The organism is Exiguobacterium artemiae, from assembly GCF_033342815.1.
GTDB classification, from domain to species: Bacteria; Bacillota; Bacilli; order Exiguobacteriales; family Exiguobacteriaceae; genus Exiguobacterium_A; species Exiguobacterium_A artemiae_A.
In genome coordinates, this window is record NZ_JAWPEN010000001.1 from 114,544 (window position 1) to 345,229 (window position 230,686).

Annotated in this window: 223 protein-coding genes, 1 tRNA gene, 2 riboswitches and 3 other annotated features (2 of these 229 running past the window's edge); of the genes, 53 read left to right on the forward strand and 171 right to left on the reverse strand. The window is 47.1% G+C overall.

The window, feature by feature from the left end:
- The 8 genes from R7V76_RS00595 to R7V76_RS00630 all read right to left on the reverse strand — a co-directional run.
- On the reverse strand, positions 1–374 hold the 5' portion of the coding sequence (locus R7V76_RS00595) for a fimbrial assembly protein (RefSeq protein WP_318090832.1). 1,327 nt of this gene lie to the left of the window's left edge; 374 of the gene's 1,701 nt are visible here — the first part of the coding sequence; its start codon is at positions 372–374; the stop codon falls past the left edge of the window.
- Positions 375–392: 18 nt separating this feature from the next.
- Complete coding sequence (locus R7V76_RS00600; RefSeq protein WP_318090834.1) at positions 393–1,151, reverse strand: prepilin peptidase; 759 nt, start codon at positions 1,149–1,151, stop codon at positions 393–395.
- Between the two features lie 54 nt (positions 1,152–1,205).
- The gene (locus tag R7V76_RS00605; protein WP_318090836.1) at positions 1,206–1,676 is read right to left on the reverse strand and encodes a type II secretion system protein; all 471 of its coding nucleotides are present in this window, start codon (positions 1,674–1,676) and stop codon (positions 1,206–1,208) included.
- A gap of 138 nt (positions 1,677–1,814) precedes the next feature.
- On the reverse strand, positions 1,815–3,032 hold the full coding sequence (locus tag R7V76_RS00610) for a type II secretion system F family protein (RefSeq protein WP_318090838.1): 1,218 nt from the start codon (positions 3,030–3,032) through the stop codon (positions 1,815–1,817).
- A gap of 4 nt (positions 3,033–3,036) precedes the next feature.
- Positions 3,037–4,080, reverse strand: coding sequence for a type IV pilus twitching motility protein PilT (locus R7V76_RS00615; protein WP_290827239.1), 1,044 nt, complete (start codon positions 4,078–4,080; stop codon positions 3,037–3,039).
- Complete coding sequence (locus R7V76_RS00620; RefSeq protein ID WP_318090841.1) at positions 4,077–5,741, reverse strand: GspE/PulE family protein; 1,665 nt, start codon at positions 5,739–5,741, stop codon at positions 4,077–4,079. The genes R7V76_RS00615 and R7V76_RS00620 overlap by 4 nt, the downstream gene beginning before the upstream one ends.
- Before the next feature lie 8 nt (positions 5,742–5,749).
- Entirely contained in the window at positions 5,750–6,064 is a 315-nt protein-coding gene (locus R7V76_RS00625) for a hypothetical protein (protein WP_318090843.1), read from the reverse strand.
- 26 nt (positions 6,065–6,090) lie between these two features.
- Positions 6,091–7,452, reverse strand: coding sequence for a G5 domain-containing protein (locus R7V76_RS00630; RefSeq protein WP_318090846.1), 1,362 nt, complete (start codon positions 7,450–7,452; stop codon positions 6,091–6,093).
- Positions 7,453–7,627: 175 nt separating this feature from the next.
- On the opposite strand from R7V76_RS00630, the gene R7V76_RS00635 reads away from it, so the two are divergent.
- The 3 genes from R7V76_RS00635 to R7V76_RS00645 are packed head-to-tail and all read left to right on the forward strand — an operon-like array spanning position 7,628 to position 10,306.
- Entirely contained in the window at positions 7,628–8,152 is a 525-nt protein-coding gene (locus R7V76_RS00635; RefSeq protein WP_318090848.1) for a type IV pilus modification PilV family protein, read from the forward strand.
- Positions 8,115–8,720 (forward strand): PilW family protein, encoded by a 606-nt coding sequence (locus R7V76_RS00640; protein WP_318090850.1) that lies wholly within the window; start codon positions 8,115–8,117, stop codon positions 8,718–8,720. The genes R7V76_RS00635 and R7V76_RS00640 overlap by 38 nt, the downstream gene beginning before the upstream one ends.
- Before the next feature lie 17 nt (positions 8,721–8,737).
- Positions 8,738–10,306 carry a type II secretion system protein gene (locus R7V76_RS00645; protein ID WP_318090852.1) on the forward strand — a complete coding sequence of 523 codons (1,569 nt, stop codon included), beginning with the start codon at positions 8,738–8,740 and terminating at the stop codon, positions 10,304–10,306.
- Positions 10,307–10,353: 47 nt separating this feature from the next.
- On the opposite strand, the gene R7V76_RS00650 is transcribed toward R7V76_RS00645, so the two are convergent.
- From R7V76_RS00650 to R7V76_RS00795, 30 genes are all read right to left on the reverse strand, one after another.
- Positions 10,354–11,043 (reverse strand): ankyrin repeat domain-containing protein, encoded by a 690-nt coding sequence (locus tag R7V76_RS00650; RefSeq protein ID WP_318090854.1) that lies wholly within the window; start codon positions 11,041–11,043, stop codon positions 10,354–10,356.
- A gap of 15 nt (positions 11,044–11,058) precedes the next feature.
- Positions 11,059–14,637 (reverse strand): DUF5057 domain-containing protein, encoded by a 3,579-nt coding sequence (locus R7V76_RS00655; RefSeq protein WP_318090856.1) that lies wholly within the window; start codon positions 14,635–14,637, stop codon positions 11,059–11,061.
- A 72-nt stretch (positions 14,638–14,709) separates the two neighbouring features.
- Positions 14,710–15,960, reverse strand: a complete 1,251-nt coding sequence (locus tag R7V76_RS00660; protein WP_318090858.1) for a bifunctional folylpolyglutamate synthase/dihydrofolate synthase — start codon at positions 15,958–15,960, stop codon at positions 14,710–14,712.
- Between the two features lie 56 nt (positions 15,961–16,016).
- The gene (locus tag R7V76_RS00665; RefSeq protein WP_318091169.1) at positions 16,017–18,659 is read right to left on the reverse strand and encodes a valine--tRNA ligase; all 2,643 of its coding nucleotides are present in this window, start codon (positions 18,657–18,659) and stop codon (positions 16,017–16,019) included.
- A 42-nt stretch (positions 18,660–18,701) separates the two neighbouring features.
- Positions 18,702–18,931 (reverse strand) — a binding site (T-box leader).
- A gap of 55 nt (positions 18,932–18,986) precedes the next feature.
- Complete coding sequence (gene hemL / locus R7V76_RS00670) at positions 18,987–20,297, reverse strand: glutamate-1-semialdehyde 2,1-aminomutase (protein ID WP_318090860.1); 1,311 nt, start codon at positions 20,295–20,297, stop codon at positions 18,987–18,989.
- The gene (gene hemB / locus R7V76_RS00675; RefSeq protein ID WP_290827256.1) at positions 20,294–21,283 is read right to left on the reverse strand and encodes a porphobilinogen synthase; all 990 of its coding nucleotides are present in this window, start codon (positions 21,281–21,283) and stop codon (positions 20,294–20,296) included. The genes hemL and hemB overlap by 4 nt, the downstream gene beginning before the upstream one ends.
- A complete protein-coding gene (locus R7V76_RS00680; RefSeq protein WP_318090864.1) occupies positions 21,280–21,990 on the reverse strand; it encodes a uroporphyrinogen-III synthase in 711 nt (236 codons plus the stop codon). The genes hemB and R7V76_RS00680 overlap by 4 nt, the downstream gene beginning before the upstream one ends.
- Positions 21,956–22,882 carry a hydroxymethylbilane synthase gene (gene hemC / locus R7V76_RS00685; protein ID WP_318090866.1) on the reverse strand — a complete coding sequence of 309 codons (927 nt, stop codon included), beginning with the start codon at positions 22,880–22,882 and terminating at the stop codon, positions 21,956–21,958. Before hemC ends, R7V76_RS00680 begins: the two co-directional genes overlap by 35 nt.
- An 82-nt stretch (positions 22,883–22,964) precedes the next feature.
- Positions 22,965–24,305 carry a glutamyl-tRNA reductase gene (gene hemA, locus R7V76_RS00690; RefSeq protein WP_318090868.1) on the reverse strand — a complete coding sequence of 447 codons (1,341 nt, stop codon included), beginning with the start codon at positions 24,303–24,305 and terminating at the stop codon, positions 22,965–22,967.
- A 204-nt stretch (positions 24,306–24,509) separates the two neighbouring features.
- The gene (locus R7V76_RS00695; protein ID WP_318090870.1) at positions 24,510–25,658 is read right to left on the reverse strand and encodes an AI-2E family transporter; all 1,149 of its coding nucleotides are present in this window, start codon (positions 25,656–25,658) and stop codon (positions 24,510–24,512) included.
- A 25-nt stretch (positions 25,659–25,683) separates the two neighbouring features.
- Complete coding sequence (locus R7V76_RS00700) at positions 25,684–27,132, reverse strand: glycosyltransferase family 2 protein (RefSeq protein ID WP_318090872.1); 1,449 nt, start codon at positions 27,130–27,132, stop codon at positions 25,684–25,686.
- Positions 27,119–28,141 (reverse strand): HEAT repeat domain-containing protein, encoded by a 1,023-nt coding sequence (locus R7V76_RS00705; protein ID WP_318090874.1) that lies wholly within the window; start codon positions 28,139–28,141, stop codon positions 27,119–27,121. Before R7V76_RS00705 ends, R7V76_RS00700 begins: the two co-directional genes overlap by 14 nt.
- A complete protein-coding gene (locus tag R7V76_RS00710) occupies positions 28,138–28,890 on the reverse strand; it encodes a response regulator (protein WP_318090876.1) in 753 nt (250 codons plus the stop codon). The genes R7V76_RS00705 and R7V76_RS00710 overlap by 4 nt, the downstream gene beginning before the upstream one ends.
- Positions 28,891–31,938: a hypothetical protein gene (locus R7V76_RS00715; protein ID WP_318090878.1), complete on the reverse strand. Its 3,048-nt coding sequence runs from the start codon at positions 31,936–31,938 to the stop codon at positions 28,891–28,893.
- A 151-nt stretch (positions 31,939–32,089) separates the two neighbouring features.
- Positions 32,090–32,671 carry a ribosome biogenesis GTP-binding protein YihA/YsxC gene (gene yihA, locus R7V76_RS00720; protein WP_012371013.1) on the reverse strand — a complete coding sequence of 194 codons (582 nt, stop codon included), beginning with the start codon at positions 32,669–32,671 and terminating at the stop codon, positions 32,090–32,092.
- Position 32,672: 1 nt separating this feature from the next.
- Positions 32,673–34,982, reverse strand: coding sequence for an endopeptidase La (lon, locus tag R7V76_RS00725; RefSeq protein ID WP_290827273.1), 2,310 nt, complete (start codon positions 34,980–34,982; stop codon positions 32,673–32,675).
- Positions 34,983–35,053: 71 nt separating this feature from the next.
- The gene (clpX, locus tag R7V76_RS00730; RefSeq protein ID WP_026827787.1) at positions 35,054–36,319 is read right to left on the reverse strand and encodes an ATP-dependent protease ATP-binding subunit ClpX; all 1,266 of its coding nucleotides are present in this window, start codon (positions 36,317–36,319) and stop codon (positions 35,054–35,056) included.
- Between the two features lie 233 nt (positions 36,320–36,552).
- Entirely contained in the window at positions 36,553–37,845 is a 1,293-nt protein-coding gene (gene tig, locus R7V76_RS00735) for a trigger factor (protein ID WP_012371016.1), read from the reverse strand.
- A 108-nt stretch (positions 37,846–37,953) separates the two neighbouring features.
- A complete protein-coding gene (locus tag R7V76_RS00740) occupies positions 37,954–38,976 on the reverse strand; it encodes a hypothetical protein (protein WP_318090886.1) in 1,023 nt (340 codons plus the stop codon).
- A 21-nt stretch (positions 38,977–38,997) separates the two neighbouring features.
- A complete protein-coding gene (locus tag R7V76_RS00745) occupies positions 38,998–39,522 on the reverse strand; it encodes a hypothetical protein (RefSeq protein ID WP_318090888.1) in 525 nt (174 codons plus the stop codon).
- 102 nt (positions 39,523–39,624) lie between these two features.
- Positions 39,625–39,698: transfer RNA gene (locus R7V76_RS00750), tRNA-Arg, on the reverse strand.
- A gap of 66 nt (positions 39,699–39,764) precedes the next feature.
- Positions 39,765–40,271, reverse strand: coding sequence for a metallophosphoesterase family protein (locus tag R7V76_RS00755; protein ID WP_318090890.1), 507 nt, complete (start codon positions 40,269–40,271; stop codon positions 39,765–39,767).
- Positions 40,272–40,277: 6 nt separating this feature from the next.
- The gene (locus R7V76_RS00760) at positions 40,278–40,874 is read right to left on the reverse strand and encodes an XTP/dITP diphosphatase (protein WP_318090892.1); all 597 of its coding nucleotides are present in this window, start codon (positions 40,872–40,874) and stop codon (positions 40,278–40,280) included.
- Complete coding sequence (gene rph / locus R7V76_RS00765) at positions 40,871–41,623, reverse strand: ribonuclease PH (protein ID WP_290827281.1); 753 nt, start codon at positions 41,621–41,623, stop codon at positions 40,871–40,873. The genes R7V76_RS00760 and rph overlap by 4 nt, the downstream gene beginning before the upstream one ends.
- Complete coding sequence (racE, locus tag R7V76_RS00770; protein WP_290827283.1) at positions 41,614–42,429, reverse strand: glutamate racemase; 816 nt, start codon at positions 42,427–42,429, stop codon at positions 41,614–41,616. Before racE ends, rph begins: the two co-directional genes overlap by 10 nt.
- A gap of 87 nt (positions 42,430–42,516) precedes the next feature.
- On the reverse strand, positions 42,517–42,780 hold the full coding sequence (locus tag R7V76_RS00775; protein ID WP_012371023.1) for a phosphocarrier protein HPr: 264 nt from the start codon (positions 42,778–42,780) through the stop codon (positions 42,517–42,519).
- Positions 42,781–42,845: 65 nt separating this feature from the next.
- On the reverse strand, positions 42,846–43,301 hold the full coding sequence (locus R7V76_RS00780; RefSeq protein ID WP_026827779.1) for an acyl-CoA thioesterase: 456 nt from the start codon (positions 43,299–43,301) through the stop codon (positions 42,846–42,848).
- Positions 43,302–43,367: 66 nt separating this feature from the next.
- A complete protein-coding gene (gene sdhB, locus R7V76_RS00785; RefSeq protein WP_012371025.1) occupies positions 43,368–44,174 on the reverse strand; it encodes a succinate dehydrogenase iron-sulfur subunit in 807 nt (268 codons plus the stop codon).
- Positions 44,174–45,937 (reverse strand): succinate dehydrogenase flavoprotein subunit, encoded by a 1,764-nt coding sequence (gene sdhA / locus R7V76_RS00790; RefSeq protein ID WP_318090902.1) that lies wholly within the window; start codon positions 45,935–45,937, stop codon positions 44,174–44,176. The genes sdhB and sdhA overlap by 1 nt, the downstream gene beginning before the upstream one ends.
- Before the next feature lie 19 nt (positions 45,938–45,956).
- Complete coding sequence (locus R7V76_RS00795) at positions 45,957–46,574, reverse strand: succinate dehydrogenase cytochrome b558 subunit (RefSeq protein ID WP_012371027.1); 618 nt, start codon at positions 46,572–46,574, stop codon at positions 45,957–45,959.
- 224 nt (positions 46,575–46,798) lie between these two features.
- Here R7V76_RS00795 and R7V76_RS00800 point away from each other — a divergent pair, with 224 nt between their 5' ends.
- The 3 genes from R7V76_RS00800 (at position 46,799) to R7V76_RS00810 (ending at position 48,163) form a co-directional block, all read left to right on the forward strand.
- Positions 46,799–47,218: a YslB family protein gene (locus R7V76_RS00800; protein ID WP_290827288.1), complete on the forward strand. Its 420-nt coding sequence runs from the start codon at positions 46,799–46,801 to the stop codon at positions 47,216–47,218.
- Between the two features lie 108 nt (positions 47,219–47,326).
- Positions 47,327–47,941 (forward strand): PH domain-containing protein, encoded by a 615-nt coding sequence (locus R7V76_RS00805; protein ID WP_026832382.1) that lies wholly within the window; start codon positions 47,327–47,329, stop codon positions 47,939–47,941.
- Between the two features lie 66 nt (positions 47,942–48,007).
- Positions 48,008–48,163, forward strand: coding sequence for a hypothetical protein (locus tag R7V76_RS00810; protein WP_290827291.1), 156 nt, complete (start codon positions 48,008–48,010; stop codon positions 48,161–48,163).
- Between the two features lie 109 nt (positions 48,164–48,272).
- Here the strand turns inward: R7V76_RS00810 and uvrC are convergent, their stop codons facing one another.
- A complete protein-coding gene (gene uvrC / locus R7V76_RS00815) occupies positions 48,273–50,057 on the reverse strand; it encodes an excinuclease ABC subunit UvrC (RefSeq protein WP_318090906.1) in 1,785 nt (594 codons plus the stop codon).
- Between the two features lie 82 nt (positions 50,058–50,139).
- On the opposite strand from uvrC, the gene R7V76_RS00820 reads away from it, so the two are divergent.
- Both R7V76_RS00820 and R7V76_RS00825 read left to right on the forward strand, forming a co-directional pair.
- Positions 50,140–51,462, forward strand: a complete 1,323-nt coding sequence (locus R7V76_RS00820) for a dihydrolipoyl dehydrogenase family protein (protein WP_318090908.1) — start codon at positions 50,140–50,142, stop codon at positions 51,460–51,462.
- Positions 51,463–51,484: 22 nt separating this feature from the next.
- Positions 51,485–51,862, forward strand: a complete 378-nt coding sequence (locus R7V76_RS00825; RefSeq protein WP_318090910.1) for a VOC family protein — start codon at positions 51,485–51,487, stop codon at positions 51,860–51,862.
- Positions 51,863–51,921: 59 nt separating this feature from the next.
- Here the strand turns inward: R7V76_RS00825 and trxA are convergent, their stop codons facing one another.
- The 11 genes from trxA to zapA all read right to left on the reverse strand — a co-directional run bounded on the left by trxA (position 51,922) and on the right by zapA (position 63,142).
- On the reverse strand, positions 51,922–52,233 hold the full coding sequence (gene trxA / locus R7V76_RS00830; RefSeq protein WP_012371033.1) for a thioredoxin: 312 nt from the start codon (positions 52,231–52,233) through the stop codon (positions 51,922–51,924).
- Between the two features lie 166 nt (positions 52,234–52,399).
- Entirely contained in the window at positions 52,400–53,362 is a 963-nt protein-coding gene (locus R7V76_RS00835; protein ID WP_318090914.1) for an electron transfer flavoprotein subunit alpha/FixB family protein, read from the reverse strand.
- A 15-nt stretch (positions 53,363–53,377) separates the two neighbouring features.
- On the reverse strand, positions 53,378–54,151 hold the full coding sequence (locus R7V76_RS00840; RefSeq protein WP_214763403.1) for an electron transfer flavoprotein subunit beta/FixA family protein: 774 nt from the start codon (positions 54,149–54,151) through the stop codon (positions 53,378–53,380).
- A gap of 81 nt (positions 54,152–54,232) precedes the next feature.
- On the reverse strand, positions 54,233–54,811 hold the full coding sequence (locus R7V76_RS00845; RefSeq protein ID WP_290827297.1) for a TetR/AcrR family transcriptional regulator: 579 nt from the start codon (positions 54,809–54,811) through the stop codon (positions 54,233–54,235).
- Positions 54,812–54,882: 71 nt separating this feature from the next.
- Entirely contained in the window at positions 54,883–56,556 is a 1,674-nt protein-coding gene (locus tag R7V76_RS00850) for an AMP-binding protein (protein WP_318090918.1), read from the reverse strand.
- A gap of 173 nt (positions 56,557–56,729) precedes the next feature.
- Complete coding sequence (locus tag R7V76_RS00855) at positions 56,730–57,623, reverse strand: YitT family protein (RefSeq protein WP_114595280.1); 894 nt, start codon at positions 57,621–57,623, stop codon at positions 56,730–56,732.
- Positions 57,624–57,807: 184 nt separating this feature from the next.
- Entirely contained in the window at positions 57,808–58,215 is a 408-nt protein-coding gene (locus R7V76_RS00860; protein WP_012371039.1) for a DUF350 domain-containing protein, read from the reverse strand.
- Positions 58,216–58,226: 11 nt separating this feature from the next.
- On the reverse strand, positions 58,227–60,593 hold the full coding sequence (locus tag R7V76_RS00865; protein ID WP_318090923.1) for an endonuclease MutS2: 2,367 nt from the start codon (positions 60,591–60,593) through the stop codon (positions 58,227–58,229).
- Entirely contained in the window at positions 60,594–62,309 is a 1,716-nt protein-coding gene (gene polX, locus R7V76_RS00870; RefSeq protein WP_318090925.1) for a DNA polymerase/3'-5' exonuclease PolX, read from the reverse strand.
- Between the two features lie 45 nt (positions 62,310–62,354).
- The gene (locus R7V76_RS00875) at positions 62,355–62,903 is read right to left on the reverse strand and encodes a CvpA family protein (RefSeq protein ID WP_318090928.1); all 549 of its coding nucleotides are present in this window, start codon (positions 62,901–62,903) and stop codon (positions 62,355–62,357) included.
- A gap of 2 nt (positions 62,904–62,905) precedes the next feature.
- Positions 62,906–63,142 carry a cell division protein ZapA gene (zapA, locus tag R7V76_RS00880; RefSeq protein ID WP_012371043.1) on the reverse strand — a complete coding sequence of 79 codons (237 nt, stop codon included), beginning with the start codon at positions 63,140–63,142 and terminating at the stop codon, positions 62,906–62,908.
- Between the two features lie 119 nt (positions 63,143–63,261).
- Here zapA and rnhC point away from each other — a divergent pair, with 119 nt between their 5' ends.
- Positions 63,262–64,182, forward strand: a complete 921-nt coding sequence (rnhC, locus tag R7V76_RS00885; protein WP_318090931.1) for a ribonuclease HIII — start codon at positions 63,262–63,264, stop codon at positions 64,180–64,182.
- A 19-nt stretch (positions 64,183–64,201) separates the two neighbouring features.
- Here rnhC and R7V76_RS00890 read toward each other — a convergent pair whose 3' ends face one another.
- On the reverse strand, positions 64,202–65,671 hold the full coding sequence (locus tag R7V76_RS00890) for a UDP-N-acetylmuramoyl-L-alanyl-D-glutamate--2,6-diaminopimelate ligase (RefSeq protein ID WP_318090933.1): 1,470 nt from the start codon (positions 65,669–65,671) through the stop codon (positions 64,202–64,204).
- A 139-nt stretch (positions 65,672–65,810) separates the two neighbouring features.
- Here R7V76_RS00890 and R7V76_RS00895 point away from each other — a divergent pair, with 139 nt between their 5' ends.
- The 4 genes from R7V76_RS00895 (at position 65,811) to R7V76_RS00910 (ending at position 69,547) form a co-directional block, all read left to right on the forward strand.
- Complete coding sequence (locus R7V76_RS00895; RefSeq protein WP_318090935.1) at positions 65,811–66,473, forward strand: response regulator transcription factor; 663 nt, start codon at positions 65,811–65,813, stop codon at positions 66,471–66,473.
- Positions 66,457–67,860, forward strand: a complete 1,404-nt coding sequence (locus R7V76_RS00900; RefSeq protein WP_318090936.1) for a HAMP domain-containing sensor histidine kinase — start codon at positions 66,457–66,459, stop codon at positions 67,858–67,860. Before R7V76_RS00895 ends, R7V76_RS00900 begins: the two co-directional genes overlap by 17 nt.
- A gap of 68 nt (positions 67,861–67,928) precedes the next feature.
- On the forward strand, positions 67,929–68,366 hold the full coding sequence (locus R7V76_RS00905; protein ID WP_318090939.1) for a MarR family winged helix-turn-helix transcriptional regulator: 438 nt from the start codon (positions 67,929–67,931) through the stop codon (positions 68,364–68,366).
- Positions 68,363–69,547, forward strand: a complete 1,185-nt coding sequence (locus R7V76_RS00910; protein WP_318090941.1) for an MFS transporter — start codon at positions 68,363–68,365, stop codon at positions 69,545–69,547. The genes R7V76_RS00905 and R7V76_RS00910 overlap by 4 nt, the downstream gene beginning before the upstream one ends.
- 90 nt (positions 69,548–69,637) lie before the next feature.
- On the opposite strand, the gene R7V76_RS00915 is transcribed toward R7V76_RS00910, so the two are convergent.
- The 11 genes from R7V76_RS00915 to infC form a co-directional block, all read right to left on the reverse strand.
- On the reverse strand, positions 69,638–70,330 hold the full coding sequence (locus R7V76_RS00915) for an ABC transporter ATP-binding protein (protein WP_318090943.1): 693 nt from the start codon (positions 70,328–70,330) through the stop codon (positions 69,638–69,640).
- 4 nt (positions 70,331–70,334) lie between these two features.
- Entirely contained in the window at positions 70,335–71,297 is a 963-nt protein-coding gene (locus R7V76_RS00920) for an ABC transporter permease (protein ID WP_318091170.1), read from the reverse strand.
- A complete protein-coding gene (locus R7V76_RS00925) occupies positions 71,290–71,769 on the reverse strand; it encodes a hypothetical protein (RefSeq protein ID WP_318090945.1) in 480 nt (159 codons plus the stop codon). The genes R7V76_RS00920 and R7V76_RS00925 overlap by 8 nt, the downstream gene beginning before the upstream one ends.
- A 182-nt stretch (positions 71,770–71,951) precedes the next feature.
- Positions 71,952–74,348 (reverse strand): phenylalanine--tRNA ligase subunit beta, encoded by a 2,397-nt coding sequence (pheT, locus tag R7V76_RS00930; RefSeq protein ID WP_318090947.1) that lies wholly within the window; start codon positions 74,346–74,348, stop codon positions 71,952–71,954.
- 12 nt (positions 74,349–74,360) lie between these two features.
- A complete protein-coding gene (gene pheS / locus R7V76_RS00935; RefSeq protein WP_318090949.1) occupies positions 74,361–75,383 on the reverse strand; it encodes a phenylalanine--tRNA ligase subunit alpha in 1,023 nt (340 codons plus the stop codon).
- Positions 75,384–75,691: 308 nt separating this feature from the next.
- Positions 75,692–76,447 (reverse strand): TrmH family RNA methyltransferase, encoded by a 756-nt coding sequence (locus R7V76_RS00940; protein ID WP_012371054.1) that lies wholly within the window; start codon positions 76,445–76,447, stop codon positions 75,692–75,694.
- 3 nt (positions 76,448–76,450) lie between these two features.
- A complete protein-coding gene (locus R7V76_RS00945) occupies positions 76,451–77,533 on the reverse strand; it encodes a M42 family metallopeptidase (protein WP_012371055.1) in 1,083 nt (360 codons plus the stop codon).
- Between the two features lie 12 nt (positions 77,534–77,545).
- Positions 77,546–78,028, reverse strand: a complete 483-nt coding sequence (locus R7V76_RS00950; RefSeq protein ID WP_014970974.1) for a dUTP diphosphatase — start codon at positions 78,026–78,028, stop codon at positions 77,546–77,548.
- A 117-nt stretch (positions 78,029–78,145) separates the two neighbouring features.
- Complete coding sequence (rplT, locus tag R7V76_RS00955) at positions 78,146–78,505, reverse strand: 50S ribosomal protein L20 (RefSeq protein WP_012371057.1); 360 nt, start codon at positions 78,503–78,505, stop codon at positions 78,146–78,148.
- A 37-nt stretch (positions 78,506–78,542) separates the two neighbouring features.
- Positions 78,543–78,737, reverse strand: coding sequence for a 50S ribosomal protein L35 (rpmI, locus tag R7V76_RS00960; protein WP_012371058.1), 195 nt, complete (start codon positions 78,735–78,737; stop codon positions 78,543–78,545).
- Between the two features lie 27 nt (positions 78,738–78,764).
- Positions 78,765–79,295, reverse strand: coding sequence for a translation initiation factor IF-3 (infC, locus tag R7V76_RS00965; RefSeq protein ID WP_012371059.1), 531 nt, complete (start codon positions 79,293–79,295; stop codon positions 78,765–78,767).
- A gap of 435 nt (positions 79,296–79,730) precedes the next feature.
- Between infC and R7V76_RS00970 the strand changes: the two genes are divergently transcribed.
- Positions 79,731–81,200 carry a catalase gene (locus tag R7V76_RS00970; RefSeq protein ID WP_318090958.1) on the forward strand — a complete coding sequence of 490 codons (1,470 nt, stop codon included), beginning with the start codon at positions 79,731–79,733 and terminating at the stop codon, positions 81,198–81,200.
- A 44-nt stretch (positions 81,201–81,244) separates the two neighbouring features.
- On the opposite strand, the gene R7V76_RS00975 is transcribed toward R7V76_RS00970, so the two are convergent.
- From R7V76_RS00975 to R7V76_RS01035, 13 genes are all read right to left on the reverse strand, one after another.
- The gene (locus R7V76_RS00975; RefSeq protein WP_318090960.1) at positions 81,245–82,441 is read right to left on the reverse strand and encodes a hypothetical protein; all 1,197 of its coding nucleotides are present in this window, start codon (positions 82,439–82,441) and stop codon (positions 81,245–81,247) included.
- Positions 82,442–82,551: 110 nt separating this feature from the next.
- Positions 82,552–84,492 (reverse strand): threonine--tRNA ligase, encoded by a 1,941-nt coding sequence (gene thrS / locus R7V76_RS00980; protein WP_318090963.1) that lies wholly within the window; start codon positions 84,490–84,492, stop codon positions 82,552–82,554.
- Between the two features lie 321 nt (positions 84,493–84,813).
- Positions 84,814–85,731, reverse strand: coding sequence for a primosomal protein DnaI (dnaI, locus tag R7V76_RS00985; RefSeq protein ID WP_012371063.1), 918 nt, complete (start codon positions 85,729–85,731; stop codon positions 84,814–84,816).
- Between the two features lie 12 nt (positions 85,732–85,743).
- Positions 85,744–87,099, reverse strand: coding sequence for a replication initiation and membrane attachment family protein (locus R7V76_RS00990; protein WP_026827756.1), 1,356 nt, complete (start codon positions 87,097–87,099; stop codon positions 85,744–85,746).
- A 67-nt stretch (positions 87,100–87,166) separates the two neighbouring features.
- The gene (nrdR, locus tag R7V76_RS00995) at positions 87,167–87,649 is read right to left on the reverse strand and encodes a transcriptional regulator NrdR (protein WP_114595266.1); all 483 of its coding nucleotides are present in this window, start codon (positions 87,647–87,649) and stop codon (positions 87,167–87,169) included.
- A gap of 13 nt (positions 87,650–87,662) precedes the next feature.
- Entirely contained in the window at positions 87,663–88,031 is a 369-nt protein-coding gene (locus tag R7V76_RS01000; protein ID WP_318090969.1) for a hypothetical protein, read from the reverse strand.
- A 106-nt stretch (positions 88,032–88,137) separates the two neighbouring features.
- Positions 88,138–88,524 carry an adenosylmethionine decarboxylase gene (speD, locus tag R7V76_RS01005; RefSeq protein ID WP_012371067.1) on the reverse strand — a complete coding sequence of 129 codons (387 nt, stop codon included), beginning with the start codon at positions 88,522–88,524 and terminating at the stop codon, positions 88,138–88,140.
- A gap of 258 nt (positions 88,525–88,782) precedes the next feature.
- Complete coding sequence (locus tag R7V76_RS01010; RefSeq protein ID WP_318090972.1) at positions 88,783–89,826, reverse strand: glyceraldehyde-3-phosphate dehydrogenase; 1,044 nt, start codon at positions 89,824–89,826, stop codon at positions 88,783–88,785.
- 175 nt (positions 89,827–90,001) lie between these two features.
- Positions 90,002–90,589, reverse strand: coding sequence for a dephospho-CoA kinase (gene coaE / locus R7V76_RS01015; protein WP_318090974.1), 588 nt, complete (start codon positions 90,587–90,589; stop codon positions 90,002–90,004).
- Positions 90,586–91,416 carry a DNA-formamidopyrimidine glycosylase gene (mutM, locus tag R7V76_RS01020; RefSeq protein WP_214850158.1) on the reverse strand — a complete coding sequence of 277 codons (831 nt, stop codon included), beginning with the start codon at positions 91,414–91,416 and terminating at the stop codon, positions 90,586–90,588. The genes coaE and mutM overlap by 4 nt, the downstream gene beginning before the upstream one ends.
- Positions 91,417–91,440: 24 nt before the next feature.
- Positions 91,441–94,038: a DNA polymerase I gene (gene polA, locus R7V76_RS01025; RefSeq protein WP_318090976.1), complete on the reverse strand. Its 2,598-nt coding sequence runs from the start codon at positions 94,036–94,038 to the stop codon at positions 91,441–91,443.
- A gap of 201 nt (positions 94,039–94,239) precedes the next feature.
- Positions 94,240–95,973, reverse strand: coding sequence for a two-component system histidine kinase PnpS (gene pnpS / locus R7V76_RS01030; protein WP_318090977.1), 1,734 nt, complete (start codon positions 95,971–95,973; stop codon positions 94,240–94,242).
- A complete protein-coding gene (locus R7V76_RS01035; protein ID WP_012371073.1) occupies positions 95,970–96,677 on the reverse strand; it encodes a response regulator transcription factor in 708 nt (235 codons plus the stop codon). The genes pnpS and R7V76_RS01035 overlap by 4 nt, the downstream gene beginning before the upstream one ends.
- Positions 96,678–96,892: 215 nt before the next feature.
- Here R7V76_RS01035 and R7V76_RS01040 point away from each other — a divergent pair, with 215 nt between their 5' ends.
- Positions 96,893–97,324, forward strand: a complete 432-nt coding sequence (locus R7V76_RS01040) for a divergent PAP2 family protein (protein WP_440137032.1) — start codon at positions 96,893–96,895, stop codon at positions 97,322–97,324.
- Between the two features lie 88 nt (positions 97,325–97,412).
- Here R7V76_RS01040 and R7V76_RS01045 read toward each other — a convergent pair whose 3' ends face one another.
- From R7V76_RS01045 to dnaE, 11 genes are all read right to left on the reverse strand, one after another.
- Entirely contained in the window at positions 97,413–98,552 is a 1,140-nt protein-coding gene (locus R7V76_RS01045) for a zinc-dependent alcohol dehydrogenase (RefSeq protein WP_318090979.1), read from the reverse strand.
- Positions 98,553–98,712: 160 nt separating this feature from the next.
- Complete coding sequence (gene mdh, locus R7V76_RS01050) at positions 98,713–99,645, reverse strand: malate dehydrogenase (protein WP_318090980.1); 933 nt, start codon at positions 99,643–99,645, stop codon at positions 98,713–98,715.
- A gap of 22 nt (positions 99,646–99,667) precedes the next feature.
- Positions 99,668–100,942: an NADP-dependent isocitrate dehydrogenase gene (gene icd / locus R7V76_RS01055; RefSeq protein ID WP_012371077.1), complete on the reverse strand. Its 1,275-nt coding sequence runs from the start codon at positions 100,940–100,942 to the stop codon at positions 99,668–99,670.
- Between the two features lie 69 nt (positions 100,943–101,011).
- Entirely contained in the window at positions 101,012–102,124 is a 1,113-nt protein-coding gene (gene citZ / locus R7V76_RS01060; RefSeq protein ID WP_214763320.1) for a citrate synthase, read from the reverse strand.
- A 217-nt stretch (positions 102,125–102,341) separates the two neighbouring features.
- Complete coding sequence (locus tag R7V76_RS01065) at positions 102,342–102,812, reverse strand: DUF441 domain-containing protein (protein ID WP_318090981.1); 471 nt, start codon at positions 102,810–102,812, stop codon at positions 102,342–102,344.
- A gap of 57 nt (positions 102,813–102,869) precedes the next feature.
- The gene (gene pyk, locus R7V76_RS01070) at positions 102,870–104,618 is read right to left on the reverse strand and encodes a pyruvate kinase (protein ID WP_214763313.1); all 1,749 of its coding nucleotides are present in this window, start codon (positions 104,616–104,618) and stop codon (positions 102,870–102,872) included.
- Positions 104,619–104,700: 82 nt separating this feature from the next.
- Positions 104,701–105,663 carry a 6-phosphofructokinase gene (gene pfkA, locus R7V76_RS01075; RefSeq protein WP_285801107.1) on the reverse strand — a complete coding sequence of 321 codons (963 nt, stop codon included), beginning with the start codon at positions 105,661–105,663 and terminating at the stop codon, positions 104,701–104,703.
- 153 nt (positions 105,664–105,816) lie between these two features.
- Positions 105,817–106,752 (reverse strand): acetyl-CoA carboxylase carboxyltransferase subunit alpha, encoded by a 936-nt coding sequence (locus tag R7V76_RS01080; RefSeq protein WP_290827355.1) that lies wholly within the window; start codon positions 106,750–106,752, stop codon positions 105,817–105,819.
- Complete coding sequence (gene accD / locus R7V76_RS01085) at positions 106,739–107,599, reverse strand: acetyl-CoA carboxylase, carboxyltransferase subunit beta (protein WP_290827357.1); 861 nt, start codon at positions 107,597–107,599, stop codon at positions 106,739–106,741. The genes R7V76_RS01080 and accD overlap by 14 nt, the downstream gene beginning before the upstream one ends.
- A gap of 21 nt (positions 107,600–107,620) precedes the next feature.
- Positions 107,621–108,139, reverse strand: a complete 519-nt coding sequence (locus R7V76_RS01090) for a FadR/GntR family transcriptional regulator (protein WP_318090982.1) — start codon at positions 108,137–108,139, stop codon at positions 107,621–107,623.
- A gap of 102 nt (positions 108,140–108,241) precedes the next feature.
- Positions 108,242–111,409: a DNA polymerase III subunit alpha gene (dnaE, locus tag R7V76_RS01095; protein ID WP_318090983.1), complete on the reverse strand. Its 3,168-nt coding sequence runs from the start codon at positions 111,407–111,409 to the stop codon at positions 108,242–108,244.
- Positions 111,410–111,563: 154 nt separating this feature from the next.
- On the opposite strand from dnaE, the gene R7V76_RS01100 reads away from it, so the two are divergent.
- Positions 111,564–111,758, forward strand: a complete 195-nt coding sequence (locus R7V76_RS01100; RefSeq protein WP_114595250.1) for a hypothetical protein — start codon at positions 111,564–111,566, stop codon at positions 111,756–111,758.
- A 57-nt stretch (positions 111,759–111,815) separates the two neighbouring features.
- On the opposite strand, the gene R7V76_RS01105 is transcribed toward R7V76_RS01100, so the two are convergent.
- A complete protein-coding gene (locus tag R7V76_RS01105; protein ID WP_318090984.1) occupies positions 111,816–112,754 on the reverse strand; it encodes a DHH family phosphoesterase in 939 nt (312 codons plus the stop codon).
- A gap of 66 nt (positions 112,755–112,820) precedes the next feature.
- Here R7V76_RS01105 and R7V76_RS01110 point away from each other — a divergent pair, with 66 nt between their 5' ends.
- A complete protein-coding gene (locus R7V76_RS01110) occupies positions 112,821–113,138 on the forward strand; it encodes a YtpI family protein (protein WP_012371088.1) in 318 nt (105 codons plus the stop codon).
- A 40-nt stretch (positions 113,139–113,178) separates the two neighbouring features.
- On the opposite strand, the gene R7V76_RS01115 is transcribed toward R7V76_RS01110, so the two are convergent.
- Positions 113,179–114,489, reverse strand: a complete 1,311-nt coding sequence (locus R7V76_RS01115; RefSeq protein WP_012371089.1) for a DRTGG domain-containing protein — start codon at positions 114,487–114,489, stop codon at positions 113,179–113,181.
- Positions 114,490–114,645: 156 nt separating this feature from the next.
- Between R7V76_RS01115 and R7V76_RS01120 the strand changes: the two genes are divergently transcribed.
- Positions 114,646–115,749, forward strand: a complete 1,104-nt coding sequence (locus R7V76_RS01120; RefSeq protein ID WP_318090985.1) for a M24 family metallopeptidase — start codon at positions 114,646–114,648, stop codon at positions 115,747–115,749.
- A 59-nt stretch (positions 115,750–115,808) separates the two neighbouring features.
- Here R7V76_RS01120 and R7V76_RS01125 read toward each other — a convergent pair whose 3' ends face one another.
- Positions 115,809–116,534, reverse strand: coding sequence for an SDR family oxidoreductase (locus R7V76_RS01125; RefSeq protein WP_318090986.1), 726 nt, complete (start codon positions 116,532–116,534; stop codon positions 115,809–115,811).
- Between the two features lie 152 nt (positions 116,535–116,686).
- On the opposite strand from R7V76_RS01125, the gene R7V76_RS01130 reads away from it, so the two are divergent.
- Complete coding sequence (locus R7V76_RS01130) at positions 116,687–117,124, forward strand: universal stress protein (RefSeq protein WP_026827730.1); 438 nt, start codon at positions 116,687–116,689, stop codon at positions 117,122–117,124.
- A gap of 97 nt (positions 117,125–117,221) precedes the next feature.
- Here the strand turns inward: R7V76_RS01130 and R7V76_RS01135 are convergent, their stop codons facing one another.
- From R7V76_RS01135 to tpx, 4 genes are all read right to left on the reverse strand, one after another.
- Positions 117,222–117,827: a 3D domain-containing protein gene (locus R7V76_RS01135; protein WP_233494505.1), complete on the reverse strand. Its 606-nt coding sequence runs from the start codon at positions 117,825–117,827 to the stop codon at positions 117,222–117,224.
- A 330-nt stretch (positions 117,828–118,157) separates the two neighbouring features.
- Complete coding sequence (locus R7V76_RS01140) at positions 118,158–119,369, reverse strand: acetate kinase (RefSeq protein WP_318090987.1); 1,212 nt, start codon at positions 119,367–119,369, stop codon at positions 118,158–118,160.
- 120 nt (positions 119,370–119,489) lie between these two features.
- A complete protein-coding gene (locus R7V76_RS01145) occupies positions 119,490–120,398 on the reverse strand; it encodes a class I SAM-dependent methyltransferase (RefSeq protein ID WP_318090988.1) in 909 nt (302 codons plus the stop codon).
- 104 nt (positions 120,399–120,502) lie between these two features.
- The gene (gene tpx / locus R7V76_RS01150) at positions 120,503–121,009 is read right to left on the reverse strand and encodes a thiol peroxidase (RefSeq protein ID WP_318091171.1); all 507 of its coding nucleotides are present in this window, start codon (positions 121,007–121,009) and stop codon (positions 120,503–120,505) included.
- A 164-nt stretch (positions 121,010–121,173) separates the two neighbouring features.
- Here tpx and R7V76_RS01155 point away from each other — a divergent pair, with 164 nt between their 5' ends.
- Positions 121,174–121,989, forward strand: a complete 816-nt coding sequence (locus R7V76_RS01155) for an NAD kinase (protein WP_012371098.1) — start codon at positions 121,174–121,176, stop codon at positions 121,987–121,989.
- A 34-nt stretch (positions 121,990–122,023) separates the two neighbouring features.
- Here the strand turns inward: R7V76_RS01155 and R7V76_RS01160 are convergent, their stop codons facing one another.
- Entirely contained in the window at positions 122,024–123,583 is a 1,560-nt protein-coding gene (locus tag R7V76_RS01160; RefSeq protein WP_318090989.1) for an amidohydrolase, read from the reverse strand.
- A gap of 66 nt (positions 123,584–123,649) precedes the next feature.
- Positions 123,650–125,356, reverse strand: a complete 1,707-nt coding sequence (gene ezrA / locus R7V76_RS01165) for a septation ring formation regulator EzrA (RefSeq protein WP_318090990.1) — start codon at positions 125,354–125,356, stop codon at positions 123,650–123,652.
- Between the two features lie 221 nt (positions 125,357–125,577).
- Here ezrA and R7V76_RS01170 point away from each other — a divergent pair, with 221 nt between their 5' ends.
- The 3 genes from R7V76_RS01170 to R7V76_RS01180 all read left to right on the forward strand — a co-directional run bounded on the left by R7V76_RS01170 (position 125,578) and on the right by R7V76_RS01180 (position 127,533).
- On the forward strand, positions 125,578–126,063 hold the full coding sequence (locus R7V76_RS01170) for a GAF domain-containing protein (RefSeq protein WP_318090991.1): 486 nt from the start codon (positions 125,578–125,580) through the stop codon (positions 126,061–126,063).
- Positions 126,064–126,288: 225 nt separating this feature from the next.
- A complete protein-coding gene (gene rpsD, locus R7V76_RS01175) occupies positions 126,289–126,888 on the forward strand; it encodes a 30S ribosomal protein S4 (RefSeq protein WP_012371102.1) in 600 nt (199 codons plus the stop codon).
- A gap of 117 nt (positions 126,889–127,005) precedes the next feature.
- The gene (locus tag R7V76_RS01180; protein WP_318090992.1) at positions 127,006–127,533 is read left to right on the forward strand and encodes a biotin transporter BioY; all 528 of its coding nucleotides are present in this window, start codon (positions 127,006–127,008) and stop codon (positions 127,531–127,533) included.
- 50 nt (positions 127,534–127,583) lie between these two features.
- Here R7V76_RS01180 and tyrS read toward each other — a convergent pair whose 3' ends face one another.
- Positions 127,584–128,831: a tyrosine--tRNA ligase gene (gene tyrS / locus R7V76_RS01185; RefSeq protein ID WP_318090993.1), complete on the reverse strand. Its 1,248-nt coding sequence runs from the start codon at positions 128,829–128,831 to the stop codon at positions 127,584–127,586.
- 50 nt (positions 128,832–128,881) lie between these two features.
- Positions 128,882–129,083, reverse strand: a binding site (T-box leader).
- Positions 129,084–129,233: 150 nt separating this feature from the next.
- Here tyrS and R7V76_RS01190 point away from each other — a divergent pair.
- On the forward strand, positions 129,234–131,843 hold the full coding sequence (locus tag R7V76_RS01190) for a transglycosylase domain-containing protein (protein WP_318090994.1): 2,610 nt from the start codon (positions 129,234–129,236) through the stop codon (positions 131,841–131,843).
- A gap of 132 nt (positions 131,844–131,975) precedes the next feature.
- Here R7V76_RS01190 and acsA read toward each other — a convergent pair whose 3' ends face one another.
- Positions 131,976–133,679: an acetate--CoA ligase gene (gene acsA, locus R7V76_RS01195; RefSeq protein ID WP_318090995.1), complete on the reverse strand. Its 1,704-nt coding sequence runs from the start codon at positions 133,677–133,679 to the stop codon at positions 131,976–131,978.
- Between the two features lie 146 nt (positions 133,680–133,825).
- Between acsA and R7V76_RS01200 the strand changes: the two genes are divergently transcribed.
- The 4 genes from R7V76_RS01200 to R7V76_RS01215 all read left to right on the forward strand — a co-directional run bounded on the left by R7V76_RS01200 (position 133,826) and on the right by R7V76_RS01215 (position 137,160).
- Positions 133,826–134,458 carry a GNAT family N-acetyltransferase gene (locus tag R7V76_RS01200; RefSeq protein WP_214767128.1) on the forward strand — a complete coding sequence of 211 codons (633 nt, stop codon included), beginning with the start codon at positions 133,826–133,828 and terminating at the stop codon, positions 134,456–134,458.
- 11 nt (positions 134,459–134,469) lie between these two features.
- Complete coding sequence (locus R7V76_RS01205; protein ID WP_012371108.1) at positions 134,470–135,102, forward strand: acetoin utilization AcuB family protein; 633 nt, start codon at positions 134,470–134,472, stop codon at positions 135,100–135,102.
- Complete coding sequence (locus R7V76_RS01210; protein ID WP_318090996.1) at positions 135,099–136,292, forward strand: acetoin utilization protein AcuC; 1,194 nt, start codon at positions 135,099–135,101, stop codon at positions 136,290–136,292. Before R7V76_RS01205 ends, R7V76_RS01210 begins: the two co-directional genes overlap by 4 nt.
- 106 nt (positions 136,293–136,398) lie before the next feature.
- On the forward strand, positions 136,399–137,160 hold the full coding sequence (locus R7V76_RS01215) for a FixH family protein (protein ID WP_318090997.1): 762 nt from the start codon (positions 136,399–136,401) through the stop codon (positions 137,158–137,160).
- Between the two features lie 54 nt (positions 137,161–137,214).
- Here the strand turns inward: R7V76_RS01215 and ccpA are convergent, their stop codons facing one another.
- The 4 genes from ccpA to R7V76_RS01235 form a co-directional block, all read right to left on the reverse strand.
- Positions 137,215–138,225, reverse strand: coding sequence for a catabolite control protein A (ccpA, locus tag R7V76_RS01220; RefSeq protein WP_290827381.1), 1,011 nt, complete (start codon positions 138,223–138,225; stop codon positions 137,215–137,217).
- Positions 138,226–138,382: 157 nt separating this feature from the next.
- On the reverse strand, positions 138,383–139,468 hold the full coding sequence (locus R7V76_RS01225) for a bifunctional 3-deoxy-7-phosphoheptulonate synthase/chorismate mutase (protein WP_026827712.1): 1,086 nt from the start codon (positions 139,466–139,468) through the stop codon (positions 138,383–138,385).
- Between the two features lie 123 nt (positions 139,469–139,591).
- Complete coding sequence (locus tag R7V76_RS01230; RefSeq protein WP_318090998.1) at positions 139,592–140,173, reverse strand: YtxH domain-containing protein; 582 nt, start codon at positions 140,171–140,173, stop codon at positions 139,592–139,594.
- Positions 140,173–140,742 carry a DUF948 domain-containing protein gene (locus tag R7V76_RS01235; protein ID WP_318090999.1) on the reverse strand — a complete coding sequence of 190 codons (570 nt, stop codon included), beginning with the start codon at positions 140,740–140,742 and terminating at the stop codon, positions 140,173–140,175. Before R7V76_RS01235 ends, R7V76_RS01230 begins: the two co-directional genes overlap by 1 nt.
- Positions 140,743–140,882: 140 nt before the next feature.
- Here R7V76_RS01235 and R7V76_RS01240 point away from each other — a divergent pair, with 140 nt between their 5' ends.
- Positions 140,883–141,995: an aminopeptidase gene (locus R7V76_RS01240; RefSeq protein ID WP_318091000.1), complete on the forward strand. Its 1,113-nt coding sequence runs from the start codon at positions 140,883–140,885 to the stop codon at positions 141,993–141,995.
- A gap of 53 nt (positions 141,996–142,048) precedes the next feature.
- On the opposite strand, the gene R7V76_RS01245 is transcribed toward R7V76_RS01240, so the two are convergent.
- The 7 genes from R7V76_RS01245 to R7V76_RS01275 form a co-directional block, all read right to left on the reverse strand.
- Entirely contained in the window at positions 142,049–142,489 is a 441-nt protein-coding gene (locus tag R7V76_RS01245; protein WP_026827708.1) for a Dps family protein, read from the reverse strand.
- Between the two features lie 113 nt (positions 142,490–142,602).
- Positions 142,603–143,118 carry a DUF5698 domain-containing protein gene (locus R7V76_RS01250; RefSeq protein ID WP_318091001.1) on the reverse strand — a complete coding sequence of 172 codons (516 nt, stop codon included), beginning with the start codon at positions 143,116–143,118 and terminating at the stop codon, positions 142,603–142,605.
- A 169-nt stretch (positions 143,119–143,287) separates the two neighbouring features.
- Positions 143,288–144,583: a UDP-N-acetylmuramate--L-alanine ligase gene (gene murC, locus R7V76_RS01255; RefSeq protein ID WP_318091002.1), complete on the reverse strand. Its 1,296-nt coding sequence runs from the start codon at positions 144,581–144,583 to the stop codon at positions 143,288–143,290.
- Positions 144,584–144,661: 78 nt separating this feature from the next.
- Positions 144,662–145,567: a hypothetical protein gene (locus R7V76_RS01260; protein ID WP_318091003.1), complete on the reverse strand. Its 906-nt coding sequence runs from the start codon at positions 145,565–145,567 to the stop codon at positions 144,662–144,664.
- A gap of 37 nt (positions 145,568–145,604) precedes the next feature.
- Positions 145,605–146,213 (reverse strand): YtpR family tRNA-binding protein, encoded by a 609-nt coding sequence (gene ytpR, locus R7V76_RS01265; RefSeq protein ID WP_318091004.1) that lies wholly within the window; start codon positions 146,211–146,213, stop codon positions 145,605–145,607.
- 53 nt (positions 146,214–146,266) lie between these two features.
- Complete coding sequence (locus R7V76_RS01270) at positions 146,267–147,064, reverse strand: DUF1444 domain-containing protein (protein ID WP_318091005.1); 798 nt, start codon at positions 147,062–147,064, stop codon at positions 146,267–146,269.
- A 54-nt stretch (positions 147,065–147,118) separates the two neighbouring features.
- Positions 147,119–147,427 carry a thioredoxin family protein gene (locus tag R7V76_RS01275; RefSeq protein WP_012371122.1) on the reverse strand — a complete coding sequence of 103 codons (309 nt, stop codon included), beginning with the start codon at positions 147,425–147,427 and terminating at the stop codon, positions 147,119–147,121.
- Positions 147,428–147,551: 124 nt separating this feature from the next.
- On the opposite strand from R7V76_RS01275, the gene R7V76_RS01280 reads away from it, so the two are divergent.
- Positions 147,552–147,842, forward strand: coding sequence for a hypothetical protein (locus R7V76_RS01280; RefSeq protein ID WP_318091006.1), 291 nt, complete (start codon positions 147,552–147,554; stop codon positions 147,840–147,842).
- Positions 147,843–147,943: 101 nt separating this feature from the next.
- Here the strand turns inward: R7V76_RS01280 and R7V76_RS01285 are convergent, their stop codons facing one another.
- On the reverse strand, positions 147,944–148,957 hold the full coding sequence (locus R7V76_RS01285) for a PTS transporter subunit IIC (RefSeq protein ID WP_318091007.1): 1,014 nt from the start codon (positions 148,955–148,957) through the stop codon (positions 147,944–147,946).
- A 135-nt stretch (positions 148,958–149,092) separates the two neighbouring features.
- Positions 149,093–150,163, reverse strand: coding sequence for a M42 family metallopeptidase (locus R7V76_RS01290; RefSeq protein ID WP_318091008.1), 1,071 nt, complete (start codon positions 150,161–150,163; stop codon positions 149,093–149,095).
- Positions 150,164–150,283: 120 nt separating this feature from the next.
- Between R7V76_RS01290 and R7V76_RS01295 the strand changes: the two genes are divergently transcribed.
- Together R7V76_RS01295 and R7V76_RS01300 are read left to right on the forward strand one after the other, a co-directional pair.
- Positions 150,284–150,586: a PepSY domain-containing protein gene (locus tag R7V76_RS01295; RefSeq protein ID WP_012371126.1), complete on the forward strand. Its 303-nt coding sequence runs from the start codon at positions 150,284–150,286 to the stop codon at positions 150,584–150,586.
- 59 nt (positions 150,587–150,645) lie between these two features.
- Positions 150,646–151,002, forward strand: a complete 357-nt coding sequence (locus R7V76_RS01300) for a DUF1304 domain-containing protein (protein WP_012371127.1) — start codon at positions 150,646–150,648, stop codon at positions 151,000–151,002.
- 73 nt (positions 151,003–151,075) lie between these two features.
- On the opposite strand, the gene R7V76_RS01305 is transcribed toward R7V76_RS01300, so the two are convergent.
- Entirely contained in the window at positions 151,076–151,591 is a 516-nt protein-coding gene (locus tag R7V76_RS01305) for a hypothetical protein (protein WP_318091009.1), read from the reverse strand.
- A 115-nt stretch (positions 151,592–151,706) separates the two neighbouring features.
- A complete protein-coding gene (trmB, locus tag R7V76_RS01310) occupies positions 151,707–152,348 on the reverse strand; it encodes a tRNA (guanosine(46)-N7)-methyltransferase TrmB (protein ID WP_012371129.1) in 642 nt (213 codons plus the stop codon).
- 173 nt (positions 152,349–152,521) lie between these two features.
- On the opposite strand from trmB, the gene R7V76_RS16725 reads away from it, so the two are divergent.
- The 3 genes from R7V76_RS16725 (at position 152,522) to budA (ending at position 155,211) form a co-directional block, all read left to right on the forward strand.
- Positions 152,522–152,623: a cytochrome bd oxidase small subunit CydS gene (locus R7V76_RS16725; RefSeq protein WP_413230418.1), complete on the forward strand. Its 102-nt coding sequence runs from the start codon at positions 152,522–152,524 to the stop codon at positions 152,621–152,623.
- A gap of 163 nt (positions 152,624–152,786) precedes the next feature.
- The gene (gene alsS / locus R7V76_RS01315; RefSeq protein ID WP_290827400.1) at positions 152,787–154,481 is read left to right on the forward strand and encodes an acetolactate synthase AlsS; all 1,695 of its coding nucleotides are present in this window, start codon (positions 152,787–152,789) and stop codon (positions 154,479–154,481) included.
- 7 nt (positions 154,482–154,488) lie between these two features.
- Complete coding sequence (gene budA / locus R7V76_RS01320; RefSeq protein ID WP_318091010.1) at positions 154,489–155,211, forward strand: acetolactate decarboxylase; 723 nt, start codon at positions 154,489–154,491, stop codon at positions 155,209–155,211.
- Positions 155,212–155,295: 84 nt separating this feature from the next.
- Here the strand turns inward: budA and R7V76_RS01325 are convergent, their stop codons facing one another.
- The 6 genes from R7V76_RS01325 to pepV all read right to left on the reverse strand — a co-directional run bounded on the left by R7V76_RS01325 (position 155,296) and on the right by pepV (position 162,382).
- Positions 155,296–156,099, reverse strand: coding sequence for a phosphotransferase family protein (locus R7V76_RS01325; RefSeq protein WP_318091011.1), 804 nt, complete (start codon positions 156,097–156,099; stop codon positions 155,296–155,298).
- A gap of 51 nt (positions 156,100–156,150) precedes the next feature.
- Positions 156,151–158,310: a type I pullulanase gene (pulA, locus tag R7V76_RS01330; RefSeq protein ID WP_318091012.1), complete on the reverse strand. Its 2,160-nt coding sequence runs from the start codon at positions 158,308–158,310 to the stop codon at positions 156,151–156,153.
- A gap of 39 nt (positions 158,311–158,349) precedes the next feature.
- Complete coding sequence (locus R7V76_RS01335) at positions 158,350–159,216, reverse strand: hypothetical protein (protein WP_012371134.1); 867 nt, start codon at positions 159,214–159,216, stop codon at positions 158,350–158,352.
- The gene (gene thpR, locus R7V76_RS01340) at positions 159,191–159,742 is read right to left on the reverse strand and encodes an RNA 2',3'-cyclic phosphodiesterase (protein ID WP_318091013.1); all 552 of its coding nucleotides are present in this window, start codon (positions 159,740–159,742) and stop codon (positions 159,191–159,193) included. Before thpR ends, R7V76_RS01335 begins: the two co-directional genes overlap by 26 nt.
- 5 nt (positions 159,743–159,747) lie before the next feature.
- Entirely contained in the window at positions 159,748–160,893 is a 1,146-nt protein-coding gene (locus tag R7V76_RS01345; RefSeq protein WP_318091014.1) for an MFS transporter, read from the reverse strand.
- 91 nt (positions 160,894–160,984) lie between these two features.
- Positions 160,985–162,382, reverse strand: a complete 1,398-nt coding sequence (pepV, locus tag R7V76_RS01350) for a dipeptidase PepV (protein WP_318091015.1) — start codon at positions 162,380–162,382, stop codon at positions 160,985–160,987.
- A 306-nt stretch (positions 162,383–162,688) separates the two neighbouring features.
- Here pepV and R7V76_RS01355 point away from each other — a divergent pair, with 306 nt between their 5' ends.
- Both R7V76_RS01355 and R7V76_RS01360 read left to right on the forward strand, forming a co-directional pair.
- Entirely contained in the window at positions 162,689–162,907 is a 219-nt protein-coding gene (locus tag R7V76_RS01355; RefSeq protein ID WP_012371138.1) for a DeoR family transcriptional regulator, read from the forward strand.
- Positions 162,908–163,016: 109 nt separating this feature from the next.
- The gene (locus R7V76_RS01360; protein WP_012371139.1) at positions 163,017–163,649 is read left to right on the forward strand and encodes an SDR family oxidoreductase; all 633 of its coding nucleotides are present in this window, start codon (positions 163,017–163,019) and stop codon (positions 163,647–163,649) included.
- A gap of 40 nt (positions 163,650–163,689) precedes the next feature.
- Here the strand turns inward: R7V76_RS01360 and R7V76_RS01365 are convergent, their stop codons facing one another.
- Both R7V76_RS01365 and R7V76_RS01370 read right to left on the reverse strand, forming a co-directional pair.
- A complete protein-coding gene (locus tag R7V76_RS01365; protein ID WP_214767099.1) occupies positions 163,690–164,409 on the reverse strand; it encodes a pseudouridine synthase in 720 nt (239 codons plus the stop codon).
- Entirely contained in the window at positions 164,396–166,060 is a 1,665-nt protein-coding gene (locus tag R7V76_RS01370) for a putative polysaccharide biosynthesis protein (protein WP_290827406.1), read from the reverse strand. Before R7V76_RS01370 ends, R7V76_RS01365 begins: the two co-directional genes overlap by 14 nt.
- Before the next feature lie 184 nt (positions 166,061–166,244).
- On the opposite strand from R7V76_RS01370, the gene R7V76_RS01375 reads away from it, so the two are divergent.
- Positions 166,245–167,504 (forward strand): NAD(P)/FAD-dependent oxidoreductase, encoded by a 1,260-nt coding sequence (locus R7V76_RS01375; RefSeq protein ID WP_290827407.1) that lies wholly within the window; start codon positions 166,245–166,247, stop codon positions 167,502–167,504.
- A gap of 32 nt (positions 167,505–167,536) precedes the next feature.
- Here the strand turns inward: R7V76_RS01375 and R7V76_RS01380 are convergent, their stop codons facing one another.
- From R7V76_RS01380 to R7V76_RS01400, 5 genes are all read right to left on the reverse strand, one after another.
- The gene (locus R7V76_RS01380; RefSeq protein WP_318091016.1) at positions 167,537–168,517 is read right to left on the reverse strand and encodes a hypothetical protein; all 981 of its coding nucleotides are present in this window, start codon (positions 168,515–168,517) and stop codon (positions 167,537–167,539) included.
- 129 nt (positions 168,518–168,646) lie between these two features.
- On the reverse strand, positions 168,647–171,052 hold the full coding sequence (gene leuS, locus R7V76_RS01385; protein WP_290827409.1) for a leucine--tRNA ligase: 2,406 nt from the start codon (positions 171,050–171,052) through the stop codon (positions 168,647–168,649).
- A 47-nt stretch (positions 171,053–171,099) separates the two neighbouring features.
- Positions 171,100–171,322, reverse strand: a binding site (T-box leader).
- Between the two features lie 39 nt (positions 171,323–171,361).
- Entirely contained in the window at positions 171,362–172,006 is a 645-nt protein-coding gene (locus tag R7V76_RS01390; RefSeq protein ID WP_290827411.1) for an HAD family hydrolase, read from the reverse strand.
- Between the two features lie 52 nt (positions 172,007–172,058).
- Positions 172,059–173,090 carry a peptidoglycan bridge formation glycyltransferase FemA/FemB family protein gene (locus R7V76_RS01395; RefSeq protein ID WP_318091017.1) on the reverse strand — a complete coding sequence of 344 codons (1,032 nt, stop codon included), beginning with the start codon at positions 173,088–173,090 and terminating at the stop codon, positions 172,059–172,061.
- Between the two features lie 168 nt (positions 173,091–173,258).
- The gene (locus R7V76_RS01400) at positions 173,259–174,440 is read right to left on the reverse strand and encodes an MDR family MFS transporter (RefSeq protein WP_290827415.1); all 1,182 of its coding nucleotides are present in this window, start codon (positions 174,438–174,440) and stop codon (positions 173,259–173,261) included.
- A 178-nt stretch (positions 174,441–174,618) separates the two neighbouring features.
- On the opposite strand from R7V76_RS01400, the gene R7V76_RS01405 reads away from it, so the two are divergent.
- Positions 174,619–175,209: a class I SAM-dependent methyltransferase gene (locus R7V76_RS01405; protein WP_290827417.1), complete on the forward strand. Its 591-nt coding sequence runs from the start codon at positions 174,619–174,621 to the stop codon at positions 175,207–175,209.
- Positions 175,210–175,261: 52 nt separating this feature from the next.
- On the opposite strand, the gene R7V76_RS01410 is transcribed toward R7V76_RS01405, so the two are convergent.
- From R7V76_RS01410 to metK, 3 genes are all read right to left on the reverse strand, one after another.
- Positions 175,262–175,966 (reverse strand): serine aminopeptidase domain-containing protein, encoded by a 705-nt coding sequence (locus R7V76_RS01410; protein ID WP_012371150.1) that lies wholly within the window; start codon positions 175,964–175,966, stop codon positions 175,262–175,264.
- Between the two features lie 83 nt (positions 175,967–176,049).
- Positions 176,050–176,535 carry a GNAT family N-acetyltransferase gene (locus tag R7V76_RS01415; protein WP_114595197.1) on the reverse strand — a complete coding sequence of 162 codons (486 nt, stop codon included), beginning with the start codon at positions 176,533–176,535 and terminating at the stop codon, positions 176,050–176,052.
- A gap of 145 nt (positions 176,536–176,680) precedes the next feature.
- Positions 176,681–177,889, reverse strand: a complete 1,209-nt coding sequence (gene metK / locus R7V76_RS01420; protein ID WP_012371152.1) for a methionine adenosyltransferase — start codon at positions 177,887–177,889, stop codon at positions 176,681–176,683.
- Positions 177,890–178,016: 127 nt separating this feature from the next.
- A riboswitch (SAM riboswitch) is annotated at positions 178,017–178,143 on the reverse strand.
- A 232-nt stretch (positions 178,144–178,375) separates the two neighbouring features.
- Between metK and pckA the strand changes: the two genes are divergently transcribed.
- Complete coding sequence (gene pckA, locus R7V76_RS01425) at positions 178,376–179,944, forward strand: phosphoenolpyruvate carboxykinase (ATP) (RefSeq protein WP_318091018.1); 1,569 nt, start codon at positions 178,376–178,378, stop codon at positions 179,942–179,944.
- Between the two features lie 57 nt (positions 179,945–180,001).
- Here pckA and R7V76_RS01430 read toward each other — a convergent pair whose 3' ends face one another.
- The 9 genes from R7V76_RS01430 to R7V76_RS01470 form a co-directional block, all read right to left on the reverse strand.
- Complete coding sequence (locus R7V76_RS01430; protein ID WP_318091019.1) at positions 180,002–181,255, reverse strand: EAL and HDOD domain-containing protein; 1,254 nt, start codon at positions 181,253–181,255, stop codon at positions 180,002–180,004.
- 167 nt (positions 181,256–181,422) lie between these two features.
- On the reverse strand, positions 181,423–182,166 hold the full coding sequence (locus R7V76_RS01435; protein ID WP_318091020.1) for an alpha/beta hydrolase family protein: 744 nt from the start codon (positions 182,164–182,166) through the stop codon (positions 181,423–181,425).
- On the reverse strand, positions 182,138–182,611 hold the full coding sequence (gene ytkD, locus R7V76_RS01440) for an RNA deprotection pyrophosphohydrolase (protein WP_318091021.1): 474 nt from the start codon (positions 182,609–182,611) through the stop codon (positions 182,138–182,140). Before ytkD ends, R7V76_RS01435 begins: the two co-directional genes overlap by 29 nt.
- 131 nt (positions 182,612–182,742) lie before the next feature.
- Positions 182,743–184,092, reverse strand: a complete 1,350-nt coding sequence (locus R7V76_RS01445; RefSeq protein ID WP_012371157.1) for a glucose-6-phosphate isomerase — start codon at positions 184,090–184,092, stop codon at positions 182,743–182,745.
- A gap of 111 nt (positions 184,093–184,203) precedes the next feature.
- On the reverse strand, positions 184,204–185,370 hold the full coding sequence (locus tag R7V76_RS01450) for an iron-containing alcohol dehydrogenase (protein ID WP_012371158.1): 1,167 nt from the start codon (positions 185,368–185,370) through the stop codon (positions 184,204–184,206).
- A gap of 125 nt (positions 185,371–185,495) precedes the next feature.
- On the reverse strand, positions 185,496–185,888 hold the full coding sequence (yugI, locus tag R7V76_RS01455) for a S1 domain-containing post-transcriptional regulator GSP13 (protein WP_214766120.1): 393 nt from the start codon (positions 185,886–185,888) through the stop codon (positions 185,496–185,498).
- Positions 185,889–186,278: 390 nt separating this feature from the next.
- A complete protein-coding gene (locus tag R7V76_RS01460; RefSeq protein WP_012371161.1) occupies positions 186,279–187,322 on the reverse strand; it encodes a ribonucleotide-diphosphate reductase subunit beta in 1,044 nt (347 codons plus the stop codon).
- The gene (locus R7V76_RS01465; protein WP_318091022.1) at positions 187,291–187,779 is read right to left on the reverse strand and encodes a flavodoxin domain-containing protein; all 489 of its coding nucleotides are present in this window, start codon (positions 187,777–187,779) and stop codon (positions 187,291–187,293) included. Before R7V76_RS01465 ends, R7V76_RS01460 begins: the two co-directional genes overlap by 32 nt.
- Before the next feature lie 18 nt (positions 187,780–187,797).
- Positions 187,798–190,023 carry a ribonucleoside-diphosphate reductase subunit alpha gene (locus R7V76_RS01470; protein WP_440137035.1) on the reverse strand — a complete coding sequence of 742 codons (2,226 nt, stop codon included), beginning with the start codon at positions 190,021–190,023 and terminating at the stop codon, positions 187,798–187,800.
- A 317-nt stretch (positions 190,024–190,340) separates the two neighbouring features.
- Here R7V76_RS01470 and R7V76_RS01475 point away from each other — a divergent pair, with 317 nt between their 5' ends.
- Genes R7V76_RS01475 through R7V76_RS01495 form a run of 5 tightly spaced genes read left to right on the forward strand, consistent with a single transcriptional unit; the run spans position 190,341 to position 193,370 of the window.
- A complete protein-coding gene (locus R7V76_RS01475) occupies positions 190,341–190,574 on the forward strand; it encodes a DUF1871 family protein (RefSeq protein ID WP_318091023.1) in 234 nt (77 codons plus the stop codon).
- A gap of 13 nt (positions 190,575–190,587) precedes the next feature.
- Entirely contained in the window at positions 190,588–190,827 is a 240-nt protein-coding gene (locus R7V76_RS01480) for a NifU N-terminal domain-containing protein (protein ID WP_026827667.1), read from the forward strand.
- 58 nt (positions 190,828–190,885) lie between these two features.
- Positions 190,886–191,680, forward strand: coding sequence for a glycosyltransferase family 2 protein (locus tag R7V76_RS01485; RefSeq protein ID WP_318091024.1), 795 nt, complete (start codon positions 190,886–190,888; stop codon positions 191,678–191,680).
- Complete coding sequence (locus tag R7V76_RS01490; protein ID WP_012371167.1) at positions 191,680–192,183, forward strand: Lrp/AsnC family transcriptional regulator; 504 nt, start codon at positions 191,680–191,682, stop codon at positions 192,181–192,183. The genes R7V76_RS01485 and R7V76_RS01490 overlap by 1 nt, the downstream gene beginning before the upstream one ends.
- A complete protein-coding gene (locus R7V76_RS01495) occupies positions 192,180–193,370 on the forward strand; it encodes an aminotransferase (protein WP_318091025.1) in 1,191 nt (396 codons plus the stop codon). The genes R7V76_RS01490 and R7V76_RS01495 overlap by 4 nt, the downstream gene beginning before the upstream one ends.
- Before the next feature lie 47 nt (positions 193,371–193,417).
- Here R7V76_RS01495 and R7V76_RS01500 read toward each other — a convergent pair whose 3' ends face one another.
- Together R7V76_RS01500 and R7V76_RS01505 are read right to left on the reverse strand one after the other, a co-directional pair.
- Positions 193,418–194,308: a MazG nucleotide pyrophosphohydrolase domain-containing protein gene (locus R7V76_RS01500; protein ID WP_318091026.1), complete on the reverse strand. Its 891-nt coding sequence runs from the start codon at positions 194,306–194,308 to the stop codon at positions 193,418–193,420.
- Entirely contained in the window at positions 194,274–194,459 is a 186-nt protein-coding gene (locus R7V76_RS01505; protein ID WP_318091027.1) for a hypothetical protein, read from the reverse strand. Before R7V76_RS01505 ends, R7V76_RS01500 begins: the two co-directional genes overlap by 35 nt.
- 84 nt (positions 194,460–194,543) lie before the next feature.
- Between R7V76_RS01505 and ytvI the strand changes: the two genes are divergently transcribed.
- The gene (gene ytvI, locus R7V76_RS01510) at positions 194,544–195,668 is read left to right on the forward strand and encodes a sporulation integral membrane protein YtvI (protein WP_012371171.1); all 1,125 of its coding nucleotides are present in this window, start codon (positions 194,544–194,546) and stop codon (positions 195,666–195,668) included.
- On the opposite strand, the gene R7V76_RS01515 is transcribed toward ytvI, so the two are convergent.
- From R7V76_RS01515 to R7V76_RS01525, 3 genes are read right to left on the reverse strand one after another with little or no spacing between them, the layout of a single operon-like run.
- Positions 195,652–196,320, reverse strand: a complete 669-nt coding sequence (locus tag R7V76_RS01515; protein WP_318091028.1) for a DUF429 domain-containing protein — start codon at positions 196,318–196,320, stop codon at positions 195,652–195,654. The two genes, ytvI and R7V76_RS01515, sit on opposite strands and share 17 nt — an antisense overlap.
- Positions 196,301–196,441 (reverse strand): hypothetical protein, encoded by a 141-nt coding sequence (locus R7V76_RS01520; RefSeq protein ID WP_318091029.1) that lies wholly within the window; start codon positions 196,439–196,441, stop codon positions 196,301–196,303. The genes R7V76_RS01515 and R7V76_RS01520 overlap by 20 nt, the downstream gene beginning before the upstream one ends.
- A 26-nt stretch (positions 196,442–196,467) precedes the next feature.
- Entirely contained in the window at positions 196,468–197,901 is a 1,434-nt protein-coding gene (locus R7V76_RS01525) for a leucyl aminopeptidase (RefSeq protein ID WP_318091030.1), read from the reverse strand.
- Between the two features lie 353 nt (positions 197,902–198,254).
- Here R7V76_RS01525 and ptsP point away from each other — a divergent pair, with 353 nt between their 5' ends.
- Positions 198,255–199,979: a phosphoenolpyruvate--protein phosphotransferase gene (gene ptsP / locus R7V76_RS01530; RefSeq protein WP_318091031.1), complete on the forward strand. Its 1,725-nt coding sequence runs from the start codon at positions 198,255–198,257 to the stop codon at positions 199,977–199,979.
- A gap of 194 nt (positions 199,980–200,173) precedes the next feature.
- Here ptsP and R7V76_RS01535 read toward each other — a convergent pair whose 3' ends face one another.
- From R7V76_RS01535 to R7V76_RS01560, 6 genes are all read right to left on the reverse strand, one after another.
- Positions 200,174–201,685, reverse strand: a complete 1,512-nt coding sequence (locus tag R7V76_RS01535) for an MDR family MFS transporter (RefSeq protein ID WP_131502134.1) — start codon at positions 201,683–201,685, stop codon at positions 200,174–200,176.
- 148 nt (positions 201,686–201,833) lie between these two features.
- On the reverse strand, positions 201,834–203,939 hold the full coding sequence (gene ptsG, locus R7V76_RS01540; protein WP_318091032.1) for a glucose-specific PTS transporter subunit IIBC: 2,106 nt from the start codon (positions 203,937–203,939) through the stop codon (positions 201,834–201,836).
- A 132-nt stretch (positions 203,940–204,071) separates the two neighbouring features.
- Positions 204,072–205,595: a glucose-specific PTS transporter subunit IIBC gene (gene ptsG / locus R7V76_RS01545; protein WP_214766145.1), complete on the reverse strand. Its 1,524-nt coding sequence runs from the start codon at positions 205,593–205,595 to the stop codon at positions 204,072–204,074.
- 220 nt (positions 205,596–205,815) lie between these two features.
- Complete coding sequence (gene glcT / locus R7V76_RS01550; protein ID WP_012371178.1) at positions 205,816–206,673, reverse strand: glucose PTS transporter transcription antiterminator GlcT; 858 nt, start codon at positions 206,671–206,673, stop codon at positions 205,816–205,818.
- Positions 206,674–206,774: 101 nt separating this feature from the next.
- On the reverse strand, positions 206,775–207,092 hold the full coding sequence (locus R7V76_RS01555; protein WP_318091033.1) for a YuiB family protein: 318 nt from the start codon (positions 207,090–207,092) through the stop codon (positions 206,775–206,777).
- Positions 207,093–207,173: 81 nt separating this feature from the next.
- Positions 207,174–208,385, reverse strand: coding sequence for an NAD(P)/FAD-dependent oxidoreductase (locus tag R7V76_RS01560; RefSeq protein ID WP_214852971.1), 1,212 nt, complete (start codon positions 208,383–208,385; stop codon positions 207,174–207,176).
- Between the two features lie 241 nt (positions 208,386–208,626).
- Between R7V76_RS01560 and R7V76_RS01565 the strand changes: the two genes are divergently transcribed.
- Positions 208,627–209,622 carry an NAD(P)/FAD-dependent oxidoreductase gene (locus R7V76_RS01565; RefSeq protein ID WP_012371181.1) on the forward strand — a complete coding sequence of 332 codons (996 nt, stop codon included), beginning with the start codon at positions 208,627–208,629 and terminating at the stop codon, positions 209,620–209,622.
- Positions 209,623–209,683: 61 nt separating this feature from the next.
- Here R7V76_RS01565 and R7V76_RS01570 read toward each other — a convergent pair whose 3' ends face one another.
- The 5 genes from R7V76_RS01570 to R7V76_RS01590 form a co-directional block, all read right to left on the reverse strand.
- The gene (locus R7V76_RS01570) at positions 209,684–210,019 is read right to left on the reverse strand and encodes a GNAT family N-acetyltransferase (protein WP_318091034.1); all 336 of its coding nucleotides are present in this window, start codon (positions 210,017–210,019) and stop codon (positions 209,684–209,686) included.
- A 12-nt stretch (positions 210,020–210,031) separates the two neighbouring features.
- A complete protein-coding gene (locus R7V76_RS01575; RefSeq protein WP_318091035.1) occupies positions 210,032–210,202 on the reverse strand; it encodes a hypothetical protein in 171 nt (56 codons plus the stop codon).
- Positions 210,199–210,702 (reverse strand): GNAT family N-acetyltransferase, encoded by a 504-nt coding sequence (locus R7V76_RS01580; protein WP_318091036.1) that lies wholly within the window; start codon positions 210,700–210,702, stop codon positions 210,199–210,201. Before R7V76_RS01580 ends, R7V76_RS01575 begins: the two co-directional genes overlap by 4 nt.
- The gene (locus R7V76_RS01585; protein WP_318091037.1) at positions 210,699–211,565 is read right to left on the reverse strand and encodes an NAD-dependent epimerase/dehydratase family protein; all 867 of its coding nucleotides are present in this window, start codon (positions 211,563–211,565) and stop codon (positions 210,699–210,701) included. The genes R7V76_RS01580 and R7V76_RS01585 overlap by 4 nt, the downstream gene beginning before the upstream one ends.
- 133 nt (positions 211,566–211,698) lie before the next feature.
- The gene (locus R7V76_RS01590; RefSeq protein ID WP_012371185.1) at positions 211,699–212,049 is read right to left on the reverse strand and encodes a HesB/IscA family protein; all 351 of its coding nucleotides are present in this window, start codon (positions 212,047–212,049) and stop codon (positions 211,699–211,701) included.
- A gap of 117 nt (positions 212,050–212,166) precedes the next feature.
- Positions 212,167–212,307, forward strand: a riboswitch (FMN riboswitch).
- A 155-nt stretch (positions 212,308–212,462) separates the two neighbouring features.
- Between R7V76_RS01590 and R7V76_RS01595 the strand changes: the two genes are divergently transcribed.
- Complete coding sequence (locus R7V76_RS01595; protein ID WP_318091038.1) at positions 212,463–213,029, forward strand: ECF transporter S component; 567 nt, start codon at positions 212,463–212,465, stop codon at positions 213,027–213,029.
- Positions 213,030–213,093: 64 nt separating this feature from the next.
- On the opposite strand, the gene R7V76_RS01600 is transcribed toward R7V76_RS01595, so the two are convergent.
- Positions 213,094–213,327 (reverse strand): YuzB family protein, encoded by a 234-nt coding sequence (locus R7V76_RS01600; RefSeq protein WP_114595170.1) that lies wholly within the window; start codon positions 213,325–213,327, stop codon positions 213,094–213,096.
- A gap of 92 nt (positions 213,328–213,419) precedes the next feature.
- Between R7V76_RS01600 and R7V76_RS01605 the strand changes: the two genes are divergently transcribed.
- Positions 213,420–214,472 (forward strand): NAD(P)/FAD-dependent oxidoreductase, encoded by a 1,053-nt coding sequence (locus R7V76_RS01605; protein ID WP_318091039.1) that lies wholly within the window; start codon positions 213,420–213,422, stop codon positions 214,470–214,472.
- 15 nt (positions 214,473–214,487) lie between these two features.
- Here R7V76_RS01605 and R7V76_RS01610 read toward each other — a convergent pair whose 3' ends face one another.
- The gene (locus R7V76_RS01610) at positions 214,488–214,793 is read right to left on the reverse strand and encodes a DUF1462 family protein (protein ID WP_318091040.1); all 306 of its coding nucleotides are present in this window, start codon (positions 214,791–214,793) and stop codon (positions 214,488–214,490) included.
- Between the two features lie 110 nt (positions 214,794–214,903).
- Here R7V76_RS01610 and R7V76_RS01615 point away from each other — a divergent pair, with 110 nt between their 5' ends.
- On the forward strand, positions 214,904–215,131 hold the full coding sequence (locus tag R7V76_RS01615; protein ID WP_012371190.1) for a NifU family protein: 228 nt from the start codon (positions 214,904–214,906) through the stop codon (positions 215,129–215,131).
- Between the two features lie 45 nt (positions 215,132–215,176).
- Here the strand turns inward: R7V76_RS01615 and R7V76_RS01620 are convergent, their stop codons facing one another.
- Together R7V76_RS01620 and R7V76_RS01625 are read right to left on the reverse strand one after the other, a co-directional pair.
- On the reverse strand, positions 215,177–215,941 hold the full coding sequence (locus tag R7V76_RS01620; RefSeq protein WP_318091041.1) for a TIGR01457 family HAD-type hydrolase: 765 nt from the start codon (positions 215,939–215,941) through the stop codon (positions 215,177–215,179).
- A 6-nt stretch (positions 215,942–215,947) separates the two neighbouring features.
- Positions 215,948–216,391 (reverse strand): DUF86 domain-containing protein, encoded by a 444-nt coding sequence (locus R7V76_RS01625; RefSeq protein ID WP_318091042.1) that lies wholly within the window; start codon positions 216,389–216,391, stop codon positions 215,948–215,950.
- Positions 216,392–216,545: 154 nt separating this feature from the next.
- Between R7V76_RS01625 and glpX the strand changes: the two genes are divergently transcribed.
- Together glpX and R7V76_RS01635 are read left to right on the forward strand one after the other, a co-directional pair.
- Positions 216,546–217,526, forward strand: coding sequence for a class II fructose-bisphosphatase (glpX, locus tag R7V76_RS01630; RefSeq protein WP_012371193.1), 981 nt, complete (start codon positions 216,546–216,548; stop codon positions 217,524–217,526).
- Between the two features lie 36 nt (positions 217,527–217,562).
- Positions 217,563–217,838: a DUF3055 domain-containing protein gene (locus tag R7V76_RS01635; RefSeq protein ID WP_318091043.1), complete on the forward strand. Its 276-nt coding sequence runs from the start codon at positions 217,563–217,565 to the stop codon at positions 217,836–217,838.
- A gap of 45 nt (positions 217,839–217,883) precedes the next feature.
- Here the strand turns inward: R7V76_RS01635 and R7V76_RS01640 are convergent, their stop codons facing one another.
- The 14 genes from R7V76_RS01640 to R7V76_RS01705 form a co-directional block, all read right to left on the reverse strand.
- Entirely contained in the window at positions 217,884–218,336 is a 453-nt protein-coding gene (locus R7V76_RS01640) for a general stress protein (RefSeq protein ID WP_318091044.1), read from the reverse strand.
- An 84-nt stretch (positions 218,337–218,420) separates the two neighbouring features.
- Positions 218,421–218,801, reverse strand: coding sequence for a YutD family protein (locus R7V76_RS01645; RefSeq protein ID WP_114595166.1), 381 nt, complete (start codon positions 218,799–218,801; stop codon positions 218,421–218,423).
- Positions 218,802–218,905: 104 nt separating this feature from the next.
- Positions 218,906–219,805, reverse strand: a complete 900-nt coding sequence (gene lipA / locus R7V76_RS01650; RefSeq protein WP_318091045.1) for a lipoyl synthase — start codon at positions 219,803–219,805, stop codon at positions 218,906–218,908.
- 63 nt (positions 219,806–219,868) lie between these two features.
- On the reverse strand, positions 219,869–221,164 hold the full coding sequence (locus tag R7V76_RS01655; protein WP_318091046.1) for a bifunctional metallophosphatase/5'-nucleotidase: 1,296 nt from the start codon (positions 221,162–221,164) through the stop codon (positions 219,869–219,871).
- Positions 221,165–221,184: 20 nt separating this feature from the next.
- Positions 221,185–222,030, reverse strand: a complete 846-nt coding sequence (locus R7V76_RS01660; RefSeq protein WP_318091047.1) for a DUF72 domain-containing protein — start codon at positions 222,028–222,030, stop codon at positions 221,185–221,187.
- A 184-nt stretch (positions 222,031–222,214) separates the two neighbouring features.
- A complete protein-coding gene (locus R7V76_RS01665) occupies positions 222,215–222,784 on the reverse strand; it encodes a dihydrofolate reductase family protein (RefSeq protein ID WP_318091048.1) in 570 nt (189 codons plus the stop codon).
- An 85-nt stretch (positions 222,785–222,869) separates the two neighbouring features.
- Positions 222,870–224,267, reverse strand: a complete 1,398-nt coding sequence (gene sufB / locus R7V76_RS01670) for a Fe-S cluster assembly protein SufB (RefSeq protein ID WP_012371200.1) — start codon at positions 224,265–224,267, stop codon at positions 222,870–222,872.
- A 32-nt stretch (positions 224,268–224,299) separates the two neighbouring features.
- The gene (gene sufU, locus R7V76_RS01675) at positions 224,300–224,734 is read right to left on the reverse strand and encodes a Fe-S cluster assembly sulfur transfer protein SufU (RefSeq protein WP_012371201.1); all 435 of its coding nucleotides are present in this window, start codon (positions 224,732–224,734) and stop codon (positions 224,300–224,302) included.
- Entirely contained in the window at positions 224,724–225,947 is a 1,224-nt protein-coding gene (locus tag R7V76_RS01680; protein ID WP_012371202.1) for a cysteine desulfurase, read from the reverse strand. Before R7V76_RS01680 ends, sufU begins: the two co-directional genes overlap by 11 nt.
- Before the next feature lies 1 nt (position 225,948).
- Positions 225,949–227,226, reverse strand: a complete 1,278-nt coding sequence (gene sufD / locus R7V76_RS01685) for a Fe-S cluster assembly protein SufD (protein ID WP_318091049.1) — start codon at positions 227,224–227,226, stop codon at positions 225,949–225,951.
- An 18-nt stretch (positions 227,227–227,244) separates the two neighbouring features.
- The gene (gene sufC, locus R7V76_RS01690; protein ID WP_012371204.1) at positions 227,245–228,030 is read right to left on the reverse strand and encodes a Fe-S cluster assembly ATPase SufC; all 786 of its coding nucleotides are present in this window, start codon (positions 228,028–228,030) and stop codon (positions 227,245–227,247) included.
- 156 nt (positions 228,031–228,186) lie between these two features.
- The gene (locus R7V76_RS01695; RefSeq protein WP_318091050.1) at positions 228,187–229,413 is read right to left on the reverse strand and encodes an MDR family MFS transporter; all 1,227 of its coding nucleotides are present in this window, start codon (positions 229,411–229,413) and stop codon (positions 228,187–228,189) included.
- Positions 229,414–229,485: 72 nt separating this feature from the next.
- A complete protein-coding gene (locus R7V76_RS01700; protein WP_318091051.1) occupies positions 229,486–230,319 on the reverse strand; it encodes a MetQ/NlpA family ABC transporter substrate-binding protein in 834 nt (277 codons plus the stop codon).
- Between the two features lie 34 nt (positions 230,320–230,353).
- A protein-coding gene (locus R7V76_RS01705) for a methionine ABC transporter permease (protein WP_318091052.1) crosses the window boundary here: on the reverse strand, positions 230,354–230,686 show its 3' end. It continues 333 nt past the right edge of the window; 333 of the gene's 666 nt are visible here — the last part of the coding sequence; the start codon falls outside the window, past its right edge — the gene reads right to left on this strand; its stop codon occupies positions 230,354–230,356.

The window sequence follows — 230,686 nt, forward strand, 5'->3', positions numbered from 1 at the left end:
TCGAGCAACGTGTAATCAAAATAGGGTTCTTCAAACGGCAGGACGATGCTGTGCCCCAGTTCCATGAACAAATATCCGCGAATCTGATTCGTCTCGACCGTCTCCGGAATTTCGAGTTTCCGGGCCAGGACGAGGGATCCGTCAATCGCGAGGACCGCTTGCGAACCACGGGGAACCTTCAACTTCGCCAGTAAGCTGTCAAAAATCAAATCAAGCGATGCTTCCGGTTGGAGCCATCCCCCTTGAAGGGTTCCGGGCGGTAACGAGACGACGCCTCGTCGTTTAATGACACCCTTTTTAACGACTGCTCCAAAAATCCCGACATCTGTGAAATTAAAGTAAATATATGTACCTCTGCGCCGAGCTTGCGCCATATGTATGTTCTTCCTTTCCTAGAGGAACAGATCGAGATAAAGCTTCACCCAATCGTCCGCGAAATAATATGTCAGTAACGTTCCGACGGCAATCGAGGGAACAAACGGAATCGGTTGTTTTCGTTCCACGCGTTTGAAGCCAAGTAACCCCAGTCCGATGATCGAGCCAACGAAGGCGGAAACGAACAGGGCGATGACGACGTGTAACGGACCTAAAAAAATCCCGAGCACACCAAACAACTTGACGTCGCCTGCCCCCATCCCTTGTCGTGACGCAAGAAAGATCACGAACAATAGAAAGAATCCGACGAATCCGCCAATAATTGGATTATACCAGTTCTCGAGGGGAGAAAGGTAGCGAACAATCAGACTAATCGGTAAAAAGAATAATAAGATTTTGTTCGGAATCAGCATATAGGCAAGATCAGACATAACAAGGATACTGAGCAGGCTCGTCAGCAGAATCGACAGGACGAATTGCATCGACCAACCGAACTGATAAAAGGCATACGCATACAAAATCCCGCCGAGCAATTCGAGTGTCGGATACTTGATCGAGATCGGCAACTGACACGTCCGGCATTTTCCGCCCAATGCGAGATAACCGATGACCGGTGTCAGTTCAAGCGGACCGAGGACATGGCCACAGTTCGGACAATGCGAGCGCGGACGGACGATCGATTCCCCGACCGGCACCCGTAAACCGACGACATTCGTAAATGAGGTCACGAGCATTCCGATCAGAAAAAAATAAACGGTAAAGACGACTGTCATCATACAGTTTCCTCCTTAAAAAAGTTCAGAAAAAAACCCCCGAGATGGGGGTATTAATTACCAACGCTTCAGATCAGCTGGTGCATCACCAGTAAAGTAGTTTTCGTCACCTTGCAAAGTTACAGCATAAGTATATTTGCCGTCCTTTTCAGTTACGGAAACAAAAGCGTCCTTATATGCAGTTGGAGAGTTAAACGGATCTTCCATACTATCAATATACTTATCTAATACAACACCATCAGTTGTTGTATAATCATTTCCGCCTTTTCTTACTCCCATATTAACTGTCTCACCAGGCTTAATCGGATTCGAAGAAGTATACAATTTCGCAGCCGAAACCAATTGTTTCGCATCGGATACAACGGCATCCTTACGTGAATTCTCAATCAATCCGCCGATCGCGACGACAGCGATTGCTGCGATAATTCCTAAGATAACGACAACAACGAGTAACTCGATTAATGTCAAGCCGCGCTCGTCACGCATTTGTTTGGCATCGAGCCAAATCTCTTTCAGACGTTCTAACATGTTTATTATTCCTCCCTAGTACTTTTTTACTGCTTCTGGCGTATAGGTCATACTATCCAGATTGATACTATTATAGTAGCACCATATTTTTTGTAGAAAATACCTTTTTTTCACATCAGGTAAATGTTTTTACACTTGTCAACTCGCTTGGATGTCGGAATAGATTTTGAACATCGGCACGACGACGGCGATGACGATGACACCGACGATGACAGCCAACACGACAATCAATAACGGTTCGATGATTGACTTCAAACGATCGGTCGTCGTCTCGACTTCCGTTTCATAAAAATCGGCCACTTCGGTCAACATCGAGTCGAGTCGTCCCGATTCTTCCCCAATCGCAATCATCTGCGTGACAAGAGGTGGAAAATATTTGTTTTTTGCTAACGGTTCGTGCATCGGGATACCGCGGGACATCGCTTCGTTTGCTGCGGCAATTCCTTTCCGGATGACACGATTCGTGACGATCCGCTCCGTGATATCAAGTGACGCCAGAATCGGGACGGAGGCATTCAACAGGACTGCCAGTCCACGGGTCATCAATGCAATTTGTGATTTTTGAATCAACGGACCAAAAACCGGAATCATCAACAACAACCGGTCGAAAACAACCCGTTGCCGTTCGTTTTTCAAGTTAAAGTACAATAATCCAAGCAATCCAAACACAATTAAGAGTAAGACCCACCAATAGGCGACAAAAAAGTCAGAGACGGCGACAACGATTTTTGTGATCAACGGCAATTCACTGCCGAGCTGATCAAAAATTGAGGCGAATGTCGGGACAACGTTCAGCATCAAGAAGACAACAACACCAATGGCGACAATTGAGACGACCGCCGGATAAATCAACGCCGAGATGACTTTCCGTTTGATTTCATATTGTTTCTGCAACTGGGTGACGATGTTATCAAGCGCTTCTTCCAAGTTTCCGCTCGCTTCCCCCGCCATCGCCATACTGACGAAAAACGTATCGAAGACACGGGGATGTTTTTCAATCGCTTGCGAAAATTGAATGCCACTCCGTAAATCATCTTCGACCTCGACAAGTGCCCGCTCAAGCGGTTTCGAATCGGTCTGCTTCCGCAAGATTTCCGTTGCTTTGACGATCGAGACCCCGGACCGGACGAGTGTCGCAAACTGCCGGGCATACATGACGAGATGCTCGATTTTTGGTTTCGCGGTTAAAAATGTAATCTCGGTATTTAAGCCTTTGGATTCTTGTTTTTCAAGCAGTGTCACGGCAATTTGATCTGTCCGTAAGCGTTCTGCCGCTTCACGTTTCGTTAGTGCTGTAATCTTGCCTTTTTTTCGTTTACCGGTCATCGTTCGACCTTCATATTTGAAAACTGTCATTAATTCACCCCGATATATAAGGTGTCGCGGCCGATGCTGGGATCAACCCACGACTCACTAAGTCTTGTAGTGCCATCTGCATCGTCTGCATGCCGTATTGCTTCCCTGTCTGTAAGACAGATTGAATCTGATATTCTTTTCCGGTCCGGATCAAGTTGGACACGGCCGGTGTCTCAACCATGATTTCAAGCGCGGCGACACGACCGGACCCGTCCGTTCGTGGCATCAGTCGTTGCGAGACGACTCCGGCCAGGACGTTTGCGAGTTGAGCCCGAATCTGATCCTGTTGCTCCGACGGAAAAACATCGATAATTCGGCTGACCGTTGAGGCCGCCGTCGACGTATGGACGGTTGCAAAAACTAAATGACCGGTTTCTGCAGCTGTCACGGCAGTTGAGATTGTTTCGAGATCCCGCATCTCCCCTAGCAGAATGACATCCGGATCCTGCCGCAGAGCAGACCGTAACCCGGTTGCAAACCGCGGGGCATCAATACCAATTTCCCGCTGATCAATCAAACTTTTCTGATGACTGTGCAGATACTCAATCGGATCTTCGAGCGTGATGATCCGTTTATACATCGTCTGATTGATTTCATTGATCATCGCTGCGAGTGTCGTCGATTTTCCGGAACCGGTTGGACCGGTCACGAGAATCAAACCGTGTGGCTTTGTCAGGAAACGTTTTAAGACCGGCGGCAACGACAATTGATCGAGTGTCGGAACTTCAGTCGGAATCGTCCGAAAGGCCATCGACAACGCCCCGCGTTGATAAAAACAATTGACGCGGTAACGTGCTACTCCCGTCACACCAAACGAAAAATCGATATCCCGGTCTTGTTTTAGTTGTAAAAACATTTCCTCGGTAATCAGCGAGCGAACGAATCCTTCGATGACGATCGGCTTCATTTTTTCTGTTCCGAATGGAGTTAACATCCCGTTGATTCGAAAGACCGGTGGCGATCCGGCTGTCAGATGGACATCGGATGCTTCTTTTTCTTTAGACGATCGTAAGATGTCTTCAATTTGGGCGCGTTCCATCGTACTCATTCGGAAATCACCGTCCGGAGGATTTCTTCGGTTGTCGTGATGCCTTGTGCGACTTTAGATAAACCGTCCGCCAGCAATAACCGCTGTCCTTGTGATCTTACATACATCGTGATTTCACTCTCCGTTGATTGATTCATGATCATCCGTCGCAAACTTTCATCGACCATGACGACTTCTTGAATCGCCAGTCGTCCGCGATAACCGGTCATGTTACATGATGAACAGCCGCGTCCCCGCATGACGGTCGTCGCCGCAATCTCTTCTTGCGCAAATAATTCTTCTTCCCGCTTCGACAACGGCTGGACTTCACCGCAGTCCCGGCATACCCGCCGGACAAGGCGCTGGGCAATCAATCCTGTGACTGAAGCCGCCACAAGGAATGGTTCAACTCCCATATCAATCAATCGGGTGATCGAACTGACAGCGGAGTTCGTGTGTAACGTCGACAGGACAAGGTGCCCGGTCAGTGAGGCCCGAATTGAAATTTCTGCTGTCTCGATGTCCCGAATCTCCCCGACCATGACGACGTTCGGATCCTGCCGCAAAATCGAGCGGAGTCCACTGGCAAACGTCAAACCGATTTTCGAGTTAACCTGAACTTGGTTGATACCATCGACTTGATACTCGACCGGATCTTCAACTGTAATGATATTACGTGTTTCATCGTTCAATTCATTTAAAGCGGCATACAAGGTGGAGGACTTTCCGGATCCGGTTGGTCCAGTAATTAAAATGATGCCGTTCGGTCGTTTCAGCATCTCCCGAAACTGCTGTTCATTCCGTTCACTGAATCCGATTTTTGCGATTGAGATGTTGGAGTTTGAGCTGTCGAGAATCCGAATGACAACTTTTTCGCCGTAGACAGTCGGTAACGTCGAGACCCGGAAGTCATAGGCGACGCCATTATAAAGAAACTTGATCCGTCCATCTTGCGGCAAACGGCTCTCGGTGATATCGAGTTCACTCATGACTTTAATCCGGGTCGTCAAAATATTTTGAATCTGTTTTGGATAGTTGTTTTCGGTCCGTAACTCACCGTCAATCCGAATCCGGATCGACAAGGATGTTTCTTGTGGGTCCATATGGATATCGGATGCCCGCTGGGAAATTCCGTTCTCGAGGATTTGATTGACCAGACGGATGATGGGCGCATCTTCGCGTGTCACCGTATCACGTGATGTATCGGAAATCATCATCTCGTCCGACTCGAGTAATTCGCGTAGGGATGAATCGATATCGTAATATTTTAAAATCGTCCGCCGGATTTCGTCGCGTGTCGCAAGGCCCACTTCAATCATCAATCCGGTTTGCAACCGTAAATCGTCAATCGCAATCAAATCCATTGGATCGGCCATCGCGATAAACAAACGATTCCCTTCGCGATAAACCGGCACAAGCGTATGCCGCTGTGCCAGTTCTTTTGAGATCAATTTTGTCACTGCGACATCAACCGGATAATTATACAGTTGAATGACAGGAATTTTTAATTGATGATGCAACGCTTCAATCAATTGTTGTTCGGTCAAGTGACCGAGTCGCAACAATGTATCCCCGAGTTTTTCCGATGTTCGTTTGACGGATAAGGCCTCTTCGATCTGTGCTTCCGTCACAACGCTTTCTTCTAACAGCATCTCACCTAAACGTTTTCGTTTCATCGCCATTTACGTTGTCATCCTTCCGCGTGCCATGTTTCTTCTTCGTCAAGTGGTGTCAGTTTTTGCTTTTTTTCATCCACGACACTCGTGATTGCCGTGACGACGAGAATCGATACGATAAAGCCGGCAATGACCAAAGGATTCGAAATCCAATCAAACTTGACGATTAGATAAAGGCAAGTGACCAAGATGAGCGCTGTCAATGAGAGAATCACTTTTGCCGCTGTAGTCGTTACATAAGGGATTTGAATCGCAAACATCAAACCACAAATGATGGTCGCAAGACCGATGATGATGCCAAGCTCGATTGCTAAGTCCGTCCAGTTCATGTTCATCCTCTTTTCTTTTAGGAAAATCAGCCGACAGCGCCTTCTGTCGAATCATCTTCGACCGGAGAGGCCGGGTCCCCTGTTGTTGGTGTATCCGGAGTATCTGGTGTCGTCGGTTGGTCCGGTGTCACAGGTTCTTCCGGTGTTGTCGTTCCGTCTGTCGTTCCATCCGTTGAGTCAGTTGTTGAGTCATCCGTCGAATCATTGGTTGTTTCATCATTCGTCGTATCGTCCGTCGAGTCGGTTGACGGTTCTTCTGCCGGCGGTGTCACGACAGGCGGTAACTCCTCTTGACTGCTTTTCGTGACAACGGCTGGAGTTGCCGCATAAAAATCAAGAGCCAGCAATCGTTTAACTTCTCCTTGATTGGACTTCGTCACACGATACAATTCGATTGATTTCCCTTCGACCCCGGATTGGGTATCACTGCTCGTTCCGGCAGACAGTGTTGCCGAATACCGTGTGATTGTCCGGTACGGAATCGTTTTTTCCGCTTCAAGGACGGCTGTGACGGTTTCTTTGAATGGTGTCCCACGTAATTCCAGCGTGACATCGCTCCCATTCTTCGTCGCGACGACCTGATAATTGACAGCTTGTGTGTTGCGAACGGCAAAATCGGTTTTTTCGTCAATCTTGACGTCATAACCGAGCGTGATATCATCCGGTAACTGCGCATGCGGCATCCGTTCGACGATTTCAAATGGAGTTTTCGCAAATAATTCGTATAATTTGCTGCCGATGAAAGAAGCAGCCATCGGATCCATTCCGTACGTTTTCACATTCATTAATTGGCCGGCTTTAATATCGACTTGGGCCATTGCTTCAATCATCTGTTCTTCTGCTGCCGAACGGGTCATGAACGTGACACTCGAGACGACTTCTCCTGCTGGATCAATGGCCGCTGCAGTTTCTGACGGGTCAAAGTTGCCTTCTTCCAGCTTTTTGCTTGTTTTCATCAACCAGGCATTAAACATCTTCACCTGTTCTTCCGTATATGTAATCGGTTGTGAGGCAAGATAAGCTTCCATCGCTTCTTGATCGACGGTCACTTGTAAAGCCCCTCCCTTTTTTAAAGAAGCTTGTTTGATCGATTCATCAATCTTAAATGTTACCAATTCAGTTGGGATCGGTAACGTCTCCTCTCCTGTCCCGACCGTCAATGGTGTTTTTTTAGACCAGGACGTGACAGCTTCCTGCACTTTCGGTTTTGCTTCTTTTCGTGTCAATCCGCTGACCGGAACAGAGCCGATTCGGGCAGTATCAGAAAAATTTTCAATAACAGTTGCTTTGCCTGTAAAGGAGATCAAGGCAAATGAAGGAACATAGATCAGAGCAATTAAGGCGACTAACAACAACGTATGTACAGCAAAACGTTTTAAATTTATCATCATCTGTTTCCTTTCCGTATGAAATAACCATTTCAGGTGTCTAGTATTTCCATTATAATGAATATTATGATGAAACATAAGTCCTACCTGACAAATACTTTCTCTACGTGTGAATACATACCTTTTTTTAATTTTTAGTCCAGAAATCCTATTGATTTAGACATGAGGTGAATCCGTGCCAAACAAGCAAGCTGGTTTTTCATTAATTGAGGTATTAGTCAGCATTACGATTTTATCGATTATTTCTGTATCGTTAATCAGTATCTTTTCTCAGTCTCTCACTGCATCCCGGGATAGCACCAAATTGACGTTTGCCAATTATCTCGCTAAAAATGCCGCCTCTTATATTGAGCGGGAAGCTGTCGAAGCAGAGTCCGGTCCTTTTGTTTTTAATGACTTAAAAACAAAAGCCCAACAAGCAATCTATCAGAATGGAGCTTTTGTAATACCGACGCCGAGCACGCCGTCATGTGGTGTATCGGCTATTTGCGACTCAATCTTCAATGATGCCGAAATAAATAATTTACCGTTCGATGTAAAGTTCAGTGTCACGCCACGCAAAATCAACGGACAAACGGATCCCAATCTGCTCGATTTGTATATTTATGTCTATCCAGACGGACAACCGGAGCCGATTACTTCCTTGAAAGGATCGATCACCAATGCGACGCTTAATCAAAGTTTTCCATCAACGAAGTGACGGATTTTCACTCGTTGAATTGCTGGTCGCCATCGTCATTGCTGCGATTTTCAGTGCGGTCATCCTAACGGTGTTTATTTCGGGAACAAAGAGCTTTCAGGCAACCGGAATCATTAGTGAATTACGAAGCGAAGCGGACAGTTCGGTTGGTTTGATTTTAAATGAAATAACCGGGTTTGATGCTGTTCGAATTGACGAACCCAATCAGTTATCATTTTATAAAAAAACACTGCCAAGTATCAGTCAATCAACAGGGCTCCTTGAACGGTCGGCTGGTTTCGTACCCTATAACGCCAACCAAAATGATGCCATTCTTCCGATTACGTATGCCTTTACCGGAAAACGAATGGAACAAACGACTATGATTTATTCAGGATCCACCGAGAAAATCGATGAACAGACCAGTCTCAAAAAAACATTTACCCTCTCACGTCCGGAAATGGTCACGATTACGACTGGTGATTCTCCTGGAACTTACGTCATCCACGGAATCCTGACCATCACCTTAACAATCCAGTCCGTCGACCAAGAAGAAACACAAACCCTCACAAGCACGATCGGTTTTTAAGAGAGAAAGGATGACCCATGCGAAAATCCGAAGAAGGCTATACCTTATTATTTGTATTAGTCACACTAACAGTACTGTCCGTTTTAGCGGTCGCGACAATTGGTATCAGCCTTCAATCCACACGGCTGACAGAAATTCGCGGGACGAACATTGAAGTAGAATCAGCAACACACAGTGAATTGAATCAAGCGATTGCCGCCTTGCAACAAATCGTTTCGACTACAGCTGGAACCAGCCCGACGAGTTCTTCTAAAGAGTTGTTTAATGATCCGACCAATCAAATCATTTTAAAGCTTGCGACTGCAGCACCGAGTGTCAAAGTGACGTTAAACGAATCTGCTTCAAATGTTCGCGTCAAGGCCTTCGATTTGACGGCACAAGTGGAAGAAACAAAAGGCGATCAGCCGACGGTCCGGAAAAAGTATTCGCAACGTGTTTATCTGTCCGCTATTCCAAGTTTTTTATATTACATTCTCGGCTCTGATAATCAAGTCATTTTAAACGGTGCCCCGCGGATTCAAGGAAATGTCTTCTCCCGGCAACCGTTACAAGTATCTGCATCACCGAACTTCATCTACAATGGCGCGACCGGTGCCTATACGGATAAAACAGCCCGTTCTTACATCGACGGTCAGGTTAAAGTTTTTCAGCCGAAGGATCAACCTTTGCTGAGCTGTCGTGACTTCATTACTTGTGATACGAGTGTATTTGACCCCGCTGTTCAGACAGATCTGGTCGCAACGAAAGAAGCTTTGGTTCCGTTCGATTTCGAGTTTGCTTTAAACGATTTTTTAAATATTCCAAGTACGACTTCCCTTTCGGCATTACCGGGCTATTTGCGTGCCCAACCAATCAAACAAGCGATTTTAACAGGTCCTTTCCTAAACGAACTCAGTACAGACAAACAGTTGATTCGACCGGCACCTGCCGAAAATAACACTGTGACCATCACTGACGATATCGTCAAGGAATCAAAGGAACCGCTCATTATCGACGGGAATTTAACCATTTCCTCTTTAAATCCTGTGAATCAGCCGCTTGAAATTAAACGTCCAATGATTGTTTTAGGTAATTTATTGATTCGAGGCAATGTCAGCTTTGCGACGACCATGTTTTCAACGGGTTCGAGTCGACTGGATGATGCCAATATTCAAGGAATCGCCAGTTCATCAAGTCAAAATACGTTGATTCTTCTCAGTAAAGGAAGCTTGACGATTAACCGTGTCAACAAGTTCTCAACTCCACAGACATCAAAACCAGACATGAATGCCTTTTTATACAGTGATGATCCTGCCTTGAATCGAATCTATTCCGTCGGTTCTACGATGAATCTTCACGGAGGTATTTTCACGAGAGGTCAGCTTGAAATCAACGCCTACCGTGGAACACTGGATTTACCAGAAAACAGCTTCCCGCAAGATGTGCTCGCCCTTCAAACGTTGATGACTGCCAAACAATCGACGGATGCTGAAAAATCACGCCTGCGTCTGACTTACGATGCTAGTGTTCTTCAAAATCCAACTGCCATGTTACCGCTCAGCCGAGCCGTTCAATTATATGTCGAGACACCTAAACGTCTTCCGTGACATACAAAAACACGACATCCTTTCTCATGAGGATGTCGTGTTTTGCGTTACTTAAATGATTCTGCTCCGTAACTCTTTGCTATTTTCTTTACTTGTTTCGCCGTGGCTGACGCCCCATTCTTCTCTAACAATTCATAGAGATCGATTCGATTTTGTTTGACGGTCTCATAGATTGGTGGATCTGTTCCTTTATCCGGTACAGCCCCTGCTGCAAGGAGCAACTCCATCGCTTCTTGATTTTGATCCACTGTCGCATAATACAGTGGGGTGTGACCAAATCGATCAAGTTGATTCAATTGCTGCTTGGAAGCTCGTTTGACGAGTAAAGCATAGGCATCGGCAGAACGATTAATACTGGTTGAGACATGTAAAACATTTTGTTTGTTTTTATTCACCTGTTTCGTTGAAGCTCCAGCCGCTAACCATTGTTTGACAACATCGGTCGAGGCAAATTGTGCGACATAGAACCAGTTTTCTTGATTTCCGGCACTTGCTCGGTCAAGCAAGACAAGTGCCTTTTCGTACTCCAATGACTCTTGAAACTTCCGAATGTACCGGTTCCGCTCTTTTGTAGACAAATTGACAGCTTCAGCTGCTTGTTCCAACTTGGTTGCATCATTTGTTTTGAGACTCTCTTCAAATGTTTGCTGGTTTCGATAATCGATTAGAAAATACGTTATCCCTCCGATTCCAATCAGAAACAGAAAGACTACGCTGATGATTTTTTTGCGTGTCACGTCGTTTGCCCCTTTTTAATACACATCGGTGTCACTTTCTCCTGTTGATCCCTCGGATGAAACCGTGACTTTAAACGTTGTTGTCAACGGTTGTTTCTCATTTGTTCCTTCTTTCGTCACTTCAAAAATATCTTTATTTTCTTTTAAGGCGGTTACTTTAATCCGGGCAACACCTGGTCGGAGCGCTTTTAATGTCTGAGCAGACGCATCCGTCTTGACATATTCTTTCCCTTGCAATACTTCCAAACGATAGAAACGTTCAGTCGCAGTAACCGGTAACCAGTTAAGAATCGGTCGTTTTTGATCGTCTTGCAAGGTCATCGTCAAATCATTTGCTGTTAACGAGATTGGATTTTCACGGACCGTAATTTTCGTTATTGCACGAGTATCCGGGAAATCTTTTAATTGTAAGACCGCATCGACTGGACCGTTTGGTGTTCCGGTCAGCCCTTTGACCACATATCCAGTGCTGGTCGCTGTCAGCTCGATTGCATCACTGATTTTTGATAGAACGAACGGTAAGCGGATATCCGGAGAAAACGTAGCCGTCACATTTTGAGTTGTTCCTTTCCAAAGTTCCAAATTGCTTGGATTAACAACGAGTTCCGGCAACTTGACTTCAATCGGATAAACTTGCGATTGTGCCAGATAAGTGGTTGCCCCTGCCGTCGCCGGTACGACTGCTTGTACAGTTATTGTGCCAGGTTTAATCCCTGTCAATTTCAATATGTCTGTATCCTTGCCTGTAGCTTCGACAGATGAGGTGTTCGTTATAATCCATTTAATCGGCGCATCCGTTCCGGATAACATGATAGCATCTCCGGTCATCGACTTCGTTTCTCCGACATACAAGACGCTTGGGACATCACGGACAACTAATCCTCCAAACACATCATTAACGATTAATTTTGACGTCGCAACAAGTTCGCGTCCATTCGCCACAGGAACAATCAATTTAATGTCTGTTGTTCCGATTTTTTTCGGCACAATGATTCCCTCTTGGTTGATGGTCGCGATGTCTGTGTCTGCAATCGACCATTTCAACGTTCCGTACTGACTGCCGGCCGGACTGATCTCCGGCAAGACTTTATAGGACGGTGTATTGAGGTCGATTCGGACTGGCGGAATTTTTACGTCTGTCGCATAAGGTGTTGATAAAGCATACCCGAGCGTCGGAAAAGCTTGTGTATCGTTGGAAACAGATGACGACTTGTCTTTTCCATTTTTCTTATCGCGGTAAATCGTTTTTGTTGAACTGACAGTATTATCTTTTTTATCAAACAGATGAGTTCCCGCGCTATCTTTTGCTCGAACTTTTACGGTAAATGTAAGTTCAGACGGTTGCGCAACCCATAATCCTTTATGGACACCTTCGATTGCTTCATCGTATTCAATATCCGGAATATCTCCGGTTAATTTTTTCCCTACAATTTTAATGTTACCCAGTCCAGTCGCTGAAACGACATCAATATTTTCCGGGAAATTTTCAGTGAATAAGATGTTTTGCATTGTAACTGAAAATTGACTCATGATATATCCGTTATTTCCAATTGCATCTTTTTGAAGCATCGGACTGGTTTTGACCGTATACGTGATGTCAGCTGTTTCACCTTGCGGAATGGTAGCCGGATTGATTGAACGCGACAAGATGAACGGGGATGAAGCAGACGGTTGAACGACTTGAATCGTTCGTGTCTCAATCGTCTTCGCTCCGCGCTGATCTTCTGCTTCAATTCGGATGACTGCTGACGTTTTACCCGCCAGTTTCCCATTAAACGTCTGACTGACAAAGGAGTTATTCTTTAATTTATCGTTCTCAAATACTTTTTCATTATCAATATAAATCCGTGTTTTTAATTGGCGATCACGTAAATCATAGTCATTCACTTTATACGAAATCGTAAGCGGCTCATTACTTAAATAACTGGCTTGATTATCAGGCAAAATATTTTTAATCAGAGGTTTGTGATTAGCACCGATGAATGCACGATACATGGTATTGGAGAAAAGTTGCATTTCTCCAACCTTATCAAACTTAGAGGTATGTCCTGCTCCGGAGTAGGTCACGTTCCCTTTCGTGTACATATAGTAATGATTGCGTGCATCACCAACGGTTCTTCCAGCGTCTTGACTAGCTGTATCAACGCTGTTTTCCCGGATGTTGTACCATGGAATCAAATCCGGTTGTTCGAGATCCAGTCCAAAGTATTGGTTATGTGTTTCGGCAATATCAATTTCATCCGTAAGATTGAAGGGATATGATGTCATGACCCCTAAGTTTTGTTTGATGGCTTTAGTTGATTTATGAGGAGCCGCATATCCCATGTTCGTGAAATTTTGTTGTCCTGCGAGTCCTGCGAACTTCGATTCCCAAAATAATTCTGAATTCGCCGATTGACTTGGTCTAAAAATCGTATCATGAGACAACATGAGTCCTTGTCCGGTATTTGTAAATCCAAGGATTTTATTTGAAGCCGCTTCACTTACAGCCGCCGCACCATAGGAATCTTGGAATCCAAATATCAATAAATCGTACTTGGAATTCAAATCAACGTTCGCGTAGTCCGAAGAAAATTTAGCAGAATCCGTTACTTCGATATTAAATTTATAAAAGTCCGGTTTCTCCAAATAGGTACCGCTTAAATAGGTATTCAACGATCCTTTACCTGTATCTCTTGTGACCTGAAGAATTTTTGCTTCTGCAACTTGGTCCTTCATCAAAAAGCTACCGGTTTTATAGTCGGTTAAGCCGTCACTGCTCAAAACACGAATCATCCAGTTTCGTGGCCCCGTATAACTTGGGGCATCAAAATTATAGGTTAACACGCCGGTCTTCCCGGCCGGTTTCTCGTCTATTTTTTCAGATTCGTCAAATTGATCATTACTGTCAAAGTCGATGAAGAGTTGCACCAGTTGATTCGTGTTTTCGATACTCGTCGTATATGAAAAATCGATTGGTACATCAGGAACCGCCATCGGTCCTTTATCGACTCCAGTCAACGCTGCTCCATTTTGTTGGGCGGATACATTCTCGAGGCGTGGCCGGACAATTTTCTGTGCTTTTAATTTTGTAATGATCGTCGCCACGTCAGTATAGGTAGGGACATCTTTAAAAATTAAATTAAAATTACTTGAGGTTTGCGCGAAGACATCTTGGTGTAAAAAAACAGGTAATCCTTTTTTAATGTATGCATTTTTAATTTCGTTCGCTTTTAACTTCGTAATATCATTTTCAATTTTATTTGTATTATGATTTTTTTTGGTATCTGACACAGTCATCGAATAACGATCTGCATTTGAAAATGCAGACGAATCAAAGACAATCGCATCAAATGCTCCATCAAGTGGAAAACGTGAGGCATTCAGTTCCTTAACGGTCATCATCTTAATTTCATATTTGGTCGCATCCAGTCCCGTCAGCATCGATGTGATGACGGTCTTCGGATCAATCCGGTTTGTTGCTGACCAGGCGTCCCGTACCTCTAAAATCTTAAATTTTTCTCCGGCTGCAGCCTTTGTATGTGGTGGTTGTATATACGTAATACTAGTAAATATCAATAAGCTGACTAAAAACAGACGTACCCAACGTTGCATCTCCATCGTCTCCTCGTCGTAAGATCTTAAAATCTAGGACTATATTACCCCACCATTAGTATACAAGGTCTTTTACTGTTTTCCCTTTTTTGTAAAAGACTGCGCCTTTAGTAATGTGCGGACTGTGCTGATGAAGTAGAGGGATCCGGTGACGATCAGCGTCTCTCCTGTCGTATCCACTTCCTTGAAAAAACGGTTGAGTTCCACCGCGTTCGCTCCGTCCGTCTTTAATTCTTCAAGCGTCCGTGCCCGCGGAAAATCAAACGTCGTCTCATAAATCTCTGACGTTACTTCCTGTAACTGCGCAAGCATCGCTCCCCGATCCTTGTCGCGTAAGATCGAACACAGGACGACGACCGGTTTTGATTCTTCCTTCAAGCGTTCGACAAGTGCCGTCACCCCTTCCGGATTATGGGCACCGTCTAAAATGATCCGCGGTTTGCGGGAAATGATTTCAAAGCGTCCCGGATGTGTAGCGTTACGCAATCCACGCCGGATTGCGGTCTTTGACCACCCGAGCTGTTTCGCACAGACGACAGCATTGGCCGCATTGTGAACTTGATGTATGCCTTCGAGTCCAAGACGCGTCTCAGGAATCCCTTCATATGTCGCCCACGTTCCGGTCTCACTCAGCCGGTAATGGCGGATGACTTCCTGACTCCAGGACAAACTCGCCTGCCGATCGCCACAATAGGCCATCAACGGGACCGTTAATTCTTCCTGCAGTTTCCCGGCAATGACTCGTGTCCCTTGTTTGATGATCCCGAACTTCTGTAAGGCAATCTCTTGGAGCGTATCTCCGAGAATCGCTTGATGGTCGTGACCAATCGACGTAATGATTGCAGCTTTCGGTTGCTTCAGGACATTCGTTGAATCATATAAACCACCGAGTCCGACTTCATAGATGACAACATCAGGACGGATTTGATTGAAGTGATAAAAGGCAAGTCCCGTCAACGCTTCGAATTCCGTTACGGTACCGATTGTCGATTCTATGTTCGTGATGGCTTTCTGTACAGCATTCGCCGCCTCAACCAGATCCGGTTCACTGATCGGCACACCGTTCAGCATGATCCGTTCCTCAAACTGGATGATGTACGGTGAGGTGAACGTTCCGATCTGCAGTCCTTGTGCCATTCCCATCTCCCGTAAAAAAGCGACCGTCGAGCCTTTCCCGTTTGTTCCCGCGACATGAATCGTCGGAATCGCATCCGGATCAATCGCCAGTTCCGCCAGTAACGCTTCCATCCGACTCAGTCCCGGTTTAATGCCAAAGGCCAGTAACGCCGATAACCATTCGAATACATCTTCTCGTGTTCTCACGCTTGCTTCACTCCTTCAAAAAAAGTGACTCAAGAAAACTTGAGCCACTGTTAAGATTATTTTGCGAGTTCGCTGATCCGGACTTCGACTGCTGCCCGTTTCTCTTTGTAGTCTTGTGCTTTTGCTTGTTCTTCTTCGATGACGTGTGCCGGAGCTTTTCCGACGAAGCCCGGGTTGTTGAGTTTTTTCTCGACCCGTTCGACTTCTTTTGTATATTTGACGAGTTCTTTGTTCAAACGGGCGATTTCTTCCTCGATGTTAATCAAATCAGCCAACGGAATGAACAATTCAGCTCCCGTTACGATCGCACTCATTGCTTTTTCCGGTGCCGCCATGTTGCGTTCGACGAGTAACTCGGATGCATTTGTAAATTTCTTCAAGTACGAGACGTTCGTCTCTAAATCATGTTGGACTTGGTCGTCACTCGTTGAAATCATCAACTGGATTTGTTTCGACATCGGTGCGTTCACTTCCGCCCGGATGTTCCGGACTGAACGGATGACGTTCTGAACGGCTTCGAAAGCCGGAACAGATGCTTTGAAGTCGAGTGCATCGTTGCGTGTCGGCCAAGCGGCACGTGTGATCGTTTCGCCTTGATGCGGCAGATGTTGCCAAATTTCTTCCGTGATGAATGGCATGAACGGATGCATCAGACGCATGATTTGATCCAGCGTATAGGCAAGAATCGAACGTGTCGTCAATTTCGCTGCTTCGTCCTCACCGTTCAACGGCAACTTCGCCATCTCGATGTACCAGTTACAGAAGTCTTCCCAGATGAAGTGATAGAGGACACGACCGGCTTCCCCAAACTCATACTTATCCGACAGACGCGTGACATCATCAATCGTCGTGTTCAGACGTGTCAGAATCCATTGATCAGCCAGTGATTTTTCACCTGACAGATCAATCTGGTCGTACGTCAGTCCGTCCATGTTCATCAACGCAAACCGGCTTGCATTCCATAGCTTGTTCGAGAAGTTCCATGTCGCTTCGATTTTCTCCCAGTAGAAACGTAAATCGTTCCCCGGTGTGGAACCGGTCGTTAAGAACCAACGCAGTGAATCGGCACCGTATTTCTCGATGACATCCATCGGATCAATTCCGTTCCCGAGTGACTTGGACATTTTCCGTCCTTCCGAATCACGGATCAAACCGTGAATCAAGACATCGTTGAATGGACGTTCGCCTGTAAATTCATACGACTGGAAGATCATCCGTGAGACCCAGAACGCGATGATGTCGTAACCTGTGACAAGTGTTGATGTCGGGAAGTACTTTTGATAATCGGCTGCGCCTTCGTTCGGCCATCCCATTGTTGAGAACGGCCAGAGGGCAGAAGAGAACCACGTATCCAGTACATCATTGTCCTGTTCCCAGTTTTCGAGATCAGCCGGTGCTTCTTTACCGACGTACACTTCACCTGTTTCTTTGTGGTACCAGGCCGGAATCCGGTGACCCCACCAGAGTTGACGACTGACACACCAGTCACGGATATTTTCCATCCAACGGACATATGTGTTTTCAAAACGTTGCGGGATGAAGTTGATTTTGTCTTCACCTTGTTGCTCTTGTAATGCTTTTTCAGCGAGCGGTTCCATTTTGACGAACCATTGGAGTGACAAGTACGGCTCAACAATCGCGTCTGACCGTTCCGAGTGACCGACAGAATGCAGGTGTGGTTCGATTTTGATTAAGACACCTGATTCTTTGAGATCTTCAACAATCTGCTTACGGCATTCAAAACGATCCATGCCTTCATATTTCCCTGCATTTTCATTCATTGTGCCGTCTTCGTTCATGACGAGGACACGCGGTAAGTCATGACGGTTTCCGACTTCAAAGTCGTTCGGGTCGTGAGCCGGTGTAATTTTAACAACACCTGTTCCGAACTCCATGTCGACGTATTCATCTGCAACAATCGGGATTTCCCGACCGACGATTGGTAACGTAATCGTTTTTCCGACGAGGTGGGCATAACGCTCGTCTTTCGGGTTAACGGCAATCGCTGTATCGCCGAGCATCGTTTCCGGACGTGTCGTCGCCAGTTCAACGTGACCGGATCCGTCCGTCAACGGATAACTGAAGTGGTAGAAAGCACCTTCGATATCTTTATAAATAACTTCGATGTCCGAAATCGCTGTTTTTGTCGCCGGATCCCAGTTGACGATGTATTCGCCGCGATAAATCAAACCTTTTTCATACAGTTTGACGAATACTTCCTGAACCGCCTCTGACAGTCCTTCGTCAAGCGTAAACCGTTCCCGTGAATAATCGAGTCCGAGTCCGAGTTTTGACCACTGCTCGCGGATTGTTGAAGCATATTCTTCTTTCCATGCCCATGATTGTTCGAGGAATTTCTCACGTCCCATTTCAAGACGCGATTTACCTTCTGCGCGGAGTTTCTGTTCGACTTTTGCTTGCGTCGCGATTCCCGCATGGTCCATTCCCGGCAGGTACAAGACGTCAAAGCCCTGCATCCGCTTCATCCGTGTCAGCATATCCTGAAGTGTCGTATCCCAGGCGTGACCAAGGTGCAATTTACCGGTAACGTTCGGCGGCGGGATGACGATCGTATACGGTGCTTTCTCCGGATCCTGATCGGCTTTAAAATATTCCCCTTTTATCCAAAAGTCGTACCATTTTTCTTCCGTCGCCTGCGGATCATATTTTGCCGGCATTGATAATTCCTGCATCTGAATCGCTCCTTTAATCCATAATAAAAACGGCTTCTTTCGTCCTCATCTAAGGACGAAAGAAGCCGTTGCTCTTCCGCGGTACCACCTTAGTTCACTCTTGATAGAGTGCCCTCTAGTCCGCGTAACGTGCGGCAATCCGGATTCTGCTTGCTGTCGCTTACAGAACCAGCTCGTGGGGTGACCTTCGTCAGCACGTCCTGTCACATCTCTCAGCCAGTGGATGTGTTCTCTCATACAGTCCGGTTGTTGACTACTCTTCCCGTCATCGCTGTTTTCCAAATTATTCTTTCCTTATTTTATCCGAGACCTCTACGGCTCGTCAAGAACTGCTTAACGATTAAATTCGAGTTGTAATTCCTTGAATGTCAGCTCGACTGCTGCAATCGTCTGCTCGATATCGTCATCTGTATGCACGGTCGACAGGAAGAGACCTTCGAATTGTGACGGCGGTAAAAAGACACCGCGTGCCGCCATTTTTTGATAATACGAGCGGAACATGTCGAGGTTCGATGATTTCGCCTCTTCGAAGTTCGTCACCGGCTGATCCGTGAAGAAGACACCGAACATGGCACCGGCGCGGTTCGTCGTCAATGGAATATTATATTTGGCTGCTGCTGCGAGATACCCTTCTGCCAGTCGACCAGCTTTCCGGTCAAACTCTTCGTAGTGTTCCGGTTTCAGTTGCGTTAATGTCGCAAGGCCTGCCGTCATCGCAAGCGGGTTGCCCGATAATGTACCAGCTTGGTAAATCGGACCTTGCGGCGCAATTTGTTCCATGATGTCGCGACGTCCGCCGTAAGCACCGACCGGCATACCGCCGCCGATGACCTTACCGAGACACGTGATATCCGGTGTGACACCAAAGTAACCTTGGGCACAATTGAAGCCGACGCGGAAACCGGTCATGACTTCATCAAAAATCAATAGTGTGCCATGCTGTTCCGTAATTTCGCGCAGTCCTTCGAGGAAGCCCGGTTGCGGTGGCACGAAGCCCATGTTGCCCGCTGCCGGTTCGACGATAACACCGGCGATATCGTCGCCGTGTTTTTCAAATGCAATCCGGACTGCATCCATGTCATTATATGGAACGGTTAATGTCATGCTGGCAATTTGCGCCGGGACGCCCGGTGAATCCGGCAGTCCGAGTGTCGCAACGCCTGATCCGGCTTTAATCAACAGGGAATCGCCGTGACCGTGGTAACAGCCTTCGAATTTCAGGATTTTTGTTTTTCCTGTATATCCGCGTGCGAGACGAAGTGCAGCCATCGTCGCTTCCGTTCCGGAGTTGACCATCCGGACGACTTCAACCGATGGGACACGGCTGATGACGACTTCCGCCATCGCCGACTCGATTTCAGTTGGTGTGCCGTAGCTCCATCCGCGTGTCGCCTGTTCTTGAATCGCAGCCGTCACGATCGGATCGGCATGACCAAGAATCATCGGTCCCCACGACAAGACATAGTCGATGTATTCTTTTCCATCGATATCGTACAGACGTGATCCTTGCGCACGTTCTGCAAAAATTGGTGTCATTCCGACTGATTTATAGGCACGCACCGGGCTGTTAACGCCACCCGGCATGAGCGGTAAGGCCCGTTCAAACGCCGCTTTTGATTTTGAGTTTTGATTCGTTAAGCTCATTTTGACCCCTCCAAGTAACGACAAATATCTTTCGCGAAATAAGTGATGATGAGATCGGCACCTGCTCGTTTAAAGCCGAGCATCGTCTCCATGACGATTCGTTCTTCATCGATCCAGCCGTTTAAGGCAGCAGCCTTGACCATCGCATATTCACCCGATACGTTATACGCGACGATTGGTAAGTCTACCCGTTCCCGGACATCCCGAATGATATCCATAAAGGCGAGCGCCGGTTTGACGATCATGAAGTCGGCACCCTGCTCGACATCTGCTGTCGCTTCACGGAATGCTTCCCGACGGTTGGCTGGATCCATTTGATACCCTTTGCGGTCCCCTTCACCAGGTGCTGAGTTTGCCGCATCACGGAACGGTCCGTAATAAGCGGAAGCATACTTGACGCCGTAACTCATGACCGGGATGTGGCTGAATCCATTCTCATCGAGTCCTTGGCGGATCGCCGCGACGAATCCGTCCATCATGGAAGATGGTGCGATGATGTCGGCACCGGCACGCGCTTGAGAAACCGCTGTTTGAACGTGCAACGGAAGTGATGCATCGTTATCGACCGTTCCGTCAGCAACGATACCGCAGTGTCCGGTTGACGTATATTCGCATAAACACGTATCCGCGATGACGGTGAGTTGCGGTGCGATTTTTTTAACGAGTCGCGTCGCTTCTTGAACAATTCCGTGATCGTGAAACGCGCCTGTCCCCTGTTCATCTTTTAAATGATCGTGCGGAACACCAAACAGGATGACCGATTCAATACCAAGTGAAACGACTTCCTTGATTTCTGCTTCAAGATGGTCGAGTGAAAGGTTGAATACGCCGGGCATCGAGCTGACTTCGCGTTTGATATCTTCCCCTTCTGCGACAAACAACGGATAAATCAAATCTGTTTTGTGGAGATGATTTTCCCGGACGAGTGAGCGCAATGATGCTGTATTCCGCAAGCGGCGGTGACGTGCGAATTCTAATGTATTCATAACAGTTCCTCCTCTAAAATACAGTCAATCAGTCCGTCGAGTGTATAGACGGCAGCGACCAAAAGTGGTGTCAAACCGAAACGTCGAGCGGCTTGCTCGGTAATCGGTCCGATGGTCACGTAAGTCGCAGCCGTCTCTTGACGCAATGGAGCAATCGCTTCGACAGCTGAAGGACTTTGTAAACCAATATACGCAGCCTGTTGCAACAGATCAGGTGGAATCACCCGCAACTTTGTTTCGTACGTGATGACTTCCGACACTTCAGCCGCAACAGCATTTTTTAATCGTTCGAGCGGTTCTTGACGTGACCGGTTCCCGCGGGCAAAACAGATGCGTTGTCCTGTCCGGAGAAGCGGCCGTAATTCTTCAACCAGCACATCCCCTGTAAAAGCGGACGGTATGAAATCAGGTGTTCGTCCCTGCTTGATTAACGCCGCCGCCGTTTTTGATCCGACGACTGCAATCTTCGTATGTTGCAAGGACGGAAGCTCTGACTGGATGCGTTCGACACCAGTCGGACTTGTTACAATCAGCCAATCGAGTCCTGCCGGCAATTGAAAATCGACCGGAATCGTTTCGATGACCGGATGATGGATGACTTCAATCCGCTGTGCTGTTAAACGTTCCACCTGCTCCGAAGTCGGTCGACGGCTTCCCGTCAAAACCAGTCGTTTACAGGTCATCCGGTAAAGATGCGAGAATTTCACGACCACCCGCATCGAGAAGACGCGTCGCAACCGTTTGACCGAGTTGCATCGGATCAAGTGATGTTTCTCGTTCAAGCAGGATTTGTTGACCGTCGACTGAACCGAGGAATCCGACGAGTGTCGTCGATAAGTCTTCGTTGATTGTCGCGAATCCGCCGACCGGAACATGACAGCTGCCTTCGATCGCCGCTAAGAAAGACCGTTCAGCGAAAGCGACTTTTTCTGTCATCTGATCGTGGATCAAATTCAGTAAATCACGAACTTCTTGATCGTCCGCCCGGCATTCAATTGCTAAAATCCCTTGACCGACTGCCGGAATCATCTCATCCGTTGAAATGTATTCCGACACGATTTCATCTGACCAGCCCATTCGTTGTAGACCGGCAGCAGCAAGCAGAATGCCGTCAAACGGACCTGTTTTTAGCTTTTCAAGACGTGTATCAATGTTCCCGCGGATTGATTCGATTTTTAAATCCGGACGTAATTTGAGTAATTGAGAACCGCGGCGTAAGCTGCTTGTTCCGACAATTGCGCCTTCCGGAAGCGATGCCAGTCCGCCGCCTGTTTTCGTAATCAACGCATCACGCGCATCAACCCGTGCAGGTGTCGCTCCGATGAGGAGCCCTGTCGGCAACTCAGACGGGAGATCTTTCATGCTATGCACAGCAAAATCAATATCTTCATCAATCATCTGTTGTTCGATTTCTTTGACGAACAATCCTTTACCACCGACTTTAGATAGTGTCACGTCAAGGATGCGGTCACCCTTCGTGATGATATTCTTGATTTCGAATTCGTATGGTGCACCTGCTTGTTTCAATTGTTCGATGACCCATTTCGTTTGTGTCATCGCAAGTTTTGAACTACGTGAACCTACTATGATTTTTCGCATGCTGAAATCCCCCTGTACAATAATAAAGGGGCGGCACAAGTCCGCCCCATGCTTTTCTATTGTAACACAATTCGGTCTATGTTCACCGATTCACAGCTTTCCGTTCCGCTGCTGTTTCTTCTTGTAACACGATTTCTTCCGCAGTACCATCAAACAATTCTTCGTCTAATGCAAACGTATCCATGAACTGAGCAATCCGTTGCTCAGCATCCGGTTTTGCTGCCGCATCTTTGATGTACGACAACGGTTCACGCAACAGTTGGTTGATGATTGATTTCATGTGTTTCCCGATTACGGTTTTTTCCCGATTTGTCATGTTCGGCAGTTTCCGTTCCAGACTCTGCATCGTCTCTTGCTGGATTTTAAGCGACTGATCACGAAGTTCCGTAATGATTGGAACGACACCAAGTGTCGTCATCCATCCTTCGAATTCAGCAATCGCAGCTTCAATCCGCTGTTCGATTTTTGCTGCTTCCTTCAATCGTTCTGCCATGTTTTGCTGAACGATTGACGTTAAATCATCGACATCATACAGATGGACACCCGGCAAGTCACCCGCTGTCGGCTCGATATCACGGGGAACCGCAATGTCGATCAATAGGAACGGACGGTCACTTCGGAACAATTGGGCTGCAGCAATGTCTTCACGTTTGATGATTGCTCGTTTTGCTCCGGTTGAAGAAATAACGATGTCAGCCCGAAGCAGACCGCATTGCATTTCATTAATCGAATGTGCAGATCCTTCGAAACGATTCGCCACTTCTTCCGCTTTTGCCAGAGTCCGGTTGAAAACAGTAATATCACGGGCACCTGCTTCATATAAGTTCAGGGTCGTTAATTCTCCTGTTTCTCCAGCACCGATAACGACGATGGATTTGTCTTCGAGCGACCCAAGTAATTGTTCTGCTAACGTGACGGCAGCTGCGCTGACTGAAACCGCATTTTCACCGATTCCTGTTTCCGCATGTGCCCGTTTTGCAAGCGTCACTGCTTCTTTAAACAATTTATTGAACACAGTTCCTGTCGTCTCGAGTTTTTGTGCCGTAAAGAAACTCGTTTTCACTTGCCCGAGAATTTGTGTTTCGCCGACAATCATTGAATCGAGTCCGCTTGTCACCCGGAAGAGATGCTTCATCGCGTCAAATCCTTCGTGGATGAACAAATATGGCTCCAGTTCTTCCATCGTCAAGCCAAACCAGTTCGCTAGAAAACGTTTTGTATAATAACGCCCTGTATGCGGTTGATCCGTAACGACATATAATTCTGTCCGGTTGCATGTCGAAACGATGACGCTCTCGAAAATACTTTTTTCGTCACGTAGCGCAACGACCGCTCCCTTCATCTCATGTTCCCCAAATGAGACTTGTTCGCGGATTGATACAGGCGCCGTCTTATTATTTAAACCGACAACTACGATATGCATGCGCTCTACCCCTTACGTCCAAAGATTTCATTCTCATCTATCTTTCGTTCTCTACTCTACATTATAACCATTATAAAAAAGATTCCAATCAATTTATAAACTAAAATGAGTCGAAGTTGTGAAAACTTATCTTCTTACCATATCCCTCTCAGCGACAAAGTACAAACCCTCTGCTTTCATCATTCAGCAGAGGGTTTGTCTTTCTTATTTCGTCGAATCGGTAATGATCCGTGACTCTTCCATCTGAACATCCAACTTTTGTTGGCGCAGACGATAAATCCGAGCAATGTTTTGAACGACGACTTTCGTCACGGCATAAGTCGGGACCGCTAAAATGACACCGATGATGCCGCCAATCTTTCCGGCAACAAGCAAGACGATGATGATCGTCAACGGATGGACTTTCAGCGTCTTCCCTTGGACATACGGCGAAATCAGATTCGACTCAATCTGTTGGGCAACGACAATCGTAATGATGGCGTAGAGCGCTTTGATCGGATCATCGATGAATCCGACGATGACAGCAGGAACAGCCCCGATATACGGTCCAAGGTACGGAATGATGTTCGTGACCGTACAGAACAATGCAAGCAGCAACGCATATTGAATATCCGAGATGAAGAATCCGATCAACGACATCAGACCGACACACAACGAGACGATGACTTGACCGTTCACGTAGTGTTTAACCGTTACATGCATATCGTGAAGAATTTTCCGGGTTTCCGTTTCATAGCTTTTCGGTAACAGTTTGACGACTGAGTTCGGAAACTTATAGCCGTCGAGTAACATGTAGACCAAAATGAACGGCACTAGCACGATGATCAAGACGGTCGAAGAGATGACCCCGAAGATTGTCCCGACAGAGGTCGACACCGACTTGAATAACGTGCCGATATAAGATGTCGCTTCATTCGTCCAGGAATCAAACATGGCGGTATTTTCATGCACCCAGTTGGAGATGAACCGGTTGTTCATCAACTGGTCCCGAAGATTCAGCGTCTGGTCCCGCAGTTCGACGACCAGATTCGGAATGCTTGTCACAAAATCCGACACTTGCTCGACCAAAATCGGACCGATCGAAGCGACGGCAATCGTGATGACGCCGAGAAATCCGAGCAGGACGATCAGAACCGCGAGTCCCCGTTTCTTGACGCGCTTTTGAAGCGTATCAACAATTCCGAGGGTGAAGTAATAAAAGATACCGGCGATAATCAGCGGTGGGAAAATCAATGCTAACATCACTTTGATCGGTTGGAATAAAAATGAGATTTTCGTTCCGACCCAGATGACTAAGAAAATCGTCAAAATCCAAAGTAAGGCTTTAAACCATTTGTTTCGAAGTAAATCCACGAACAGTCCTCCTACGCATTCACAATTAACTTGTTTTTTCTTTCGTTTCTTCCGTCACGACTTCATCCAGTCGTTGTCGTTCCATTTTACCCCATTGCCCGCGTCCCGTCATGAACTGAATTAATCCACCGAGCTTGAAGAAGACCAGGATTGGCCGGTACCAAAACGATTCCGTCAGTGACCACAGGTACAATCGAATCAATTCCTTGACGTTTTTAAAGCGGTGCATTGTCCATTCCTCAAGCAAAACGGCTCCGGCAGATAACAAGGAACCATACAGCAAAGCAACAGTCAGCAGGACAACACCGAACTCAAAATTAAGTGTTCCGACAAGCAGGTTAAGCGGAATGATGAAATACCCGATCAACTCGACAATCGGTCCCAGCAATTCGATTAAAAAGAAGTACAGCATCGAGACACTTCCGACGAAACCGTAGCGCGGATTCCCGATCATCCGTTTATGTGTCCATAACGTTTCTGCCAGGCCGCGATGCCACCGGCTCCGTTGCGAGCGTAAGACTTCCATCGTCTCAGGCGCCTGTGTCCAGCAAACCGGTGATGGAACATATTCAATTCGTTTGTCGATCTTATTTTCTTTCATGTAACGATGCAGCCGGACGACCAGCTCCATGTCCTCGCCGACAAGTCCCTCTTTGTATCCGCCCGCCTGAACGACGATTGCTTTTTGGAATAATCCAAAAGCACCGGACACAATCAGTAACATATTAAAACGGCTGAGTCCGAGGCGTCCGAACAAGAAGGCGCGGAAGTACTCAATCATCTGCATTAATACAATCCGTTGTTTCGGCGTCCGAATTTCAACGATTTCGCCGCCTTCGATCGTACAACCGTTGACGAGGAAAATCGATCCGCATGTCGCAATGACGTCTTCATCGGACTCAACGATCGGTTTCATGACTTTCAGGAGCGCATCCCGCTCAAGAATCGAATCTGCATCAAGCGAGCAGAAATACGGATAACTGGAGTAGTCGATGCCGGCATTCAAGGCATCCGCCTTCCCGCCGTTTTCTTTATCAATGACAATCAAACGAGCATCGATTCGGGAGCGGTAAACGTGTTTGACGGGTTGCGATCCGATCAGAATCCGGGGAAAGCGTAATTCCTTTTCCAATTCGTACATCTTAAACAGTTCGTCCATCGTCCCGTCACTCGATCCATCATTGATGACGATGACTTCATGTTCCGGATAGTCGAGTGCAAGCAGCGCCTGGACACTGGTGACGATCGTATATTCTTCATTGTACGCCGGAACAAGGATACTGACCGGTCGTGTATAAAGAGAACGCATTAACGGCAGATAAGAGCTTTCCTTTCTTCGGAATCGTTGTTTCCGGACCATTTGCGCCGAAATTAGATACAACGATGAATAGAAAATGATGACGAGAATCATATAAATCAGGACAGTCCAGGATAAAACGTTAATGATATTTTGAATCGTTTCAGATGACAACATGTTGTTTCATCTCCTTTGCTAGCCGTTCCGTCGCTTTTTGTTTGGCATAACGGTCGGGATGATCTTTTGCGACGAGCGCCAGCTGTTCGAGACCACCACAGGCAAGCAGAGCATCAAAGGCTGCGGTCCGCACCCACCAGGAACGACTGCCGACGAACGGCAGGATGTAGTCGACGGCACCCTTTGGTGTCACATTTTCTAAAAAACGCAACGCTAACATCTGCTCGACCCAACTCGTTTCGTCTTCCAGATAGGGAGTATAAAGCTGCCAGTCTTCTTCGAGCCCGACACGTGTCAATGCCCGGAGTGCCCGTTTCCGGATCTCCGGGTTGGCATCTGCCGTCTTTGTTCGGACCAGCTCTGTATACTGTGTTTCGTCACGATCATAAATCAACTGGAGAATCGCCATCTGAAAGGGTTCTGTCAAATTCTCAAATGCCTGGATCCACAACGTTAAATCTTTGCTGCGTCCGACTGCCAGAACAGCGCCAAAGAAACTGATGTCGTTTTTTTGTTTCGCTTCTTCAATCGCCAGTTCCGGAGCAATCGAAACCAACGTCCGGATGATGACATCTTCTTCTTCCCGCGATAAGGATTCATGCAGTTTTTGATGCAGTTCAGTCGCAACCGGCTTCAAGTGGAATTGCGCAATCGCTTCATACGCATTCAAACGACGATCAATCCGCCGGTGCCGGATCTGTTTATGATAGTACGGCAACAGCTTCGCCTCGACGTATTGGTAGATGCGCTCTTGATGGGAAACCGTCGCTGTCAGATTCGTAAAGGCAAACAGCTCCAGCTCGACCAGGTCTTCATTTCCGGATACGATTTTTGGCATATCCTGTTGTTCTCCTGTCGCAAAATCATACAATTCGTCCCGGAAGTTCAATTTCCATGCTAAACGATTTCCTTCCTGTTTCGCGCGTTTGTTTTTTTGAATGACTAGGTAAACGAGTGCTCCGATCTGCAGGACGACCAGGAGGAAGATGAAACCTAAAATCCATTTCATCCGCGGACCCCCTCTAGTCTGCTGACCCAGGCCCGAAACTCTTCGACTTTGAGCGGTAAAGTCATGATGCCGTCGACTCCACGCTCAATCGCGAGTACATGATCTCTTTCCCGGTTGTACATCGAAATCATGATGGCATGAAACGGAACGATGGTTTCCTGCTTTGCACGTAACAATAACTCCAGTCCGTCAGCTCGCGGGAGTGCGGATGAAAAGACCAGCAGATACGGGCGTGTCGCCACATGCTGCTCTAAAAATACTTCTGCCCGTTCATACAGAAAGAGAGTGTCAAAGCTTTTCGTCAATTCGCGTTCCAGCAATCGTCTGAGATGCGGATCGTCTGTGACGATTGCCGCATCGACGACACGCTGAACACGTTTATATCGGACAATTCGATCCAACAGGACATCCTTGGCCAGATCAGCCGGTACGATTTCCCGGGCATTGCCCAGTAAATAGAACGAGGCATCGTTCATATCCGGATTCAGGTAAACGACAGGAATCCGTTCCTCCTCTACCGGTCGGCTGGCGAGAATGACATCCGCATAAGACAGGTCCGTTCTTGCACATCGCCCTTCTTCAATCAAATCATTGACCGTTTCCGGCATTACACCAATCGTATGAATAAAAATGACTCCTGATGTTGATTCGTTTACATCCTGTTCGGACAAGATATGTGATGAGCTTGTTTCTATATCAATCGGTTCGATTGTTGCATTGATTAATTTCCACATCTCTTCCCGACGCATTTATCTCACTCCTTCTTTAAACGCTTGTTGCATCGTTTGATAAACCGGTTTTAACGCTTCACGCTGTTGCGGGTTCGTCCATTCCGACCAGTTATAAAATCCACGGTCTTTTTCCGGAATCCGCGTTGTTCCGATCTGGCCGGTCACTTCGATGCCTTCTGTGATCATCTTCGCCTCAAGCCCATCTTTCCAAAAATCTCCGATGATTTCATGTTTGCTCGGGTCCCGCATATTTAATAACATCCACGGAATCCGGAGTTCGATCTGCTTTTGCTTGATATCAGAGATATCGGTCAAAATACTTTCCGGCGGTCCTTCATGCAGAATACCCGTGTCCCACTTCACGGCCGGCTTGATAATTTTTTTAGTGACCGGATCCCGTCTGGCGTAATCAAGCATTTGGTAAATCGGATTAAAGTTTCCGCTGTTTTGTTTATCTGACGGTGGTTGGACCATCTCAAACGGTTTTTTCAACCCGTAATGGTAGCGGAAGATGTCATACCGTTCATCGACATCGAGCCGTGCTTGGTCGCCGATCGTCAAACGATACTCGGCTCCTTCGTCCAGTTTTAACGGTCCGACGGTTAAGTTGCCGTCGTTCGGTTTCGTTGAGAAGGCGAGCATCGTCGGGTCGTTTTTTTTCCGGTCGATCCGGACATATAGATAGGCTTCATCTGATGTCATATAAATCGCTTGACCGTCATTTTCCGCTACTGGTGCATATCCTTTCCAGTCATCCATCTTACCGTCAATCGTAATGTCAGCTCTTAAGAAACCGAGCATCCCGAAATGCTGTTCGCTCGTTTGCACATTTGACCAGCGCGGACGTGTATTGGCATCATCATAATCCATCGTGTTCCACGTTCGTTTGAACCACTCATCTTGCCAGATGAAGACCAGTCCGCCGGCCATTTTCGTTTCAACGATGTCTTGATACAACTTCGCCACAAGTTTCCCCTGGTTTTCTTCACTGACATGTCCTTGATCAAATCCGTTCGGACCAAGGTGAGTTTTCCCACGCGAACTCGGAATACCAAATTCGGAAACCAGTAACGGCATATCATGATAGTCTTTCATCCGTTTCAGATAACGGCTGTATGACTCTGAGCCGGTATCCGCTTTGCGTCCAAATTCTTCCTTGATGAATGATGGATAGTACGGATAAATATGATAGGAAGCAAAGACACCGCCTGCAAAGTCTTTTGTTGCCTGGATATGATTAAAATCGATTGATACCAGATCCTGTTCTTCTTCCACTTCCTTCGGATGCGCAAGCGGATCCGTTGTCGGCCAGTTCGTCGCTGCGATGGGCCGGGTCGTTTTGTATGTGTTGAGTTCATGTTGCGTCGCGTTGTCCATCCGCCCCGCTAACCAGGACTCGAACGGAGAAGCCTCTTTTGTCGTCGTCACGTATTTGCCGTCGTACCGAAGCCCCTTATTCTTTTTATTCGTTCCGATGACGGCGTCCGGTAACCATTCGATCCCGAACACAAATGCCGAGACATACTGCGAAACATCAGATGTATACGTACCGGAAGCATGACCAACAACTTCTTTGACGACCGCATTCCCGTGAATCACATCGACCATCCGTTTGGCTTCCGTATCCGTCATCTTCAAAAATTCCGGTTCGAACGCATTTTTTAATTCTTCAAACGGTTTTTCTTCAACCCACATGCCCTGCATCAGATAAATCGGTGTTTTTGCCGTTTCATTGTAAGTTTTTAACGCATCATAAAAAGCCGGAGGATGAAGTGTATAAATCCGGATCGTATTGACCCCCATCTCACCCATCTGCTTCAGCCAGCGGTCGTATTCATTACGGCTGACGGCGTGTTCTCCCGGAAAAGCACCAGGGCGGCCCAGTCCAACATTTACCCCTTTGACGAAATACGGTTTCCATTTCCCGTCTTGATACATCTCAAGCGTATCTTGACCAGAACGTGCCCGCGTCCGGACTGTTTGGTTGTTAATTTTCGTTTGAGCCAGCGGTTTAACTTGCGCCGCCTGCTGTTTCACGACTTTCGTTTCTTTTAAAATACGGCTGATGGTCGGTGCATAAACCTTCCAAAAGAATGCCGTTTCGCTGTCTGCACTGTCGAGAATGAATTGTTTGCGGAACCAATCGAGTCCGGCATAACGATAGTAGCGTGGAATATCAGCGACATCTGTAAAATCACCTGCAAAGTAATGTCCGCTTCCTTGTGTAACATAGGCGGGAAATTCAAGAGGCAGTTGCCGCTCACGTAACATGGCTTGTGTTTTCTTGGAAGGTTTCCAAGAAAAATGGGCCTGTTGTTCGCCCCCGTCGAGTTCCAATACTTCAAACCAATAGTTGTACCGGACTTCATCTTTTGCCGCTCCTTGATTTTTATCCCATTTGTACAAAAGAGGCGTCTCATCATTGACGAAAAAAACTTCTTCCGTTGAGTCATTGATGAAAACATATCCGGGTCCGGATAATTTAAACGATTTATCTTTTGCCTGAAGCTTTAATTTATCAATGACGGTTTGATCGAGACCCTGTAATTTCGTCAAGTCCGGGAAAAAGCGTCCGATCCAACCCGTCCATGCCGTTCCGAATAATTGTCGAAACGCATTCGAACGATCAGATGGTGTCGGGCTGGCTGCCGTATTGAACTCCGCAACGACGGTCTTCCCTTTCGAGACAGCATCTGTTGCAAGCGCTACATCCTCAGCCGTCAATCCGCCACGGTGTTGCTGTTTCCCTTCGACCGTATAGGATTTTCCATACGTATCTGTAAACAACAATACATCGGCCTTGGAAGTTTGTTTCAACATCGCTTCTCCTTGCGTCCCGTCATACCGGTTGATGTAATCGGTGTATGTATAATCTTTCCCTTCCTCTTTTCTAATCTTTAAATGATTTAACAGCCACGTCGTTCCTGCATGTTCCCGCTGTTGTTTCCCTACGGTGTAATCAAACAGAATGACATTAAGCGTCCGTTCTTTTTGGATGAACCAAACTAAGAGCGGTGTCAGCATCAGAAGAACGACGATCGTGGCAATCCATTTATATCGCTTCATCTTTTCACGTCCCTTTTCGTCACTTTTGTTTTTACCATTGTAACGTGAAAACAATCTATCGCATATATTAGGAAGCATTTATTTCTGAAAGGAATATTTTGTATAAAAAAAGAAGCAACTGCCTTTCGACAGTTGCTTCTTCTGGCCTGAATCATAAATGACGATAGATGGCTTCCCATGCTGCGTCGACACCTTCACCTGTTTCCGAAGAAAACGGAATGAATGTGTCTTGGCCGTCAAACTGTAATTTCCGTTTGATTGCCGCAATCTGTTTATCGCGTTGACCACGCTTGATTTTATCCAGTTTCGTCGCTACGACGATGACCGATAAATCATAGTATTTTAAGAAGTCATACATGATGACATCATCCGCTGAAGGTTCATGACGGATATCAACGAGCAGGACGACTCCTTTTAGGATTTCACGTGTCGTGAAATACTTTTCCATCATCTTGCCCCATGCCTCACGCTCAGTTTTTGAAACTTTCGCATATCCATAACCCGGTACATCGACAAACATGACTTCATCATTGATGTTAAAGAAGTTTAACGTTTGTGTTTTACCCGGTTTTGAGGATGTACGGGCGAGTGCTTTTCGCTGAACGAGTTTGTTGATGAACGACGACTTTCCGACGTTCGAACGTCCGGCGAGTGCCACCTCAGGAAGGAGCGGTTCCGGATAATGTTCCGGATTGACACCACTCGTAATAAAATCTGCTTTATAAATTTTCATGTTACTCTCCTTTTAATGCATGTTCGAGCACTTGATCCATTGTCGCGACCGGTATGAAGCGAATGCCATCCCGAACTGTTTCCGGAATGTCATCGATATCACGTGTATTGTCTTGCGGCATCAAAATCGTCGTCAGACCCGCACGGTGAGCGGCGAGTGACTTCTCTTTCAGACCGCCAATCGGCAAGACACGTCCCCGTAACGTAATTTCTCCGGTCATACCGACATCTCGCCGCACCGGACGTTTCGTCAACGCGGAAATCAATGCTGTCGCGATCGTAATCCCCGCTGAAGGACCGTCTTTTGGCACGGCGCCTTCCGGAACGTGAATGTGGATGTCTTGTGTCTCATAAAAATTCGGATCGATCTTAAACGCTTCTGCATTCGCCCGAACGAAACTGTGTGCCGTTTGAGCGGACTCCTGCATGACGTCTCCTAATTTCCCCGTTAACTGCAATTTCCCTTTACCTGGAGCGAGACTGACTTCAATCGTCAGTGTATCGCCCCCAAATGCAGTATACGCTAAACCGGTCACCGCGCCAATCGTATCTTCAAGTTCACTTTGACCGTAACGGTAAATCGGTTTGCCTAAAAAGTCTGGTAGATTACGTTTCGTGACCGTAACCCGTTTCTTTTCACCCATCGCGATTTGTTTCGCCGCTTTCCGGCATAACGCACCGATGACGCGCTCGAGACTCCGGACACCTGCTTCTCGTGTATACCGGCGAACCACTTCTTGTAAGGCATCCGGTTTGACCGTCAGCTGACTTTTCTTCAGTCCGTGCTCTTTTAGTTGTTTCGACAATAAATGCCGGATTGCAATTTCTGTTTTTTCCTGTTCTGTATAGCCGCCGATTTGAATCAGTTCCATCCGGTCAAGCAAGGGTCCCGGAATATTTGAGACATCATTGGCCGTCGCAATGAATAGGACATTTGATAAATCAAACGGCTCTTCGATATAGTGATCGGAAAAACTGTTGTTTTGTTCCGGATCGAGCACTTCGAGCATCGCTGAAGACGGATCGCCACGGAAATCGTTTGCCATCTTATCGATTTCATCGAGCAGGAATACCGGGTTGTTTGTTCCAGCCTGTTTCAATCCGCGAATGATCCGGCCGGGCATCGCTCCGATATAAGTCCGGCGGTGTCCCCGGATCTCTGCTTCGTCACGAACGCCGCCAAGCGAAACACGAACGAATTTCCGTTCGAGCGCCGTAGCAATCGATCGTGCCAGTGAGGTTTTCCCTACTCCCGGAGGACCTGCCAGGCATAAAATCGGACCACGTAACGAATCTGTCAACTGGCGAACTGCCAAGTATTCCAAAATCCGTTCTTTTACTTTCTCGAGACCATAATGATCTTCATCCAATTGGTCCGATGCGGCTTCGACGTTCAGGAAGTCGTCCGTTGCTTCGTTCCATGGAAGGGAAAAGAACCATTCGAGATAGTTTCGGATCACACCGTGTTCCGGACTCGTTGCCGGCACGACGGAAAGACGATTAATCTCTTTTTCGATATTGATGACTGCCGTTTCTGATAAATCAAGCATCGCAAGTTTTTCTTTATACTTCACGGCGTCACTTTCTGCCGAGACTGCTTCTCCACCAAGTTCCTGTTGAATCGTCTTCAGTTGTTCACGAAGATAGTATTCACGTTGCGACTGTTCAATCGTCTTTTTCGTCCGTTCCCGCATTTCGCGTTCGAGTTCGACGACTTCATATTCATGTTTCATGACATCAAGCAGCATGACCCCGCGTTCAACCGGATCGTTTTCTTCGAGGAATTCCTGTTTTTTCGCGATGTCGATCGGCAATTTCGACGCGATGTAATCCGTCAATGAATCAAGTCGTTCGTACGTCTCAAAACGTCGTCGTTCGTCCGTTCCGATTCCTTTGATGCGTGACACCAACTGTCCGAACTGTTCCTTGATCAGACGGACGAGTGCTTCCTGCTTCGCTCCCTTGATGTCTGCTTTTTCAATCGGTTCGATACTCGCTTGATAGCCTTCATCTGTTTCCGTCACTTGATCAATCCGGACACGTTCTTTACCAATCACCCGGACACGAACCGTATCGTTGCCCAGTTCACTCATTTTCGCAATCTGGACGAGCGTCCCGATTGTATGCAGACCATCCACGGATGGTTCCGCTTCCGGATCACGTTGCGTTACGACAACCAAATCAATTTCATGCTCTTTCGACGCCAGCAATGCTTTGAGCGAGACAGGACGCCCGACATCAATCGTCAGACCGATTAAAGGGTAGGCGACGACACCACGTAATGGCAATAATGGATATTGTTTTGTCTTCATCAAAAATCTCCTCCTAAACAAAAAGACTCGGAAAGGCGTACAAGTAGCCTCCGAGCCGATTTGTCACGGTGTTACGCCGTTTCTTTTTCTTTACCATGTTCAATTGTGCCATCCTTCAACTCGAGCGTTGGACCGCGTTTTCCAGTCAACGTTTCTGCTGTGATGATGACTTTCGCAATGTCTTCACGTGATGGAATTTCAAACATGATATCGAGCATCGTTTCTTCGATGATTGAACGAAGACCACGTGCTCCTGTTTTCCGTTCGATCGCAAGTTTTGCAATCTCAACGAGTGCATCATCTGTGAAGTCGAGTTCGACATCATCCAGTTGAAGCATTTTTTTGTATTGTTTCACGAGTGCATTTTTCGGTTTCGTTAAGATTTGGACGAGCGCTTCTTCGTCAAGCGGCTCAAGTGTCGCCATGACTGGTAAACGTCCGATGAATTCCGGAATCAATCCGAATTTCTGTAAATCTTCCGGTAAAGCAGCCGCAAGGATTTCTTTTTGCGTCAGGTTGCGGTTCTCGGAATCATTTCCGAATCCGATAACCTTTTTACCAAGACGACGTTTGATCGATTGGTCGATCCCGTCAAAGGCACCACCGACGATGAACAAGATGTTCGTCGTATCGATCTGAATGAATTCTTGATGCGGATGTTTCCGACCGCCTTGTGGCGGAACGCTCGCAACAGTACCTTCTAAGATTTTCAGAAGTGCTTGTTGCACCCCTTCACCTGAAACGTCACGTGTAATCGACGGATTCTCAGATTTACGGGCAATTTTATCGATTTCATCGATGTAGATGATACCTTTTTCTGCTTTTTCGACATCATAGTCAGCAGCTTGAATGAGTTTTAAGAGAATGTTCTCAACATCTTCCCCGACATATCCGGCTTCCGTCAGACTTGTTGCATCCGCGATTGCGAACGGAACATTCAGAATACGAGCCATTGTTTGTGCGAGGAGTGTTTTACCACTACCAGTCGGTCCAATCATGACGATGTTTGATTTAGACAATTCCACGTCGTCTGCACGTCCACCAGCATTGATCCGTTTATAATGATTGTACATCGCGACAGATAATGACTTCTTCGCTTTTTCCTGTCCGATGACATAGTCATTTAAAGTCGCACGGATTTCATGCGGTTTCGGTACGTTTTTTAGTTCGACTTCTTCTTCTGTACCAAGCTCTTCTTCGACGATCTCATTACAGAGTTCGATACATTCATCGCAAATGTAAACGCCAGGTCCAGCAACAAGTTTGCGCACTTGCTCTTGTGTCTTTCCGCAGAAAGAACATTTTAGCTGACCTTTTTCTTCGTTAAATTTAAACATAAAGGTCCACCCCTTTAACGTGGAATTTGTATAGATCCGTTTCGCATCTATTCTCACGTTTTACTATTTATGATTGTAGCATGAACAAGGAAACTCTTTCAAATCTTGGATGAGCGTTTTACAGTTTGATTTAAAAAATATATTTTTGTTTGTCCTTGTTTGACCTATCGTACAAAAAAATCGACTTCAAGACCAGAAATTGGTCTTGAAGTCGATCCTGTTCGGTTGTTTGCTTATTTTGCTTTTGCGTTGTCAACGAGAACGTCGATCGCTTTACGGAACTGAAGATCACCTTTAAGTGTATCAAGTCCGCCTTGTGGTGCAAGCATCGTTTCAAGTTGATCTGCAGGAATGTTGTAGAGTTCAGACATCGATTGAAGTTCAGCTTGCGCTTCTTCTTCAGTAACTTCGATTTTTTCGTCTGCAACGATTTGTTTAAGAACGAGACGAGCTTTAACGCGCTCTTCTGCTTGTTCTTTCATTTCAGTACGCATTGCCTCTTCAGTCGTTCCAGTTAACTGGAAGTACATGTTAAGGTCAATTCCTTGTGACTGAATGCGTTGTGTGAATTCTTGGACCATACGTTCAACTTCGTTTTCAACCATAACTTCTGGAAGATCAACTGTTGCGTTTTTAGTCGCAGCTTCAACCAACTCATCACGCATTGAAGCATCAGCTTCTTGTTTACGTGTGTTTTCAAGACGTGTACGGATTTTTGTTTTCAACTCATCAAGAGAAGAAACTTCTTCGTCCATTTCTTTAGCGAACTCATCTGTCAATTCAGGAAGTTCTTGTGCTTTGATTTCGTGGATTGTTACTTTGAATACGACTGGTTTTCCAGCGAGTGATGCTTCATGGTACTCTTCTGGGAACGTGACGTCGATATCTTTTTGCTCGCCTGATTTAAGACCAACCATCTGCTCTTCAAATCCTGGGATGAAGTTTCCAGATCCGATGACGAGTGAGTAGTTTTCTGCAGTACCACCGTCAAATTGGTTTTCACCATCGAAACCTGCGAAGTCAAATACGACTGTATCGCCATTTTCGATCGCGCCGTCTTCTTTAACGACGAGCTCTGCACCGCGTTCTTGCATTGTTTTGAGTTCAGCATCGACATCTTCGTCTGTAACGTCTGTTTCGACTGCTGTGTACTCAAGACCTTTGTACTCACCGAGTGTTGCGTCCGGCTCAATCACGAATGTGATTTTGAACTCAACTGGTTTTCCTTTTTCGAGTGTTTCGACGTCGATGTTATCAAGCGCGATTGGCTCGATTCCTGATTCGACGACAGCACCTTCGATTGTGTCTTGATATAAGATATCAAGTGCATCTTGGTAAAGTGCTTCTTCGCCGTACATTTTGTTAAACATTGCGCGTGGCATTTTTCCTTTACGGAAACCTGGTGTGTTCAATGTCTTAACGACTTTTTTGAACGCTTGGTCTACCGCTTTATCAAATGCTTCAGCAGGCGCTTCATACGTGAGAACGCCGAGGCTACCTGATTGTTTTTCCCATTTTGCAGTCATGCTGAGTCCCTCCAAAAATGTCAATTAGCGTACGTGTGTGTACAACAAGTCACATTATAGCACAATCGTTCTGAGGATTACCACTGTTGAACGAGCCATTCCCTTGAATTAGAGAAGTATTGCCTGCTCGTACTGTTTTCCTTCCGGTAACAGGAAATGGACAGCCTGATAAATCTTTTGCGCTTGTCCGCTCAAGTCAGGTGGCGGAGTTTCCGAGACAAAGTCGGATTCCGCCAATTCTTCGACTGCATCCACCCAATCCTGCCATCCGTCTCCCTGTTCCAACACTTCACTCGGAAAGAAGATTTGATACCAGTTCATGAACAACAGCGCCTTAAATGGATCCATGCGCTTCAGCCTGAAGGTTTCGTTACTGAAAGACTGCAGTTCAAGCGCATGTCTCGTCACATGTCTTTCGAGTTGTTCCGGACTTTCAAATACATGATCCACACCGATGGACGGAATCCGGATCCGGACGGGAAAGAGTCCACGATCCGCCGGGAGTTGCGGAAGCAATGTCTGGATAACAAGAGCACTCTGTTCGTTAACATCTTCTCCCGTAAAATAGTCCTCGATGAGATAACGGACAAACGAAGGATTCGTCTGTAAATCGAGTTGTCCGATCAAACGAAACTGTTCGTCCATCGTCCCAAGCCGGTAAAGCGCTACCCAGTCACCGGGCACCGGCTGTAAAGAGGATGGTTCCCGTACCTTCACATACGAGGAATCATCCGTCTGCCGGATGTTGCTTCTCTTACGCGATAGCGACTGTGTCATTTCGTCTAATTTCAAGGCGAGACCGTAAGGAAGATAAGGAGAGGCCGTCCGCAGGGCTAGATCAAAGGAATACCGCTCTCCCTTCTCGTACATGAAGAGTGCGATCAGTTGCTCGACACCGTCCACTTCAAGGAAAGGGTTCACCACTTTCAGATAGGCTTCCACCTCTTGATCGTTTGTCAAAAAGGCTTCCTGAATCGTATAGAGTACATAAAGGATATCCTCTTCTGTTTCTAAACTTTCCAGTCGTCCCAGCTCTGCTGCCAATTCGTCTTGACTCAATCTTGCGAGTCGCTTTCGCTCATCTGATAACGGTTGCTCCATCCAACGTGATTGCGACTGATTCACGGTCATCCCACCTTTTTCATATCTGTCTTACTTCGTGAACGGGTCCAGTAAAGACGTCCAGTTCGTGATCGCTTCCTGTAACTGTCCTGCCTGTTCGATTCCCATTTTATTCAACGTGTCCAGAGAAACATCGGTTTCGAGCAACTGCGTGATATCTTCCGATTGATTCACGTACTGCTCCAATTTTTCACTCAAGTTCTTCAGTTCCGCCGGCGGAGTTTCTAAATTCGCAAGCCGTTCGTCAATTTTGTTTAACTCTTCGTTCAACTGTTGAACCGTTCCGTCAGTCTGGAGTTTTTCAATTTGCTGATCAAGAGCCTGTTCCGGATTTGCGGCATCCCGCGCTTCTGTCGCCGCTTGGTCGAGTTTCGTCGACAATTCAGATGTCACCTTGGACGTATCCTGGGCGATATCTTGTAGCTGACCTGCATAATCAACGCTGTTCTTTACGTCCGTCACTTGCTGTTTCGCCTGATCGACTGTATCTGTAACCTCGCTGCACCCGGCCAAAACCACAGTCAGTACGAGGATTCCACTCATTTTCTTTAACATCTTCATCATCCCTTTCAAGTTCATGATACCTTAAGTATACTCGAAAAAACGGATAAAAAAAAGAGACCTCCCTCATAAGGGAAGTCTCTATTTTAATTATAGTGTCCCAAGAGGGATTCGAACCCCCGACCGACGCCTTAGAAGGGCGTTGCTCTATCCAGCTGAGCTATTGGGACGTGTCAACACGAATAAACTATACTAAAACAATTCTTTCGTGTCAATCACATTTAGTAAAACTCTTTTTAAAGTGTACCGTCGAGGTGCAAAGCATTGATTTTTTCACCTGTCAGATCGTAAAAGTCGACTGTGAATTGATTGTTTTCAACCGTCAACAACGCATACGTCTTTTCCGGACGATGGCGCGGCATCCGGATCGAGCCCGGATTGATAAACAGTTTCCCGTCCCGCTGTTCTGCTTTTGCAACATGCGAATGACCGTACAGAACGATTGATGCCGCTTTTTGATCGGCATGGTGCACTAGCTGGTCGAGGCTGTACTTGACGTCTTGCCGGTGTCCATGGACACATAAGACACGAAACGATCCGAGTTCTTCGGTGACTTCGTCCGGGAAATCATTTCCGTAATCACAGTTCCCTTTGACAACACGATAGGGATATAACGATTCAGTAGTTCCTGTCAGTTGGGAGTCCCCGCAATGAAAGGCGAAATCTGCTTCTTGGTGGCGGTTGAATATCGTCAATAGTTCCTGATCGAGACCATGGCTGTCACTTACGATTAACGCTTTCATCTAAAATCACTCTCCCAAAAAAGTAGTTAATGCCGCTTCAAGTTTTTTCAATGCCTGCCCACGGTGACTGATGGCCGCTTTTTCACTTTTCGTGAGTTCAGCCGCTGTCTGATTCAACCCCGGGATCAGGAACAACGGATCGTAACCGAAACCGTTTGTCCCTTTCTGCTCAAATCCGATTTGACCTTCCATTGTCCCCCGGACGGTCAGTGTTTCACCGGACGGTTTTGCCAGGGACAAGGCACAGACAAAACGGGCTGTCCGTTGATTGGCCGGTATGTCCGCTAATTTTTCCAGCAACAATGCGTTATTAGCAGCATCTGATTTGTTCTCTCCCGCAAACCGGGCAGAGTAGACGCCCGGTGCTCCGTTCAGTGCATCGACTTCAAGTCCGGAGTCGTCCGACAATACGGCGTGACCAAAATAAGCTGCCGCTTCTCTCGATTTCAGTTCCGCATTTTCTTCAAAGGTTGATCCGGTTTCTTCCGTTTCCGGTGCCGTGTCGTAATCGAGTAACGATTCGACGTCGTATCCGAGTCGTCCAAGCATCGCTTGAAACTCACCGACTTTACCGGGATTTCTTGTCGCTACGATGATTTTCATTTATGCTCCACCTCTTCTCCGACATACCACCACGAAGCCCCTAACGATTGTTCAGCCGCGTGAAGGAGTTCTTCAATACCCTTTTCCCCAAGTTCGAGCATATCGAGCATCTCTTTGCGAGAAAATGTCGCTTCTTCCCCTGTCGCTTGCAGTTCGACGATTTTTCCGGATGAGGTCATGACAAGATTCAAGTCGACATCTGCCGCTGCGTCTTCTTCATAACAAAGATCAAGTAATAACTCCGACCCGACTTTCCCGACCGATACTGCTGCAATTCCTTCTTTGATGGGTGTATCCGTCAGCTTACCGCTTTGAATCAATCCGTCGACTGCTAAGACAAGTGCCAGGAAACCGCCTGTAATGGCCGCTGTGCGCGTTCCACCATCTGCTTGCAGCACATCACAATCAATCCAAACCGTCCGTTCACCCAATTTTTCGAGATTGACGACGGACCGTAATGCCCGGCTGATCAACCGTTGAATTTCCATCGTTCGTCCCGTCTGCTTTCCCCGGACGGCTTCCCGCCCCGTCCGTTGCGCTGTCGCCCGCGGCAACATCGCATATTCGGCATTGATCCATCCGTGACGTTTCCCCCGTAAAAACGGTGGCACTTTTTCTTCAACTGTCGCAGTGCATAAGACACGTGTATCCCCGACCGATATCAGTACCGATCCTTCTGCATGCTTATTAACATCCGTCTCGAGCTGAATTTTTCGCATGTCCGATTGTGCTCGTTGATCTAAACGCATTTTTCTTCCTCCGTTCCTAACACTAACCGTTTCGCTTGAACCGGATGATGTAACCAGTCACTGGCGATTCGTTCAAAAGAGCGTGTATCACCGGTTGCATGATAGACATGTTCTGGAATACGATCAAGATCTGCCGTAATACCGTTATAATCAAGCAATGCACTGACTTCAAGCGCCGTCTCGTCTCCTGAAGAAATCAGCTGAACGTTTGGTCCGATGACTCGTCCAATGACTTCTGCAAGTAACGGATAATGTGTACACCCTAAAATCAATGTATCCATATCGTAAGAAAGCAACGGCTTTAAAGTGTTGGCGACGACACGTTCAACATATGGTCCACTTGTCTGAGACGATTCGACGAGCGGAACAAATGGCGGGCAGGCAAGTGACTCGACGACGACCTGTCCCTCGACGTGACGCAAGGCTTTCTCATATGAATTGCTTTCAATCGTCATTTTCGTACCGATGACACCGATTCGCTTCGATCGTGTGACCTTGACTGCCGCCCGTGCTCCCGGATCGATGACACCGATGACGGGAATCGACAGTTTTTGCCGGGCTTCTTTTAGGACAACTGCCGTCGCCGTATTACAGGCGATGACAATCAATTTCACATCTTGAGCGACCAGAAAATCAATCATCTCCCATGTAAATTGACGAATTTCTTCTTCCGGTCGGGGACCGTACGGACACCGTAACGTATCTCCGACATATATGATTTGTTCATGGGGCAGCTGACGCATCAATTCACGCGCGACCGTCAATCCACCAACCCCAGAATCTAATACTCCAATTGATCTATTCACGATTTCCCCTCACTTTCCTCTCATCTCATATGGTAACAAAAAAGGACGACGGTGCAAGACCGGCGTCCAAGAATGTACGATAAAGGATTACTGAGCAAGACCTTCGCTTGTCAGCATATCTGAAAGAGTCGTGATAGCTTCAGAAGCATCGTCACCGTTTGCAACGATTTTGATGTCTGAGTCTTTTGCGATTCCGAGTGAAAGAACACCCATGATCGACTTGAGGTTTACAGTCTTTCCGTTGTATTCCAAGTTGATGTCTGATTGGAATTTAGAAGCTGTGTTGACGAGTTGTGTTGCCGGACGAGCATGAATGCCTGAATCCGCGATGACTTTGAATGTTTTTTCCATGATTAAGAAATCTCCCTCCACTAATAACGTACTAGTGAGTCGTTTTCGAATATGTGAACTCATTATCAAATGATAACGGATTCGAATCGATTCTGCAAGGAATTTTTATAGGCTTCATTCCATGGAAACGCATTTCCGGAACGATCGATTTGGACCATCGAGGTCCGCCCTGTAAACATCAATTCCTCTTGTTCGCTGAACGCCGCGTAATGGACATCACACGAAGCCGTTCCAACCTGGACCGGATACGCATAGACGGCAAGACGGGCCCGCGGATAAACTTGGCGGATGTAGTTACACTGGGCATCCGCTACGACGACGATTCCGTCGTCAGCAAGTGAATAGCCTGTTTCTTCGAGCATCAGAGTCCGGACATCTTCAAAATAAACGAACGGCACTCGATTGTTCATGTGACCGTAAGCATCGGTTTCAGCGAACCGGACCGCGACATCAAGCCGCGTGCCGTGCTTCATCTGTTCCAACCACTGGTCTAAATCATTGATATAACTGGGTACACGCACAACCATTGCCTCCTTAAAATATAAAAAGAAGGAGCATCGCCCCTTCTTTAATTTTACGTTTTCGTATTAACGACTGACTGCTTCTCCCGTACGTCCTTCGTCACTGCCGAAGAATTTCTTGAAGGAATGTAATGTCGTTTGACGGTTCATCGCTGCGATTGATGTCGTCAATGGAATGCCTTTCGGACATACTTCCACACAGTTTTGTGCGTTTCCGCACTGCATGATTCCACCGTCTTCCATCAAGGCTTCAAGACGCTCTTCTTTGTGGAACGCACCGGTCGGATGCGAATTGAAGAGACGAACTTGTGAAATCGATGCCGGTCCGATGAAGTTCGACCGGTCGTTGACGTTTGGACATGCCTCGAGACAGACACCGCATGTCATACATTTTGAAAGCTCGTATGCCCATTGGCGTTTGTTTTCCGGCATCCGCGGTCCCGGACCTAAGTCGTACGTACCATCGATTGGTACCCAAGCTTTGACTTTCTTCAAAGCGTCAAACATCCGTTGACGGTCGACTTGAAGGTCACGGACAATCGGGAACGTCTGCATCGGTTGCAGGCGGATCGGTTGCTCGAGCTTGTCGACAAGTGCCGTACACGACTGACGGGGTGTTCCGTTGATGACCATGGAACACGCACCGCAGACTTCTTCGAGACAGCCCATATCCCAGTTGATCGGTGTCGTTTTTTCTCCGGCCGCATTGACCGGGTTACGACGAATCTCCATCAAGGCCGAAATGACGTTCATGTTGGGACGGTATGGGACTTCAAATGCTTCATCATATGCTTTACCATCCGGTCCATCCTGACGTTGCACGATGAACTGAACCGGTTTTTGATTCGTTTTCTGTTCGAGTGGTGTCGCCATTATGCCTTCACCTCTTTCTTCGACTTCTTGCTGTAGTCGCGCTTACGTGGTGGAATCAATGATGTATCGACTTCTTCGTAATAGATTTCCGGATGACCATTCATATAGCGGGCCATCGTTGTTTTCAAGAATCGTTCGTCATCACGTTCCGGGAAGTCCGGTTTGTAATGAGCGCCACGGCTCTCGTCGCGTTTCAAGGCTCCGAGCGTGATGGCTTCCGCAAGATCCAGCATATGATCGAGCTGACGGATGAACGATGCACCCTGGTTGCTCCAACGCGCTGTGTCCGTCGCTGAAATGCGTGTGAAGCGGTCGCGGAGTTCCTTGATTTTCTCAAGCGTCTGCTCGAGTTTATCGTTGTAACGAACGACTGTGACGTTATCCGTCATGACTTCACCGAGTTCGCGGTGGATTTGATACGCATTTTCCGTACCTTCCATTGCGAGGATGTCGTTGAAACGGTTGATCTCAGCAATTTTGTGCGCTTCCACAACTTCTTCCGGCATCTCATGGACGGATTGATCGAGATCGTTCATGTAGGCGATCGCTGCCGGTCCTGCGACCATTCCGCCGTATACGGCAGACAGCAACGAGTTCGCTCCTAGACGGTTCCCGCCGTGCATCGAGTAGTCACATTCGCCGGATGCAAATAATCCCGGGATATTCGTCATTTGATCATAATCGACCCATAATCCGCCCATTGAGTAATGAACGGCCGGGAAGATTTTCATCGGTACTTTTCGTGGATCATCTCCGACGAATTTCTCGTAGATTTCAAGAATACCGCCAAGTTTGACGTCCAGTTCTTTCGCATCTTTGTGAGAAAGGTCAAGGTAGACCATGTTTTCTCCGTTGACACCAAGTTTCTGATTGACACAAACATCAAAGATTTCGCGCGTCGCGATATCACGTGGCACAAGATTTCCGTAAGCCGGATATTTTTCTTCGAGGAAGTACCATGGTTTACCGTCTTTATACGTCCAGACACGTCCACCTTCACCGCGGGCCGATTCACTCATGAGACGGAGTTTATCGTCTCCCGGAATCGCTGTCGGGTGAATTTGAATGAATTCCCCGTTCGCGTAAATGGCACCTTGACGGTAGACGGCGGCTGCTGCCTGTCCTGTGTTGATGACCGAGTTTGTTGATTTTCCGAAAATAACACCCGGACCGCCTGTTGCTAAAATGACTGAGTCAGCTGCAAACGCTTCGATTTCCATCGAACGTAAGTTTTGACATACCGCACCACGACAAATCCCTTCTTCATCAATGATCGCACGAAGGAATTCCCATCCTTCATATTTTTCTACCAAACCTTGCGCTTCAAACTTACGGACCTGTTCATCAAGTGCATACAACAATTGTTGTCCTGTCGTCGCACCGGCATAAGCCGTCCGGTGATGTAATGTTCCTCCGAAACGACGGAAATCAAGTAATCCTTCCGGTGTCCGGTTAAACATGACGCCCATCCGGTCGAACATATGGATGATTTTTGGTGCCGCTTCCGTCATTTTTTGAACCGGTGGCTGGTTGGCTAAGAAATCGCCGCCGTACACCGTATCGTCCAAATGCTGGTAAGGTGAGTCACCTTCCCCTTTTGTATTGACGGCCCCGTTGATTCCCCCTTGCGCACAAACGGAGTGTGAACGTTTGACCGGCACGAGAGAAAATAATTTGACGGGTACACCTTGTTCTGCTGCTTTTATCGTAGCCATCAAACCGGCAAGTCCTCCGCCGATGATGACAAGATTCTTATTCGCCATGTTGTTAGTTCCCCTTTCCTTACAACACGCCTGCAAACGTTAAGATCGAGCGTACGCCTACAAACGATAATCCGATGAATACGAGGGCTGCCACATAAGACATCGCTTTTTGAGAAGCGGGTGATTGTGTGATTCCCCATGTGATGCAGAACGTCCAGAGCCCGTTCGCCAAGTGGAACGTCGTCGCCAGAATCCCGACGATGTAGAAGGCAAGCATGAATCCGTTATCGACGATATTTTGCATCATGCTCGCATCAACTTCCGTACCCATTGCTGCGGCAATCCGTGTTTCCCAAACGTGCCATGTGATGAACACGACAAGGAAAATACCTGAGAAGCGTTGTAGCACATACATCCAGTTCCGGAAGTATGTATAACGACCTGTGTTCGCGGAACCTGTAAACGCGATGTAAACACCATAGATACCGTGTAGGATGATTGGAATGAAGATGACAAACACTTCCAAGAACAACCGATACGGAACGCTCCCCACGACTTCCGCAGCCTTATTAAAGTCTTCCTCCCCACGAACGATGAAATAGTTCGTCGTAAAATGAGAAAGTAAAAATAACCCGATTGGAATGACGCCGAGCAGTGAGTGTATTTTACGCCCCACGAAATCACGATGATTCGCCATCCAAATCCCCCCTTTTGTTTGCCAATCAAACGTTGGCGCATTTTGGTAGAAAAGCGCTTTCATAAGGAAATTCGTCTTTTCATCACTTATTCTACTCCTGTCCTTTTTATAAGACAACCCGAGCCGTTGCATTTAACTGCAAATAACTGCAAATTTTTTTAGGAAAACAATGACCGAGGAGAATTACCCCGCTATAATAGTTTCAGAGATAGGAGTGATTGTTGATGGATTCAGTACCAACCCCCTCTTCCACATTCGGAATCGAACTGATTCGTGACTATGTGCTGATGGATTTATTAGGAACAGATTACCGCCATGTCATCTATTGGGCAGGAAAGCGACTGGCACGGGAATTTCCGGTCTTGAGTGCCGAAGAAGCACCTCCCTTTTTCCATGAAGCTGGTTGGGGACATCTTGAACTGAAAAAACAAAAAGGGAATTCTTTGAGTTTTTTATTAACACCCCCTGAATCAACGCGTCTCGACCGACCGGCAGGCTACTTCCAGTTGGAAGCCGGGTTTTTGGCGGAACAATTCTCCCGTCTGAACGGTTGCGTCGCTGAAGGATATGCTGAATTGAACAAAACTCACGTACATATCTTGATTGAGATTGATCCAAAAGACCCGATTGAACGTTCACTTTGAAATCCACACAGGAGTTTTAAGACCGACCCCGAATTCTTGAAACGTGAAACCTTTTTCGTTTGATTGCCGTATCAGTATTCAGTCGCATCTATCAAAGGAGGAATTTTTATGTTCAAGAAACTAGCAGCCGATTTAACAGGATTCAGTGATATTGGGCAAGTGATTCACCCGGACGATTTTGACAAGGCCGCCGCGGACGACTATGTGTTACACGAAGACGGCGAAAAAATTTATTTTTTAATCAAATCGAAAACAGATGAGTACTGCTTTACGAATCTGGCGCTTGTTCACCTGGACGGCGAAAGTGCCGTCAGTTCAAAACGTGTTCTCTACCGTTATCCATATGCCCATTATCCGATTCGTCATGTCATGTTTGAAACAGCCGGCACCGTCGATCTTGATGTCGAAATCAAGTTCGAAATCGGCGGGAAACACTATTCGATTGATGTTGATAAAAAACAGCTCGAACATGTGAAGGATCTCTACAAAGCACTTCTTGCCATTGCTGAAAAGCAATATGAAGGACAAAAAATGCTGGAGTTCGCCAACAATTCCCTGAATCATTCCGTGACGATTCTAGGTGGTTTGCGCCAAGGCGATATGAACGTACCGCAAACGTTCAAAGATTTGTCCCAGGAGTCATTCGACTGGTTACAAGGTCATTATTACAAATGGAATCAAAAAGACTTTGGTTCGTTCTACGAAAAATACATCAACAACTGAACAATTTAAATCAGGTACACCGAATTTTCGGTGTACCTGATTGTGTCTTTAGAATGGAGGGAGCTTATGAGCTTTTGGACATGGTTCGCGATTGCCGTTGTTTTGATCACCAGCGTGTCGGTAGCAACTTCTCAGAAAAAAGCCTCCAAAAAGCATTCTGCCTTTTTGATTGTCTTTGTAACAGCCGCTATTTTATTTCTGATCTGGTGGTTCATAAAATAATTACATACCGCTTGGATTGTACAGCTTTCTTCTGGTTACAAAAAAGAGGCGAACCCGCTATTGAGTGATAGCCGGGTTCGCCTCTTTGTCTGCTTCTCTAATTCTAAGTTTATTCCTCATTCGTCTGACTGAGATATTCCGCCACGGTTTCTGCCAATTTGACCGGCAAACCGGCTTCCGTCAGCTGTTCGATATTCGCTTTTTTTAAGCTCCGCATCGATCCGAAATGGCGGATCAGTTGTTGACGGCGTTTAGGTCCTACTCCCGGAATGTCGTCAAGCAGCGAGCGGGTCATTCCTTTTGAGCGCAACGAACGATGGAACGTGATGGCGAACCGGTGAACCTCGTCCTGCATACGTTGCAGCAAATAAAACGCACTCGAACGCGGATGCAACTCGATCAGCTGCCCGCCTTCCCCGAACAAGAGTTGACTCGTCCGGTGTTTATCGTCTTTTTTCAATGAACCGACCGGCAGGGATAATCCTAGTTCATCTTGAATGACTTCAAGTGCCGCATTTAATTGACCGAGTCCGCCGTCAATCAGAACAAGGTCCGGCAATCGTGCGCCTTCGAGTAATAAACGCCGGTAGCGCCGTCTGACGATTTCCCGCATCGATTCATAGTCATCCGGTCCTTTGACGGTTTTGATTTTAAATTTCCGGTACTCTTTTTTGAGCGGTTTGCCGTCTTCGAACACGACAAGGGCCGAGACGGCATCCGCTCCTTGAATGTTGGCATTATCAATGATTTCAATCCGCGATAACGGATGGACGTTAATCGCATCAGCCAGTTCCTGAACGGCCTGAACGGTTTTCTTTTCATCCCGGGCAATCAATTCGAACCGTTCCCCGATTGCATTCTCGGCATTTTTCGTCGCAAGATCAAGCAACTTGCGTTTTGATCCACGTACCGGCACATGGACACGTACATTAAGTGCCTCTTTGAGCAGCATCTGATTGACGAGGGGCGGGACATAAATCTCGCTTGGCTTGATGTTTTTTTCATAGAACTGGACGATAAAACTCTCAAGTTCTTCTGCCGGTGTCCCGTAAATCGGAAACAGCGAAACATCACGCTCAATCATTTTTCCACCGCGCAGGAAAAAGACCTGCACACACATCCATCCCTTGTCGACATAAATTCCGAAGACATCCCGCGATGTTAAATCCGCCGTAATCATATTCTGTTTGTTCATGATCGATTCAATCGCCCGGATTTGATCGCGCAGTTCTCCAGCCCGTTCGAATTCCATCGCTTCCGCTGCCCCGCTCATCTTGTGTTGCAACGACTGAACCAAATCTTTTGTTTCCCCCGACAAGAAACGGCGGATTTCCGAGACGATTTCTTTTTGCTCCCCTTCGAGATTGGGAATTTCACAAGGTCCGAGACACTGACCGATGTGGTAGTACAAACACAGTTTTTTCGGCATCGGCTGACACTTCCGGAGCGGATACAGCCGGTCGAGCAGACGTTTGGTTTCATTGGCGGCGTAAGCGTTCGGATAAGGACCAAAGTAATGTCCGCCGTCTTTTTTTAATTTCCGTGTCGTAATCAGACGTGGATACGTCTCATTCGTAATTTTGAGATACGGATAGGATTTGTCATCCTTGAGCATGATGTTGTATTTCGGATCGTGTTTTTTAATCAGGGTCATCTCAAGAAGCAGTGCTTCGAGCTCGCTTCCGGTGATGATGTATTCAAAGTCCCGAATATCGGCGACAAGTCGTTCTGTCTTTAAATCGTGTGCCCCGGTAAAGTAAGACCGGACACGGTTCTTTAAATTTTTGGCTTTTCCGACATAAATGACTTCATCGAATTGATTTTTATGCAGATAGCAGCCTGGTTCGTCGGGTAAAAGGGATAATTTCGCCTTAATATGTTCTTGATGACTCACAAAAATGTCTCCTTCCACCGTTTCTAGTTTTACGTTATAGGGTAAATATCATACATTGATTATGACACATGGGGGATAAAAAATGCGTACATACGATTGCATTGTAATAGGTACAGGGTCAGCCGGTAACCAAGCGGCTTATAAATTTGCTGAAAAAGGACTGAACGTTGCCATTATCGAAAATTTCACGCCGGGCGGAACATGCGCTCAGCGCGGTTGTGATGCTAAAAAAATTCTGTTAACCGGCAGTGAAGCGAAGGATGCCGTTGAACGTTTACTCGGTTACGGGCTGAAAGGACTTGTCTCCATCGACTGGCGTCAACTGATGGAACGGAAAAATGAATACACGCGGGCGATCCCGGAACAAACCCGAAATCGGTACGATGAGTTGGGGATTGACTATTACCACGGGGAACCCCGTTTCCTATCCAATAAAAGACTTATGATCGACGACATCGAACTGGAAGCCGAACAATTTTTAATTGCGACAGGACTCCGACCACGCGAGTTATCTGTTCCCGGAAGCGAACGTTTCCTCAACAGCAATGAGTTTTTGGAATTGCGTGATGTGCCCCGTCGTTTGGTCTGTATCGGCGGAGGCTACATTTCTTTTGAATTTGCTCACCTGGCACGAATCGCCGGTGCTGAAGTGACGATTCTGCTTCGTTCCCATGCCCTGAAACAATTTGAGCAGGAATTGGTTTCCGTCTTACTCGAAGCGACACAAGCACTTGGCATTCAAATTCTTCACGAAACAGAAGCGGTTTCGTACTCGGATACGACATTGACGCTTTCCGACGGAACACGCCTGGAAGCCGATGTCGTTTTGAATGCAACAGGCCGTATCGCAAGCATCAAACATTTACAGCTTGAAAAAGCAGGCGTTGTTTACGAAGAAAAAGGAATCCACGTGAATGACTATCTGCAGTCTTCCGCTCAGAACATTTATGCAGCGGGTGACGTCGCCGTCAGCGGAAACCCTGCCTTGACTCCTTTCGCGGGGACGGAAGGACGTCTTGCAGCTTGTAATATGCTGGAGGGGAATACACGACGACTCGAGTTACTGCCTGTGCCGGGCATCGTCTTTACAACGCCGAATCTTGCAAAAGTCGGCCAGACGGAAGCCGAACTAAAACAAAACAATACAAAATACCGCGGAAAATTAATTGATACTTCGGGTTGGCAAACAAATGTCCGGATTAAAGATCCGTTTGCCCGGGCAAAAGTATTGATTGGCGAAGACGATCAGATTCTCGGGGCGCACTTCATCGGCGTCCATGCCGCAGAACTGGCCAATTATTTTTCGTTCGCGATGCAGCACCGGATTCCAAGCTCCGCCCTGCAAAAAACAAGTTTCGCCTACCCGACACCCGCATCCGATATTTCTTCATTACTTGAAGACTGATTGATGAAAGCGAGGTTTCGACATGGTTCACTACGGCTATACGATTCTTTATATCGCGGATCCTGCGAAGACCCGTCAGTTTTACAACGGTCTGCTCGGGTTGCCGATTAAAGCGGAGCACGGAAGTTATACAGAGTTTGATACCGGATCGACAATTCTTGCCTTCAACACAAAAGAAGACGTCCGTTCCATGATTCCCTATGAAATCCCGGATAAAACCGGTCAACAATCGATCGAGCTCGGTTTTGTGACGGAAGATGTCGCTCAAGTGTATGAGCAGATCAAGAATGCCGGTCACCAGACCGTGTTGCCTCCGACTGAAAAACCGTGGGGGCAAACAGTCGCCTACGTGCTTGATCCGGATGGTCACCTGATTGAACTTTGTTCACCGATTGGTTGATTTAATACAAAAAAGGCATTCCGTCGATTGACGGAATGCCTTTTGAATAGCGTTTAGAATTAGTTAGATGTTTCAACGAATTCTTTTAAAGCGTCTTTAGGCATGAAGCCCATTGTTTTGTTGACTGGTTGACCGTCTTTGAATAAGACGAGTGTCGGAATACTTTGGACTTGGAAAGCTCCAGCGACTTCCGGGTTAGCGTCAACGTCAACTTTAACGATTTTTACGTTTTCCATGTCTGCATCAAGTTCTTCGAGAACCGGAGCGAGCATGCGACAAGGTCCGCACCATGTTGCCCAGAAATCAACGAGAACGAGACCTTCTTGTGTATCTTCTTTGAACGATTGGCTAGTTGCGTGTACGATTGCCATTGAGAAAAACCTCCTATTTTTAGACGGGATCGACTTGTGAGTCAAACCCATCTTTTTACTGACTTGAGTATAGCACAGCCCTACCTTACAACAAACGAAACTGCTCAGACAAGTTATACGCAAAAAAAGAAGCAAAGAAGTTGCTCTTCGCTTCTCTTCCTGTATCTTAATGGACCAGCATTTTTTTGAATTCTGCCGTTAACAACGGTACGACATCAAATAGGTCGCCGACGATTCCGTAATCTGCTACCGAGAAGATATTCGCTTCCGGATCTTTATTGATGGCGACGATGACTTTCGCATTCGACATCCCGGCTAAATGTTGAATCGCACCAGAAATCCCGCAAGCAATGTACAGGTCAGGTGTGACGACTTTCCCAGTCTGACCGATTTGCAGGGCATAGTCGCAATAATCTGCATCACAGGCACCACGTGATGCACCGACTGCGCCGCCGAGTAAATCCGCCAACTCTTGAAGTGGCGCAAAACCATCCGAGCTTTTGACACCCCGTCCGCCGGCTACGATAACTTTCGCTTCCGATAGATCGACACCACCCGTTGCTTTTCGGACGACTTCTGAAACGATGGTACGCAGATCCTTCAACTCAACGGTTACGGATTCAACTGTTCCTTCCGAAGTCCCCTCTGCCAACGGCTCGATATTATTCGGACGGACGGTGAAGAGCGTTTTTCCTTCTGAAACTTTTACTTTTTCAAAGGCTTTTCCGGAATAGATTGGTCGGATGAAATAAGCATCTGCTCCGCTGCCTTCAATGGACGTCACATCACTGATCAATCCTGCCTGCAGTTTCGCTGCGATTTTCGGTGACAGATCTTTACCGAGTGACGTATGACCAAAGACGATGACGTCCGGCGCAACACGTTCCAACAACTGCATGAAGACTTGTCCGTATCCGTCCGGTGTATAATGCTGCAATCGTTCGTCTTCAACAACGAGAACCTGATGTGCCCCTCGTGTCGCGAGTTGTGCTGCATCTGCCGCCACGTTTTGTCCGATTAAGGCAACCACGACTTCATCTGCCACCAGATTTGCCGCTGCAATCGCTTCAAATGAAACATTCCGTAAGTTCCCGTCCCGTGATTCTGCAAGTACAAGTGCTTTTGACATATCGTTTCTTCCCCCTTAAACAACTTTTGCTTCGTTGCGTAATAATGAAGCGAGTTCCTGGACTTGTGTCGACAAATCACCTTCTAGAATTTTACCGGCTGCTTTATTTGGCGGCAAAAAGCGTTCAATCGTCTCAAGACGCGGTGCCAACTCATCCTCGTCTAGTTCCAGATCCGATAATTCAAGTTCTTCGAGCGGTTTCTTTTTCGCCTTCATGATGCCCGGCAGGCTTGGATAACGCGGTTCATTTAATCCTTGTTGGGCTGTTACGAGCAACGGCAACGATGTTTTAATGACTTCCGTATCCCCTTCCGAGTCACGTGTCACGACGGCATCCGTTCCGTTCAACTCAAGCTTCGTGATTGTCGTGACGTACGGAATATCAAGCAGTTCTGCGACACGCGGAGCGACTTGTCCGCTTCCGCCGTCAACGGCGACGTTTCCGGCGATGATTAAATCAACTGTCTGTTCTTTGAGATATCCGGCCAACACTTCTGAAATCGAATAATGATCGGCTTCTTCAATATCATCTTCGATTGAAATCCGGACTGCCTGATCGGCTCCCATCGCGAGCGCTGTCCGGAGTTCTTTATCCGCATCTTCCGGTCCGACCGTCACGACCGTCACGGTTCCGGAATGGGCATCCCGTACACGGATTGCTTCTTCCACTGCATATTCGTCATAAGGGTTGATGATGAATTCCGCACCATCCTCTTCGATTTGACCATTTTCGAGCTGGATTGCTTCTTCCGTATCAAATGTTCGTTTTAACAAGACGTAGATTTCCATTCTTCGTTCCCCCTCGTATCAACTTCTATAGACCACCATCATTTTTGTATCCGCTTACAAAAAGTTTTTCATGAAAAGGGCTTAACTCAGCCCTTTAATCAACATGCGATGAATACCGTGACGTGTTTCAAGCAATTCATATTTAAATCCGCTCGCCATCCAACTGGTCACGACTTCGTCAATCGTTCCGAATACCATTTGTCGTGCTAAACGGTAATCCAGCTCGCTTGAGAACTCTCCCGACTCCATCCCGTTTCGAATCACACGATCAATCAGATGAAGATACGGTTTTAAAACCGTTGCGATATTATGCCGCATCTCTTGATTCGATTGCCGTAACTCGATTTGTGTGACGACAGCCAAATCGTAATCAACCGATAACTGTTCGAGATGTGCTTCGATGAGCGCTGCCAGTTGTTGCGTCGCTGATTGATGATGTGCGATCTGCGCTTCCGAATATTCGATGAAACTGCCCATCTTGGCTTGGAACAAAGAAATCAACAGGTGTTCCTTGTTCTTAAAGTAAAGATAAATCGTTCCATCCGCTACGCCTGCTTCTTTTGCAATAGCCGTTACCTTGGCACCGTGATAGCCGTTTTTCGCAATCACCTTCACTGCCGCATCAATGATGCGATCACTCTTAGACATCGTTCTTTTCATAAGGTTATCTCCTAACACATAAAATGAATGATGGTTCATTCATATTTATTCTATCATGCCATTTTGAACTGTCAACTGCTTTCTTCCAGTTGTTTTGCCCGTTCTTCCTCGACCAGGACACGACGCAGGATTTTCCCGACGAATGTTTTCGGTAACTCTTGTCTGAACTCATACTGCTTCGGCACTTTGAAGGAAGCCAGACTTTTCCGGCAAAACTGATCCAGTTCCTCTTCCGTCGTCTGCACATCGTCTTTCAGAACGATGAAGGCTTTGACGGTTTCACCCCGGTAAGCATCCGGAACACCGATGACGACCGCTTCTTTGACTGCCGGATGTTCGTACAAAATTTCTTCGACTTCCCGTGGATAGATATTGAATCCCGATGCGATGATCAAATCTTTTTTCCGGTCGACAATCCGGAAATAATGATCCTCGCCGACATATCCAAGATCTCCTGTATGCAACCATCCGTCACGCAGGACAGCCTGTGTATCTTCAGGACGTTTCCAGTATCCTTTCATGACTTGCGGGCCACGGACAAGAATCTCTCCGATTTCTCCCGGTGCAGCAGGCGTCTCCCCGTCCGGTTGAACGATTTTAGCGATTGTATCCGGAACAGGGATTCCGACCGTTCCCGGAACGCGTTTATCCCAGATACAGTTCGTATGCGTCACGGGACTTGTTTCCGACAAGCCATACCCTTCGACGATGCGTCCGCCTGTCACCTGTTCAAACTTCTCTTGTACTTCGACCGGAAGCGGTGCTGACCCGGAAATACATGCTTCGATCGACGATAAATCGTATTTCTTGAGTTTCGGATGATTTAACAATCCGACATACATTGTCGGAGCGCCAGGAAACAGACTCGGTTTTTCTTTATCAATCGTCTTCAGAACCTGTTCCAAGTCGAATTTCGGCAAAATGATTTGTTCATAGGCATTGAACATGCCGAAGTTCAGGTTACATGTCATTCCGTAAACATGGAAATACGGGACGACCGCCAACAACTTCCGCCCGTCTCCCCGGGAATATTTATAGAACCAATGACTGATCTGCTCGACATTGGCACTGAGATTAAAGTGCGTCAACATAACACCTTTAGGCGCACCGGTCGTTCCACCTGTATATTGTAACACTGCGATATCTTCTTTTGGATCGATACTTACCGGTTCAATCATCCCACTCCCGCGATGGGATAGAAAAGGAATCGATCCTGTCGTATCAATGATGATGTTATTGTCTTTCCGGGACTTGATCGGATACAGTTTATTTTTAGGAAATGGCAGATAATCAGCAATACTTGTCGTGACAACGGTTTTTAAACGTGTTTTCGCTTTGACACGTGACGCTTTCGGATACAGCAAATCGAGTGTGACGAGCATCTTCGCGCCTGAGTCGACGAGAATTTGTTCCAGTTCACGGTCCGTATATAACGGATTGACTTGAACAACGATTCCACCGGCGTACAGCACTGCGTAGTAACTGATTATATACTGCGGACAGTTCGGCAACATCAAACCGACACGATCCCCCTTCTCAAGACCGGCATCTTGCAGGACTTGAGCAAAACTCCGGGCCTCCTGTCGTACTTCCTGAAACGTCATACGTTTCCCGATAAAACTAAGGGCTCTCCGCTCCGGAAACTCATCTGCCGCCTCTTCAAGTGCTTGATAAAGCGGTACTTCCCGATAGTCGATTGATGCAGGTACTTGTGCCGGATAATCCTTTAACCATGCTGAATCCATTCCATTCCCTCCCTGTAACTGAATTACTATTCATTTTTATTATACGTGTAATTCAGCCATAGCGGCTAGTCTTCTGTTAAAATAAATTTCATTTTTTCCAAATAACAGGTATTTCAAAACATACCAAAAAAACCACCCGTGAGATTTCACGCGTGGTTGACGCTTTAAGACATTTAACGGGATGGATACGTAAATCCTTCTCCGATGACTTCCCGTACTTTATGAATGACGACAAAAGCACGCGGATCGGCCGCTTCGACGATTTGTTTCAATGGCGCGAGCTGACGTTTGTCGACAATCATGTATAACATGTCGTTTTTCTGTTTCGTAAAATGACCGTGACTGTGGATGACGGTCGCACTGCGTCCCAGTGTTTCAGTCAAAATCGTCGCGATTTCTTCCTGACGGTGACTGATGATCGTGACGGCTTCCCGGACATTCAATCCTTCACTGACCAAATCAATTAAATACGAACCGATGATGATGGCAATTAACGTATAAAGCATCGTTTCTTCGCCGAACAAAAATCCGGACGCCCCGACAACCGTCACATCGATGATGAACATGGATACGGCAATTCCTAAATTCAGATATTTGTTCATCAACCGGGCGATGATGACACCACCGCCGGTCGTTCCACCTGCCCGGATGACAAGACCGATTCCGAGACCGATCAAGATTCCGGCATAGACCGTCCCGATCAGCCGGCTGTCGGAACTCGTCGCGAGTGATGCCGTTGACGACAGGACAAACGAGGTCGTTGCAACGGAAATGACAGAATAGATCATCGTTTTCCGACTTAAGAAGCGATAGCCGACGACAAACAGTAATGCATTCGCAATTAACGAGACTAAACCGGTATCCCACCCATACAGGTAGTAGAAGATGACGGTAATCCCGATCAATCCTCCTTCAGACAAGTCATTCGGAATCGTGAAGTAGTTGATGCCGAACGCCAGGATAGCTGAACCGATGATGACCCAAAAGATATCTTTCCAGGAAATCAGTTGCATCGCTTCAAAGGCGCGCCGCCGTATTTCATTCGTATTGGTTTTTTTGACATTCATAGTCGTTTCCTCCTTCATTTTTTTGTGTCCTGCCAATAAAAATTCCGTACTGAATCAATCTCAGTACGGAATAATCACTCGGCAGAGCCAGTTCTTTTAATTCATAAAAATCCATAACAGACCGACGACCAAAAAGGCAATCGATACACCGAACATGATTTTTGCTAATCGTTCTAACACCTGTTCACCCCACTAACGCTGAACCAATCACATAAGACATCCCGATCGATAACGAACAGGAGATGATGCCGACAGCGATATTTCCTTTTTCGATCTCCCGGTCGACCGGAAGATTCGGAGTTAAGAATTCAAAAATCCAATAGGTCGAAATCAATAGTAAAAATCCGAAGGCACTCTCTAAAAAGATTGCCCCGACACGCTGCTCACTTTGAACAGCAAAATGAACGATATTTGCCAGACCAATGATCTTGCCACCGGTCGCCAGCGCCACAGCGATGTTTCCACTCTTGATATGTTCCCAGTTTCGGTACCGGGTTGTCAACTCAAAAAGTGCCAGACCCATGATGATCAATAGTCCCGCAACCGAATATAAAGCTGTCGTGTAGACATAGACGTTTTCAAAAATATTCACCTAACCGCGCCTCATTTCAATTCGATGATCGTCACGCCATGTCCACCTTCACCTTGACCGCCTAAGCGATGCGTTTTGACATGACGGTTGCCACGTAGATATTCTTGTACTCCTTGACGCATTGCTCCTGTCCCAAGACCATGAATGACACGAATCTGTTCGTAGTTGGATAACAATGCCTGATCCATGAACCGGTCGAGTTTCGCAAGCCCTTCCTCAACGCGGACACCACGTAAGTCCAGTTCGGCTGAAGCAGCGGATTGTTTCGTAATGCTTGTTCCACCGGAGCGTTTTTTAGTTTTCGAAGCCGTTTTCGCTTCGCCGACTTTGGCGAGATCCCCCGGCTTCACGTTTACTTTCATGATCCCGACTTGAACCGTATACTCACCATTCGAATTTTGATTGATGATATATCCTTTCTGGTTGAACGTCGTCACTTTTACTTCTTCACCTTTTGCAAATACCGGAGCCTGATTCGTTTTTGCTTTGACCTTGGCAATCCGTTGATCTTGTAAGGAAGGTTTCGCTTGTTCCAGTTGTTTACGGGCTTCAATCAGTTCGTGTTCTTTGACAGCTCCCGCGTCACGTAATTCTTTCAGACGTTTGATGACAGCTTCCGCTTCTTTTTGCGCCCGTTCGACTGCACGCGTCGCCTTTTCTTCTGCTTTGGCCAGGATTTCATTTTTTTCTTGATGAATCTCTGCTTGTTCCCGCTCGAATTCTTCCCGTTCTTCGACTAATCGTTGTTGCTCCTGCAACAATTCCCGCTCTAAGGATTCAGCACGTTGTTTTGCTTCCTCGAGTCGTCCGATCATCGTTTCAACAGACTGGGCGTCCGTTCCGACTTGATCGCGGGCCGCATCAATGACACGGTCCTCTAACCCAAGTCGCTTCGAAATTTCAAAGGCATTCGAACGTCCCGGTACACCAATCAGCAAGCGATACGTCGGACTGAGCGACTCGACATCAAACTCCATCGAGGCATTAACAACGCCTTCACGGTTGTAACCGTACGCTTTCAGCTCCGAATAGTGAGTCGTCGCAGCGACACGTGCCCCGCGTCGTTTCACTTCATCCAAGATGGCAATTGCAAGTGCCGCCCCTTCGGTCGGATCGGTTCCGGCTCCGAGCTCATCAAACAGGACAAGACTCATAAAATCAATTTTCCCCATCATCGAAACAATGTTCGTCATGTGGGAACTGAATGTCGAGAGATTTTGTTCGATGGACTGCTCATCCCCGATATCCGCATAAATCGCGTCAAAAACACTCAACTCTGTCTCATCCGCTGCCGGCACGTATAAACCGGATTGGACCATCAATTGCAGTAAGCCGATTGTTTTCAGCGTGACGGTTTTCCCGCCGGTATTCGGTCCCGTGATGACAAGTGACGTAAACTCACCGCCGAGCGAGACCGTGATCGGTACGACTTCATCATCCGGAATGAACGGGTGCCGTGCTTCTTTCAGGACGATATGCCGATTTTCATTTAATTTTGGTTCGACGGCACGAATCGTGTGTCCATATAAGGCTTTTGCCATGATGAAATCAAGTTCTGCCAAGACGTCGACGTTAATTCGAAGTGAATCACCAACCGAGCCGACCAGCGCTGAAAGTTGAGCTAAAATCCGTTCGATTTCCGCTCGTTCTTTAAGGCGGGCTTCCTGAATTTCATTGTTGGCGGCAACGACTGCTTGCGGCTCAATGAACAACGTCGCACCGGATGCCGATTGGTCGTGGACGATTCCGCCGAAAGCTTGACGGTACTCTTGTTTGACCGGTACACAATAACGATCATTCCGCATCGTGACGATGGCGTCGGATAACATCTTCGACTTACTGCGTAATACGCCGTCGATTTTCGAGCGGACCTGCCCTTCGAGGGAGCGTAATTGACTCCGTAAAGACCGAAGTTTATCGCTTGCCGAGTCTTGAACCGTTCCTTGATCGTCAATGGCGTGACGAATCCCCTGTTCGATTTCCACCAGTTTCGTAATCTGCTCGATCCGGCTATCAAGTGCCGGTAATCGGAGATCCGGATGATCTTCATGCAACCGTTCCTGGAAGGCTTTCACTTGACGTCCGGAATAGACGACGTCGGCAACTGCCAACAATTCACTGGTCGAGAGGACCGAGCCGATTTCCGCCCGTTTTACCTCACTGCGGACATCCGTCAGTCCACCAAACGGGTAACGGTCGCGCAACCGGTAGACTGTCGTCGCTTCTGTCGTCAAAGCAAGCAACGCTTTCACCTGTTCGAAATCTTCCGCCGGCTCCATCTTCCGCACAAATTGAGCCCCCAGTGAACTGGCTGTTTGTTTTGCGAGTAGTTCTTTTAATTTATCATATTCTAATACACGTAGTGCATTGGCATTCATTTACTTCACTCCTAAACGTTTTCGATCAAAAAAAGCACGCGCTTCTTTTGCAGTCCACGTATTAATGACATCGGATGGCTCCAAATATGCTTTACGTGCATGCAGGACACCAAGTTTCATATCTTCTAACATTTCCGGACGATGGGTATCGGTATTGATCATGATTTTAACCCCTGCCGCCTTCGCTTTTGCAAGGGATGAGGCGGTTAAATCAAATCGTCCAGGATTAGCGTTCATCTCCAGTGCCGTCCCGGTTTCAGCCGCCAACTCGACGAGTCGATCGATGTTGACTGCATATCCATCCCGGCGTCCGATAATGCGTCCGGTCGGATGGGCAATCAAAGAGACATACGGATTGCGGCAGGCATTTTCAAGCCGTTGCATGATTTCCTCTTCCGTCTGATCAAACTTCGAATGGATCGAAGCGATGACGTAATCCATTTCTTTTAAGAAGTCATCCTCATAATCGAGTGATCCGTCCGGTAAAATATCCATCTCAACGCCGCATAAAATCGTCATCTCCGGATGTTTTTTGCGTGCCGCTTCAATTTCGACACGCTGTTTCCGCAATCGTTCTTCCGTCAATCCATTGACGAATTTCATATATTTACTGTGATCGGTAATCGCCATCCAGGAATATCCCCGCGCCGCACAGGCATCGACGAGTTCATCGACAGACAACGTACCGTCCGACCATGTCGTGTGCATATGGACATCCGCTTTGATATCCGCCTCTTGAATCAACTTGTCTAAATCTGCTTCGAACTCCAGACGACCTGCTCGCAACTCCGGTGGGATGAACGGCAAATCATAACGGGCGAACAGCTCCTGTTCCGTTTTTGGCTGGAACAGACCGTCCTTGGTTTCGACACCATACTCCGAGATGCTTTCACCGCGTTCTTTCGCCAGTTGTCGCATCCGGACGTTATGATCTTTTGAGCCCGTAAAGTGATGTAACGTCGAAGCAAATGCCAAATCATCCACTAATCGGAAATCAACCGCAATGTATGCATCATCTCGTTTGAGGACAATCGAGACCTTCGTTTCCCCGGCAGCAATGATTTCATCGATTTGTTCAATTTCAAGCAATTGTGCCTTCACTTCTTTTGGTTGATCTGTCGAGATGATGAAATCAAGATCCTTACAGGTTTCTTCCGCACGCCGGAAACTACCCCCGACTTCAAAACGGATAATTTGATCGATCCCGGCTAACGTCCGCTCCAGCTCACTGACACTTTTACGCATGACACCGTACGGTAATCGTTCCGGCCGTGTCTCGAACGTTTCCAGTGCCTTACTGTATTTTTCGACGGTCTTTTTCCCGAAGCCCGGCATTGCTTCCACTGTACCATCCGCCAGTTTCTCAGCGAAGGAATCTGCATCAATGACACCGACTTCATGCAATTTCGCGAGTTTCTTCCCGCCAAGTCCCGGAATCTTCAATAAGGCGATCAATCCTTCCGGCACCTGTTGCTCCAGTTCTGTCAACGCTGTACTCGTTCCGGTTTCACGAAATTCTTCAAGGACCGTCGCCGTACCTTTACCGATTCCTTTCATCGCTGTAAAGTCTTCAATTGCCAGGAAATCCAGTTCTGCCGCTTCAAGCAGACTCGCTGCCTTTCGAAACGCATTGATTTTAAACGGATTTTCCCCCTTCACTTCGAGATAAACTGAAATTCGTTCCAAATGTCGAATCGCATCTTGTGTCGTCCGCATGTTCAATTCTCCCCTCAAAAAAAGCTCCCATTCAACGGGAGCACGTTATTTTATCAAACCGACTTTTTGCATCAACCAATCTGCAAGCACTGGTGTATGTTGAATCATGAACGAGGCTAAACTCGAATTTGCAATGGCATCCTGAATCGACTGAACCGGCGCGAAGGCGGCCAAGAATAAAATCAGGAAGATGAAAATATACATCTCGATGAATCCGAAGACTCCACCCAAGAGACCTTTTACCTGCTTGAGAACCGGAATATTCGTCAGCGAATCAAACATCGCAATGATGATGGATAACACGATTTTCGTCACAAAAAACAAGACGATGAACCAAAAGGCTTTGTAAAACACTTCATCCAAACCGACTGAACTCGGGATGGAAAACATCGTCAAATCAATTCCGGCATCATCTAACGTCGATGGATAGGGAATCCATAACTTGAACTTCTCGGCCAGTTCATCGTAAAACGATAAAGCGACGATAAACGAGATAATCAAGCTTAATAAATGACCTGCCTGTAACACAACACCCCGACGGACACCCGTCATCGTGCCTAAAGCTAAAAACAGTAAGATAACAAGAGAAATCATGTTTAAAGTTCACCCAAATTCTTTTTGATTTTGACATAGTCACTACCGATATTGAGAGCTGCCAAAACAGCAATTTGTCGCACGTCGAGTTGTGGTGCCTGGTCTCTGATTTCACGAATTTTTGTATCCACGAGGAGACCCACTTCGCGAACATGTTCAGGTGACTCCGTTCCGACAATCGTATAATCATTTCCTGCAATATGAATCGTCGTCCGGTTCAACCCTTCTGAATCAGCCATTTTCCTGTCCTCCTCATACTTTGCTTCTTTCATATAGTACCATCATTTTTGAAATAGGAAAAGAAGTCCACCATCCGACTTAAGGATGGTATGCTTATTTCCGAAAGGGTGATCATGTCATGGGAACAGTCGTTTTAAAGTTAACAAAAGAAAAACAGGAAACCGTCATTTCCGATTTCACGCGTCATCAAGTTTCGCCTCCGCCTTATGCACGATTCGCCGCACGAACGGCCGGATGTATCGTGACCGTCTATAATTCGGGAAAAGTCATGTTTCAAGGACAGGAAGCTGAAACTGTCGCTGTCCGTTACGGTTCACCGACAGCCAAAAAACCTGCTTCGCCGGCAAGCGGCTCTTTACCAGAAGGATTTGCCAACTGGTCGGTCGTCGGCAGTGACGAAGTCGGAAAAGGTGACTTTTTTGGTCCTTTAGTCGTCGTTGCTGCTTACGTCGACAAAACAAAAATCGAACTGGTCCGGGAGCTCGGAGTACGCGACTCTAAAAATGTCTCCGATCCGGAAATCCGAACAATCGCTCGTGATTTGCACGCTGTGATTCCCTATGAATACCGGATCCTGCACAATCCGGATTACAACCGAATGCAACGGACGATGACACAGGGCAAGATGACCGCACTGCTTCATAATTCGGCGCTCAACGGGTTACTCACTCAACTGGAGGAACCGCCGCAAGCCATCCTGATTGATCAATTCGCTGAAAAAGCCGTTTATTATAAACATCTTTCCGGAGAGACAAAACAGGTCAAGGACAACGTCTATTTTTCGACGAAGGCAGAAGGAATACATGTCGCAGTCGCTGCAGCCTCGATTTTGGCACGGGCCATCTTCTTAAAAGAGATGGATCAGTTGAGCCGCCAGACAGGAACGGAGATCCCGAAAGGTGCCGGTGCAAAAGTCGATCAGGTCGCTGCTTCTCTCTTATTAAAATACGGTCCTGACCGCTTGCAGGAATGGACAAAATATCATTTCGCCAATACCAAAAAAGCGGAAGCTTTAGCTAAGAAAAGAAACCGACCATAATGAAAAATGGTCGGTTTTTTTACATAGCTGTCTCCTGACCGGATAATCGAATCAGTTCATCGGTTAAAATCTTAACTTCATCGAACGGCACGTGCTCCGTCCCAATCTGTTCGAACCGTTCATGCCCTTTCCCGACAATGACCATCCGCTTCCCGGTCAATGCAACCTTTGCCGCAATCTGGAGTGCTTCTTTTCGCGACTCATGACAGGTGATGATTTTCCGGGGAGGTATCTCTACCAGAAGCTCTTTAATGATTTGTTGCGGCTGTTCCCGCCTCGGATCATGTACTGTAACGATGATTCCCTCGCAATACTGACCGGCAATCCGTCCCATTACCGCTCGTTTGGAACGATCTCGTTCCCCTGCTGCACTCAGCACCATATATAAAGGTTCGCCCGGAACAGACAATGCTTTCAAACACTTCTCCAACCCGTCCGGTGTGTGCGCATAATCAATATATACTTCGCACCCTTCAAACGGAATCTTTTCCAAACGTCCTTTTGGCAGACGAAGTTCCGGTATGTGGCGAATCAGCTGATACATATTAACGTCACCTGCCTGCATCAGTCCGATCGCCGCCGCAAGATTCGCAGCATTGAAATCGCCGAGAAGAAAGACCGGAACTTCCGTCACTGTCCCGTCAATCCGGACACTGACCGCCTCCTCTTTCCACTCCACTGTGATCGGTGCTTCAGACAGAGCGTTCGTTGCGTACCAGATAACAGGCATGCCTTCCGCCGCTTCCGCCATGATTCGACTCGTCGGATCAGCTTCATTCAGAATGATTGCTTGTCCTCCACCCATTGCAACTTGTTTGAACAACAAGGCTTTTGCCTGTGCGTATTCCTCCATCGAGGCATGGTAATCAAGATGGTCATGTGTCAGGTTCGTAAACGCTGCGGCATGAAACTTTACCCCTTCCACGCGACCTTCCATTAAAGCATGCGAAGAAACTTCGAGTATACAATCGGTGACCCCCTGCTCGACCATCTGGTATAACAGACGATGCAAAATGATGGCTTCCGGTGTTGTGTTCGGTGTATCGATCATTTCTCCGTCAATCATCGCTCCGATTGTGCTGATCATCCCTACCTTCTGTCCGGCAGCACGAAATAAATCGTATGTCAGTTTGGTCGTCGTCGTTTTCCCGTTCGTACCTGTTATTCCGTAAACCTTCAACTTTTGACTCGGATGATCGTAAAATAAATCCGCCACTTTTCCGGCAGCATGTTTTGTATCCTGTAATATAACGACGGGAACTTCCAGTCCGTAAAGGGGTTCTTCCGCTAAAATCGCAACGGCTCCGTTTGCGGCCGCTTCGGCGGCATACCGGTGTCCGTCAACAGTATATCCGCGTACACAAATGAACAGACTTCCCTTTTTCACTTCACGCGAGTCTGTGGCGATACTCGTGATGGAAGGGTTTTCTTCACATGTGAGATGGAATGGAGCAACTAATTCTGACAGGTGTTTATATGGACGATTCATGGTGTATGTTCTCTCCTCCTAGGTTTAAACGAACAGTGACATTATTCTGACCAGCTTTACCGCTAAAATGCATACAGGTCGTTTCATCTTCAGTTAAACTTCAGGTAATGATGATACAACTAAGTAAGAGGTGAAAAAAATGACACATATTTTAATTGCGGAAGATGAATTTGATATCCGCGAACTCTTGACTGAACTGCTTGAATCGAGCGGCTATCATGTCACAAGTGCTGCGAACGGAATGGAGGCACTTAAACTGCATCAGTCAGCGACATTCGATTTGATGATACTAGATATCATGATGCCTTATTTGGACGGTTTTGAAGTCGCGCAACAGGTTCGAAAAACGTCTCAGACGCCCATCATCTTTTTGACAGCTTTACAAGATGAAGATAATCAAGTGAAAGGATTTGACCTTGGAATCGATGACTATATCGCCAAACCCTTTTCCTTACGAATTTTATTGCGCAGAATCGAAGCCATCATTCGACGAATTCAGGCAAATGCTGAAGAACAACTCTCTTTCCGTGAAATTACCCTATTTCCGGCAAGCTATAACGTTTTAATTTCTGGTAAAGATATCATTTTGACGTTAAAAGAATTTCAAATCCTTCATTTACTGTTGGAAAATCCAGGTCGCGTATTGGAACGAGAACAACTGATTCAACAATTGTGGGGATTTGACGCTTTTGGGGATACACGTTTTTTAGATACACATATTAAAAATCTTCGCAAAAAAATCAACGTTCCATACATTCAGACCGTAAAAGGAGTCGGATATAAACTTGAAGCGACTAATTAAACGCCATCGGATTACATGGAAATTGTTTTCATTAACAATTAGTTTGTTGATGATTGCCGTCCTGTCGACTGTCGGCTTCTTATATGCAACATTACCGTCTTATTATCAAAGTTATCGGGAAGATCAGTTTCATACAACGATGTTGAACATCCAACAGACCAGTCAAAAAAAATCTAGTACCCAGTTGATTCCGGAGCTCGACCGTCTAACGGACCAAGGAATTCGTTTTTCTCTTTGGACCGAAACCAATCAGTTGTATTATGCACCGGGCTTTGAACGGAGCCCTCTCCGGCAAGCGCGTCCTGCTTCTGACAATGCACCGAAAGGTATGATTCAAGAATCATCGACGCTCGACCTGACTGACCAAACTTTGATTTTAGAGGCCAATCAAATGATTCAACCGATCGATGAAGTGAAAAGTGTAATTTTGAATCTTGCCCCGTATATCGTTCTTCCACTATTATTACTTGCTGCTTTAGCCGCTTTTTTGTATTCTCGAACCATTTCACGCCCTTTGCTGACAATTAATCAAGCTACAAAAGAACTCGCCCATTTAAATTTTTCGGTACGAACACACCATACTTCGTCCGATGAATTAGGCGATTTATCAGAAAACATCAATCGTTTGGCAACAAAACTGGAATCGACGATGCAGTCGTTACACACTTCAAACGAACGATTACGCCTCGAGTCTGAAAAAGATCGGCAACGTGATGCGGAACGACGTAATTTATTTTTAGCCATCTCACATGAGCTGAAGACACCGTTAACAATCATAAAAGGACAGATTGAAGGTATGTCACTCAATCTAGGCGCTTACCGGGATCGTGATTATTATTTGGAACGCGCCGGACAAGTCATTGAAAATATGGAACGATTGATTGCAGAACTTCTTGAAGTCGCTCGCGTTGAACAAATAGAAGTTAAAAAACACGATGTTCTCCTGCAAGGAATGGTACAGCAACAATTACGCCCCCTTGAGAATCTGATCATGGAACGTCGACTGGATGTTACAGTGACGGGAAATGATGCCTTGATTCAGACTGATCCTTCTCTGTTAGGTCGTGCACTTCATAATATCCTCATGAACGCCGTCTCTTACACCGCTGTCACGGGAAGCATCCATATTTCGACAGAGACAACAGATACAGCTGTCGTCTTGACGATTACCAACGAACCAACCGTTCAAGACACAAGTGAAACCGCAAACTGGTTTGATCCTCTCGTTCGTTCGGAGCAATCCAGAAATCGGATTCATGGCGGAAGCGGTTTAGGTCTGTTCCTCGTTCGTCAAATTATGGACCGGCTCGAAATCATGACTCAAATCAACGGATCAATCAATCAGGTCACGTTTCAAGCTGTCTTTCCACTTCCCTCCGAAAAATAACTTGTCATCGTATTAGCGATTCGGTATACTCCTTTAGGTTAACTAGTTAACTTAAAGGAGTTTTTTATATGACCACATTTCAGGAAGATCTGTTAGGACAGTTATCCAAAGTAGCACGTCTCGCAAAACGTGATATCGATGCGGCGCTTCTACCTTTTTCGTTACACACCGGACAATGGGGTTTAATTAAAGCAGTCGCCATTCTTGAACCCGTTTCACAAGTTGCCTTATCCAAATACTTAGTCATTGAAAAACCCGCTGTCACCAAGACCGTTGCGCGTCTCGAGGAGTTGGGCTACGTCACACGAACGGGTTCTGGGCGTAAACGCCTGATTACTTTAACCCCTTCCGCCCGTCACTCTTATCTTGAAATCGATCAAGCCGTCCAGTCGGCTCACGGTGCATTTCTGCAAGCTGTCTCAGTCGAAGATCAAACCATCATTGCAGCAGTCATGACACAATTACTCGCAACACACCGTCCAGATGACAAGGAGGATTTACTTTGAAAAAACGTTTATTTCATCGTCATTACGTACTGACCTTATTAATCAATCTGTTGTTATTCATTACGTTTTATCTACTCAATGCCTCACTTCCATTACTTGCCGCTAAAAAATTTGATGTTTCACAAGCTGCACTAGGTTGGGTTGTCACCAGCTTTATTTTAGCAACTGTTTGTTCACGACCACTGATCGGCCATTGGCTTGATCGCCATGATGTGAAACGGATGCTGCTGATTTCTGCATCATTGTTCACAATGATGAGTGTTTTGTATCTGTTGGTTCTTCCTTTGAATTCTTTTTTGTATCTCATCATCGTTCGTATTTTTCATGGTTTTAGTTTCGGGATGTTGTCTTCATCCATCAGCTTGGCCGTAACAACACTTATTCCGAAAACCCGTCAAGGTGAAGGGATGGGGTATTTTGTTTTATCCATGAATCTTGCATCCGTTCTCGGACCGGTCATCGGACTCAGTTTGATTCAACATGATGCCTTTTTCTTTTACTTCATCACAGTCGCATTGCTCGCATTCGTTTCATTTGTTCTGATGATTCGCTTACCGTTAACAAGTCAACATGTACCGAATACACGCGTCTTCCGGCTTCATCAATCGCTTTTCTTATCCCGTCCGTTATTATTGTGTGCAACCGTTTTGGCCGGTGTCGCCATCTCCAGTACAGCGGCTTTCATTTCACTGTATACGGATTCAATCGGTCATGTTTCCTATGCTTCTTACTTTTATGCCCTCGTCGCACTTGGCATGGTAGCAATCCGGCCGCTTGCCGGCAGATGGTTTGACCAAAAAGGACCGGGCTTCGTTTTATTTCCTTCTTACCTACTTTATGGTCTCGGCTTTATTCTCTTAGGCATTTTCCCTTCGTTACCCGGGTTGCTTTTGGCTGCACTCATCATCGGAATCGGATCTGCTTCGATTTTCCCCGGACTCCAGACGGTGATGCTGACATATGCCGCACCACACCAAAAGGGAAAAGCTATTTCCACCTTTTTCTTGGCCTATGACAGTGGATTTGGTCTCGGAGCATTATTACTTTCCGGTCTTGCTGCCAAAATCGGTTACTCGAATATGTTTTTGTTTTGCAGTATCATCGTCCTTACAAGTGGTTTTATCTACTTCATCTTCAATCGTCGAAATGAACCACCGCATGAGCAAGAACTTGCTTCATAATTTTTAATGAATATAAAAAAGCACCGGCTGCTTTCCTGTTCCATCAAAAACAAGGAGAGAGTCGGTGTGTTCTATTTCTAGGAATGAATGTCAAACCGTCCGAGGCTCAGCATTCGTTCTGATTCGGAAATGTTGTTGTTTCAATTCGATGATATGATCTGCTGCACGAGCAACTCCCGCTGAGTGTGTAACAGTAATAATACATCGATTCGATTCATGTGCAAGTCGTTGAAATAACTCAATGATATCGGCAGCTGTTTTTTCATCCAAAGCACCTGTCGGCTCATCTGCTAAAATAATCGGCGCTTCCGTTGCCAAGGCACGGGCGATGGCCACACGTTGCTGTTGACCGCCACTTAGTTGGAGCACTTTTTTCTCAGCATGTGTTTCATCTAGTCCGACTTGAGCCAGTAAATCTAAAGCATGATTTCTTTTTGATTTAATTTTTCTACCACTCAACTCCAACGCGACAATGACATTGTCGATTGCATTCATGTATGTCAGCAAATTAAAGGCCTGAAACACGGTTGCTACATGACGTGAACGGTATCTTGTCAAACCGATTTTTCGCAAGTCCCGGCCATCATACTCAATTTGTCCTTCTGTAGGTGAATCTAGACCACTCAACAAACTGAGTGCAGTCGTTTTACCGGATCCCGATTCACCAAGAACAGCGTAAAAGTGACCGGCTTTAAATTCAATCGAGACATTTTTTAAGATATGTTGAATCTTACTTCCCGATGTATAGGCATACGAGACTCCATTCATTTTTAAGATCGTCATTGGATTAATCCTCCCGTAATAAAATTTCTTTTGGATTCATACGCAGTAAGGCAATTGATGGGAATAGAACAGACAAGAAGACGATTAAGCTTCCGATTTCCATTACCTGAACCAGTGTCATCCAGTCGATATTGGTCGTCATTTCGGTAATTTCCGGAACACTGTTCAACATTTGTTGTCCGGGACCACCCGGACCTCCAAATCCGGTTTGCGTTGCAACCGTACTTGTTGCTTCCGTCACTTCCCTGCTGAGCAGTTGATCTGTCATAAACTGTGAGGTCATGCCGCCTGTTGCATATGTGATCAGGAACGCAACCGCTGCAATCGCAAACGTCTCAATTAACAATTGTCCCATCAATTTGGAACGTTTTTCACCCATCGCAAGTAAAATCCCCATTTCTTTTCGGCGTTCACGAACAGACAATAAAATCAACAGTGCTAAAATCAATCCCCCTGCAATGCTGACGAGATATACAACCGATTTAGAAAACGAAGCAACCTGCTCGATTGGTCCGACCATCTTTTTATAAGCCGCATCATTGGCATCAAGCATATACGTATCCCAGTCCAAATCACTTGCTGCAAGTCGGGCTTCTTTTTTGAAAGTCGCAATCGTTGCCGGATCTTTTAATGTGTACACAACACTCGATACACTGGCTTCTCCATCTTCTGTCGCAAAATCAGCTAACGTATCGTTTGATACATACATCTGGTTCATCGGATCCATGAAGCCGGCGGCCTGGAAACCGGCATCCGATGTCGCTTCCGTCGACGACGACAGACCGATGATTGTCAGTTTCTGAGATTTTTTTGTAGTCGTTGCTTTTAATTTGATCGTATCCCCGACCTTTAAATCGTTTTCTAATGCTAAATTTTCATCAATGACGACACTGTTTTCAGGCGAATCGGTGGTCAGTGCTTCTCCCTCAACTACTGCTAAGGTTCCTTCCGTATAGGTATTAGGTATTCATCAGTTCCATACTCGTGACACCGTTTAGGGAAAAATCAGGTGTTGTCATTCCCTCCGGCATCTCCATCGCACCAGGACCTTTTTGTTCGGAATCAGATGCTGCCGCCGATTCACTGGTTACCGGATCGACACTACTGGAAGTGGCGGTTGCTTGTGATAAGTAATTAGTAGATTTGACTTCGCTGAGCTTAGCAACTGCTTTAATTTCTTCCAGACTAATCGCCTGTTGTTCAGGTCGCCCCCGTTCTCCGGATGCTTGTCGTTCCTGCATCTGCTTTTGTCGGTCGACTTGAAGGGTGACGGTCGCTCCGAGTTCTTTTCGTGCTTCTTCCCCTGCATTTTTTGCAGCTTCCTGGATGGCAAATCCCGATAGCACAAGTGAACCAATCACTGTCAAGATGATCAGCATGATCAGTGTCTTTCCTTTTCGTGCAATAATACTTTTTCCTGCTCGTTTCAAAAAATTCATGTGTAAGCCTCCCTCTTTCTTCTGACTTCATCTTATCGAGCAGACCTGTAGCCAACCTGTAGTCCAGCTGTATCTCAAACGAAGAAAAAAATAGTTTTAGACATACCAAAAAGGGAGCTGGATTTTGATTCATCCAACTCCCTTTTTCGGGTAATCATTCACTTTTAAAGTGGCAGGAACGATTAAGAACGCAGCTCGGCTTCGAATGATGATTGAAGGGCTTCAATGACTTGTTGATGAGCGGTCGTGACCTCTTCATCGACGAGAGTCCGTTCTTTATTTTGATAACGGAGCGAGAACGCAAACGACTTCTGATCGGCTCCGACATTATCACCGGTATAGACATCAAACAACTCCACTTGCTTCAATAACGGTCCTGCTGCTTGCATGATGACGGCTTCGACTTCGCTCGCTGATACTTCACGCTTAAGAACAACCGCGATGTCACGCGTCATGGATGGGAAACGTGAAATTTCTTGATAGACACGGGCTGCTTTAGAGTGCAATGCCATCGCATCCAACTCGAAGACATATACTTCCTTCAGACCGTATTCTTCTTTCGATAAACCGGGATGAACTTGTCCGACAAATCCTATTGCTTCCCCATCAAGTAAAATGCGTGCCGTCCGGCCCGGATGCATCGATTGCATTGCTGCCGCTTCATACGTTAACGGCACATCAAGCGCCTTAGCAAGCGTCTCGACGATTCCTTTTACGACGAAGAAGTCCGTTTTGACGTGCGTTCCGTGAACACGATGTTGCTCCGACAGACCAACCATGATTCCTGCGAGCATTTCCTGTTCAAGCGGTAACGTCTCAAGTGAAGCGTCTCGTTGCAGATAAACACTTCCAAGTTCGTAGTAGGCAAGATCTGCATGTTGTCGCGCTACATTGTGTTGTGCGACTTCGAGCAGTCCCGGAATCAAGGATGTCCGAAGCGTGGAACGTGCTTCACTGATCGGCATCGCCAATTTAACCGGATGCAGATCCTGCTGTTCATTAAATTGCATCGCGCGTTGCTCACTTGTCAACGAGTACGTGATGGCTTGTGACAGACCAGCACCTTGAAGAAGGTGACGAATCTTACGACGATGTTGGTTACGTTTTGGTAAGAAACCGCGGCTCGCTTCGCGCGGTAAACTTGATGTCAATGCATCATATCCGTAAAGGCGTGCGACCTCTTCTGCTAAATCAGCCGGAATCATTAAGTCTTGACGACGTGTCGGAACACTGACTGTCAAAGCATCTGCCGACAGCTCGACTTCAAGACCAAGACGTTCGAGCAGATCCTTCATGACAGTTCCTTCGATTTCCATACCGAGGCGGTGGTTGATGTACGAAACACTGCCTTCAATCAGATGATCCTCCAGTTGAAGCGTACCGGCTTCAGCCGTTCCGGATAATACTGTACCTCCTGCCAGTTCAGCAATCAGCATCGCGGCCCGGTCGAGTGCTAACACGACACGACGCGGATCAACACCTTTTTCAAAACGTGAGCTTGAATCCGAGCGAAGACCGAGAACACGGCTTGTTTTCCGAACCGATGTCGGTGCAAAATAGGCAGACTCGAGGACGATGGACGTCGTCGTGGAATCAACTTCCGTATTCGCGCCCCCCATGACGCCGGCAAGCGCCACCGGACGTTCACCGTCTGTGATGACGAGCATCGACGGATCAAGTGTCCGTTCGACTTCATCAAGAGTTTGGAACGTTTCACCGGCTTTTGCCTGGCGAACGACGATTTGTTGTCCCAGTTTGTTGGCATCAAACGCATGCAACGGCTGTCCCGTCTCCAGTAAAACGAAGTTCGTGATGTCGACGACGTTGTTGATCGGGCGGATTCCGTTTGCGATCAGACGATTTTTTAACCAGAGCGGTGATTCCCCGATTGTAATATCGCGAATTTCACGGGCCGCATAAAACGTACAGGCTTCTGAGTCCAGTTGAACGGTTACTGCAGTCGACGATGCTGCTTCCGGTACTTCGACAGACGGAAAAACGGGTGTCGTGTTCAAGATGCCGGCGACTTCATGCGCCACACCGTACATGCTCAAGCAATCAGAACGGTTTGGTGTCAATCCGAGTTCCAATACCTCATCGTGGAGTCCAAGCAATTCGAGGACATCTTGTCCGGGTGTGACCGGTTCACGGAATGTATGAATGCCGTCCTGTTCATCTTCGCGGATGTATTTTTTCTCGAAACCGAGCTCTTCGAGGGAACAAATCATTCCTTCTGAAACGACACCACGCAGTTTGGCACGTTTGATTTTAATTCCCGGCAGACGGGCGCCGACGCGGGCAACGATGACATCTTGTCCGGCATCGACATTCGGTGCACCACAAACGATTTGAACCGGCTCTTCTTGTCCGATATCGACCGTCGTGACATTTAATTTATCCGCTTCCGGATGTTTTTCTTTCGTCAGGACACGACCGACGACGATGTTTTTCAAGTCCTCGTCTCGAACCTCGACACCTTCGACCTCAATCCCGCTTTTAGTAATCAAGTCCGCTAACTCCTGACCTGTCTTATGACGAACATCAACAAATTCCTGTAACCATTGTTTTGAGACTAACATCTGTTTTCCCCCTTAAAACTGTTCGCTGAAGCGAACGTCATTCGTATAGAAGTGGCGAATATCATCAACACCATATTTCAACATGGCGATTCGTTCAATCCCCATTCCGAAGGCGAAACCAGACATTTTCGTACTGTCATATTCCGCCATTTCAAGCACGTGTGGATGAACCATCCCTGCGCCCAAGATTTCAATCCAACCTGTCTGTTTACAGATGTTGCACCCTTTACCGCCACATTTGAAGCACGATACATCAACTTCGACAGATGGTTCCGTGAACGGGAAGAAGCTCGGGCGTAAACGGATTTCACGCGCTTCACCGAACATTTGTTTAACGAATGCTTCAAGTGTTCCTTTTAAGTCGGCCATTGAAATCTCTTCACCGACGACCAGTCCTTCCACTTGCATGAATTGATGTGAGTGTGTCGCATCATCTTCGTCTCGGCGATACACTTTTCCGGGACAAAGAATCCGGATTGGTTCCCCTTTTGAAGCGAGCATCGTCCGGGCTTGTACCGGTGAGGTATGCGTCCGCATCAAAATCTCATCCGTAATATAAAACGAATCCTGCATATCGCGGGCCGGATGATCTTTCGGTAAGTTCAACATTTCGAAGTTGAACAGATCCTGTTCGACTTCCGGACCTTCAGCAATCGTATAACCGAGACCAACAAAGATATCCTCGATTTCGTCTGTCACTTGCTGCAGCAAGTGGGCTTGACCAACCCGTTTCGGACGGCCTGGAAGGGTCACATCAATCGCTTCCAGCGCTAATTTCGCGTCCATTTCCTGTTGTTTGACATCAACAAGACGCTGTTCGAGTTCAGTTTGAATGACACCGCGGACGGCATTCGCGATTTCTCCGACGACAGGTCGTTCTTCAGCTGAAAGTTTTCCCATTCCCCGAAGCACTTCTGTAATCGGTCCCTTTTTCCCAAGGTATTTTACCCGGACATCGTTTAATTCTTTTTGTGTACTTGCTTGATTAACGAGTTGTAACGCTTCATCACGTAAAGCTTCTAATTGTTCCCGCATGTTCCTCACTCCTTTTTCAAATAAAAAAATCGCCCCTCCGGCAGATGCCGAAGGGACGATTCAATATAATCGTGGTACCACCCTTGTTCAACTTGAAATTCTCAAGTCCTCAAGCGGCGCGGTAACGGGCGCCTCCCGTCACGATCTCTCGTGCGACTCCGGAGTGAATTCAGCTAGCAGATTCGTAAAAAAGCTCTCAGTCTAAGGCTTTTCCTCCCTGATCGAATCGTTTTCTAACCTACTCTGTTCCATCGTTGTCTAGTTAAATATGATGCTGTAATTCACTTTAGCATGAACGTTCCTTGGATTCAATCGGCCGGAGCAAAATGATACAGTAAAATTCCGGCAGCAACCGCCGCATTTAAGGATTCTGCTTTTCCGCGAATCGGGATGTATGCCCGACCATCACATTGGTCGAGTAACTCCGGAGCAACACCTTGTGCTTCATTTCCGATGATCAGACCGATTGCCCCCAGGTTCTCAACGTCTGTGTACGGTTGAGCGCCACGTAAGGCAGTCCCTAAAATGAAGACTCCAAGCTCATGCAAGTCTTGAATGGCTTCTTCCAGTGACATCATGATGACCGGTAAGTGGAAGATCGAGCCTTGTGTCGCCCGAAGGACTTTACTGTTATAGACGTCCACTGTCCCGTGACCAATGATGACACCGTCAAAACCGGCAGCATCTGCTGTCCGAATCATCGTTCCGACATTACCCGGATCCTGAAGACGGTCGAGTAACAGGTAACGGCCACGTTCCAAACGTTCTGTCTGCTGTTTCATTTCACAGACAGCAAAAATACCTTGTGTCGTTTCGGTCTCAGAAAGAACTTTTGCGACGGATTCATCAATCGTGATTAGATCAGCAGCATTCTTTTTCCAAGAACCCGGTACTTGAACGTCTTCGCGCACGATCAATTCTTTAATGATTCCGGCACGAACGGCTTCTTCCACTAAATGTTCCCCTTCAATCAGGAAACGTTTTGTTTGCAAGCGTCCTTTTTTTGTCAGTAATTTTTTCCATTGTTTAACGATTTCGTTTTTTGGAGATGAAATGTGTTTCATGGTTTACCCCTCGTAAATCGCTTGGACCGTCTCTGCATCTAAACGTTTTGTCACCGCGACAATCAAGTCGACGGCAGCTTCGAAATCTGCTTTATGCATGATTGAAACGTTTGTATGCAGGTAGCGGATCGGAACAGTCAAGGCAAGTGAAGGAACACCCGTATGAGACAGGTGGAACTTCGCTGCATCTGTTCCGCCACCCGGTGTCAGATCCAATTGATATTTAATGTTTTCTTCTTTAGCAACTGTTGTTACAAAATCAATCAATCCGCGATGCGCAATCATCGTCGCATCAAACAGGATGACTTGAACGCCTTCTCCAAGTTTGGATAAGGCTTCACGATCTGTCATGCCTGGTGTATCACCCGGAATTCCTGTATCGACTGCAAAAGCAATCGTCGGGCGAAGCAGATTTGCAATCGTCTGCGCTCCACGTAAACCGACTTCTTCCTGTACCGTAGCACCGGCAAAAATCGTATTCGGGTGACCCTCTTCTTTTAAGCGTTTGATCGCTTCGATTGCAATGGCGCAACCGACACGGTTATCCCATGCTTTTGCCATCAGGAAATTATCATTTTTCATCACAGTAAATTCGCAATGCGGAACAACCGTATCTCCCGGTCGGATTCCCCACCCTTCCACTTCTTCTTTCGAAGTGGCACCGATATCGATGAACATCTCTTTGATATCGACTGGTTTATTGCGCGCTTCCGGTGGTAAAACATGAGGTGGTTTCGCACCGATGACACCTGGAATGACTTCACCAGACGATGTGACAATATTCATACGCTGTGCAAGAAGAACCTGTCCCCACCATCCACCGAGTGGTTGGAAGCGAAGGAATCCTTTCTCATCAATCTTCGTGACCATGAATCCGACCTCGTCCATATGCCCGGCAATCAAAATCCGTGGTGCATCTTCTCCCGCTCCTTGACGTTCGGCAAACAAGCTGCCTAATCCATCTTGATGGAAGTTTTCTGCATGCGGTTCAAGATATTCGCGCATTAATTGACGTACTTCTTTCTCATTTCCGGGAACACCCGTTGCGTCCGTAAGACGTTTCAGCATATGTAATTGTTCATTCATCTGATTTCCTCCTCAGTAACCGTTGTCTTGGCGAACGTGATTCGCCTCGTTTTTTGCGACATAAGCTTTGAAAATCATTTCTTGTGTAAACCCAAGTGTAGCACCTAATGCGAGATAAGCACCAATCAGAACGTCATAACTTTGTTCTGTCCGCGAAATCGCAAACACGTTTGTCTTATTGTAGACATCCAAAAACGCATCTGTCGCTGTCAGATAGTAGTCCCCTTCGACAAATTCGTTTTTACGATAATCTAAAGAGAGTCCTAAAGAAAGTAGAAAATGGACACCGTCGACATACTCTTCGAGAATCGTGACTTGCGCCGATGGTCCTTTTGTCGACCAAAATTTAAAACAACGCGTTTCGTTCGCAAGTTCACCAAGCTCCACTAATAGCGCCAGCAAACGTTCATCAAATTGATTTCCCGTCAAATTATGTTCTGACTGAATCCGTTTATCCAATTGTTCCTGCATTTCAAAAAGTGTCAACCAGTCCATCGTAATTCTCCTTTTAATCTAAAAAAATTGCCCCAGCCCATAAAAATGCGCTTTTTTATTTTACCATGAATCCAAAAAAAACGTCGGAGAATTAAATTCCCCGACGAATTGTAGAACTTAAGCGTTCAATTTTGCTTTTGCTGTGTCAGCAAGTGAAGCAAATGCAGTTGCATCTGTAACTGCGAGGTCAGCGAGCATCTTACGGTTAACGTCGATACCTGCTAATTTAAGACCATGCATCATGCGGCTGTAAGAAAGACCGTTGATACGTGCAGCCGCATTGATCCGAGTGATCCAGAGGCGACGGAAGTCACGTTTCTTTTGACGACGGTCACGGTAAGCATACATGAGAGATTTCATGACCTGCTGTTTTGCAACCTTGAAGAGTGTATGTTTCGAGCCGTAGTAGCCCTTAGCTAATTTGAGTTGTTTTTTACGACGTTGACGAGTCGTATATCCGCCTTTTACGCGTGGCATATAAATTCCCTCCTAAATCTGTGTACGATTGGGTAAATTACTTAGCGATCATGTGACGGATACGTTTAAAGTCACCCGATGATACCATGCTAGCTTTACGTAATTTACGTTTCGCTTTAGTTGATTTGTTACCGAATAAGTGGCTTGTGTAAGCACGACCACGTTTCAATTTACCTGAAGCAGTACGTTTGAAACGCTTAGAAGCACCGCGGTGCGATTTCATTTTAGGCATGAGAGATTCCCTCCTACTTCGATTCGATTAGTCTTCTTTCTTTGGAGCAAGCACTAAAAACATGCTGCGTCCTTCCATCTTCGGTCTCTGTTCAATGACACCGAACTCGCTTAATTCTGTAGCGAGACGTTCGAGGACACGTCTACCGATTTCTGAGTGAGTGATGGCACGTCCGCGGAAACGAATACTCGCTTTCACTTTGTTACCGTTCTCCAAGAATTTCTTCGCATTACGGAATTTCGTTTGGAAGTCATTCTCCTCGATCGTCGGGCTGAGACGGACTTCTTTCATCTGAATCACTTTCTGATTCTTCCGAGTTTCTTTGTCCTTTTTTTGTAACTCAAAACGGTATTTACCGTAGTCCATGATTTTACATACTGGCGGCGTCGCTTGTGGTGCGACCATGACGAGGTCAAGGTCAGCTTCCTCAGCAAGACGTAACGCTTCCGTACGTGATTGGACTCCAAGTTGAGCACCATCCGCTCCGATAAGACGAACTTCTCGAGCGCGAATGCCTTCATTGATTAACAGATCTTTGCTAATGGTTAGCACCTCCATCGTGCAGAGCACGAAAAATGAATGATATAAAACGCTATAAAAAAAGCGTCGGCAGTTTTTCCCGCCCACACTCATAAAGTATACAATAGTCAGAGAACACTCTACTATCACATATCATCATGATGGACCAGCATAGCTTACTATACGTGGTGAGAAGCGGGATGCTTCTGCTTTGTTGTCATTTCACTTTGCTATCATAGCACTTGTTTTCCCTCGATGTCAAGCCGCTATATCTGTTCGGTTAGAACGTTGCTCAGATACTTGATTATAATAGCAATCCTGTCTCATTTTAGCAAGAAGTTTCTAAGGGTGTTTCCCTGGGTAAATAAAAAAGGTCAGAAAAAGTTTTCAGAATTCGCAGAGCATTATTCTTTATTTAGAATAATTATTGTTTTATAATCAATGTAATCTTATACATAAGGGGGAGTTATTTAAATGAGTGAAAAACGATTAACCACAAACCAGGGTGTCCCGATTGGTGACAATCAGAATTCACGCACGGCAGGTCGTCGTGGTCCAACATTACTTGAGGACTATCAACTGATTGAGAAAATGGCCCATTTCGACCGGGAACGTGTTCCTGAACGTGTCGTTCACGCCCGTGGTTTTGGTGCACACGGTGTCTTCACAGTGAAAAACTCAATGAAGAAATATACGAAAGCTGCGTTCCTTCAAAATGAAGGGACGGAGGTTCCTGTATTCGCCCGTTTCTCAACCGTTATTCATGGTACACATTCTCCTGAAACATTACGTGATCCACGTGGCTTCTCGGTTAAGTTCTATACAGAGGAAGGAAACTGGGATTTCGTCGGTAATAACTTACCAGTCTTCTTTATTCGCGATGCGATGAAATTCCCGGACATGGTTCACTCGCTAAAACCGGATCCACGTACGAATATTCAAGACCCTGACCGTTACTGGGACTTCATGACATTACGTCCGGAATCGACAAACATGTTGATGCACCTCTTTACAGATGAGGGAATTCCGGCAAGCTATCGTAAAATGCGTGGTTCATCCGTCCATGCTTTTAAATGGGTGAATGCGCACGGCAATACGGTTTATGTCAAGTTACGTTGGGTGCCAAAAGTCGGTGTCCACAACCTGTCAGCAGATGAAGCGACAGAGATTCAAGGAAAAGACTTTAACCATGCATCAAACGATACGTATCAGGCAATCGAAGACGGAGAATTCCCGGAGTGGGATCTGTTCGTCCAAGTTCTTGATCCGGCTGATGTCGACAACTTCGACTTCGATCCACTCGATGCAACAAAAGATTGGTTTGAAGATGTCATCCCGTTCCAACACGTTGGAACGATGGTCTTAAACAAAAACGTCGACAACTACTTTGCTGAAACGGAATCGGTCGGCTTTAACCCGGGTGTATTGATCCCAGGTATGTTGCCTTCTGAAGACAAGTTGCTCCAAGGACGTCTCTTCTCGTATTCCGACACGCAACGTTACCGTATCGGAACGAACTACCAACAGTTGCCAATCAACTGTCCGTTCGCCCAGGTCAACAACTATCAACGTGATGGTGCAATGCCGGTCGGACAACAAGCAAGCCCGGTCAACTACGAACCAAACCGTTACCAGGACGAGCCGAAACAAACGCCGGAATACACGGAAGAAAATCAGCCGTTGTATGATGACATTCACGGTCGTCTTGAAATCGAAAAAACAAACAACTTCGGTCAAGCCGGTGAAGTGTACCGTCGCATGACAGAAGAAGAACAAACAGCACTCTTGAATAACTTGGTGGATGACTTAAAACAAGTCCGCCATGAAAATACTGTTTTGCTTGCCATCTGCAACTTCTACCGTGCGGACGAATCGCTCGGCAAGAAATTATCAGAAGCGTTACAAGTCGATATCCAACCGTTCTTGCAACAGATGCAAAAATAATCTCTCTATCAAGAAAAGCCTATTCCATAAAGGAGTAGGCTTTTTTATGGAATAAAATTAAAGCGTTCTGATGTTTCCGCCGAGTAGACACCTAGCTTGGAAAACAATACGACTTGATTTACCATTGCTTGATTTACTTCATTCTGACGGAAACTCAATTTCTCTTTATCAGTGAATCGATTGTAAAGCGGCTTGAATCCATAGTTGACGTGAGGCTGGAATTGAATTGCCCGGTCGACCTTTTCCAGTCGATTATGTTTAATGCTCCCACCGACTACTCCACGTCCTAAAATAGCAATCGCTTTCCCGTCTGCCCGATGTACGTTTCGAATCGTATTGTATTGAATGACGGGTTGGTTCCAGTTCATCATTGAAATCGCATAGTCTTTTGTCCCGTCAATCACATTATTCAAAATGCGTACCGCCGTGTGCGGACGATCTTGAGAGTATTGATGTGTTCCGATTGCGACATTGATATTCGTGAAGTCATTGTTTCGAATCGTAATGTCATGGTTTGGTGTCCGGTCTTGGGCTGACCATTTCCACTGGAATCCCTTTGTGACCGGATCCGGCGTATCAAGGTTAATCGATTCATTTGGTCCTGTCCCGGCAATCATCTTGGCATCGACAAAATGCATGTTTTCAATGAGAGCTGTTTTGGTCGCATCCAGTTCAATCGCATGCGATCCTTGCTGATGACGAATCGTAATTCCTCCAAGATACAGATTTTCATTATGTGCGATGGCGAAAGCCGAACCGCGCGAAAAATAATTTAAATCGATTTGAGCATTTCCCTGCCCGATGATTTTAATATTTTTGGACCCGCTGTATGTCCCGACTGTTTTATTCAATCGTAAAACGGAGGGCGGTACCAAATCAAAGATACTCGTCGTCGCTTGAAGTTTTGGTGTGCCGGTCTCATTCGTCTTTTTGATGATGACGCCATCCTCTAAAATGATGGTTGTATTGGAAGGAACGCCGACACGTAAAGGAGATTGATACACCCCTTTCGACAAGACCAATGTCCCCCCGCCTTCCGCCTCAATTTTTTCAAGATACGACCGGAGTGTGTAATGATTTCTAGTTTGGGCATTATATGTGGAATAAGCGCGAAGTGCAGGGTCGATCGGTTCTGTCTGCGGCGTAATCCGGTAACTTTTCATACTGACTGCATGTTCCGTATCAGGCAGAAGCAGAAAAGCAACAATCAGACATACTGCAAGCATCATTCTTGTTTTCATTCTTTCGTCTCCCTTCTCTGCTCCTATTATCGGTACTTCCATACAGAATCTGTAGAAGACACAAAAAGAGGATGGCTGTCAGCCACCCTCTTTTTACTGATAAGACATGCTTATTTTGAACGATTCGCGATTTCTTGTTCCAAATCGCTGACGAACTGTTCGAGTGATGCGTTGCTTGAATCTTTTGAACCGTAACGGCGGATATTGACTTCGCGCGCTTCAATTTCTTTGTCGCCGAGGACCAGCATGACCGGTACTTTATTGACTTGTGCTTCACGGATCCGGTAACCGAGTTTTTCATCACGGAAGTCCGTTTCGACACGAATTCCTTTTTTCAAGAGCATGGCCTTGATTTCACGTGCGTAGTCTTCGTGCACGCTTGAGACCGGAATCAACTTGACTTGAACCGGTGCGAGCCACGTCGGGAACGCTCCTTTGTACTCTTCAATCAAGTAAGCGACAAATCGTTCCATTGTCGAGACGACACCACGGTGCAAGACGACAGGACGATGATCTTGTCCGTCATTTCCTTTGTATGTCAGCTCAAAACGTTCCGGTAAAAGGAAGTCGAGTTGGACTGTCGACAGCGTTTCATCTTTACCAAGCGCTGTACGGACTTGTACGTCAAGCTTCGGTCCGTAGAATGCAGCTTCGCCTTCCGCTTCAAAGTACGGCAAATCAAGCTCATCCATTGTCTCTTTCAACTCACGTTGCGCCATTTCCCAAATCGCATCGTTGTCGAAGTATTTTTCTTTATCGGCCGGATCACGATACGACAGACGGAATTTATAGTCCGTGATACCAAAGTCGGCATACACTTCTTGAATCAAGTGAACGATTGCTTTAAATTCTTCCTTCATCTGATCCGGACGGACAAACGTATGACCGTCGTTTAAGACCATGTAGCGGACACGTTGGAGCCCCGTTAACGCACCTGACATCTCATAGCGGTGCATGCCGCCGAGTTCTGCGACACGAAGCGGTAAATCGCGGTACGACCGCGGTTCATTTTTATAGATCATCATGTGGTGCGGACAGTTCATCGGACGGAGAACCAACTCTTCATTGTCCATCTCCATTTTCGGGAACATATCATCCTGATAGTGGTCCCAGTGTCCTGATGTCTTATACAGTTCAACCGAACCTAGAACCGGTGTATATACATGCTCGTAGCCGAGTTCCAGTTCTTTATCGACGATGTAACGCTCGACCGTCCGGCGGATGGCCGCTCCTTTAGGTAACCACATCGGCAGACCTTGTCCGACATCTTGGGATGTGAAGAACAAATCGAGTTCTTTTCCGAGTTTTCGGTGGTCGCGTTCTTTCGCTTCTGCCAAAAAGTGCAGGTGTTGTTTTAACTGATCTTTATTCGCCCATGCTGTTCCGTAAATCCGTTGCAGCATCTTGTTTTTTGAATCGCCGCGCCAGTAAGCACCGGCGATGCTCATCAGTTTGAAGACTTGGAGTTTCGCCGTCGCCGGTACGTGCGGTCCGCGGCATAAATCGAAGAACTCTCCTTGACGGTAGAACGTTAAATCCTGATCGGCCGGAATCGATTCAATCAATTCGATTTTGAGCGGATCGTTTAATTCCTGATAAACTGCTAATGCTTCGTCGCGTGAAACGACTTCCCGTTCGATCGGTAAGTTTTCACCGGCAATCTTATTCATCATCTTTTCGATTTCCGGCAGGTCTTCCTCTGTCAGACGGCGCTCCATATCGATATCGTAATAAAACCCGTTTTCGATCGTCGGTCCAATTCCGAGATGGATCGTTTCGTCCGGGTACAGGCGTTTAATCGCTTGTGCCATTAAGTGGGCAGATGAGTGACGGATTAAATCCAGTCCTTCTTCCGAATCCGGCATGACAAGTTCAATTGAGCCATCTTCCTCAATCGGACGACGATAATCGATGACTTGACCGTTTAATTTCGCGGCAAATGCCTTTTTCCGTAATCCCGGACTGATTGAAGCGGCAACTTCCTCAGCTGTTGTTCCGGCTGCAAATTCTTTTACTGCACCATCTGGAAATGTAAGAGCAATGTTTGACATGACTGCTTCCCCCTCAAATTAAAATAAAAAAGACCCATCCCTCAAAAAGGGACGAGTCTCAATCTCGTGGTACCACCCTCGTTCCCGAACATGTTTCCATGCACCGGCTCGAACACGCGCTAACGGGCGTGACACGCAAGCGGATTATCCCCGCCTGGGCTATGAGGGAGTAAAGAAATGACGGAATTCCATGAGAAGCTTTCACCATCCTTCTCTCGCTTGTCTGGTCCCTGTTCATTTTTCATATCCTCAATCGTAGCTGACATCTATACAGATTGTGTCCTTAGTATAGCGAAAGTCGAACTTCTTTGACAAGAGAAATTAATACCGGCGTCGGTTTTCACCTAAAAACTCAACCGGATTCGTCGTCGTCCGGATCCGTTCCATCAGACGCATGGCTTTCAGCTTGTCTCCCTGATCATTCGTAATCCCAAAATGGAGTTCCAATTCGTCATACGACAGGTTGGAACTGAACAGGGTCGGCAGCCGGTGCATCATCCGGTACTGCAGGATGATGCCGAATAATTCGTCACGGACCCACGGACTGATCGACTCTGCTCCGATGTCGTCAATCAACAAAACCGGGACGGTCTGAAAACTCTCCAAAAACGTATCGAAACTATCCGACCGGATCCGCCGCTTCGCTTCCGAGACGAAACCGGGTGCGTGAACCAAAATCGTCGCAACCCGTTCCTTTTTTAACGCATTGCCGATCGCTGCGAGCAGATAGGTTTTCCCGACACCAAAACTGCCGTGCAGGTACAGTCCTTTAACTTGCTGTTTGGAACGGACTGTATTTAAAAACTGTGAGGCGGCACGTAAAGCGAGCTTCCGGTCCGTCGTCGTTAAATCAAAGTCACTGAAGTTCGCATCCCGGACTTCATCCGGTAAGAAGAGACTTTTAAATTTCTTTTCGAGAGCCCGTTCGTTCTCACGGTCCCGTAACGCTTGGGTTTTTTCATATGCGACCATGATCTGGCCTTTTTCTAAGTGCAGGACAGGCTGATAACCTTCGATGACGGCTTTCTTTTCAATGATTTGATTTCCGTTCATCTGTTCCGCATACTCATTTAGTTTCAGCATGCCGCGTTCAATCATCCGTTGATCGATTTCAGGATGCGTCCGCAAAAACATGATGACTCCCGGGTGTGACAAGACACGCTGATGAATGGCCCGAACTGATTCTGCCACGTCCGGCCGGTTTAAAATCTTTTCAATCGATGATTGGATATGTTCCATCTCACTACTCCTTTATTTGCCTTTGAGTTCCCGCAGAATCCGTTCCATTTCTTCATCGTCCGGCACCTCAGCTTCAAAACTGGCTTTTTTCGTCGCTTCATATTGCTGTTGTTTCTCTTTTTCTTCCTGCAACCATTTCGGATTTGGTCCGGTCGCATTGGAACGGCCTCTTCGTCCTCCGACGGTCTGCCGCGAACGTTCCTGTTTTTGATCCTGTTTTTTTGAAATCAGTTCGTCTTGCTCCTTCGTTTTGGCCAACGCTTCGGCTGCCGTTACGTATCCTTTTTGTTTCCAGTCATCGACGATCGACAACAGGAAGTTTTTACTGAAACGGTTATCCTTTTTAATGACCAGCGCATAATAATAAGCGGCGTTGACGATTCCGGACGACATTTCATAGTCGATGATCAATTGCTGAATCAACTCTTCATCACGTTCCGACAACGCTTTGACTTTTCTTAACTTCGCGACGTAATGCTTCGGATGGGTTCCTTCCATCGTCTCGGTTTCACTGAGCTCGCCGACTTCCACCTCTTCGAGAACCGCAACTTTGGCTTTCTTTTCCCGACTGAGCTTTTGCTTCGCCGATAACATCATCTGTTTACATCGTTCCTGCTTTTCACTGTCTGTCATCGGCAGATAGGCTTCATGACGGAAACGGGCGTTCAAGAGTTCTGCCATGAGTGCTTCATTTGATTGTGTGACGTAAGCGAGCTTCAACAGCAGATGGTCAATCGATTTCGTATAAAAGCTCCGCGGCAGGAATCGATCGGTTTGACGTTTCATTTCCTCAAGGTCAAACGAATAATCAAATTCATACGCTGCCCGTTCCTGTTTCGCATAAGATTTCGGCTGATGGGCGGAGGCAAGTCCCGCCTTGACGTCAAATACTTGATCAAACCGGACGGTCCGGTCGACGACATTTTTCGGTAAAGGGTCGGTCCGGAAACGATTCTGTAAAGCCCGGAAACGAATTTCCCCGACGCGGTAGAAGAGTAAGCTGGACAGTACCCCGTCATTTAAAAAAGTATTCGGTGCTAGCGGTACACGGATTTGATAGACGTAGCGGTAAGCCGCCTGTTTGGCTTCAAACGTCCGAATCAAACCAATCCCCTCGAGTTTAAACAGTTCTTCTTTAAATTCATCAACTGAAAATCCGAGCAGCGTTCCGAGTTCCGCATGCGAGATGTATTGTGATTTCGTCTTCCCGGGAATCATCTCACTCCAAAACGTTTGATACAGTCCAAGGGCCTTTACACCGATGATTGGTTGATACAGATAGTAGAGCGATTGATACGCTTCCCGGTCGACGACACCATTACTCATGATCAAGCAGAGATCGGTCCCTGACAATTCACGTTCCATCATTTGCTTCATCCCTTCTTTCGTGAGAAAAAGAGAGGGCGTTCTGAACAGTCAGACGACCTCTCCTTCATTAGGTTTGATTTTCCCGTTCGGTGTCTTGATGACGTTCCATCAATTCGGATAATTCTTGGAAAAAGACATTGATGTCTTTAAATTGTTTGTAGACACTGGCGAACCGGACATATGCCACTTCATCGACAGACGCCAGTTCATTCAGCACGAGCCGTCCGACCTGTTCGCTTGGAATTTCATGTTGCGCCGTAGCTCGTAATGTTTTTTCGACCCGGCTGACGACTGTTTCCAATTGTTCAATGGAAATCGGGCGTTTTTCACATGCCCGGACTAATCCGCGCAAGATTTTGTCCCGATTGAATTCATCACGGGTCCCATCTTTTTTAACGATGATGAGCGGGGTTTGTTCGACCATCTCAAATGTCGTAAACCGATAGCCGCATGATTCACATTCCCGACGTCTGCGAATCGAACCAAAATCTTGCACGGGTCTCGAATCTAATACTTTTGTCCCGTTATAGTTGCAGGCTGGACAACGCATGTCGTACCTCCATTCACGTAATTTCTTTAGTGCCGATCATTTTTAAACGGTATGTCGAATCTAGATCCTGATAGATTAATTCAATCCATTTTTCTAAGTCAGGACCGAGCAGACCGTCCCGGTGCAGGAACAGATCCACCGCCGTGCGACCGGATCCGACCATGATGACCGTCGCAAGACCGTCTAATCCGGGTGCTTTAAAGGCCAGTTCTCCGCGTCCTTGATCGATACGTTTGACCGTTCCCTGCTGTTTCGTGACCGTCGCCTCTAATCCCGTAAACAGCATCTCTACCGTTGCTGCATAGTAATGGGTCCGTAACTTTTCATTTTTATGTGTATCCGACGTTTCCATTTGCTTTTGTAATCGTTCTTTCAGTCCCATTCCGTCATCACCTTTTTCTGTTTTCTTCTACTATTAAGAATAACAGACGTCAGACATATTAAAAAGCCCTCGCCATAAGACGAGAGCTTGTTCATTCGTGTTTTTGTCAGTTAACGTGCTGAACCGTAGCAGCTGGAACTTCAACAGGTCCCATACCACGTGGAATTTCGACATTTTCACGGATTTTCGCATCGAGTCCGTCAGCGATATAATGCGCTGCGATGGCTGGATCGATTCGATCGCCACATGTAAATACATCAACCGATGCATAACCATGCTCTGGGAAACTGTGAATCGTTAAGTGCGATTCAGAAATAATGACGACGCCGCTGACGCCGTGTGGAGCAAACTTGTGGAATGCGACTTCGCGTACTTCCGCACCTGCTTGAAGTGCTGCATCAACAAAAAGTCGTTCTACGTATTCCATGTCGTTCAATTTTTCAGGATTACAATCCCAAAGTTCTGCAATAATGTGTCTTCCCATAGTATCCATTTGTGGATCCCCCCTACATTCAATGGTCTTCAAAGTAGTTGATCACTTACTTTGCGCCTGAGTCGTTCGCACCCACGGGGGAAAGTTAGTCCAGAGAGGTCCTAACCCTTTAAGCTGCGATTGCCAGACCGATTGAAGTTCACGATTTGAATTATAGCGAGTATCAAAAAGATACACAAGGATAAATTTCGAATTTTATTATATTTTCTCAAAGAAAACGCTCTACACGTTGATGTAGAGCGTTTCTTTGACATTATTTTATTTTAACTCCAGTTGTTTCGCTTCGTTTCCAGTCGCTTCAATGTGTGCTCCGACAAGATGAACGAGATCGACGACACGGCAAGAGTAACCCCACTCGTTGTCGTACCAGGCGAGGACTTTGACTTGCCGTCCTCCCATGACCATCGTCGATAGACCATCAACGACGGTCGACTTCTCTTCCCCGTTAAAATCAATCGAGACGAGCGGTTCCATCGTTAAGCCTAGGATGCCGTCAAGCGCTCCGTCCGCTGCCTTGACGAACGCTTCATTGACTTCAGCGACCGTCGTATCACGACTGACCTCGACGACGAGATCGACCAGTGAGACGTTTGGTGTCGGAACACGAAGTGCCAATCCATTGAGTTTTCCTTCGAGATGCGGCAAGACGAGTGAAATCGCTTTGGCTGCTCCGGTCGAAGTCGGAATGATGGACGATCCGCATGCCCGCGCCCGTCGTAAATCCTTATGCGGATTATCGATATTGTTCTGGTCATTCGTAAAAGCATGAATTGTCGTCACAAGACCTGACTCAATCCCGAATGCCCGGTCGATGACCTGGACGACAGGTGCGAGACAGTTCGTCGTACATGAAGCGTTCGAGACAATCGCATCCGTCTCATGGTCATACATCTCGTCATTGACCCCCATGACGATTGTACGTAAATCACCTTTTGCCGGAGCTGTAATGACGACTTTTTTTGCACCGGCCGTCAAGTGTTTTTCAGCACCCGTTTTTGAATTAAACTTCCCCGTTGCTTCGACGACGATATCAACCCCCAGTTGTCCCCACGGCAACTGTTCCGGATCACGTTCGCTGACGATTTGAATTTGTCGTCCATTCACCATCAATGCCCCGTCAATGATGTCGACTGGATATCCAAATTTCCCGTGAACCGTGTCATATTTGATGAGGTGTGCCAATGTTTCCACCGGATAACTTGCATTAATCGCGACGACCTCACTTTTCCCTTCAGCGATCAGACGCCGAAATACCATTCGACCAATTCGACCAAACCCGTTAACTGCCACCTTGACTCCCATTTGCGGATCCCCCTTCAATGTGACGGATAATGCTCCGTTTACAGATAGAACTATATCATGAAATGTAAGCGATTTCATTACGTAATCTAAAAAAAGTGAGAGAAGTTGGTAACTTTCTCCCACTTTGATTCCGAAAACACTTTTGCCGACAGAAAACGATCACAAGAAAACGGCGTTAGACTGAACGAAGCGTTTTTAACCAGCTATCAATTTGCTGGTATAATGCTTCCCGTGTACTTTCATTAGTCAGAACGTAGTCGGCCAATTGCTTTTTCTGTTCGATATCAAGTTGCGAATTCATACGAGCCTGTGCCTCTTCCGCGGTCAGATGATTTCGTTCCATCAGACGCTGCTTTTGCAATTCGGCAGGACAATAGACGACTACGACTTGATCGACGAGTTGTTTCCAGTCCCCTTCTAGCAATAAAGGGATATCAAAAACGATGATCGATTGTCCGGCTTGTTCCTGTCGATTCGCCATTTCTAACATCTGTTGCCGAATTTTCGGATGCATTAATTCATTCAGGATAGTCCGCTTTTCATTATCGTAAAAAATGATATCGCCAAGCTTTGACCGGACGAGCGCACCGTCGGAAAAAGCAGTCGGAAAAGCCGCTTTGACTTCTTCGTATGCCAATCCACCCGGTTCGATGACCTGCCGGGCGACCAGATCCGCATCGATGACGTCAATCCCTTGTTGTTGTAAATAGGCGGATACCGTACTTTTTCCGGTTGCAATCCCTCCGGTCAGTCCGATTCTCATAAAGCCACCTGTTGACAGGTCGGGCAAAAGTGCGTTCCTCGTCCGCCGACTTTAATTTTTTCGATTGCCGTCCCGCATCTAGGGCAAGGTGCCCCGGTTTGACCGTATACAGCAAGCTGTAATTGGAATTCCCCTTTTCCGGTCGGAGACACGTAACTGCGAATCGTACTTCCGCCGCTTTCAACGGCTTTGGCGAGTACATCAACACCTGCTGCATGAATCCGGGAGATATCATCAAGCGTCAGTGCCCCGGCTTTCGTTAACGGATGGACCCGGGCGGCAAACAGTGTCTCATCGACATAAATATTCCCCAACCCTAAAAAAATCGATTGATCAAGCAGAGCCGTTTTGATTGGACTGCGCTTTTTCCGGATCAGGTTCTCAGCCAGGACTTCAGCCGTAAACGTCGGATCAAACGGCTCACGTTCCAGCTGGGCCAGTGGCGGAACCGACATCGCCGTTTCCTTCTCACGCAACTCCATCGTCCCGAATTTCCGGACATCGTTGTAATGCAGTTCCGAGCCATCTGTAAAGCGGAAGATGACATGGGTGTGCTTATCTTTTTCAATCGCCTGCGGATAAGGGAAATACTTCCCTTCCATCCGCAAATGACTAACGAGATAAAATCGGTCAAATGTGAACAATAAAAATTTCCCCCGACGCTCCACTCGTTCAATCCGCTCCTGTTTCAAGGCGTCAACAAATGGTGCTACTTCCATTCCCCGAATCATCTTCGGATGAAATACTTTAACGGAAGAAATCGTTTTTCCGGAGACCGTCCGTTCCAAGCTTCGTCTGACGGTCTCGACTTCAGGTAATTCAGGCAACTGTTTTCCTCCTCTGACAACTTGTTATTTGGTTTCATACCATGAATGACCGGCATCGCCGTCGACACGAAGCGGAACGGATAATTGAACCGTCTGTTCCATCGCTTGTTTGACAAGCGTCTTGAGGGCATCCAATTCTTCATCCGGCGCTTCGAAAATCAGTTCATCGTGTACTTGGAGCAACAGGCGGGCGCGCAACGGTGACTGTTCAAGCGCCGCATGGACATCGAGCATTGCTTTTTTGATGATATCGGCGGCCGAGCCTTGGATTGGTGTATTGATGGCCGTCCGTTCTGCAAAACCACGCAAGTTAAAGTTTTTCGAATTGATGTCCGGGATGTTCCGGCGACGGTTCATCAACGTCTCGACAAAACCGTTCATCCGCGCCTTCTCGATGGCAGCGTCCATGAACAACTTGATTTGCGGGAACAATTCAAAGTAACGGTCAATGAAGTCCTGTGCCTCTTTGCGGGAGATATTTAAGTTCTGTGACAAACCGTAATCACTGATGCCGTAAATGATTCCGAAGTTGACCGCTTTGGCCTGACGGCGCATATTTCCTGTGACGTCATTGGGCGCGACACCAAACACGCTGCTGGCTGTCTGCGTGTGGATATCGGCATCATCCAAGAACGCCTGGACAAGCGTCTTGTCTTCCGACATATGGGCCATGACCCGCAATTCGATTTGTGAATAATCGGCAGCGTATAACGACCAGCCCGGTTCGCTCGGAACAAACGCTTTCCGGATTTTTCGTCCTTCCTCGATCCGGACCGGAATGTTTTGCAAGTTCGGGTTAACGGAACTGAGCCGGCCTGTCTGGGCAATGGTCTGCGCAAATCGGGTATGAATTTTCCCGTCTTCTTTAATAACCTTCTGCAAGCCTTCAACATACGTCGATTGCAGTTTTTGAAGCTCCCGGTACAACATGATATGGTCGATGACTGGATGCAGCGGACGGAGTTTTTCCAATACGTCGGCGGCCGTCGAATAACCGGTCTTCGTTTTCTTAAAGGCAGGCAGTTCCATTTTCTCGAACAGGATGACTCCCAGTTGTTTCGGTGAGTTGATATTGAACTCTTCTCCGACTTCCCCGTAAATCAATTGTTCCAAATCGTGCAGACGTCCGGCCAAATCGTGTTGCATCTCCTGGAGCGTTTCGACATCGACACGGATTCCCGTCCATTCCATTTCAGCCAGAACATCCGACAACGGACGTTCAAGTGTTTCATATAACTCAAACTGTTGGTTGGCCTTTAGTTCTTCTTTGACTTTCGGGAACAACAGTTCAATCATGCGGGCTTTTTCCGCCAAATATGGATGCAGCACATCGTCTGCCGGAGCAAGGCGTTTCGCACCTTTTCCTAAGACGGCTTCTTCGTTTGGTGCCATCAGCATGTAATGTCCGGCAATCGACGCGAGGGTCGTTCCTCCGCTCAGATTCAATAAATAACCGGCAAGCAGTAAATCATCGAATGCCGTTAATTTCAAACCGTGTTTCCGCAAGGCAAACGCAGCTTGTTTTGCATCCAAACAGATTTTTTGATGGTCCGATTCAATCCAGTCACGAAATGCCGGATCCTCGACGAGTTCAGATGAAGCGACGTAAATTTGATCGGGTGTCGCGATACCGAATCCGATGATATCTTCTTCCATATAGTCTTCACGAAGTTGTTCCACAACGAGAACGGCATCGGTCACATCATTCGGAAGCGAAGTAATCGTTTGGACATTCAACTGTTCTTTATCCGCTTCTTCAACGACAGGTGCAAACCGGTTCGTCAAAGACTTAAAACCAAGCGACTGGAATAACGAATACGGAACTTGTGTATCGACGTCGCTGATCTGTAAGTCGTCGAGCGTGACATCAAGCGGGACATCGAGTTTGATGGTCGCCAGTTCCTTTGACAACCGTGCCAATTCTTCATTCGCAATCACTTTTTCTTTTTGTTTCCCTTTTAAGTCTTCGACATGCTCATACAAACCTTCGACAGACCCGTAAGCAGAAATCAATTTGATTGCTGTTTTTTCACCGATTCCCGGAACCCCTGGAATGTTATCGGATTTATCACCCATCAATCCTTTAAGGTCAATCATTTGAATCGGTTTTAATCCGCCGTATGTCTCGGCAAACAGTTCTTCTGTCATACAGAGGACATCGGTGATGCCGCGTTTTGTAATCAACACTTCGACCTGATTCGTCACGAGTTGAAGTAAATCCTTATCTCCCGTCACGATTCGGATTCGATCTGCCGGCATTGTTTGTGCCAATGTACCAATCAAATCATCTGCTTCATAACGGTGCAGTTCCATCATTTGAATACCTAACGCTTCACAAATGTCCCGCACAATCGGAAACTGTTCCCGAAGCTCGGAAGGTGTTTTTTCACGACTGCCTTTATATTCCTGATACACGTCATGCCGGAACGTTTCGCTCGAGGCATCAAATGCGACAAGCATGTGTGTCGGCCGTTCCTCTTCAAGCAGTTTCAACAGCATCATCGTGAAACCGTAAGCTGCGTTCGTATTGCGTCCTTGCGCATCCGTCATTGGTGGTAACGCAAAAAAAGCACGATACGTCAGTGAGTTTCCATCAATCAATAAAAGTTTGTTTTCCATCATCTACGCCCCTTTGGAAGATTTTCTGTTCTTATTGTATCACTCTACACACATTTGTTCGCTAAAAAGCAGACAAAAAAAGACGACCGGCTAAAAAGCCAGTCGTCCCTGCGTGTCCCGACATGGGAGCTGAACCAGTCGGGGCACAGATGATGAAGAAGGTACTTTAAGCATACGATTCTTCTGTAAAGGAAATATGAAGTCCTATCCCTTTTTCGGTAAACGTATCGTAAAAGTCGTTCCTTCATTTTCTTCGGATTCCACGTCAATCGTTCCATGATGCAGATCGATGATATGTTTGACGATTGCGAGACCCAGACCTGTTCCGCCTGAGTTCCGGCTCCGGGCTTTGTCGACCCGGTAAAACCGTTCAAAAATCCGTTGCATCTCTTTCGGATGAATGCCGATTCCATCATCTTTAATCCGCAGCATGACGGCCTCTTCTCCGTCCTCAAGACTAATCCAGACATTTCCGCCGTTCGGAGTATAATTCAAAGCATTCGCCACCAAATTGACGACGACTTGCTTCAGACGATTTAAATCTGCCCGGATGAAGACTTCCTCTTCCGTTTCAAGGTGAATCGTCATCTGTTTTTCAGTTGCTTTTCGCTGGAGCAGTGTAGCTGTTTCGTGAAGTAAACTCGTGACATCGACAATTGTCGTCTCCAGTTGGTAATTATCCTGCTCAAGACGGGATAATTCGAGTAAATCCTCGACCAGCGTCTGCATCCGTTCGGATTCATCATGAATGATGTTCAGGAACTGCTCCCTGATTTCCGGGACGTCCTGGGCACCATCGAGCAGCGTTTCGGCAAATCCTTTGATTGACGTCAGCGGTGTCTTCAGCTCATGGCTGACATTGGCGACGAAGTCCTTCCGCATCTGTTCAAGCTTTTTGATTTCCGTAATGTCGTTAAAGACGACCGTCGTTCCCTGAACACGTCCGTTTTTCCCGAAAATCGGTGCTGCACTGACCATGAACGTCCGACTGTTCAATCCGAACCGGACACTCGATTGTTTCCGGTTCGGTTTTTCCGTCAGATAGACATCTTCGATGACCTGACTCATCTTTTCATTTGGTAAGACCCGGTAGTACAATTGTCCATTCGACTGACCATAGATATTAAACATTTCCCGGTACGTCCGGTTAACCAGCAGAACATACCCCTTCTCATCAATCAGCATCAAGCCGGCACCCATGTATTCAATCAACGACTCGAGCCGTGCCCGTTGCATCGCTTCGCCGGAAGACGCATTTTCTAAATTCCGGGCTAACAGATTAATTGATTTCCCGAGATCACGTGATTCGTCCGGTGCCGTCAATTCATAGACACGGGACTTATAGTTTCCGTGTGACAATTCATGTAAGACTTCTGTCGCTTCCGCAATGGGGCGCAGGAATCGTTTTGTCGAACTGTAGACAGCAAAGAAAATAATACAAAACGAAATCAGCAGCGATAAGATGATGACGGTCCAAATCCGCGAATAGATCATATTCAAATCTTTTGTATAGCGGATGAAACTGATATAGACTTCTCCGCCGTCCGCCGTCAAAACAGGTTTCGTATATTGCAGACTCGTCTCGTCCACTTTCGATTCGAAGGTTCCATCATTCGGAATGGCAGAAAAATTAATTGCCCGAACGTTTAACTTCGTGACATCTACCGGAGTTCCGGCAATGATTTCGCCGCGTCCGTTAAATAAAATCATGTCGAAATTTGATTCGGCATACATTTTGTCGACGTATGCCGCCATATCCGAAACCGTTCGTTCCCGTAAAATCGACTCAACCAATGACGTCTCGTCCACCAATTTTTCTTTTTCATTATTGATATAAAAATCTTTAAATGATTGTCCAAGCAAAAAGCCCAGTGCGATTAAGACCAGGCTGATGAAAGACAACATTTTCAGAATGAATCGTTTGCGGTATTTGCTCATTCCGCTTTCGGCTCCTCCATCTTGTAACCTAATCCTCGAATCGTTTTGATGTAGATCGGCTTTTTCGTATTCGGTTCAATTTTTTCCCGGACATGACTGATATGGACGTCGACGATTCGTGTATCCCCGACAAAGTCATAATTCCAGATCGCAGACAACAGTTGATCCCGCGTCAAGACACGTCCCTTGTTTTTTGCAAGATATACTAACAGCTCAAATTCCTTTGGTGTTAATTCAAGTCGCTCTTCCGCTTTGAATGCTTCGTAGTTATCCGGCACGATTTTGACGTCTCCAATCAGGATCGTTCCATCTGTCACTTCTTCCGCGACAGTTTGCTGGTTCATCCGGCGCAGGATGGCTTTGACACGGGCGACGACTTCACGCGGACTAAACGGCTTCGTCAAATAATCATCTGCTCCGAGTTCCAATCCGAGCACTTTGTCGAACTCATCATCTTTTGCCGTCAGCATTAAGATCGGAGTATTGATTTTTTGTTGGCGCAGTCGCTTGCAGACTTCCAGTCCATCCAGTTCCGGTAACATAAGATCCAGAACAATTAACGCTGCATCCTGTTTCTCCGCTAACTTTAATCCCGTCATACCATCATGAGCGGTTTCAACAACAAAACCGGCTTGCTCTAAATTAAATTTTAAAAGTGTGGCAATCGAGAGTTCATCATCAACAACGATTATTTTATCTTTCAAAACAGTTAGCCTCCTCAGCGCGTTTCATCTTTGAATGAGGAATTCCGTGGAATCCACTTCTTCTGTCTTCATCTTAACGACTTTCGCTACTAAATCACAAATCTTTCTGGTCTTTCTTTACATAATCTTTAAGGTCGGACACTTTCTTCCAGTAGTTTCCCGTGTTGAAATGACGGAATTGGGGAAACAGTTACATATCGTGATTATGTGGAGGAATGAATATGGAATGGAATCACCCGTTATTTGCGGCGATTACGGCCTGGTTTATCGCACAAGCCGCTAAACTCGTCACCGGTTTAATCAAAACAAAAAAATTTGATCTTGAAATCATGTTTGCTTCAGGCGGCATGCCGAGTTCACATAGTTCGACTGTCGTCGCACTGGCTGTCGTAATCGGTTTCCAAGAAGGATTCGGCTCTTCTCTGTTCGCACTTGCTACAATTTTTGCTGTCATCATCATGTACGATGCGACCGGCGTTCGCCAAGCAGTCGGGTTACAAGCTAAGCTGCTAAATGATTATTTCAAAGGAATCCGGCACAAGACACCTTTGCTTAATGAACTGGTCGGACACACCGAATTTCAGGTCTTCGTTGGTCTGTTACTTGGTTTAGCGGTCGGTTTTTTATGGCCCGTCTTATTCTTTTAATCCGTTATGCTCAAGCGGATAAATCTGATAGATTTTCTTCATACAAAAGACCGCTTCAGATGTCTGAAGCGGTCTTTTGTTGATTTTATTATGGTTTTAAAATGACTTTGATACACCCGTCCTCATGATCATTAAACGTTTGATAAGCATGGGCGGCTTGTTCCAAATCAATTTTATGGGTGATGATATCGGTTGGATCAAACTCTTGATTGATGATTTTTTGAAACAATTCAGGCATCAGATGAACGACCGGAGCCTGCCCCATCTTCAATGTAATGTTTCTTGTAAAGAAATCACCGAGCGGGAACTGGTTATACTTTTCAGCATAAACGCCGGTCAATTGAACCGTCCCAAATTTTCGGACGGCATCTTTTGCAATATTGATGGCACTCAACGTGCCGCCTTGTAAGCCGATTTTTTGTTCCACTTTTTCAACGGCCGACATTTTCCCGTCGAGACCCACACAATCAATCACGACATCTGCACCGCCTTGTGTCAATTCCTTGATGTACTGTCCGGTCTCCTTGTGATCCTGCAAATTGACCGTTTCGACCCGGTTCGTCATCTTCGCATGATTTAACCGGTAGACTTGTTGATCGACGGCAATGACCCGTTTTGCCCCTTGCATCCAGGCGAACTTCTGTGTCATCAATCCAACCGGACCGGATCCGAGAACCACGACGGTATCCCCTTTCTTGACCCCTGAATTGATAACGCTCCAGTACGCTGTCGGGATGACATCGGACAGAAACAGTAACGCTTCATCTTCAAGCTCACACGATTCAGGAATAACCAGCGGCATGAAGTTGCCGAACGGTACCTTTAAGTACTCTGCCTGACCGCCCGGATGTCCGCCGAATTCTTCCGTAAATCCGAAGTATCCGCCCGTATCGACGTGTGGATTGCCGTTTGAATTATCGCACTGGCTCTCCATATCATGTTCGCAGAAGAAACAATGTCCACACGCGACGTTAAACGGCAGGACGACACGGTCTCCCCGTTTCACCTTCGTTACATCCGGTCCTACTTCTTCAACGATTCCCATCGGTTCATGTCCAATGACATAGTCCTTTTTCGCCGGCATGTTCCCTTGATAAATGTGCAAATCTGACCCACAGATAGCAGTTGATGTGATTTTGACGATGATATCGTCATTTTTTTCAATCGACGGATCTTGGACATCTTTTACTTCAACTTTTTTTGTCCCTTGGTACGTAACGGCGCGCATGAAGATTCCCCCTTTATAATTTTAAAATCAGGTATACTGTAAAGGTTTACCCTAAAGAACAGGTATTCATGTTACATTTTTCTTACAAAAGAAGGAATCTATCGGTGTATTGAACAAAAAGGCACCCCGTCATTGACGGCGTGCCTTTTCGTTGCGCTAGTTACAATATTTCAAGAACAGAACGGACGGTCGAAACCGACTGATCGAGTGCCTGCTTCTCTTCTGAAGTCAAGTCCAGTTCAAGCACCTGTTCCACGCCGTTCCCACCAAGAATGGTCGGAACACCCAGGTACAGATCTTGATAGCCGTACTCTCCTTCGAGATAAGCAATCGCCGGTAAAATCCGCCGTTGATCTTTCAGGATCGCTTCCACCATCTCAACGATGGCTGCTGCCGGCGCATAGTACGCTGAACCGTTCCCGAGCAACTGAACGATCTCACCGCCGCCTTTGCGTGTCCGCTCAACGATGGCTGCCAGTCGCTCCGGTGAAATCAGTTTTTCAAGCGGAATCCCACCGGCATAGGAATAGCGTAACAAGGGAACCATGTCATCCCCGTGTCCGCCGAGCACGAAACCGGAGATATCCTTAACGGAGACATTCAGTTCCATTGCGACGAACGCCCGGAAGCGCGCCGTATCGAGTACACCGGACTGACCGATGACCCGTTCTTTCGGAAAACCGGATGCTTGAAAGACGGTGTACGTCATCGCATCGACAGGGTTCGTCAAGACGATGATGATGGATTCCGGTGCATGGGTCACAATTTCTTTCGTGACGGCTTTCATGACGTTTGCATTCGTGCTGACCAGATCTTCACGACTCATTCCAGGTTTTCTGGCAATCCCCGCCGTAATGACGACAATGTCAGATCCTTTAATGTCTTGATAATCGGACGTGCCCGTAATCCAGGAGTCAAAACCTTGAATCGGTGCTGTTTCCTGCATATCAAGTGCTTTTCCTTTAGTCGCGTTTTCCTGTTGCGGCATATCGACGAGCACGATATCCCCTAACTCTTTTTGAGCGAGATACAGTGCCGTCGTCGCTCCAGTAAATCCGCTACCAATCACCGAAATCTTTTTCCGTCGATTCATTGTCCCGTCCCCCTATGCAAGATTACATGTTCTTGATGAGTTCATCTGCGAATTCAGAACATTTCACTTCTGTTGCGCCATCCATGAGACGTGCAAAATCATATGTGACGACTTTGCCTTCAATTGATTTTTCCATTGACTGAATGATTAAGTCTGCGACTTCATTCCATCCGAGGTGACGGAACATCATTTCTCCTGAAAGAATGACAGACGATGGGTTTACTTTATCAAGTCCTGCATACTTCGGTGCTGTACCGTGAGTCGCTTCAAAGATTGCGTGACCCGTCATGTAGTTGATGTTGGCACCCGGTGCAATCCCGATTCCGCCGACTTGTGCTGCAAGCGCATCTGAAATGTAGTCTCCGTTTAAGTTCATTGTTGCAACGACATCGAATTCTTTTGGACGCGTCAAGATTTGTTGTAAGAAGATATCAGCAATCGAGTCTTTAACGATCAATTTGCCGGCTGCTTCTGCTTCAGACTGTGCTTTGTTCGCTGCATCAGCACCTTCTTCATCTTTGATACGGTCATATTGGTTCCATGTGAAGACGTGTTCTGCATATTCACGTTCTGCGAGTTCATAACCCCAGTTTTTGAATGCGCCTTCCGTGAACTTCATGATGTTTCCTTTGTGGACGAGCGTCAATGAAGCACGTTTGTTTTCAAGTGCATATTCGATTGCTGCACGGACAAGACGTTCTGTTCCTTCTTTTGAAATCGGCTTGATTCCAAGACCAGATGTTTCAGGGAAACGGATCTTGTTGACACCCATCTCTGTTTGCAGGAAGTTAAGTAATTTTTGTGCTTCTTCGCTGCCTGATGCGTACTCGATTCCAGCATAGATATCTTCTGTGTTTTCGCGGAAGATGACCATATCTGTATCTTCTGGACGTTTAACCGGTGAAGGAACGCCTGTGAAGTAACGGACCGGACGAAGACATGTATATAAATCAAGTTCTTGACGAAGTGCAACGTTTAACGAACGGATTCCGCCGCCGACTGGTGTCGTGAGTGGTCCTTTGATTGCGATGATGTGTTCACGAATCAGATCAAGTGTTTCTTCCGGAAGCCAGTTGCCTGTTTTGTTGAAAGCTTTTTCTCCGGCGTAAACTTCTTTCCACTCAATTTTCTTCTCGCCGTTATATGCTTTTTCGACAGCAGCGTCGAAAACACGAACTGCGGCATTCCAGATATCAGGTCCAGTGCCATCACCGATGATGAATGGAATGATTGGTGAATTTGGTACGTTAAGTGTTCCGTCTGTTACTGTGATGTTTTCGCCTTGAATTGTAGCCATTTGTAAAATCCCCCTTGAATATGATTGATGTCATCAAAAAGCAGGAGAGGATTTCTCCTCTCCGCCTTTTTAACGTTCGTTCATGGACACGTATGTCCGGTGTGTTTCACCAATATAATCGGCGCGTGGACGAATGAGGCGGTTGTCGCTATACTGCTCTAAAATGTGCGCTAACCAACCTGACATACGACTAACGGCAAAGATTGGTGTGAACAATTCCGTATCAAGTCCAAGTGCATGGTACGTCGAAGCTGAATAGAAATCAACATTCGGTTTCAATCCTTTTTCCGATTGGACGATCTCGTCAATCTTCACTGACATCTCGTACCATTTCGGTTCTCCGATTTGTGCTGTCAATTGACGGCTCATCTCTTGGAGATGCTTCGCACGCGGGTCGCCATCTTTATAGACACGGTGACCGAAGCCCATGATTTTTTCCTTGTTCTTAAACTTATTATGAACATACTCGTCAACCTTTTCAACTGAATCAATTTCAACCAACATCTTCATGACCGCTTCGTTCGCTCCACCGTGAAGTGGACCTTTCAAAGCACCCATCGCAGCTGTGACACCTGAATAGATATCAGACAACGTCGCAACACAGACACGCGCCGTAAACGTTGAAGCGTTCAGCTCATGATCCGCGTGCAGGACAAGTGCCTGGTTGAAGGCTTTTTCTGCTACTTCCGTCGGCTCTTCGCCTGTCAGCATATAAAGGAAGTTTGCAGCATACGAGAGTCCAGCTTTCGGTGCAACCGGCTCTTGGCCTTTTTTGATTCGAGCATACGCAGTTACGAGTGTCGCAATCTGCGCCTGAAGTTTGATGGCTTTAGCGTAATTCGCCTCTGTCGACATATCTTCCGCCGATTCATCATATAATGCGAGTTGCGACAAAGCAGTTCGGATAGCTGACATCGCGTTAGCAGTTTTCGGCGCCACTTTTAATGTCTCAAGGACTGCCGGTGCAACCGTCGCTTCAGAAATCAAAGCTTCTGACAATTGCTTCAGTTCGTCTTCTTTTGGTAAGCGGTCATTCCAAAGTAAAAAGACCACTTCTTCAAATGAGGCGTGCTCCGCCAAATCATCAATTGTATACCCACCATACGTCAACTGACCATCGATGATCGAACTGATCTTCGATGATGTCGCGACGATTCCTTCTAAACCTTTTGTTTGTGTCATACAAAAATCCCCCTTTTTTTCCCCCAGAAATTTAAAACGCTTTCATTTCCGTATTGAAAAAAAGACGTCTAAGCAAGAGTCGTTCCCCATATCGAACCGTTTGCTCTTGAATAGACCATCTTGTTTCTGTTCTTAGTATAAACAAAATTAACCAAAAAGTGAACGAACTTGCATACTATTATCAAAATTTTAATTCAATTCACTATCCTTACATAATTTATCCACTGATTACCTTAACGATGATGTCCCACATTCCAATGACCAATGCCGCAATTCCAGCTCCGATCAGTGGTCCAACCGGAACCCCTTGGAACATCCCCACCGCAAGAATCGTCCCGGCAAGCAAGGCCGTCGTGACGAGCGGATCTTCCTTCATCAATCCGACACCATGTGCCGCAATGATTGCGACAAAAATTCCCGCTAAAAACGAAATGATCCCGATATGCCCCCGTACGCTGTTGAGCAATTCTCTAAAACCGATGTCTCCCGTAGCAATCGGTACCAGGATGGCCGCTGTGATCAACGTGACTCCCCAGGTGATGCCTTTCGCCTGTAAAGACGGAAACAGACGTCCGTCGAGACCAATCGCCTTAATGATCAGTAAAAAAGCAGCTGCAATGATCAATGATTTGTTTTGAGCGATGACACCGATCAACACGAGACCGATCAAAAACAGATAGGCTTCCATGTTAAAACCCCCGATTTGAAAAAACGGATATGGCTTTCGCCACATCCGTTTCATTGATTATGCGTTGTACAATTTACCTGTTAACGGATCGATTGAAATACGTTGACCATCCGTGAAGATTGTCATGGCGTTTTCAACACCGACGATAACCGGTTTACCGAGTGAAGGACCAACGATTCCAGCATGGCTAGTCAATCCGCCGTCTACTGTGACCATTGCTGCAGCCATCTCGATTGCAGGCATCATGTCGCGATCCGTTGAGTTCGTGACAAGAATCATACCTGGTTTTGCTTTTGCGTTTGCTTCTTCAGCTGTATGCGCGATGACGACTTCGCCAACGACACCACGTTCACCGATTCCGCGACCGTTTGTGATCTCTTTACCGACGATGTGAATTTTCAACATGTTTGTTGTACCTGCTGTAAGAGCCGGGATACCTGCAGAGATGACGACGAGGTCACCGTCTGTGACGAATCCTGCTTCTTTTGCTGTATCAGCAGCAAGTGTCAACATGTCATCCGTGTTGTCTGAGAGGTGATCGACAACGATCGGATAAACACCCCAAACGATGTTGAGTTGACGTGCAACACGCGCGCTCGGTGTGACGGCAACGATGTTTGGCTCTGGACGGTATTTTGAAATCCGGGCAGCTGTGTAACCAGACTGTGTCGGTGTCAAGATTGCTTTTGCGTCCAGGTTGATGGCTGTATGCGTAACCGCTTGAGCGATCGCATCCGTCACAGTGTGCTCACTGCGTGTTTGACGATCTTTCAAGAGCATTTTGTAGTCGAGCATTTTCTCCGTACGCTTCGCAATCGTGTGCATCATTTGAACAGATTCAATCGGGTAGTCCCCGGCTGCTGTTTCACCTGAAAGCATGATGGCATCTGTTCCATCAAGAATTGCGTTGGCGACGTCTGATGCTTCCGCACGTGTCGGACGCGGGAAACGTTGCATCGAGTCAAGCATCTGCGTTGCTGTGATGACCGGTTTACCGTAGTCATTACAGATTTTGATGAGATCTTTTTGTGTCGGCGTGACTTCTTCCGTCGGAATTTCGATCCCGAGATCACCACGTGCGACCATCAAACCGTCAGAAATCGCGATGATTTCTTCGATGTTGTCGACACCTTCTTGGTTTTCGATTTTCGGGAAGATTTTGATATGGCTGGCGTTGTGTTTTTCGAGCAATTGACGAATCGCAACAACGTCAGACGCACGACGTACGAATGAAGCAGCGATCAAATCGATGTCGCTCTTAATTCCGAACTCGATGTCTGCGATGTCTTTGTCTGTCAAAGCAGGCAAGTTAACTTTTACATTCGGTAAGTTAACCCCTTTTTTCGTTTTAATGATTCCTTCGTTTTCGATATCGCAAAGAAGTTCACGGTTGTCGAGTTTTTCTGCGACACGGAGTCCGATTAACCCGTCATCCAACATGATCATTGAACCGACTTCGACATCATCGTATAAACCGTCGTATGTGACAGAGAACTTGTCCGCTGTACCGACGATTTCGTTTGCGTCACCGCTGACGACGATAACTTGTTTGCCGCGTGCGAGGAGGGCTTTACCTTCTTCAAACGTATGCGTGCGGATTTCCGGACCTTTTGTATCTAAAAGAATCGTAACTAATTTGTTTGCTTCTTCTGCTGCACGACGGATATCCGTGATGCGGGCACCATGTTCTTCATAGTCACCGTGTGAGAAGTTAAGACGAGCAACGTTCATACCCGCTTCAATCATTTCTGGAAGACGTTTTTCTGACGCCGGTCCAATCGTACATACAATTTTAGTTCTGCGCATATTCCATAAACCTCCTACAATGTTTGGCTGTTCGATCACAATGCCAATAAACCTATACCAATACGACGAATATCAGTCTACCTTAGATGGATAGTTGTTTTGACAACTCTAAGATTTCGAGATCCAGTTCGTGTTTGTTTTCATCCAATGCTTCGTCGATATCAAGATCGACCATCTTACCGCCGCGTACACCTACGACACGTCCTTGCTTACCTTCAAGCAGGATGTCAATCGCATAGGCACCCATCCGGCTTGCCAGTACACGGTCAGCAGCTGTCGGCGCACCGCCGCGTTGAACATGACCTAATACCGTGACACGTGTATCAAGTCCTGTTTCCTTGGCAATCTCGTCTCCAACATCCTGCGCACGTCCGGCACCTTCCGCTACGATGACGATCGAGTGTTTCTTACCACGATTGACACCGCTTTGAATCCGGTTCAAGACTTCTTTTAAATCTTCCGGACGTTCCGGAACCAGGATTGATTCCGCTCCGCCGGCTAATCCAGCATATAGTGCGATATCCCCTGCGTCGCGTCCCATGACTTCGATGACATATGTCCGCTCATGTGACGACGCCGTGTCACGAATCTTATCGATGGCTTCGAGTGCCGTATTGAGGGCTGTATCGAAACCAATCGTGTAATCCGTACCCGGAATGTCGTTATCAATCGTTCCCGGAAGACCGATCGTCGGGAAACCGAGTCCCGTCAATTTTTGAGCACCACGATAAGACCCGTCACCACCAACGACGACGAGTGCATCGATTTCGAATTTCTTCAGATTGACGACAGCTTTCGCGCGTCCTTCTTCAGTCCGGAATTCCGGGCAACGTGCAGAACGCAGGAACGTTCCACCCCGTTGGATGATGTCACCGACTGAACCAAGGTTCAATTGGACGAGATCTCCGTTAATCAGACCTTGGTATCCGTTATAGACACCAAACACTTCCAGTCCATGAAAAATCGCCTTACGTGTTACAGCACGCACTGCGGCATTCATGCCGGGTGCATCGCCACCACTTGTTAAAACAGCAATCCGTTTCAAACTCACGTTAATCACCTCTCTATTAATCTTAGTCTAAAATAGCACGTAGTTTTGTTGTTTTACAACAGGGCAGACTGCATAAACTTTCTACAGCAGTTTGTTCATCCTCTCACGAAATAAGGACTGCCAATCATGATAGCGATTACATGCAGGTTATGTGCCAATTTGGTGATATTTTTCTGTGCGCTTCTCGATTAACTGTTCTGGTGTCAAACGGGTCAGTTGGGCAAGCTTTTGTTCTAGAACAGATTTTAGTTTGTCCGCCTGTAATGAAACATCTAAATGCGCTCCACCGATGACTTCTGAGATGATGCCGTCCGCAATCCCGAGTCGCAGTAAATCAGGCGCCGTGATTTGCATCGATTCCGCCGCTTTCTCCGCGAGACTGGCGTCTTTCCAAAGAAGGGCAGCTGCACCTTCAGGTGAAATGACGGAGTACGTGGAGTTCTCTAACATCAACAGCTGATCACAGACACCGATTCCGAGTGCTCCGCCCGATCCGCCTTCACCGATGACGATCGAAATAATCGGGACCGGCATTCCGGCCATTTCAAACAGGTTTTTCGCAATGGCTTCACTTTGTCCGCGTTCTTCCGCGGCGCGGCCGGGATATGCGCCTTTTGTATCAATGAATGTAATGATGGGACGATTGAACTTCACTGCTTGTTGCATCAACCGTAAAGCTTTCCGGTAACCTTCAGGATGCGGCATACCAAAGTTGCGGCGGATATTTTCCTTCGTATCTTTCCCCCGCTGATGACCAATTACCGTTACGGCTTGCCCATTCAGCATTGCAATACCTCCGACGATGGCTGCATCGTCATATCCATGCCGATCACCGTGCAATTCAATGAAGTCGTCACAAATCAGGCGCACATAATCGAGTGTCGTCGGACGTTCCGGATGCCGTGCCAGCTGCACACGGTTCCACGCTTTCATATTCCCGTAAATATCGAGTTCTAACCGACGCAACCGTTCTTCCAATAAATTCAGTTCTTCTTTGAAATCAAGGCCTTGCGTCTCTGCCATATCGTGCAGTTCTAATATTTTTTCGCGCAATGCGATTACTGGTTGATCAAATGGTTGCATGATTGGTTCCCTCCGAGTGCATCATCAGAATTCGTGTGTAGTAGGTTTTCAAGTCGTGTCGCGATACGACATCGTCGAGTTGTCCCGCCTGCAGTAAGAACTCTGACGTTTGGAAGTCTTCCGGTAATTTTTCACGAATCGTCTGTTCAATGATCCGCCGGCCGGCAAAGCCGATCAAAGCACCGGGTTCTGCGATATTAAAATCGCCTAACATGGCAAAACTTGCCGATACTCCACCTGTCGTCGGATGCGTCATACAGGAAACGTACAGCAATCCGGCATCAGAATGCTGTTTCAGGAATAAGCTCGATTTCGCCATCTGCATCAGGCTGACCATTCCTTCCTGCATCCGTGCTCCACCTGAAGCTGAAAAAATCGTTACGGGTAATCTTTCTTTTGTCGCGTAACGGATTGCTTCCGAAATCGCTGCTCCGACTGCTGCTCCCATTGAGCCCATCCGGAAACGGGCGTCCATGACACAGGCGACGAGCGGGTATCCGTTGACTTGACCGACACCGCAGACAATCGCTTCTTCAAGTCCTGTCCGCACTTGATCACCTTTCAGCTTTTCAGGATAATCCTGAAAATCGAGTGGGTCGGCCTTGACTGCCGGTAAATCAAAATACGTAATCGTTCCCGCATCAAATAATTGTTCAAATCGTTCAGTCGCTGTTAACGGATGATGGTATCCACAGACACAGACTTTTAAGTTCGCTTCGAGTTGTTTCGTATATTGGATCAGTTTGCACTTCGGACATTTTGTCATTAAACCAACCGGTACATCGACCCGCTGTTCTTTTGACGTCAGAGTGACAAATTTTTTAGGTTTTCGAAAAAATGCTTGCACGTTAGTTCCCCCTTGTGGTTCCTACGAGCGTTTTAGAAAAGCTTCCCGTTCCGCTCGCGTATAGAGCTCCCCTTGATCAAAACTTTGATAGAAGGCATTCACTTGCCGCCAAATCCGCTCAAACAAATCATTATCGATTGTAGCGATCAGCGTTTCCCGAAATGCCGCATCGGAATCGACGTGCGCTTCTAGAATGGACACGTCTGCGAGTTGAACAAAAGCTGCCTGTTCAAGCAAACGAAGTGTTCCTGCCAAATCTTCAAATTTTGAATCGCCGGTCACTAAAAATTGTGCGATGATCTGAATGTAGGTATGGTCATCCCGGTTTAAAAGAAAACTGCCTCCCCCGTGCCTTGTCTCGATGATTCCGAGATAGGCGAGCGTCCGAAGTGCTTCCCGCACCGAAGGACGGCTGATCGACAGTCGTTCTGCCAATTCACGTTCTGATGGAATTCGATCTCCCGGCACAAAGCCATCCTGTTCGATCATCGTTTTGATTGCTGAAATATTCGTTTCAAAAGCATTCCGCTTTTTCTCCATTTTGTACAGCACCACCTTCCTGACGCATGCGTCATTTCCTTATTCCGGCGGTCATTGGTCAGACCAATTACCCCTTATTATAACAAATCTTATTACCTACTACTAGTTCGAACGCGGCACATTTTTCAGGATGATATTCGCTTCCCCGAAGCGAATCCGGAGTTGGGCCATCAACTCCTCTTCCTGCTGAACGGCATAAATTCCCGGCAACGGCTTGGTTTCATTCGTATCGGCATAACGTACGACGACCGGAATATCACCCGGGGCCGATTCGAGCATCCGTTCCAGAACAGCGAGATCATTTTTAGACGGCAGTTTGACGAATAAGACGTCCTGCCCCAAAGGACGCAACCGCTCGAGGACGAATTGACGATCTCCCTCACGTTCCTGCACCTTCACTTCAATCAACAGCACGTTTCCGATATACAACGACCGTTTGAACGCGGCATACTGTTGCGGAAAGACAACGACTTCCTCCGTCGTATACCCGTCGACGGCATGAATGACTGCCATTGTCTGGGCACGCTTCGTTTTGAATTCACGGATTTGCTCAATATAACAAACCAAGTAGTTGGTTTGATTCCCTTCCAGCGAGAGGGTTTGGAAATGTGTCGTCTCAACAGGCGGCTTCATCGCGGTCATCAACGGGGAATAGGTCAGCCAAAATCCAAGTGACTCGCGCTCAAGGCGTGCCCAATCGGTCGCTGTCCGGTTCGTTTGTGTTGTTGTTTTTCTCCGTCCAAGGCTTGCGAGTTCGTCCGGAAGCAGTGTATTCGAAGCCATCGTAAAGTAGTCGAGGACCTCCTGTTCTGCAAGCCCCCGGTCTCCATGAGTCGAACGATCAAACGCCCCGCTGTACAACAACAGCTCAATCTTCGCCCGTTCCTTTTTCCCCCACCCGACTGCCGACAATAACTGTGTGATCGTCTGCGAGGTTTTCGCGGCTTCACGTAACGTATGAAAGTCTTTTTCCGTAATTCCCCGAAGCGTCTGAATTCCGAGCCGGATTCCTTTGCCTTCTAATGTCGAACGGAAATCCGACATCCAAATATCGGGCGGCAATACCGGAAGCCGTTTTTCCCGCATGACGCGGACGAGACGTTCCGGTTGATCAATCGATACCAATGAAAAGATTTGTGGATAATGGGCTTTCATATATCCGAGTGCATAACTGATTTTGGTATAGGCAACAGCATGACTGCGATTAAATCCATAACCGGCAAACCGTTCGATTTGATCGTACAACGTTTCGGCAACCGTTAAATCAAAACCGTTTTGCAACGCCCCTTCGATAAAACGTTTCTTTTCCGCTTCTACAGACTGACTGCTTTTTTTCGAAATCGCCCGCCGCAGCAAATCGGCTTGAGCCAGCGTAAATCCGGCAACCCGGCGTGTAATCTCCATGATTTGTTCCTGATAGACGATGACGCCGTAGGTCGCGGTTAAAATTTCTTCTAAAATCGGATGAACCATTTGATAAGGTTGACCGGCTTTTCGTTTCGCATAGAGATCGATGAACTTCATCGGTCCCGGACGGAACAGTGACATCGTCGCGACTAAATCCTCAAACCGGTTCGGCTTGACCTCGCGCAGCGTCTGTTTCATCCCTGCCGATTCAAATTGGAAGATTTGATCCGTCTCTCCTTTGGCAAACAACCGTAACGTCGCCTTGTCCTCGTCCGGTATCCGTTCGACCGAGAAATCAGGGTACGCATGCTGAATCAACTGCTCCATCTGCCGCAACCGTGTTAAATTACGTAATCCAAGCAAGTCGATCTTCAGCAAACCTTGTTGTTCGATTGCCTTCATTAAATATTGTGTGACGAACCGTCCACTTGCATGTAAATCAACCGGTGTCGTCTCGATCAATTCCTCTGAACCGATGATGACGCCGGCAGCATGAATCGAACGTTGTCTCGGTAATCCTTCAATCGCTTGAGCCAGCTGTAACAATTGACGTCGTTTTTCACTGCCCGAGAACCAGCGGTAAATGGATGCTTGTTGCTCGAGCCCTTGTAGCGTCGTCACTTTTCCCAATTGTTTTGCCGCCGCGTCGGTTTCATCTTTCGAAAATTCCAATGCCCGTGCTACATCACGCAGGGCGGCTTTCGCTCCAAGAGTCGATAACGTTCCGATTTGACCGACATGTTGCTTGCCGTACCGCTCGACCAGGTACTCAAGCACTTCCTCCCGCCGCGCATCTTCAATGTCAATATCGATATCAGGCATCGTGATCCGTTCCGGATTCAGGAACCGTTCAAATAACAAACCGTACTTCAGCGGATCGACGGTCGTAATCCCGAGGGCATAACTGACGAGTGATCCGGCAGCCGATCCACGTCCCGGGCCGACACGGATTCCTTCACTTTTCGCGTGGCGAACCAAATCTTCAACAATCAGGAAATAGTCCGCAAATCCTGTTTTTTCAATGACTTCGAGTTCATACTGCAACCGTTTCGTCGCTTCTTCCCCGACATGTCCATGTGCAAGTAAACCATCGTGCGCCAACCGGTTCAGGGCGTGATTCGAATCATCCGTCACCTGTGGAAGAGGACGCGATTGAAACGGTAACGTCAACGTCTCCTGCGACTCCGCCCACCGTGTTAACAACCGCAGTTCCCGGTCCGTAAACTGATCCTGTAATTCTTCCGTCAGTTTAAGATGAGCTGACCGGCTGACCTTTTGTTCAGCGAACATCGTACCTTCGTCAATGGCACGCAGGGCTTGAAACGCATCTGCTTCTTCGCGAAAGAGATAACGAACGGGATCAATCGGAATCGTTTCAATTCCCAGGGCATTTGCCGCTTGACGGTATCGTTCCCTGCTGTCGCGTTCAACAGTCGAACGGACTGCCTTGACACCAAGTAAAATCCTGGCTTTATGTGCTGATCCCATCCACTGGGCGACGAGACGCCGCAAGCGCGCTTCATCTTCCGGTGCCTGACGTTTCGGTTCGAGGACGGCAATCAGCTCCGAGTAATCTTCAACCGGCATTTCACTGGCCAGCCGGTAAAGTACTTTTAATCCACGGCTTGTTTTTGCATACCATAGAATCGTAAGTTCATCCGGTTCTATGACTTGTTCGAATCCGACGATCGGAATCAGTTCCCGTTGCTTACAGCCTGCCATAAATGCCGGGACGCCTGTCAAAGAAGTCTCACAAATCGCCGCAGCCGAAAAGCCGCGTCGTTTCACTTCATCGAGATAACGATCCATCCGAATCGTACTTTGCAAAGGACTGTATGCTGTACGGACATTTAGTTGGACCATCCTGTTTCCTCCATCCTCACTTGATTATATTTCGCCTGTAAATGAAACGTTTTCAGAAGTTTCATATCTATGTGTTTCTCAGTCTCGCCATCCCCATCATTTTTCGCTACAATAAAAAGAGAACATCATGACTTGCACGGAAGGAGAGTTTGCCATGATTTTAAACCGTAGCCAAATCGCTCGTGAAAAAGTGGAACAACTGAAATTAGGGGTCACCGCTTTTACAGAGACTGAAGAAATCGCTGAAAAAATTCGTAAGTCCGTCAAAGAACTTGAATTGAATGTCATTGAAGATCATACAGAACGGGGAACTTGGTTCATCCCCCAGGAAGAGGCTTCCACTCATTGATGCAAAAAAGGCTGTTCGCCATGTATCCGAAACAGGATGATGGCGAGCAGCCCTTTTTTATTCGAAAGTAAAGGCTTCTGCCACTTCATTTAAACGGGATACGACCTTATCAACTTCTGTTAAATCCTTGATTGTTGCACCTGATGCCATCGGATGTCCGCCCCCATTGAATTCTTTAGCCACCTCATTGATGACGGGCCCTTTAGAGCGCAGACGGACACGCACTTCCTTATCTGTTTCGAGGAACAAGGCCCATGCTTTTAAGCCTTTCAAGCCTGCAAAACTGTTGACAAGAAGAGAGGCCTGTTCAACGGTCGCATCGAACGTCGTCAACGTATCTTGTGTCAACACGACGTAACCGACGCCTGCTTCCGTCAACTGGATGTGTTGCAACACGTAACCTTGTAACTGTAAAGCGACCAGTTCTGTCTGATACATATTTCGATAGAGCCAATCCGTATCAATCCCTGTATCAAGCAGTTGCGCCGCGACGGAAAACGTCCGGCTTGTCGTCCCTCTGAATTGGAAACGACCTGTATCTCCGACGATTCCTGCATAAAATTGAATCGCTGCAGCGGCCGGGATATCGTACTCCCATTCATTTAAAAGATGGACCAACAGCTCCGACGTCGAACTGACGGTTGTATCGACAATCTGAACGTCTGCGTAAGGGTCTTCATCCGGATGGTGATCGATTTTAATCGTCTGTTGCCCGTTCAAGGCTTCCGCTCCATCAATCCGGCCTTGATTGGCTGTATCCAGTACAATGACAAGCGCCTGTTGATATTCTGTTGAGTCCACCAAATCAAGTTCTCCCATAAAGGAAAGCGAAGCTGCCATTTCACCCACGGCCTTTATTTTTTTATCAGGAAATCGTTTTTGTAAAACCCGTTGCAGTCCAAACTGACTGCCTAACGCGTCGGGGTCTGGACGTTCATGGCGGTGAATGATGATCGTGGATGCTTGTTCAATCAATTGTCTGATTTGTTCTTTCACAGTGCACAGCTCCTCTAAATATTGATATGATACAAACAGATACAGAAAGAAAAGGAGGTCATCCATATGCAGTTTGTTCTCATTCTGTTAATCGTCTTGTCACTCGGCGGATATCTGCTTGCCAAACGACGTGCGTTTCATACGAAAAGCACGAACCGAAAATTTTTATTTAATACGCAAGCGAGCATCTGGCTCAGCTTGTTCGTCATCTTGTTTGCCGTCAACCAATTCGTCTCCGGTGACGGATTGACGACGACGATCGGAAAAGTCGTCTGTTCGATTTTGATCGTCATCGGTGTCGCTTCGTTCATCGCCGGCTTCATCCGCTATAAAAAAATCTATCCGTATGTGGTCCGTGAAATGGAACAGACGGAACAGTCCTAAAAAAGACGGTATCTACCGTCTTTTTTTGTGTCTTGTTACGTTATCGATCAATCAGTTGTGAGGTCACGAGGGCTTTCGCAACGATTTGTGTGCCTTGATACATCTCGACATCCACTTTTCCGAACTTCCGCCCGACATCAAAGACATTTGCCCGGATCGTGATCGTACTCTCGATTTGGACGGGTTTGATGAAATAGATACTGACGTTTTCGATGACAAGGTCGCCTTTTTTCATATGGCGTAACATCCGGGTCGCTCCTTCGACGAGCAAAGTCGTCAACACGCCACTTGAAGCCGTTCCCATGAAGTTTGTCATTTGCGGCGAGACTTCCAGTGAAAGGTAAGGTCCTCTCGCATCTTCCGCCGCCTTGATTTGTCCGGTGATCAAATCATCAAACGTTTCACCGACTTGCGGCTGGCGGTTCGCAAGTTGCAGGGCTTTCAGTACATCCTGTCGGCTGATGATCCCGAGCAACCGGCCGTATTGATCGATGACCGGTAACATCTCAATTCCTTCCCACACCATCTGATGCGCGGAATTCGTCACACTCGTCCGGATTCCGACCGTGATCGGATGACGGGTCATGACTTTTTCGACGGGCCAATCGTGCGGACGGTCAATGATATCCTTCGCCGTCACGACACCGACAACCTTCATCTGTTCATCAATGACCGGATAACGATTATGTTTCGTCTGTTCATTGAGTTCATGCCATCTGGAAATCGGATCGTTCGTTTGTAAATAAAACGTATCGTGTAAAGGAATCAAGATATCGGAGACAAGCAGGATTTCTTTTTTGATCAATCGGTCGTAAATCGCCCGGTTGATCATCGTCGCGACAGTGAACGTGTCGTAAGACGTTGAAATGATCGGCAGTTCCATTTCGTCCGCCAACCGTTTTGCGTCTTCCGTCGTATCGAACCCGCCGGTGATCAGGACCGCTGCTCCTGCATCCAAGACCAGTTCATGTGCTTTTTCCCGGTTTCCGATGATGACGAGACTGTCGACATCAATGTAACGCATCATCGCCTCCAGCTTCATGGCGCCGATGACGAATTTCGTCAACGTCTTATGAAGTCCGTCACGTCCTCCGAGAACTTGTCCGTCCACGATGTTAACGACTTCCGCGAACGTCAGCTTTTCAATATTTTCTTTTTGTTTCTTTTTGATGCGGATCGTGCCGACGCGTTCAATCGTTGAGACGAACCCTAAATTTTCCGCTTCTTTGATGGCACGGTAGGCCGTACCTTCGGATACCGTTAAGTCCTTTGCGATTTGCCGGACGGATATTTTGGCGCCCACATCGAGATCCTCAATGTGCCGGATGATCTGTTCATGTTTTGTAGGCATGCTGTATCCCTTCTTTTTCCTATATTCTACTCTTCTGTCATTATACTGTACTACTCCAACGAATGAAAAGTGTACTAGTCCCGATTTACGAGAAATGTTTTCCATTTCCAACGATGGTATACTGAATCATGAAACGAACAGAGAGGTGGAAACGATATGTTAGAACGGACAAACCAGATTAGTCGTGTATTAAAAGAATCAGGAATTGACGTTGCATTGATTACGTCAAAAGCGAGTGTATTTTATTTTTCAGGTGTCTATGCGGAACCACATGAACGCGTGATGGCTGTCATCGTTGATGCGAACGGAAAACGTGCTCTTTTCTGTCCTGCTCTCGAGGCAAACATCGTCGCTGCAAGTCCATGGGACGGTGAAGTCATTACGTATGCAGACCATGAACATCCATTTGATAAAATCAGCGAAGCCCTTAAAACATTTTCGATTTCCAACAACCGGATCGGTATCGAGGGTGAACATATGACGTTCAGCCGGTTCAAAGAGTTGGAAGCCCGCCAGGAAAATGCGGCGATTCTTGATATTGGTCAGCCTTTACAAGCACTACGCCTTAAAAAAGATGCTCAAGAAATTGAAATTCTCCGTGAAGCAGCCGCACTCGCGGACGAAGCGATTGAAATCGGCAAACAGGCGATTCGTCCCGGCGTCACGGAAATGGAAGTCATTTCAACAATCGAGTTTGAAATGAAAAAGAAAGGTGTCCGTGAGATGTCGTTCGACACGCTCGTTTTATTCGGAGCGAACAGCGCCGATCCGCACGGTGTCCCAGGTGACCGCGTCATTCAAGAAGGCGATTTCGTCCTGTTCGACCTCGGTGTCGTATGGAAAGGATATTGTTCAGACATTACCCGGACTTTCGTTTACGGAGAAGCCAGTGAAGAACAGCAAACCATCTACCAAACCGTTCTTCAGGCACTTGAAGCTGCAACAGAAGCCAGCCGGGTCGGCGTGACTCTCGGCACATTGGATCAAGCGGCCCGGAACGTAATTGATCACGCCGGTTACGGGGATTACTTCACGCATCGCGTCGGACACGGTCTCGGAATCGACGTCCACGAATTCCCGTCACTCGCCTCAAACAACTTGCTGACAGCAGAAGCCGGCATCGTCTATACACTCGAACCAGGCATCTATGTCCCAAACGTCGGCGGAGTACGAATCGAAGACGACATTCATCTGACAGAAAACGGTCCTGAAGCTTTGACACATTATCCGAAACATCTTCAGTCCATCCCGTCTCACTAAGAAAAAGAGATCAATTCCGGAATCAGTCGGAATTGATCTCTTTTTTACCTTTCTCTTTTTCAAGGACGTGATTGATGGACGACGTTCACTCCGCCGGTCACATCCAAAACAGCACCCGTGATCAGACCGGATTCTTCCGCCAGTAAAAACGAAATGGCTCGGGCGATATCTTCTCCGACACCCGTCCGCCCGACAGGTGTCTGATCATCCGCTGACGCCTGTTCAATCCGCTTCGCTTTATTGTCCCCCACAATATTGCCGGGATTGACCATATTTACTGTGATGCCGTGTTCCGCCTCTTCCAGGGCAACACTTTTCGTCAGACTGACCATACCACTTTTCGCAGCGGCGAACGCAGCCCGTTCCACCCACCCGGGTGCAGAAGCACTCTCCGGAAAACCGTATGTAATGATACGTCCGTATTGTCGTTCGCGCATGATTGGAAGGATTTTTCTTAACAACCAAAAACTAGCTGTCAGGTTACCAGTTACTACTTCATTCCATTCTTCATCCGAATAGTCGACGAGCGATTTCCGTTCGAAGATGTACGGGCCCGCGTTCAAAATCAACGCGTCAATCCGACCATGGACAGCCATCGTCTGTTCGACCGCCTCCATCAACTGATCTTGATTTGTCACGTCTGCTTGAATCAAATGGAGCCGTTCATGGGAAAATGTCGGTTCCGAGCGATGTAGTGCCGTAACGTGCCAACCTTCTTCAAGCAAACGGCGGGTCACCATCTCACCTAATCCTTTTGTTCCTGCTGTAATTAATGCGTGCCTCATCTCGGCATCGCCTCCTTTCATCTCTTTCCATCTTACGGGTTCCGCTGTCGAAGAACAATTTTAAAATCTCCTTAAATGTTCCTCACCTTCTATTTAAGGGAATGGTATAATAAGGGTGTAAAATCAGACGAACACGAAGGGATGGATACATGATGGCAATCGTATATCATAACATTTTAGTAGCAGTCGACGGATCAAAAGAGGCAGAACGTGCTTTTGAAACGGCGATTGACGTCTCACTTCGAAACAATGCCAAACTCGTCATTGCTCACGTCATTGATACGCGGACTTTCGCGACTGTTGAAGCATACGATCGGACGATTACCGAACGTGCCGAATCCTATGCGAAAGAACTGCTTGATGATTACGTCAAGACGGCTCAAGAACGTGGTGTCAAGGATGTTGAAGTTGCTATTGAATACGGTTCTCCTAAAGTAACCATCGCCAAAAAGCTTGCACCGAATCATAACGTTGATTTGATCATCTGTGGTGCAACCGGTTTAAATGCTGTCGAACGTTTCTTCATCGGTAGTGTCTCTGAAAGTATTACCCGTTATGCGAAATGTGACGTCTTAATCGTCCGCCTTTAATTGAACTTATTTTTAGCACTCCCTCTAAAAAAAGAGGGGGTGCTTTTTTAAGACAAAAAAAAATCAATCGCACCGATGTACGATTGATTGAAAAAACTTATTTGTATTTAACAGTGACGTTACGACGACCCCAGTTAAAGGCTTCGGCACGTGAGTAGTACAGAATATCCATCTTCTTGCCTTTGATGGCACCGCCTGTATCTGCTGCTGTATATGTCCCTTTTAATTTCCCTTTGTAATACACTTTTACTGTTGAGCGAAGCGGGATCACACGTGGATCAACTGCTACGACTTTCTTTTTCGAACTCTTGATGTTCCAACCGATAGCCGTTAAGTTACCGCTGCCTGGATCATATGGTGTATAAGCTGTCGCGCTGACGTTTGTGATTGTTTTCCATCCGCCTGTTGATTGTTTCTTCGAACCGCTTGATGTGACAACTTTAGAATAACGGGCACTGAGGTAAGCTGTTTTTCCTTTATAGCTGACTTTATACCAGTTTCCTGTTTTTGCTTTGTACGGCAATGTTTGATTCTTATATAGAAGACCGAGTTTCTTGGACGCTGTTGTGGCTTTCTGGCGAACAATCAGACTATCGACCGACGACTTGACATTTTTTTTAGTTGCAGCTTCCGCTTGGAGACCTGCAAACGAACTGAGTGCTAACAAGACTGCTAAAACACTAGCGATTATTCGTTTCATCATCATGTAATCTCTCCTCCATAATTGTTCCTGTTTTGTAACTTACATTAATATACATGACAAAATGGAGCAGTGCCGTTACATATAGACCACAAAAAGATGACGCGATTGTTACTTTTATGTTACAAAAGACTCATTTTTAACGGTTTCAAACCGTTTTTACGACAATAACCGGTTTAACTTTCGTTTTCACGTTTTTTATATGACAACTGTTGTAACAAACGTTTTTAACAACAGCGGCAAGCCTTCTGTTTTTAGTCTGTTCAGATGATTTTTTCAAACAAAAAAAACGCCTGAACACAACTTTCGTTGTCATCCAGACGTTTGATCTACTTATGCGTTTTGTTCAACCAATCCACCTATACGAACTGTATCGCGGGCAATCATCAATTCTTCATTCGTTGGAATGATGATGACTTTGACCGGTGAATGCGGATAGTTAATGAATAATTCTTCGCCGCGTGCACCGTTGTTGAGTGATGGATCCCAGTAAACGCCCATGAACTCAAGACCGCGTAAGACACGCTCACGGATCGAATCCGAGTTTTCACCGACACCTGCTGTAAAGATGATCGCATCGACTCCGTTCATCTCGGCTGCATATTGTCCGATGTAGCCGTGGATCCGGTTCGCAAAGATGCGAAGCGCCATTTCTGAACGGTGATTTCCTTCTTTTGCAGCTGTTTGGACATCACGCAAATCGCTTGAAAGACCAGACAGACCGTAAATACCGGATTCTTTGTTCATGACGTTCAAGACGTCTTCTGCTGTTTTCCCTGTCTTCTCCATTAAGAACGGAATCAGAGCCGGGTCAAGTGAACCAGACCGCGTACCCATTGTAATTCCTTCAAGTGGTGTGAAGCCCATCGTTGTGTCAATCGATTCTCCGCCGGCAACGGCTGCGATCGACGCTCCGCTTCCGAGGTGACATGAGATCAGACGCAAGTCTTGTAACGGACGACCGAGCAGTTCAGAGGCACGTTCTGTAACGTACTTATGGCTTGTTCCGTGGAAACCGTATTTGCGGATTCCGTACTCCGTGTAGTACTCATACGGCAGACTGTAAAGGAAGTTTTCTTCCGGCATTGTTTGGTGGAACGCTGTATCGAAGACTGCGACTTGCGGTACGTTTGGCAAGATCGCTTGGAATGCACGAATCCCGATCAAGTTCGGTGGAATGTGCAACGGACCGAGCTCCGTGTACGATTCGATATCTTGCATGACGTCTTCTGTAATGATGACAGAGTCCGCATATTTTTCTTTCCCGTGTAAGACACGGTGTCCGACACCTTTAATTTCATCATATGATGAGATGATACCGAATTCCATCAGCTTCTCAAGTGACAATTCAACTGCTTCTTTATGTGTTGCAAGTGGAAGAACATCTGTGAATTTTTGTCCTTCTCCGTATTTAATCGTAAAGATGGCATCGTCTTTTCCGACGCGCTCTACTAAACCGACTGCAATCATCGTTTCGTTCGGCATCTCAAGTAACTGGAACTTCAGTGACGAACTACCGGCGTTTACTGCCATAATCTTTGCCATGATTTATTTCCCCTTTTCCATTCAAATCGCTCGACATTCACATCTGTATGAGTCTTGCTCTTTTTCTGTTCTACACTAGAATAGTCAAATTAACGACAGATTTCAATCACTTTGCGCATTTCATTTTAATTCTGTGTTAATCCATTCATCAATCTGTTTCACCATTCCGCCAAACGCACGGGCATCCGTAAACGACGGTAACTCGGCCAGTAATGCTTGTTTCGGCATCGTCATACCCGCCAAGTGATTCCGGACTATCAGATAACTTTTAGCCGATTGCTCCTGTTTAAACATCGTCAATGGCAGTTGGAGGATTCCGACGACATGTGCTTTCGTTTCGAAATACTGCTTCAGTTTACCTTCTGTATCATGTTGAAAAAGTCCATTCGGAATGACGAACACACCAAACCCGCCCGGCTTAACATAATTCATCGCTTGTTCAATCAACAGGAAGTGACTGTAACTCATGCCTTCGTCCCGTTTTAAAACATACGTTTTTGAAACTTCTTCATCCGGATAGTAGCCAATCGGCAAGTCTGCCATCGCCAAATCGACCGGATCAAGCAGGAGCGGACGTAACGCATCCTGATGCGTATAGTTGACCGGATAATCCATTAATTCCGAAACCGATGCCGATAATCGAATCAACGTTTCATCCACCTCGACGGCTTCAGCAACCGTATCTTTCGGAAGTTGACTGAGGACAGCATGCAACATGCCGCCGGTTCCGCTGCCGAGATCAAGTAAACGGACATCCTCCTTCTTGATTAATTTCCCGATTAAATAACCTGCAAACAATGCAACGCTGTCCGGTGTCGGCAAATGATTCGGTTGCGCTTGTTTCATCCCTTCAAGAATTGCGAGGGAAACCGCTTTGCGGACTGTTTCCGGTTCCACGTTTTCCGTATGCCGCTCATTTAAGCGGTCAATGACTTCCGTCAATCCTTCAAGATAAGGCATGTCTAAATCACGTTCTAACTTACGTGCTTGTTGCGTCAGTTCTTTATATAATTTTTCTAACGATTCCATGTGTTTCCCACCCTTTCCAAAACGAAACGGCCCCCGCACTTCTTGGGAGCCGTTTTTTCTCATTACTTTCATTGTAGCGGTTTTACGCTGTTTGTAAACTATTCTTACTTCGTTGCTTTTGCGCCTTTAGCAGCCGCAAGTGCCGAATCGAAATCAACTTCGTTCGTTGACTCTTCTAAATATTCCGCGTAGACGACTTCATTTGCCGCATCGATGACGAATACAGAACGGGCGAGTAAACGAAGTTCTTCGATCGCTACTCCGTATTGTGTACCGAATGAAAGATCACGGTGGTCAGACAGTGTGACGACATTATCGAGGCCGCTTGCTGCACACCAGCGACGTTGTGCAAACGGTAAGTCGTTTGAAATCGTCAAGACCGTCACACCTTCGATCGCTGCTGCCTCTTCGTTGAATTTACGTGTTTGGGCATCACAGACACCTGTATCGATTGATGGTACGACACTGATGATGCGGACTCCTTCATACGTATCGCGTGTCACCGGTGAAAGGTCGTTTGCTAAAACTTCAAAATCCGGTGCCTCTTGTCCGATTTCAACAGGTGTTCCGATTAATGTGATGGCGTTGCCTTTAAATGTTGCCATGTAAATTCCCCATTTCCCAATAGATTCATATGTCGTTTTCCATTCTACTATAAAAATGCTGCCACGATAACACAAGATTTCTGCCCGTGCTTTAAGCTATCAGTACCGATTTTTGTCAAAGACAGGTATAATAAAAGAGTTCATGAAACGCTTTCAAGGGGGAATTGACCATGGCTCGAAACAATGTCTACCTGTATTACCGTAATAAACAAAGACACGAGACGCAGGTACGTAAACTGATTGAAGTAGGAAATCGGTATGGATTGAACGTCGTCCAGGATCACAAACAAGCCAACATCATTGTCTCTGTCGGCGGAGACGGTGCCTTTCTTCAAGCGGCCCGCTTCACGGGATTCCGGGAAGATGCCATTTATGTCGGATTCGGTGAAGGACAAAATTCATTTTACTGTGATTTCGACATTAACGATCTGTCTTCAGTCGAAGCGATTTTCAAAGAAACCGGCAGCCGCGCTTCAGAAGGCGAAATTGAAGTCCGCCGCTATCCGTTGCTTGAAGCTTCGATCAACGGTGGTCCAGCCATGCTGTGTCTGAATGAATGTTCCGTTAAATCGAGCATCATCAAGTCACTGGCAATCGAAGTTTACATTGACGGTTTCCTGTTTGAGACATTCCGCGGGGACGGTATGGTCATCTCGACACCAACCGGCTCAACGGCCTATAACAAATCATTATCAGGTGCCATCGTCGATCCATTGATCCATTGTCTGCAAGTCAGTGAGATTGCGTCCGTCAACAACAACCGTTACCGGACACTCGGTTCGGCGTTCCTCTTAAATCGCGGTCGGAAATTGTCTTTACGTATCATCGAAGACGGCAACGACTATCCGATCATCGGAATGGATAATGAGGCGCTCAGCTTAAAACGGACAGATTCTGTCGATATTCAATTATCGGAAAAAGAACTGAAGACTGTTAAATTAACGAATAATACATTTTGGCATAAAATCCAACGTTCTTTCTTATAAAATAAAAAAACTGCCGATTGGCAGTTTTTTTATTTTAATTCATGACCGGTGCCGCTTCAAAGACTGTTTTACCTGCTTGAACAGTTTCGAGCAAACGGTTATGCAAGACAGCGTCCCCGCGTAGCGTATAAAAATCCTGTTCGAAAATGACAAAGTCCGCGTCGTAACCCGGAAGCAGCATCCCTTTTCGTCCGTGAGTCTCCGTCGCGATATGTGGATTTTTCGTAAATAATAATAACGCTTCATACATCGACAAAACTTCATTCGTTTTATTGATGTTCCCTGCTGTTCCGGTCGTCGCGGCATACAAGGCCCGCCGGACATCCGGATTCGAGATCGGTGCATCCGATCCGCCGCAGAGAAGCGCTCCCGTTTCCGCCAGTGACTTCAATCGATAAGCCCAATCGAGACGGTTCAGACCAAGACGTTCCTGCGCAAAATCTGCATCATCGAGCAGAAAGACCGGTTGGACGTCAATTAAGACCGGTAATTTACGAATCCGTGCCAATAATTCCGGACGGACGACCGTCGCATGAATGATCCGGTCCCGTGTTCCTTTTGGCGCCGGATATTTTTCGAGGACAGCGACAAAACGTTCGATCGCCAAATCGCCGATGACATGTGCCGCCACCGTGAAGCCGTAACTCCGGGCTCGTTTCACGAGTTGTTCCAGTTGTTCCGGCGAATGGACTTCGATGCCGCGTGTCGTCGCATCATCCGAATATCCTCTGCCAAGTAATGCCGTTCGTCCGCCGAGCGCTCCATCAACAAACAGTTTCATCGCACCGGTCGACAGAGTCGATGGCAATACAGGATTCATCTGAATGAGTTGATCGATGACTAAATGATGAACGAGCAGATGGGCATGGAAGCCTGTTTCTTCCGTCACTTCCCGGTAGGCCTGCAGGACTTCTTCTAAATCACCGTGATACGCCAAATCTTCCGTATGCGCAGCAATAATTCCGTGACGGTATAAGTCTTTGATCGCCGACCGCAACGATGATTTATTCCGCTCGATCGATCCAGATTGTAAGGCGTACAGCGGTTCAATCGCTGCATCGTAAAGGAAACCGTCTGCTTCTCCTGATTCAAGTAATCCGATTTTCCCGCCTTCGACGACAGTTGAGGCTTTATACCCCAGCTGTTTGAATAACACATCATTGACGAGGACTGTATGCCGATCCGTCCGCTTTAACAGCGCCGGTTCTGTCGGGAACAGTTGGTTTAACCATGCTTTCGTCGGTGCCCGGTCAAGCTTCGTTTCATCGTACCCTTCCGCCACATGTAACCCGTTGATTGCCTCTGCCTCAACAAATGCTTTTCCTAATTCCTCAAGTGTCGCATAGTTTGATGCATCAACCCGCCCGATCGCTTCTCCGTATCCGATTAAATGAATGTGCGCATCCGTGAAGGCCGGGTAAACAGCTTTCCCGTTCAGGTCAACGATTGACAGAATCCGTCTTCCGAACCGCCGGCGTAACTTTCCTTCTTCCCCCATTGCAATGATACGCGTTCCTTCAACGAACATCGCCGAATGAATGTCTGTTTCATGCGACATCGTTCGAATGATTCCGTTCACATACAGTTTCCCCATCTCAATCGCTCCTTTTTTTACAAAAACAGGGTGACCTGGACGGCCACCCTGAATTGTCAGTGATGATTATGCATGCATCGTTTCCGGTTGACCACATGCTTTTCGAATACGTTCAATCGAGTTAGGATCAAACTGTTGTAACACTTGTTCCCCTAACGCAATTGTCCGTTCATAGTCTCCTGCAAGGAACTTCGTCTCGGCAATCGTCAACGACATATGTATCTCGTTATCTTGTCGGCGGAATCGATTGGCGTATTGGACGAGTCGCTCTGCATACGTGACTTCGAATACTACTTTATCTATCCGTTCTTGCAATGTTTTAAACGTTCCGTTGACATCTTCACTTTGCGAAACGATGTAATGGACGTTAAACGGCAACTCTTCCAACCGTGTCTCGAGCGTCTGCAGTGAACGGCTTGATGCCTGTAAGGCCTCTTCGACGTCTGCCGGAATTTTCGGGAGACCGAGTCGTTTTAAGCGTAATCGGATGGTCGATAACAGTTGGCGCCACTCGGCAACACGTTGACGGACTTCTGTTTCTTCCTTCCGTAATGCCTGCAGTTCAACGGCGAACCGTTCATATTGAAGCATCAGCTGTTCTTCCAAACGGACCGCATCCCGCATTTGATCTTCAAGCATGCTGAAAGGAATGATCCGGCTCGCAATCGATTCATCTAAATCTTTTGCTGCTCCGAACAACATTTCTTCATCGCGCTGAATCGATTCGTAATGTTCGCCTAAATCTGCTGAGATCTCGTAATTCTCACGGAGCATGCTGAATTCCTGTGCCAGTTGATGGACCTTCTCCCGCATCCGTAATGCTTTTTGTTTCAATGATTGGTTTTCTTTTTTGACATGATGTCTTGCATCGACTTCCCGCCGGAACGTATCGTACATTTGGTCGATATCCGAAGCGAGTTGTTGCACCTGCTCTTCAAGTCCCGTGATTTCCAGGAATTCGAGTTTTTTGACGAGGCTCAGACGTTGTTCTTCAAACCGCTTGATATCCGACTGCATTCCGAGTGGTTCAAGCGGATAACCGTCAAGCGTCATTTCTTTGTATCCGGCACTGAGCTGGTCAATCCGTTGACGTAATTCATGCGCAAGTGTCTTCCATTGTTGCGGAATCACTTCGACGAGTTGACGTGTTTCTTCTACTTTTGCTTCCAGTAACAGACTGGTCTCATAAGCTTTCGTCACTTCGCCCGCCTCTTCAAAGGCAACCATCTCGACGCGTAACCGGTCGATTTGTTCCGCCTGCTCTTCTAAATTAGGTAATGCAGGTCCGAATGACGTCGCCTGCAATAACAACGACTTACGAACTTGGCTCGAGTTTGTTTCGCCTTGCGCCTTGAGCTCCGCCAAGACCGACTGATTCGTCTTGAAAGTTGACATTTCTGCCAGCATTTCATCAATTAATCCTTCCAGTTCGGCAATCAATTGTTCTGTTACTTCCAGATCATTTTTGACCGCAACAAACCGATAACGATCCAATCCTTCTTCCGCTCGATATAATGTCTCGTCGATTTGTGCGACGTGGACTGTCACGAGTTCCTCCCATGCTTGATGCCAGGAAGTGAATTTCGTCTCCGTCTCACCCGCCATCGGGAGTTCCTTCAGTTCTTGCAACTCCTTCGGAATCGACGCGCTGATGATTCCTTGTTTCCGAAGATCAAGTTCATCGATTTTCGTATAATATTTTTTCCGACTGACCATGCTGAACAGCATGACGAGTAATACGATGACGATGACGCCAATCACCCATGCCCACATTTGCTACGACCTCCACCCTATCAAGCGACTTTATATTTTGAGAAATTCGCTTTAATCTTATCCTTATAATAGTATAGCGCAACCGATTTGCATAGATTTACTCGGGCTTTTACTAATTTCTTCCGGATTTTTAAGTCGGAATTCCTGAAATCAATTGTTTGTCAGTCGCGGAAAAACCCGATAAGATGAATGAAATATGATTTTTCAGGAGGAATTCTAATATGTTTGAGACAACGACTTATGATGGTGACCGTACAAAACAATACGAAATGTTGAATAAACAGCTTGATGCTTTGCTGACGGGAGAAACAAACCAGATTGCCAATCTGTCAAATGCAAGTGCACTCCTCGGTCAATTTCTCGACCGGACAAACTGGGTCGGTTTTTATCTGATGGATCAAGAACAAAACGAATTGGTGCTCGGTCCGTTCCAAGGGTTGCCGGCATGTGTCCGGATTCCGCTTGGTCGTGGCGTTTGCGGTACAGCGGCACAAGATCAGACGACACAACTCGTCACGGATGTTCATGCGTTCCCGGGACACATCGCCTGTGACGCGGCCACGAATTCGGAAATCGTCGTCCCGTTGATTAAAGACGGAAAAACGATTGGTGTCCTCGATATCGACAGTCCTGAACTCAGCCGTTTCGATGAGACCGATCAAGCCGGTCTCGAAGCATTCAGCGAAATTCTTCTTCGTCATATTTGATTGACAGCACGAATCAGCAGACGTATACTTGTAAAAGTGCAGAAATGATAACGATAGCGGTCAAATCGCTTGCGTATCACATTTCATGACTCGGCTTTGCCGGAGGGGCATCGTGTAACTTTGCTATCAAGCGAGGGTGCCACATCATGAAATGGGCGTAACGTGGGTTTGATGGCGTTATTATTTTTATGCAAATAATAACGAACACTAAGGAGGAGTCTTATTATGGCTCGCTATACAGGTCCAGCTTGGAAACTTTCACGTCGTCTCGGTATCTCTCTTACTGAAACAGGAAAAGAAATCGCAAAACGTCCGTACGCTCCAGGACAACACGGTAACAGCCGTCGCAAAATGTCTGAGTACGGTCTTCAACTTCAAGCGAAGCAAACGCTTCGTCACATGTACGGAGTAAACGAACGCCAATTCAACCGTATCTTCAACGATGCTGGCAAAATGCCTGGTATCCACGGTGAGAACTTCATGTTCTTACTTGAAGCACGTCTTGACAACGTCGTTTACCGTATGGGTATGGCTCGTACACGTCGTGCTGCTCGTCAGCTCGTCAACCACGGTCACATCCAAGTTGATGGCGCTCGCGTCGACATCCCGTCGTTCCGCGTGAAACCAGGTCAAACGATCTCAGTTCGCGAAAAATCGAAGAACTTTGTCGTTATCAAAGAAGCACTCGAAGTTGCTCCAGCAACTAAAGACTTCGTTACTTTCGATGCTGAGAAGCTCGAAGGAACGTTCGTCCGTCTTCCAGAGCGTTCTGAATTGAACGATCAAATCCAAGAACAACTCGTCGTTGAGTACTACTCACGTTAATCAGTTGTTTCAAGCATCCACTCCGGTGGGTGCTTTTTTTATGTTTCCCTTTTCCGTTCTTTGTGTTAACCTTTATTTTATATTGGTTAACACAAAACATAGAGGACGTGTCATCTTATGAAAACAAAAGATCTTACATTTATTGCGTTAGGTGCTGCCATCATTTCTGCGGTCAGTCTGTTGCCGCAACTTCAACTCGTCGGTCCTGTGCCGATCACACTGCAAATGCTGGCTATCATGACGGTCAGCGCCATTCTCGGCGCGAAACGCGGCGGACTGGCTGTCCTGGTTTTCTTATTGCTTGCCGCTGCCGGTCTTCCATTGCTCGGTGGAAAAGGAGGACTTGCCCCGTTCGTCGGTCCAACTGTCGGTTATCTGATTGCTTTTCCGATTGCCGGCTTCTTCATCGGTCTGGTCGCTGAAAAGACCCGCCGTTTCCTGCCGTTGTTCATCGGGATGATTGTGTTTGGACTTGGTCTTGTCTATGTCCTTGGTACATTCGGATTAATGCTGGTTCTCCACCTTTCCTTCATGGATGCCCTCGTCATCAACACACCGTTTATTTTGGGGGATATCCTGAAAGCATTGCTTGCAACGACAATCGCGGTTCGACTGCTTCCGCTCCGGTTGTTCCGTGTCGCTTAAACAAAAAAAAACAACGCTGACGAAATCGTCAGCGTTGTTTTTCATTCTCTTTAAGCATGTTCAAGCACGAAGTATTTCTTTTTCCCACGACGGATAATTGTAAAATCACCGATCGCATCTTGTTTTGTAATCTCTTTTGTTAATTCTTGTTCGCGATCGCCATTGATGTAAATCGCACCGTTCGTTACATCTTCACGTGCTTGACGTTTTGACGGGCTGATTTTGGCTTCGACAAGGATATCGACCAGATTCGTGGCTTCACCGAGTGTGAAACGCGGCATTCCTTTAAAGGCATCCGCAATATCTTCTGCTTTCAACGATTTGATTTCCCCGCTGAAAAGTGCTTTTGTAATCCGTTCCGATTGTTCAAGCGCCTCTGCTCCGTGAACCAGAACTGTCATCTCTTCAGCCAACCGGCGTTGCGCGACACGTTTTTCCGGTGCCGTTTCGACTTCCTGTTGGAGCGCATTGATTTCGTCAGGCGTCAAGAACGTAAAGTATTTTAAGAACTTGATGACATCAAGGTCATCGACATTGAACCAGAACTGGTAAAATTCGTATGGTGTCGTTTTATCGGCATCGAGCCAGACCGCTCCGCCGGCTGTTTTCCCGAACTTCTGTCCATCCGATTTCGTCACAAGCGGTACGGTAATCCCGAATGCCTTTTGATCGTGACCGACACGGCGGATCAATTCCATTCCAGCTGTGATGTTCCCCCACTGATCACTTCCGCCGACCTGCAGGCGGCATCCTTCATTTTCGTACAGCTTCAGGAAATCGAATGACTGAAGCAACATGTAAGAAAACTCCGTGAATGAAATCCCGTTTTGCAGACGCGAGTCAACGGAATCTTTCGCGAGCATGTAGCTGATTGGGAAGTGTTTTCCGATATCACGCAAGAAATCAATGATCGTCAAATCCTTTGTCCAATCGAGATTGTTCGTAATCGTCACCGGATTTTCACCATCAAGCGGCAAAAAGCGGGATAACTGCCCTTTAATCCGGTTGGCAAATTCTTCAACGATATCCGATGTATTTAATGAACGTTCCGTCGAACGACCGCTTGGATCCCCAATCATTCCTGTTGCTCCGCCGACTAACCCAATCGCATGATGTCCTGCTTCCTGGAAGCGTCGCAAGACAAGAATCGGCAATAAATGTCCGATGTGGAGCGAATCGGCTGTCGGATCGAATCCTGTGTAAAGTGTCGTCGGACTGGAAAGTAACTCCTTAATTCCTTCTTCATCCGTCATCTGGCTGATCAATCCGCGAAACTCTAAATCTTCAAGTAACGTCATTTGTCTTCCCCCTAAAATAGTCTAAAAAAAAACCGTCCCCTCGTCTGAAACGAAGGGACGGAATATTCCGTGGTACCACCCTAATTGCATGAACATCATGCCACTTAGATTGCCGATAACGGGGCAGTCCGCTTGATTTCTCAAGAAGCTCATGGAAGCGTAATTCATGAAGCGCTATGTCCTAGTTCGCAGCACCACTAGGTCTCTGATACAGGGAGCGGTTCATTACTTTTTTCCAATCACAGCTGATTTTACTATACATTTGATGAAGATGTTTCCATGATACGTTGAAGCAGAATCCACTGTCAAGCCATTTTCTAATACTTCAGTTATGGTATAATACGTCTATCTGTGATTTAATGTTAATTTACACCCAAGTTTAAGATGTAAAGGAGATCATTTATGCGCGAGAACTGGTTCAAGTTTTGGAATCATCCCCGGACGAAAGCCGTTCGGCACTGGTCAAATATCACATATGATGTGTCTTGGAACATCATTTTATTCCTCATTATAGGGGTCCTGTTGGTCGGAAGTTTTTCGGTCGGAGCAGCTGGCGGCTATTTCGCCTCGCTCGTCAAAGATACAAAAGCACCGAAACTGGCAGAAATGAAACAACAAGTAAACAGTTATGCCGTTACGAGTGAAATCTACTGGGGAAGTGGCGAAAAGCTGACGAATATCGCCACAGACGAAGAACGTCAACCTGTCAATATCAAAGAAATTTCGCCTTATTTGCTCGATGCTGTTTTATCGACGGAAGATGTTGATTTCTATGAGCACGATGGAGTCGTTCCAAAAGCCACTTTACGTGCCGTCTTACAAGAATTGACGAACTCGTCTTCTCGGACGGGCGGAAGTACGTTAACACAACAATTGATCAAAAACCAAATTTTGACGAATGAAGTATCTTTTGAAAGAAAAGCGAAAGAAATCATTTTGGCACTTCGTCTCGAAAATGCAATGACTAAAGATGAAATTCTTCAAGCATATCTGAACGTCGTTTCATTCGGACGGAATTCACTCGGGCGAAATATCGCCGGAATCGAAGCTGCGTCACGCGGTGTATTTAATAAACCTGCTAAAAAACTGACGTTACCGCAAGCGGCATTCTTGGCCGGTATTCCAAAAAACCCTTACTACTATACGCCTTACCTTCAAGGTGGGGTCGTCAAAAAAGATTTGACGCCGAGTACCAATCGGATGAAAACCGTCTTGAAGCGGATGTATGTCGCAAAAAACATTACAAAAGCCCAATATGAGAAAGCTGTCAAATACGATATTACAAAGGACTTTGCCAAAACATCAAAACGTTCCCGCGATACGTATCCTTACGTCTATGATTTAGCCGAAAAAGAAGCGCTTAAAATCATGACCAGCTACTTCATGAAACAGGACGGGATTAAAGAGGATGAAGTCAAACCTTCTGAACTGGCCGAAGTCAAAGCCAACTACCGGGATCAGGCGATGATCGCCATGAAACAAGGTGGATATAAAATTCATTTGACGCTCGATAAAAAGATTCACGAAGCAATGCAGACACCGGCTAAAAATGCGGCCAACTTCCCAAGTGCGCCGCAATACAAACAAGTCGTTAATCCAAAAACGAAAAAGACCGTCACGAAAAAAGATCCGGAAGAGACCGCTGCGGTCATGGTTCAAAATGAAACCGGCCGGATACTGGGATTTGTCGGCGGACGTTACACGGATGGAACAGCGGATGACTTTAACCGCGCTTTCCAGGCGAAACGCCAGATCGGTTCGACTGCTAAACCGATTCTTGTTTATTCAAACGGAATTGAAAACGGCTTGATCACACCGGCATCCACCATTAATGATGAAGAATATTATTACCAGACCGTTCCGCGTCAACCCGGTGATAACCCGATTAATAACGAAGGCGGACGTTACCGCGGAAACGTTACTGTCCGGGAAGCGCTGGAACTCTCGCTTAACGTTCCTGCCGTTAAAACGTATGAAAAGATGAACATGTCGAACTCGATTCAAAAATTAGTGGATATGGGAATTGAAATTCCCGATAACATCCGCTATGCACCATCTGCCGCGTTAGGAACGATGGAAATCACACCGGTCGAATTGGCCGGCGCCTATGCGACACTTGCCAACTACGGGCAATACGTCAAACCGTATGTCATCTCGAAGATTACGAAAGACGGCAAAAACATCTATAAAGCAAAATCAAAGAAAAAACGGATTTATCAAGATCGGACGGCTTATTTAACGCTTGATATGATGCGGGGCGTCTTCGATAAAGGAACGGCACAATATGCCAATTCATTACTCAAAGTCCCTGGCGATTGGGCAGGTAAAACCGGAACGACTAACGAAATCAAAGACTCGTACCTGGTTGGTTCAACACCCGGCGTCACACTTGCCGTTTGGACAGGACATGACCAAAACAACTCTCTGATGGGTGCGACGACGTACTATCAACGGACACAAAATCTTTGGGCTCAAATGGCCAATCTGACGTATAATGCAAACAGCAGTTACTTCAAGTCAGGTGCCCGATTCAATCAACCAGCCTCTGTCAGTGCCGACGACTTCAAAAACACGGGTCGGTTTAAAGAGGAAGATCAAAAGAAAAAAGCGGAAGAAGCGAAGAAAAAAGCGGAAGCAGAAAAGAAAAAACAAGCGGAACAAGATAAAAAGAAAGCAGATGAAGCAAAAGCCAAAGCCGACGCTGATGCGAAACAGAAAGCGGACGACTCAAAAGCCAAAGCTGATGCTGACGCCAAACGTAAAGCCGATGAAGCAAAAGCCAAGGCTGATGCTGACGCCAAACGTAAAGCCGATGAAGCAAAAGCCAAGGCCGATGCTGACGCCAAACGCAAAGCCGATGAAGCAAAAGCCAAGGCCGATGCTGACGCCAAACGTAAAGCGGACGAAGCAAAAGCCAAGGCCGATGCTGACGCCAAACGTAAAGCCGATGAAGCAAAAGCCAAGGCTGATGCAAAAAAGAAAGCCGATGAGAATCGGAAAAATGCAGAGTAATCCGAGTTCTGTCACTCAAACACCGACCCTAAAAGAGTCGGTGTTTTTTTAGGTTTCCTTTTAAAATCCAAAAACAAGACCACCTACTTCCGATTTCTTCGGAAATAGATGGTCTCGTTTTACGATGTCCTTTTAGTCTTCCATTGTCGAAAGATCTCCCGTTTCGAGATTCAGCTCCCACGCTTTTAAAACACGACGCATGATTTTACCACTACGTGTTTTTGGTAATTTATCGCGGAAATCAATTTCACGCGGAGCAGCATGTGCGGCTAATCCTTCTTTGACAAACTTTTGAATTTCTTGTTTGAGCTCTTCCGTCGGCTCATAACCGTCTCTCAGCGAAATGAAGGCTTTAATGATTTCACCGCGAACCGGATCCGGTTTCCCGATGACACCCGCTTCTGCAACAGCCGGATGCTCGACTAAGCGGCTTTCCACTTCGAATGGTCCAACACGTTCTCCGGCAGTCATGATGACATCATCGACACGCCCCTGGAACCAGAAGTATCCTTCATCGTCCATATAGGCCGAGTCCCCTGATACATACCACCCTTTAAAGAAATACGACTCGTACTTTTGCGGATTGTTCCAAATTTGGCGCATCATCGACGGCCAAGGTGTTTTTAAGGCCAAATTTCCCATCCGGAACGGAGGTAACTCATTTCCTTGATCATCTACAATCGCCGCTTTTGTTCCCGGAATCGGTTTCCCCATCGATCCCGGTTTGATATCCATGGATTTGTAGTTACAGATCATCATGGCCCCTGTCTCCGTCATCCACCACGTATCATGAATCCGTTGATCAAAAGCTTCTTTCCCCCAGCGGATGACTTCCGGATTAAGAGGTTCCCCGACAGAAAGGACATGCCGTAAACTGGACAAATCATGCGTATTGGCGACTTCCGCCCCTGCTCCCATCAGCATTCGGAAAGCGGTTGGTGCGCTGTACCACACAGTTACTTTATATTTCTCGATGACACTGTACCAGAAGTCCGGGTTAAAGCGACCGCCTACGACAACATTCGTCGCACCGTTCAAGAAAGGTGCAAAGATACCGTAGCTTGTCCCCGTGACCCATCCCGGATCTGCCGTACACCAGTAGACGTCGTCTTCCTGTAGATCAAGCACCCATCGTCCTGTCATCATATGTTGGATCATGGCATTTTGAACATGTAAAACGCCTTTCGGTTTCCCCGTCGAACCCGATGTATAATGAAGAATCAAACCATCTTCCCGGTCCAGCCAGACAGGCTCAAACGATTCAGACGCGTGTTGGAACGCTTGTCGGAAGTCCTTGATTTTATCGTCTTCCTCGACGTCTTCATCAACCAGGAAAATCTGTTCGAGTGATGTCAGCTCATCAACAGGAACACGCGGCAATAAGGTTTTTGTCGTAATCAGCATTTTTGCTTCCGAATCCAGCAGACGATCCCGGACTGCCTGCTCCATGAAGGCTTCGAATAGTGGACCGACAATCGCGCCGACTTTCAAGGCACCGAGTAAGGCAAAATACAATTCCGGTGAACGTGGCATGAAAATGAAAATCCGGTCTCCCGCTTCGATTCCTGCGTCTTTCAGGACGTTCGCCGCTTTATTCGTCAGTCGTTTCATATCGGCATACGTAAACGTATGTTCCGTTGTCCCGTCAAAATAAATCAATGCCGTCTTATTAGCACGTTCACCTTCTGCATGACGATCGATTGCTTCGTAGGCCATATTGACTTTCCCCGTCGTCGACCACGAAAAATACTGTTCCGCTTCTTGCCAATCATATGAATCTGAACCATCATATTCGGATAACCAATGCTTCCCCGGAAGCGCTTTCAAAACTTTCATGTCTCGTTCCTCCCCTTCGCTGTTCTCTCCTACATTATAAGCTAGTTATCGTGTAGTTCAATCCATTTGCCGTCAATTTGTTAAAAAATCCCTCTCTTTCTTTTGCTGCTTTCGATTATAATGAACAAGAAGGTGGTGACGCTTACATGTTTGAAAAACAATTCAATCATCGTACTCATGAAACATCGCTTGGTCCGGTAGAAATCGAAGGACCAGTCACAAGCCAGATCCTTGCTACTTACACACTCGATCCCGGGCTGACAGCTTTTCGACAACCAGCGGAGCAACACGAAGCACTCGTTGAGATCGCTGCGCTGGAAGAAGGACGCATCATCATCGCCCGACAAGGAAATGATATCATCGGCTACGTAACATTCCTGTATCCCGATCCTTATGAGACATGGAGCGAAGGGAACAATCCGTATATTTTAGAACTGGGTGCCATCGAAGTGGCAGCCCGTTTTCGGGGACAACAAATCGGTAAGAAACTCCTCGAAGTTTCGATGCTCGATCCGGCGATGGAACATTATTTGATTTTAACGACAGAATATTATTGGCACTGGGATTTAAAAGGAAGTGGTTTATCCGTTTGGGACTACCGCAAAATCATGGAAAAGATGATGAATCACGGTGGTTTGGTGTTTTTCCCGACGGACGATCCAGAAATCGCCTCGCATCCTGCCAATTGTTTAATGGCACGGATCGGTAAACATGTCGCACCTGAAGTCGTAGCGCATTTCGATGCCTTACGGCTCCGCCGTCGCTTCATGTACGATTAAGGAGGGATCGCATGTTAATCGAACAAATCATGAAGACACACTGTATCACCATCCAACCTACGAATTCAATTGCTCATGCGGCTGAGTTGATGCGCCGTCACAAAATCCGTCACTTGCCTGTGACGAACGCCCGTCAGGAACTGCTTGGGCTGATTGGTCTTCAGGAGATGCAAAGCGCAAGCAGCGTCTTTCACCCGGAAACTTTTTTGAAGGATCAGCAAAATGCCGTTTCAAGCATCATGCAACGAACACCCATCACCGCTCACCCTCTTGATTTCATCGAAGATGCGGCTGTCTTATTTTACGAACACCGTCTCTCCTGTCTTCCGATTGTGCGGGGACGAAGATTGGTCGGTTTAGTGACAGAGACGGATTTGTTACGGACATTCGTCCAATTGACTGGTGCCCTTGAACCGAGTTCCCAAATCGAAGTCCGCGTCGAAAATACGGCAGGAACACTTGCTAAAATTGCCGGACTCCTGGCGAAAACAAACGTCAACATCCTAAACGTCCTGGTCTATCCGACAAATGATCCGTACGTCCGAATCGTCGCTTTTCGTGTCCAAACAATGAATCCGATCCGCGTTATCGAAAAATTACGAAAGGAAGGATTCGACGTCGTCGGTCCTGACATGAGCCGATGAAGGAGTTTGCTTATCTTTACAGCCCGGAAGAGGCCGCCTACCGGTTCTCTGACTCCCATCCGTTTAATCCGATCCGACTCGAATTGACCTTGTCGCTGTTGGAAGCAACCGGTGCTCTCGAGACCGTCGACTGCATCGTCCCCCGTCCGGCAACCGACGAGGAATTGTCACTGATACACGATGCGGACTACATACAGGCGGTGAAACTCGCAGGACACGGCGAACTTTCTCCGATGAAGGCGCAAATGTACGGATTAGGGACTGAGGATACCCCGCTGTTTGACCAGATGCATGAGAGTGCGGCCCTGCTCGTCGGCGGAACGATTGAAGCATGTGATCTTGTCCTGTCCGGCCAATACCGCCGAACGTTTCATATCGGAGGCGGATTGCATCACGGTTTCCGCGGACGTGCTTCCGGCTTTTGTATTTACAACGATACCGCCGTTGCAATGGCGGCCATGATTCAAAAATACGATTGCCGGATTTTATATGTCGACACCGATGCCCACCACGGCGACGGCGTTCAGTGGGCTTTTTACAACCGGGCGGATGTCATGACGTTATCGCTTCACGAAACCGGACGTTATTTGTTTCCCGGAACCGGCATGGTGACGGAACGCGGCGCAGAGGAAGGCTACGGCTGGAGCTGGAATGTTCCGTTTGACGCCTTTACAGAAGATGATTCTTTTTTGCAGGCTTACCGGACTGTTTTGTTCGAAGCATGCGAACTCTTTAAACCGGATCTCATCATTACTCAAAACGGTGCAGATGCACATGCGCTTGATCCCTTGACCCATCTATCGTTGACGATGAAAAGTTACGAACAGATTCCTCAAATCGCTGTCGAGGCGGCCAACCGTTATACAGACGGCCGCATTGTTGCTTTAGGCGGTGGCGGGTACGACTGGTACCGTGTCGTTCCACGTGCCTGGAGCCAGGTCTTTGCCGCTTTGACGAATCAATCGCCTTTTCAGGGGGATCTTCCGAAAGAGTGGATCAAACGGTGGCAAAAAGAAAGCCCTAACGTTCCAATGACATGGTCCGATCCTGTCCCGCTGTATCCGGTGATTCCCCGCCGACCAGAGATCGAAGAAAAAAACTGGGAGACCGTCAAACGATTGCTTTGGCCGTTTGTCGACGATTCGAAAAAAGAACACTTATCGTTCTCCTCCCCTTATTCGAACGACTAAAAATGTCTTGTTCTTTTCACAATTACTTCGTGGGGACTTCACAAGTTCTTGTTATACTGAATAAGCTTTCATTACTTTATTTAGTAAACAAAAATTGGGGGAATCCGTGTTGAAGAAAAAATCAGTAGGCTTCATGGGGATGTTCTTCGCGACCGGACTTTTACTTGCCGGATGTGCGAATGACAAACAGGCGATGGATCACGATACCATGCAAGGTTCCGAAAAAAAACCAGTCGATGTCACTGTCAATGTGCCAGCGAAAACGATGGAAAATCAAAAGGTGGTTTTCCAAGCGACAGCACTCGAAAATAAGAAAGCTGTTAATCTGGAAAACGTAGCCTTTGAAGTCTGGAAATCAGATGAAAAAGAAGCGGTTCATCAAAAATTCAAAGCAGCCTTAAAAAAGACCGGTACTTATCAAGCAGAAGCCAAGCTTGCTGAAGGCGAATACGAAGGTCTTTATCACATCAATGATAAGAATGGACTTCATCATATGGATAAAATCTCATTCGTCGTCATGGATCACTCCCATGAAGACACAAAAAAAGACACGACGGAACAGGCACATGAGCATGCGACCGTCGAAGGACTGTCTGTTCATTACATGGGTGCTAAAACAATGAAAGCCGGGGCCAAGCTACCTGTCTCCTTTCATGTCTTCCTAAACGGCAAACCGCTCCAGGCAGATGTTCAAATCGAAGTCATCGAGCCCGGTGTCGAAAAACATACGTATCTGCCGCTCACTAAAAAATCAGATCAATACGTAGGGGAAGTTTCGTTAACACATCCAGGCAAGACCATCATCCGACTTCATGTCGAGAACGATCAATTACATCATCATCAGGATCAAACGATTTTAGTTAAATGATCAACAAAAAAAGTCTGTCCTTTTCCGAATGGAGAAAGGACAGACTTTTTTAAATCAAGAACGTGTTGAATCACGTTGTTCGATCCGGTGTGGTAACGTCACATCATTTGTCTCGATTTCTTCTTTATTGAGGATTTTCGTCAATAAACGCATCGACACTGCACCGATATCATACATCGGTTGTACGACTGTCGTCAGCTTTGGACGAATCATCGTCGCAAGACGCGTGTTATCATGTCCGATGACTTCGAAGTCTTCCGGCACTTGGTGGCCGGCATCTTGCAGAGCGTGAATGACACCAAGTGCCATTTCATCTGTTCCCGCAAAAATCGCACGCGGACAAGCATCCCCGAGTTCAAGTAATTGGTTCATCGCCTTCATGCCTGAATCATACGTATAGTTCCCAAGGACGACGTTTTGCTCATCGAACGGCAGATTGGCTTCTTCCAGGGCACTGCGGTAACCAGCAAATTTCTTTTCGCCATTAATCTGTTGTTCCAACGGTCCGGTAATGAAGCCGATGCGTTTATGGCCATTGTCAATCAACGATTTGACCGCATCATGTGCAGCACTCTCATAATCAATATTAACGGCCGGAAGATCATACTCTTGATTTAAAGTAGCCGCCAACACGATTGGAACAGGCGATGTTTTGAATTCACGGACAAGATCTTCATGAAGACGTCCACCCATGAAAATAATGCCGTCGACTTGTTTTCCAAGCAACGTATTCAACAGGTGAATCTCTTTTTCCGGGTTTTGATCCGAGTTACACAAGATGATGTTGTACTTATACATTGTCGCAACGTCTTCGATTCCGCGTGCCAAATCCGCAAAAAAGATGTTCGAGATATCCGGTACGATAACACCGACAGTTGTCGTTTTCTTACTGGCAAGACCTCGTGCCACCGCATTCGGACGATATCCGAGCTGATCGATGGCATCCTGTACTTTTTTTCGCGTCGATGGTTTGACGTTCGGATTTCCATTCACTACACGTGAGACAGTCGCCATGGAGACGGCGGCTTCCCGGGCGACATCATAAATCGTTATATTACTGTTCAAAACAAATTCCTCCTTATTTTAGACAATCATTTTGTTTTCATTCTTGTTTTCATTTTTAGGCAACACGAAAGGAAGACAGGAAAAGATATCTTTCTTTTCCCATTCTTCCCTCATTGTAAAACGTTTTCATTCGCTAAAGAACAGCCTTTTTAGAAAATCATTGAACGTTTAGTGCCGGAAAAGTAGAAGTCAGATTCTCGATGAACGAATCGAACTCATTAAAATCTAGTTGTTGGTTCGCATCCGACAACGCAAGCGCCGGAAACGGATGGACTTCTACCATCACCGCGTCTGCCCCAATGGCGTAAGCTGCTTTAGCAGTCGGAAGAAGTAAATCTTTGCGCCCTGTTGAATGAGTCACATCCACCATGACCGGAAGATGTGTTTCTTGTTTCAGGATTGGCACGGCAGAGATATCAAGTGTATTGCGGGTCGCCCGTTCATATGTCCGGATACCGCGTTCGCACAAGATCACCTGTTCGTTACCGCTTGCCATGATGTATTCCGCAGCGTACATGAACTCTTCTAGTGTGGCCGATAAGCCCCGCTTCAACAGAACCGGCTTGTTTGTCCGCCCTACTTCCTTCAATAAATCGAAGTTTTGCATGTTGCGGGCACCGACTTGAATGATGTCGACGTAAGGTAAGGCTGATTCGACCGCACTCGGTGTCATGATTTCAGTGATGACATGAAGACCATGTGCATCTGCTGCTTTTTTCAACATTTTTAATCCATCTAATCCAAGACCTTGGAAATCATATGGTGATGTCCGTGGTTTGTAAGCACCGCCGCGCATGAATCGAACACCATGCTTCGCCAGTTGCTCTGCCACCTCAAAGACCTGTTCTTCACTTTCGACCGCACATGGACCGGCAATCAATTGTTGGGAACCGTCACCAATCACATCATCCCCGATCCGAATGATTGTATTCGTCGGTTTTTGTTTTCGCGAGACCAACAGTTTCCGGGTCCGATCTTCTCCTTGAAGTTCAAGAGAGGCTTTGAAAATCTCTTTAAATACGTGCTGTAGGCGTCCTGTTTCAAATGGACCATGATTGCTCGCTGCAATCGATTCAAGCATCTGACGTTCACGGACCGGGTCATACCGATCAATCCCCTGGGCACGTTTGACTTTACCGATTTCAACCGCTATTTCCCCTCGCTTATTAATTAACGCCAGCAACTCAGCGTTCACTAAATCAAGTTCATCCCGTAAACGTTTCAATTCTGCATGTTGATCCATTGTCCTACCACTCCCTAATCAGCATATAGCTCGTAATAGCAACTAATTATAGCGAACTCTTTTGCAATTGTATACAAAGAAAGCGTACTCCCCGTCAAAAGTCGGAAAGTACACTTTGATTTTTTATTTTTTTGGTTTCTTTTCATGACTGAGTTTAGATTGTGGATCATTTTCATGATCGTCCTCTGTATCGTCTTCTGCGACTTCTTCTCCCTGCTCATCTGCAAGTTTTTCACGGAATTCCGACAGCTCAGCGACTGTTTCTGTATCAAGTTCCTCTGCAACCGACGCACCGTCCACTTCGTCGCCGATTTCACGTTCGATGTCACGAACCAGTTGTTCCGCCTCAGCAAGTGCTGCATCGATGCTTGATTGGTCTTTTTCAAAACCAGCATATTGTGCCGCTTCTTGAACAGTAGGGTTTTTCTTTGCTTTTTCAATGACAGGTGCTGCTTTGTCTTTTGCTAATTGAATCCATTCTCCTACGAGTGGTTCTGCCTTTTCACGAACGACTTGTGTTTGTTCGTTTAAACGTTGGCGTGCTGGCGCTGTCCGCTCATCGAGCATTCCGCGCATTTCACGACCTGATTTCGGACTTGATAATAAGGCCGCTGCTGCGCCGATCAATCCACCGACGATGATACCTGCGAGGAATCCGCCACCTTTAGAAGTATCTTGTGTTTGGTATGGATGTTGTTTTGTCATTATGAACGATCTCCCTTCAACTCATCTGGAATACTCTCTACATCCGGGACAGAAACGACCTCCGGTGTGACAGGTGTTTCTGCTTTTTTACGGAAGCGGCGACGTGGTTTCTTTTCGACTGTCGTTGTAGCCGTTGTCGAAGATGAAACGTCTTGTCCTGGTTCAGGTTTATTTTTCTTAAAGAGTTCAACCGCGACTGATCCCCAACGGACAGCTTGCGCGATCTGTTCTTTGTTTGTATCGGCAGCACCTGCAACCGTGTCAGATACAGTTCGAACTGAATCTGTTACTTTATTGAGCGATGTTCCGAGTTCCTCGATTGAGTTCGCAACCGGTGCAAGCAATTCTGTTTTTTCTTCAATCGTATCGACAAGACGGTTCGTTTTGTGTAACAACGCTGTCGTCTCCATCATGATGCCGTCTAATTGACGTTCGAGCCCTGCTGTCGTATCTGCTACGTTGTTAAGTGTCTTACCTGCTGCGCTCAAGACGCGTGCGAGGAAGATGACGAGTACTACGAATGCAATCGCAGCAACCAATCCGGCAATTCCGCCTAATGTAATTTCCATGGTTCGTGCCTCCAATTTCTTTTGCTAGTGTCTAGTTGGTAGTTCGACGTAGAAGTAATGGTTCCTGCTACTCCAAATGGTTTATTTCCGTTACAATGATAAATGAAACCTACATACATCATTTTGAGGAGGAACTTTTCATGCGTGACCCACGTCTAACACAACTCGCAACGAATCTTATCAATTATTCAGTAGCACTTGCTCCTGGTGAAAAAGTCTTGATCGAGAATTTCGGAATCGAACGTGAACTTGTCGAAGCACTCGTTGATGCCGCTTATGAAGCCGGTGGTCTTCCATTCGTCCTCTTAAAAGATAACCGCGTATTACGGAAATTGTACCGCAATGCGTCGGAAGAACAACTTCAGTTGATGGCGGACATCGAACAAAAACAAATGCAGGCGATGGATGCTTATATCGGCCTACGTGCTGGAGATAACATCAACGAACTGTCTGACGTCCCGTCTGACAAAATGAAGCTGTACGGTAAAACGCTCGGTAAGATGCATACAGAAGATCGTGTCAAAGGCACGAAATGGGTCGTGTTACGCTTCCCGACGACTTCAATGGCGCAACTGGCAAACCAGTCAACAGAAGCTTTCGAAGACTTTTACTTTGATGTTTGTACGCTTGATTACGCTAAGATGGGTGACGCCATGACGCCGCTCGTCGATTTGATGAATAAAACCGATCGTGTTCGTCTCGTCGGACCCGGAACAGATCTTGCTTTCTCAATCAAGGACATCCCGGCCATTAAGTGTGCCGGTAATGCCAACATTCCGGATGGAGAAGTCTTCACCGCACCGGTCAAGGATTCGATTAACGGTACCATTTCTTACAATACACCTTCTCCTTATCAAGGATTTACCTTCGAAAACGTCAAACTGACGTTTAAAGACGGTAAAATCGTAGAAGCGACAGCAAACGATACGGAACGCATCAACCAAGTGTTTGATACAGATGCCGGAGCTCGTTTCGTCGGAGAATTCGCAATCGGTGTCAACCCGTTCATCCAACACCCGATGAAAGATATCTTGTTTGATGAAAAAATCGACGGCAGTTTCCATTTTACACCTGGTCAAGCATATGCTGAAGCGTATAACGGAAACGACTCATCCATTCACTGGGATTTGGTGAACATTCAACGTCCCGATTATGGTGGTGGAGAAATCTGGTTTGATGATGTCTTGATTCGTAAAGACGGTCGATTCGTTTTACCTGAACTCGACGTCTTGAATCCTGAAAACTTAAAATAAGTGAAAACGGATGGCTTATTCCACGTAGGATGAAGCCATCCGTTTTGTTTAAGTTATTTTTTTAATGTCGCGCGCAACATCCAAATTTGTTTCTCGATTTCTTTTGCCTGTGCCAGTAAATCATCTTCAACCGTTACGTCTTGCGATTCAAGATGAACGATTGCATCCAGCATTTCCTTACGAATCTGTTGGAAATCACTGATGACCGACTCCACCATTTCATCTGCCGATAAACCCGGTTTTGCTTCTTCAAGCGTTGTCTGCTCTAAATATTCCTTCAGCGTTGCAGAAGGCATTCCATTATTCATCAACAGACGTTCTGCTACGACATCATATTGTTCTGAAACCCAAGTGTATAATTCTTCAAGCTTTACATGTAACGTCAAGAAATCAGGACCTTTAATGTACCAGTGGTAGTTATGAAGTTTTACAAACAGCACGCCATAGTTTGCCACCTGCTGATTTAAAGCTGTCTTAGCATGATTACTAATCATTGTCGATTTCTCCTCTCATAAAAACTGTGTTTTGTTCTATTTCATCTTTATCCTTAAATAACAAAACTTAAACATGATTTCATGAGAGATTCTTCGAGCGTTTAGCGTTGTCCTTACTGAGACCGTTTCAATCCTTTGAGCATGTAACCGCCTTTGAAGTCGACTGAATCAAACGCGACAAGAAACGCTTTCGGTTCATATTCCTCGACCAAATTGCGCAATACTTTCATTCTTGTCCGGGCTGCCAGTACATCCAGTCGATAGCGAATTCCATCACGACCTTGACCTTGATAATGTGTGACTCCGAATCCGTTGTCCCGGATGACCTGAATCAACTCTGCCGGGAAGTCCTGTGTATGCACTTGAATCATATTGTATCCGATTGCCAGCTTCCGTTCGACGAATCCTCCGATCAGAATTCCAAGCCCGAATCCAAGGGCGTAGACAATCATGCCGGCTGTTGTCAAGTCACGGAATACGATTCCGAGCGCAAAGATATAAATCAACGTTTCAACCGTTCCTAACACACCTGCAATGATAGTTCTTCCTTTGACGAGCATGATGGTACGTAGTGTCAAAACAGGTACGTAAATCAGCTGTAACAGTAAGATGAGTAAAATTTGTCCCATGACGTCTTTCCTTTCTAAATAACATACCCCCACTATTCCAAAAATCAATTCAAGATGCAATCAAAAATTTAACTGATTTCTCCTCAAACTCACTTCCACTTTTTTGTTTCACGAAACCGACAAAAAGACGCCGGCAAATGAATGCCGGCGCCTGTTCCTACTGATGGTATTACTTAGCGTTTTCGTACTGGTGTTGATACGTCTGAATGTCTCCTGCTCCCATAAAGAGCAACACGGCATTTTCATGTTTACGTAAAATCGATACATTGTCCCGCGTCAAAATATCAGATCCCGGCACTTTTTCTTGTAAATCTTCTACACGGACTTGCCCTTCTTGCTCACGTGCCGATCCAAAGATTTCACACAGATAAGTAGCATCCGCCTCACGTAACGATGTCGCAAAATCATCCATGAATGACTTTAAGCGGGTATACGTATGCGGTTGGAAAATCGCTACGACTTCACGATCCGGATATTTTTTGCGTGCCGATTCAATCGTCGCACTGATTTCTTTCGGGTGATGCGCGTAGTCGTCAACAAGGATTTGCGAACCGAAGTTTGTTTCGCTAAACCGACGTTTCACTCCGCCGAATGTAGACAAACGTGCAGCGACATCTTCTTTGTTCAATCCTTCATACTGGCAGATCGCAATGACAGACAACGCATTCAAGACATGGTGTCGACCAAAACCAGGAATCAGGAACGTCCCGTAAAAATCATCCCGGAGATAGACGTCAAATGATGTTCCGTCCGGCGTCGACGTCGCGTTTTCTGCACGGAAATCATTATTTTCTCCAAAACCATAATACAGAATCGGAACATTCGCCTGAAGGTTTTGCAGGTGCTCGTCATCTCCACAAGCAACGATTGCTTGTTTGACCTGCATCGCCATCTCTTGGAATGCCGAAACGACGTCGTCGATTCCCGTAAAGTAGTCAGAATGGTCAAAGTCAATGTTCGTCATGATGGCATAGTCCGGTTTGTAATATAAGAAGTGGCGTTTGTACTCGCACGCTTCAAAGACAAATGCTTTCGCTTCTGCCACACCGGCACCTGTTCCATCACCAATCAGAAATGCCGTTGGTGTAATTCCACTCAAGACGTGCGAGAGTAAACCAGTCGTCGATGTTTTACCATGTGATCCGGTAATCGCAACAGACCGATACTCATCTGCTAAATGTCCTAAGAAATCGTAATAGTGATAAATCGTCAAATCCAGTTCCTTTGCCCGAGCAATTTCTGGATGGTCATCCCCAAAAGCATTCCCTTGGATGATGACTTGATCTTCTTTAATGTTTTCCGCACTAAACGGGAAAAACGGAATTCCTTTTGCCCGTAAGGCATCCTCTGTAAAAATATGCTTGTCAATATCAGAACCTTGTACTTGATGATTCATTTCATGCAGTACTTGGGCGAGCGCACTCATCCCTGTTCCTTTGATCCCTACAAAATGATAATTTGTCATATATGAGCCCTCCAATTCACGTTCCGGTCCGTACCATCGGGCTTGGGTACAAAACCTGTACCATTATAGCAAACCGACTTATTTTTTACCATGTAAATTATTTTGTTCCCGACGTGCACGATACATCGCCATCAAGTCCTTTGTCGTCATCACGACGTTTACCGGCGGACCGACCGGCTTTTTGATTTGAATCGACTGGTTTGCCGTCGGTTCTGTTTCCACTGCAACTACTTGCTTCATTTCATCAACTGAAGCGTCGTCGGCAGAGAGCGGTTCTTCCGCCTGAGAATCCATGTGTACCACATCCGTTGAGGACGGAATGGTTTCTGTTTCTTCCTGTACCGTTTGATCTGCTACAGGAACCTCAGGAGTCAATTCGATTTGCGTTTCCACTGTTTCTTCTTTGTCGGTTTCTTCTGTAACTGTTTCTTCTACCGTATCTTCTTTGTCCGTTTCTTCTGCAACCGGATTTTCTGCTTCTTCAACTGCATCCTCTTCTTCAGGAAGAAGAGTTTCTGTTGACGCTTGTGCTTCGACTTGATCTTCGACTTGATCTTCGACAATATCCTGCGGCGAAGAATTTTCCTCAATCGACGGTTCCGGAACGAGAATCTCTGAATCTGTCATCGGTACTAAGCCAGCATCCGCTTCGGTTAGATCCGTCTGTTCCATCGTCTCGATCCGCGACTCTTCGTTCAATTCCTCTGTCTCATGTTCAAGCGACTCTTCTGATGACTTTTCCTCTTCATGTACACTTGAAACATCGACTTCAGATTCGTCCGAATGGATTTCCTCTTGGATCGACCGTTGCTTTTTAGGTCGTTGGAATCCGTAAATAGGCGATGGAACATCCGTCAACACGAATCGATCTTCACGTTCTTCTTTTTTAGGACGTTCGACGGGTTTCGTTTCTTTTTCGCCTGCCAGTTCACGTCGAATCCGTGCTGCTTGTTCCTTTAACGACTGCTCATAACGATTGCTCATTCCCTCACCCCTCCATCTTGTTAAAAAATCGGTCGAATTATCGACCGATTAAAAATGCTTCTCCCGTTTTCGCGGTATCTTCGAGTACAAGAATTCCTTTTTCCTGCGGTGCATCCGGCAATGCCAGTTCCCGGGCAGAACAAAGCATTCCGCTAGAAGCCACTCCACGTAAAGCGGACGGACGGATAATCAATCCGGACGGCATGACCGCACCCGGTTTAGCGACGACTACTTTTTGTCCGGCGGCAACATTAGGTGCCCCGCAGACGATTTGCAGTGTCTGACCATCCACCTCTACCTGACAAACCGACAGCTTGTCCGCATCTGGATGTTTTTCGGCAGATGCTACGAATCCGACGACGAATTTAGGTGAATAATCAATTTCACGTTCTTCAAAATCGATTCCATTTTCTCCTAGTACGCGTTGAATCGTTTCAACAAGTTCCGGTGTCAATTCGACCGGTCCTACAGCATTTAATTCAAACTGGTTTGATGCTTCGAAGATGTTATAGCCAATTACGTCTTCGCCATGGAAAATCGTTGCTACATCGCCTTTTCTTTCGGCAGTGATTTCAGCGCGGGGTGCATCTGCTAAGATGACCATCAAGACGTCTCCGACACCTTCTTTATTATAAAAAACATTCATGCAATCCATGACTCCCTTCAAACTTTCTCACAATGCCTATTGTAGCAGATTATTCAGCTTTTCGGATGCTTGTTTTTTGCAAGGACAAAGACAGGTTCGAGTCTGCCTTCTTCGTACATGAAAGGAAGTGCCGTTACCGGAACTCGTCCGTTCGTGAAGAAGTCAAACATCAATTGTTGCAGAACATCGTACCCCGCGTCGTTTCGAATGTCAGCAAAGATCAGCACGTCCTGATGCGGAATTCCGACAGCAAACTCTCCTGTCATTTTTTCAGCGTAATCGCTCAATAATTGTTTGTTCAAGACACGACTCGCTTCGTAGCCGTCACCCGTACTCAAGAAATAAAAGATATTCCCGGCCACTTCATCCATCTTAAACGGCGCTTCGAGTGACTTTAAATTGAACCGCGCTGCCTCTGACAAGTGTTCGGTCGTCCATCCTGCTTGATTCAACAATTCTTCGTCAATCAACCGGTACGTAGCCCCTAAATCAAGCGCGTACATGATTTTCGTTTCACCGGTATGTGGTGTACTGATGATTTTTTTGCCATCTTTCGTCTCATCGGCAAAAGATTTTGCCCGAATGACAGGGAAAACCTGTTGTTCATGACCAATCAGCGAAACCGGTTCTGTCTGTTCCAAAACGGCTTTAATGTATTCGATCGTCTCTTCGACCGCTATGACACCGCGACGCTTTGCTTTCGCTACAAGCGGATTCAATCCCAGATCGACTCCTGTCCGATCCTGTTTGCGTTCGATGCGGAGAACCGATTTTTCCCGATCGAAATACGTTGTATATTGAGTGGTATCAAATGCCTCCGTAACGAGGCGGCGAATTTGTTGTAGTTCCATGAATCCATTTCATCCTTTCCTATTAAAAAAAGCGAGTCAGCGCTCGCTTTTGTTTCAGACTGTTTCTAAAAATGCGGTCACCTGTTCAGGTGTTTTTCGTTCTTTCCCGACATAACGACCCGTTTCTTCATTTTCACGATACGCAACGAAGCTCGGAATTCCGAAGATGTCCATTTCCTGGGCAATTTCAATGTGCTGATCGCGGTCGACGTAATAAAAATTAAATTCACTGAACGTCTGTTCCATTTCCGGCATGAATGGATCTAAAAACCGGCAATCCGGGCACCAATCCGCTGAAAAGAGGAAAATCGATTTTTCTTTTTTCGCTTGATCAAATTGTTCTTTCGATTCTAATTTTTTCATCTGTTACACTCCTTCAGTACTTGCTTTTTCATTGGCTCCATCATAGCATATTCGAATGTTTCTGTGCGTTTTCGTGCTCTGTTTGCTATACTGCAACTAGAAAATGTCCTGAAAGGAAATTATTATGACTGATCAACCTGTTAAGCATCCTTTTGAACGATTTGTTGGTTTTGTCGGCATGACAAGCTGTCTCCGGTACGGCTATTCATTTATCGATTCCGAACGTAGCCTGCCTCAAATCCTGATCCTTCTTGTAGTCGGATTTGCCATCATCATGTTGCTCGAAGCAATCGGGAAACGGTTCGCCAGAAAATTGCCAATCGTTCGGATGCGGTATTTGATTCCGCTTTATCTTTTATACTTGTATGTCTTTTTTACCAGTTTTTACTCCAGTGCGTTCGGCTTTTCACTGTAAACATGAAGGAACTGACTCAAAAGTCAGTCTCTACAAAGTAAGGGTGGCAGAATGATAATCTGCCACCCTTACTTATCTACTCATCGAAAAAATTCGGTTCATCAATACTCGATTTTCAGATCCCCGTCTTTAATCCGTCCCATGCGACGGAGGACACGGTAAATCAAATAACTGATCAGTGCTGGTGCCAGGAAACACAACACGAAAACCGCTAAGTAGTACTCGCCTTCGAATCCCATCGTCTTTAACAACATCAGCGGACCGACCAATCCGCTCGTCCCCATCCCCGACCCTTCAGGATTACTTTCAAGTGTGAGTAAGACGGTTGCAAATGGAGCGAGCAATGCTCCCGCCAGTGTTGGCGGAACAATCGTCCATGGATTTCGAATGATATTGCCTACCTGCAACATCGACGTGCCGATTCCTTGGGCAATGAAGCCTCCAATCCCGTTATCACGATAACTGATGACACCGAAACCAATCATTTGTGCGGCACAGCCAATCGTTGCAGCGCCGGCTGCCAGTCCATCCAGACCTAACATGATGCCAAGAGCTGCACTCGAGATGGGAGCCGTCAAAGCGAGACCCATGACGGTCGCAACAAAAATTCCCATGACTAAAGGTTCTCTTTCTGTTCCCCACCGGATGATTTCCCCTAAATCGGTCATCAACGTTCCAATCCAAGCTCCGACATACTTTCCACTCACAAAACCGACGAGCAAGGTGATGAATGGCGTCAAAATGATATCAAGTCGCGTCGTCTTTGAAATCAGTTTTCCGATTTCGGTAGCAATGACGGCTGCCACGTAACTTCCGGCAGGACCTCCCGCTTCGTAACCAAAGGCACCGACCGCAACGGCTGAAAACAAGACAAGCGGCGGAGCTTCGAGCGCAAAGGCAACCGCTACTCCGATTGCCGGCCCTGTCAGTGCGATAGCCTGCTGCCCGACCGTGACGAGTATTTCCGCATCGATTCCTTTTGTGATTAATCCTTCACCAATCGTCTTTAAAATTAGTCCCATAATCAAAGAACTGAATAATCCTAATGCCATATAACTGAGTACCGTAATAAAATATACTTTCGGACTGAGTAAAATTCCTTTTCTTTTTAACAAGCTGCCACTTCCTTCTGTTTAAAATCAGATTCATTATAACAAACTCTAAAAAAAGGTCATACATTTGTTTTTCATGTGACAAGACAGTTAAAAACAGAAAAAAGAGGATCGCAACGATCCCCTCTTCTATTACGTTCATTTAATTTGTAATGTCGCAAGTGTGGTCGCATCCAGTTGCGTGACCAGTTTCTTCAGTAATTCTTTTGCCGCATCATAGTCATCCGTGTGCATGATCGAAGCATGTGTATGGATATAACGTGCCGGAAGACCGACGACCGTCGTTGGAATTCCGCTGTTCGAACGATGGATGACGCCTCCGTCCGTTCCACCTGCTCCGACGTAATATTGATATGGAATATTGTTCGATTCCGCTGTATCGAGCACATAATCCGTCATTTCTTTTGATAAAATCATGACGCTGTCTTTAATACGTAACAATGGTCCTTGACCAAGCTGACCGAATTCCGTTTTATCTCCTGAAGCATCGTTGGCCGGTGAGGCATCGACGACAAAAGCAACATCCGGATCAATCAGATTGGTTGCCGTTTGCGCACCGCGCAAGCCGACTTCTTCTTGAACCGTTGCACCTGAGAACAGGACGTTCGGATGATCCGCTGCTGTCGTTTCTTCCAACAACTCAATTGCCATCCCGACGCCGTAGCGGTTGTCCCATGCTTTAGCCATGATTTTTTTCGGGTTCGCCATCGGTGTGAACGGGAAGAACGGGACCGCCGGAATACCCGGACGAATACCAAAGGATTCCGCTTCTTCTTTTGAGTCTGCCCCGACATCGATGAACATATCTTTGATCGCCATCGGTTTATTCCGGACTTCATCCGTCAGCAAATGTGGTGGTGTTGACGCAATGACACCGGGAATGATCCCGTTATCACCGCAAATCGAAAAACGTTGTGCAAGCAGAACCTGACTCCACCAGCCACCGAGCGGTTGAATCCGGAGCATCCCGTTTTTCGTAATCTGTGTGACCATGAAAGCTACTTCATCCATATGACCAGCAACCATAACTTTCGGACCATCCGCCTGACCCGTGCGTTTTCCGAAAATTGAACCAAGACCGTCCATGACGATTTCATCCGTCACCGGTGTAATCCGTTCTTTCACAAAGCGTCTGACATCATGTTCAAATCCGGGTGCACCGTTCAATTCTGTCAATGTTCGAAACAAGTCTCTTGTTTTTTCATTCATATGTATCCCCTCCTGTTCATTCATTATACAAAATTTTGCTTCAATCACTTAACCTTTTGTTTCTCACTGGACGGATTATTTGGTACAGTAGGAATAGAACCTGTAAGGAGGGGAATTTTAATGAAAAAACGCTATTGGATTATCGGTCTCGCAGCAGCGGTCGTTGCCGCTTTCGCAGTCAAGAAGGCTGTCGACAACAAACAACTCTCTGCCGAGGAAGCGCTCGAAATCACGAAACGCACATTTTCAGCAAAAGGACGTGTCCAAGGTGCATGGATCTCTGCAACACCAGAGGCGTACGCATACGAGTCACGTGACTACCAAAGCTACAAAGGTGGCATCTCGGTCCTTGAAGGTGACGATGAAAAAACGTATCAATTCACAGTTGATGCGGAAACAGGTGCTTTACTCGAATACGCATAATAGACGGACCATACTTCGATCGACGAAGTATGGTCTTTTTTTCAGAAAGGAGACTCGACATGTCCTTACTCGCTACTCTCTTCGTTTTAATTGTCGCTGTGGAACACTTTTATATCCTGGCGCTTGAAATGTTTTTCCTGTCATCAAAATCTGCCCGGCGTACATTCGGACTGACCGAAGAAGCCGTCTCCAATCCGCAGATCCGGACACTGTTCGCCAACCAAGGTCTTTACAATGGTTTTCTTGCAGCCGGTCTGATTTTCGGACTGATCCTTGATTCCTCAGCGGTCCAATTGTATTTTCTCGGTTGTGTCATCGTCGCCGCTCTGTATGGTGCAGCTACTGCCAATACCTCGATTCTTTTCAAACAAGGGCTTCCGGCCATCATTGCTTTTTTACTCGTTTTATTCGTCTGAATTCATACAAAAAAATCCCTTGTCGAACCCGGTTTCGGGTCGGACAAGGGATTTTCATTTGATTTACAAAAGATTAACGCGGGTTATCATTACGTTCGTAGATCGGGTTCATGTATTCACTTGTTGAATACAGACGCGGTACAACAACGTATAGCATGATAGCTGGTACTGCAATGATTAATAACATCAGTAACATCGGCAACCAGTAAACCACCTTTTGGTGCAGGTTATCCGAGTTGCTGTCGATGTATTCTTTGACGCCTTTTACTTTAGCCGCATCTGCACTTGTAAGTAATTTACCGCTGTCTGCGTTGTAGAAATGAATTTCACGTTTCATCGTAATGAAGATTCCATCACGAACTGTCTCGATTACCGCGATTCCACCGATAATATTTTCACCTTTTTCACCAGTGAATGTTTTTGGATCTTCAATTTCTACAGAACCTTTTTTATAGTCGTAATGTGTACTCTTCAAATCCTCGTCAAGTGCTTTTTGCATAGATGACGTATCAATCGCAGCGAATACCGATTGTCCGATACTCAATGCGAGAAAGAGTGCCGTTACGAAGGCTAAGCTTTTTTGCCACATCCCCAATTTCCCCCTTTACCTGTAAATACAGTTCTTCAGTCAACAACATTGTACCAATTAATAAGAAAAAAGTGTGAAAGAAATGCTAGGAAAATAAGAAAACTTTTTGTCTAAATTATTTCGTATACGTTGCTTCCATCCGATAAATCGGTTGACCCATTGCTGAAAATCGTTCTTCGTATTCCGTTCTGACGTTATTTTCCGGCTCGTTGGCATGTAAATCAAGTGACATCCAATCAAATGTCATCCCGTAGGCAGACATCGTCATCAGACTTGATTCAAATAATTTCCGGTTATCCGTCTTGAAATGAATCTGCCCTTTTTCCGGTAAAATATCTTCATAGGTTGCCAAAAACGTTTTGTACGTCAAGCGGCGTTTCGCATGCCGTGATTTCGGCCACGGATCGGAGAAGTTTAAATAAACACGGGCCACCTCTCCTTTTTCAAAGAAGTCACGCAAGTCTTTGGCATCGACCGTCAAGACACGGACGTTAGCAAGCGGTTCTTCCACCATCTTTTGAACGATGGCGACTGCAACACTCTCAAACAGTTCGATTGCGACGAAGTTGACCTCCGGATACTGTTTTGCCATCCCTGTGATGAAGGCGCCTTTACCTGACCCGACTTCGATGTAAATCGGATTCTCATTCTTAAATTCATTCGACCAGTTTCCTTTTAAAGTCGACGGGTCTGCTATATAGATGGAGGATTGCTCTTTCATATAATCCAGTGCCCATGGTTTGTGACGTAAACGCATACTGCTCATCCTTTCGATTCTTAAATTATCCGCAGATAAGTTTATCATGATTCGGGTAAATATATAAGATGTTCTTCATTCTCCCAAAAGAATGTTCAGCAGATCGTCACTTGAGAATAAGTGAGCAATCTACTACACTTACAGTACGATGATTCCTAAAGGAGGTTTTAATGTTGGAAGACTTCTTGATTGCATGGGGTTCTCCGATCGTTCTCGTCATGGGTGTAACGGCTCTTTTCGTCTGGGCGACGTTCGGAAAAGTGAATGCGGAATAAACAGTTAGCGGCAGACATCTTGTGTTGATCACAAGGTGTCTTTTTTAGTTTCTGAAGGATTCACCTTGGTTTCTCATTGAAACAGATGTATACTTTTCATGAAACAGTTTTTATATTACAGCTATCGAACAACCGAAACTACTGGTAGAAAAGGAGAATTGTAATGAAAGAAAAACAAAACAGTGATTCAAAAGACTTAGTACAGAAGAAAACAGGAGCCGATTTGGTCGTCGATACCCTCATCGAACAGGGTGTAGACTATATCTTCGGGATTCCTGGAGCGAAAATTGACTCTGTCTTTAATGTTCTGCAGGACCGGGGACCCGAACTGATCGTCGCACGCCATGAACAGAACGCCGCGTTCATGGCACAAGCAATCGGCCGCTTGACGGACAAACCCGGTGTGGTACTGGTCACGTCAGGACCCGGTGCTTCCAATCTCGCGACCGGTCTTGTCACGGCCAACTCGGAAGGTGATCCTGTCGTCGCGATTGCCGGTGCCGTCACACGAGCCGATCGATTGAAACGGACCCACCAATCGATGGATAACCAGGCATTGTTCAAACCGATTACCAATTTCAGCGCTGAAGTTCAAGATGCCGACAATATCCCTGAAGTCTTATCCAATGCTTTCCGGACAGCGGAAACGACGTCCGGTGCTGCTTTCGTCAGCATTCCGCAGGATGTCGGATTAAATGAAGCGAACGTCACTTCGTTCAAAGCGGTCGAAGCACCTAAACTCGGAATCGCTCCGGAAGAATGGATTGATGAGACGGCTACCCTGATTGAACAAGCGAAGTTACCGGTTTTGTTACTCGGTATGCGCTCGAGTCAACCGCGTGTCGTTCAAGCCATCCGTGCTTTGCTCGAACGTGTGTCGATCCCGGTCGTTCAGACATTCCAGGCCGCCGGTACGTTGTCGCGCGAGCTTGAATCTAATTTCTACGGACGGGTCGGTCTTTTCCGTAACCAACCAGGAGACGCCTTGCTTGCTGAAGCCGATCTCGTCTTATCGATCGGATACGATCCAATCGGATATGATCCGAAATTCTGGAATCAACCGTCTCACGAGCGGACATTGATTCATCTTGATCAGATGCGGGCCGAAATCGATCACTTCTATCGTCCGGACCGGGAACTCGTCGGTGATGTTGCAGCAACCATCAATGCGTTATCAGAACGTTTGCATGCATTGACACTTCCAGCAAGCTCAACTGAATTTTTACACGGTCTTCAACAACGCTTGGAAGAACGGGACATCCCGCCAATCGTGAAGGACTCACCATTGACTCATCCGCTTTACTTCATGAAAACATTACGCGAACAAATCGCGGACGACGTCACGGTCACAGTAGACGTCGGATCGCATTACATCTGGATGGCACGTCACTTCCGGTCGTACGAGCCTCGTCATCTCCTGTTCAGCAACGGAATGCAGACACTTGGTGTCGCATTGCCTTGGGCAATCGCCGCGACGCTCGTCCGTCCAGGTAAAAAAGCGGTCTCGATTTCCGGCGACGGTGGATTCCTCTTTTCCGCCATGGAACTGGAAACGGCAGTCCGCCTGAATGCTCCGCTCGTCCATTTCGTATGGCGGGACAGCGGGTTTGATATGGTAGCATTCCAGCAGGAAATGAAATACAAACGGAAATCCGGTACCTCTTTCGGGGAAGTCGATTTAGTAAAATACGCTGAAAGCTTCGGCGCAAAAGGACTCCGTGTCAATCATCCGTCCGAACTCATCTCGGTCATGGAAGAAGCATGGCAAACAGAGGGACCTGTCATCGTGGATGTTCCGATCGACTACAGCGATAACATTACACTCGGTAAAGAGGTACACTTGGATCAATTAAACTGATAAGGAGATGAAAGCGATGCAGCATGACGATACATTACTTCAGATTTCGACAATGATGGCCTTACTCGACGGTGTATTCGAAAGTGAAACACGCTATGAATCGATTCTTCCCGGTTATGATTTCGGAATCGGTACATTCGATCATCTCGACGGGGAAATGATTGGTTTTGATGGTTCCTTTTATCAACTGCAGTCGGACGGCAGCGCCCGTCCGCTCGATCCCAAAACGACGACTCCGTTCTGTTCTCTTACGCGATTCGTTCCCGAACAGTCGTTGTCCGTGAAGCAAACGATGTCTAAAGCTGATTTTGAACACTGGCTAAGTGAACAGCTTGGTACAATCAACAGCTTTTACGCCATCCGGATTGAAGGACGATTTTCCGAGGTCAAGACACGAACCGTCGCCCGGCAGGAAAAACCATTCCGTCCAATCACTGAAGCCGTCGCGACACAAAGTGCCCGGACATTCGAACACATCGACGGTACGTTAGCCGGTTATTTTACACCCCGGTTTGGTCACGGGATCGCAGTCGCCGGCTACCATCTTCACTTCATCGATCAAGAACGAAGCGGTGGAGGACATGTCTTCGACTATACGGTACAAGACGTAACCGTTACATTCGAGGAAAAACCAAAATTGGACTTACGTTTGCCGACGACAGCAGCGTACCGGACAGCTGATCTTGAAAGTCATGATATCGAAAAAGAAATCCAAATTGCCGAAGGCTAAAAAAAACGTGCGGACACAGAATCACTTGTGTCCGCACGTTTTTCGTTAGTGTTTTAAAATTCTTGTCTTGAACAGATTGCCGCTTTAATCTTCCTGTTCCATTTCCAGCAATTGCGCTAAAAAAAGATAACTCTCTGTTGCATCAGGATGCATGGTATCTTCATACCAGTAAATCGAGAGTACGGCTTGCGCCACGACGTACCAGTACATGCGTTGTTTCAAATCTTTCGTCAACGGATGTCCGTAATGCGCAAACCATTCCGGCCAGCACTCTTCATCGACATAACTGTATAACATCATCCCCAGATCATACGCGCGATCTGCGATAATCGCATCATCCCAATCATTAAGATACAGATGTCCGTCTGTTCCGACCAACCAGTTATTATGATTTAAATCCGAATGGCAGACGACTTGCTCGTCTGTCCGGACGTAAGGTAACCGTCCGGACAAATAGTCGATGGCCTGTTCAATCAATTCCGGTTGTGCCAGTTCAGCAGGTTGAAAATATAAACGACACTGCCGCAAGAGTTCATCCGGTTCGATCGGACGCTGATCCAATTGTTGTAACATGAACAACAGTTCCTTCGAATCATGAATCTTTCCGAGCAACCTTGCGACTTCCGGCCGTTCCATCATTTCCGGTTCCAACTCTTGACCTTCGATGAATTGCTGGGCGCTGATGACATCTCCGCTGTAAATCCGCTTTGTCCAAAGCAGCTTCGGCACGATACCATCCGCTGATAAAATCGCCAAAAATGGCGAGGAGTTTCGTTTTAAAAAGAGTTTTGACTGCCCCGTCGAGGCAATGTATGCTTCTCCCGTAATTCCGCCTGCTGGCGTAAGGGTCCAGCCTTCGCCAAGCGCATCTAAAATATCTAATTCCATTATAATCCGCTCAACTTTTTAGTAGATTTGCCTTAAGGCACAATGATTATCTTAACATGTGGCGATCGTTGTTGACAACGGAAGGACCGTGATCTGCGAAACACCCTTCTCAATCGGTGTGATAGATGCTTCGTTTCCGTAAACATGCACATTCCATTTAGGATGATCGAGCGCGATGTCAATCTTCTCAGACGTCACATTATGCACGACAAGCGTCCGTTGCCAGGCATCGTAGGAATGAACAGCCCCCACTTCGTATGCGATGACTCCCGGTTGCATCGGCAAAAAATGCATCAGTTCCTGCACTTGGTTAGCTCGGTGCAACCGGAACCCTCCGTGCATCCGACGGATTTGCAAGATGTTTTTTAAATACTCGACCATCTGTGCCTGGCGGTCCCGTAACGTCCAGTCCATACGATTAATCGCATCAGGTGCATTATAGCTGTTCTCGACGCCTTGTTTCGTCCGGCCGAACTCTTGTCCGGCATGGAGAAACGGGATGCCGGCTGATAAAAATATAATCGTTTGGGCCAGTCGACTCATCTGTAACCGTGTCGTTTCATCAAGGTCTGGCCGGGCAAGTGTCAACTTGTCGTACAAGGTGTGATTATCATGTGCTTCGACATAATTGATCGAATAGGTCGGCTCAGGGAAACGCCCCGTCGTCTGACCAGCCAACGTGATACTGCCGGCCATTCCGTTGCGTACTTCCCCTTCCCACCAACCGTTGCCCGATACAAAACCACAGTCTGTTTCATTGAACGTCGAGCCTTTTAAAGCATCCCGGAAAACATCATTAAAATGACCGATTCGCGGCATTTGTGAAGCGACTGAACTGATTGCCTTTTGACGTTGCGGTAATGGTGTCGCCAAGTCCCATCCTTCGCCGTACACAAGAATGGTCGGATCAATATGATCTAATGCTGACCGGACATGATTCATCGTCTCAACATCATGAATGCCCATTAGATCGAAACGGAAGGCGTCTACATGAAAAATATCCGCAAAATAGGTCAGGCAGTCCACGATCATCCGTCGCATCATGAACCGTTCCGATGCGGTGTCATTCCCGACTCCGGTTCCATTGGCAAGTGTTCCGTCCATTTCATAGCGGAAATAGTAGCCCGGCACCAGGTATTCGAGCGCTGACCGTTCCCGGATGTAGACATGATTCATGACCACGTCAAACGTCACTCGAATTCCCGCTGCATGAAGCCGTTCAATCATCCCGACATACTCGAGAATCCGGACCTTTGGATCGGTCGGATCGCTGGCATAACAGCCTGTCAGTGAAAACCACTGAACAGGATCGTATCCCCAATTGTAAGGAAGGCGGCTCACTTCTTCCGTTGTCGGAAACAAATGAACCGGTAACAGTTGGAGATGGGTCACACCGAGGTCTAGTAAATAATCGATACCTGTCGAGCGTCCTTCCGGTGATACGGTCCCTGTTTCCGTCATACCGAGGTATTGTCCGGGATAATGAGAACCGGAAGACGGATCAATCGTGAAATCCCGAATATGTGCTTCATAAATGATGGCATCTGTCGGTTTGATTAACAACGGCCGTTTTTGCCGGTGAGGAAACTGTCGGTTGATTTCTTGCTCGACATCAAGCAGAACCGCGAATTGTCCATTTACGCTGACGGCCTTGGCATAAGGATCAACAACTTCCTGTGTTCCTTGATACGTCGTGACCCGGTAACGGTACAGGCTGTTCTCCCAGGAACGGGGAACCACTAACCGATACGCGCCGCGTTCCTGCCGTTCAAAGTCACGGCTGTCCCTTTCGACACCATCTTGATCGTAGCGGATACATTCCAACCGTTCAGCCAGCGGTGACCAGACATATAAGGAAATCATGTCGGTGTCATAGACGGCACCCAAAGGCCCTTCATAACTGTATTTACGATCAAATCCTGCTGTCTGTACAATCCGATTCGGCAACACGCGGACTCGTTCCTGGTCGGGTAAGATGATTTCATAACAGCGTTCTACTTCAACCGCCCGGTCGAGCAGCAGTGTCAGTTTGATTGTTCCGTCCGTCTCTTCTCGATTTTCGATGGAGTAGTCCATCGGCTCACCATCACAGACGAGCGAACACTCACCTTGTCCAAACGGTGTCTCGGTCTCCATTAAGATGGTTTGAAATGTCACGAACTCAACTGAACACAATCTGACTTGTTGCGTTTCCGATTCATTATTTATCATCTGTTTACGCGACAAGCAAACATCTTGCCGCTTCCCTCCCTATTTTTGAATCCGCCCGTTTTCCTGACTGTTCAGCGCCATTTGGAATGTCACCGAAACGGTCTCTTTTAAAATCTGTTCGCACACGCGCATCTGAAAAGCTTTTGTATGCACAGCCGACAGATTCATTTTCCGCAACCACTCTGTAAAATCAATCTTACTGACGTAAGTCGTCGTTGTCTCTTTCGGCATTTGATCGAAATAACCTTGTGACGCTATGACGACACGTTCGATTGGCAACATGAATTCGGAACCTAAAATCAATCGCAGGATATCCTCTGTCCGTTTTAAACTGATTAACGGATTAACGATGTTTTTCGGCGAGGCTTTAAATGGTTGTTCGCGCCACAGTTTACTGCGTTTGATGTGATAGATGCTCTCTTCGCCGTCTAACCAATCCAGTATATAGATGGCAGAAGGCCCTACGACAAACGGACTGAGTTCCACTTCCCCTTGCTGGTACTGAATGACGGCACGGTAAAACATACCGAATTGATCATTCAAGAGATGCAGCATCTGATAAAAATCCAGGTGCCGTCTTAAAGGAAGCCGCCAGATGTCATCCTCCGTCGCTCCGCCCGCGACATAAATCAATTTTTGAACTTCCACTCGCTTTTTGTACCATTTATCAAAAGCTGACTTCGAGATTTGTTTTCCCGGCACCTGAAACATTTCTGGTTTCTTAAAAGGCTGCCACCATTTTTTCGGCCGGATGATCGTCTCACCCGGGAACAATTCACCCGTCTCCCATTTTTTCAAGACGTTCGCATAATCAACAAGCTGCTGATCTTTGAAGCGTTTTGAAGTTTCCAGTGGATTTCTTTCGTAGCGGCTTTCTAAATCATAAAGTTTCATCAATAATGCCAATCATATCACCTCGTTCATTCTTCCCAAATTGAAATCGTGTGTCTGCCTGATACCGCGGTTGATTGTCCGGGAAAATCTGATACAGAACGATTTCTTTGACATGCAAGCTAGCGGCAGGTGTTTGTTCGGGTGGGTGGAGCGACACTTCTTGATTCCACTTCTTCGCAAGGGTAATGTGCGGAACAAACGGTTTAGCCGGATTCGGATCAATCTGCCGGGCAAGCTGAAACAGTTTTTCCTCATATGCCGGTCCGACAGCAAAGACACGGGGCCGTTCTGCTAATCCAAACCGTTCAAGGTGATCTAGTTTTAAAGTAAAGGCCGAAGTCATTTGCGCAATTTCCGTCAGCTGATGCCGCCAGCTCCTCAACTCGTCATCGGTTAGTGAGCCTAAAAAATGCAGTGTCAGATGATACTCGTTCGGTTCATATATCGTTTTGTAATAACGCTCAAGTTTCAGGGAAGACGCGAATCGTGCCAACGTCTCGTCAGCAACCGGAATGGCGATGAAAAAGTGTTTTTGCATACGGATCACTCCTTGATTTTTGAGCTGATCAGATACAAACAAGCACCTAACAGGCTACTACCTGTATATACCCAAAATACCGCGTAGATGGTCCATTGATCCAAAACAATCCCGCTCATTAAATTAAATAATGCCGTCGCAAGACCGGTCGTCGTCGCCATATATGTACTGACTGCCGTCGCCACCGTTGAAGGCGGGACAAGCGAGCGGACATAATCAAGAGCGACCGGGATCAACAGACCGATGATGAATCCTTGTAATGCCGCTAAGATCCAAAGTGTAAAAATCGGCGGTTCAAGCGCCAAGATTCCGGTCCGCAACGCGGATAAGACGGAAATAAACACCAGGACAGGAATTGGCCCAAACCGCATCATGACTCGTGTCGCAATGCGCATGAATGGAATTTCACATAACACTGCAACAAAAAACAGCGTTCCGACGAGTGCCGTCGATTCTCCACGGATCGTCACGTAACTGCCGAAGTAATAATTGTTGGCAAAAATCGGTCCAAACACTAAACTGCCGCCTGCTAAAAACAGTAAAAAACGTTTATTCGAAAACAAGGCCTTCAACGGAATGTGTTCACGTTCGACCGTCGAAACAGGGGTTTCTTCAATTCCAATCAACACCAGAAATCCGAGAACGAGTGCTGTTCCACTCGCATAAAAAATTGCACCAAGCGATCCCTGTTCCGTCACCTGTCCGAGAATAAAGACAGCGAGCGCAAAACCGGCGGAGCCAAACAAGCGTAACGCTCCGTAATCGACTGATTTTCTTTTGGAGAATTCGATCGCCAATGTATCGACGAGCGGAATATGTGCACACTGGAACAACGCCCAAAGTGAAGCGATCAATAAAAGAAATAAGTAAATAGAAGTCAGTAAATAACTGATGGTTAAGAGACCTGCCGCGAGTAAGGCTACCAACAGTAAACGTTTCGGTCTTCCGAACCGGTCGGCGGCCATTCCCCAAATCGGCTGTAAGACAATCGATAATACGGGACCTACTGCAACAATCGTTCCGATTTCCGATGCTGATAATTGAAACGCATCATTGGAAAAATACAGTGCCAAATAGGGAATAAGTGCACCTTGCCCAAAGAAGATGAAAAAATAAAGGGCTTGAAAATGATATTTTTGACGATGGATCACAACTGACTCTCCTTCAAGAATCAATCCCCCTATCACAATGGATTCGGGGGATTAATTTCCTTATAAATTGGTTTTTCAGATGAACAGATGTTTATTTCGCCAATTCGTAAATCGCTTCTGCATAAATGGCAACGGCTAATAACAGCTCTTCAAAATCAACATACTCATCCACTTGGTGCGCGACTTCCGGTCCGCCCGGGAAAACAGGTCCAAATGCGACACCAGCTGTCAATGAACGGGCATAGGTTCCGCCACCGATCGCAATCAAGTCGGCCTTTTGATTTGTTTGCCGTTCATAGACCGCACTGAGTGTCCGGATCAGTTCATGATTCGGATCGACATGATGCGGCGGCATGTGCGTGCGTGTTTGAAGTTCAAAACCGTATGCGATGGCTGCTTCTTTAATCAACTGTAGGCGTTCTGTGAAATCAGCACTGTAAGGATAACGGATATTAAGCGAAGCCGTCCCTTGCCCCTGTTCGTAACGGAAAACGCCTCCGTTGATCGTCAAGTCGCCGGTTTCATCGGATGCAGCCACGCCAAGTGCCACACCGCGTGAATCACGGAACATATGCACAACCATATCGAGATAACGGCGGCCATTGTAATCCAGGTGAAGGGTATGCAGGAAACGTGCCAAATGAAGTGCTGCATTTTTTCCGTTATCCGGCTCCATCGCATGAGCCGCGACGCCGATGACATCAAAGATAAGTCCTTCTGCCGTCTCCTTGACTGTTCCTGTCACACCTTGTTTCTCCAGATACTGATGGAAATCTTCTTCAATCGTTCCCCGTTCAGCGACATGAACCGTAGCCGTCGCGTGACCCGGTACCATATTCGGACGCTCTCCGCCTTCGAAACGAATGAGTTGATAGCCTGTATCTGCTGCTTTTACGGGTTTACCTTGAACGAGTAATCCGTCATACAATCCTTTTTCTGCATTAATGATAGGAAAATCAGCATCCGGTGCAAATCCAAGCGTCGGCATTTCTTCATGCTTGAAGTAATGATTCACACAGCGCCATTCGCTTTCTTCATCCCCACCGGCAATCAAACGAATTCGTTTTGAAAGCGGAAGCCCCAACTCTTTGACGATTTTCAAGGCATAATACGCCGCCATCGTGGGTCCTTTATCATCGATCGCACCCCGCGCAATCAATTTCCCGTCGGCTAATGTCGGATTGAACGGGCCGTATGTCCAGTTGTCACCGCCTGCTGGTACGACGTCCAGGTGGCAGAGGATTCCGAGTAATTCATCTCCTTGACCATACTCGAGGTGACCTGCATATCCGTCGACGTTCTTCGTAATGAATCCATCCCGTTCCCCCAGCGCAAGCATCCAATCGAGTGCCCGTTTGACTTCCGTTCCGAACGGAGCACCTTCTTGAATCGTCGTTTCATCGAGAATACTCGGTATGCGTAATAGTTCCTTTAAATCAACTAAGAGATCTTCACGTCGTGCCATGACTTCTTCTTTCCAATTGACCATTTGACTTCTCTCCCTTGTCCGCTAATTCGTTCACCTTTAAGTATAGCGAAAATTTGACAATTACGAACATCCAAAATACCAAATCTTTTGTTATTACGTTTTTAACGAACATTAAAATGAATAAAAGACGATTCATTCGCTATTAACCATTAAAAGTTTGTGTGATTTTTGAAAACGTTCGGTTAAATTACTTGCATTCTATATTAAAAGAGTTATACTAAAGGCGAAACAACTTAATTCATCATCGTCTTTTGTCACCCGAAGCTTTAGAACACTATTCTATCCATTGGGGGAGTGGTTATACCAATGAAAGATTCTACAGACCGTATGTTGACCCGGATTAAATCGATTTATCTCTATATCAATGAGAACGGAGCTACTACGACAGCAGACTTGGTTGAAGAGTTCGGCATTACTTCAAGAACCGTCCAGCGTGACTTGAACGTGCTCGAATACAACAACCTCATTGTAAGCCCAAGACGCGGTACTTGGACATCAAGTAAAAAACAACGACAAGCCGGCTGATTAAGATGTTTCATCAAACTATTTTCTGTAACGACGCGAATCCTTCGCGTCTTTTTTTGTTATTTTTTTTTCAGGCAGGGTATATCTAGTTTGAGAAGGAGATGATGAGATGAATATTTTAATCATTGGAGCAAACGGAACAACAGGGCGAAAAATGGTTGAACTGATCGGGAAACAAGGTCAGCATCAAGCAATCGCCGTCGTACGGGAAGAAAATCAAATCAATGACTTAATCGCCCTTGGCGCATCCGAGGTCCGTCTTGGTGATTTAACGAAAGATGTGACAGATGTCGTCAAAGATGCGGATGTCGTTATTTTTGCAGCAGGTGCCGGCGGAGCTTCGGAAGAGCTGACGCGCGCCGTCGACCAGGATGGAGCCATTAAAGTCATCGATGCGGCCAAAGCAAGCGGGATTGAGCGTTTCTTGATGCTCAGTTCAATCGGTGCCGATCATCCGCAAGGTGATTTAAAAGTTTATCTGGAATCAAAAGGTGCGGCCGACCGTCATTTAAAAGACAGCGGTCTCGATTATACGATTGTCCGTCCAGGTCCACTCAGTTATGATGAACCGAGCGGTACGATCGAGACGAAAGAACACTTTGATTCGTATGAAGGACGCGAAGTCTCACGTGATGATATCGCGGCGCTCTTCGTCACCTTGATTGATCACCCGACCCAAAAACGTCAGTTCGAAGTATTAAGCGGCCCCTTCCCGATTGCGGAAGCGTTGCGTAATCAATAATTCAAAAAGGGCGCCCTTCTATAAGAAGAGCGCCCTTTTTTCATTCCGGTTTCCAGTCAAACAAGGCCAATTCGCCGCGTGTGAGTTCCCGGTATTCTCCTGCTTCAAGAGTCGGATCAAGCGGCAATTGTCCGATCGACAACCGCTTCAGATACGTCACTTCTTTTCCGAGAGCAAGCATCATCCGTTTGACTTGATGGAACTTCCCTTCGGTAATCGTCAGCTCGAGTGTTGATGTTTCGTCCGTCGCTTCCAAGATGACCAGCTTGCCCGGCTTTGTTTTATAGCCGTCCTCAAGTGTGACCCCTTCTGCAACTTCCTCCACGTCCTCTTCTGTCAGCGTACCGATGACTTCCGCATAATAGACTTTCTCGACGTGTTTCTTCGGTGACATCAATGCATGATTAAATGATCCGTCATTCGTCAGCAAGAGCAACCCTTCCGTATCCTTGTCGAGTCGTCCGACCGGGAACGGTTTGAAGTACGTCACGTCGTCAAACAGTAAATCAATCACGGTTTGATCTCGCTTATCTTCTGTCGCACTGATTACGCCGGGCGGTTTGTTCATCATTAAATAAATGAATTTTTGATACGTGACCGGTTCGCCGTATAACAACACTTGTTGATTTTCTGTATCGACGTGCTGTTTCGGGTCGTAGACGATTTCGCCATCGACTTGAATCGCACCCGACTTGAGTAATTGTTTAACTTCTTTTCGGGATCCTGCTCCCATGTTTGAGAGTAATTTATCTAGACGCATTTCCTCGTCCTCGTTTCATTGAAAATTTTCGTCCAAGTACGGCTTCCGCAAGACCGCTCCAAATGGCAAGACCTGCAAAGACGACAATCCCGATTCCGGCTCCGACGATTAAGATGACGAGTGAACCGATCGTCGTAGCGGGAAGCAGAGCGGCTAATCCCCATTTGACGAGCGCGACGCTTGCACCCATGATCGCACTGATGATCATAATCAGTGACGTCCGGCGTAAGACCGTGCTGAACGGGAACTGAACCGTTTGTGTAATCCGGAAGAACATCAATCCGGTTGCGACGACGTATCCAAGGATGGTTGCATATCCGGCCCCTGTTCCGTCTCCGGTCCAGTGAATCAACGGCGCGTTCAACAGATACTTCGTCAGCAATCCTGCCAATGTCGCAATAATCGTGAAATACTGCCGGTTGATCCCTTGCAGTACTGCCGCTGTCACGGAATACAACGCGAGGAATAACGCACTTGGTGCATAACTTAATAAATAAACCCATGCCGCCTGATCTCTCGGGAATAAGACATGGAATGTCTCTTCACTCAGTAAAATCATACCGACGACCGCTGGAATCGTTACGAAAAACGCCAGTTGATAGATTTGCGAGATTTGTTTCCGGACTTTCCGCATATCCCCTTGTGTAAACGAGGCCGTCAAAAGTGGTGTCGCGGATAAGGATAATCCTGTCGCGACCGAAACCGGAATCAAGACAATCTTATGGCTATCTGCAATCAGATAGGCTGTTGCGTTTCCGGCGGCTTCAAGTGTGTATCCGATGCTTTGTAAAGCCGCATTCATCGTGTTTTGATCAATGACCTGATAAAGCGGTGTCGACAGACCGACCATGACGATCGGAATCGCATACGTCAATAGTTCTTTATACAACCCTGATAACGGACGATCCGGCGATATCGTCGTCTGACCGTCGCGTAACGCTTTTAAGCCGGGAGCGCGTTTCCGGAAATAATAAACGAGCACAGCGACACTGCCGATTGCCCCGATGAAGGCACTGAACGTCGCAATCGTTGCTGCCCAGGCTGCATCCGTATCAAACAGATAAATCGCGATGCTGACGCCGGCCAGTAAAAAGATGATCCGGACAATCTGCTCCAAGATTTGCGAAATCGCAGTCGGCCCCATGGATTGATACCCTTGAAAATACCCGCGCGTCATACTCATCGCCGGAATCAGAATCAAAGCAAAACTGACACCGCGAATCGTCATCGTGACAGCATCAACGTAAGAGGCCGAGTCGACATCTCCTCCGGGAATTGCCCGGTGAGCCAGATACGGAGCCAGTAAGAATAAGGCCAGAAAGGAAACGACACCGGTGATGGACATGATTTTTAATCCGGATCGATATAAACGCTCGCTTGTGTCGTATTCCCCCATCGCATTGTACTTCGCGACAAACTTCGAAACGGCTACCGGGATACCGGCTGTTGCGAGACCAATCATGATGGCATAATAGTTATAGGCATACGTGTAAAACATGATCCCCGTCGCTCCGACCATGAACTGAAACGGAAACAGATAAATCAGACCAAGGGCACGGGAGATGAGTGATGCACCGGACAACAACATCGTTCCACGAACGAATCCGGTATTACTGGATGAAGTTTCTTGCTTTTTGCTCACAGTCGACATGGATAACCTTCCTCGCACTTTCTATTTTTTCTTGACTCGATAAACGTCTCAATATACAAGTTCTCTCTTGCACAATTGCAAATCATTATACCGCTCAGCTTCCATAAAAGAAAGAGACGGTTTGTTTACAGTACAAACTTCTGCTAAAGTGAAACAAGCAGAATCCAACAAATGAGGTGACCACATGTATGATGTAATCGTAATCGGAGGCGGACCAAGCGGCTTAATGGCAACGCTCGCCTCGTTACAAGCAGGCGCTAAGACGCTTTTGCTCGATAAAGGAAGTAAACTCGGACGAAAACTGGCAATTTCAGGCGGCGGTCGATGCAACGTCACGAACCGCAAACCATTGGAAGAATTGGTTCAATCGATTCCCGGAAACGGCCGTTTTCTCTACAGTGCCTTTTCTCAGTTCAATAACGAATCCATCATTGAACTGTTCGAAGGCTTTGGTGTCGCGCTGAAGGAAGAGGACAATGGACGAATGTTCCCAGTTTCCGATAAAGCAGCCGACGTTGTCCGGGTATTGATTGATCAAATCCGCCAGCACGGTGCTGAAATTCAAATCAATGCGGAAGTTGCAACACTTGACTTCCATCCGGACGGTTCGTTCGCAGCCGTCCTGCTTGCGGACGGAACCCGCCTCGAAGCGAAGAGTTGTGTCGTCGCTGTCGGCGGACAATCGGTTCCCCACACCGGTTCAACCGGCGACGGTTATCCTTGGGCACGTAAAGCCGGTCATACGATCACGGAACTTTTCCCGACCGAAGTGCCGATTTTACTGAACGATACGTTCATCCAGGAAAAAACACTTCAAGGTCTTTCGTTACGTGACGTCGCGCTGACGGTTCACGGTAAAAAAGATAAACCGATCAAGACGCACACCGGTGATCTGTTGTTCACCCATTTCGGTCTGAGTGGTCCGATTGCTTTACGGTGCAGTCAGTACACGATCAAAGAAAGAAAACGTTCCGGTGAACGTGTTGTCCATCTTTCGATCGACTTGTTCCCGGAAGAATCGATTGGTGCCCTGACGGAACGGTTCCAAGCTGCCCTTGCCGCTAACCCGAAAAAAACGGTCCGCAATGCGTTAAAAGGATTTGTTCCGGAACGATTGCTCGATCTGTTATTTGCCCGGATCGGTTTTGGAGATGAAGTCTGTACGCAAATTAAAAAACAGGACTTCACTCAATTGCTGGCGACACTCAAACGCTTCCCGCTTCAAGCAGTCGGAACACTCGACTTTGATAAAGCGTTCGTCACCGGCGGCGGTGTTTCAATCAAGGAAATCCAACCGAAAACGATGATGTCGAAAAAAGCAGACGGTCTCTTTTTCGCCGGCGAAATCCTCGACATTCACGGCTATACAGGCGGTTATAATATCACAGCCGCTTTCGTGACCGGACATTGCGCCGGAACGAATGCCGCGCTGACCGCGTTATGACAAAAAGGCTAGTTCCACACGGAGCTAGCCTTTTAGTCGATTGGTGTAAACGAACGGCTCGAGAATTTATCCGTTTGGATCAAAGCAAACAACTCATTGTCCTGAACAAATATACCTTCTGCCCCGTATACTTTCGGGCTTGCCGACTCCCCTGTAATCGTCACATCTTTCGTGTCAATCGAATACAGGAATAACGCTTCCGAATCCAACGTGTAAATCCGTCCTTGCCGTTCGGCAAGACCAATCGGACGGAAGTTTTCCGTGAAAGCTTTTTTCGCATCACTGCGCATGCCGTCAGCCGTGTCAATCCGTTTCCGCTCCACAATCGTCAAATACGGTGGTTTTTGTTTTTTCTTTAAAGCGCGTTTTTCCTTTGCGGTCGCGTCTTTATCGATTTTTATTTCATCTTGTTTCGTCGTAAAATACGTCAATTCACTTCGCGCTAACGAACGAATATGATTGATCGTGTAGAATTGTTTTTTCTTGGCATCGTAACCGAGTCCGTGGAAACTGTCGCGGATCGTCGTACCTGCCACCCGTTCCCGTTTGTCTTCTTTCCAGACGCCCTCATCCCGTTTGACGGTCACGAGAATTTGATTGGACGTCAATAAGGCGACCGTCTCGCCGTCAACGAGCGTCATGCCGTCAAGTCCCGATAACATCAACTTACCTTCATCCTCGATTTGGAATGACGCATTGATTCGTTCTCCGGTCCCGCTGATTTCGAAAAAGTGATAATCTTCCGTTACGACAAGATAGGAACCAATTGAATCATCGTACAACATCTGTTGGACGTTTTTGATCAACGGTTCTTCTGGATTCGGAATGGACGATGGGGTTTTCGCCGGTACTTGTTTGACTGCTGCTTGATGTTTCGATTGTGTCTCAATTTTTGCAAACGTCTCTTTGATTTGTGCGACGGTCTCAGGTCTCGAAAAGACGAGCGACACACAAAGGATCAGACCGGAGACGACGGCAAAAATCGTTGTATAGACTATATAAGTTCGTTTCATTTACACAAATCGCCTTTCTGTCTCGGTTTCTGATTCAGTTTAGCAGAAGGCGCCCTAAAAAAAAAGCGGACTTACGACGGAGATAAACGAAAACCCCTCAATCTGACGAATCAGATGAGGGGTTTTGCCTTAGTTCGCTACGATATTGATCAGTTTTTTCGGAACGACGATGACTTTTCGAACCGTTTTATCGCCAATCCACTCCTGTGTTTTTTCATCGGCAAATGCAAGGGCTTCAATTTCTTCTTTTGTTGCCTCCATGCTGATGACGAGCTTCGAACGGACTTTACCGTTGACTTGAATGACGAATTCCATTGTATCGCTGACGAGTTTCGTTTCGTCAAATGTCGGCCATGCCGCATATGTCAATGTATCCTCAAAACCAAGCTGTTCCCATAACTCTTCCCCGAGGTGCGGTGCGACCGGAGTCAGCAATTGAATGAATCCGCGAAGGAAGTGACGCGGTAAGACCGGTTGTTTATTGGCCTCGTTGACGAAGACCATCAACTGCGAAATCCCGGTGTTGAACTGAATGTTCGTGAAGTCTTCCGTTACCTTTTTAACTGTCTGATGGTAGACACGTTCAAAGTCTGCATCGACTGTCGTCACGTCCTGAATGTCCGCTGTCCGTTCAAACAGACGCCAGACACGGTCAAGGAAACGACGTGCCCCGTCAAGACCGTTCTCCGACCACGACACTGAAGCATCAAGCGGTCCCATGAACATTTCGTACAAGCGGAGTGTATCTGCACCGTGCGACTTGACGATTTCATCCGGATTGATGACGTTACCGCGTGATTTCGACATTTTTTCATTGTTTTCCCCAAGAATCATCCCTTGGTTATACAACTTTTGGAATGGTTCTTTTGTCGGTACGACACCGATATCATACAAGACTTTATGCCAGAAGCGGGCGTACAGTAAATGAAGTACGGCATGCTCGGCTCCTCCGATATAAATATCAACCGGGAGCCAGTATTTTAATTTTTCCGGATCGGCAATCGCCTCTTCATTATGCGGATCAATGAAGCGGAGGTAGTACCAGCAGCTGCCGCCCCATTGCGGCATCGTGTTCGTCTCGCGGCGTCCTTTAAGTCCCGTGACCGGATCCGTATAATCGAGCCAGTCTTCCGCAAGGGCGAGTGGTGATTCCCCTGTGCCGGACGGCTTAATTTCCGGAATCATCGGCAATTCAAGCGGAAGTTCCGATTTATCAAGTGTCTTCATCGTTCCGTCTTCCATGTGGACGACCGGAATCGGTTCACCCCAGTAGCGTTGACGGCTGAATAACCAGTCACGCAACCGGAACGTGATTTTTTTGCGTCCGACTTGGTTCGTCTCCAGTTCAGCGATGATCGTTTCAATCGCCTCCTGTTTTGACAATCCGTCGAGCATTTGTGAATTGACGTGTTCGCCTTCACCCGTATAAGCCGCTTCGTCGACGTTGCCGCCTTTGACGACTTCGATGATTGGAAGGTCAAATTGTTTCGCAAATTCATGGTCGCGCTCATCGTGTGCCGGAACGGCCATGATCGCGCCTGTTCCGTATGTCGCGAGGACATAATCGGCGATCCAGATCGGCAGACGTTCGCCGGAAATCGGATTGACGGCAAAAGCTCCCGTGAAGACGCCTGTTTTTTCTTTCGCAAGATCCGTCCGTTCCAAATCTGACTTCGTCTGGACAGACGCGATATACGTTTTAACTGCTTCTTCGTGATCTGCTGTCGTGATGTCCGTGACAAACGGGTGCTCCGGTGCCAGAACGAGATACGTTGCGCCGAAGACGGTATCCGGACGCGTCGTGAAGACCGTCACTTGTTTTTTATGACCGTCGATCGTAAAGTCGATTTCCGCACCTTCCGATTTTCCGATCCAGTTCCGTTGCATTTCCTTAACGGATTCCGGCCAGTCGAGTTCATCCAAATCTTCGAGCAAACGGTCCGCATACTCCGTAATTTTTAAGACCCACTGCCGCATCGGGACGCGGACGACCGGATGATTGCCGCGCTCGGACAGTCCGTCGATGACTTCCTCGTTCGCAAGCACGGTTCCAAGAGCCGGGCACCAGTTAACGGCGACTTCGTCAACGAAAGCCAGTCCCTGTTCATACAATTTCGTGAAAATCCACTGTGTCCATTTGTAATATTTCGGATCCGTCGTATTGATTTCACGATCCCAGTCGTAAGAGAATCCCAAGTCTTTTAACTGACGTTTAAAGGTTTCGATGTTTTGGGCAGTGAACTCCCGCGGGTCATTTCCTGTATCAAGCGCATACTGCTCCGCCGGAAGTCCAAACGCATCCCATCCCATCGGGTGAAGGACGTTGTATCCCTGCATCCGTTTCATCCGGGCCAGGATATCGGTTGCCGTGTATCCTTCCGGATGCCCGACATGCAGCCCTGCTCCCGATGGATAAGGAAACATGTCTAACGCATAAAAGCCTTCTTTTTCCGGATCTTCTGTTGTGACGAACGCATTGTCCTGTTCCCAGCGCGCTTGCCATTTTGGTTCGATTTCACGATGATTGTACGGCATCTTTATTCCTCCTCTGAATATACAAAAAACCGGTCTCCGCCCCTAGGAATAGGGACGAAAGACCGGTTTGTCTCCCGCGGTACCACCCACGTTGTCTGCTGACGCAGACCACTTGATTCACAGATAACGGTGTGAAGGACCGGAGTTCGCTACTTGATTTCACGAATCATGCTCCCTGACGAGTTCAAGGACGATTCCGACTGGTTTGCACCGACCACCAGCTCTCTAAAACGGAATGACTCCCTTACTACTTCAGTTCGTCGCAATGGACTATCTATGTGTAAGTGTAAGCCGAACCTTCCCTTACCGTCAACGGTTGCGTAAAATTTCTCCAATCGCGGCGTGCGACGATACGGCATGATCCGCATGGTGCAGGACTTGTGCCGGCATCCGGTCGTCAAGCAAGGCGATGACTTCCATGCCCGCTTTTTTGGCACCGATCATCCCGTTTGCGGCGTCTTCAATGACGATACAGGCCTCGGGTGACTGATTGATCCGCTCTGCCGCCAGACGAAAAATCGCCGGATCCGGTTTGGAACGCGGGACTTCAAATCCGCTCGTATAAGCATCAACTGTCAATTCATAATGCGTGATGACACGTTTGATTTTTTCCAGTGAACTCGAGGACGCGATCGCAATCCGGTACCCTTCCGTCCGGGCCAGTTCCATCAGTTCTTTTACGCCGTCCTTCAAACCACAGGCTTCCGGCTTCGCATGCTGTTGGAATAATTCGTGTTCGAGTGCCAGCAATGCTTCCGTCGAGTGCGGCAACCCGTGTTGTGTAATCAGTTCCTCCCACATCTCATCCCCGGTTTTCCCCATGAATGTCGCATACTGCGTCAAATCCAGCGGAATCGATAACGTCTTGAACATCTGTTGATGGACTTTAAAATATTGAATTTCACTATCGAGGATGACGCCATCCATATCAAAAATCAAGCCTGTTTTTTTCATGATTTCTCCTCCTGTTATCAGCCTACCAAAAAACCTGATCATCTGCCGATGATCAGGTGGCTAAAACCGTCTCTTGATAACGGTATTCCGGGAAATAATTGGCTGCTTCGTCGCTTCCGTACCGTTGACACAATTGTTCATAGACATGGGGAAGAAGAATCGTCTTTCCCTGGTGGTATTCAAACATACGGTAACCTGTATAGCGGCATTTGCTTTCAAACAGACTGTCCCGTTCCTTATAGCCGCCACCGAGGTGCTGCTCGACCATGCCGGCTGACTTGGAATGTAAAATCGCCTCATACTCCAGACGCTGATTCGGAAAAAGTTTATGTTCATCACGTTGACAGCCGATCAGATGTCCGTGTGCATACTCGTTTCCGAGCAGGACGAAATATCCACCGACCGCTTCTCCCTGCCACTCTGCGATTAACAATAACGGTTCACACAGTTCCGTCGGTTGAAATAACTGTTCAAAATATTCGGGCGTGAAATAGTAATGGGACGAAGCATCCTTCCGGTCCATCGTTTGATAGTAAAGACGGATGAAGGTCGGCAGATCTTCTTTCGATCCTCTTCGGACCATCAGCTCTGACGCCAAGGATTTCCGGATCATACTTCGGTTTTTTTTATGAAAGGTCTGCATGATTTCTTCTACAGAAGGCCGAAGATCGATGCTTGTCGTATGGCGGATGAATTCCGTTTTCGTCCATTCTGCTACACGTTTATGGTTTTCCGTCAGCGGATTAAAACGAATCAATTCGGAAACAATTTTTTGACGCATCGCCCATTGTCGAAACGAACGTTTGGCATCGTTCAGCTCTTCCGAAGTCAACTCACCAATGATTTCCGGACCTCCGTATCCGTAAGGCGTAATCAAATCAAAGTATCCGGTGTCAAAAATCCGCCGCTTCAAGAAGGGATAAAATAATTCACCTGATGCTCCTTGAAAATAAATCAGTCCGGCCGCTTCATCGGTCCGGGCATTCAAATGAACATATTCATAGCTATAAAAAATATCAAGTGATTTATTTTTCACAAGTGATGCCCACGTCAACTGATCTTCCATAAAAATACATTGCCTCATCTTTTTCCACCTCCGGCACATGACACGTCGAACATAGCTATTTTTTTCTTTAATTTGGTTAATAAATTAATATTTACCTTTTAATTCAATACCCAATTTACATGTTTAATATGCTTTTTCAACAAAAAAGACAGACAGCGGGATCAAGCGACCGCTTCTGTCCTTTTCTCATTTTACTGCCTTGTTTGGTATAGCACGAACGAATGTGAATCCTGCCAGCAGGATCAATCCAATCAATGTCATGAACACGGCATTCATACCGGATAAATCATAAATCAGTCCTCCGACAGTCGGACTGATCATCCGCCCTGCCGAAGCGGCGATATTGACATACCCCTGAAACTCGCCTTCTTTCCCGATTGGAGCCAGGCGGGCTGCCATTGCCGGAACCGCCGGCCAAATGAACATCTCACCGATCGTCAAGATGACCATCGCTACTAAGAACATCTTGAATCCGCCAGCAAAAGGCACAATCGCGTAGGACAAAAGAAAAATGCCGGTTCCCGTCAGCAACTGACGTTTCAAGTCGTCACCAAACCAGCGCAGGACAGGTGTCAATAACGGTTGCGCAAATACGATCAGTGCACCGTTAATCGTCCATAAAATCGAGTACTCGGAAATTGTCACACCGAGGGATTTTGTATGCACGGCAAATGTTCCCTGCCATTGAACATACACAAACCACAAGAGCGCATAGCCGACTGAAACATATAACATCGTCCGGACTGAACTCTTCGAGAGCGGCTCCCGCACTTCTTCCCCTGCCGATACCGATTGACGTTTGACCGGATGCACTTGAATCCAGTTCAGCCCCACTAAGAGGACGACGGCAAACAATAAGTAAAGTATCAGATTGGCGATGAAAATGAACTGGATGTCGATTGCTGCAATTTGTCCGCTGATTGCGGTCCCCAGTGCCACACCGACATTTTGGGCAACATAGATTGCATTAAATGCCCGTCTTCCACCTTCCGGCCAAATGACACCGGTCAAAGCATAGATGGTCGGAAACACCATTCCTCCGACGAATCCGATCAATCCTAACATCAGCACATACCCCGTGAAGGTCTGATGGAACAGCCAAAGACCAATCGAGGCAAGGACCAGTCCAATGACACTGATGACAAGCGTCCGTTTCCCGCCTAATCGATCGAATGCTTTTCCGCCGATATAGTTTCCGACAATGGCGAGAGCCGAGTTGACGAATAAAGCCATTCCGGCTTTTGTCATCGACTCTCCTAAATAATCATGAATGTATAATGTATTAAACGGCCATAAAAAAGAGGATCCTGTCGTATTGATTGCCATCGCCAATACCAGAATCCAGACCGCGCGAGGTAATTTCGGCATGGTAAGCATCCTCCAATGTAGTTTCCAACCTTGCCACTTTACGAAATTATTCTCCCCTCTGTCAAGGAACTTCGTTATTAAACGAACAATCGGAAAAATGATACAATTGACTAAAGGGTCAATTTTACGGGTACTTAGAAAAAAATAGAGCATATTATTAGAAAGAGGAGTTTTTGCCATGTCACTTGCACGTGTATTACCTTACGCAAAAGAATTATTGGAATCAGTCATCCATGAAGGGGATTGCGTCGTCGACATGACTGCGGGGAACGGTCATGATACGCATTTCCTTGCCGAACAGGTCGGACCGAGCGGACGGGTCATCGCGTTTGATGTCCAGGAGCAGGCCATCGAAGAAACGACACGCCGTCTGCAGGCAGCTCATGTCTTGGACTGGGTCGATTTATACCATGAAAGCCATATTCATGTCGGAGCCCGCTTGTTTGCTGAACAACGTCCGATCCGTGCCGGAGTATTTAATCTTGGGTACTTGCCGGGGAGCGACAAATCCGTCACGACGACCGGAGAAGAAACGCTCGAAGCACTCCGTGCCCTTCTTCCAGTCCTTGTCCCAGGCGGTCTGGTTGTTCTCGTGATTTACCATGGCCACTCGGAAGGACGACGCGAACGCGATGCGGTGTTGGAACATGTCTCTTCCCTCCCGCAACAGGATTATGCCGTCCTGCAGTATCGTTTCTTGAATCAGCAAAACAATCCCCCGTTCATCGTCGCGATTGAAAAAAAATTAAAGAAACAAACAATCGACTAAACAAAAAGAGGAATCCGGATGCTATCCGGATTCCTCTTTTTCTTGGTGCCGTTTAATCTTCCACCATCTTTAGAAACAGCAATAGCTTTTCAGCAAACCGCGTATTCAAACGTTCAAAACTGAAGTGCGGGAAACCGTGCAGACGTTGCAGATAAATCTGGTCTCCGCCCATCTTCCGGCACACTTCAAGCGTCAGCTTGACGTCGGCGAACTGATCATCCGGTGCATAAAAACAAGCGAGATGGACCCGCGGCAATTTCTTACGTTCTTCGTCATGGATAACGATTTCTTCTTCAATCTCGCGATATTCCGCATACGTCAATTCACCAAGACGTGCAGCATCCTCATTATTCTGTCCGAACGGCAATGTGCCGAGCGGAGCATCCGGACGGAACCGGTCGAAAGCACTTGCAAACACTTGTTTGACGCCGCCTAGTTGCTTCGAGTTGTGCCAATCAAATAACGGCGAGATGAATGTCAGGCTCGCCATCGGCAACTCGTATTCTTGAAGCAGGCGATTGACGACAAGTGCACCCATGCTGCAGGCAATAATGTGAATCGGTAATTTTCGTTTACCGGCTTCGCGTAATGCTTCTTTTAACAGCTGTTGATGTTCTTCAAACGATACACGACGGGGTGCGTCGACCAGGAGAACTTCGTATTCGCGTTCTAATACGCGAATCAGCGCCTCACTCGGTCGAGCACGTAATTGGAGTGGATATACAAGAACGATCACTCCGGTTGGTTGTTCTACCACAAACTCACCTCTTCATTCGATATCTGTTTAGTATGCAACAAATCCGACTCCAGCCAAACCGCCTTAAGTCGGATTCCATTTCTTTAATATATACGTTGCAGACGCGTCACAGGTTCCACTTGTCCGAAGACTTCCTCTGTCGTCTCGCTGATTTCCTTGAATCCGTACGACGTTAAAAAGTGGCGGGCTTTATAGTTTCGGGATTCGACATACACTTCGATCGGAGAGGCTCCCTGCAATTCCAGCTCGCGGATCAGCCGGCGTCCGATCCCGTTTTGTTGGTATTTCGGCAAGACATACAATCGGACGATTTCCCACGTTCCATCAACATCAATCGCGTGAATGAAACCGACGATTTCCCCGTCAATCAGTCCGACGTTGAAATATTCTCCACGTGCTTCCTCCGCTGTCCGAATCGCGCGGACCACTTCTTCCTGCGGGTACGCTTCTTGAACGAAATGGGCTTTCGAGCGTTCTGAATAGATTTCCTCATATGTGTCCATCCAAGACGTGAGCGCAATATCATGAATGCGTGCTGCATCAGCCGGAACCGCTTCGCGTATCTCCATACCGAAATCCCCCTTTTCCTTTTACAGAATACAGACTCATGTTCTTTTACCCTTTTCTAGAAATTTCAGTCGTATCCCTGCAAAGTTCAGGAGAAACAAAAAAAGTTCAGAAACACCCTTTGGAAGGATGTTTCTGAACAATGAATTATGCGAAACGTTTTGCCTGCTCTTCAAGAGTAGCGGCTTTATCAGTCTGCTCCCATGGTAACTCGATGTCTGTACGACCGAAGTGACCATAAGCTGCTGTCTGACGGTAGATCGGACGACGGAGATCAAGCATGTTGATGATTCCAGCCGGACGAAGATCGAAGTTTTCAGCAACCAGTTCAACCAGTTGTGCTTCAGGAAGTTTTCCTGTACCGAATGTATCAACCGCGATTGATACCGGATGCGCGACACCGATTGCGTACGCGAGTTGAACTTCCGCTTTGTCTGCAAGACCTGCAGCTACGAGGTTCTTCGCGACGTAACGCGCTGCGTAAGCAGCTGAACGGTCGACTTTCGTTGGATCTTTACCAGAGAAAGCTCCGCCGCCGTGACGTGCATATCCACCGTACGTATCAACGATGATCTTACGACCTGTTAATCCAGCATCACCTTGTGGTCCGCCGATGACGAAACGACCAGTTGGGTTGATGAAGAATTTTGTATCGGCATCGATATACTCAGTCGGAATGACCGGTGCGATGACATGTTCTTTCAGATCCGCTTGGATTTGCTCAAGCGTCACTTCTTCTGCATGTTGTGTTGAGATGACGATTGTATCAACGCGAACAGGTTCATTGTTCTCATTGTATTCAACCGTAACTTGCGTCTTACCATCCGGACGGAGGTAATCGAGTTGTCCGTTTTTACGAACTTCTGCAAGACGACGAGCCAGTTTGTGTGAAAGTGAGATTGGAAGTGGCATGAGTTCAGGTGTTTCTTTCGTTGCATAACCGAACATCAGACCTTGGTCTCCTGCTCCGATTGCATCGATTTCTTCATCTGACATGTTTCCTTCGCGTGCTTCAAGCGCTTGGTCAACACCGAGAGCGATGTCTGCTGACTGCTCATCGATTGATGTCAATACAGCACAAGTGTCTGCATCGAAACCGTATTTAGCGCGTGTATAGCCGATTTCGCGAATCGTTTCACGAACGACTTTCGGGATATCCACGTAAGTTGATGTCGTGATTTCTCCTGCTACTAATACGAGTCCTGTCGTGACAGAAGTTTCTGCCGCAACACGTGCGTTTGGATCGGCTGCAAGAATTGCATCCAAAATTGAATCCGAAATCTGGTCACAGATTTTATCCGGGTGACCTTCTGTTACTGATTCCGACGTGAACAGTCGGCGATTAAGGTTTGTCATGTTTGACCCTCCCAAAAAAGAATTTGACGGTGTACTCATTTCCCCTAGTTGAGTGGGACGGTAAAATGAAAAAAACCTTTCCATGTCCAAAAATGGTCAGGGAAAGGTTGTGCGTTCTTCCTTTACCCTCTTATCGTTCGAAGTGTTTACTTCGCTTCAGGAGAGCACCTTTTCCTACATTAATGATGAAATTAATATAAGACGGTTGCCGGGTTTCTTCGGGCCTTGTTCCCTCCACCTGCTCAGAATAAGAGTATCCGTTACGAATTACATGATATAAACTTGTGCTCACTCTGTCAAGCAACGTTTTAATTTCTAGTCGAAAAATTTCGGAAGAGATGTTAAACTGTTAATGCTGAAAGCGTTTCCAGATAAATAGAAATCAGCGCATGAAAATGATTGCCCTATCATTAGTATGTCATATATAATAAATGTGCCATACTAATAGTAGAGCCAAAACCAACGTAGGGGAAAGGTGGGGTCAGGATGCCGATGACGGTCCTGAATATCGAAGAACTACTCAAGAAGGAGCATGTGTTCAAACAACTGTCTGTTGCTGAACTAGTCGAACATGCAATTCGCAACAAAGAAGGAGTTCTTGCAGAAAATGGTGCTTTGTCTGTAGAAACGGGGAAATTTACAGGTCGTTCACCGAAAGACAAGTTCATCGTCCGTGATGACTCATGTGAGATGCATATCGATTGGGGTCATGTCAATCAACCGATGGAGTCGGACAAATTCGAGCAACTGTTACAAAAAGTTCTTCGTTATATGAACGAAGCAGATCAACTCTACTACACAGAAGCTGCTGCTGGTGCCGATACGCATTTCACCCTTCCAGTGCGCGTCGTAACCGAATATGCTTGGCATAATTTATTTGCGAAACAGCTGTTCTTACGTGAATATCCTACGGTTGCGGCCTTTGAACCGTTTACGGTCGTCTACGCACCACACTTTAAAGCGGATCCAGCGGTTGACGGCACAAACTCCGAGACCTTCATCGCGATGTCATTCGAACACCGGATTGTTTTGATCGGCGGAACGGAGTATGCCGGAGAAATCAAAAAATCAATTTTCTCTGTCATGAACTATCTTTTACCCCAACAGGAAGTCTTGTCGATGCACTGTTCGGCAAACGTTGGACACGAAGGGGATGTCGCCTTATTCTTCGGACTCTCTGGGACTGGTAAGACCACGCTGTCTGCTGATGACAGTCGTCAATTAATCGGTGACGATGAACACGGTTGGTCTCATGACGGTGTCTTCAACATCGAAGGTGGCTGCTATGCGAAAACAGTTAATCTGTCACGCGAAAAAGAACCACAAATCTTTGATGCGATCCGCTTCGGAACCGTTCTTGAAAATGTCGTCCTCGATGATGCACGGATTCCGGATTATGATGATACTTCATTGACTGAAAATACACGTGCCGCTTACCCGATTACAGCAATTGACAACATCGCTGTTCCGTCACGCGCCGGTCATCCGAAAACGATTGTTTTCCTGACGGCGGATGCCTATGGTGTCCTGCCTCCAATCAGTAAACTGACGAAAGAACAGGCGATGTATCACTTCCTGTCCGGATACACATCAAAACTAGCCGGAACGGAGCGCGGCGTCACTGAACCGGAAGCCACATTCTCGACGTGTTTCGGTTCACCGTTCCTGCCGTTGATTCCAGAAAAATACGCGACGATGCTCGGAGAACTGATCGACCGTCACGGTGTTACCGTTTATCTCGTCAACACGGGCTGGACCGGCGGCGCTTACGGTACAGGAAGCCGGATGAAACTCTCCTATACACGAACGATGGTCAATGCGGCTGTCAACGGTCTGCTCGCAGACATCCCGACAGAAGAACATCCGATTTTCGGTCTGCATATGCCGATCGAAGTACCTGGTGTTCCGACTGACTTGCTCAATCCGGTAAAAGTTTGGGCAAATCCATCTGATTACGAGCAACAAGCGACTGCACTCGCACAAAAGTTCACGCAGAACTTCACGCGTTTCGAAAGTGCGACCGATGCCATCAAATCAGCCGGTCCTCGCGTCTAACATCATACTGATACCAAAAAAGGTTGAGCTCCGTAACGGATGCTCAACCTTTTTCTGTTAGACGATCGAATCGGTTTTGTCTTTTAAATGGAGTTCCTTTTGCGCAAGCCACACTTGACTCTCTTTCAGTAACTCATAAGCCCGGTGCTTCATAATCCCGAACCGATTACTGAGCATCTCAAACCGCTCAAACTCGCCCCGGTCTGCGCTGATCGCAAGCAACAGACAATCGCGAAACGGATGATCTTCCCCTTGCAAGACATTTTTCAAAGCCGGTTCAATCGGAAGCTGATCGATGATTTCACTGATATCCACGGAAAGTAAGGCATCGATGTGTGACAGTAAGCCGATCATATAGGCACTCTCTGCTTTCAGCGTCTTCGTTTCCGTCGCAAACAGTTCGCATAGTTTTGCACAATGTAAGGATGAACGTAATAATTCGTCCGACCATTGATACGGACTCGCAAGTTTCATCTCACGCAAGACGATCAACGAAATCCAGCTCTTCAGCTGGGAAAAGCCCAACAAGGAAATTGCTTGGCGGACGGAGCTGACCGTGTTCCGAAGACCGATGCCCGGAGAGTTGATCAATTGCAGTACTTGCACACTGATGTAAGGATTTCCCTCGATTTCATCCACGACGTCATCATAATGATCATCCGTATCAAGCCATTTCAACATTTTCAACAGGACAGGCACTTGCGGAGGAACGGCCTTTCCTTTCATCAGCATCGGTTTGGCGTAAAAGTATCCTTGGAACCAGTCATACCCCATCGCAAGGCTTCGCGTGTGGTCCTCGTGTGTTTCAACCCGTTCAGCCAAAAAGCGGATATGCGGATAGTTCCGTTTTAAAATATGTAAGATTGCACTTTGTTCGCGTGGATTGATGGCTTCGATATCAATTTTAATCAAATCAATCAAATCAAACAACTCCGGACCGTGGTGACGCAATAAATCCGTTACGAAATCATCAAGCGCCAGGACGAAGCCGGCTTCTTTCCATTTTTGCAGCGTCTGGAGCATCATTTCATCGATCTGAACCGTCTCCAATACTTCAATCACGAATTGAGTCGGATCCAGATGATCGATCAGTTCAGACTGCAACAGATCACCTGTGAAATTAATGAACAATCGTTTTCCTTCTGCTACACGGTCTACTCCCAGATGAATCAGTGTATTCGTCAACACATCCATCGTCGCCAAGTCACCATCAAACACTGCAGGTGTTTCAACGGAACGATAGAGCAGCTCAAAAGCGTCAATCGAACCAAACCGGTCTACAATCGGTTGTCGCGCAAGTAAGATTTCCATCTCATATATCCCTTCTAAATCCGTTAATCTGGCTTATTTTATATGTTCTAGTATACCAAATATCGTTTTCCCTTAAAAAATCTCTTTTTTAAAACATATCAATGTTCCCATCATTTGGAGAAAAAAACATCTCAATGCAAGGCATCAAGATGTTTTGTAAGTCTTTTCTATTCAGATAACATCCAATCGATGACTTGTTTCGTCACAAGCATTTTTTGATGGATCGGAAATTGATGCGCGTACTGATAGACAATCAAGCGGGTCTGTTCCGGATAACGGGCCGCATAGTTCGTCGCATGACGCAGTCGGACATTTTGATCATACAATCCGTGAATCAGCAAGACTTCTCCTTGAGGCGGAAAATACAATGGCGACCGGACACGGTATGCCTGCGACTGTTGTTCCGGAACTCCTCCCGTGAACCGTCTGAGCATTTTTCGCATTGTCTGTTGTTCTTCATACGTCCAAGTCAGATTCGTTACGCCGGCCCATGAAACCGTCCGGGCGACTTCACGATGGTGCGCCAGTAAAAGCGCCATCTGTCCGCCGCGGGAAAAACCGAAGACCGATGTCCGCTCGACATATTGATCGAGCCAATCAAACGCACTGATGGCATCGAGGATATCCTGGTGTCCGAAGTCTTCTTTCCCCGTCCCTCCTAGATTACCTCGGTAAAAAGGAGCCATGACGAGATACCCGGCTTGCGCGAACTGCATTAAGCGGGTCGGCCGAACCATGCCGATATTACGTGTCCCACCACGTAAATACAAAAGACCTTGCCCATTCGCGCGAACCGGCAGGATCACATACGCTCCGACTCGCTCCCCGTCGGATGTTTCATAAAAGACCCGAAAGGTGCGGAACGGTCCCTGCCGCGGGAGTTCAAACCAATCGGCGTTCGGCGAGTACACGTAGAGTCTCCGGAAGGACACGGTCCTTCATCATGAAGCTGTATTTGCGGTTCGTATCTAAACGTTTCGGGATATCGTCTAGCAAATAGGCGCCGTCCGTCTCATCGACAGCCAGGTGGGGAACCAGTGATTCGATTTGAGCGAAGTAGATATTCTTGATGATCGTGTCCCCTCGACCCTCAACCCGGTATTGTCCAATGTACTGGAGACGTTCGATACGTCCCCCTGTCTCTTCCATGACTTCCCGGTATGCGGCTTCCTCGGCCGTCTCCCCCGGCTCGACCTTTCCACCCGGAAACTCATATCCCCGTTGCTTATGATGCGTCAGTAACCATTTCCCTTCGTACACGGCAATGACCCAGACATGAAGCGGATGGACTGAAAACGGATGGTCTTCAAAACTCAGTTCAACCCGATTTTGATAATAATCTAAAAACGTAATCACGTGCGTGCACCTCATTTCTTCTTCTATCTTCACTTTACCTGTTTCGAAAGCATTCTAAAAGTGAAAGTGCGTAGGAATTTGCCAGAATGACAAAAAAAGACATCCCTCAGAATCGAGAGATGTCCTTATGCTTATTTCAAGCGAGCTTCAAGCTCTGCTTTTTCTGCTTCAAATCCAGGTTTACCGAGTAAGGCAAACATGTTTTTCTTGTATGCTTCAACACCCGGCTGATCGAACGGGTTCACACCAAGCAGGTAGCCACTCATGGCACATGCTTTTTCGAAGAAGTAGAACAAGAATCCGAGATGATATGGTGTCATCTCAGGCAATTCGACCGTCAAGTTCGGAACTTGTCCATCTGTGTGGGCAAGCAACGTTCCTTCCGCTGCCTTGTCGTTGACGAATTGAATCGATTTTCCTTCCAGGAAGTTTAAACCGTCGAGATCCTGTGCATCTTTTTCAATCGTTAAAGCATGACGCGCTTGTCCGACTTTAATGACTGTTTCGAACAAATCACGACGTCCTTCTTGGACATATTGTCCCATTGAATGAAGATCCGTTGAGAAGTCGACTGCAGCCGGGAAGATTCCTTTGAAATCTTTTCCTTCTGACTCTCCGTATAACTGTTTCCACCATTCTGAAACATAGTGTAAGGCCGGTTCATAGTTGACGAGCAACTCGATTGTTTTTCCTTTGGCATATAATGCGTTCCGGACAACTGCGTACTGGTACGCTTCGTTTTCCGCCAGGTTCTCGTTTGAGAACTGAACCTGGGCATCACGTGCACCTGCCATCAATTCTTCGATCGAAATGCCGGCTGCTGCGATCGGCAACAGACCAACCGGTGTCAAGACAGAGAAACGGCCTCCGACGTCGTCCGGGATCACAAATGTTTGGTATCCTTCCGAGTCCGCAAGTGTCTTCAAAGCGCCGCGTGCTTTATCCGTCGTTGCGTAAATCCGGTCTTTCGCACCCGCTTTACCGTACTTGTCTTCCATGAACGTTTTTAACAGACGGAACGAAATCGCCGGTTCTGTTGTTGTTCCTGATTTCGAGATGATGTTGACCGATACATCTTTTCCTTCAAGTACTTGGAACAAATCGTGTAAGTACGTCGAAGAAATGTTATGTCCGGCATAAATGATTTGCGGAGCTTTCCGCTCTTCTTTTGACAATAAGTTGTGGAACGAATGACCAAGCATCTCGATCGCAGCACGTGCACCCAAATACGATCCGCCGATTCCGACGACCAACAAGACGTCTGAATCCGACTTGATTTTTTCAGCTGCTGCCTGAATTTTTTCAAATTCCGCTTTGTCATAGTTTGTCGGTAAATCGACCCATCCTAAGAAATCGCTGCCGGCACCTGTGCCGTTGTGGATTGCTCCGTGTAATGTTTTTACCGTATCCGCCATATAGTCTACTTCATGTTGTCCTACGAATTGTAGGGCCTTCGAATAATCAAAACGTACCGTTGTCATTCACTCGTCCTCCTTATTCATTCGCAAACAAATGCGACCTTCCTTTTCATTAAAACTCAAGAAGGAAGGTCGTTCAAGTCTTTTGTGAAAAGATTAGCAAATGTTATGGGCTTACAAAGCCGCTGTTACGATTTGGCGGACATCTTCGTTGCCAAGTGATTTGAAGTTACCGAAGTCTCCGCGTGTCATCGCTGATTTCACGATTGAGTCGACTGTATCTTCTTTGATGTCGTAATCCGCAAGACGGTTTGGAGCACCGAGTGACGTCCAGAACGCACTGATGGCATCGATTGTAGCGTGTGCTGCTTCCATTTCTGATTTACCTGTCGTATCGACGTCAAAGACGTTTTCACCCAGTGTAACGAAACGGTGTGCATTTGACTCGTCGAGGACGTGACGCATCCAGTTCGGGAAGAGAATTGCCAGACCACCTGCGTGCGGGATATCATGAACAGCTGAAACCGCGTGCTCGATGTTGTGCGATGCCCAGTCACCACGTGCGCCCATTTGCAGGACACCGTTGAGTGCCATCGTACCGGCAAACAGGATGGTACCGCGGAGTTCAACGTTCTCAAGATCGTTGACGAGTTTCGGTGCTGCTTCGACGACAGCTTTCATGACGCCTTCTGTCATACGTTCTTGAACCGGTGCATGTGCCGTGTGGAAATATTGCTCAAGGCAATGACTCATCATATCGACGATTCCGTAAATCGTTTGGTCTTTCGGTACACTGACTGTGTACTTCGGATCAAGGACTGAGAACGTCGGGAATGTTAACGGGCTGCCCCAACCGTATTTTTCTTGTGTCTTCCAGTTCGTGATGACCGAGCCTGAGTTCATTTCTGAACCTGTTGCAGCAAGTGTCAATACTGTTCCGAACGGGATGACCGTTTTTGGTGTTGCTTTTCCGATGACGAGATCCCATGCTTCGCCTTCGTACGGGATACCAGCAGCAATCAGTTTCGTACAGTCGATAACTGAACCGCCACCTAGTGCAAGCAATGCGTCAACGCCAGCTTCACGTGCGATTTTAATACCGCGTTCCGCTGTTTCAATACGCGGGTTTGGTTCGACGCCGTCGCATTCAACGTATTCGATCCCTGCCGCACTCAGTTCGCGTGTCACGTCATCATAAACACCGTTGCGTTTAATACTGCCGCCGCCAAATACGAGCATGACTTTTTTAGCATCTAAAGCTTTCAATTCGTCTGTAATTTTGCTGACTTGACCGTCACCAAAAATAAGTTTCGTTGGATTACGATATTCGAAGTTTTCCATTGTGTGTTGCCCCCTTGATAAGTAATGAACACCTTACATTATCCACACATTCCCCTTTTCCATCTATTTTAATGCTTATAACGCAAAAAAAGAGAACCGACCGATGTCGATTCCCTTTCAAAATCTTATTTTTGGAAGTTTGATTTTTCAATCCATTCTTCCAGTTTGCCTTTTAACACGTTGAAGCCAGGAGCTTCTTCTTGTTTGAAAGCAGGACCTGCATCGCGACGGCCAGCGTTTTTGCGTGGGCCTTTAGCGCGTGCTTCGCGTTTTGGAGCTTCTTGTGTTGCTTTGATCGAAAGCTTCATTTTTTTGTTAGCTTCGTCGATGTCGAGAACTTTAACAGTTACTTCATCGCCAACTTTTACGTAATCGTTGATATCTTTTACGTAATCGTGTGAGATTTCTGAGATGTGGACGAGACCTTGTGTTTGCTCGTCAAGTGCTACGAAAGCACCAAAGTTTTGAATACCAGTTACTTTACCAGTAACGATTTGGTCTTTTTCAAAGTTTGCCATAGTTTATACACTCCCTAACTAAATTCATCAACTTATAATAACATACTTTTTACGGATGGTAAAAAATATTTTTCAAATTGTTTATTTTTTATTTTACGAGGGAACAAATTAGTAGCAAGACTTCAAGTATTCCCCCTGATTCTGCCGGACTTTTTGAGTCCGGCCCTTTTTTTGTCCATTTCTGGATTGACCTAAAAAATAAACAGATAAAAAGGACAGGTCTGGTCTGTTCGCTTTCCGCAGACAAGACATCCTGCCGCTTCAGATGCAGTGCATCTTCCAGGGTCACGATTGGCTTGTTTTTCCGCAGGAGTCGAGCATGACCTCACCTGTCCTAGCGTAAAGGAAATTGCATGGTGAAGCAATCAAAACTTCTGTCCGTTTACAGACTTACAAATCGTCAAATCCGTTTGCATCCGTTACTTTCGCATACGAGCGCGATTTTTGCTCGAAGAAATCGGATTTCGTCGCATTCATCGAGTCGTCGGAATAGGCGCGGATCCATGGCATGACGTCTTCATCATGTCCTTCATACAGATCGTCTAGTCCGATGACACGGAGACGCTTGTTGGCGAGGTATTTGACATAGTCACGCATTTCGCTGACATCAAGTCCGTCCAAGTCACGTAACACGTATTCACTCCACTCGATTTCAAGATCAACGGCACGTTCGAATGTCGCGTAGACGAACTTCGTGAATGAACCGTCGGCGTCGATATCCGGATGTTCTGTCAAGACGGCACGTAACAGCTGGCTGATGAAGTACGAGTGTTGCAGTTCATCACGCTGGATATAACTGATCATCGTCGACGTTCCGACCATTTTCTGATGGCGCGCCAGGTTATAGAAGAAAGCAAAGCCGGAATAGAAGTTGATTCCTTCAAGAACGATCGAGGCAACCAGTGACTTCGCAAAGTTTTCCGGTGTCCGGTCGTTTTGGAAATCTTCATACAGATCCAAAATGAAGGCATTTCGTTTCATGACCATATCGTCGTCTTTCGCAATGTCGAAAATCCGGTTCTGCTCCGACAGTGGGACAAGACTCGACAGCACATAGCTGTAAGATTGGTTATGAACGACTTCCTGTTGGGCGACAATCGCAAGGATCGCATGAATTGACGCATCCGATGTGAACATCGCCGACTCCAAAATATAACGGGTCTGGACGGAGTCGAGAATCGACAATAAGCCGATGATGCGTTTGAAGGCATCCTGCTCCCGCTCACTTAATTGATTCCATTGCTGCATGTCTTTTGACATTGAAATCTCATCCGGAATCCAGAAGTTCGATAACAGCTGTTTATAGATCGAATAAAACTGCGGATACGCAATGTCGTTCCAGTTGACGATTGAGCTGGTTTCTCCGCCGATGATCGCAGTCGCGCGATTCGGATGACGGGCATCAAGCAGTTTGATTTTTTGTAGTTGTTCCATGTTGTTCGGCTCCCTCTTGCTGTAATTGCAGTAGTGTTCGACGTGTCCACTCTTTGACCGCATGCGGTCGGTTGCGCGGCGATTGTTCGATTTTGAGTAATTCACCTGCGAGCGGAACCCCGAACTTCGCGAGATGGTACGCCATCTCATCGACGGCACGGCAATATTTGACGAACATCTTATCGCCCGTCCCGAAGACAGCCGCCTGCGGAATCGCGTGCGGGCTTTCTTTTAAGACGATCTTCAGACAATCCCGCATCTCATCCGGCAGTTGTCCGTCTCCCCAGGTGTAAGAACCAAAATAGACGATATCATAAGGCACCAGCTGATACGTCGTCACATCATCGGCAAAGATCATCGTCGGTTCGACCTGCATTTCGGAACATGCTTTTGCAATCAGTTCCGCAACCTCCTCTGTATTTCCGCTCATTGACGCATATACGATTGCTGCCTTCATGATATCGTCCTCCTTCTCTTATGATGAACACGACTCACATTCATCGATTTCGACAGTCGTCGAACGTGTGTAGTAAATCGTCTTCATCCCAAGTTGCCATGCTTCCATGTGCATCTCGAGTAACTCTTTTGCTTTGACGCTGTTTTTAACGTAGAGATTAAAGCTGATCGCTTGGTCAATATGACGTTGACGTGAGGCATTTTGACGAATGCTCCAGAGTTGATCAATCTCAAACGCTGATTTATAGAACCAGTTCGTTTCCGGTGTTAAATCGGGCACTGTGACCGGAATCTTGTAGTTTTTCTTTTCTTCCGCGTAAACCTTCTTATAGATCGGATCGATCGACGCTGTACTGCCGGCGATGATCGCCGTCGACGAGTTCGGTGCGACCGCCATCAGGTAGGCATTCCGCATACCGTGTGCTGTGATGTCTGCCTGCAGACGATCCCAGTTCAGTTCATCCGTCGTTTTGTAGTGACGGCGGGCAATGTATTCCCCGGTCTGCCACTCCGATCCTTCAAAGAGACGGTAAGCGCCTTTTTCTTTCGCCAGTTGCATTGACGCGTCAATCGTCAGATAAGCGATTTTTTCATAGAGACGGTCGGCGTACTGGACGGCCTCGACCGACTCCCAGCGGATGCCTTCGAGAGCGAGCAGATGGTGCCAGCCGAATGTTCCGAGACCGACAGCACGGTATTTTTGGTTCGTAATCTGTGCTTGCGGTACGTCGATCGTATTTAAATCGATGACGTTATCGAGCATCCGCATTTGAATCGGAATCAACCGTTCGAGCACATTTTCACGGACCGCACGTGCGAGTGCGATCGAAGATAAGTTACAGACAACAAAATCGCCCGGTGTTTTCGTGATGATGATTTTGCCGTCTTCCGTGTACTCTTCCGTCACCGTCGTCGGACTCATGTTTTGCATGATTTCCGAACAGAGATTGGACGAGTAAATCATTCCCGCATGTTTATTTGGGTTGGCACGGTTGACCGCATCACGGAAGAACATGTACGGCGTACCCGTTTCAAGCTGCGAACGCATGTAACGTTTGACGAGATCGATCGCCGGTACTTTCGTCCGACTCAGACGCGGTTCGTTGACACACGCTGTATATTTTTCCGTGAAGCTGCCGCCTTGTTCCGTTTCGTCAAACGAATCTTCGAGGCTGAAGCCCATGACCGTCCGAATTTCGTGTGGGTCAAACAAGTACCAGTCGCCGCGTGCTTCGACCGTCCGCATGAAATGGTCCGGTAAGCTGACGCCTGTGAACAAATCGTGTGTCCGCAACCGTTCGTCCCCGTTATTTAATTTCGCATCAAGGAACTCAAGGATGTCTTTATGCCAGATATCGAGGTAAACAGCAATCGAACCTTGACGCATACCAAGCTGATCGACACTGACTGCTGTATTGTTCAATTGTTTCATCCACGGAATGACACCGCTCGATACACCTTTAAAGCCTTTGATATCCGATCCGCGTGACCGGATTTTCCCCATGTAGACGCCGATTCCGCCGCCGCCTTTTGAGAGCGTCGCGACATCGGTGTTGGAATCATAGATGCCCCGGAGCGAATCATCGACCGTATCGATGAAGCATGAAGACAGTTGGCCATATGATTTACCGGCGTTTGATAAAGTCGGTGTCGCAACCGTCATGTAGAGGTTCGACAGTGCCCAGTAAGACTCTTTGACGAGCTCGATCCGGCGCTCTTTCGGTTCTGTCTGCATAAGTGTCATGGCGATGATCATGAAACGTTCCTGCGGCAATTCGTATAATTTTTTGACGTGGTCGCGCGCTAAGTAGCGGTCGGATAATGTCCGGAGTCCGATATACGTGAACAGATGATCTCGTGACGGATCAATCGATGCCGCCAGTTCTTCAACTTCTTCTTTCGTATACGTTTCTAAGAGGTGTGGCGTAAAAATACCAATCTCCGTTAATTTTTCGATCAAGTGATAAAGCGAACCGTACCGTTCGTCCGCTGCATAGCCGCGGTTTTCACTTGCTTCCAGATACAACCGGTTCAAGTACGTCGCTGTCGCAACGAATGTCCAATTCGGTTCTTCTGCCTTTAACATGTCAAGTGCATGCATTGTTAAGAGTTCATAGACTTGATCCGCCTGTAACGTCTTCCCTTCGAGTGCCCGAATCGCCCGTTCTGTATAACGTTCGACGTCGAGCTCTGAGTATGCTGCCGTAATCTGACGGATCACCGTATATACATCTTCTATTGTCATTGCACCTTGATAGATGCGTGCTGTATTCAGTGGAGATGCCACTATGAACCACTCCCATTCTCTAACTTTAAAATAGGTTCCGTTACCGTAAAAAATGCGCTAAACTAAAAAAAGACGCCCTACATATAGAAAGAACATTTTAATCTTCACTCTATATATAGACGTTTCAGGCATTTTTAAACCTATTTATCTACAAGATATAGGTTATCACTGAATGACTAAAAAATAACCCCTTGCATTGAAAATCAGGTCAAACAAATTTGAAAAGGCGGATTACCGCCTTTTGAGATATATTGAGATAAGGAGTTTTATTGATTATGAGTTCAGAAGAACTTTTAAAAAAATATGATCCATTTCACCTAGGAGAAGGAAATTATCCGACGGAAATGTCTGCTATACTAAGCTTACTGACGGTTCATGATCAAATAAGCCCGCTTGCGGAAGCAATCGGGATCGTTTTTGAAGAATCTTTTGATGAAAGACCGGATCAGCAGGAATTGTTTTTACTCGCAACGAACTTACTTTTATGTGAAGATTCGTGTGAACTTTGAAAGGAGACTGATTATGCAAGTTGATTACACGCCTAACCCGAACTCAGTAAAAATCACCCTCGACGGAGACCGCTTCGGTGCCAAGAGCACCAGCGTCAAAAAAGGGGATACACCGGAAGACGCTTTGCTCGCATCACTCATCACGATTGACGGCATCGATAATCTGTTTGCATACGGTGATTTCGTCACCGTCACAAAAGAAGCTGACGCTGAATGGAATGACTTACTTCCGACAATCGAAGAAAAAATGTAAATATCTCACAAGGACACCTGAATTTCAAGGGTGTCTTTGTTCTAAGGAGACGACTTAAATGCCGATGGTCTCAGTCATCATCCCCACATATAACCGGTTGCGTGAACTGCGTGAAGCACTCACCGCACTGACCAAACAAATCTATCAGGATTTTGAAGTCATCATCTTGAACAATAATGGGGAGTCATTGACTTCCGTCCTTGCTGATTTCCAGGACAAACTGACGATCACGTCAATCGATTTACCGGAAAACCACCATGTCCGGGCACGAAATCATGGTGTTTCGTTAGCAAACGGAAAGTATATCCTTCTCCACGACGATGACGATTTGTTATTGCCTTCGCATATTGAAGAAGTTGTCGGCGATCTCGAAGCCGGAGCAGATTTGACATACGTCGATGCCGAACTGTTCACTTACGAATGGGAACAGGATCATCGTGTCGTCAAAACAACGGAACCGTTCGCTTATCCGTATGACCGGGAAGCGATGAAAGAGGACTCGACCTATATCCCGTCCGGTTCACTCTACCGGAAGTCGCTTCACGAAGAGCTTGGTTTATTTGACGAAGACGTCTTCAACTATTGGGACTGGGACTGGATTTTACGTGTCGGACAGGATCATCTCGTCCTGCACCCGGCCCGGGCGACCGTCCTGTATGCGTTTAATCCTTCGGGTAACCACCAATCGGCTAAGCAGGATGCATCGCGCCGCGTCTATTTCGACCGTCTCGTCGAGAAGCATCATCTTCCGACAACTGATATGAAAAATTTCCACATCGTGCAAGAGGAACGCCGCTCGCGCCTGCGCGAGACACGCCGGACGTTCAATGGTTGCCTGACAGAAAGTGAGTGATGATTGTGTATACAGACAAACAACTGGAACTACTTGAATTATTGACACAGAACGGACCGGTCGATCCTGTCCTGGCCGCTCAAATGCTTAATTTGACAGAGGATGAGGTGTTATCCTCACTCGAAACATTTAAACAAGACGGTGTCCTGCTCGGTTATACAGCCGTCATCGACTGGCAAAAAATCCACGCCCATCACGGCGTGACCGCCTTTATCGATGTTAAAGTGACGCCGAAACGGGGACGCGGTTTTGATGAGGTTGCAGAACGGATTCACCGCTTCCCGGAAGTGACATCACTCTACCTGATGTCGGGAGCCTATGATTTACAAGTCGTCCTCGATGGAAAATCACTGCAGGAAGTCTCACAGTTCGTCTCGGAAAAATTATCGACACTCGATTCCGTGATTTCGACGACAACACACTTCCGTCTGAAAACGTATAAACATGACGGTGTTTTATTCAGCCAGGATGATGAGGACAAACGATTGAAGGTGTCCCCATGAAACAGTTATCTGAACGTGTCGAACGGTTGGCACCCTCCGGCATCCGGCGATTTTTCGATTTGGCCGGTTCAATGGAAGATGTCATCTCGCTCGGTGTCGGTGAACCCGATTTCGTTACGCCTTGGAACGTTCGGGAAGCCAGCTTCGCTGCGCTCGAACAAGGGTATACAGCGTACAGTGCCAATGCTGGATTAGTCGAATTACGCCAAGAGATCAAGTTGTACATGCAAGAAAAATTTTCGATTGATTACCGGGTCGCAGATGAAATCATCGTCACGACCGGTGCGTCGGAAGGACTGGATTTGGCCTTCCGGACCTTGATCAATCCGGGTGATGAAGTCATCGTCGTCGAACCTGCCTTCGTCTCTTATGCTCCGTTGATTGAACTGGCGGGCGGTATTCCGGTCGCGGCAGCCTGTCGCGCAGAGGACGGGTTTACGATTCAGCCGGAAACGATTGAAGCCGTCATTACAGAGCGGACAAAAGCCATCATCTTTTGTTTCCCGTCGAACCCGACCGGTTCCGTCATGACACGCGATCAATTGGCCGATCTTGCGTTACTCGCGAAGAAACATGATCTTTATGTCATCAGCGATGAAATCTACGCCGAACTTTCGTATGAAGACGAGCCGACCTGTTTTGCGACTCTCCCTGACATGCGGGAGCGGACGATTATCATCAACGGATTCTCTAAAGCCTTTGCAATGACCGGTTGGCGGCTCGGTTTCACCTGTGCTCCTCCCGCGATCAGCCAGGCGATGCTTAAAGTCCATCAGTACGGGATGATGTGTGCCCCGACGCTCGTTCAGTTTGCCGGAATCGAAGCGTTGCGCTCGCGTCACAAGACCGTTCCGGATATGGTCCGCAGTTACCGTCAACGCCGGAACTACTTCGTCAAGGCGCTCAACGATGCCGGATTACCGACGCATTCGCCGGGCGGAGCATTTTATGCCTTCCCGTATATCGGCGGGACGGGTTTGACGAGCGAAGAGTTCGCAGAACAACTGTTGCTCGCGGAACGCGTTGCGGTCGTCCCCGGTTCTGTCTTTGGCGCAAGCGGCGAAGGTTATGTCCGGGCTAGTTATGCCAGTTCGATCGAACAGCTTCAACAGGCGATTCACCGAATCAACCGTTTCATGCAACATTTGAACCAAAAGCAAGTCGAATTATCTAATCCTTCAAGATAATCCACGCAAAAAAACGTCCGTTCCGACTGGAATGGACGTTTTTTGATTTACTCATCGACATGCAGCACGAGGAACATCCGGTGATCATCTTCCGCATGATACGGTGACACCGGTCCCAGTTGCGGTGCGTAGACATCAATCCGGTACGGCGCCTCTTTAAACGACAACGGTGTCTGCTCTTTAACGATCCGGCCGATTTCATCCGCTTGATCTTTGACGCTCCGTAAGCTGTCCGTCCGCTCAATCGGCGCTTCGATGACGAATCCGGAAATACCTTCGATCCGGGCGCAACGGAGGAACCGGCGGAGCGACGGTAAAGCCGCTTGAATGTGCGCCTCAAGCGCGAGGTCACTTTCATAAGCCGGTGCCCCCCATAGACGTTCCGTATTACCGGTCGCACTTCGGAAATGATCAATCGTCGCTTCCGTCACCGGATCACGTGTTAACGCAAACCGTTTGCGGTCACGATTTAAATTCTTTTCGTTTGTGCGATCGATTTCCTGCAGAAGATTGATGCCGTGAGGACGGGCCAGTCGGAACAACTCCCGTTGAAGACGGGCGAGCGACATCCCGATTGGAATAATATTTTCAGTCTGTTTCGGGGGTTTGTCCCCTTCATATCCGTTCATCACACGGGCGACCTGCCCCGCTTCATGAACGAGGCGGTAAAACGAACCTTGTCCCTTGTCTTCCATCGTTCCGAGCTGTTGATGCTGCTTTGCCAAATCCGTCACGTATTGATTTGCAAGACAGGTCGAGATCATCAGGACATCCACCAGTTCCGCCTGAAACGACAACTCATCTCCGGTTTCGAGCGCTTCCCCCACTTCACCGACTTCCTCAATCAAACGGGCCAGTCCAGATAACGGACGAAAGTATCCGCCAAGCGCCCGAATCGTTTCATCAACCTTTTGTTGAAGAAGAATCATCTCCTGCATCGTCCTGCACCTCCGCCATCCCTTTCACGATTCGATCTTCCGATTGTTCCTTAAATCGTTTGGCAAACTGTTGATTCTTACGCCATTCCCGGACGGCGAGCCCGCTTGCAACGGCGAGTGAGACGAGTAATCCCATTTCTTTTCGTTTCATCTGAATTCCTCCTTTTGAATGATACGTTCGTCTGACAAACATGATATGATGATGACATTACATACATAGTAAGAGGTGTTGCTTATGTCGACTGAACGTTTATGGCAAATAGCCCGTTTCATTGGCGTCATCCTTGCCATCTTTTTCACCGGTTGGCTGATAATTCGCTTGTCTTCTTTCATGTACCCGTTCGTCTTTGCTTTTTTACTGGCTTTATTCAGTCGGCCGCTCGTCGACTTTTTTCAAAAGCGGCTTCGGATCAACCGTGGTTGGGGTGCTCTGCTGTCGATTATTTTAATGAGCGGTTTGTTGATCGGCTCACTCGTCCTGATCATCATGCAGTTGATTCGTGGACTTGTATTTGTCGCCAATCAGTTGCCGGCCCAAATCCAGGAGCTGAGTCTTTATTTCCAGAAACTCTACAATGAAAAGCTGGCTCCGATTTGGAACGATGCGTCGGAAGCCCTCCGGTCGCTTGAACCGTCACAACAAAACACCGTCCAAAACAGTATCCAGTCACTCGGCAGTTCACTCGCCAGTGCCATCGGTGAAGGCTCGAAAAGTGTCGCCGGGATGTTGCAGACGGTTTTAGCCACACTGCCGTCCATCGCGTTGATTTTAGTCATCGTATTGCTCGCCTGGTTCTTCATCTCCAAAGACTGGCACCGGTATGAGCTGCGATTGAAAAAATACGAGATGTTACCGTGGTTCGCCCGTGCCGAATCGGTCGTCACGAGTCTCCGGTCTGCTTTATTCGGTTATATTAAAGCGCAGCTGACATTGATTACGATCACCTTTTTCATCGTCCTGATTGGACTATTGATCATCGGCGTCGAGCATCCGTTTGCCATCGCCTTTATCGCAGCATTTTTTGATATCCTGCCCTATCTTGGAACCGGCTCCGTCTTCTTGCCTTGGATTGCCTATTCCATCATTACGGGAGATACGGGTCTCGCCATCGGTCTCGCTATCCTTTACGCAATCGTCATCTTACAACGCAATATCATGGAACCTAAAATCGTCGGCGATAATATCGGCATCCAACCGATCACCGCTTTGATCGCCTTGTTTGTCGGCATTCAGGTATTCGGTGTCTTCGGATTAATTTTAGGCCCCTTGATTGCGGTCATCATTAAAGCACTACACAATGCCCAAATCTTTCATTATCTTTGGGACTTTATCAAAGGATCACCTACACCGTTTCGGTGAAGGTGATCTTTTTTGGTAAAGCTGCATATAAGGGAAATCCGGTTGTATCAACGGGGCAATCAGCCGGCACATAAACTGCCGGTAACGTTGCCGCAATCGCAAGCAGACAAGCATCGATCCAATCGTCCGTCGCGACACCACGCATCTTGAGTTCCCAGTAAGCCGGACAATCATACCGTTGCAACAGCGCAATCCGTTCCGCTACTCCCTCGACCGTCCGTTTACTGTGACGTGCCGGATGACCCGTCAGTCGGGCAAAACAGACTTCCGGATGGGATTCGACCCATCCCGGTTGGTAATGAGTCCGGACCTGCTCGATTTTCGGCAGCAGGTACCAGGCTTGTTTCGATAAACCAAAACCTGCATGCTGCTTTGAATAGTCGTTTGCTGTATGATAGTCCGGTTGTTCAAGTGCTGTGCGTAACGGGGCGTTAAAGACGCTGCTCGTCCGGCCGGGTTTCAACTCTTCCCGTAATAACCGGTCGACCGCTCGCCGTTTGTTTTCTTCCAGTCCGACCGGCATGTCGATATAAGTCCGGGTCCCGCATTCGATCTCGTCGAGCGACGAAGCGACCATCCAGGAAAACTGACCGTCTTGAATCGAGACGGCGACCCATCCGGCTTTTGCCGCATCAATTCCGGTGACGTCCATTGGACTTCTCCCGCAGACTCTTGAGCAGCGATAATATCGTAAAGACGCCGAAGAAAGTCGCTGCTGCTAAAGGAATCTGTCCCCGTGAATCCAGGTACCAAACAATACTGATGATCGTCACTAAAATGAGGAAACTGTTCAGACGCATCATTTTTCGCGTTCGACGAAATGATAGAGACTGCGGACCATGACACCGGTCGCTCCTTTGGGACCGAGCTCCGTCGCGGATTTTTGTTCGGACGTCCCCGCGATATCAAGATGGAGCCATGGTGTGTCGCCAACAAATTCACCAACGAATGCACCACCGAAAATCATATGTCCCATTCGTCCCGGTGAATTGTTTAAGTCGGCGACATCCGAGCGTCGGACCTGCTTGATGAACTGATCGACGTACGGCATCTGCCAGACCATCTCGTTCGTCTCTTGTGTCACGGCTTCGAATCGTTCGTACAGACCGGCATCATTCGTCAAGGCGCCGGTAATTTCTGTCCCGAGTGCCACTAACACTCCGCCTGTCAGCGTAGCAAGATCAATGATCATCTTCGGTTTATATTCTTTGGCATAGGTGACAGCGTCTGCGAGGACAAGTCGACCTTCTGCATCCGTATTCAGGATTTCAATTGTTTTCCCTGCCATCGACGTGATGACATCATCCGGTTTGAAGGCGTCACCGGAAATCATGTTATCCGTCGCCGGAATGACACCGAGGACATTGACGTCCGGTTTTAGGTGACCGAGGGCTTCAAATAATCCGAGGACGGCTGCCGCTCCTCCCATATCCCCTTTCATCCCGACAATCCCGTCTTTCGGTTTAATCGAGTAACCGCCGGTATCAAACGTCACACCTTTTCCGACGACTGCAATCGGAGCGTCGTCGCCTGCTCCTTTGTATTCAAGGACAATCAGCTTCGGTGGAATGGTCGATCCTTGATTGACCGCAAGCAATGCGCCCATTCCGAGTGCTTCCATGTCGGCTTTTTCAAGAATCTTCAACGCATGCCCGTGACGCTCGGCAATAAAGCGGGCTTCATCCGCCAAAGCCGGTGCCGTCAATAAATTTCCGGGCATCGTGACAAGACGGCGTGCGAGATTCGTCGCTTGTGCGAGTGCGGCTCCACGTTCGACCGCCTGTTCGCCGGTGTCTGACCAAATCGTTACATCCAGATCGTATGTCGCACGGGTGTTGGTTTTGTAATGTTTGACTTCATATGTAGCTAAGCCAAACGTCTCAGCAATCAGTTCGACCGGCTGATCCGGGAAGGTCGTCGCATCAATTGTCACTTTAGACAGCTGGCGTGCCTTCAGAAACTGAGCCGCTTTTCCGAATAATCGGCGCAGACCGTCCGTTGTAAGTCCTTCCGCCTTGCCAAGACCGACGAACAACACTCGTTCCACCGTTCCCGTCAGTGTCGGCAGTAAACGGAGTTCTCCTTGTTTCGTTGAGATGTCCCCGCGGCGTACCCATTCATCCAAACGATCCGGATAAAGTGACCGGATCCGTTCCTCGACCGGCTGGTTTCCTGAAATACCGACAACGAGTACTTCGACATGAGCTTGTGGATCTACTTGATTCCATCGCATATTCAAATCCCCCTTTAGTGATACATATTAGTATGAAGTGTTTAATCTAATTTTCCAACTGATAGCCTCCGAGACGAATGAAACCGCTCTCAAAAAAGACGTTCTTTAATTTGTCGATTTGGAACGTTTCAAACAATTGTTGCCCGTTTCACAATATGATAGGATTAAACAGGTGAAAAGGACAGGCACTTCTATTTAACGGTCATTTGGCAACGACAGAAATGTCTACGTTTTCATTCAAAGGGAGAGTCCGCAAGCGACCCGTTAAGAGAGATGCGTTTATGGGTATCTATAGATAGCAAAGAAATGACGTCGCTGCGGCGAAAAAACTTACTGAAAAGAGGGTAATGCACATGGCACAGCACATCAAAGGAATTGGCGCTTCTGCAGGGATTGCGATTGCAAAGGCATTCGTAATGGAAACACCTGTCTTTGACATTCCGACGCATAAAATCGAGGACTCGGCAGCAGAAAAGGAACGTTTCCAAGCCGCCATCGTTAAGTCGAAGGGTGAACTTGAAATCATCCGCGAAAACACATTAAAAGAACTCGGTGCAGACAAAGCGGAAATCTTCTCAGCTCACTTATTGATCCTGGAAGACCCGGAAATCGTCAGCCAAGTCAACGCGAAAATTGATGATGAAAAAACCAATGCAGCACAAGCACTTGATGAAGTGTCACAGATGATGGTCATGATTTTTGAATCGATGGATAACGAATACATGCGCGAGCGTGCAGCCGATGTCCGTGACGTTACAAAACGGACGATGGCCCACTTGCTCGGTATCACATTCGTTACACCGGCTCAAATCAATGAAGAAGTCATCATCATTGCAGAAGATTTAACACCTTCAGATACAGCACAACTCAACCGGAAGTATGCAAAAGGATTTGCTACGAACATCGGTGGACGGACTTCGCACTCGGCGATCATGTCCCGTTCTCTTGAAATCCCGGCTGTCGTCGGAACAAAAGTCGTCTTGACGGAAGTCAAACACGGTGATTTCTTGATTCTTGACGGAACAGAGGGTGACGTCATCGTCAATCCTTCAAGCGAACAAATCGCAGATTACGAAGAAAAACGTTCAGCGTACATCGCGCAAAAAGAAGAGTGGAAAAAACTCAAAAACGAAAAAACAGTCACTGCTGATGGACATCATGTCGAGCTTGCAGCAAACATCGGAACACCAAACGATGTTAAAGGTGTCCTTGAGAACGGTGCAGAAGCAGTCGGACTCTACCGGACAGAGTTCCTTTACATGGATGCGGAAACGTTCCCGACGGAAGACGAGCAGTTCACAGCATACAAAACGGTTCTCGAATCGATGGGCGATAAAAAAGTAGTCATCCGGACGCTCGATATCGGTGGCGACAAGGAATTGTCTTACCTCGATCTTCCGCATGAGATGAACCCGTTCCTCGGATACCGTGCGATTCGTCTTTGCCTCGATCAAACGGATCTCTTCCGGACGCAACTCCGTGCCCTTCTCCGGGCGAGCGCGTACGGAAAACTTGCTGTCATGTTCCCAATGATCGCGACGCTCGAAGAATTCCGTGCAGCAAAAGCACTTCTTCTCGAAGAAAAAGCAAACCTTCAAGCAGAAGGTGTGACAGTTTCAGAAGACGTTGAAGTCGGTATGATGGTCGAGATTCCTTCAACAGCTGTCATGGCAAAACAATTCGCAAAAGAAGTCGACTTCTTCTCAGTCGGAACAAACGACTTGATCCAATACACGATGGCTGCTGACCGGATGAATGAGAAAGTTTCATACCTCTATCAACCGTTTAACCCGGCTATCTTGAACCTCTTGAACAACGTCATCACAGAAGCACACAAAGCAGGCAAATGGGTCGGCATGTGTGGTGAGATGGCAGGAGAAGAACTCGCGCTTCCAATCCTTCTCGGACTCGGACTCGACGAATTCTCAATGTCTGCTTCTTCAGTCCTTCGCGCACGCAGCTTGATGACTCGCTTGAACAAAGCAGAGTGTGAAGCAATCGTCGAAGAAGTACTCGATATGGATACAGCGGAAGATGTCGTTAACTTCCTCAGCACGACGTTCGATATCAAAAAATAATCTTTTCTGACACGTCCCGTTTTGGGGCGTGTTTTTTTGTCTCTGACAGCGCAGCTTGCACTTTTTCTAATTAGAGTCTCATGCATCGAATGATTTCAAACAACAAAAAAGGGAAGTGGATTTTGACTTCCACTTCCCTCTCTTCGGTTAATGCTTATTTAAATAGTTTTACCCATACTATAGTTCAACACACTTTATGCTTGCTTTGTTTTCGGTCGTTCGCCTTGTCCTTCTTTTAACGTCGGGCGTTCATTGCCCATCAGGCAGACAAAGACGACACCGAGTACGGCTGGAATCAATGCCCACAGATAGACCGACGAAATCGATTCGGCAAGTGACGATTTGATCGCATTCGCTACTTCCGGCGGCATTTTCGCAAGGGCTGAAGCCGTTGGGAATTGTCCGCCGTCCGGTGCGTTTCCACCCGGTAACTGTTCACTGATCGTCGATGAGAAGGTCCGCGATTGGACGATTCCAAGGACCGTTACACCGAGCGTCATACCAATCGTTCGGAACGTTGATCCCATCGATGTGGCAGCACCACGTCGTTGCATCTCAATCCCGTTGATACTTGCCAGGTTGAGTAACGAGAAGCTGAAGCCGACACCAAATCCTAAAATGATCATATAGATTGTGATGGCTGTGCGTGATGTTTCAAGCGACATCGTACTTAAGAGATACACTCCTAACAAGAAGAAGACCGCTGAGACAAGCATGACATTCCGGAATCCGTATTTATTCGGTAGTCGTCCGCCGAGCTGGGCGGAGACGACGGATGCAATCAGCATCGGCATCAAGATCAGACCCGAGTTGGTCGCACTGCCCCCGAAAACACCTTGGACAAAAATCGGAATGAAGACACTGGCAGAGATGAAGACAAAACCGTAAAAGAAGGCTACGCCTTGTGTCGCGGCAAACAGTTGCCGTCTAAATAAACTGAACGTGATGACAGGATCCGCTGCCCGGCGTTCGATGAACCCGAAAACGATGAAGGCAACAAGTGCCCCGCCAAATAAGCCGAGAATTTGCGGTGAGTTCCACGCATAATCTTTTCCGCCCATTTCAAGGGCCAGTAAGAACAACACAAGTCCTGCTACTAACGTCACAGCACCGGCATAATCGATTTTTTGTGTCCGGTGAATCGGTGACTCCTTGTAAAACAGAGAAACAAGTGCAAGCGCCAATAGTCCGAGGGGAATATTGATGTAAAAGACCCAACGCCAGTTGATGGCATCTGTTAAGACGGCACCTAGCAACGGACCAAAAATACTTGAAATTCCGAAGACGGCCCCAAACAAACCACTGACTTTCCCGCGTTTTTCAGGCGGGAAAATATCAAAGATGATGGTAAATGCAATCGGCATTAACGCTCCGCCACCCAAACCTTGAATCGCACGATATACGGAAAGTTCAACAATCGAGTCCGCCATTCCACACAGGATACTCCCCGTGATGAACAGCAACATGCCGAATAAGAAGAATCGCTTCCGTCCGTACATATCACTTAACTTACCAAAGATCGGCATCCCGGCTACAGTCGCAATCATGTAGGCCGATGTGACCCACGCATATTGGTCGAAGCCGTTTAATTCGCTGACAATCGTCGGCATTGCTGTCGCAACAATTGTATTATCCATTGCTGCCACTAAAATCCCGATCAGTAATCCTAACACGACATAACGTGTTTTTGTCGAAGTCGTAGCCATCGACTCACCTCTTCCTTATCAAAAAATAGCTAATCTTCATAATAGCTTATTCATTGTATCATCATATGTGCAAAATCTCATCGTTGAATGTTCACGGAATACAAAAAACACGACTCCAAAATCGGAGTCGTGTTCAGCATGCCACTTCTTATTTAATGTCATACGAAATCTTTTCACCTGCTTCAACGGTTTTACCAACATCGACGGAGACTTTCCGGTCGCCGCTGTTCGTGACAATGATTGGTGTGAGCAATGATGGAACCAGTGGTCGGATTTGTTCCAGATCAACGTTCAACAACGGTGAACCTGGTTCGACCCGGTCGCCGGCTTTCGCGAGCGCTTCAAATCCTTTTCCTTCAAGCGATACTGTATCAATACCGATATGAATCAAAATTTCGTCTCCATTATCGGCCAAGATACCAATCGCATGTTTGGTTGGGAAGAAGGTCGTAATTTCACCGGAAACAGGTGATACGACATATCCTTCCGTCGGTTCGATGGCATAACCGTCACCCATCATCCGTCCGGAGAAGACTTGATCTGGTACATCATCGAGGGAACGAATCACACCGCTGAGTGGCGAGACGTATCCTTCGCTCGGGACATAGGCACCATCTGTTCCGGCTAATCCGGACCGGTCATCTGTCTGGTTTTCCGTCCGTGCTTCCGCGCCTGTCGGAACCTGCGGAATCGGATCGGCTTCCGGTTTGGCTGGTGGTTGGTAATTCGGATCGTTCATGATTTCTGCCATCTCAGTCTTGATACCGTCCGATTTCGGACCGAAGATCGCTTGAACGTTGTCCCCGACTTCAAGGACACCGGCAGCACCCAACTGTTTCAAGCGCTCTTTATTAACACCGGATTTATCATTGACGGTAATCCGAAGCCGAGTGATACAGGCATCCAAATGTTTGATATTTGAAGGTCCGCCAAACGCCTGGAGAATTTCATACGGCAATTCACCAGCTGTCGCACCGGCTGTCGCCGCACCTTCCTGAATCGCTTCGCGTCCCGGAATCTTCAGATCAAATTTCTTGATGACGAAACGGAAACCGAAGTAATAGATGACGGCGAAGACGAGACCGACTGGAATGACGAGCCACCAGGAGGTCCGGTTCGGCAGAATACCAAACAGCGTATAGTCGATCAATCCTCCGGAGAAGGTCATCCCGATCTTGACGTTTAAGATGTCCATGATCATGAATGACAATCCGGCAAACACAGCATGGACTGCAAACAGTAACGGAGCAACGAATACGAATGAAAACTCAACCGGTTCCGTAATCCCTGTCAGAAATGAAGTCAGGGCAGCTGAGAAGTATAACCCTTCAACTGCTTTCCGGCGATCCTTCGCAACCGTATGATACATCGCAAGACACGCAGCCGGAAGTCCGAACATCATGAACGGATATTTCCCGGTCATATACGTTCCTGCTGTGAACGGGACGCCATCCTTTAACTGGGCGAAGAAGATCCGCTGATCCCCGTTGACAAGATTGCCCGCTTTATCGGTGTATTCACCGAATTGGAACCAAAAACTTGAATACCAGATATGGTGGAGACCAAATGGAATGAGAGAACGTTCGACTAATCCAAAAATGAAGGCAGATAACGTTTCGTTTGATTCGATGATGGTTTTCGAGAACGTATTGATCCCTGTTCCGATCGGTGGCCAAATATAGGACAGGGCAAAACCAGCGACTAAACTGAATAGCGCTGTAGCAATCGGTACGAATCGTTTACCGGCAAAGAATCCAAGGAAATCCGGAAGTTTAATCTTAAAGAATTTATTATAGCTGTACGCCGCAATCAACCCGGCGATAATCCCTCCGAACACCCCCATTTGCAGGGTCGGAATTCCTAAAACGGTCGCATACGATAAATCACTCGATTTTTGTGCTTCTGTAATCTTTTCAGGCGTAATCTGTAAAAATGAACTGATAACTTTGTTCATAATCAAGAATCCGACGATTGCGGCCAATCCTGCGACCCCTTCACCGTTCGCAAGACCAATCGCAACCCCGACGGCAAACAGTAATCCTAAGTTGGCAAAGATGATATCCCCTGCATCCTGCATGACCCGCCAAATGACGACCAGTGCGTCATTTTCGAGAAATGGAAGATACTGCGTCAGATTCGGGTTTTGAAACGCCGTACCAAACGCCAGGAGCAACCCCGCTGCCGGTAGGATTGCGACCGGTAACATCAAAGCTTTACCGATCCGTTGCAATACACCGAACACATTTTTCCACATCAGTGATTTCCCTCCTTTTTTTGACCAAACTACTTACTTCATACCCTTAATGTTTCTTGCGCAAAACTATTTGTCTGATGTTTCTTTCCACAAAAAAAGAGCTTTCCCGATTCGGGAAAGCTCTTCTAAACATTAGACTGATTTTTCTTGTTTACGTGAGTTGATGACTGCTTGAATCTCAGATTTAATGTTATCTGATTTTGGTCCGTAGATGGCTTGAACGTTGTTACCAACTTCAAGTACTCCAGCCGCACCTAATTTTTTCAATTCGTTTTTATCAACTTTTGATTTATCAAGAACTTCAACACGAAGACGTGTGATACATGCGTCAAGGTGTTTGATGTTTGATTCAGAACCGAGTGCATCAAGGATACCAGCTGCGAGTTCAGAACCTTGTGCCATTGATGTCTCTTGTACTTCGTCTTCACGACCTGGTGTTTTCAAGTTGAACTTGCGGATTGCGAAACGGAATCCGACGTAGTAAACAACTGCAAGAACAAGACCGACGACGATGACGAGCCACCACTGCGTGCGTCCTGGAAGGACACCGAAGAGAAGGAAGTCAATCAATCCACCTGAGAATGTCATACCGATTTTAACGTTCAACAATTGCATTGTCATGAACGAAAGACCTGCGAAGACTGCGTGAACTGCAAACAAGATCGGAGCAACGAACAAGAATGCGAATTCGATTGGCTCTGTGATACCTGTCAAGAAAGCTGTAAGTGCTGCTGATCCAAGAAGACCACCAACGACTGCGCGACGCTCTGGGCGTGCTTCATGGTACATAGCAAGTGCTGCTGCAGGAAGACCGAACATCATGAACGGGAATTTACCAGTCATGAATGTACCAGCTGTCAATGCAACGTTATCTTTCAACTGAGCGAAGAAGATCGCTTGGTCACCGTGAACAACTGTGCCGGCTTTGTTCGTGTAAGAACCGAACTCGAACCAGAATGGTGCGTAGAAGATATGGTGAAGACCAAATGGAATCAATGAACGTTCAATGAGACCAAAGACGAATGCTGCAAGAGTCGGGTTTTTCTCCATCATGAAGTGGGAGAATGTGTTCAATCCGTCTTGAGCGAACGGCCAAACGAAAACAAGTACAAGACCTGCGAATAATGAAACAACTGCTGTAACGATTGGAACAAAACGTTTTCCTGCGAAGAATCCGAGGAACTGCGGCAATTCGAGATTATGATACTTCCCGTAGGCCCAGGCGGCGATTAAACCGATGATGATACCACCGAAAACTCCTGTTTGAAGTGTCGGGATACCGAGTACGTTAGCGTACCCTTGTCCGTTAGCGACCATTTCTGGTGTAACGCCGAGCCAAACGCTCATTGTTTTGTTCATGATCAGGAATCCGACGATGGCTGCAAGTCCGGCTGCGCCGTCCCCTGCTAATCCGATCGCGACACCAACCGCGAATAAGAGTGCTAAGTTACCGAAGATGATATCCCCGGCTGCTTCCATCAATTTTGCAACCTTGATGATTGCATCATTTTTTAAGAACTCGAGTTTTGACGTCAAGTTCGGATTTTGCATCGCGTTACCGAATCCAAGTAAGATCCCGGCAGCAGGCAAAATCGCAACAGGAAGCATCAACGCTTTACCAACACGTTGAAGAACAGCGAAAATCTGTTTGAACATGTGTGTTTCCTCCTTTTGATGTACGAGCTAAGAATAAGGAATAATACCAATGACAGGTCGAAAAAAGTCAGACATCTGACCGATTTTTACAGAAAAAAATCAGGCACGAGCGGATTGTAGACAAAATACACTTATCCCGTAAAAAGAATAACGGAAATAAATTATCTTGCCCGACATCCCACTCATGCCTGATCGTATCAGTAACACGTAGTCCGTGCGGTCATTTACCTAAATCGTACTGCACTAAGCGTTGCAGATGCATCGTAAGATACGTCGCCTCACCGCGCGGTACCGCTTTCTTCAACTGACGTTCCATGATGGACATCAGCTCCCAAGCAGTATCATAGCACAGCGGATATTCTTCGCGCAATAGCTTTTCTACTTTTTCTGGCGCCTCTAGGTACTCCCCATTGGAAACCCTTTCAATCGCTGAACGCAAGTGTCGAATTAAACGCTTATAATCCAGTGATTTCCGGTCAATTTTAATCTGTAACCGTTGTTCAATATGACTCGCAATCAATCCGACCAATTGATGATGCCGGTTGACTTCGAGGACATCTTTGAAGTTCGTCGCCGAATGAATATGAAGGGCGATGAATCCTGTTTCGGCCGGAGGTAAATAAAAGTTCATTTCAGCACTGATGAATTCGACGATTTCTTCAGCGAGCGCATACTCTTCCGGATATAAGGCTTCCGTTTCCGCAAGAAACGGATTCGTGACTTCCATTCCCTGTTCGAGCCGCTTGAACGTAAACGTCAAATGATCCGTCAGTCCGATATGAATATGCTCGTCGACCCGTTTTCCGAATCGCGTTTCGATCATTGAAACGATTTCATTCATCAAAGCGATGAAGTTTTCATCCAAATGTCCGACAAGCGCTTTGTACTGCGCTTGTTCGTCTTTATCTTTTAACGTATAGACTTTTTCCAATTTATCAAGATCCGTTAGTTGATCGCCTGGCTTCCGACCGAAGCCAATCCCTTTTGCGAGGATAATGACTTCCTGGTTGGCACCAGTCGAACAAATGACGACATTATTATTTAAGACTTTGATAACGTGGTACATTTGTTTATCCATTCGCTCTCAACCCTATCTGCTCTTACACATTTTTTAAAAGACACTGATTTTATTATAACGTGTTTTCACATACTAAAAAAGCCTACTCACTCAAGTAGACTTTAAAACATTTGGTAACCGCTCTTACGCAGGAAGCGAATTGACATTCCGGCGATGATGATTCCGGCAAGACCGGCAACGAACATCGTGATGTCTGCTGTCTGCAGACCCATGATGCGTTCCCCTAGTTTCGGAATCGCTTCACGCGCATTCGTGAAATAATCCAGTGTCGACTGATTATCAATCATCATGATGATGATAACCGGATACAGGACAAGCATGATCCACGTACTGCGTAACAACATGTTTAAGATAAAACCGATACTAAAGAACATGACGAGATACAGAACACTCCCGATCACGGCTTGAATGATATGCATAATGTTCCCCCTTTGAATCTCTTTTAGTATAACCGACAAAAAAGGCAAATGCACGAGTGTACATTTGCCTAAAACGTGAACTTAGAATTTACCTTTTTTGATGGCAAGACCAATCTTTTTAAGCTCAAGGAAATGTTTGTTGTCGATGACTTTTTTCATGAATGATGCATTACGGCCATAAATCTTCTTACCGAAGACCATTCCGATTCCATCTTTATGACCAAGTGAAGCGACAGTTCCTTTGTTTTCGTATGTGAATGTCGATGTTTGACGTCCACCGATGAGTGCTGCAATGTTTTCAGCCACTTTGTGTGCCTGTTGTGTTGCGATTTGTGCTGTCGGCGGGTATGGACGGTTTGAAGCTGGATCCATAACAGCGGAACAGTCACCAATCATGAAGACATTTTCATGTCCAGGAACGCGGAGGTCTTCTTCGACGACAACACGGTTACGCATTGCTTCAAAACCAGATGCTGCAACAACAGGGTTACCGCTGACGCCGCCTGTCCAGATGATTGTGTTCGCTTCGATTGTTTCTGTTGTATCCCCTTGGAGCGGTCCGAATGTAACGCTGCCCGGTCCACATTCCTTGATGCCGTTACCGAGTTTGAACTCGATGCCTTGGCGCTCAAGCCATTTGTGTGCGTAGTTTACGAGATCTGCATCGAATCCAGGAAGAACAGTCGGTGCAGCTTCGATGTTGACGACACGAACGAGTTCGCGCGGGATGTCATATTGTTTGCACAGTTCAGGAATCCGGTTGACGAGCTCACCCATGAACTCGATACCCGTGAACCCAGCGCCACCGACGACGATCGTCAAGAGTGAACGGTTGGTTGAACCAGTCGTTTTGTACTCTGCGAATGAGTAGTCGATGTGCTCTTTGATTTTACGGACACTGTTCAATGAACTGATTGTTAGAGCGTTCTCTTTCAATCCTTTGATGCCGAATGTTTCAGGAACTCCACCGAGTGCCACGACGACATAATCGTAAGGGACTGTTCCACCGTCGACGAGCTTCACTGTGTTGCTTGCTGTATCGACTTTTTCGACGATTCCTTTAACAAGCTTGACGCGTGAAGGGTTGATGACATCGTTGATATAGATACGTGCTTGTTCAGCAGACATCGTACCTGCTGCTGGTTCATGTAGCCACGTTGTTTGGTAATGGTAATCGTGCTTGTTGATTAATGTGATGTTAGCTTGGTCGACGCCAAGTTTCTTTTGAAGGTTGACTGCTGTGATCAATCCACCGTAGCCGGCTCCAAGAATAACAATGTTTGGTGTGTTCATGTTCTGATACCCCTTACGCATAATAGTTTTGTTGTGATTTTCTTCACATTCAATTGCAGATAAATGCTCAAAAACTTTGTTCAAATAATGTTCACACGTCTATACGTTTATTGAACCATTTTCTATCATAGATTGCAAAGGGAAATTATGCAAACCCAAAAAAATGTGAGATGTCCCGTACTTGCAACATCGAACCCTACTTCCTATATAATAGAGGTATCCAATTTTAGGAGGGACTCAGATGCACCAACCATATGATGTCACGATTATCGGGGGCGGTCCGGTCGGGCTGTTCACCGCGTTTTACTCAGGCATGCGTCAAATGAAGACGAAAGTCATCGAAAGTCTGCCGCAACTCGGCGGACAGTTAGCGACGCTCTATCCTGAAAAATATATATACGATATTGCCGGCTTCCCGAAAGTCAAAGCCCAGGACCTGGTCGATCGTTTGCTGGAACAGGCAAATGAATTCGATCCGACGTATGTGCTCGGCGAAACCGTTCTTGCATATGAACGTCTCGATGATGGACTGATCCGTCTTGTCACGAATAAGGGGGAACATTATACAAAAACCGTCATCCTGACAGCCGGGAACGGTTCATTTGCTGCCCGTCCCCTCGGTGTCGCGGACGCAGAACGATTTGAAGGAAGTAACTTACATTACTTCGTCAACGAGATGGACCGCTTCAAAGATCGCCAGGTCGTCCTGCTCGGCGGTGGTGATTCCGCAGTCGACTGGTCGCTGATGCTCGAGCCGATCGCGAAATCCGTCACACTCGTTCACCGACGCGATAAATTCCGCGCCCATGAGCATACGGTCGAATTGTTGCATAACTCGTCCGTCAATGTCATGACACCTTATACCCTTGAATCCGTCACCGGAGAAGACAGTATCGAGACGTTGACATTCAAACATGCCGAAACGGATGAAGTGATTGTCGTCGGTGCCGATGATGTCGTCTGTAACTTCGGTTTCGTCTCGTCACTCGGACCGCTCAAAGAGTGGGAAGTCGAATTCGAACGGAATTCCATCCGTGTCAACTCGAAGATGGAAACCGCGATTCCCGGCGTATTTGCCTGCGGCGACATCGCGACGTATGACGGTCGTGTCAAATTGATTGCGACCGGTTTCGGAGAAGCACCGATTGCCGTCAACCAGGCGAAGTTGCTTGTTGATCCATCGGCCCGCCATCCGCAGCACTCAACAAGTCTATTCGAAAAAGTGAAAAATCATTAAGTGATTACGAACAACAGCGTCCCCTCGATTTCGGAAATCGAAGGGACGCTGTTTTTTCAGCTTATGCGTGGGATACGGAATCGAGTGTAATTCGGTACGTCCACTCACTCAGCTGTTTCCCGCCACGCTCGATGGATTGTTCGGAAACGAGTCGTCCGCCGAAACGTTCGTAAAAATGACGGGACGGGTTATCTGCCAGCACGCTTACCATGCAAGACGGGAAACCTTTTCGCCTGAGATTTTCCAACACGTGATCAAACAACCGTTTACCGGTTCCTTGCCCCTGATGGCTTTTCAACAGATAGAGCGCGTACAGCTCCCCCTCTGTCGCATCATTTCCCCTGTTTGGTCCACCGTTCGCAAAACCAACGATTTCGTTTGTCTGATCAAGCGCCACGAAAACAGGACCTTATGCCAGACTTTTCCGCCAACCCGGTTCCCGCTTCTCCGCAGATAACTGATCGAGATACGCATCCGGAATAATCGTCCGATATGTTTCCCGCCAGGATGCGATATGAATCCGGGCAATCGCAGCAGCGTCTTCAAGCACTGCTGTGCGAATTAAAACAGGCGTCCTCATAATGAAATGATGAAGCGACGCGTCTTGCGTCCATTGCGAACAGTCGGATCGATTTCCTGACCACCGTTCGCTACAATGACTCGGCACGATGCGACATTATCGACCCCACACGTCAGTAATACTTGCTCGAGTCCCCGCTGTCGTGCTTCCTCGAGTGCGAGCCGAAGCCCAGTCGTCGCATATCCTTTTTTGCGCTCGGACGGTCGGATGCCGTATCCGATATGCCCGCCGTACAACTTCAAATTCTCCGTCAAGTCATGCCGGAAGTTCAACGCACCGACGATCCGTTGTCCGTCGACCATCCAGTACGTTGAATGCGTAACACGTCCCGGGCTCACTTCCGTTTCCTCCGCTTCTTGCTCAGAGAAATAGGTTGCGAGCGGTTCGTACGTATCTCCGACAACTTCCGGTACGATTGTTTCTCCCGATTCTCGCCAGTCTTCTAAAAAGGCACGGTATTCTTCTTCCCATGCGACCGTTGGTTTCATCAATTGCATCATTTGTGGTTCCGGACCTCCTCTTCAATCAAACGGTCAAGCCAGTCATCAACATGTTGGAAGATATATCCCGCTTGTTTGGCTGCCGTCGTATCCATATAGAAATCGTGATCCGGTGCAAGCGGTGACGGCTCTTCGCCTGTCGTCTCAAACCGTGACGTCGTTCCTGCCACGTGATCAATCTTATCCATTAAGTCCTGAATCGATAATACGCCGTCACTCGCGGCATTAATTGGTCCTGTCATCGTCGAACGGCCGCACCACTCGAGGAAAGCTGCCGCTTCATAACTCGAGATATATCCCATCTTCGCATACAGATTTTCAGCGATGACCGGTTGATCGGCTAATGCCCGTTTGACATGAAAGACTAGCCGCTCCGTGTAATCATCCGGTCCGAGGACAACCGGGAAACGGACGGCAATGACCGGGAAAGTCGCCCGCTGGAAGAAATAACTTTCCGCCTGACGTTTTCCTTCGCCGTAATCATGTTCTTTTTCGAGATCATATTTCCCGGGAAACGGATTATAGGACCGCTCGGAAATGTTTGTCCCGCCCTGCTCATAGACCGACATCGTCGACGTCAGAATGTAACGCCCGACTTTTCCTTCGAATGCATCGACCGCAAGCTTCGCCTGGTACGGATTAAAACAGATATTGTCATAGATGATATCCCAGTTTTGACTTCCAAGATCCTTCATTGTACTGCTTGATGTCCGGTCCCCTTTAAAAAATGTCAAGCCCTTCGCGACAGGCGGCGTATGTTCCCCACGCGTGACAATCGTCACATCATCCCCCGATTCCGCGAGCCGTAATGCCAACCGTCGACCAAAGTAGCGTGTTCCACCGAAAATCAGTACCTTTCGCATCGATAGTCCTCCCTCATCATAGCGTGCTAACGTTCCTGTTAGTCCTTCTCCATCTCCATTGAAAAGTCCTGTCAATCGCTCGTGAAAACAAAAAAATCGCAGACGGTAATCGTCTGCGATACAAGTCATTTGATTAACAGCCGCCCGGTGTGCCGGCATTCGTAGCCGTCCGGAACGACGTCCCGCAGCCGCATGTCGCGATTGCATTTGGATTCGTAATCGTGAATCCGCCTCCGAGCATGGATTGTTTATAATCTACTTCCAGTCCTTTAACGACCGGATAATCTTTTTGATCAACGATGACTTTGACCCCGTGTTGCTCAAAAGTCAAGTCCGTCTCTTTTTCACTGTCAAACCCCATGCCGTAGGAGAGACCACTGCATCCGCCGCCTTGGACGAGCATGCGCAGATTTTGTTCATCGTCCGGCGCCTGCAACATCATTTCTTTGACTTGGAGTGCGGCCGCTTCTGTTAAATGAATCATGTCATCACCTTCCCTTTTTTATCAGTATACGCAATTTTAAGGGGAATCGAAACCTAGTTGCTTGAAACAATCTTGAATTCGTTGTATAAATAAGTTGTATTTAAAAAAATTAAATCGTTCCATCTTCAGGGCAGGGTGAAATTCCCGACCGGCGGTAAACAGGCGATTCGCCTGAAGCCCGCGAGCGAATAGGGCGCTATTTGCTGATTCTGTGTAACTCAGGAGCCGACAGTATAGTCTGGATGGGAGAAGATGGCGGCATGTTTCTTTCTTGAACCGATTTTTGCAAAAATCGTTCAGGCTTAGTTTACTGCGGACTTCTCCCCTATCGAATACTTCGATGGGGGTTTATTTTGAACGCAGACATGCCAATACTTCATCGAGAGGAACGAGCAAAAGGAGATTATACTCGTATGAAACGCACACAAAAAATGGTCACATTATCCATGTTAGGTTCAATTTCATTTGTTCTTATGCTACTGAATTTCCCGCTTCCGTTTTTACCGAACTATTTGAAGATCGATTTCAGTGATGTTCCTGCTTTGATCGCCGCTATCATGTTCTCACCGGTCGCCGGCGTCATCGTCGAAGCACTCAAAAACGTTCTGTACTACATCTTCCGCGGAAGTGGTGTTCCGGTCGGTGAGCTTGCCAACTTCGCAGCTGGCGTTGCCTTCATTCTTCCGGTCAGTTGGTTCTATCATAAAAAGAAATCGACAAAAGGTCTCGCAACCGGTCTTGTCGCAGGTACAATCACGATGGCACTCGGTCTTGCCATCCTCAACTATATCTTGATTCTTCCAGCGTACGCTTGGTTCTTCGGTATGGACTACATGCTTGACCCTGCCGTCAAGTGGACGACGATTACAGCCGGTATCTTACCGTTTAACATCATCAAGGCGATTTTCATCTCAGCACTCTTCATCCCGCTGTTCCTGAAACTGAAGCCATGGATGACACGTCGTCAACAAACTGTCTAAGTCCGAAGCCGCGCCCGCTGACAGACACAAATCCCCGGTCTCTTTTGAGACACGGGGATTTTTTTTAAAGCTCGTTTTCTTCAATCTTTAAATAAATCTTTTCGAGCAACTCTTCCGGTGTTTCGCCGACAACCGTTTCTCCGTCGACGAGACAGAAATGGTCAAGCGAACAGATTCCGCAATAACCGAGACAACCGTATTCGACGACATCGACATTCGGGTCCCGTTCGAGTTGTTGCATGACGACTTGGGTCCCTGTCGCTAAGTTACTGATACAAAATTCAATAATCGGATTCACTTTTTTTCCTCCTTCAGGCAGGAATTATCTTTCCTCATGTCGTATTATACAAGGTCAGACTGATTTAGGGGAACTAAGGGGGATTTTAAGTTATGAAGCAACTGGTTGTTTTAGGTGGCGGATATGGTGGCATGCGGATTTGTGAACGATTCAAGGATGAAGATGTCGCTGTGACGCTCGTCGATCGTTTACCGTACCACGCGTTAAAAACAGAATACTATGCACTTGCTGCCGGAACGTTATCGGACCGGGATGTCCGGATTGCGTTTCCGGAAGGGGAACATCTCTCATATAAGTATGGACATGTCGTAAAGATTTCACCGGAGACGAACTCCGTTCATCTGCAAGACGGAACGGAATTGTTTTATGATGATTTGATCATCGCCTTAGGTTGTGAAGATAAATACCATAACATACCGGGGGCACAAGAGTTTACTTACAGCATTCAGACACTCGAAGAGTCACGGAAAACACAACAGGCGATTTGCGGACTTTCACCCGGTGCGATCGTCTCCATCGTCGGAGCCGGATTATCCGGTGTCGAACTCGCGAGCGAGTTGCACGAAAGCCGGAAAGACTTAAAAATCCGCTTATTCGACCGGGGACCGTCCGTTCTATCCTTCCTCTCGGATAAAGTTTCGACGTACGTCCAGGAGTGGTTCGAGGAGCATGACGTCGAAGTCATCAATAACTCGAACGTCACTTTCGTCACGGCGGATGATGTTCAAAACGGGAATGACGCTTATCCGTCGAACTTAACGATTTGGACAGCTGGTACGCAACCGGTTAAAGTTGTCCGTGATCTTGGTTTTGAAGCCGACAGCGGCGGACGGATCAAGCTAACGGAACACCACCACGTGCCAGAACATGAAAATGTGTTCGTCATCGGGGATTGTGCCAGTCTCCCGTATGCACCAAGCGGTCAACTCGCCGAACATCAGGCGGACCAGGTCGTCGATGTCCTGCAGGCAAAATGGGCCGGCAAGAAATTACCGAAACTGCCGGAAATCAAGTTACGCGGGATGCTCGGATCACTCGGAAAGTCAGACGGCTTCGGCATCGTCATGGGGAAACAGGCGTTGACGGGGAAAGTTCCACGTCTTCTGAAGTCCGGTGTGCTCTGGAAACATAAAAAGATTAAATAAGAAAAACGGCGCCGGTCATTCCGGGGCCGTTTTTTCAAGTCTTCTGTCAATTGCCTGCGTGATTTTTTTCAATTGGACGTACCCTTCATCGACCATCTCACCGTCAAGCAGAACAAGCGGATAAAAATAAACATCGTCCTGAAGAGCCGTAATCCATTCGTCTTCGATCGGTGCTGCTTCGAAATCAACGTATTTAAACGTCAATGCCGTCTCGTACTTCCGTCCGAGAACGGCCTGCAGCCAACTGTATGTCTCCTCTGAACTTGGTGCCCCAACACAACTCGGACACGTCTGTGCCGCCCCATATACCTTGATTTCCATCTGTTGTCCCCCCTATTTGTTACACTTCTTTTTTAGTATACAAGTTTTCCAGATTGAGAACATTTTTCAACCCTGTTACAATGATTCTATAAGAAAGGATGTGTTTACGCATGGAAATGTTTGATCAAGTAAACGAAGTACTCGAAAAATTGCGTCCGTTCCTTCTTCGTGACGGAGGAGACGTTGAACTCGTAGATGTAGAAGATGGTATCGTCAAACTCCGTTTGATGGGAGCTTGCGGCAGCTGCCCAAGTTCAACAATCACACTGAAAGCTGGTATCGAACGTGCCCTGCTTGAAGAAGTAGCCGGCGTCGTTGAAGTCGAACAAGTTTTCTAATGAAGTAAAATCCCCACTGACATCCGTCAATGGGGATTTTTTTGTTTACAGAATCCATTCTGCCAACGTATCGACCATGTAGGTCGGTTGGGCATCCTGTCCTTGAATGAAGACCGGTGTATGAACGCCGGAATTGACATGCATCGTCCGGATACCGCCGTTGATCCCGAATAAAATGTCGGTATGGTAATTATCCCCGACCATGATGAGATCTTCTTTCGCAAGACCAATCATCTCAGCCGCAATATTGACCATAACCGGTTCCGGTTTCCCGATATAAAACGGTTCTTTTTCCGTCGTCACGCGTAACACGGATGTCAATGCCCCGTTCCCCGGCAAGAAGCCGCGTTCTGTCGGAATCGCAATATCTCCGTTCGTCGAGATAAAACGGGCGCCGGCCCGAATCGCGAGAGCTCCGATTGCTAACTTTTCATACGTAATCTGACGGTCAAGACCGATGACGACATAATCGGCATGCTCATCTGCAATGACCTGCAGTCCCTGACCTTCGAGCGCATCAATCAATCCGCCTTCTCCGATGGCATAGACTTTTGCACCCGGATCGAGTTCTGCGATGTAGCGACCTGTCGCCATCGCACTGGTTAAGACATGTTCTGCGTTCGAGTGAACACCCATGCCGCGTAATTTCTCAGCGACGGCTTCTGCTGTCATTGAAGCATTATTCGTGACGAACAGATACGGTACGCCTTCTTCCTGCAACCGGTTGACGAAATCAACCGCTTCTTTGACGGGTTCTGTCCCGTTATACATCGTACCGTCTAAATCAAATAAATAGCCTTTTGCTTTCATGCTGACTCACTCCTCATTTGGTAAAAATGCCGAGACGGGTCCGAGTTCTGTCTCTAAATAATGTCGGACCGCGTCCGGAAAACGACGTAATTGTGTTTCTTCCTCAAACAGAACGTTGCGGATTTCCGCTGTACTTGATGTCGTAAATTCACGGACGATTTGTGTCCGGAGTGCCACGATCCGCTTTAAGCTCGTCGCAAGTGACGCGTCGACGACCCGCTCATCTTCTAAAATCATGACGATATCTTCATAACTTCCCGGATCGCGCATGATGAAACCATCAATCATACTGTTTCCGATGTCGATGATGCTTTCAATTACCAAAAATCCAATCCGTTCCCACGCCAATGAAACCGTCAAAGCGTCCCCCGTTAACTCTTTACTTTGACGTAATGCCGTTTCCAAACAAACCACGGTTTGTTCAATCTTTTCACGATTCACAAAATACATCTTCCATTCCCCCTCACACCCTTCATTTTAGCTCTATCGGCGAAACATGAAAAGCAGAAAGGCTGTTTGCATCACATTGCGCAATGTGTTATCCTCAATTTAGATTTTTACGAAAATAGTATGTCACATTAGGTGACTTGGAGGTTATTCATAGATGGAACGCGAATTAGCACTAGAAATCGTCCGAGCAACAGAAGCAGCTGCACTGGCATCCGCCAAATGGATTGGCCGGGGGAAGAAAAATGAAGCCGATGATGCGGCAACAACAGCCATGCGCGAAGTCTTGAACACCGTCAACATGGCGGGAACGGTCGTCATCGGTGAAGGCGAACTCGACGAAGCACCGATGTTATTCATCGGCGAAAAAGTCGGTACGACAAGCGGTCCTATCGTCGATATCGCCGTCGATCCGCTCGAAGGAACGAACATCGTGGCAAAAGGTCTTGGCAATGCTATGGTCGTCATCGCGGTTGCTGACCAGGGAGCATTGTTGCACGCACCGGATATGTATATGGATAAACTGACAGTCGGACCAAACTTAAAAGGACATGTCTCACTGGACGATCCGCTTGAAGTCATCATTCAAAAAGCAGCGGAACTGAATCAGAAACGGATTGAAGACGTCACGGTCATCATGCAGGACCGTCCGCGCCATGATCACTTCCGGGAAGCGGCAATGCGTGTCGGCGCACGTGTCCGTCTGTTTGAAGACGGCGATGTATCAGCCGGAATCGCCCCGCTCTCCCCATCAACGGGCATCGATATCTTCATTGGAACAGGTGGAGCACCGGAAGGCGTCATTACGGCAGCTGCCGTCAAAGCAATGGGCGGCGACATGCAGGCCCGTCTGCACCCAATGAACGAGGAAGAAACAGCACGCGTCATCCGGATGGGGCTTGCGGATCCGCTGCAATTGTTGACACTCGATGACTTGATTAAAAGTGACGACTGCATCTTCGCAGCAACCGGCGTGACGACAGGTGAGATGCTCGACGGCGTCCGTTTCCTGACGGATGATATCGTCGAGACGACATCGCTCGTCATGCGTTCTAAAACACGGACGATCCGGAAAGTCATCGCTGAACACAGCCTGTCACGTAAACCGTACTTGCAAAAGGTTCCCCAAACCCTTTAATCTAAGCAGAGATGAAGGAAATGAGGGAACTGACAGATGATGCAAGAACGCGATTTTTTATATGATGACGTCGAACAGACAAAAACCCGATTCGTTTGCTGGATTGGTGAGACGAGCCGGTTTGATTTAGCAATCACTCATTCCGAACATTTTTTTGGAAAGATTCTAGTGTTGAATCTCTTATCCAACCGGTTTGCCATCATCGGTCCGGATGACTTTGATGAACCCGGCTATATCGCTCATGCCTTTAATCTTGAGGATGAAGCGGCGGATGAACTTGAAGGATACTTACGCGACTATATCGGATTGTAAGCAAAAAAAACAGCCAATTCCCGAAGGGAGTTGGCTGTTTTACTGTTACAGTAACCGGTCGTTACGCTCGTTGAGTGTGTTTGGACCGCTAAAGACATTCGTATTGTCGGATTCATCATGGGCTTTACGTTCCGAATGTTGATCCGCTTCATCGCCGACGAGTAAGACGAATTGTCCCTCTTCCGCTGCTTTGTTGGCACGGTTGACATCATCTTTCGTTAATCCACTCGCTTCGAGGACATCGCTGTGTGAAGAAGATCCGTTGCTGTCTTTTTTAAAGATCCCTTTGATCTCCTGCCACAGATTCATATGTTCTTCCTGCGACAGACGTGTTGATGTTTGATGATTGTTCAAATCGGCCAATTCCTCGATCTGTTCCAGATCATATCGATCATGAGCAACGACTTTCAAATCTGTTGATACAACACCTGCGACACGTAAATCATGAACAGCACTGACAACTTCTGGTACAGACTTGTAAATCCCGACGATTCTCATGGATAGTTCCCCCTATAGGTGCGTGATACTATGTTATTAGCCGAAATCACCCAATCAGAAACGTCTTTTCAGATGTCATTTTGATTACTGTTCTTCTTTCGTCTCTTCTTTCGCTGCTGAAAACTTCCGTTTCAGTTTTAACGTATTCGCCGAAGATCCGTCGAAGCGAGGTGGTGCTTCTTCTCCTTCTACGAATTCCATCCGTTTGACGATAAAATAGGCACAGCCGAAATTGCAATACTCGTACAAATAATCCGCCACGTGGGAGATTTTTGTATCGAAGGTTGCTTTTTCGTGATTGTCCTCATAAAAACCGCGGAGCCGCAACTGTCCGTGCCCCCAGTCTCCGACGATATAATCATATTTCTCGAGAACATCACTGAAACGTCCGATGAACGCTTCTTCGTTGAATCCTTCTCGTTTTTCTTCCACGATTTCATATCTTTCACGATTGACTTGTATCATTTTTCCACCCCCTGCTTCTTTTATCTTACCATAATCATACTTGAAAACGAATCGTCAGACAGCAGAAAACCGTCCTCGCACGTGGCGTGGACGGTCTGTCGGTATCAATCAATCGGTAAAGCAGCCTTATTTTTTTTCGCAGCGTTGACCTGTTCGTCGGCATGATATGACGAACGGACGAGCGGACCGGCTTCGCAATGTGAAAAGCCTTTTCCGAGCGCAATCTGCTTGAGTTCGGCAAACTCTTGTGGTGTGTAGTACTTGATGACATCCAAGTGTTTTTTCGTTGGTTGCAGGTATTGCCCGATCGTCATGATGTCGACGTCATTGGCACGCAAATCGTCCATCGTCTGGAGAATTTCTTCCCATGTCTCCCCAAGACCTAACATCAGACTTGATTTCGTCGGAATTTCAGGAGCCAGTTCTTTTGAACGGCGCAGGAATTCGAGTGTCCGGTCGTATGTCGCTTTCGCCCGGACGGTTGGTGTCAGACGGCGAACGGTCTCGATGTTATGGTTCATGATGTCCGGCTTGGCTTTGATCAGCGTCTGTAACGCCTCGAAGTTCCCACCCATGTCGGACGGTAAGACTTCAATCGATGTTTCCGGGTTCATGCGACGGACTTCCCGTACCGTCTCTGCATATACCCCTGCCCCGAAATCATTTAAGTCATCACGTGCAACCGCTGTGATGACGGCATGCTTCAGATTCATCAGACGAACGGATTCCGCTACGCGTTTCGGTTCTTCTAAGTCAAGTTCATTTGGACGTCCTGTCGTCACGGCACAAAAACGGCATGCCCGTGTACAGATGCTTCCAAGAATCATGAATGTCGCCGTCCGGCGCACCGCCCAACACTCGTGAATGTTTGGACATTTGGCTTCCTCACATACCGTGTGAAGCTTTTTTTCACGCATCATACTTTTGAGTTCTGTGTAAGTCTCGTTCGTGTTCAGCTTGATCTTCAGCCATTCTGGTTTACGTTGTATTTCTCCGCGTCCCATGAATCGGTTTCCCCCTTTATCCGTAAAAAACTGACCTGATTTCTGTTACAGTATAACAAATATTCAGTGTTTGCGGATGGGTAATTCACCAAATTCTGACTTCTCCGATAGGCGATCAAAGAGCAGATCTCGTAACAATTCCGGCATGAAATATTCTTTCGGCATTTCTTTGATATCCGGAAATAAAGGACCAAATGTAAACATATCCGGAAGGACCACGGTGTAATGTTTTGCATCATCGAGATGTTGACGGTTTCCGGCATAATGCATCTTGCCCATCAGTTTCCCCCGGAAACCGAGTCCGCGGACTTTTAGCTGTTCAAAGCGGTCGGTATCGACTTCGGCGATGAATTGTTTTAATTCGCTTCCGGTCATCGTCACCTTACACGGATTGATCGGATGAGGACAAAGCCGGTGTAAATCGTAAGACGAGACCGGTCCCGGGGACAAGGAACCGAGGAGCATGCCGGCCGGCACACAAGCGAGGTCTGCCTGACACCAATCGCGCATCGTGTCAGCGAGCAGTTGCGTGAACGGCGATGGATTAAACCAGTCATTCGCTAGACCTGATGTCCGGCCAATCGGTTGTTTCATCTGACGTTCTGCCAGATACTGCTCCTTATCGAGCAAGACAGCTGTTGCTTCGTCCGCCGAATAGGACTCAAGCGGATGGAGAACCGCTTCTTTTTCGCCTGTATCCGTATTCAGATAAATCTCGCCCGCATACTGTCCGTGTTTTCCTGCCTGGGCAATCAGTACACCGTTCCGGACGACGCCGTCATCGAGAACGTGATGCGTATGCGATCCGATGATCAAGTCCAGTTCCGGGAAACGTTCCGCCAAGTCTTCATCCTGATAAAAACCAAGATGACTCAGACAAATCAGCACATCGACCTGATCCCGCAACGCTTCGATTTCGCGGGCCGCTGCTTCGAACGGATTTTCAATCGACCAACCGAGTAAATCATATAATTCATAATACGGCGCCGTCAGTCCAAAAATACCGACTTTCCCCGTCGGTAATTCCTGAATCATACCGGCTTTGGCGAATGGAGCCGACAAGTTCGAGACAAGCACCGGGAACGTCGCATCGCTGTATAGTTCCGCCAACCAGTCATGCGGAAACGTAATGCCCTCATTGTTTCCGATCGTGACAGCCGTCGGGGACAGTTCATTTAATAGATGCGTATTGATTTTACCTTGCGTCGCTTCCGTTGCTGGTGCAACCCGGTCGGCATGGTCTCCCAAGTCAAAGACAAGGGAGTCATATGTCCGGTGTTCTTTCATAAACGACATATAGCGAGGCCACATATCAAAGTGTGAATGCAGATCGTTATAATGAATGACGTGTAACTTCACGCTTAAGCCTCCTCCAGGTATTAAAACAGTGAAATTTGCCGGGGTGCGAGCGATTCATAATCGAGACCTAAAATCTCGATGAGACGTTTCGCATTCGGTACGGCATCCCCTGCCGAGTTGTTATTAAAGAAAACATACACGTCTTTTGCCTGTTCGGCAAGTGAACGGATATGTAAAGCCAACTCTTGTAATTCTTCTTCTGAATAACGGTATAGACACCGGACCTTCCGCCAGTCCTCGCTGCTTTGTCCGGGCTTCTTCAGCCAACCGGCGACGTTCCGGCCATGCAGACGCACAAATGCCGTCTCCTGTGTGACGACCGGGACGAACGGCACCGATCCGTCTTCCGTCTGCGGCTCATCACAAATCGTATGAATGAACTGATGCTCGGCTAAGAACCGGAGCGTTCGTTCCTGATAGGCTTCCGAATACCAGGACGGATTCCGAAACTCGATTGCGACAGGGAGGCCGGCAAGCGACTTCCGGATCGTCTTAAGATATTCAAGGTGTACTTTGCTGACGTTGAACCAGGGCGGCAGTTGGACGAGAATCGCGGCAATCTTGCCACTTTGCCGCATCGGTTCGATCGAGGCGAGATACTGTTCAAAGATGGGACCAAGCGGATCCTTGTTTTCCCGGTCATGACCGCTCATCGCCCGGTGGACCTTGACGATGAACCGGAAGGCATCCGGTGTTTCCGCGACCCATTTTTGGTAGTTGCGTTCCGGTTGAATCGCATAGTACGTTGAATCGACCTCGACTGCCGGAAAATGGCCCGCGTAGGCAGCGAGCTTCTCTTTCCGGTCCTGTGGTGTCGGGTAGAGGCTGTCATGGTCGCCCCAACCGGTCACGCCGACATAAATCATCCTTCCCCCTCCTCATCTGTGTGTGCTGCATATTTTTTATCATAGCATAGCGGAATCGGGAATTTCTTCTTCAAGACTCTTCTCGGAAAACACGCGAGTTCTTTATATAAAAAACAAGCAATTCCTTCCTACTCCTTCAAAAATAAGGAGAAAAAGACTGCTTGTTTCATGGATTCATTAATGATTATAAAGAGTCGGTTCGCATCCGTTCATATGTCAAGGCGATGCAACCGGAAGCAAAGGTCAGTTGATCTACGAGCTGTAACGACAACGATTGCTCAAACAGTGGAAATATCCGTTTCCCTCCGCCGAGTAAGACGGGATAGATGACGATATGATAACAGTCCACCAAATCCAACCGGATGGCTTCCGCGGCAAGGGTCGCCCCGCCGATCGCAATCTGTTTACCTGATGTCTGCTTTAATGCCGCGAGTTCCTCGGCAAGCGTCCGGGTCGCAAGACGGGCATTGCCCTCGACGGCCGTCAACGTTTGCGAGAAGACGACTTTTTCAAGGGCCTGCCATGTTTTGGCATACTCGACGATGATCGGATCCGTGTCCGTTTGATCGGCTGTCTCCCAGTACTGCATCATCTCGTACAAACGACGTCCATAGATATGGGTATCGAATTCCGTCTCGTAGTCATTAAAATACTGATGCAACTCAGCATCCGGTGACGCAAAGGCGATGCTGCCCGACGCATCCTCGATGTAGCCGTCGAGCGAGACTTGAAAGGAATAGACGATATCACGCATGATGACTCCCTCCTTTTTCAATCCTTTACCCGCTTTTACCTGTATACAAAAAACTCTCTCATCCAAAGATGAGAGAGTTGAAACATTATCCGATTGAACCTTCCATCTCAAACTTGATGAGACGGTTCATTTCGACCGCATATTCCATCGGCAATTCTTTTGTGAACGGCTCGATGAAGCCCATGACGATCATTTCAGTTGCTTCTTCTTGTGAAATCCCGCGGCTCATTAGGTAGAACAATTGCTCTTCTGAGACCTTCGATACTTTCGCTTCGTGCTCAAGCGAAATGTTATCGTTGAGAATTTCATTGTAAGGAATCGTATCTGATGTCGACTGGTTGTCCATGATCAACGTGTCACATTCGATGTTCGAACGTGCGCCGGTTGCTTTACGACCAAAGTGGACAATCCCACGGTACGTTACTTTACCACCGTGTTTCGAAATCGATTTCGAAACAATCGTTGACGACGTATTTGGTGCGAGGTGAATCATTTTCGCGCCTGCGTCCTGGTGTTGTCCTTTACCAGCGATGGCGATTGATAATGTCATACCGCGTGAGCCTTCACCTTTTAAGATGACGGCCGGGTATTTCATCGTCAATTTCGAACCGATGTTACCATCAACCCATTCCATCGTTGCGCCGGCTTCACAGATCGCACGTTTCGTAACGAGGTTGTAGACGTTGTTTGCCCAGTTTTGGATCGTCGTGTAACGGCAGTACGCGTTTTTGTTGATGAAGATCTCAACGACCGCCGAGTGAAGCGAGTTCGTTGTGTAGACCGGTGCCGTACATCCTTCGACGTAATGCACCGATGCTTCTTCGTCAACGATGATCAACGTCCGCTCGAATTGACCCATGTTTTCCGAGTTGATCCGGAAATAGGCTTGAAGCGGCGTATCCATCTTGACGCCTTTTGGTACATAGATGAACGATCCACCTGACCAAACCGCTGTATTGAGGGCAGCGAATTTGTTGTCAGTCGGCGGGATCAATTTACCGAAGTACTCACGGAATAAATCTTCGTTTTCTTTCAGTGCTGTATCTGTATCTTTGAAGACGATCCCTTGATCTTCCAGTTCACTCTTCATGTTATGATAAACGACTTCTGATTCGTACTGTGCCGAAACACCTGCAAGGTATTTTTGCTCAGCTTCTGGGATTCCGAGTTTATCAAACGTGCGTTTGATTTCTTCCGGTACTTCATCCCAAGATTTTTCAGCACGTTCTGACGGCTTGACGTAGTACGTGATGTCATCAAAACGAAGATCTGATAAATCGCCGCCCCATGCCGGCATTGATTGTTCGTTGAAAATCTTAAGTGATTTCAGACGGAAATCAAGCATCCATTGCGGTTCTTCCTTCATTTTAGAAATCGTCTCGACGACTTCAGTCGTCAAGCCGCGTCCAGAACGGAAGATCGAGATATCGCGATCGTGGAAACCATATTTATAATCGCCAATTTCAGGCATGTTCTTAGCCATGTTCGTTTCCTCCTCTTACTTACTGACCGAAGTTACTTCCCTTCTTCGACGCCACGTTCGAGCGCCTTCCAGGCAAGTGTCGCACACTTGATTCGCGCCGGGAATTTTGTCACACCAGACAGTGCTTCGGCATCCCCGAGATCAAATTTCTCATCGTCGTAGTCTTTTCCTTGAACCATCTCGGAAAAGACGTTGGCGAGTTGTAATGCTTCTTCGACTGTTTTTCCTTTGACGGCCTGTGTCATCATCGACGCAGACGCCATACTGATGGAACATCCTTCACCATCGAACTTCGCATCTTTGACGATATCGTCTTCGATGGCGAGTTGCAGACGGATTGTGTCGCCACATGTCGGATTGTTCATATCGATTGTCACACCACCGTCAATCGCACCACGATTGCGGGGCGTTTTATAGTGGTCCATGATCACTTGACGGTACAAGTGATCGAGATTGTTAAAATCCATGACTGAAATACTCCTTCGTTTGGCGAAGTCCTGTCACTAATGCGTCTACTTCTTCCTTTGTATTATACAGGTAGAAGCTGGCTCGTGCCGTAGAACTGGCTCCAAGCCAGCGCATCAGCGGTTGCGCGCAGTGGTGACCGGCACGGACTGCGATTCCTTGCATATCGAGAACCGTCGCGACATCATGCGCGTGGACATCACCGAGATTAAAGGTGACAAGACCAACACGTTCTTCCGGACCGTAAATCGTCAGTCCTTCGATGTCACGCATTTGTGCCATCGCATACTGAGCGAGCTCACGTTCGTGGGCTTCGATGTTACTGAGTCCGACTTGTTCCAAGAAATCAATCGCTGCCGATAAGCCGACTGCACCTGCAATGATCGGTGTTCCTGCTTCGAACCGGTACGGAGAAGGTTTGAACGTCGACTCTTCAAGTCCGACGTAATCAATCATCTCACCGCCGAATTCAACCGGCTCCATCGCATTGAGCAATGCTTTTTTACCGTACAGGACACCGATGCCGGTCGGTCCGCACATCTTGTGGGCGGAAAACGCGAGGAAATCACAATCGAGATCCGTAACGTCAATCTGCTGATGCGGCGCGCTTTGCGCTGCATCGACGACCATGACGGCACCGGCAGCATGGGCAAGTTGCGTGACTTCTTTAATCGGATTGATAGTTCCAAGGACGTTCGAAACGTGGGCCATTGCCACAATCTTCGTCCGATCCGAAATTTGTTCTTTGACCGCTTCAATCGTTACACGACCGTCTGCCGTCAAATCCACATATTTCAGTTTCGCTTTTTTCTTTTTTGCGACCTGTTGCCACGGAATGAGATTCGCATGGTGTTCGAGGTACGTGACGACAATCTCGTCCCCTTCTTCCACATGCTCCATGCCGTAACTTGAGGCGACGATATTGATCGCTGTCGTCGTGCCGCGGGTAAAGATAATCTCTTCATGGTGTTGCGCCTTGATGAAACGACGTACGTTCTCACGCGCACCTTCGTACGCATCCGTCGCTCGTGTTCCGAGCGTATGGACGCCACGGTGCACATTCGAATGAACCGTCTTGTAGTAGTTCTCAATCGCCTCAATGACGACGAGCGGCTTTTGTGACGAAGCCGCACTATCTAAATAGACGAGTTTCCGGTCATTAACCTGTTGGTCAAGAATCGGAAACTGATTGCGGATGGATGCATCGATTCCCATATTAGTTTACTTTCCCTTCGATCACTTGCACGAGGCGTTCTTTAACAGAGTCAATCGCGAGTTCCGAAACAACCGGTTGTAAGAAACCGTGAACGACGAGGCGTTCTGCTTCTTTGCGTGAAAGACCACGGCTCATCAAGTAGTAGAGTTGAAGTTCATCGACACGACCGACAGATGCCGCGTGTCCTGCCATGACATCATCTTCGTCAATCAAGAGGATCGGGTTTGCGTCTCCCCGTGCCTTTTCAGACAACATGAGAACACGTTCCGTTTGAACACCGTTTGATTTTGAAGCGCCATGGTGAATCATTGATGTTCCGTTAAAGATCGATGTCGCTGAATCTTTCTGAACACCGTGAATCAAGATGAAACCTTCCGAACCTTTACCAAAATGGTCTGTCCGGACGTTGAAGTTTTGTTTTTGATCGCCACGACCAACCGTTACGGCTTTCGTGTCCGAGAACGAATCATTACCGACCAGGTGTGTTTTCGTTTCCGTGATCGTATGTCCGTCATTCATGTGACCAAGTGCCCATTCGAGCTTCGCGCCTTGTTTGACGACACCGCGACGGTTCATATACGTCACAGCACCTTTCGCAAGCGTATCAACGCCTCCGAAAAGAACTTTCGCATTGTCTTCGACGAAAACTTCTGTCACGACGTTGACGTTATGTGCTTCTTCGCCGTAAGAGACGAAGTTTTCGATATACGTCAGTTCACTGTCAGCATCTGCGATGATGATCGCGTGGTGGTACAACGCACCGCCTGTTTGTTCCAGCGTATAAATCGCCTGCATCGGAACAGTCAACTTCAAGCCTTTTGGTACGTATAGGAATGTACCTCCGTTCATGAGTGCTGCGTTGAGTGCTGCGAGACGATCTTCGTTGACGTTGACGCCTTCTGTCATGAAGTATTTCTCGACGAGCTCCGGATGATGCTTCATTGCGTCTTCAAGCGTCGTAAAGATGACGCCGTTCGTCGCTTCGCTGTTTTGCGCGTGGACGAGTTGTCCGTTACGCGTGATCAGCATATGGTCACGGTTTTCACCGATCAACGATTCGATATCCGGTGTCAAACCAGTTACCGTTTCGAGATCTGCTGTACCTTCTGTGAAGTTCCAGCCACCGATTTTAATTTTTTCTACTTTTGGCAATGCGAGCGTCGGGGCAAGATCAAGTGCATCTTGACGCTTGGTAATCATCCAAGCCGGTTCCCCTAAGCGAGTCGCACGTTCTGCCACTGCCTCGCGATTTACGGCAAGATTCAGTTCTACAGTCATCATGCTTCCTCCCTCGTCTTACGCTTTTGTTTCGATTTCGACTTCTTCGATGCCGAGTTCTTTTTTAACCCAGTCATAACCTTCTGCTTCGAGACGGTGAGCAAGTTCTTTACCACCAGACATGACGATTTTTCCGCCCATCATGATGTGGATGAAGTCAGGCTCGATATAGTTCAAGAGACGTTGATAGTGCGTGATGATCAAGCAGCCGAATTCAGGTGAACGCATTTCGTTCACACCTTTTGCGACAACTTTAAGCGCATCGATATCAAGACCTGAATCGATTTCGTCAAGGATTGCGATAGCTGGTTTCAGCATCGTCATTTGGAGAATTTCATTCCGTTTCTTCTCTCCGCCCGAGAAACCTTCGTTGAGGTAACGGTGTGCCATTTCGCCTGGCATTTCGAGAAGACCCATTTGCGCGTCGAGTTGACGGATGAATTTCATGAGTGAGATTTCATCGCCTTCTTCGCGGCGTGAGTTGATGGCTGAACGCAGGAAGTCTGAGTTCGTCACACCACTGATTTCGCTTGGGTATTGCATTGCAAGGAACATACCTGCTTGCGCACGTTCGTTGACTTCCATTTCGAGGACGTCTTCGCCGTCGAGTGTGACTGATCCTGATGTCACTTCATACGTCGGGTGACCCATCAATGCAGATGCGAGTGTTGATTTACCAGTCCCGTTTGGTCCCATGACCGCGTGGATTTCGCCGCCTTTGATTTCTAAGTTGACGCCTTTCAAGATTTCTTTGCCGTCGATTGCAACGTGTAAATCTTCAATCTTTAAGTGTGAAGCCTTCATGTAGAATCCCTCCATCTATTCATTTCGTGTCTGACGATTCAGTTCACGAGAGTTACTAATTTAGTATCATTCTAATCTTAATGAATCATACCACATTATTCAAGCGTCATCGCTCATGGTTTTTTCTCAAAACCGAGCCTTTTAGTGAGAATGACTTTAAAGTGAGACGACTTCCTTCTCTTCTTCCGGTTTCGTTTGTCGATGAACCCGCTGTGACAGTAAGAGCAGTGGTATTCCGAGAACTGTCAAGAGGGCTAACATACCGAAAATCGGCAGCGGACGTTCCGGTCCAAAATAAAGTAACAATTGTCCGCCGATGACCGGTCCGACCGATTGACCAATCGATGTCAAGCCCATCGCCCCGAAATAACTTCCCCGTAACTCCGGTGTCGCAAAGCTGTCCGTTAAAATGTCCGTCATCGTAAACATCATCACTTCCCCGCATGTGAAGATGAACATCGCACCGATCATCAGCCAGACCGTTCCGGCGGTACCCATGACGAATAATCCGACGGCAACGGTCGCAATACCGACCGTGATTGAGACGAGCGGTGACGTCTTGACACCGAACTTCATGATCGGATACTGGACGACGAGGACGGTGATCGCATTAATCGTAATCAAGAGAGCAAACAAACTTGTTCCCCCGGATAGTAACGTCGTCGTCGTCAAAAACTGCGGCAATGTCGAGTTGAACTGACTGTATCCGAAGACACCGAAGATGATTCCGGCGAGTGCAAACGTAAAGGCGACATCGGTTTTCAGCAACCGGACCGTCGCTCCAAATGAAACCTTTTTCCCGCCGTGACTTTCCGTGATCGGATGCCGCTTAAACAGGATGAAAATCGCGACGCCGTAGCCGAGGTAGACGAACGCCGTAATATAGAAGGTAATCGCTGTATTGCCCGCACTGAGCAACAAGGCAATCCCCGGTCCGATCGCAGCTGCGATATTGATGCAGGTGTAACGGATGTTAAAGACGAATAACCGGTTCTCTTCCTCCGTCGTATCACTGATCAACGCCCGGGCGGACGGTTCAAAAATCGAACGAAAAACGCCGTTCAAAGCACTTAAAATGAAAAATGCCCAAAAGGTTTCGACTTGCGCCAAGGCGATGAAGACTAACACGAAACCAAACGTTCCGCTCAGCATCATCGTCCGTCGGCCGTAGCGGTCGGATAACGTTCCGCCGATAAAACTCATGACGAGACTCGCGATGGCCGAGATACTGAGAATCCAGCCGACATCAACCGGACTGAATTTCAGGACAACCGACAGATAGATAGCAAAAAACGGCATCGTGATGAACGTCCCAAGTCTTGCAAAAAACGTTCCAAGCAGGACGCCGACCGTCAATGGATGAAGCTGTTTCAAACGTTGCATGGAAATCCCCCTTTCGCACAAAAAACAATGCATCCTTCCATTATATAGGAAGAATGCATTGAAGGAAGCAACTTATTTGCTGACCGGTACGACCGCACCTTTGTATTCTTTTGTGATCCAGTCCTGGTTCTTTTTCTCGTGGAGAATATCGAGCAATGTCGTAACGCGTTTGTCTTTTTCATCGCCGTCACGTGTGACGATGATGTTGACGTACGGTGAAGACTCATCTTCCAGTGCAATCGTATCTTTCAACGGGTTCAACCCGTTGTCAATCGCATAGTTCGTGTTGATGAGGACCGCGTCGCCTTCGTTGTTTTTGTAAGCTTGCGGTAAGAGTGACGCTTCGATGTTTGTTTTGAACTTGATATTTTTCGGATTTTCCGCGATGTCTTTGAGCTGTGCATCGGTTGTTTTACCGTCTTTCAACTTGATCAGTCCTTCGTTTTGAAGGAACGTCAAGACACGTCCGCGTTCAGCGACGTTTGAACTCGTTAAGATCGTTGCACCTTTTGGCAGTTCATCCAAAGACTTGTATTTTTTAGAGTAGACACCGAGCGGTTCGACGTGAACGCCGCCGGCACTCGCGAATTTATAGTCTTTGTTTTCTTTTTCCTGTTGCTCCAGGTACGGCACGTGTTGGAAATAGTTCGCATCGATTTCTTTTTCAGCAAGTGCTTTGTTCGGCAGAACGTAATCCTGGAACTTTTTGATTTCGAGTTTATAGCCTTTTGCTTCATATTCTTTTTGAACGTGCTCGAGAATTTCAGCATGGGGAACGTTTGACGCTCCGATGACGAGTGTTTTGGAATCGCCGCTGCCTGATGAAGATTCTTCTCCACATGCTGCAAGGCTGACTGCTAAGACCGATACGGCTGCTGTGCCGACGAATTTTTTCCAAAGTTTCATGAATGATTCCTCCCAAGGTTAAATAAGATAGGTGTTACCGTTTATCGATGGCTTTGACAAGCAGGTCACCGATAATTTGAATGATGAAGACGATGACAAGAATCAACAGTGTCGCGATGACCGTGATGTTATTTTGTGAACGCTGGAATCCTTCGATGAAGGCCATATCTCCCAGTCCACCACCACCGGCTAACCCGGCCATTGCCGTGTAACCGACGAGTGCGACAAGCGTAACGGTGATTCCTGAGACGATTGCCGGTAAAGCTTCCGGAATCAGGACTTTATAGATGATTTGGAACTTCGTTGCTCCCATTGATTCAGCTGCTTCGATGACACCCTTATCGACTTCACGAAGTGCCAGTTCGAC

Excerpts from the sequence above, each read along its gene's own strand:
- R7V76_RS00600 (WP_318090834.1), bottom strand. The coding sequence starts at position 1,151 with ATGATGACAGTCGTCTTTACCGTTTATTTTTTTCTGATCGGAATGCTC.
- R7V76_RS00605 (WP_318090836.1), bottom strand. The coding sequence starts at position 1,676 with ATGTTAGAACGTCTGAAAGAGATTTGGCTCGATGCCAAACAAATGCGT.
- R7V76_RS00610 (WP_318090838.1), bottom strand. The coding sequence starts at position 3,032 with ATGACAGTTTTCAAATATGAAGGTCGAACGATGACCGGTAAACGAAAA.
- R7V76_RS00615 (WP_290827239.1), bottom strand. The coding sequence starts at position 4,080 with ATGAGTACGATGGAACGCGCCCAAATTGAAGACATCTTACGATCGTCT.
- R7V76_RS00620 (WP_318090841.1), bottom strand. The coding sequence starts at position 5,741 with ATGGCGATGAAACGAAAACGTTTAGGTGAGATGCTGTTAGAAGAAAGC.
- R7V76_RS00625 (WP_318090843.1), bottom strand. The coding sequence starts at position 6,064 with ATGAACTGGACGGACTTAGCAATCGAGCTTGGCATCATCATCGGTCTT.
- R7V76_RS00630 (WP_318090846.1), bottom strand. The coding sequence starts at position 7,452 with ATGATAAATTTAAAACGTTTTGCTGTACATACGTTGTTGTTAGTCGCC.
- R7V76_RS00640 (WP_318090850.1), top strand. The coding sequence starts at position 8,115 with ATGCGACGCTTAATCAAAGTTTTCCATCAACGAAGTGACGGATTTTCA.
- R7V76_RS00645 (WP_318090852.1), top strand. The coding sequence starts at position 8,738 with ATGCGAAAATCCGAAGAAGGCTATACCTTATTATTTGTATTAGTCACA.
- R7V76_RS00655 (WP_318090856.1), bottom strand. The coding sequence starts at position 14,637 with ATGCAACGTTGGGTACGTCTGTTTTTAGTCAGCTTATTGATATTTACT.
- hemL (WP_318090860.1), bottom strand. The coding sequence starts at position 20,297 with ATGAGCTTAACGAATCAAAACTCAAAATCAAAAGCGGCGTTTGAACGG.
- hemB (WP_290827256.1), bottom strand. The coding sequence starts at position 21,283 with ATGAATACATTAGAATTCGCACGTCACCGCCGCTTGCGGAATACAGCA.
- hemC (WP_318090866.1), bottom strand. The coding sequence starts at position 22,882 with ATGCGAAAAATCATAGTAGGTTCACGTAGTTCAAAACTTGCGATGACA.
- hemA (WP_318090868.1), bottom strand. The coding sequence starts at position 24,305 with ATGCATATCGTAGTTGTCGGTTTAAATAATAAGACGGCGCCTGTATCA.
- R7V76_RS00700 (WP_318090872.1), bottom strand. The coding sequence starts at position 27,132 with ATGTTGTCATCTGAAACGATTCAAAATATCATTAACGTTTTATCCTGG.
- R7V76_RS00705 (WP_318090874.1), bottom strand. The coding sequence starts at position 28,141 with ATGAAATGGATTTTAGGTTTCATCTTCCTCCTGGTCGTCCTGCAGATC.
- R7V76_RS00710 (WP_318090876.1), bottom strand. The coding sequence starts at position 28,890 with ATGCGTCGGGAAGAGATGTGGAAATTAATCAATGCAACAATCGAACCG.
- R7V76_RS00715 (WP_318090878.1), bottom strand. The coding sequence starts at position 31,938 with ATGAAGCGATATAAATGGATTGCCACGATCGTCGTTCTTCTGATGCTG.
- yihA (WP_012371013.1), bottom strand. The coding sequence starts at position 32,671 with ATGAAAATTTATAAAGCAGATTTTATTACGAGTGGTGTCAATCCGGAA.
- lon (WP_290827273.1), bottom strand. The coding sequence starts at position 34,982 with ATGAAGACAAAACAATATCCATTATTGCCATTACGTGGTGTCGTCGCC.
- clpX (WP_026827787.1), bottom strand. The coding sequence starts at position 36,319 with ATGTTTAAATTTAACGAAGAAAAAGGTCAGCTAAAATGTTCTTTCTGC.
- tig (WP_012371016.1), bottom strand. The coding sequence starts at position 37,845 with ATGACTGCAAAATGGGAAAAACAATCAGGTAGCCTCGGCGTTCTCACG.
- R7V76_RS00740 (WP_318090886.1), bottom strand. The coding sequence starts at position 38,976 with ATGACCGTGAATCAGTCGCAATCACGTTGGATGGAGCAACCGTTATCA.
- R7V76_RS00745 (WP_318090888.1), bottom strand. The coding sequence starts at position 39,522 with ATGTTAAAGAAAATGAGTGGAATCCTCGTACTGACTGTGGTTTTGGCC.
- R7V76_RS00755 (WP_318090890.1), bottom strand. The coding sequence starts at position 40,271 with ATGAAAGCGTTAATCGTAAGTGACAGCCATGGTCTCGATCAGGAACTA.
- R7V76_RS00760 (WP_318090892.1), bottom strand. The coding sequence starts at position 40,874 with ATGAAAATCATCGTAGCGACAAGAAATCCCGGTAAAGTCGGTGAGTTT.
- rph (WP_290827281.1), bottom strand. The coding sequence starts at position 41,623 with ATGCGTTTAGATCAACGAGCACAATCGGACATGCGAAAAATTCAGCTC.
- R7V76_RS00775 (WP_012371023.1), bottom strand. The coding sequence starts at position 42,780 with ATGGAAAAAACATTCAAAGTCATCGCGGATTCAGGCATTCATGCTCGT.
- sdhB (WP_012371025.1), bottom strand. The coding sequence starts at position 44,174 with ATGGCGACACCACTCGAACAGAAAACGAATCAAAAACCGGTTCAGTTC.
- sdhA (WP_318090902.1), bottom strand. The coding sequence starts at position 45,937 with ATGGCGAATAAGAATCTTGTCATCATCGGCGGAGGACTTGCCGGTTTG.
- R7V76_RS00795 (WP_012371027.1), bottom strand. The coding sequence starts at position 46,574 with ATGGCGAATCATCGTGATTTCGTGGGGCGTAAAATACACTCACTGCTC.
- R7V76_RS00800 (WP_290827288.1), top strand. The coding sequence starts at position 46,799 with ATGGATTCAGTACCAACCCCCTCTTCCACATTCGGAATCGAACTGATT.
- R7V76_RS00805 (WP_026832382.1), top strand. The coding sequence starts at position 47,327 with ATGTTCAAGAAACTAGCAGCCGATTTAACAGGATTCAGTGATATTGGG.
- R7V76_RS00810 (WP_290827291.1), top strand. The coding sequence starts at position 48,008 with ATGAGCTTTTGGACATGGTTCGCGATTGCCGTTGTTTTGATCACCAGC.
- R7V76_RS00820 (WP_318090908.1), top strand. The coding sequence starts at position 50,140 with ATGCGTACATACGATTGCATTGTAATAGGTACAGGGTCAGCCGGTAAC.
- R7V76_RS00825 (WP_318090910.1), top strand. The coding sequence starts at position 51,485 with ATGGTTCACTACGGCTATACGATTCTTTATATCGCGGATCCTGCGAAG.
- trxA (WP_012371033.1), bottom strand. The coding sequence starts at position 52,233 with ATGGCAATCGTACACGCAACTAGCCAATCGTTCAAAGAAGATACACAA.
- R7V76_RS00835 (WP_318090914.1), bottom strand. The coding sequence starts at position 53,362 with ATGTCAAAAGCACTTGTACTTGCAGAATCACGGGACGGGAACTTACGG.
- R7V76_RS00840 (WP_214763403.1), bottom strand. The coding sequence starts at position 54,151 with ATGGAAATCTACGTCTTGTTAAAACGAACATTTGATACGGAAGAAGCA.
- R7V76_RS00845 (WP_290827297.1), bottom strand. The coding sequence starts at position 54,811 with ATGAAAAGAACGATGTCTAAGAGTGATCGCATCATTGATGCGGCAGTG.
- R7V76_RS00850 (WP_318090918.1), bottom strand. The coding sequence starts at position 56,556 with ATGGATTCAGCATGGTTAAAGGATTATCCGGCACAAGTACCTGCATCA.
- R7V76_RS00855 (WP_114595280.1), bottom strand. The coding sequence starts at position 57,623 with ATGAATGTCAAAAAAACCAATACGAATGAAATACGGCGGCGCGCCTTT.
- R7V76_RS00865 (WP_318090923.1), bottom strand. The coding sequence starts at position 60,593 with ATGAATGCCAATGCACTACGTGTATTAGAATATGATAAATTAAAAGAA.
- polX (WP_318090925.1), bottom strand. The coding sequence starts at position 62,309 with ATGCGGACGACACAAGATGCGATTCGACATTTGGAACGAATTTCAGTT.
- R7V76_RS00875 (WP_318090928.1), bottom strand. The coding sequence starts at position 62,903 with ATGATTTCTCTTGTTATCTTACTGTTTTTAGCTTTAGGCACGATGACG.
- zapA (WP_012371043.1), bottom strand. The coding sequence starts at position 63,142 with ATGGCTGATTCAGAAGGGTTGAACCGGACGACGATTCATATTGCAGGA.
- rnhC (WP_318090931.1), top strand. The coding sequence starts at position 63,262 with ATGGGAACAGTCGTTTTAAAGTTAACAAAAGAAAAACAGGAAACCGTC.
- R7V76_RS00890 (WP_318090933.1), bottom strand. The coding sequence starts at position 65,671 with ATGAATCGTCCATATAAACACCTGTCAGAATTAGTTGCTCCATTCCAT.
- R7V76_RS00895 (WP_318090935.1), top strand. The coding sequence starts at position 65,811 with ATGACACATATTTTAATTGCGGAAGATGAATTTGATATCCGCGAACTC.
- R7V76_RS00905 (WP_318090939.1), top strand. The coding sequence starts at position 67,929 with ATGACCACATTTCAGGAAGATCTGTTAGGACAGTTATCCAAAGTAGCA.
- R7V76_RS00915 (WP_318090943.1), bottom strand. The coding sequence starts at position 70,330 with ATGACGATCTTAAAAATGAATGGAGTCTCGTATGCCTATACATCGGGA.
- R7V76_RS00925 (WP_318090945.1), bottom strand. The coding sequence starts at position 71,769 with ATGAATTTTTTGAAACGAGCAGGAAAAAGTATTATTGCACGAAAAGGA.
- pheT (WP_318090947.1), bottom strand. The coding sequence starts at position 74,348 with ATGTTAGTCTCAAAACAATGGTTACAGGAATTTGTTGATGTTCGTCAT.
- pheS (WP_318090949.1), bottom strand. The coding sequence starts at position 75,383 with ATGCGGGAACAATTAGAAGCTTTACGTGATGAAGCGTTACAACTCGTT.
- R7V76_RS00940 (WP_012371054.1), bottom strand. The coding sequence starts at position 76,447 with ATGAAACACATTTCATCTCCAAAAAACGAAATCGTTAAACAATGGAAA.
- R7V76_RS00945 (WP_012371055.1), bottom strand. The coding sequence starts at position 77,533 with ATGAATGAACAATTACATATGCTGAAACGTCTTACGGACGCAACGGGT.
- R7V76_RS00950 (WP_014970974.1), bottom strand. The coding sequence starts at position 78,028 with ATGGACTGGTTGACACTTTTTGAAATGCAGGAACAATTGGATAAACGG.
- rplT (WP_012371057.1), bottom strand. The coding sequence starts at position 78,505 with ATGCCACGCGTAAAAGGCGGATATACGACTCGTCAACGTCGTAAAAAA.
- rpmI (WP_012371058.1), bottom strand. The coding sequence starts at position 78,737 with ATGCCTAAAATGAAATCGCACCGCGGTGCTTCTAAGCGTTTCAAACGT.
- infC (WP_012371059.1), bottom strand. The coding sequence starts at position 79,295 with ATGGAGGTGCTAACCATTAGCAAAGATCTGTTAATCAATGAAGGCATT.
- R7V76_RS00970 (WP_318090958.1), top strand. The coding sequence starts at position 79,731 with ATGAGTGAAAAACGATTAACCACAAACCAGGGTGTCCCGATTGGTGAC.
- R7V76_RS00975 (WP_318090960.1), bottom strand. The coding sequence starts at position 82,441 with ATGAAAACAAGAATGATGCTTGCAGTATGTCTGATTGTTGCTTTTCTG.
- thrS (WP_318090963.1), bottom strand. The coding sequence starts at position 84,492 with ATGTCAAACATTGCTCTTACATTTCCAGATGGTGCAGTAAAAGAATTT.
- dnaI (WP_012371063.1), bottom strand. The coding sequence starts at position 85,731 with ATGGAACATATCCAATCATCGATTGAAAAGATTTTAAACCGGCCGGAC.
- R7V76_RS00990 (WP_026827756.1), bottom strand. The coding sequence starts at position 87,099 with ATGATGGAACGTGAATTGTCAGGGACCGATCTCTGCTTGATCATGAGT.
- nrdR (WP_114595266.1), bottom strand. The coding sequence starts at position 87,649 with ATGCGTTGTCCAGCCTGCAACTATAACGGGACAAAAGTATTAGATTCG.
- R7V76_RS01000 (WP_318090969.1), bottom strand. The coding sequence starts at position 88,031 with ATGGGACTGAAAGAACGATTACAAAAGCAAATGGAAACGTCGGATACA.
- speD (WP_012371067.1), bottom strand. The coding sequence starts at position 88,524 with ATGGATACTATGGGAAGACACATTATTGCAGAACTTTGGGATTGTAAT.
- R7V76_RS01010 (WP_318090972.1), bottom strand. The coding sequence starts at position 89,826 with ATGGGAGTCAAGGTGGCAGTTAACGGGTTTGGTCGAATTGGTCGAATG.
- coaE (WP_318090974.1), bottom strand. The coding sequence starts at position 90,589 with ATGAGAATCGGACTGACCGGAGGGATTGCAACCGGAAAAAGTACGGTA.
- polA (WP_318090976.1), bottom strand. The coding sequence starts at position 94,038 with ATGATGGAAAACAAACTTTTATTGATTGATGGAAACTCACTGACGTAT.
- pnpS (WP_318090977.1), bottom strand. The coding sequence starts at position 95,973 with ATGAGCAAATACCGCAAACGATTCATTCTGAAAATGTTGTCTTTCATC.
- R7V76_RS01040 (WP_440137032.1), top strand. The coding sequence starts at position 96,893 with ATGAATATGGAATGGAATCACCCGTTATTTGCGGCGATTACGGCCTGG.
- R7V76_RS01045 (WP_318090979.1), bottom strand. The coding sequence starts at position 98,552 with ATGCGCGCCGTTACGTACCAAGGGACAAAAAAAGTTGAAGTAAAAGAT.
- mdh (WP_318090980.1), bottom strand. The coding sequence starts at position 99,645 with ATGAATCGACGGAAAAAGATTTCGGTGATTGGTAGCGGATTTACTGGA.
- icd (WP_012371077.1), bottom strand. The coding sequence starts at position 100,942 with ATGGCTACAATTCAAGGCGAAAACATCACAGTAACAGACGGAACACTT.
- citZ (WP_214763320.1), bottom strand. The coding sequence starts at position 102,124 with ATGACACAAACAAAAGGTTTAGAAGGAATCGTCGCGACATCATCGAAG.
- R7V76_RS01065 (WP_318090981.1), bottom strand. The coding sequence starts at position 102,812 with ATGGAAGCCTATCTGTTTTTGATCGGTCTCGTGTTGATCGGTGTCATC.
- pyk (WP_214763313.1), bottom strand. The coding sequence starts at position 104,618 with ATGCGCAGAACTAAAATTGTATGTACGATTGGACCGGCGTCAGAAAAA.
- R7V76_RS01080 (WP_290827355.1), bottom strand. The coding sequence starts at position 106,752 with ATGCAACCATTTGATCAACCAGTAATCGCATTGCGCGAAAAAATATTA.
- R7V76_RS01090 (WP_318090982.1), bottom strand. The coding sequence starts at position 108,139 with ATGGAGAAAAAGCGGAATGCTTTTGAAACGAATATTTCAGCAATCAAA.
- dnaE (WP_318090983.1), bottom strand. The coding sequence starts at position 111,409 with ATGGTCCAACTAAATGTCCGTACAGCATACAGTCCTTTGCAAAGTACG.
- R7V76_RS01100 (WP_114595250.1), top strand. The coding sequence starts at position 111,564 with ATGATTTTAAACCGTAGCCAAATCGCTCGTGAAAAAGTGGAACAACTG.
- R7V76_RS01110 (WP_012371088.1), top strand. The coding sequence starts at position 112,821 with ATGCAGTTTGTTCTCATTCTGTTAATCGTCTTGTCACTCGGCGGATAT.
- R7V76_RS01115 (WP_012371089.1), bottom strand. The coding sequence starts at position 114,489 with ATGCCTACAAAACATGAACAGATCATCCGGCACATTGAGGATCTCGAT.
- R7V76_RS01120 (WP_318090985.1), top strand. The coding sequence starts at position 114,646 with ATGTTAGAACGGACAAACCAGATTAGTCGTGTATTAAAAGAATCAGGA.
- R7V76_RS01125 (WP_318090986.1), bottom strand. The coding sequence starts at position 116,534 with ATGAGGCACGCATTAATTACAGCAGGAACAAAAGGATTAGGTGAGATG.
- R7V76_RS01130 (WP_026827730.1), top strand. The coding sequence starts at position 116,687 with ATGGCAATCGTATATCATAACATTTTAGTAGCAGTCGACGGATCAAAA.
- R7V76_RS01135 (WP_233494505.1), bottom strand. The coding sequence starts at position 117,827 with ATGATGAAACGAATAATCGCTAGTGTTTTAGCAGTCTTGTTAGCACTC.
- R7V76_RS01140 (WP_318090987.1), bottom strand. The coding sequence starts at position 119,369 with ATGGCAAAGATTATGGCAGTAAACGCCGGTAGTTCGTCACTGAAGTTC.
- R7V76_RS01145 (WP_318090988.1), bottom strand. The coding sequence starts at position 120,398 with ATGGAATCGTTAGAAAAATTATATAAAGAACTGACGCAACAAGCACGT.
- R7V76_RS01155 (WP_012371098.1), top strand. The coding sequence starts at position 121,174 with ATGGCTCGAAACAATGTCTACCTGTATTACCGTAATAAACAAAGACAC.
- R7V76_RS01160 (WP_318090989.1), bottom strand. The coding sequence starts at position 123,583 with ATGGGGAAACTGTATGTGAACGGAATCATTCGAACGATGTCGCATGAA.
- ezrA (WP_318090990.1), bottom strand. The coding sequence starts at position 125,356 with ATGTGGGCATGGGTGATTGGCGTCATCGTCATCGTATTACTCGTCATG.
- R7V76_RS01170 (WP_318090991.1), top strand. The coding sequence starts at position 125,578 with ATGTTTGAGACAACGACTTATGATGGTGACCGTACAAAACAATACGAA.
- rpsD (WP_012371102.1), top strand. The coding sequence starts at position 126,289 with ATGGCTCGCTATACAGGTCCAGCTTGGAAACTTTCACGTCGTCTCGGT.
- R7V76_RS01180 (WP_318090992.1), top strand. The coding sequence starts at position 127,006 with ATGAAAACAAAAGATCTTACATTTATTGCGTTAGGTGCTGCCATCATT.
- tyrS (WP_318090993.1), bottom strand. The coding sequence starts at position 128,831 with ATGACGTTACTTGAAGATTTAGAGTTTCGCGGATTGATCAGCCAGATG.
- R7V76_RS01190 (WP_318090994.1), top strand. The coding sequence starts at position 129,234 with ATGCGCGAGAACTGGTTCAAGTTTTGGAATCATCCCCGGACGAAAGCC.
- acsA (WP_318090995.1), bottom strand. The coding sequence starts at position 133,679 with ATGAAAGTTTTGAAAGCGCTTCCGGGGAAGCATTGGTTATCCGAATAT.
- R7V76_RS01200 (WP_214767128.1), top strand. The coding sequence starts at position 133,826 with ATGTTTGAAAAACAATTCAATCATCGTACTCATGAAACATCGCTTGGT.
- R7V76_RS01205 (WP_012371108.1), top strand. The coding sequence starts at position 134,470 with ATGTTAATCGAACAAATCATGAAGACACACTGTATCACCATCCAACCT.
- R7V76_RS01210 (WP_318090996.1), top strand. The coding sequence starts at position 135,099 with ATGAAGGAGTTTGCTTATCTTTACAGCCCGGAAGAGGCCGCCTACCGG.
- R7V76_RS01225 (WP_026827712.1), bottom strand. The coding sequence starts at position 139,468 with ATGGATCAACATGCAGAATTGAAACGTTTACGGGATGAACTTGATTTA.
- R7V76_RS01230 (WP_318090998.1), bottom strand. The coding sequence starts at position 140,173 with ATGACAAAACAACATCCATACCAAACACAAGATACTTCTAAAGGTGGC.
- R7V76_RS01235 (WP_318090999.1), bottom strand. The coding sequence starts at position 140,742 with ATGGAAATTACATTAGGCGGAATTGCCGGATTGGTTGCTGCGATTGCA.
- R7V76_RS01240 (WP_318091000.1), top strand. The coding sequence starts at position 140,883 with ATGCGTGACCCACGTCTAACACAACTCGCAACGAATCTTATCAATTAT.
- R7V76_RS01245 (WP_026827708.1), bottom strand. The coding sequence starts at position 142,489 with ATGATTAGTAATCATGCTAAGACAGCTTTAAATCAGCAGGTGGCAAAC.
- R7V76_RS01250 (WP_318091001.1), bottom strand. The coding sequence starts at position 143,118 with ATGGGACAAATTTTACTCATCTTACTGTTACAGCTGATTTACGTACCT.
- murC (WP_318091002.1), bottom strand. The coding sequence starts at position 144,583 with ATGACAAATTATCATTTTGTAGGGATCAAAGGAACAGGGATGAGTGCG.
- R7V76_RS01260 (WP_318091003.1), bottom strand. The coding sequence starts at position 145,567 with ATGAGCAATCGTTATGAGCAGTCGTTAAAGGAACAAGCAGCACGGATT.
- ytpR (WP_318091004.1), bottom strand. The coding sequence starts at position 146,213 with ATGAATGTTTTTTATAATAAAGAAGGTGTCGGAGACGTCTTGATGGTC.
- R7V76_RS01270 (WP_318091005.1), bottom strand. The coding sequence starts at position 147,064 with ATGGAACTACAACAAATTCGCCGCCTCGTTACGGAGGCATTTGATACC.
- R7V76_RS01275 (WP_012371122.1), bottom strand. The coding sequence starts at position 147,427 with ATGAAAAAATTAGAATCGAAAGAACAATTTGATCAAGCGAAAAAAGAA.
- R7V76_RS01280 (WP_318091006.1), top strand. The coding sequence starts at position 147,552 with ATGACTGATCAACCTGTTAAGCATCCTTTTGAACGATTTGTTGGTTTT.
- R7V76_RS01290 (WP_318091008.1), bottom strand. The coding sequence starts at position 150,163 with ATGAATGAAAAAACAAGAGACTTGTTTCGAACATTGACAGAATTGAAC.
- R7V76_RS01295 (WP_012371126.1), top strand. The coding sequence starts at position 150,284 with ATGAAAAAACGCTATTGGATTATCGGTCTCGCAGCAGCGGTCGTTGCC.
- R7V76_RS01300 (WP_012371127.1), top strand. The coding sequence starts at position 150,646 with ATGTCCTTACTCGCTACTCTCTTCGTTTTAATTGTCGCTGTGGAACAC.
- R7V76_RS01305 (WP_318091009.1), bottom strand. The coding sequence starts at position 151,591 with ATGTGGCAAAAAAGCTTAGCCTTCGTAACGGCACTCTTTCTCGCATTG.
- trmB (WP_012371129.1), bottom strand. The coding sequence starts at position 152,348 with ATGCGTTTACGTCACAAACCATGGGCACTGGATTATATGAAAGAGCAA.
- alsS (WP_290827400.1), top strand. The coding sequence starts at position 152,787 with ATGAAAGAAAAACAAAACAGTGATTCAAAAGACTTAGTACAGAAGAAA.
- budA (WP_318091010.1), top strand. The coding sequence starts at position 154,489 with ATGAAAGCGATGCAGCATGACGATACATTACTTCAGATTTCGACAATG.
- R7V76_RS01325 (WP_318091011.1), bottom strand. The coding sequence starts at position 156,099 with ATGGAATTAGATATTTTAGATGCGCTTGGCGAAGGCTGGACCCTTACG.
- pulA (WP_318091012.1), bottom strand. The coding sequence starts at position 158,310 with ATGATAAATAATGAATCGGAAACGCAACAAGTCAGATTGTGTTCAGTT.
- thpR (WP_318091013.1), bottom strand. The coding sequence starts at position 159,742 with ATGCAAAAACACTTTTTCATCGCCATTCCGGTTGCTGACGAGACGTTG.
- pepV (WP_318091015.1), bottom strand. The coding sequence starts at position 162,382 with ATGGTCAATTGGAAAGAAGAAGTCATGGCACGACGTGAAGATCTCTTA.
- R7V76_RS01355 (WP_012371138.1), top strand. The coding sequence starts at position 162,689 with ATGAAAGATTCTACAGACCGTATGTTGACCCGGATTAAATCGATTTAT.
- R7V76_RS01360 (WP_012371139.1), top strand. The coding sequence starts at position 163,017 with ATGAATATTTTAATCATTGGAGCAAACGGAACAACAGGGCGAAAAATG.
- R7V76_RS01365 (WP_214767099.1), bottom strand. The coding sequence starts at position 164,409 with ATGCGTCTAGATAAATTACTCTCAAACATGGGAGCAGGATCCCGAAAA.
- R7V76_RS01370 (WP_290827406.1), bottom strand. The coding sequence starts at position 166,060 with ATGTCGACTGTGAGCAAAAAGCAAGAAACTTCATCCAGTAATACCGGA.
- R7V76_RS01375 (WP_290827407.1), top strand. The coding sequence starts at position 166,245 with ATGTATGATGTAATCGTAATCGGAGGCGGACCAAGCGGCTTAATGGCA.
- R7V76_RS01380 (WP_318091016.1), bottom strand. The coding sequence starts at position 168,517 with ATGAAACGAACTTATATAGTCTATACAACGATTTTTGCCGTCGTCTCC.
- leuS (WP_290827409.1), bottom strand. The coding sequence starts at position 171,052 with ATGCCGTACAATCATCGTGAAATCGAACCAAAATGGCAAGCGCGCTGG.
- R7V76_RS01390 (WP_290827411.1), bottom strand. The coding sequence starts at position 172,006 with ATGAAAAAAACAGGCTTGATTTTTGATATGGATGGCGTCATCCTCGAT.
- R7V76_RS01395 (WP_318091017.1), bottom strand. The coding sequence starts at position 173,090 with ATGAGGCAATGTATTTTTATGGAAGATCAGTTGACGTGGGCATCACTT.
- R7V76_RS01400 (WP_290827415.1), bottom strand. The coding sequence starts at position 174,440 with ATGCCGAAATTACCTCGCGCGGTCTGGATTCTGGTATTGGCGATGGCA.
- R7V76_RS01405 (WP_290827417.1), top strand. The coding sequence starts at position 174,619 with ATGTCACTTGCACGTGTATTACCTTACGCAAAAGAATTATTGGAATCA.
- R7V76_RS01415 (WP_114595197.1), bottom strand. The coding sequence starts at position 176,535 with ATGGAGATACGCGAAGCGGTTCCGGCTGATGCAGCACGCATTCATGAT.
- metK (WP_012371152.1), bottom strand. The coding sequence starts at position 177,889 with ATGACAAACCTTAATCGCCGACTGTTCACGTCGGAATCAGTAACAGAA.
- pckA (WP_318091018.1), top strand. The coding sequence starts at position 178,376 with ATGCCGATGACGGTCCTGAATATCGAAGAACTACTCAAGAAGGAGCAT.
- R7V76_RS01430 (WP_318091019.1), bottom strand. The coding sequence starts at position 181,255 with ATGGAAATCTTACTTGCGCGACAACCGATTGTAGACCGGTTTGGTTCG.
- R7V76_RS01445 (WP_012371157.1), bottom strand. The coding sequence starts at position 184,092 with ATGACAACGGTACGTTTTGATTATTCGAAGGCCCTACAATTCGTAGGA.
- R7V76_RS01450 (WP_012371158.1), bottom strand. The coding sequence starts at position 185,370 with ATGGAAAACTTCGAATATCGTAATCCAACGAAACTTATTTTTGGTGAC.
- yugI (WP_214766120.1), bottom strand. The coding sequence starts at position 185,888 with ATGGCAAACTTTGAAAAAGACCAAATCGTTACTGGTAAAGTAACTGGT.
- R7V76_RS01460 (WP_012371161.1), bottom strand. The coding sequence starts at position 187,322 with ATGGAACAACTACAAAAAATCAAACTGCTTGATGCCCGTCATCCGAAT.
- R7V76_RS01465 (WP_318091022.1), bottom strand. The coding sequence starts at position 187,779 with ATGAAGGCAGCAATCGTATATGCGTCAATGAGCGGAAATACAGAGGAG.
- R7V76_RS01470 (WP_440137035.1), bottom strand. The coding sequence starts at position 190,023 with ATGACAATAGAAGATGTATATACGGTGATCCGTCAGATTACGGCAGCA.
- R7V76_RS01475 (WP_318091023.1), top strand. The coding sequence starts at position 190,341 with ATGAGTTCAGAAGAACTTTTAAAAAAATATGATCCATTTCACCTAGGA.
- R7V76_RS01480 (WP_026827667.1), top strand. The coding sequence starts at position 190,588 with ATGCAAGTTGATTACACGCCTAACCCGAACTCAGTAAAAATCACCCTC.
- R7V76_RS01485 (WP_318091024.1), top strand. The coding sequence starts at position 190,886 with ATGCCGATGGTCTCAGTCATCATCCCCACATATAACCGGTTGCGTGAA.
- R7V76_RS01490 (WP_012371167.1), top strand. The coding sequence starts at position 191,680 with ATGATTGTGTATACAGACAAACAACTGGAACTACTTGAATTATTGACA.
- R7V76_RS01495 (WP_318091025.1), top strand. The coding sequence starts at position 192,180 with ATGAAACAGTTATCTGAACGTGTCGAACGGTTGGCACCCTCCGGCATC.
- R7V76_RS01500 (WP_318091026.1), bottom strand. The coding sequence starts at position 194,308 with ATGCAGGAGATGATTCTTCTTCAACAAAAGGTTGATGAAACGATTCGG.
- R7V76_RS01505 (WP_318091027.1), bottom strand. The coding sequence starts at position 194,459 with ATGAAACGAAAAGAAATGGGATTACTCGTCTCACTCGCCGTTGCAAGC.
- ytvI (WP_012371171.1), top strand. The coding sequence starts at position 194,544 with ATGTCGACTGAACGTTTATGGCAAATAGCCCGTTTCATTGGCGTCATC.
- R7V76_RS01515 (WP_318091028.1), bottom strand. The coding sequence starts at position 196,320 with ATGGACGTCACCGGAATTGATGCGGCAAAAGCCGGATGGGTCGCCGTC.
- R7V76_RS01525 (WP_318091030.1), bottom strand. The coding sequence starts at position 197,901 with ATGCGATGGAATCAAGTAGATCCACAAGCTCATGTCGAAGTACTCGTT.
- ptsP (WP_318091031.1), top strand. The coding sequence starts at position 198,255 with ATGGCACAGCACATCAAAGGAATTGGCGCTTCTGCAGGGATTGCGATT.
- R7V76_RS01535 (WP_131502134.1), bottom strand. The coding sequence starts at position 201,685 with ATGGCTACGACTTCGACAAAAACACGTTATGTCGTGTTAGGATTACTG.
- ptsG (WP_318091032.1), bottom strand. The coding sequence starts at position 203,939 with ATGTGGAAAAATGTGTTCGGTGTATTGCAACGGATCGGTAAAGCTTTG.
- ptsG (WP_214766145.1), bottom strand. The coding sequence starts at position 205,595 with ATGTTCAAACAGATTTTCGCTGTTCTTCAACGTGTTGGTAAAGCGTTG.
- glcT (WP_012371178.1), bottom strand. The coding sequence starts at position 206,673 with ATGGATAAACAAATGTACCACGTTATCAAAGTCTTAAATAATAATGTC.
- R7V76_RS01555 (WP_318091033.1), bottom strand. The coding sequence starts at position 207,092 with ATGCATATCATTCAAGCCGTGATCGGGAGTGTTCTGTATCTCGTCATG.
- R7V76_RS01560 (WP_214852971.1), bottom strand. The coding sequence starts at position 208,385 with ATGAACACACCAAACATTGTTATTCTTGGAGCCGGCTACGGTGGATTG.
- R7V76_RS01565 (WP_012371181.1), top strand. The coding sequence starts at position 208,627 with ATGCACCAACCATATGATGTCACGATTATCGGGGGCGGTCCGGTCGGG.
- R7V76_RS01575 (WP_318091035.1), bottom strand. The coding sequence starts at position 210,202 with ATGAGGACGCCTGTTTTAATTCGCACAGCAGTGCTTGAAGACGCTGCT.
- R7V76_RS01580 (WP_318091036.1), bottom strand. The coding sequence starts at position 210,702 with ATGATGCAATTGATGAAACCAACGGTCGCATGGGAAGAAGAATACCGT.
- R7V76_RS01585 (WP_318091037.1), bottom strand. The coding sequence starts at position 211,565 with ATGCGAAAGGTACTGATTTTCGGTGGAACACGCTACTTTGGTCGACGG.
- R7V76_RS01590 (WP_012371185.1), bottom strand. The coding sequence starts at position 212,049 with ATGATTCATTTAACAGAAGCGGCCGCACTCCAAGTCAAAGAAATGATG.
- R7V76_RS01595 (WP_318091038.1), top strand. The coding sequence starts at position 212,463 with ATGAAACGCACACAAAAAATGGTCACATTATCCATGTTAGGTTCAATT.
- R7V76_RS01605 (WP_318091039.1), top strand. The coding sequence starts at position 213,420 with ATGAAGCAACTGGTTGTTTTAGGTGGCGGATATGGTGGCATGCGGATT.
- R7V76_RS01610 (WP_318091040.1), bottom strand. The coding sequence starts at position 214,793 with ATGGAAATCAAGGTATATGGGGCGGCACAGACGTGTCCGAGTTGTGTT.
- R7V76_RS01615 (WP_012371190.1), top strand. The coding sequence starts at position 214,904 with ATGGAAATGTTTGATCAAGTAAACGAAGTACTCGAAAAATTGCGTCCG.
- R7V76_RS01620 (WP_318091041.1), bottom strand. The coding sequence starts at position 215,941 with ATGAAAGCAAAAGGCTATTTATTTGATTTAGACGGTACGATGTATAAC.
- R7V76_RS01625 (WP_318091042.1), bottom strand. The coding sequence starts at position 216,391 with ATGTATTTTGTGAATCGTGAAAAGATTGAACAAACCGTGGTTTGTTTG.
- glpX (WP_012371193.1), top strand. The coding sequence starts at position 216,546 with ATGGAACGCGAATTAGCACTAGAAATCGTCCGAGCAACAGAAGCAGCT.
- R7V76_RS01635 (WP_318091043.1), top strand. The coding sequence starts at position 217,563 with ATGATGCAAGAACGCGATTTTTTATATGATGACGTCGAACAGACAAAA.
- R7V76_RS01640 (WP_318091044.1), bottom strand. The coding sequence starts at position 218,336 with ATGAGAATCGTCGGGATTTACAAGTCTGTACCAGAAGTTGTCAGTGCT.
- R7V76_RS01645 (WP_114595166.1), bottom strand. The coding sequence starts at position 218,801 with ATGATACAAGTCAATCGTGAAAGATATGAAATCGTGGAAGAAAAACGA.
- lipA (WP_318091045.1), bottom strand. The coding sequence starts at position 219,805 with ATGGGACGCGGAGAAATACAACGTAAACCAGAATGGCTGAAGATCAAG.
- R7V76_RS01660 (WP_318091047.1), bottom strand. The coding sequence starts at position 222,030 with ATGATTTATGTCGGCGTGACCGGTTGGGGCGACCATGACAGCCTCTAC.
- R7V76_RS01665 (WP_318091048.1), bottom strand. The coding sequence starts at position 222,784 with ATGCGTGATATCGTCTATTCCTTTCAAGTCTCGCTCGACGGCTACATC.
- sufB (WP_012371200.1), bottom strand. The coding sequence starts at position 224,267 with ATGGCTAAGAACATGCCTGAAATTGGCGATTATAAATATGGTTTCCAC.
- sufU (WP_012371201.1), bottom strand. The coding sequence starts at position 224,734 with ATGGATTTTAACAATCTCGATCACTTGTACCGTCAAGTGATCATGGAC.
- R7V76_RS01680 (WP_012371202.1), bottom strand. The coding sequence starts at position 225,947 with ATGGGAATCGATGCATCCATCCGCAATCAGTTTCCGATTCTTGACCAA.
- sufD (WP_318091049.1), bottom strand. The coding sequence starts at position 227,226 with ATGACTGTAGAACTGAATCTTGCCGTAAATCGCGAGGCAGTGGCAGAA.
- sufC (WP_012371204.1), bottom strand. The coding sequence starts at position 228,030 with ATGAAGGCTTCACACTTAAAGATTGAAGATTTACACGTTGCAATCGAC.
- R7V76_RS01695 (WP_318091050.1), bottom strand. The coding sequence starts at position 229,413 with ATGCAACGTTTGAAACAGCTTCATCCATTGACGGTCGGCGTCCTGCTT.
- R7V76_RS01700 (WP_318091051.1), bottom strand. The coding sequence starts at position 230,319 with ATGAAACTTTGGAAAAAATTCGTCGGCACAGCAGCCGTATCGGTCTTA.